Origin of the sequence: Pseudomonas savastanoi, from assembly GCF_020917325.1 — a bacterium.
GTDB lineage: Bacteria > Pseudomonadota > Gammaproteobacteria > Pseudomonadales > Pseudomonadaceae > Aquipseudomonas > Aquipseudomonas amygdali.
In genome coordinates this window covers 173,015-402,464 of sequence record NZ_CP076652.1, presented here as the reverse complement: position 1 = coordinate 402,464, position 229,450 = coordinate 173,015, and the positions used below count along the sequence as shown (strand labels likewise).

Annotated in this window: 202 protein-coding genes, 1 other RNA gene and 7 pseudogenes (2 of these 210 cut by a window edge); 119 read left to right on the top strand and 91 right to left on the bottom strand. The window is 58.7% G+C overall.

What is annotated here, in order from left to right:
* The 7 genes and pseudogenes from tatB to KP808_RS26035 form a co-directional block, all read left to right on the top strand.
* A protein-coding gene (gene tatB / locus KP808_RS01845) for a Sec-independent protein translocase protein TatB (RefSeq protein ID WP_230017345.1) crosses the window boundary here: on the top strand, nt 1–222 show its final stretch. The gene continues 255 nt to the left of window position 1, outside the view; 222 of the gene's 477 nt are visible here — the last part of the coding sequence; its start codon lies off the left edge, out of view; the stop codon is at nt 220–222.
* Nucleotides 219–1,019, top strand: a complete 801-nt coding sequence (tatC, locus tag KP808_RS01840) for a twin-arginine translocase subunit TatC (RefSeq protein WP_058402815.1) — start codon at nt 219–221, stop codon at nt 1,017–1,019. The genes tatB and tatC overlap by 4 nt, the downstream gene beginning before the upstream one ends.
* Nucleotides 1,016–1,723 carry a 16S rRNA (uracil(1498)-N(3))-methyltransferase gene (locus KP808_RS01835; RefSeq protein WP_058408279.1) on the top strand — a complete coding sequence of 236 codons (708 nt, stop codon included), beginning with the start codon at nt 1,016–1,018 and terminating at the stop codon, nt 1,721–1,723. The genes tatC and KP808_RS01835 overlap by 4 nt, the downstream gene beginning before the upstream one ends.
* A gap of 88 nt (nt 1,724–1,811) precedes the next feature.
* A pseudogene (locus KP808_RS26315) lies at nt 1,812–2,825 on the top strand (methyl-accepting chemotaxis protein); the annotation flags it as partial.
* Nucleotides 2,826–2,864: 39 nt separating this feature from the next.
* Entirely contained in the window at nt 2,865–3,728 is an 864-nt protein-coding gene (locus tag KP808_RS26310) for a methyl-accepting chemotaxis protein (protein ID WP_456107281.1), read from the top strand.
* A 118-nt stretch (nt 3,729–3,846) separates the two neighbouring features.
* Nucleotides 3,847–4,968: pseudogene (locus KP808_RS26040) on the top strand (methyl-accepting chemotaxis protein); the annotation flags it as partial.
* Nucleotides 4,954–5,874 carry a methyl-accepting chemotaxis protein gene (locus KP808_RS26035; RefSeq protein WP_407692671.1) on the top strand — a complete coding sequence of 307 codons (921 nt, stop codon included), beginning with the start codon at nt 4,954–4,956 and terminating at the stop codon, nt 5,872–5,874. The pseudogene KP808_RS26040 and the gene KP808_RS26035, both read left to right, overlap by 15 nt.
* Before the next feature lie 1,124 nt (nt 5,875–6,998).
* Here the strand turns inward: KP808_RS26035 and mdoH are convergent.
* The 4 genes from mdoH to pip form a co-directional block, all read right to left on the bottom strand.
* Nucleotides 6,999–9,581, bottom strand: coding sequence for a glucans biosynthesis glucosyltransferase MdoH (mdoH, locus tag KP808_RS01820; protein WP_230017342.1), 2,583 nt, complete (start codon nt 9,579–9,581; stop codon nt 6,999–7,001).
* Nucleotides 9,574–11,502, bottom strand: a complete 1,929-nt coding sequence (locus KP808_RS01815) for a glucan biosynthesis protein G (RefSeq protein WP_058402810.1) — start codon at nt 11,500–11,502, stop codon at nt 9,574–9,576. Before KP808_RS01815 ends, mdoH begins: the two co-directional genes overlap by 8 nt.
* A gap of 265 nt (nt 11,503–11,767) precedes the next feature.
* Entirely contained in the window at nt 11,768–12,205 is a 438-nt protein-coding gene (dtd, locus tag KP808_RS01810) for a D-aminoacyl-tRNA deacylase (RefSeq protein ID WP_230017341.1), read from the bottom strand.
* 39 nt (nt 12,206–12,244) lie between these two features.
* Complete coding sequence (gene pip, locus KP808_RS01805; protein ID WP_058408283.1) at nt 12,245–13,216, bottom strand: prolyl aminopeptidase; 972 nt, start codon at nt 13,214–13,216, stop codon at nt 12,245–12,247.
* 279 nt (nt 13,217–13,495) lie between these two features.
* Here pip and KP808_RS01800 point away from each other — a divergent pair, with 279 nt between their 5' ends.
* The 6 genes from KP808_RS01800 to KP808_RS01775 all read left to right on the top strand — a co-directional run bounded on the left by KP808_RS01800 (nt 13,496) and on the right by KP808_RS01775 (nt 22,603).
* The gene (locus KP808_RS01800) at nt 13,496–15,946 is read left to right on the top strand and encodes a glycogen/starch/alpha-glucan phosphorylase (protein WP_219170797.1); all 2,451 of its coding nucleotides are present in this window, start codon (nt 13,496–13,498) and stop codon (nt 15,944–15,946) included.
* 254 nt (nt 15,947–16,200) lie between these two features.
* A complete protein-coding gene (locus KP808_RS01795) occupies nt 16,201–19,005 on the top strand; it encodes a DUF2339 domain-containing protein (RefSeq protein ID WP_230017340.1) in 2,805 nt (934 codons plus the stop codon).
* A gap of 26 nt (nt 19,006–19,031) precedes the next feature.
* Nucleotides 19,032–20,381, top strand: a complete 1,350-nt coding sequence (locus KP808_RS01790; protein ID WP_230018780.1) for a DUF3999 domain-containing protein — start codon at nt 19,032–19,034, stop codon at nt 20,379–20,381.
* Nucleotides 20,382–20,515: 134 nt separating this feature from the next.
* Complete coding sequence (locus KP808_RS01785; RefSeq protein WP_004666507.1) at nt 20,516–21,526, top strand: class 1 fructose-bisphosphatase; 1,011 nt, start codon at nt 20,516–20,518, stop codon at nt 21,524–21,526.
* Between the two features lie 240 nt (nt 21,527–21,766).
* Nucleotides 21,767–22,021 carry an outer membrane protein assembly factor BamE domain-containing protein gene (gene bamE / locus KP808_RS01780; RefSeq protein WP_002551616.1) on the top strand — a complete coding sequence of 85 codons (255 nt, stop codon included), beginning with the start codon at nt 21,767–21,769 and terminating at the stop codon, nt 22,019–22,021.
* A 3-nt stretch (nt 22,022–22,024) separates the two neighbouring features.
* Complete coding sequence (locus KP808_RS01775; RefSeq protein WP_058408285.1) at nt 22,025–22,603, top strand: lipocalin family protein; 579 nt, start codon at nt 22,025–22,027, stop codon at nt 22,601–22,603.
* A gap of 274 nt (nt 22,604–22,877) precedes the next feature.
* Here KP808_RS01775 and KP808_RS01770 read toward each other — a convergent pair whose 3' ends face one another.
* On the bottom strand, nt 22,878–24,242 hold the full coding sequence (locus KP808_RS01770) for a formimidoylglutamate deiminase (RefSeq protein ID WP_230017339.1): 1,365 nt from the start codon (nt 24,240–24,242) through the stop codon (nt 22,878–22,880).
* Nucleotides 24,243–24,444: 202 nt separating this feature from the next.
* Here KP808_RS01770 and hutC point away from each other — a divergent pair, with 202 nt between their 5' ends.
* The 6 genes from hutC to KP808_RS01740 all read left to right on the top strand — a co-directional run bounded on the left by hutC (nt 24,445) and on the right by KP808_RS01740 (nt 28,988).
* Complete coding sequence (hutC, locus tag KP808_RS01765; RefSeq protein WP_230018778.1) at nt 24,445–25,155, top strand: histidine utilization repressor; 711 nt, start codon at nt 24,445–24,447, stop codon at nt 25,153–25,155.
* Nucleotides 25,152–25,748, top strand: coding sequence for a HutD/Ves family protein (locus tag KP808_RS01760; RefSeq protein ID WP_230017338.1), 597 nt, complete (start codon nt 25,152–25,154; stop codon nt 25,746–25,748). Before hutC ends, KP808_RS01760 begins: the two co-directional genes overlap by 4 nt.
* Nucleotides 25,749–25,799: 51 nt before the next feature.
* Nucleotides 25,800–26,975: a Na+/H+ antiporter NhaA gene (gene nhaA / locus KP808_RS01755; RefSeq protein ID WP_230017337.1), complete on the top strand. Its 1,176-nt coding sequence runs from the start codon at nt 25,800–25,802 to the stop codon at nt 26,973–26,975.
* 105 nt (nt 26,976–27,080) lie between these two features.
* Nucleotides 27,081–27,614, top strand: a complete 534-nt coding sequence (locus KP808_RS01750) for a DUF3455 domain-containing protein (RefSeq protein ID WP_058408288.1) — start codon at nt 27,081–27,083, stop codon at nt 27,612–27,614.
* A 103-nt stretch (nt 27,615–27,717) separates the two neighbouring features.
* Nucleotides 27,718–28,284, top strand: a complete 567-nt coding sequence (locus KP808_RS01745) for a sigma-70 family RNA polymerase sigma factor (protein WP_122258868.1) — start codon at nt 27,718–27,720, stop codon at nt 28,282–28,284.
* Nucleotides 28,281–28,988 carry an anti-sigma factor gene (locus KP808_RS01740; protein WP_230017336.1) on the top strand — a complete coding sequence of 236 codons (708 nt, stop codon included), beginning with the start codon at nt 28,281–28,283 and terminating at the stop codon, nt 28,986–28,988. Before KP808_RS01745 ends, KP808_RS01740 begins: the two co-directional genes overlap by 4 nt.
* A 13-nt stretch (nt 28,989–29,001) precedes the next feature.
* Here the strand turns inward: KP808_RS01740 and epsC are convergent, their stop codons facing one another.
* Complete coding sequence (gene epsC, locus KP808_RS01735) at nt 29,002–29,955, bottom strand: serine O-acetyltransferase EpsC (RefSeq protein ID WP_057434071.1); 954 nt, start codon at nt 29,953–29,955, stop codon at nt 29,002–29,004.
* Between the two features lie 197 nt (nt 29,956–30,152).
* Between epsC and KP808_RS01730 the strand changes: the two genes are divergently transcribed.
* From KP808_RS01730 to KP808_RS01670, 13 genes are all read left to right on the top strand, one after another.
* The gene (locus tag KP808_RS01730) at nt 30,153–31,151 is read left to right on the top strand and encodes a D-cysteine desulfhydrase (protein WP_002551606.1); all 999 of its coding nucleotides are present in this window, start codon (nt 30,153–30,155) and stop codon (nt 31,149–31,151) included.
* 219 nt (nt 31,152–31,370) lie between these two features.
* On the top strand, nt 31,371–32,168 hold the full coding sequence (tcyJ, locus tag KP808_RS01725; RefSeq protein WP_005778615.1) for a cystine ABC transporter substrate-binding protein: 798 nt from the start codon (nt 31,371–31,373) through the stop codon (nt 32,166–32,168).
* Complete coding sequence (gene tcyL, locus KP808_RS01720) at nt 32,165–32,833, top strand: cystine ABC transporter permease (RefSeq protein ID WP_002551604.1); 669 nt, start codon at nt 32,165–32,167, stop codon at nt 32,831–32,833. Before tcyJ ends, tcyL begins: the two co-directional genes overlap by 4 nt.
* Nucleotides 32,834–32,836: 3 nt before the next feature.
* Complete coding sequence (gene tcyN, locus KP808_RS01715) at nt 32,837–33,580, top strand: L-cystine ABC transporter ATP-binding protein TcyN (RefSeq protein WP_005743147.1); 744 nt, start codon at nt 32,837–32,839, stop codon at nt 33,578–33,580.
* 574 nt (nt 33,581–34,154) lie between these two features.
* The gene (locus tag KP808_RS01710; RefSeq protein WP_058402801.1) at nt 34,155–34,883 is read left to right on the top strand and encodes a hypothetical protein; all 729 of its coding nucleotides are present in this window, start codon (nt 34,155–34,157) and stop codon (nt 34,881–34,883) included.
* Between the two features lie 521 nt (nt 34,884–35,404).
* Entirely contained in the window at nt 35,405–36,577 is a 1,173-nt protein-coding gene (locus KP808_RS01705) for an SfnB family sulfur acquisition oxidoreductase (RefSeq protein WP_004654156.1), read from the top strand.
* Nucleotides 36,578–36,602: 25 nt separating this feature from the next.
* Nucleotides 36,603–37,808: an SfnB family sulfur acquisition oxidoreductase gene (locus KP808_RS01700; RefSeq protein ID WP_230017335.1), complete on the top strand. Its 1,206-nt coding sequence runs from the start codon at nt 36,603–36,605 to the stop codon at nt 37,806–37,808.
* Nucleotides 37,808–39,166 carry an LLM class flavin-dependent oxidoreductase gene (locus KP808_RS01695; RefSeq protein ID WP_230017334.1) on the top strand — a complete coding sequence of 453 codons (1,359 nt, stop codon included), beginning with the start codon at nt 37,808–37,810 and terminating at the stop codon, nt 39,164–39,166. Before KP808_RS01700 ends, KP808_RS01695 begins: the two co-directional genes overlap by 1 nt.
* Nucleotides 39,167–40,087: 921 nt before the next feature.
* Entirely contained in the window at nt 40,088–40,876 is a 789-nt protein-coding gene (locus tag KP808_RS01690) for a MetQ/NlpA family ABC transporter substrate-binding protein (protein WP_004654148.1), read from the top strand.
* Nucleotides 40,873–42,003: a methionine ABC transporter ATP-binding protein gene (locus tag KP808_RS01685; RefSeq protein ID WP_230017333.1), complete on the top strand. Its 1,131-nt coding sequence runs from the start codon at nt 40,873–40,875 to the stop codon at nt 42,001–42,003. The genes KP808_RS01690 and KP808_RS01685 overlap by 4 nt, the downstream gene beginning before the upstream one ends.
* A complete protein-coding gene (locus KP808_RS01680; RefSeq protein ID WP_044308745.1) occupies nt 41,993–42,637 on the top strand; it encodes a methionine ABC transporter permease in 645 nt (214 codons plus the stop codon). The genes KP808_RS01685 and KP808_RS01680 overlap by 11 nt, the downstream gene beginning before the upstream one ends.
* Before the next feature lie 56 nt (nt 42,638–42,693).
* Nucleotides 42,694–43,320, top strand: coding sequence for a class I SAM-dependent methyltransferase (locus tag KP808_RS01675; RefSeq protein WP_230017332.1), 627 nt, complete (start codon nt 42,694–42,696; stop codon nt 43,318–43,320).
* Between the two features lie 130 nt (nt 43,321–43,450).
* Nucleotides 43,451–43,918: a hypothetical protein gene (locus tag KP808_RS01670; RefSeq protein ID WP_058402795.1), complete on the top strand. Its 468-nt coding sequence runs from the start codon at nt 43,451–43,453 to the stop codon at nt 43,916–43,918.
* Nucleotides 43,919–43,970: 52 nt separating this feature from the next.
* Here the strand turns inward: KP808_RS01670 and KP808_RS01665 are convergent, their stop codons facing one another.
* From KP808_RS01665 to KP808_RS01620, 10 genes are all read right to left on the bottom strand, one after another.
* A complete protein-coding gene (locus KP808_RS01665) occupies nt 43,971–47,072 on the bottom strand; it encodes an efflux RND transporter permease subunit (protein WP_219170789.1) in 3,102 nt (1,033 codons plus the stop codon).
* A complete protein-coding gene (locus tag KP808_RS01660; protein WP_230017331.1) occupies nt 47,069–48,157 on the bottom strand; it encodes an efflux RND transporter periplasmic adaptor subunit in 1,089 nt (362 codons plus the stop codon). The genes KP808_RS01665 and KP808_RS01660 overlap by 4 nt, the downstream gene beginning before the upstream one ends.
* Complete coding sequence (locus tag KP808_RS01655; RefSeq protein WP_230017330.1) at nt 48,154–49,272, bottom strand: efflux RND transporter periplasmic adaptor subunit; 1,119 nt, start codon at nt 49,270–49,272, stop codon at nt 48,154–48,156. Before KP808_RS01655 ends, KP808_RS01660 begins: the two co-directional genes overlap by 4 nt.
* Nucleotides 49,273–49,511: 239 nt before the next feature.
* The gene (locus KP808_RS01650) at nt 49,512–50,543 is read right to left on the bottom strand and encodes an RHS repeat-associated core domain-containing protein (RefSeq protein ID WP_230017329.1); all 1,032 of its coding nucleotides are present in this window, start codon (nt 50,541–50,543) and stop codon (nt 49,512–49,514) included.
* Nucleotides 50,544–50,613: 70 nt separating this feature from the next.
* On the bottom strand, nt 50,614–51,564 hold the full coding sequence (locus KP808_RS01645; protein ID WP_230017328.1) for an RHS repeat-associated core domain-containing protein: 951 nt from the start codon (nt 51,562–51,564) through the stop codon (nt 50,614–50,616).
* A gap of 111 nt (nt 51,565–51,675) precedes the next feature.
* The gene (locus KP808_RS01640) at nt 51,676–51,891 is read right to left on the bottom strand and encodes a DUF6124 family protein (protein WP_005747748.1); all 216 of its coding nucleotides are present in this window, start codon (nt 51,889–51,891) and stop codon (nt 51,676–51,678) included.
* Nucleotides 51,892–52,376: 485 nt separating this feature from the next.
* Nucleotides 52,377–53,396, bottom strand: a complete 1,020-nt coding sequence (locus KP808_RS01635) for an ABC transporter substrate-binding protein (protein WP_230017327.1) — start codon at nt 53,394–53,396, stop codon at nt 52,377–52,379.
* A 38-nt stretch (nt 53,397–53,434) separates the two neighbouring features.
* Nucleotides 53,435–54,301 (bottom strand): ABC transporter permease, encoded by an 867-nt coding sequence (locus KP808_RS01630; RefSeq protein ID WP_003317308.1) that lies wholly within the window; start codon nt 54,299–54,301, stop codon nt 53,435–53,437.
* Nucleotides 54,302–54,392: 91 nt separating this feature from the next.
* Nucleotides 54,393–55,274, bottom strand: coding sequence for an ABC transporter ATP-binding protein (locus KP808_RS01625; protein ID WP_058402788.1), 882 nt, complete (start codon nt 55,272–55,274; stop codon nt 54,393–54,395).
* Nucleotides 55,275–55,290: 16 nt separating this feature from the next.
* The gene (locus tag KP808_RS01620) at nt 55,291–56,187 is read right to left on the bottom strand and encodes a TauD/TfdA dioxygenase family protein (protein ID WP_058402787.1); all 897 of its coding nucleotides are present in this window, start codon (nt 56,185–56,187) and stop codon (nt 55,291–55,293) included.
* Nucleotides 56,188–56,404: 217 nt separating this feature from the next.
* Between KP808_RS01620 and KP808_RS01615 the strand changes: the two genes are divergently transcribed.
* Nucleotides 56,405–59,503 (top strand): autotransporter domain-containing protein, encoded by a 3,099-nt coding sequence (locus KP808_RS01615; protein WP_230017326.1) that lies wholly within the window; start codon nt 56,405–56,407, stop codon nt 59,501–59,503.
* A 115-nt stretch (nt 59,504–59,618) separates the two neighbouring features.
* On the opposite strand, the gene KP808_RS01610 is transcribed toward KP808_RS01615, so the two are convergent.
* Nucleotides 59,619–60,845: an MFS transporter gene (locus KP808_RS01610; protein ID WP_230017325.1), complete on the bottom strand. Its 1,227-nt coding sequence runs from the start codon at nt 60,843–60,845 to the stop codon at nt 59,619–59,621.
* Between the two features lie 116 nt (nt 60,846–60,961).
* On the opposite strand from KP808_RS01610, the gene KP808_RS01605 reads away from it, so the two are divergent.
* Entirely contained in the window at nt 60,962–62,221 is a 1,260-nt protein-coding gene (locus KP808_RS01605; RefSeq protein ID WP_230017324.1) for a lipase family protein, read from the top strand.
* 165 nt (nt 62,222–62,386) lie between these two features.
* Here KP808_RS01605 and KP808_RS01600 read toward each other — a convergent pair whose 3' ends face one another.
* The 4 genes from KP808_RS01600 to KP808_RS01585 all read right to left on the bottom strand — a co-directional run bounded on the left by KP808_RS01600 (nt 62,387) and on the right by KP808_RS01585 (nt 66,451).
* The gene (locus KP808_RS01600; RefSeq protein ID WP_058402782.1) at nt 62,387–63,169 is read right to left on the bottom strand and encodes a MetQ/NlpA family ABC transporter substrate-binding protein; all 783 of its coding nucleotides are present in this window, start codon (nt 63,167–63,169) and stop codon (nt 62,387–62,389) included.
* Nucleotides 63,170–63,340: 171 nt separating this feature from the next.
* Complete coding sequence (locus KP808_RS01595; protein WP_230017323.1) at nt 63,341–64,291, bottom strand: sigma 54-interacting transcriptional regulator; 951 nt, start codon at nt 64,289–64,291, stop codon at nt 63,341–63,343.
* Between the two features lie 80 nt (nt 64,292–64,371).
* The gene (locus tag KP808_RS01590) at nt 64,372–64,953 is read right to left on the bottom strand and encodes an alpha/beta hydrolase (RefSeq protein WP_230017322.1); all 582 of its coding nucleotides are present in this window, start codon (nt 64,951–64,953) and stop codon (nt 64,372–64,374) included.
* A gap of 214 nt (nt 64,954–65,167) precedes the next feature.
* Nucleotides 65,168–66,451 carry an MFS transporter gene (locus KP808_RS01585; RefSeq protein ID WP_230018776.1) on the bottom strand — a complete coding sequence of 428 codons (1,284 nt, stop codon included), beginning with the start codon at nt 66,449–66,451 and terminating at the stop codon, nt 65,168–65,170.
* Between the two features lie 637 nt (nt 66,452–67,088).
* Between KP808_RS01585 and KP808_RS01580 the strand changes: the two genes are divergently transcribed.
* Nucleotides 67,089–68,081 (top strand): AraC family transcriptional regulator, encoded by a 993-nt coding sequence (locus KP808_RS01580; protein ID WP_230017321.1) that lies wholly within the window; start codon nt 67,089–67,091, stop codon nt 68,079–68,081.
* A gap of 173 nt (nt 68,082–68,254) precedes the next feature.
* Here KP808_RS01580 and KP808_RS01575 read toward each other — a convergent pair whose 3' ends face one another.
* The 4 genes from KP808_RS01575 to KP808_RS01560 form a co-directional block, all read right to left on the bottom strand.
* The gene (locus KP808_RS01575) at nt 68,255–69,493 is read right to left on the bottom strand and encodes a 2-octaprenyl-3-methyl-6-methoxy-1,4-benzoquinol hydroxylase (RefSeq protein WP_044324888.1); all 1,239 of its coding nucleotides are present in this window, start codon (nt 69,491–69,493) and stop codon (nt 68,255–68,257) included.
* Nucleotides 69,494–69,544: 51 nt separating this feature from the next.
* Nucleotides 69,545–70,732 carry a 2-octaprenyl-6-methoxyphenyl hydroxylase gene (gene ubiH, locus KP808_RS01570; RefSeq protein ID WP_230017320.1) on the bottom strand — a complete coding sequence of 396 codons (1,188 nt, stop codon included), beginning with the start codon at nt 70,730–70,732 and terminating at the stop codon, nt 69,545–69,547.
* A complete protein-coding gene (gene pepP, locus KP808_RS01565; RefSeq protein ID WP_058408245.1) occupies nt 70,729–72,063 on the bottom strand; it encodes a Xaa-Pro aminopeptidase in 1,335 nt (444 codons plus the stop codon). The genes ubiH and pepP overlap by 4 nt, the downstream gene beginning before the upstream one ends.
* Before the next feature lie 75 nt (nt 72,064–72,138).
* Nucleotides 72,139–72,693, bottom strand: coding sequence for a YecA/YgfB family protein (locus tag KP808_RS01560; protein WP_005734812.1), 555 nt, complete (start codon nt 72,691–72,693; stop codon nt 72,139–72,141).
* Between the two features lie 150 nt (nt 72,694–72,843).
* On the opposite strand from KP808_RS01560, the gene KP808_RS01555 reads away from it, so the two are divergent.
* The 4 genes from KP808_RS01555 to KP808_RS01540 all read left to right on the top strand — a co-directional run bounded on the left by KP808_RS01555 (nt 72,844) and on the right by KP808_RS01540 (nt 74,294).
* On the top strand, nt 72,844–73,053 hold the full coding sequence (locus tag KP808_RS01555; RefSeq protein ID WP_002551573.1) for a TIGR02449 family protein: 210 nt from the start codon (nt 72,844–72,846) through the stop codon (nt 73,051–73,053).
* Nucleotides 73,050–73,379 (top strand): cell division protein ZapA, encoded by a 330-nt coding sequence (locus tag KP808_RS01550; RefSeq protein ID WP_003317331.1) that lies wholly within the window; start codon nt 73,050–73,052, stop codon nt 73,377–73,379. Before KP808_RS01555 ends, KP808_RS01550 begins: the two co-directional genes overlap by 4 nt.
* Before the next feature lie 30 nt (nt 73,380–73,409).
* A non-coding RNA gene (gene ssrS / locus KP808_RS01545) (6S RNA) lies at nt 73,410–73,588 on the top strand.
* A 94-nt stretch (nt 73,589–73,682) separates the two neighbouring features.
* Entirely contained in the window at nt 73,683–74,294 is a 612-nt protein-coding gene (locus KP808_RS01540; protein WP_058402775.1) for a 5-formyltetrahydrofolate cyclo-ligase, read from the top strand.
* Between the two features lie 45 nt (nt 74,295–74,339).
* On the opposite strand, the gene KP808_RS01535 is transcribed toward KP808_RS01540, so the two are convergent.
* Nucleotides 74,340–74,492 carry a hypothetical protein gene (locus KP808_RS01535; RefSeq protein WP_058402774.1) on the bottom strand — a complete coding sequence of 51 codons (153 nt, stop codon included), beginning with the start codon at nt 74,490–74,492 and terminating at the stop codon, nt 74,340–74,342.
* 193 nt (nt 74,493–74,685) lie between these two features.
* Between KP808_RS01535 and KP808_RS01530 the strand changes: the two genes are divergently transcribed.
* Entirely contained in the window at nt 74,686–75,135 is a 450-nt protein-coding gene (locus KP808_RS01530; RefSeq protein WP_230017319.1) for an EVE domain-containing protein, read from the top strand.
* A 6-nt stretch (nt 75,136–75,141) separates the two neighbouring features.
* Here KP808_RS01530 and KP808_RS01525 read toward each other — a convergent pair whose 3' ends face one another.
* Nucleotides 75,142–75,549: a flagellar basal body-associated protein FliL gene (locus KP808_RS01525; protein WP_002551568.1), complete on the bottom strand. Its 408-nt coding sequence runs from the start codon at nt 75,547–75,549 to the stop codon at nt 75,142–75,144.
* A 130-nt stretch (nt 75,550–75,679) separates the two neighbouring features.
* Between KP808_RS01525 and KP808_RS01520 the strand changes: the two genes are divergently transcribed.
* The 5 genes from KP808_RS01520 (at nt 75,680) to KP808_RS01500 (ending at nt 80,631) form a co-directional block, all read left to right on the top strand.
* On the top strand, nt 75,680–76,657 hold the full coding sequence (locus KP808_RS01520) for an NADPH:quinone oxidoreductase family protein (RefSeq protein ID WP_230017318.1): 978 nt from the start codon (nt 75,680–75,682) through the stop codon (nt 76,655–76,657).
* Between the two features lie 428 nt (nt 76,658–77,085).
* The gene (locus KP808_RS01515) at nt 77,086–78,741 is read left to right on the top strand and encodes an S-type pyocin domain-containing protein (protein ID WP_230019001.1); all 1,656 of its coding nucleotides are present in this window, start codon (nt 77,086–77,088) and stop codon (nt 78,739–78,741) included.
* A complete protein-coding gene (locus KP808_RS01510) occupies nt 78,731–79,003 on the top strand; it encodes a bacteriocin immunity protein (RefSeq protein ID WP_230017317.1) in 273 nt (90 codons plus the stop codon). Before KP808_RS01515 ends, KP808_RS01510 begins: the two co-directional genes overlap by 11 nt.
* A gap of 48 nt (nt 79,004–79,051) precedes the next feature.
* Nucleotides 79,052–79,843, top strand: coding sequence for a hypothetical protein (locus KP808_RS01505; RefSeq protein ID WP_230017316.1), 792 nt, complete (start codon nt 79,052–79,054; stop codon nt 79,841–79,843).
* Between the two features lie 233 nt (nt 79,844–80,076).
* Nucleotides 80,077–80,631, top strand: coding sequence for a hypothetical protein (locus tag KP808_RS01500; protein ID WP_230017315.1), 555 nt, complete (start codon nt 80,077–80,079; stop codon nt 80,629–80,631).
* A 290-nt stretch (nt 80,632–80,921) separates the two neighbouring features.
* Here KP808_RS01500 and KP808_RS01495 read toward each other — a convergent pair.
* Together KP808_RS01495 and KP808_RS01490 are read right to left on the bottom strand one after the other, a co-directional pair.
* Nucleotides 80,922–81,126: pseudogene (locus KP808_RS01495) on the bottom strand (energy transducer TonB); the annotation flags it as partial.
* 350 nt (nt 81,127–81,476) lie between these two features.
* Nucleotides 81,477–81,986 (bottom strand): annotated as a pseudogene (locus tag KP808_RS01490) (energy transducer TonB); the annotation flags it as partial.
* 232 nt (nt 81,987–82,218) lie between these two features.
* Between KP808_RS01490 and glpT the strand changes: the two are divergent.
* Nucleotides 82,219–83,568 carry a glycerol-3-phosphate transporter gene (gene glpT / locus KP808_RS01485; protein WP_005744792.1) on the top strand — a complete coding sequence of 450 codons (1,350 nt, stop codon included), beginning with the start codon at nt 82,219–82,221 and terminating at the stop codon, nt 83,566–83,568.
* Between the two features lie 12 nt (nt 83,569–83,580).
* Here the strand turns inward: glpT and KP808_RS01480 are convergent, their stop codons facing one another.
* The 6 genes from KP808_RS01480 to KP808_RS01455 form a co-directional block, all read right to left on the bottom strand.
* The gene (locus KP808_RS01480; RefSeq protein ID WP_002551563.1) at nt 83,581–84,249 is read right to left on the bottom strand and encodes a gamma-glutamylcyclotransferase; all 669 of its coding nucleotides are present in this window, start codon (nt 84,247–84,249) and stop codon (nt 83,581–83,583) included.
* Nucleotides 84,250–84,457: 208 nt separating this feature from the next.
* Nucleotides 84,458–85,426 carry a CDP-6-deoxy-delta-3,4-glucoseen reductase gene (locus tag KP808_RS01475; protein WP_060403757.1) on the bottom strand — a complete coding sequence of 323 codons (969 nt, stop codon included), beginning with the start codon at nt 85,424–85,426 and terminating at the stop codon, nt 84,458–84,460.
* Nucleotides 85,426–86,892 carry a 4-hydroxy-3-polyprenylbenzoate decarboxylase gene (gene ubiD, locus KP808_RS01470; protein WP_002551561.1) on the bottom strand — a complete coding sequence of 489 codons (1,467 nt, stop codon included), beginning with the start codon at nt 86,890–86,892 and terminating at the stop codon, nt 85,426–85,428. The genes KP808_RS01475 and ubiD overlap by 1 nt, the downstream gene beginning before the upstream one ends.
* A 128-nt stretch (nt 86,893–87,020) precedes the next feature.
* Nucleotides 87,021–88,280 (bottom strand): transcription termination factor Rho, encoded by a 1,260-nt coding sequence (gene rho / locus KP808_RS01465; RefSeq protein ID WP_002551560.1) that lies wholly within the window; start codon nt 88,278–88,280, stop codon nt 87,021–87,023.
* 231 nt (nt 88,281–88,511) lie between these two features.
* Nucleotides 88,512–88,841: a thioredoxin TrxA gene (trxA, locus tag KP808_RS01460; protein ID WP_004655183.1), complete on the bottom strand. Its 330-nt coding sequence runs from the start codon at nt 88,839–88,841 to the stop codon at nt 88,512–88,514.
* Nucleotides 88,842–88,962: 121 nt separating this feature from the next.
* Nucleotides 88,963–89,667: a FadR/GntR family transcriptional regulator gene (locus KP808_RS01455; RefSeq protein WP_004655184.1), complete on the bottom strand. Its 705-nt coding sequence runs from the start codon at nt 89,665–89,667 to the stop codon at nt 88,963–88,965.
* A 249-nt stretch (nt 89,668–89,916) separates the two neighbouring features.
* Between KP808_RS01455 and KP808_RS01450 the strand changes: the two genes are divergently transcribed.
* The 5 genes and pseudogenes from KP808_RS01450 (at nt 89,917) to ppx (ending at nt 94,662) form a co-directional block, all read left to right on the top strand.
* Nucleotides 89,917–90,702 (top strand): transporter substrate-binding domain-containing protein, encoded by a 786-nt coding sequence (locus tag KP808_RS01450; protein WP_002551557.1) that lies wholly within the window; start codon nt 89,917–89,919, stop codon nt 90,700–90,702.
* 29 nt (nt 90,703–90,731) lie between these two features.
* Entirely contained in the window at nt 90,732–91,397 is a 666-nt protein-coding gene (locus tag KP808_RS01445; RefSeq protein ID WP_004666535.1) for an amino acid ABC transporter permease, read from the top strand.
* Nucleotides 91,394–92,045: pseudogene (locus tag KP808_RS01440) on the top strand (amino acid ABC transporter permease). Before KP808_RS01445 ends, KP808_RS01440 begins: the two are co-directional and overlap by 4 nt.
* Nucleotides 92,032–92,763, top strand: coding sequence for an amino acid ABC transporter ATP-binding protein (locus KP808_RS01435; RefSeq protein ID WP_230017314.1), 732 nt, complete (start codon nt 92,032–92,034; stop codon nt 92,761–92,763). Before KP808_RS01440 ends, KP808_RS01435 begins: the two are co-directional and overlap by 14 nt.
* Nucleotides 92,764–93,159: 396 nt before the next feature.
* The gene (gene ppx / locus KP808_RS01430; protein ID WP_005731673.1) at nt 93,160–94,662 is read left to right on the top strand and encodes an exopolyphosphatase; all 1,503 of its coding nucleotides are present in this window, start codon (nt 93,160–93,162) and stop codon (nt 94,660–94,662) included.
* Here the strand turns inward: ppx and ppk1 are convergent.
* The gene (ppk1, locus tag KP808_RS01425) at nt 94,649–96,859 is read right to left on the bottom strand and encodes a polyphosphate kinase 1 (protein WP_230017313.1); all 2,211 of its coding nucleotides are present in this window, start codon (nt 96,857–96,859) and stop codon (nt 94,649–94,651) included. The two genes, ppx and ppk1, sit on opposite strands and share 14 nt — an antisense overlap.
* A gap of 16 nt (nt 96,860–96,875) precedes the next feature.
* Nucleotides 96,876–97,886 carry a porphobilinogen synthase gene (gene hemB / locus KP808_RS01420; protein ID WP_004655202.1) on the bottom strand — a complete coding sequence of 337 codons (1,011 nt, stop codon included), beginning with the start codon at nt 97,884–97,886 and terminating at the stop codon, nt 96,876–96,878.
* Between the two features lie 231 nt (nt 97,887–98,117).
* Here hemB and KP808_RS01415 point away from each other — a divergent pair, with 231 nt between their 5' ends.
* From KP808_RS01415 to KP808_RS01395, 5 genes are all read left to right on the top strand, one after another.
* Nucleotides 98,118–98,780 carry a DedA family protein gene (locus tag KP808_RS01415; RefSeq protein ID WP_004655204.1) on the top strand — a complete coding sequence of 221 codons (663 nt, stop codon included), beginning with the start codon at nt 98,118–98,120 and terminating at the stop codon, nt 98,778–98,780.
* Between the two features lie 206 nt (nt 98,781–98,986).
* Entirely contained in the window at nt 98,987–99,655 is a 669-nt protein-coding gene (elbB, locus tag KP808_RS01410) for an isoprenoid biosynthesis glyoxalase ElbB (protein ID WP_230017312.1), read from the top strand.
* A gap of 123 nt (nt 99,656–99,778) precedes the next feature.
* Nucleotides 99,779–100,837: a PA0069 family radical SAM protein gene (locus KP808_RS01405; RefSeq protein ID WP_230017311.1), complete on the top strand. Its 1,059-nt coding sequence runs from the start codon at nt 99,779–99,781 to the stop codon at nt 100,835–100,837.
* 204 nt (nt 100,838–101,041) lie between these two features.
* Entirely contained in the window at nt 101,042–101,782 is a 741-nt protein-coding gene (locus tag KP808_RS01400; RefSeq protein WP_003432243.1) for a carbonic anhydrase, read from the top strand.
* Between the two features lie 104 nt (nt 101,783–101,886).
* Nucleotides 101,887–103,419 (top strand): SulP family inorganic anion transporter, encoded by a 1,533-nt coding sequence (locus tag KP808_RS01395; RefSeq protein WP_230017310.1) that lies wholly within the window; start codon nt 101,887–101,889, stop codon nt 103,417–103,419.
* Between the two features lie 118 nt (nt 103,420–103,537).
* Here KP808_RS01395 and KP808_RS01390 read toward each other — a convergent pair whose 3' ends face one another.
* Nucleotides 103,538–104,188, bottom strand: a complete 651-nt coding sequence (locus KP808_RS01390) for a hypothetical protein (RefSeq protein ID WP_002551545.1) — start codon at nt 104,186–104,188, stop codon at nt 103,538–103,540.
* Nucleotides 104,189–104,457: 269 nt separating this feature from the next.
* Between KP808_RS01390 and KP808_RS01385 the strand changes: the two genes are divergently transcribed.
* Entirely contained in the window at nt 104,458–104,946 is a 489-nt protein-coding gene (locus tag KP808_RS01385) for a cytochrome c oxidase assembly protein (protein ID WP_230017309.1), read from the top strand.
* 63 nt (nt 104,947–105,009) lie between these two features.
* Nucleotides 105,010–105,642: an SCO family protein gene (locus tag KP808_RS01380; RefSeq protein ID WP_029241043.1), complete on the top strand. Its 633-nt coding sequence runs from the start codon at nt 105,010–105,012 to the stop codon at nt 105,640–105,642.
* A gap of 234 nt (nt 105,643–105,876) precedes the next feature.
* Here the strand turns inward: KP808_RS01380 and KP808_RS01375 are convergent, their stop codons facing one another.
* Genes KP808_RS01375 through KP808_RS01365 form a run of 3 tightly spaced genes read right to left on the bottom strand, consistent with a single transcriptional unit; the run spans nt 105,877 to nt 108,381 of the window.
* A complete protein-coding gene (locus KP808_RS01375; protein WP_044318546.1) occupies nt 105,877–106,650 on the bottom strand; it encodes a MetQ/NlpA family ABC transporter substrate-binding protein in 774 nt (257 codons plus the stop codon).
* Nucleotides 106,651–106,699: 49 nt separating this feature from the next.
* A complete protein-coding gene (locus KP808_RS01370; protein ID WP_004666537.1) occupies nt 106,700–107,374 on the bottom strand; it encodes a methionine ABC transporter permease in 675 nt (224 codons plus the stop codon).
* Complete coding sequence (locus tag KP808_RS01365) at nt 107,374–108,381, bottom strand: methionine ABC transporter ATP-binding protein (protein WP_122281539.1); 1,008 nt, start codon at nt 108,379–108,381, stop codon at nt 107,374–107,376. The genes KP808_RS01370 and KP808_RS01365 overlap by 1 nt, the downstream gene beginning before the upstream one ends.
* 306 nt (nt 108,382–108,687) lie before the next feature.
* Here KP808_RS01365 and katE point away from each other — a divergent pair, with 306 nt between their 5' ends.
* On the top strand, nt 108,688–110,838 hold the full coding sequence (gene katE, locus KP808_RS01360; protein WP_230017308.1) for a catalase HPII: 2,151 nt from the start codon (nt 108,688–108,690) through the stop codon (nt 110,836–110,838).
* A gap of 152 nt (nt 110,839–110,990) precedes the next feature.
* Here katE and KP808_RS01355 read toward each other — a convergent pair whose 3' ends face one another.
* The 4 genes from KP808_RS01355 to KP808_RS01340 are packed head-to-tail and all read right to left on the bottom strand — an operon-like array spanning nt 110,991 to nt 113,806.
* Nucleotides 110,991–111,707, bottom strand: coding sequence for a PA5502 family lipoprotein (locus KP808_RS01355; protein ID WP_230017307.1), 717 nt, complete (start codon nt 111,705–111,707; stop codon nt 110,991–110,993).
* A 38-nt stretch (nt 111,708–111,745) separates the two neighbouring features.
* Nucleotides 111,746–112,534, bottom strand: a complete 789-nt coding sequence (gene znuB, locus KP808_RS01350) for a zinc ABC transporter permease subunit ZnuB (protein WP_058402757.1) — start codon at nt 112,532–112,534, stop codon at nt 111,746–111,748.
* Nucleotides 112,527–113,324 (bottom strand): zinc ABC transporter ATP-binding protein ZnuC, encoded by a 798-nt coding sequence (gene znuC, locus KP808_RS01345; RefSeq protein WP_002551450.1) that lies wholly within the window; start codon nt 113,322–113,324, stop codon nt 112,527–112,529. Before znuC ends, znuB begins: the two co-directional genes overlap by 8 nt.
* Nucleotides 113,324–113,806 (bottom strand): Fur family transcriptional regulator, encoded by a 483-nt coding sequence (locus KP808_RS01340; protein ID WP_002551451.1) that lies wholly within the window; start codon nt 113,804–113,806, stop codon nt 113,324–113,326. The genes znuC and KP808_RS01340 overlap by 1 nt, the downstream gene beginning before the upstream one ends.
* 67 nt (nt 113,807–113,873) lie before the next feature.
* On the opposite strand from KP808_RS01340, the gene znuA reads away from it, so the two are divergent.
* Nucleotides 113,874–114,815 carry a zinc ABC transporter substrate-binding protein ZnuA gene (gene znuA, locus KP808_RS01335; RefSeq protein WP_058402756.1) on the top strand — a complete coding sequence of 314 codons (942 nt, stop codon included), beginning with the start codon at nt 113,874–113,876 and terminating at the stop codon, nt 114,813–114,815.
* 153 nt (nt 114,816–114,968) lie between these two features.
* Here the strand turns inward: znuA and KP808_RS01330 are convergent, their stop codons facing one another.
* Together KP808_RS01330 and KP808_RS01325 are read right to left on the bottom strand one after the other, a co-directional pair.
* The gene (locus KP808_RS01330) at nt 114,969–115,919 is read right to left on the bottom strand and encodes a homoserine kinase (RefSeq protein ID WP_002555690.1); all 951 of its coding nucleotides are present in this window, start codon (nt 115,917–115,919) and stop codon (nt 114,969–114,971) included.
* Nucleotides 115,920–115,955: 36 nt separating this feature from the next.
* On the bottom strand, nt 115,956–116,243 hold the full coding sequence (locus KP808_RS01325; protein WP_058402755.1) for a DUF2782 domain-containing protein: 288 nt from the start codon (nt 116,241–116,243) through the stop codon (nt 115,956–115,958).
* Nucleotides 116,244–116,317: 74 nt separating this feature from the next.
* Here KP808_RS01325 and polA point away from each other — a divergent pair, with 74 nt between their 5' ends.
* Nucleotides 116,318–119,083: a DNA polymerase I gene (polA, locus tag KP808_RS01320; RefSeq protein WP_230017306.1), complete on the top strand. Its 2,766-nt coding sequence runs from the start codon at nt 116,318–116,320 to the stop codon at nt 119,081–119,083.
* A gap of 241 nt (nt 119,084–119,324) precedes the next feature.
* Here polA and yihA read toward each other — a convergent pair whose 3' ends face one another.
* Nucleotides 119,325–119,960 carry a ribosome biogenesis GTP-binding protein YihA/YsxC gene (yihA, locus tag KP808_RS01315; protein ID WP_005731658.1) on the bottom strand — a complete coding sequence of 212 codons (636 nt, stop codon included), beginning with the start codon at nt 119,958–119,960 and terminating at the stop codon, nt 119,325–119,327.
* A 294-nt stretch (nt 119,961–120,254) separates the two neighbouring features.
* Between yihA and KP808_RS01310 the strand changes: the two genes are divergently transcribed.
* The 4 genes from KP808_RS01310 (at nt 120,255) to KP808_RS01295 (ending at nt 124,716) form a co-directional block, all read left to right on the top strand.
* Entirely contained in the window at nt 120,255–120,899 is a 645-nt protein-coding gene (locus KP808_RS01310; protein WP_122258910.1) for a thiol:disulfide interchange protein DsbA/DsbL, read from the top strand.
* A 9-nt stretch (nt 120,900–120,908) separates the two neighbouring features.
* Nucleotides 120,909–121,784 (top strand): endonuclease/exonuclease/phosphatase family protein, encoded by an 876-nt coding sequence (locus tag KP808_RS01305; RefSeq protein WP_002555686.1) that lies wholly within the window; start codon nt 120,909–120,911, stop codon nt 121,782–121,784.
* Nucleotides 121,781–123,841, top strand: a complete 2,061-nt coding sequence (locus tag KP808_RS01300; RefSeq protein WP_230017305.1) for a GGDEF domain-containing protein — start codon at nt 121,781–121,783, stop codon at nt 123,839–123,841. Before KP808_RS01305 ends, KP808_RS01300 begins: the two co-directional genes overlap by 4 nt.
* A 95-nt stretch (nt 123,842–123,936) precedes the next feature.
* Nucleotides 123,937–124,716 (top strand): N-acetylmuramoyl-L-alanine amidase, encoded by a 780-nt coding sequence (locus KP808_RS01295; protein ID WP_230017304.1) that lies wholly within the window; start codon nt 123,937–123,939, stop codon nt 124,714–124,716.
* Between the two features lie 68 nt (nt 124,717–124,784).
* Here the strand turns inward: KP808_RS01295 and KP808_RS01290 are convergent, their stop codons facing one another.
* Entirely contained in the window at nt 124,785–126,572 is a 1,788-nt protein-coding gene (locus KP808_RS01290; RefSeq protein WP_230017303.1) for a KinB sensor domain-containing domain, read from the bottom strand.
* A gap of 10 nt (nt 126,573–126,582) precedes the next feature.
* Nucleotides 126,583–127,929, bottom strand: a complete 1,347-nt coding sequence (algB, locus tag KP808_RS01285) for a sigma-54-dependent response regulator transcription factor AlgB (RefSeq protein ID WP_005744816.1) — start codon at nt 127,927–127,929, stop codon at nt 126,583–126,585.
* A 197-nt stretch (nt 127,930–128,126) separates the two neighbouring features.
* On the opposite strand from algB, the gene KP808_RS01280 reads away from it, so the two are divergent.
* The 4 genes from KP808_RS01280 to KP808_RS01265 all read left to right on the top strand — a co-directional run bounded on the left by KP808_RS01280 (nt 128,127) and on the right by KP808_RS01265 (nt 130,174).
* A complete protein-coding gene (locus tag KP808_RS01280; protein WP_005731654.1) occupies nt 128,127–128,966 on the top strand; it encodes a BON domain-containing protein in 840 nt (279 codons plus the stop codon).
* Nucleotides 128,967–129,194: 228 nt separating this feature from the next.
* A complete protein-coding gene (locus KP808_RS01275) occupies nt 129,195–129,482 on the top strand; it encodes a hypothetical protein (protein WP_002555680.1) in 288 nt (95 codons plus the stop codon).
* 57 nt (nt 129,483–129,539) lie between these two features.
* Entirely contained in the window at nt 129,540–129,704 is a 165-nt protein-coding gene (locus tag KP808_RS01270) for a DUF1328 domain-containing protein (RefSeq protein ID WP_002555679.1), read from the top strand.
* Nucleotides 129,705–129,706: 2 nt separating this feature from the next.
* On the top strand, nt 129,707–130,174 hold the full coding sequence (locus KP808_RS01265; protein ID WP_044319611.1) for an inhibitor of vertebrate lysozyme family protein: 468 nt from the start codon (nt 129,707–129,709) through the stop codon (nt 130,172–130,174).
* 244 nt (nt 130,175–130,418) lie between these two features.
* Here the strand turns inward: KP808_RS01265 and KP808_RS01260 are convergent, their stop codons facing one another.
* Entirely contained in the window at nt 130,419–131,729 is a 1,311-nt protein-coding gene (locus tag KP808_RS01260) for an ATP-binding protein (RefSeq protein ID WP_004655259.1), read from the bottom strand.
* 163 nt (nt 131,730–131,892) lie between these two features.
* The gene (ompR, locus tag KP808_RS01255; protein WP_002555676.1) at nt 131,893–132,633 is read right to left on the bottom strand and encodes an osmolarity response regulator transcription factor OmpR; all 741 of its coding nucleotides are present in this window, start codon (nt 132,631–132,633) and stop codon (nt 131,893–131,895) included.
* 299 nt (nt 132,634–132,932) lie between these two features.
* Between ompR and KP808_RS01250 the strand changes: the two genes are divergently transcribed.
* The 3 genes from KP808_RS01250 to gshA all read left to right on the top strand — a co-directional run bounded on the left by KP808_RS01250 (nt 132,933) and on the right by gshA (nt 137,472).
* Complete coding sequence (locus KP808_RS01250; RefSeq protein ID WP_230017302.1) at nt 132,933–135,254, top strand: Tex family protein; 2,322 nt, start codon at nt 132,933–132,935, stop codon at nt 135,252–135,254.
* Nucleotides 135,254–135,637 carry a PaaI family thioesterase gene (locus tag KP808_RS01245; protein ID WP_230017301.1) on the top strand — a complete coding sequence of 128 codons (384 nt, stop codon included), beginning with the start codon at nt 135,254–135,256 and terminating at the stop codon, nt 135,635–135,637. The genes KP808_RS01250 and KP808_RS01245 overlap by 1 nt, the downstream gene beginning before the upstream one ends.
* Before the next feature lie 242 nt (nt 135,638–135,879).
* Entirely contained in the window at nt 135,880–137,472 is a 1,593-nt protein-coding gene (gene gshA, locus KP808_RS01240) for a glutamate--cysteine ligase (protein WP_058402747.1), read from the top strand.
* Nucleotides 137,473–137,738: 266 nt separating this feature from the next.
* On the opposite strand, the gene argA is transcribed toward gshA, so the two are convergent.
* Together argA and argE (KP808_RS01230) are read right to left on the bottom strand one after the other, a co-directional pair.
* Nucleotides 137,739–139,037: an amino-acid N-acetyltransferase gene (gene argA, locus KP808_RS01235; RefSeq protein WP_002555672.1), complete on the bottom strand. Its 1,299-nt coding sequence runs from the start codon at nt 139,035–139,037 to the stop codon at nt 137,739–137,741.
* Nucleotides 139,038–139,163: 126 nt separating this feature from the next.
* On the bottom strand, nt 139,164–140,312 hold the full coding sequence (argE, locus tag KP808_RS01230; protein ID WP_230017300.1) for an acetylornithine deacetylase: 1,149 nt from the start codon (nt 140,310–140,312) through the stop codon (nt 139,164–139,166).
* Between the two features lie 163 nt (nt 140,313–140,475).
* Between argE (KP808_RS01230) and KP808_RS01225 the strand changes: the two genes are divergently transcribed.
* Nucleotides 140,476–141,843, top strand: coding sequence for a CYTH domain-containing protein (locus KP808_RS01225; RefSeq protein ID WP_058402828.1), 1,368 nt, complete (start codon nt 140,476–140,478; stop codon nt 141,841–141,843).
* Nucleotides 141,844–142,927: 1,084 nt separating this feature from the next.
* Here the strand turns inward: KP808_RS01225 and KP808_RS01220 are convergent.
* Nucleotides 142,928–143,407, bottom strand: coding sequence for an Lrp/AsnC family transcriptional regulator (locus tag KP808_RS01220; protein ID WP_058402745.1), 480 nt, complete (start codon nt 143,405–143,407; stop codon nt 142,928–142,930).
* 124 nt (nt 143,408–143,531) lie between these two features.
* Between KP808_RS01220 and KP808_RS01215 the strand changes: the two genes are divergently transcribed.
* The 3 genes from KP808_RS01215 (at nt 143,532) to KP808_RS01205 (ending at nt 146,237) form a co-directional block, all read left to right on the top strand.
* Nucleotides 143,532–143,879: a hypothetical protein gene (locus KP808_RS01215; RefSeq protein WP_230018999.1), complete on the top strand. Its 348-nt coding sequence runs from the start codon at nt 143,532–143,534 to the stop codon at nt 143,877–143,879.
* A gap of 110 nt (nt 143,880–143,989) precedes the next feature.
* Nucleotides 143,990–145,774, top strand: a complete 1,785-nt coding sequence (locus KP808_RS01210; protein WP_230017299.1) for a GspE/PulE family protein — start codon at nt 143,990–143,992, stop codon at nt 145,772–145,774.
* A gap of 142 nt (nt 145,775–145,916) precedes the next feature.
* The gene (locus tag KP808_RS01205) at nt 145,917–146,237 is read left to right on the top strand and encodes a DUF2388 domain-containing protein (RefSeq protein ID WP_002551535.1); all 321 of its coding nucleotides are present in this window, start codon (nt 145,917–145,919) and stop codon (nt 146,235–146,237) included.
* Nucleotides 146,238–146,306: 69 nt separating this feature from the next.
* Here the strand turns inward: KP808_RS01205 and gcvH are convergent, their stop codons facing one another.
* The 5 genes from gcvH to KP808_RS01180 all read right to left on the bottom strand — a co-directional run bounded on the left by gcvH (nt 146,307) and on the right by KP808_RS01180 (nt 151,669).
* Nucleotides 146,307–146,693 (bottom strand): glycine cleavage system protein GcvH, encoded by a 387-nt coding sequence (gcvH, locus tag KP808_RS01200; protein WP_122281531.1) that lies wholly within the window; start codon nt 146,691–146,693, stop codon nt 146,307–146,309.
* 43 nt (nt 146,694–146,736) lie between these two features.
* Entirely contained in the window at nt 146,737–147,819 is a 1,083-nt protein-coding gene (gene gcvT / locus KP808_RS01195) for a glycine cleavage system aminomethyltransferase GcvT (protein ID WP_122258918.1), read from the bottom strand.
* Nucleotides 147,820–147,971: 152 nt separating this feature from the next.
* Nucleotides 147,972–149,588 (bottom strand): ABC transporter permease, encoded by a 1,617-nt coding sequence (locus KP808_RS01190; protein WP_230017298.1) that lies wholly within the window; start codon nt 149,586–149,588, stop codon nt 147,972–147,974.
* Nucleotides 149,589–149,850: 262 nt separating this feature from the next.
* Nucleotides 149,851–150,852, bottom strand: a complete 1,002-nt coding sequence (locus KP808_RS01185) for an extracellular solute-binding protein (RefSeq protein ID WP_230017297.1) — start codon at nt 150,850–150,852, stop codon at nt 149,851–149,853.
* Between the two features lie 109 nt (nt 150,853–150,961).
* The gene (locus KP808_RS01180) at nt 150,962–151,669 is read right to left on the bottom strand and encodes a Crp/Fnr family transcriptional regulator (RefSeq protein ID WP_230017296.1); all 708 of its coding nucleotides are present in this window, start codon (nt 151,667–151,669) and stop codon (nt 150,962–150,964) included.
* Nucleotides 151,670–151,750: 81 nt separating this feature from the next.
* On the opposite strand from KP808_RS01180, the pseudogene KP808_RS01175 reads away from it, so the two are divergent.
* Nucleotides 151,751–152,276 (top strand): annotated as a pseudogene (locus KP808_RS01175) (Mpo1 family 2-hydroxy fatty acid dioxygenase).
* 27 nt (nt 152,277–152,303) lie between these two features.
* Here the strand turns inward: KP808_RS01175 and KP808_RS01170 are convergent.
* The 6 genes from KP808_RS01170 to dadA form a co-directional block, all read right to left on the bottom strand.
* On the bottom strand, nt 152,304–154,244 hold the full coding sequence (locus KP808_RS01170) for an acetyl-CoA hydrolase/transferase C-terminal domain-containing protein (protein ID WP_230017295.1): 1,941 nt from the start codon (nt 154,242–154,244) through the stop codon (nt 152,304–152,306).
* A gap of 114 nt (nt 154,245–154,358) precedes the next feature.
* Entirely contained in the window at nt 154,359–154,682 is a 324-nt protein-coding gene (locus tag KP808_RS01165) for a c-type cytochrome (RefSeq protein WP_058402736.1), read from the bottom strand.
* Between the two features lie 26 nt (nt 154,683–154,708).
* A complete protein-coding gene (locus tag KP808_RS01160; protein ID WP_004655316.1) occupies nt 154,709–155,257 on the bottom strand; it encodes a cupin domain-containing protein in 549 nt (182 codons plus the stop codon).
* Nucleotides 155,258–155,381: 124 nt separating this feature from the next.
* Nucleotides 155,382–156,455 carry an alanine racemase gene (gene alr, locus KP808_RS01155; RefSeq protein WP_230017294.1) on the bottom strand — a complete coding sequence of 358 codons (1,074 nt, stop codon included), beginning with the start codon at nt 156,453–156,455 and terminating at the stop codon, nt 155,382–155,384.
* 87 nt (nt 156,456–156,542) lie between these two features.
* Nucleotides 156,543–156,896 carry a RidA family protein gene (locus KP808_RS01150; RefSeq protein ID WP_230017293.1) on the bottom strand — a complete coding sequence of 118 codons (354 nt, stop codon included), beginning with the start codon at nt 156,894–156,896 and terminating at the stop codon, nt 156,543–156,545.
* A complete protein-coding gene (gene dadA / locus KP808_RS01145) occupies nt 156,868–158,169 on the bottom strand; it encodes a D-amino acid dehydrogenase (protein ID WP_005744838.1) in 1,302 nt (433 codons plus the stop codon). Before dadA ends, KP808_RS01150 begins: the two co-directional genes overlap by 29 nt.
* A 157-nt stretch (nt 158,170–158,326) precedes the next feature.
* Between dadA and KP808_RS01140 the strand changes: the two genes are divergently transcribed.
* Nucleotides 158,327–158,815 (top strand): Lrp/AsnC ligand binding domain-containing protein, encoded by a 489-nt coding sequence (locus tag KP808_RS01140; protein WP_004655323.1) that lies wholly within the window; start codon nt 158,327–158,329, stop codon nt 158,813–158,815.
* 5 nt (nt 158,816–158,820) lie between these two features.
* On the opposite strand, the gene KP808_RS01135 is transcribed toward KP808_RS01140, so the two are convergent.
* Complete coding sequence (locus KP808_RS01135) at nt 158,821–159,174, bottom strand: YkgJ family cysteine cluster protein (RefSeq protein WP_058402733.1); 354 nt, start codon at nt 159,172–159,174, stop codon at nt 158,821–158,823.
* Nucleotides 159,175–159,279: 105 nt separating this feature from the next.
* On the opposite strand from KP808_RS01135, the gene KP808_RS01130 reads away from it, so the two are divergent.
* Nucleotides 159,280–160,596, top strand: coding sequence for an NAD(P)/FAD-dependent oxidoreductase (locus KP808_RS01130; protein ID WP_230017292.1), 1,317 nt, complete (start codon nt 159,280–159,282; stop codon nt 160,594–160,596).
* Between the two features lie 5 nt (nt 160,597–160,601).
* Here KP808_RS01130 and KP808_RS01125 read toward each other — a convergent pair whose 3' ends face one another.
* Nucleotides 160,602–160,853, bottom strand: coding sequence for a DUF1127 domain-containing protein (locus tag KP808_RS01125; RefSeq protein ID WP_058408219.1), 252 nt, complete (start codon nt 160,851–160,853; stop codon nt 160,602–160,604).
* Nucleotides 160,854–161,028: 175 nt separating this feature from the next.
* Between KP808_RS01125 and KP808_RS01120 the strand changes: the two genes are divergently transcribed.
* Both KP808_RS01120 and KP808_RS01115 read left to right on the top strand, forming a co-directional pair.
* Complete coding sequence (locus KP808_RS01120; protein WP_002551520.1) at nt 161,029–162,450, top strand: aminotransferase-like domain-containing protein; 1,422 nt, start codon at nt 161,029–161,031, stop codon at nt 162,448–162,450.
* Between the two features lie 72 nt (nt 162,451–162,522).
* Nucleotides 162,523–164,103, top strand: a complete 1,581-nt coding sequence (locus KP808_RS01115; RefSeq protein WP_230017291.1) for a phospholipase D family protein — start codon at nt 162,523–162,525, stop codon at nt 164,101–164,103.
* Here KP808_RS01115 and KP808_RS01110 read toward each other — a convergent pair.
* Both KP808_RS01110 and KP808_RS01105 read right to left on the bottom strand, forming a co-directional pair.
* Nucleotides 164,100–165,248 (bottom strand): MFS transporter, encoded by a 1,149-nt coding sequence (locus KP808_RS01110; protein WP_230017290.1) that lies wholly within the window; start codon nt 165,246–165,248, stop codon nt 164,100–164,102. The genes KP808_RS01115 and KP808_RS01110 overlap by 4 nt on opposite strands.
* Nucleotides 165,249–165,911: 663 nt before the next feature.
* Nucleotides 165,912–167,405, bottom strand: coding sequence for an aldehyde dehydrogenase (locus KP808_RS01105; protein ID WP_122281543.1), 1,494 nt, complete (start codon nt 167,403–167,405; stop codon nt 165,912–165,914).
* A gap of 239 nt (nt 167,406–167,644) precedes the next feature.
* On the opposite strand from KP808_RS01105, the gene KP808_RS01100 reads away from it, so the two are divergent.
* A complete protein-coding gene (locus tag KP808_RS01100) occupies nt 167,645–168,013 on the top strand; it encodes a cupin domain-containing protein (RefSeq protein WP_058402729.1) in 369 nt (122 codons plus the stop codon).
* An 81-nt stretch (nt 168,014–168,094) separates the two neighbouring features.
* On the opposite strand, the gene rpmG is transcribed toward KP808_RS01100, so the two are convergent.
* Nucleotides 168,095–168,250, bottom strand: a complete 156-nt coding sequence (gene rpmG / locus KP808_RS01095; protein ID WP_002551515.1) for a 50S ribosomal protein L33 — start codon at nt 168,248–168,250, stop codon at nt 168,095–168,097.
* A gap of 11 nt (nt 168,251–168,261) precedes the next feature.
* Nucleotides 168,262–168,495 (bottom strand): 50S ribosomal protein L28, encoded by a 234-nt coding sequence (rpmB, locus tag KP808_RS01090; RefSeq protein WP_002551514.1) that lies wholly within the window; start codon nt 168,493–168,495, stop codon nt 168,262–168,264.
* 364 nt (nt 168,496–168,859) lie between these two features.
* Here rpmB and KP808_RS01085 point away from each other — a divergent pair, with 364 nt between their 5' ends.
* Nucleotides 168,860–170,446 (top strand): ABC transporter substrate-binding protein, encoded by a 1,587-nt coding sequence (locus tag KP808_RS01085; protein ID WP_058409284.1) that lies wholly within the window; start codon nt 168,860–168,862, stop codon nt 170,444–170,446.
* A gap of 157 nt (nt 170,447–170,603) precedes the next feature.
* Here the strand turns inward: KP808_RS01085 and radC are convergent, their stop codons facing one another.
* The gene (gene radC / locus KP808_RS01080) at nt 170,604–171,278 is read right to left on the bottom strand and encodes a RadC family protein (RefSeq protein WP_002551512.1); all 675 of its coding nucleotides are present in this window, start codon (nt 171,276–171,278) and stop codon (nt 170,604–170,606) included.
* A 135-nt stretch (nt 171,279–171,413) separates the two neighbouring features.
* Here radC and coaBC point away from each other — a divergent pair, with 135 nt between their 5' ends.
* The 4 genes from coaBC to argB are packed head-to-tail and all read left to right on the top strand — an operon-like array spanning nt 171,414 to nt 176,654.
* Nucleotides 171,414–172,622 (top strand): bifunctional phosphopantothenoylcysteine decarboxylase/phosphopantothenate--cysteine ligase CoaBC, encoded by a 1,209-nt coding sequence (gene coaBC, locus KP808_RS01075; protein WP_058402726.1) that lies wholly within the window; start codon nt 171,414–171,416, stop codon nt 172,620–172,622.
* A gap of 6 nt (nt 172,623–172,628) precedes the next feature.
* Nucleotides 172,629–173,084, top strand: a complete 456-nt coding sequence (gene dut, locus KP808_RS01070; RefSeq protein WP_005731629.1) for a dUTP diphosphatase — start codon at nt 172,629–172,631, stop codon at nt 173,082–173,084.
* A gap of 50 nt (nt 173,085–173,134) precedes the next feature.
* Entirely contained in the window at nt 173,135–175,720 is a 2,586-nt protein-coding gene (locus KP808_RS25935) for a phosphomannomutase/phosphoglucomutase (RefSeq protein ID WP_326839554.1), read from the top strand.
* Nucleotides 175,721–175,748: 28 nt separating this feature from the next.
* Complete coding sequence (argB, locus tag KP808_RS01060; RefSeq protein WP_002551508.1) at nt 175,749–176,654, top strand: acetylglutamate kinase; 906 nt, start codon at nt 175,749–175,751, stop codon at nt 176,652–176,654.
* A gap of 313 nt (nt 176,655–176,967) precedes the next feature.
* On the opposite strand, the gene KP808_RS01055 is transcribed toward argB, so the two are convergent.
* Nucleotides 176,968–177,600 carry a DUF4124 domain-containing protein gene (locus KP808_RS01055; RefSeq protein ID WP_230017289.1) on the bottom strand — a complete coding sequence of 211 codons (633 nt, stop codon included), beginning with the start codon at nt 177,598–177,600 and terminating at the stop codon, nt 176,968–176,970.
* A gap of 10 nt (nt 177,601–177,610) precedes the next feature.
* A complete protein-coding gene (pyrE, locus tag KP808_RS01050) occupies nt 177,611–178,252 on the bottom strand; it encodes an orotate phosphoribosyltransferase (RefSeq protein ID WP_002551506.1) in 642 nt (213 codons plus the stop codon).
* A gap of 82 nt (nt 178,253–178,334) precedes the next feature.
* Between pyrE and KP808_RS01045 the strand changes: the two genes are divergently transcribed.
* Complete coding sequence (locus KP808_RS01045; RefSeq protein WP_002551505.1) at nt 178,335–179,114, top strand: exodeoxyribonuclease III; 780 nt, start codon at nt 178,335–178,337, stop codon at nt 179,112–179,114.
* Nucleotides 179,115–179,183: 69 nt separating this feature from the next.
* Here the strand turns inward: KP808_RS01045 and KP808_RS01040 are convergent, their stop codons facing one another.
* Together KP808_RS01040 and rph are read right to left on the bottom strand one after the other, a co-directional pair.
* Complete coding sequence (locus KP808_RS01040; RefSeq protein WP_230018997.1) at nt 179,184–179,552, bottom strand: DUF4870 domain-containing protein; 369 nt, start codon at nt 179,550–179,552, stop codon at nt 179,184–179,186.
* Between the two features lie 20 nt (nt 179,553–179,572).
* Nucleotides 179,573–180,295 carry a ribonuclease PH gene (rph, locus tag KP808_RS01035; RefSeq protein ID WP_002551503.1) on the bottom strand — a complete coding sequence of 241 codons (723 nt, stop codon included), beginning with the start codon at nt 180,293–180,295 and terminating at the stop codon, nt 179,573–179,575.
* Between the two features lie 310 nt (nt 180,296–180,605).
* Between rph and KP808_RS01030 the strand changes: the two genes are divergently transcribed.
* The 6 genes from KP808_RS01030 to KP808_RS01005 all read left to right on the top strand — a co-directional run bounded on the left by KP808_RS01030 (nt 180,606) and on the right by KP808_RS01005 (nt 185,902).
* Nucleotides 180,606–181,469: a YicC/YloC family endoribonuclease gene (locus KP808_RS01030; RefSeq protein ID WP_002551502.1), complete on the top strand. Its 864-nt coding sequence runs from the start codon at nt 180,606–180,608 to the stop codon at nt 181,467–181,469.
* Between the two features lie 13 nt (nt 181,470–181,482).
* Nucleotides 181,483–182,127, top strand: coding sequence for a guanylate kinase (gmk, locus tag KP808_RS01025; RefSeq protein WP_219170750.1), 645 nt, complete (start codon nt 181,483–181,485; stop codon nt 182,125–182,127).
* A 147-nt stretch (nt 182,128–182,274) separates the two neighbouring features.
* Nucleotides 182,275–182,538 carry a DNA-directed RNA polymerase subunit omega gene (gene rpoZ / locus KP808_RS01020; RefSeq protein ID WP_002551500.1) on the top strand — a complete coding sequence of 88 codons (264 nt, stop codon included), beginning with the start codon at nt 182,275–182,277 and terminating at the stop codon, nt 182,536–182,538.
* A 60-nt stretch (nt 182,539–182,598) separates the two neighbouring features.
* On the top strand, nt 182,599–184,704 hold the full coding sequence (gene spoT, locus KP808_RS01015) for a bifunctional GTP diphosphokinase/guanosine-3',5'-bis pyrophosphate 3'-pyrophosphohydrolase (protein WP_002551499.1): 2,106 nt from the start codon (nt 182,599–182,601) through the stop codon (nt 184,702–184,704).
* 24 nt (nt 184,705–184,728) lie between these two features.
* On the top strand, nt 184,729–185,109 hold the full coding sequence (locus tag KP808_RS01010) for a RidA family protein (protein ID WP_044319282.1): 381 nt from the start codon (nt 184,729–184,731) through the stop codon (nt 185,107–185,109).
* A gap of 55 nt (nt 185,110–185,164) precedes the next feature.
* Nucleotides 185,165–185,902: a hypothetical protein gene (locus tag KP808_RS01005; RefSeq protein ID WP_057402761.1), complete on the top strand. Its 738-nt coding sequence runs from the start codon at nt 185,165–185,167 to the stop codon at nt 185,900–185,902.
* A 51-nt stretch (nt 185,903–185,953) separates the two neighbouring features.
* Here the strand turns inward: KP808_RS01005 and KP808_RS01000 are convergent, their stop codons facing one another.
* Nucleotides 185,954–186,799, bottom strand: coding sequence for an SDR family oxidoreductase (locus KP808_RS01000; protein WP_230017288.1), 846 nt, complete (start codon nt 186,797–186,799; stop codon nt 185,954–185,956).
* 272 nt (nt 186,800–187,071) lie between these two features.
* Between KP808_RS01000 and KP808_RS00995 the strand changes: the two genes are divergently transcribed.
* The 14 genes from KP808_RS00995 (at nt 187,072) to KP808_RS00930 (ending at nt 205,524) form a co-directional block, all read left to right on the top strand.
* On the top strand, nt 187,072–187,512 hold the full coding sequence (locus KP808_RS00995) for a hypothetical protein (RefSeq protein WP_058409287.1): 441 nt from the start codon (nt 187,072–187,074) through the stop codon (nt 187,510–187,512).
* A 471-nt stretch (nt 187,513–187,983) separates the two neighbouring features.
* Complete coding sequence (gene exbB / locus KP808_RS00990; protein WP_230017287.1) at nt 187,984–188,937, top strand: tonB-system energizer ExbB; 954 nt, start codon at nt 187,984–187,986, stop codon at nt 188,935–188,937.
* A 3-nt stretch (nt 188,938–188,940) separates the two neighbouring features.
* Nucleotides 188,941–189,366, top strand: a complete 426-nt coding sequence (gene exbD, locus KP808_RS00985) for a TonB system transport protein ExbD (RefSeq protein WP_002551495.1) — start codon at nt 188,941–188,943, stop codon at nt 189,364–189,366.
* On the top strand, nt 189,363–190,109 hold the full coding sequence (locus KP808_RS00980; RefSeq protein ID WP_230017286.1) for an energy transducer TonB: 747 nt from the start codon (nt 189,363–189,365) through the stop codon (nt 190,107–190,109). The genes exbD and KP808_RS00980 overlap by 4 nt, the downstream gene beginning before the upstream one ends.
* Before the next feature lie 92 nt (nt 190,110–190,201).
* Nucleotides 190,202–191,125, top strand: a complete 924-nt coding sequence (locus KP808_RS00975) for a hydrogen peroxide-inducible genes activator (RefSeq protein ID WP_002551493.1) — start codon at nt 190,202–190,204, stop codon at nt 191,123–191,125.
* Nucleotides 191,126–191,136: 11 nt separating this feature from the next.
* Nucleotides 191,137–193,212: an ATP-dependent DNA helicase RecG gene (gene recG / locus KP808_RS00970; protein WP_054072025.1), complete on the top strand. Its 2,076-nt coding sequence runs from the start codon at nt 191,137–191,139 to the stop codon at nt 193,210–193,212.
* Nucleotides 193,213–193,298: 86 nt separating this feature from the next.
* A complete protein-coding gene (locus KP808_RS00965; RefSeq protein WP_044324611.1) occupies nt 193,299–194,696 on the top strand; it encodes an aminoacyl-tRNA deacylase and HDOD domain-containing protein in 1,398 nt (465 codons plus the stop codon).
* A gap of 423 nt (nt 194,697–195,119) precedes the next feature.
* A complete protein-coding gene (locus tag KP808_RS00960; RefSeq protein ID WP_057402756.1) occupies nt 195,120–196,427 on the top strand; it encodes a CitMHS family transporter in 1,308 nt (435 codons plus the stop codon).
* Nucleotides 196,428–197,104: 677 nt separating this feature from the next.
* On the top strand, nt 197,105–198,268 hold the full coding sequence (locus KP808_RS00955) for an ATP-grasp domain-containing protein (protein ID WP_058402718.1): 1,164 nt from the start codon (nt 197,105–197,107) through the stop codon (nt 198,266–198,268).
* A 26-nt stretch (nt 198,269–198,294) separates the two neighbouring features.
* Nucleotides 198,295–199,380, top strand: coding sequence for a cupin domain-containing protein (locus KP808_RS00950; RefSeq protein WP_005744863.1), 1,086 nt, complete (start codon nt 198,295–198,297; stop codon nt 199,378–199,380).
* A gap of 5 nt (nt 199,381–199,385) precedes the next feature.
* A complete protein-coding gene (locus tag KP808_RS00945; RefSeq protein WP_230017285.1) occupies nt 199,386–202,754 on the top strand; it encodes an ATP-binding cassette domain-containing protein in 3,369 nt (1,122 codons plus the stop codon).
* Between the two features lie 37 nt (nt 202,755–202,791).
* Nucleotides 202,792–203,727, top strand: coding sequence for a hypothetical protein (locus KP808_RS00940; protein WP_230017284.1), 936 nt, complete (start codon nt 202,792–202,794; stop codon nt 203,725–203,727).
* Nucleotides 203,728–203,739: 12 nt separating this feature from the next.
* Nucleotides 203,740–204,627 carry a 2OG-Fe(II) oxygenase family protein gene (locus KP808_RS00935; RefSeq protein ID WP_058409290.1) on the top strand — a complete coding sequence of 296 codons (888 nt, stop codon included), beginning with the start codon at nt 203,740–203,742 and terminating at the stop codon, nt 204,625–204,627.
* Between the two features lie 48 nt (nt 204,628–204,675).
* Nucleotides 204,676–205,524: an aminotransferase class IV gene (locus KP808_RS00930; RefSeq protein WP_058402714.1), complete on the top strand. Its 849-nt coding sequence runs from the start codon at nt 204,676–204,678 to the stop codon at nt 205,522–205,524.
* Between the two features lie 60 nt (nt 205,525–205,584).
* Here the strand turns inward: KP808_RS00930 and KP808_RS00925 are convergent, their stop codons facing one another.
* Complete coding sequence (locus tag KP808_RS00925) at nt 205,585–207,078, bottom strand: YifB family Mg chelatase-like AAA ATPase (protein ID WP_230017283.1); 1,494 nt, start codon at nt 207,076–207,078, stop codon at nt 205,585–205,587.
* A gap of 177 nt (nt 207,079–207,255) precedes the next feature.
* Here KP808_RS00925 and KP808_RS00920 point away from each other — a divergent pair, with 177 nt between their 5' ends.
* The 6 genes and pseudogenes from KP808_RS00920 (at nt 207,256) to KP808_RS00895 (ending at nt 214,509) form a co-directional block, all read left to right on the top strand.
* On the top strand, nt 207,256–207,798 hold the full coding sequence (locus tag KP808_RS00920; protein ID WP_230017282.1) for a GNAT family N-acetyltransferase: 543 nt from the start codon (nt 207,256–207,258) through the stop codon (nt 207,796–207,798).
* 143 nt (nt 207,799–207,941) lie between these two features.
* The gene (locus KP808_RS00915) at nt 207,942–208,913 is read left to right on the top strand and encodes a hypothetical protein (protein WP_230017281.1); all 972 of its coding nucleotides are present in this window, start codon (nt 207,942–207,944) and stop codon (nt 208,911–208,913) included.
* A 370-nt stretch (nt 208,914–209,283) separates the two neighbouring features.
* Entirely contained in the window at nt 209,284–212,682 is a 3,399-nt protein-coding gene (locus KP808_RS00910; protein WP_230017280.1) for a toxin VasX, read from the top strand.
* The gene (locus tag KP808_RS00905; RefSeq protein WP_230017279.1) at nt 212,679–213,371 is read left to right on the top strand and encodes a permease; all 693 of its coding nucleotides are present in this window, start codon (nt 212,679–212,681) and stop codon (nt 213,369–213,371) included. Before KP808_RS00910 ends, KP808_RS00905 begins: the two co-directional genes overlap by 4 nt.
* A 1-nt stretch (nt 213,372) precedes the next feature.
* Nucleotides 213,373–213,829, top strand: a pseudogene (locus KP808_RS00900) (hypothetical protein); the annotation flags it as partial.
* Nucleotides 213,826–214,509, top strand: coding sequence for a permease (locus KP808_RS00895; protein ID WP_230017277.1), 684 nt, complete (start codon nt 213,826–213,828; stop codon nt 214,507–214,509). The pseudogene KP808_RS00900 and the gene KP808_RS00895, both read left to right, overlap by 4 nt.
* A 66-nt stretch (nt 214,510–214,575) precedes the next feature.
* Here the strand turns inward: KP808_RS00895 and KP808_RS00890 are convergent, their stop codons facing one another.
* The 9 genes from KP808_RS00890 to KP808_RS00850 form a co-directional block, all read right to left on the bottom strand.
* Entirely contained in the window at nt 214,576–215,193 is a 618-nt protein-coding gene (locus KP808_RS00890) for a hypothetical protein (RefSeq protein ID WP_230017276.1), read from the bottom strand.
* A gap of 113 nt (nt 215,194–215,306) precedes the next feature.
* Nucleotides 215,307–216,461, bottom strand: a complete 1,155-nt coding sequence (gene argE / locus KP808_RS00885) for an acetylornithine deacetylase (protein ID WP_230017275.1) — start codon at nt 216,459–216,461, stop codon at nt 215,307–215,309.
* Nucleotides 216,458–217,135 carry a DUF1028 domain-containing protein gene (locus KP808_RS00880; RefSeq protein ID WP_230017274.1) on the bottom strand — a complete coding sequence of 226 codons (678 nt, stop codon included), beginning with the start codon at nt 217,133–217,135 and terminating at the stop codon, nt 216,458–216,460. Before KP808_RS00880 ends, argE (KP808_RS00885) begins: the two co-directional genes overlap by 4 nt.
* Before the next feature lie 12 nt (nt 217,136–217,147).
* The gene (locus KP808_RS00875) at nt 217,148–217,564 is read right to left on the bottom strand and encodes a RidA family protein (RefSeq protein ID WP_003408344.1); all 417 of its coding nucleotides are present in this window, start codon (nt 217,562–217,564) and stop codon (nt 217,148–217,150) included.
* 31 nt (nt 217,565–217,595) lie between these two features.
* Nucleotides 217,596–218,891 (bottom strand): flavin-containing monooxygenase, encoded by a 1,296-nt coding sequence (locus KP808_RS00870; protein WP_230017273.1) that lies wholly within the window; start codon nt 218,889–218,891, stop codon nt 217,596–217,598.
* A gap of 126 nt (nt 218,892–219,017) precedes the next feature.
* A complete protein-coding gene (locus KP808_RS00865; protein ID WP_230017272.1) occupies nt 219,018–219,749 on the bottom strand; it encodes a class II aldolase and adducin N-terminal domain-containing protein in 732 nt (243 codons plus the stop codon).
* Between the two features lie 58 nt (nt 219,750–219,807).
* Nucleotides 219,808–220,641, bottom strand: coding sequence for a transporter substrate-binding domain-containing protein (locus KP808_RS00860; protein WP_005743189.1), 834 nt, complete (start codon nt 220,639–220,641; stop codon nt 219,808–219,810).
* Between the two features lie 26 nt (nt 220,642–220,667).
* Complete coding sequence (locus tag KP808_RS00855; protein ID WP_003434995.1) at nt 220,668–221,540, bottom strand: phytanoyl-CoA dioxygenase family protein; 873 nt, start codon at nt 221,538–221,540, stop codon at nt 220,668–220,670.
* Nucleotides 221,541–221,564: 24 nt separating this feature from the next.
* A complete protein-coding gene (locus KP808_RS00850; protein WP_230017271.1) occupies nt 221,565–223,085 on the bottom strand; it encodes an amino acid ABC transporter permease/ATP-binding protein in 1,521 nt (506 codons plus the stop codon).
* 475 nt (nt 223,086–223,560) lie between these two features.
* On the opposite strand from KP808_RS00850, the gene KP808_RS00845 reads away from it, so the two are divergent.
* A complete protein-coding gene (locus KP808_RS00845; RefSeq protein ID WP_230017270.1) occupies nt 223,561–224,475 on the top strand; it encodes a LysR family transcriptional regulator in 915 nt (304 codons plus the stop codon).
* A 171-nt stretch (nt 224,476–224,646) separates the two neighbouring features.
* On the opposite strand, the gene KP808_RS00840 is transcribed toward KP808_RS00845, so the two are convergent.
* Nucleotides 224,647–224,922, bottom strand: a complete 276-nt coding sequence (locus KP808_RS00840; protein ID WP_058402149.1) for an accessory factor UbiK family protein — start codon at nt 224,920–224,922, stop codon at nt 224,647–224,649.
* Between the two features lie 418 nt (nt 224,923–225,340).
* Here KP808_RS00840 and glnK point away from each other — a divergent pair, with 418 nt between their 5' ends.
* The 4 genes from glnK (at nt 225,341) to sutA (ending at nt 228,146) form a co-directional block, all read left to right on the top strand.
* The gene (glnK, locus tag KP808_RS00835) at nt 225,341–225,679 is read left to right on the top strand and encodes a P-II family nitrogen regulator (protein WP_002555808.1); all 339 of its coding nucleotides are present in this window, start codon (nt 225,341–225,343) and stop codon (nt 225,677–225,679) included.
* A gap of 33 nt (nt 225,680–225,712) precedes the next feature.
* Nucleotides 225,713–227,050 carry an ammonium transporter gene (locus tag KP808_RS00830; protein WP_003435008.1) on the top strand — a complete coding sequence of 446 codons (1,338 nt, stop codon included), beginning with the start codon at nt 225,713–225,715 and terminating at the stop codon, nt 227,048–227,050.
* Nucleotides 227,051–227,292: 242 nt separating this feature from the next.
* On the top strand, nt 227,293–227,712 hold the full coding sequence (locus KP808_RS00825) for a secondary thiamine-phosphate synthase enzyme YjbQ (RefSeq protein ID WP_230017269.1): 420 nt from the start codon (nt 227,293–227,295) through the stop codon (nt 227,710–227,712).
* A gap of 104 nt (nt 227,713–227,816) precedes the next feature.
* Nucleotides 227,817–228,146, top strand: coding sequence for a transcriptional regulator SutA (gene sutA, locus KP808_RS00820; protein WP_058402148.1), 330 nt, complete (start codon nt 227,817–227,819; stop codon nt 228,144–228,146).
* Nucleotides 228,147–228,220: 74 nt separating this feature from the next.
* Here sutA and KP808_RS00815 read toward each other — a convergent pair whose 3' ends face one another.
* Nucleotides 228,221–228,913: an HAD family hydrolase gene (locus KP808_RS00815; protein WP_230017268.1), complete on the bottom strand. Its 693-nt coding sequence runs from the start codon at nt 228,911–228,913 to the stop codon at nt 228,221–228,223.
* Nucleotides 228,906–229,450, bottom strand: partial view of a tyrosine recombinase XerC gene (xerC, locus tag KP808_RS00810; RefSeq protein ID WP_058402146.1) — the 3' portion only. Its footprint extends 355 nt past the window's final position; 545 of the gene's 900 nt are visible here — the last part of the coding sequence; its start codon lies beyond the right edge, outside the window; the stop codon is at nt 228,906–228,908. Before xerC ends, KP808_RS00815 begins: the two co-directional genes overlap by 8 nt.

The window sequence follows — 229,450 nt, the reverse complement described above, 5'->3', positions numbered from 1 at the left end:
GAGAACGGCTCCGAGCCGGTAAACCCGTCGCCCGCACCGGCAGCAGCCGAAGCGGCAAGCCCCGCGCACGATGAAGCCGCACACCATGAAATCGGCCCGGCACAACCTGCGGCGCCGAAGACCGAGCTGTCGCTGGAGAAAACCGCGAAACCGGCTGACGCCGGCACACCGGTCCCGACGCCTCCCGCCCACGATTCGTCATTGCCACCGCGAGCACCATGAGCGCTGATATCCCGGAAAACGATCAGCAAATGCCGCTGATCTCGCATCTCACCGAGCTGCGTACACGTCTGTTGCGTTGTGTCGCGGCAGTGTTCCTGATTTTTGCCGGTCTGTTTTACTTCACGCAGAAGATCTACACGCTGGTGTCGGCCCCGCTGCGCGTCTACCTGCCTGAAGGCGCGACGATGATCGCCACCGATGTGGCCTCGCCGTTCATCACGCCGTTCAAGCTGACCATGATGGTCGCGCTGTTTCTGTCCATGCCGGTCATCCTGCATCAGATCTGGGGCTTTATCGCGCCAGGCCTGTACAAGCACGAGAAGCGCGTCGCGGTGCCCCTGCTGGTGTCGAGTATCATCCTGTTCTACGCAGGCATGGCGTTTGCCTACTTTCTGGTCTTCCCGCTGATTTTCCACTTCTTCGCCAGCGTGACGCCGGAAGGCGTTTCGATGATGACCGACATCGCCAGTTACCTGGACTTCGTGATGACGTTGTTCTTCGCCTTTGGCGTGGCCTTCGAAATCCCGGTGGCCGTGGTGTTGCTGGTGTGGATCGGCATCGTCGACGTCAAATACCTGAAGAAGATCCGCCCTTACGTGATCATCGGCTGCTTCGTGGTCGGCATGATCCTGACGCCGCCGGACATCTTCTCGCAGACGCTGCTGGCGGTGCCAATGTGGCTGCTCTTCGAGCTGGGCGTACTGTGCAGCAAGATGATCAAGAAGCGTGGCGAACATCCGGACGATCAGGCCGAGGACGCTGAAAAGCAGGATCAGCCGCCCGCGACCACACCGTGAACCTGCTGTTGCTTGAGGAAGCCGATTTCATTGCGGCTGACCGGGTGGTCCTGCGTGACCGCCGCCTGAAGCACATGCAGGAGGTGCATCGCGCAGAGATCGGCGACAGTCTGCGCGTCGGCCGCATCAATGGCCTGCTGGGCAGCGCCGAACTGCTGCGCCTTGAGCCTCATGAAGCAGAGCTGCGTGTTTCGCTGGATAGCGCCCCGCCGGTAAAACTGCCCCTCACCCTGTTGCTGGCACTGCCACGCCCCAAGATGCTGCGTCGGGTGTTCCAGACCATCGCAACCATGGGCGTGCCGAAAGTCATCCTGCTGAACAGCTACCGGGTTGAAAAAAGCTTCTGGCAGACGCCATTTCTGGAGCCCGAGGCCATTCGCGAGCAGTTGATTCTTGGGCTGGAGCAGGCACGCGATTCTGTGCTGCCGGAAATCGTCATCGAAAAGCGCTTCAAGCCTTTCGTTGAAGATCGCTTGCCGCAGATCGCGCTCGACACACTGGGCCTGGTTGGCCATCCCGGTGATTTCCCCGCCTGCCCTCGTGCGGTCACAGAGCAAGTCACGCTGGCCATCGGCCCTGAAGGGGGCTGGATACCCTACGAAATCGATCTGTTGCGTCAGTCAGGTTTGCAGCCCGTGCAATTGGGCGAACGTATCCTGCGCGTCGAAACCGCTGTAACGGCCCTTCTCGCCCGCTTGTTCTAAGCTGTCAGTGTCGACTCAATCGCTTCAGTTAACCGATAACTGGCCGATGCAATTGCATACTTAGAGCAAAAGACGTCAAGGAGTGATCATGTCTCGTGGGTTATCCAAAAGCCTCGCCAATGCGAGTGTCAGCCTGAAATTGGCGATCGGCTTTGGCCTGGTGCTGTTGATGACGCTGATGATTTCGGCCACCGGCTGGTTCAGCAATCAGGCCCTTATTGATCGTGGGGACCGTGTTACTGCGATTGCGCAGGTCAATGAGCTGACCCTTCAGTTGCGCATCAACCGTATGAGCTACGAGGCGCTGTACAACGCAGAGACCGCAGCGAAGGTCAGAAATACGCTCGATCAGCTGGACGCCGCGCTGCAAAGCGCCAGGAACCTGCTGCGATCCCCCGAGAACCTGCAATTGCTGGATGCCCAGATTCAGGCGACCCGCGACTACCGCCAGTCCTTCGAGGACATGAGCAAGGCGATCGAAACCCGCGAAGCGAGCCGCAGCCAGATGGGCGAAAACGCCGACAAGGCGGTGGATCAGGCCGACAGGATCGAAGCCGAACTGCTCAAGGAAGATAACATCCTGGCCTTCAATGGCATCGTCGGCGTCAGCAAGCTGATTCAGCAGGCGCGTTTTCAGGTACGTGGTTACACCTACAGCGGCCGTCCCGATTTCGAAAAAGACGCCAATAAGGCCATCGATGACGCGGTGACCGGGATCAACACGCTGGCTGGCGACATTTCTTCCACTTATTCGCCCATGCTGCAACAGGCCATCGCCGGGCTCAATGGCTACCGCGCGGCTGTGGGCCGCTACCGCGATGCCCAGGCCGCCTCCAAGGCCGCACTGGATAAAATGACCACGTTGGGCGTCAGCATGCTCGACACCAGCAACGACCTGATCATCCGGCAGAACAAGAGCCGTGACGCAGACAGCGCCAAGTCGGTCACGATGATCGCTGCCGCTACGGCGTTGGCGCTGATGCTGAGCATTCTCGCGGCGTGGGTCATCACTCGCCAGATCACCACCCCGTTGCAGGAGACCCTCGAAGTAGTGGAGCGGGTGGCCTCGGGCGACCTGAGTCGCAACCTCAAGGTTGATCGCAAGGACGAACTGGGCAAACTGCAGGCCACGATTCAACGTATGACGGTGAGCCTGCGTGAGCTGGTCGGCGGGATTCGCGATGGCGTCACCCAGATCGCCAGCGCGGCGGAAGAGCTGTCAGCGGTCACCGAACAGACCAGTGCCGGGGTCAACAGCCAGAAGGTCGAGACCGATCAGGTCGCCACCGCCATGCATGAAATGACTGCGACCGTTCAGGAAGTCGCGCGCAACGCTGAAGAAGCCTCTGAAGCAGCCGTAGCCGCCGACCAGCAGGCTCGTGATGGTGAGCGAGTGGTCAACGAGGCCATTGCGCAAATCGAACGTCTTGCCTCCGCGGTGGGCAACTCCAGCGAAGCGATGGGCGCGCTGAAACAGGAAAGCGACAAGATCGGCAGCGTGCTGGACGTCATCAAATCGGTCGCCGAACAGACCAACCTGCTGGCGTTGAACGCCGCTATCGAGGCAGCCCGCGCCGGTGAGGCCGGTCGGGGCTTTGCGGTGGTTGCCGATGAGGTACGCAGTCTGGCGCAGCGCACGCAGAAATCCACCGAAGAGATCGAAGCACTGATTGCCGGCCTGCAAAGCGGCACACAGCAGGCCACAACGGTCATGGACAGCAGTCGCGAGCTGAGCACCAGCAGCGTTGAACTGACCCGTAGGGCCGGAGGATCGCTGGAAAGCATCACCAAAACCGTCTCGGCGATCCAGGCGATGAATCAGCAGATCGCCGCCGCCGCCGAAGAACAGAGCGCCACCGCCGAAGAGATCAACCGCAGCATCATCAATGTCCGCGATGTGTCCGAACAGACGTCTGCGGCCAGTGAAGAGACCGCGGCGTCCAGTGTCGAACTGGCCAGACTGGGCAACCATCTGCAGTTGCTGGTGAGTCGCTTTACTGTCTGACCTTGCAGTATCCAGCCCGCGCCAGCACTGAGCGCGGGCTTCTTTTCCCGCAAAAACGTGACACCTTTCACCCCTCTTTCGTGCTCGGAAATATCCTACGACCTTCTCAGGTCACGCAATGAATCACCACGCCGATGCGCTCACAACGCATGTTCTGACTCACCCGGAACATGCTTTTGTTCGCTCATTGCAGGAGATTCCAATGTTCCGACTGATCAATCACGCGCTCGGCAACATGAACGTCAGATTCAAGCTGTCCCTGGGTTTCGGCCTGGTGCTGCTATTGACGCTGATCATCACACTGACCGGCTGGCATGGCCTGTACACCATGATCGACCGCTCCGAGTCGCTCTCGGACATTGCCCAGCTCAACAGCCTCACCAAAGACCTGCGTGCCGAACGCATCACCGATCGCGTGGAAAAAACGCCAGAAAGCACGGCATTGGTGACAGACAAACTCAACGAAATGAAAGCCCAACTCACAGCGCTGCATCGACAGAGCCTCGAGGCGGAAACCACTACGCTGCTCAACGGACAGTTTGAGACGGTAAGCAGACTCGAGAAAACCTTCGCCGACGTCCGGACCAACCGTCAGACCCGTAACCAGGTACGCACCCGCCTGGAGCAGACGTCAGAGCAGGCCTTGCAGGCCATCGCACTGGTTGAGAGCGAGGTGCTCAAGAGCGTAAGCCAGGAACAGGACAGCACTGAGCGGATGGAGGAATTCACCAACATTTCGCAGCTCAGGCAGCAGGTGCAGATCGCTCGTTATCAGGTACAGGCCTACACCTTCACCATTCGCGATGCCGATGAAGCCGCAGCCATTGTCGCCATCGACGAAGCGCTCAAGGAAATCGGGCAGATCGGGCAGGACGAGGACAGTGAAAGCCTTCAGGGCCTGGCAGCCGCCACTACAGCCCTGCAAGGCTATCGGGAAAGGCTCAACGAGTTCAAACAGATACAGACCAAAGCCGAGGCGGACCAGGAACTTATGAGAAGTCTCGGCGATCAGTTGCTGGACTCGGTCGCCGCGTTGAACCGTCTGCAAACCGCTCAGCGCGACAGCGAAGCAGTCAATTCCAGCACCACCCTGAGCAGTGTTGCGGGCCTGGCGCTGCTGATCGGGTTGCTGGCCGCCTGGGTCATGACCCGGCAGATCACCGTACCGTTACAGCAGACGCTGCTTGTCGCAGCACGCATCGCTCAGGGTGATCTGAGTCGGGACATGTCGGTGACCCGTCGTGACGAAATGGGTCAGTTACAAGGCAGTATGCAGACTATGACGGTCAGCCTGCGCGAGCTGGTCGGCGGTATCAGCGAGGGCGTATCGCAGATCGCCAGCGCGGCCGAGCAGTTGTCAGCGGTGACCAAGCAGACCTGCATCGGGGTCACTAGCCAGAAAGACGAAACCGACCAGGTGGCCACAGCTATGAATGAAATGGCCGCGACGGTGCAGGAAGTCGCGCGTAATGCTCAGGAGGCTTCCCAGGCCGCGGCTCAGGCGGACCAACAGGCCCGCAGCGGTGACGAGGTTGTAGGGCGGGCAATCAGTCAGATCGAGCAACTGGCTCGCGAGGTGGTGAACTCTACCCATTCGATGAGCGAACTCAAGCTGGAAAGCAACAAGATCGTCGGCGTTCTTGACGTAATCAAGTCTGTTTCGCAGCAAACCAACCTGCTGGCCCTGAATGCGGCCATTGAGGCAGCTCGTGCTGGTGAAGCCGGGCGTGGCTTCGCGGTGGTCGCCGATGAGGTACGCGGCCTGGCGCAACGCACGCAAAAGTCCACAGAAGAGATCGAGGAATTGATCGCCGCACTGCAAACCGGTACCCAGCAGGTCGCAACCACGCTGGACAACAGCCGCACCCTGACTGACAACACCGTTGAACTGAGCCGCCGCGCGGGAAGCGCGCTGGAGCAGATCACCCGCACGGTGGCGACCATCCAGCACATGAACGAACAGATCGCCACCGCCAGCGAAGAACAGAGCGTGGTTGCCGAACAAATCAACCGTAACGTCATCAGCGTACGCGACATCTCCGAACAGACCGCAGCCGCCAGCGAGCAAACCGCAGCCTCCAGCGTCGAACTCGCCAGACTGGGCACTCACTTGCAGACATTGGTGGGGAAGTTCAGGGTGAGCTGAACCACCATTGCACCCGCAGGCGGCCCGGCGAACACCATCGTGCCCATGCTCCGCGTGGGCATGCCGGTCTGGACGCTCCGCGTCCTCTGACGACGCAGAGCGTCGTGAACTGCATTCCCACGCTGGAGCGTGTGGAACGAGCGTCGTCAGGGATAACACTATCGTGCCCATGCTCCGCGTGGGCATGCCGGTCTGGACGCTCCGCGTCCTCTGACGACGCAGAGCGTCATGAACTGCATTCCCACGCTGGAGCGTGTGGAACGAGCGTCGTCAGGGATAACACTATCGTGCCCATGCTCCGCGTGGGCATGCCGGTCTGGACGCTCCGCGTCCTCTGACGACGCAGAGCGTCGTAAACTGCATTCCCACGCTGGAGCGTGAGGAACGAGCGCGTCAGGGATAACACTATCGTGCCCATGCTCCGCGTGGGCATGCCGGTCTGGACGCTCCGCGTCCTCTGACGACGCAGAGCGTCGTGAACTGCATTCCCACGCTGGAGCGTGTGGAACAAGCGTCGTCAGGGATAACACTATCGTGCCCATGCTCCGCGTGGGCATGCCGGTCTGGACGCTCCGCGTCCTCTGACGACGCAGAGCGTCGTGAACTGCATTCCCACGCTGGAGCGTGAGGAACGAGCGTCGTCAGGAATAACACTATCGTGCCCATGCTCCGCATGGGCATGCCGGTCTGGACGCTCCGCGTCCTCTTGCGACGCAGAGCGTCGTGAACTGCATTCCCACGCTGGAGCGTGAGGAACGAGCGTCGTCAGGGATAACACCATCGTGCCCATGCTCCGCGTGGGCATGCCGGTCTGGACGCTCCGCGTCCTCTGACGACGCAGAGCGTCGTGAACTGCATTCCCACGCTGGAGCGTGAGGAACGAGCGTCGTCAGGGATAACACTATCGTGCCCATGCTCCAGCGTGGGCATGCCGGTCTGGACGCTCTGCGTCCTCTGGCGACGCAGAGCGTCATGAACTGCATTCCCACGCTGGAGCGTGAGGAACGAGCGGTGTTCTGGAGAACCCGTCTTGACCATGTCCTGTGCATTTATGTGCCACAAAGCCCAATAAAAAAGCCCCCGACGCGCTAAGCGGCAGGGGCTTTTTTCGTAGCCGGGCAGTCTTAGACCGGGACCGGCTCCGACGCTTTACCTACAGGCTGCAAAGGCAGCAAGGGCGCATGTGGATCAGCTTCGATGGAAGCTCTCCACGCGGCCAGCCACTCTTCGTGACCTTCGCTCCAGACGCGCTCGTGCAAGCGGCCAAGGGCGACCGGGTCACTCAGCAGCATCAGACGTTCCTGATTGCCGAGTTTGGCCGGGCCTACCTTCAGAGCCTGATCAACACGTTCCATACGCACGACTTCGATTGGCTGTGCCTGACGGTGACGCGAGGTTGCCAGGGCGCAGGCGAGAGCATTCTGGCGAGGATCTACCACAGCCCGAATGAAGCCTTGTTTCAGGGCGTGCCAGCGGTTCTCGTAGGTGTACTGATCCGTAGAGATCAGCTCTTGCGGCGGCTCGAACTCTTCAGGAATCAGGAAGAACTTCTCGTCACGCGCCTTGACGCCAAGATTGGTACGGCTGGAAATCACCGACACCGGAATCGACAGCATCAACGACACCACGATCGGCGCAAGCCACCACAGGAAGCTCGGGTTCAACCAGAACACCAGCAAGGCCCAGCATGCGCCCAGCAGTGTCTGTGGACCATGACGCTTCACGGCTTCAATCCACGGCGTGGAGTCGTCGTCGCGTTGCGGCGAGTTCCAGGTTGCGGCCCAGCCCAGGAAAGCGGCCAGTACGAAGCGGGTGTGGAACAGCATGCGCACCGGTGCCAGCAGCACCGAAAAGAGCATTTCCAGCAGCATCGAGACAGTGACCTTGAACTTGCCACCGAAGCCTTTCGCGCCCTTGGCCCAGATCAGAATGACGCTGAGCAGTTTAGGCAGGAACAGCAGGACGATGGTGGTCGAGAACAACGCAACGGCTTTTTCCGGGTGCCATTGTGGCCACAGTGGATACAGCTGACGCGGTTCAAGGAAGTAGGTCGGCTCCATCAGTGTGTTCACCGCCAGCAAGGCTGTGGACAGCACGAGGAAGAAGAACCACAACGGTGCCGACAGATACGACATCACGCCAGTCAGGAACACCGCACGGTGAACCGGGTGCATGCCCTTGACCAGGAACAGCCTGAAGTTCATCAGGTTGCCGTGGCACCAGCGGCGGTCACGCTTGAGTTCGTCCAGCAGGTTGGGCGGCAATTCTTCATAACTGCCCGGCAGGTCATAAGCAATCCACACGCCCCAGCCGGCACGGCGCATCAGCGCAGCTTCGACGAAGTCGTGAGACAGGATCGCACCGGCGAAGGCACCTTTACCCGGCAGCGGCGCCAGGGCGCAATGCTCGATAAACGGCTTCATGCGGATGATCGCGTTGTGACCCCAATAGTGGGATTCACCCAGCTGCCAGAAGTGCAGACCGGCTGTGAACAGCGGACCGTAGACTCGGGTAGCGAACTGCTGCATGCGTGCATACAGCGTGTCCATGCCCGACGCACGTGGCGCGGTCTGGATGATACCGGCGTCCGGCGTGGCTTCCATCAGGCGAACCAGACTGGTCAGGCACTCACCGCTCATGACGCTGTCGGCATCAAGCACAACCATATAACGGTATTCACCACCCCAGCGACGGCAGAAGTCGTCGAGGTTGCCGCTTTTGCGTTTTACGCGACGGCGACGACGGCGATAGAAGATCTTGCCGAAACCTTTGGTCTCGCGGCACACGTCCAGCCAGGCCTGTTGCTCGGCAACGGCGATGTCAGTCTCGTTGGTGTCGCTGAGCACGAAGAAATCGAAACGATCCAGATCACCTGTAGCGGCGACCGACTCGAACGTAGCGCGCAGACCGGCGAAAACCCGAGGCACGTCCTCGTTGCAGATCGGCATGACCAGCGCAGTACGCGCGCCCTTTTCGATCGGCTCGTTGCCAGCACTGGCACCCGAGATGCGATATTTGTCGCGACCGGTGAGCAGCTCCAGGAAGCCCATCAGCGCGGTCCAGAAACCGGCCGATACCCAGCAGAACAGAATCCCGAACAGCAACAGGATGCTGGTCTGCAAGGCATAAGGCATAACCTGCATGGCGGTCTGCACAAAGGTCTGACGGGTGATTTCGTCGAGCGAAACCAGCGACCAGCCCTGATACGGCAGAATGCCCTTCATGTACCAGCCAGCCACAATCGTCTGACCCAGCATGAGGATCAGCAGGATATAGCGGCGGATCGAACCGACGGTACGCCAGCGCGCCTTGGGCAGATCACGAGGCAGATCGTCGTGCTCTAGCTTGGGCGGGTTGGTCTTGCCGGTCAGGCGACGCCAGCCGCGTACCAGAATGTTGGTGCGCCATGGCTCTGGCACGACCTTGGTCCGGCGAATCGGCGGTGTGGCCTTGAGGCACAGGCGACCGCTGGCATCGACGCCGAGCATCTCGGCGTCCTCCAGCTGGTCTGCGGTGGTCAGCGTAAGGCGGCGACCCACCGAAGCCTGAGCGGCCTCGGCAGGGTCATTGACCGGCTGCGCAGAAAGACGCTCATGCAACTCGGCGAAGGTCTTGCAGCCGGCAAGTTCTGCCCGCTGCTCGTCGCTCATCGGTAAATGCGCCAGGTACTCGTTCAGAGACACTGGCACCGGTAGAGAATTACTCATCGCTCGGCAACTGATAGCTCCAGGTCTCGGTCATGACTTGCAACGTCTTGGCCGGTTCCGGATGGGTGGGTGCTGCCTCGGTTTCAGGCTGCTGAATCTCTTTACCGTCCTTGTCCTTGGCTACGTCAGCCTTGGCTGCGTCGGCTTTGGCTGCATCGGCTTTGGCAACTTCGCCTTTGCCTTTGGCTGCGTCGGCCTTGCCAGCTTCAGGCTTGGCGGTCTCGGGTTTGGCGGCTTCAGGCTTCGGCGCGTCGGCCTTGGCGATTTCTACCTGGTCGTTGGCAGATTCCTTGGCAACTGCCGGCTTGGCAGCTTCCTTGGCAGCAGCCTTTTTCTCTTCAGCTTTGTCTGCAACGAGCAGCGCAGGTTCCTTGCCCGGTTCGGCAGGGATTTCACGCAACAGGTAGGCGCGCATTTCGGTCGGCTTGCCGGAATCCTTGACCTTCACACGCAGGGTCAGGCGGTAGCCTTTGGTGACCGGGTTGTAGCGCAGGTTGTTTTCCACCAGCTCGACGTTGTCGTCAGTGGTCACCTGGCTGCGAATGGTCTTGTCTTCCGGCAATGCGGCCAGTACCGGGCCCACGAAGTCGACCAGGAAGGCAAGGCTGCCATCCGGCTGACGGATCAGGTTGGACTGACGCACATCACCGATGGAGCGTTGGGTCTGCTTGACCCAGCCCAGATCAGGCGAGTGGATCGAGTTTTCCTGCATGGTCCAGTGCAGACGGTAATCGAACGCCATTTCCTTGCCTGGCTCTGCGAGAGTCTCAGGCTTCCAGTAGGCCACGATGTTGTCGTTGGTCTCGTCGGCAGTCGGAATTTCGACCAGCTCGACGGTGCCCTTGCCCCAGTCACCCTTTGGCTCTATCCAGGCGCTTGGACGCTTGTCATAGCGGTCATCGAGGTCTTCGTACTGACTGAAGTCACGGCCACGTTGCAGCAGACCGAAACCACGCGGGTTTTCGACCGAGAAGCTGCTGATAGACAGATGTTTAGGGTTGTTCAGCGGACGCCACAGCCACTCACCGTTGGCAGCCTGAATCGACAGACCGCTGGAGTCGTGCAGTTCGCGACGATAGTTAGGTACACGCGAAGGCTGGTTGGCACCGAACAGGAACATACTGGTCAATGGCGCAACACCGAGCTTGTTGACCTTGTCACGCAGGAACATGCGCGATTTGACGTCAACCAGGGTGTTGGTGCCAGGACGCAGGGTCAACTGATAAGCACCGGTGGCGCGCGGCGAGTCGAGCAGCGCGAAGATCACCAGATGATTGTCATCCGGGCCCGGCTTCTCGATCCAGAATTCCTTGAAGCGCGGGAACTCTTCACCAGACGGCGATGCAGTGTCGATTGCCATGCCGCGTGCGGACAGGCCATAGACCTGACCCTTGCCGATCACGCGGAAGTAGCTCGCGCCCAGCATGGTCATGATTTCGTCCTGCTTGTCATCCTTGTTGATCGGATACAGGACACGGAAACCGGCATAACCCAGTTTCTCGGTGGATTTGGGGTCGATCTTCAGATCGCCGAAATCAAAACGGCTAGGGTCGTACTTGATTTCGTCGACGCTGGTGGCGGTCACTTCATTGATCTTGACCGGCGTGTCGAAGTGCATACCCTGGTGGTAGAAAGACACTTTGAACGGAGTCTTTTCGCCCGCCCATTCGGCCTTGTCATCACGGAAGCGAATCTTCTGATAGTCGGCAAACTTCATATCGCGAAGCTCGTTCGGCAGATTGCTCCTTGGAGCCTCGAACTTCTGCCCGGCCAGTTCTTTGGCTTTTGCCGTTACATCATCAAGATTGAACGCCCACAGTTGACCTGCACTGAACAGGCATACAAGGGCCGAGCTTGCCAGAAGTGCACTACGCAACCGCTTGACAGGTGTCTTTGGAGCATCACAGGGACTAACAATCACGAGCAACCCTCGCCGAAAAACAGATGAAAAAACCAACGGCCAGCTATCAATGCCGGGTTGGCGAGCATTGTTCCGACTCCGAATGGGCTTAATGATTCCCCAATCAGGTGTCAGAACCGCTTTTGTCATACCAAATGGACCAACAGTGTCGATCCCCGTAACGCGCGATTATCCAGCAGCGCGCGCCACAACGCATCAGGTATGGCAAAGAAATTTATTTCCCACTCGACCGGAAAATTCAGGGGAGAAACGATGAAATCGTAGCTTATGTATCGAACAAAAATGTCACTGGGCCATCATTTATCAGATGCACTTGCATGTCCGCACCAAATTGGCCCGCAGCCACGGGGGTATGCGCGATTCTGGCCTGACTCAATAGATAGTCGAACAGTTCGGCACCCAGCGCTGGAGCAGCGGCTTTCGAGAACCCCGCACGCAGCCCGCTTTTGGTATCCGCGGCCAGCGTGAACTGCGAAACCAGCAACAACCCGCCACCCACCTCGCGCAAGGATAAATTCATCTTGCCGTCGGCATCGCTGAACACTCGGTAATTGAGCAGCTTGTGCAGCAACTTATCGGCACTGGCGCGAGTGTCTTGAGGCTCTATGCCCACCAGCACCAGGATGCCTTGATCGATAGCGCCGACAACTTCGTTGCCCACCTCGACGCGTGCGTTTCGCACGCGCTGCAACAAACCTTTCATAAATGCCTTTCCAGACTCAAAACCAATACCAGACTACTGTCATGCTTCTTCGGGCGGGAGGTGGAGCAGGTTGCGCGCAACTTCTGCAGCGGCACGCACCAGCGCATCGGCGATACCGGATTCCGATGCCGAGTGGCCAGCCTCGCGAATGACCTGCAGTTCGCTGCCGGGCCAGTTCTGATGCAACTCCCAGGCATTATCCAGCGGGCAGATGACGTCATAACGACCGTGGACGATGATCGCCGGCAGGTGCGCGATCTTTGGCATGTCGCGAATCAACTGGTTTTCTTCAAGGAACGCCTTGTTCATGAAGTAATGGCATTCGATGCGCGCAATGGACAGCGCACGGTGCGGTTCGGCGAAGCGATCGACCACTTGCGGGTTGGGGCGCAAGGTTGCGCAACGCCCTTCCCAGGTCGACCAGGCTTTGGCGGCGTGCATCTGGGCGATCTGGTCCGGCCCGGTGAGCCGCTTGTGGAAGGCAGCCAGTATGTTGTCGCGCTCATCCAGCGGGATCGGCGCGACATAATCCTGCCAGTAATCAGGGAACAGACGGCTGGCACCCGCTTGATAGAACCAGTCGATTTCCTGCTGACGGGCCAGGAATATGCCTCGCAAAATCAGCGCGTGCACACGGTCAGGATGGGTCTGCGCGTAAGCCAGGGCCAGGGTCGAACCCCATGAGCCGCCGAACAGCACCCATTTGTCGATTCCGAGGTGCTCGCGAATCCGCTCCAGGTCTTCCACCAGTTTCCAGGTGGTGTTGTTCTCAAGGCTGGCATGCGGTGTGGAGCGACCGCAGCCACGCTGATCAAACGTTACGATGCGGTACAGGTTAGGATCGAAGTAGCAGCGACTGTGCGCATCGCATCCGGAACCAGGGCCGCCATGAATGAATACCACTGGCAACCCTTCTGGCGAGCCGCTTTCATCGACGTAAAGCACATGCGGTTGTTCCACGGCCAGATCGTGCCGGGCGTAGGGTTTGATCTGCGGGTACAAAGTCTGCATAAGTGCTCCATAAGTCCAGTTCAGAGGCTTCTATTATTCTGCCGTTGGCATCATAAACCCGAAACGAAGAATCAGCATGCTGCACGTCATTGATCGGGATGGAACGATCGATGCAAGCGTTTTGCCAATTTGGTCAGCGCGCGAACCAGAGCCGTTGCACTGGGTCGAAGCGAGGGCGCTGCCTTCAATTATTTCTACTATTTTCAGGAAATAACTGACGACACGCCTACAGTCTAAGAATCCCGTTTTCCATTCGTCAGACTACTTGAGGTTGTACCGATGTCTCAGGAACCACTTGTTCGTGACGCTGATGTGGCTGCTTTCCGCGCCGCTGTGCTCGCCAAACTCACCTATTCGGTGGGCAAGGACCCCGACCATGCGTTTGAGCATGACTGGTTTGAAGCTGTTGCCCTTGCCGCCCGCGACCACATGGTCGAACACTGGATGGACCACACGCGGCAGATTTATCGCAAGGTCCAGAAGCGCGTTTACTACCTGTCTCTGGAATTCCTCATTGGCCGACTGCTCTACGACAGCCTGAGCAACCTCGGCCTGCTGGAAGTGGCTCGCGAAGCATTGACCGAGCTGGGTGTGGATATCGAACGTATCCGCTTGCTTGAACCGGATGCTGCGCTGGGCAACGGCGGCCTGGGCCGTCTGGCGGCGTGCTTCATGGAAAGCATGTCGACCCTGGGCATCGCTGGGCACGGTTACGGCATTCGTTACGAGCACGGACTGTTTCGGCAGGGCATCGTCGATGGCTGGCAGCAGGAACAGACCGAAAACTGGCTGGACTTCGGCAACCCGTGGGAATTCGAGCGTCCTGAGGTGGTGTACTCCATCGGCTTCAGTGGCAGCGTCGACACCGTGGTGACCGAAGCGGGCGACTCGCGTCAGGTCTGGCGTCCGGGCGAAACCGTTCGGGCCATTGCTTACGACACCCCTGTGGTCGGCTGGCGTGGCAAAAGCGTAAACACCCTGCGCCTGTGGCGCGCCCGTGCGGTGGAAGACCTGCATCTGGAACGTTTCAACGCGGGCGACCACTTTGGCGCCGTCGCCGAAGTAGTGCGCGCCGAAAGTATTTCCCGCGTGCTGTACCCGAACGATGCAACCGAAGCGGGTCAGGAACTGCGCCTTCGCCAGGAATACTTCTTCGTTTCCGCATCGCTGCAGGATTTGCTGCGCCGCCATCTGAACCAGCACGCCACGCTGACCGATCTGCCAGACCATGCAGCGATTCAGATGAACGACACGCACCCGTCCATTGCGGTGGCCGAGCTGATGCGTCAGTTGATCGACAACCACAACATTCCGTGGGACACCGCCTGGAAAATCACCGTCGGCACCCTTGGTTACACCAACCATACGCTGCTGCCGGAAGCGCTGGAGACCTGGTCGGTCGGCCTGATGGAGCGGATGCTGCCGCGCCACATGCAGATCATCTACCTGATCAACGCACAACACATCGACACACTGCGCGCCAAAGGCGTCGACGACGTCAATGTGCTGCGTGCGGTATCGCTGATCGAAGAAGACAATGGTCGTCGGGTACGCATGGGCAACCTGGCGTTCCTCGGCTCGCACAGCGTCAACGGCGTTTCGGCGCTGCATACCCAACTGATGCGCAAGACCGTGTTCGCCGAGCTGCACAAGATCTATCCGGAGCGGATCAACAACAAAACCAACGGCATCACCTTCCGCCGCTGGCTGTTCCAGGCCAACCCGAAGCTGACCGAAATGCTCGTCGAAGCGCTCGGTGAGGACGTTCTGGACAATGCCGAGACGCGCCTCAAAGAGCTTGAGCCGTTCGCCGAGAAGTCGTCGTTCCGCAAGCAGATGGCCGATCAACGCCTGCACAGCAAGCGCGCACTGGCAGCGATCATTCATGAACGCCTGGGCATTGCCGTCAACCCTGCAGCGATGTTCGACGTTCAGGTCAAACGGATTCACGAATACAAACGCCAGTTGCTGAACCTGTTCCATACCGTTGCGCTGTATCAGGCGATTCGTGCCGAGCCAGGCACAGACTGGGTTCCGCGGGTGAAGATCTTCGCCGGCAAGGCGGCGGCCAGTTATCACTCGGCCAAACTGATCATCAAGCTGACCAACGATATCGCCCGGACCGTGAACAACGACCCGACGGTGCGTGGCCTGCTGAAAGTGGTGTTCATGCCCAACTACAACGTCAGTCTGGCGGAGAGCATCATCCCGGCAGCCGACCTGTCCGAGCAGATATCCACGGCAGGCCTGGAAGCTTCAGGGACCAGTAACATGAAGTTCGGCCTCAACGGCGCGCTGACCATCGGCACGCTGGACGGTGCCAACGTGGAAATGAGCGAGCAGGTCGGGCTGGAGCACATGTTCATCTTCGGCATGTCCTCGCAACAGGTCGAAGCCCGCAAGCGCGCAGGCGAATTCAACGCACATGGAGACGTGGCGGCATCGGGGCGTTTGAACGATGTACTGCAAGCGATTCGTGGCGGCGTGTTCTCGCCGGATGATCCGAACCGTTACGCGGGACTGATCGATCAGCTGCTGGATTATGACCGCTTCCTGGTCTGTGCCGACTTCGATTCGTACTGGGCAGCACAGGCCAAAGTCGAGGAACGCTGGCACGATTCCAAGGAATGGTGGCGCTCGGCGGTGCTCAACACCGCACGCATGGGCTGGTTCTCTTCGGACCGGACCATTCGCGAGTACGCCGGCGACATCTGGAAGGCGCTGGACTGACTCGGAGCCTGAACATACTTACACAACCCCCGTGGGAGCGAGCTTGCTCGCGAAGAGGCCATTAAGGTCTCCGCAAAGAAGGCGCTCGAAACGACGCCTTCGTGAGCAAGCTCACTCCCACAAGCGCCTCAAGGATCTGTCTCAGTCCTGCAGAGACTCTGGTGCCCCCCGGCATAAAACATTACAAACGATGTCCGCCCGCCCCTATATACTGCGCTCGATGAACCTTCACACATCGAAAAGGATGTCGTCGCGTGCTTTGGATTTGTCTGGTGGTGGGCGGTGCAGCGCTGGGCTACGCGCTTAGCTATGACGAGTGGGCAGGTTCGCTGATCGGCGCAGTCATGGCCTGGGCCGTCTGGGCGGGCATTCGCATGCGCCTGCTTGGCAGGCAATCCGCCGACCAACTGCAACAACTGCTCGCAACCCGCCAATCCCTCGATGCCCTTGAGCAGCGCCTGAGCGCGCTCGAGCGTCAGTCCACATCCGGCGTGCCACCTGCGCAGGACGCCGCGCCGCTTCCAGTCGATGCGATCATTATCGAGGCACCCACTGATGGCCCCGAGCTGATCTGGGACCTGCCAGACGAAGAGCCGCAGGCAACAGGGTCTGTCGAACCCGCCACCGAAATCCGTCAGCCTTCAAAGGCAGCACAGCCCAATCTGCCGGACAGCGCCATCAATCGCGCAAAAGACTGGCTGCTGGGCGGCAATACGGTACTGCGAGTGGGCGTAGTGGTGCTGTTTCTCGGGCTGGCCTTTCTGCTGCGCTACGCCACCGAAGGCATGGTCGTACCGATTGAAGCACGCTACGCCGCAGTCGCCGCCAGCGCGCTGGCCCTGCTCGGCCTGGGTTGGTGGCTGCGTTTGCGCAACGGCCCTTACGCGCTGATGTTGCAAGGCGCAGGCGTAGGCGTGTTGTACCTGACCGTCTTTGCGGCGATGAAATTGCACGCCCTGCTCGATCCGGCACCGGGCTTTGTGCTGCTGGTAGCGATCACCGCTTTCTCGGCCATTCTGGCGTTGACACAGAATGCTCTGGCCCTGGCCTGCGCCGGTGCGCTGGGTGGATTCGCAGCACCACTGCTCGCGTCGACCGGGCAAGGCAGCCACATCTCGCTGTTCAGTTACTTTGCCCTGCTCAACGCGGGCATCATTGCCATCGCCTGGTTCAAGGCCTGGCGCATTCTCAACCTGATCGGCTTTTTCGGCACTTTCGGCATCGGTTTCGCCTGGGGCATACGGGCTTACACCCCCGAGCTGTTCTGGAGCACCGAGCCCTTTCTGATTCTGTTCTTTGTGATGTACCTGGCCATCGGCCTGCTGTTTGCGCGTCGCAAGCTGCTGGAACTGACTGACGCGCCAGCGGATGCCAGTCGCGAAACACAGCTGCGCTGGTCGGCACGTCAGGGTGATTACGTCGACGGCACCCTGCTGTTTGGCACGCCAATCGTCGGGTTCGGCCTGCAATACGCGCTGGTCGAACACCTTGAGTTCGGTGCCGCGCTCAGCGCGCTCGCGCTGGGCCTGATCTACATGGGGCTGGCACGCTGGCTGGCGGCACGTGCGACCGGTCGAACCGTTTTGTTGATGGAAACCTGCCTGGCGCTGGGCGTGGTGTTTGCCACGCTGGCCATCCCGCTGGGTCTCGGTTCGCAATGGACGACCTGCGCGTGGGCCGTGGAAGGCGCAGCGGTTTTCTGGCTGGGCCTGCGCCAGCACCGCAAGCTGGCACAGGTTTTCGGCCTGGTGTTGCAGGTGTGCGCCAGCGCAATGCTGATCAGTGATTCAGACAATTCCAGCTGGGCTGGCGACTACTGGACACCGATGATTCTGGCCATCGCGGCCCTGATCAGCGCCTGGAGCGTGTTCCGCTTCAACACCCTGATGATCATCGATCAGAAAATCGCCAGAACGGTACTGACGATATGGGGCGCGATCTGGTGGGCGGCTTCATTGATCAGCGTCGTGCAACTGTACGCACCGAACAGCGTGCAGACGCCACTGCTGTTGATCGCGGCTGCGCTCAGCGTAGCTATCTGGGCAGTGCTGGCCCTGCGTCTGCACTGGCCAGACCTCGCCGTATTGTGCAGCGTACTCACCCCAGTCAGCGCCCTTCTGTTACTGGGCTCGCTGAGTGAGCATTACCACCCGGCCGCGAACTGGGGCTGGCTGGCCTGGGCAGCCGTGTTCGCCGTGCATCTGCTGACCTTGCACTATCTGGCAGACACGCTGCCGATCCTCGCGCAACGTATCGCTCACACCACAGGCTGCCTGTTGATCATCGCCGTACTGGCGCTGGAATTGCGTTTCGGCCTGTTGCAGCTGTCCGAGTCCTACAACGCCTGGCGCTGGCTGGGCTGGGCGATTCTGCCCAGCCTGTTCCTGCTGGCGATGAGCTCAGAGCGTCAGTGGCCATGGCCGGTGAAGGCTTGCCCCGAGGCCTACCATGTCGGGGCCGCGGCACCACTGGCGACATTGATGCTGGCGTGGTTCTGGCTGGCGAACACGTTCAGCGACGGTGCGGCGGAACCGCTGCCCTATATCCCGCTGCTCAACCCGCTGGAAATCGGCCTGCTGCTAGCTCTGGCCGGGGTATGCCTGTGGATACGCAAGTACCTCACACGCCCTCGCAATGCTGCCTTGCTGGTGGCAGGCGCTTCACTGTTTGCACTCGTCACGGCAATGGTCATGCGCACGGCGCATCATTGGGCTGATGTGCCATGGAACACCGGGGCGCTGCTCGACTCGATGCGCGTCCAGGCCGGGTTATCGATAGTCTGGACGCTGATGGCACTGGCCCTGATGATCGGCGGTCATATGCGCAGCAACCGCGAGCTCTGGCTGGGCGGCGCAGCATTGATCGGCGTGGTGGTGATCAAGCTGTTCTTCGTCGAGCTGAGCAACCGTGGCGGCATGGAGCGAATCGTCTCGTTCATCGGTGTTGGCATTCTGCTACTGGTGGTGGGATATTTCGCACCATTGCCGCCGAAACACTCTGCCAGAGAGGTCGGCGAAGAACCCGGCCCAGGCCCGACCGCCGCGCCGGATAAGCTATGAGGAAAACGTTCTTGAGTCATCCCGCCATGAAGATCGCCGTGCTTGGCCTGGCCTTGTGCACGGCGGTAACCGCCGTCGCCCAGGACAAGCCGACGGACTTTGCCAGCCAGACCCCACTGAGCCTTAGCGGCGACGGGCCTTGGTATCGCATCGAGTTACCGCTTGCCGTCCAGTTGAATGCCCGGCAGGGCGACCTGGGTGATGTGCGCGTGTTCAATGCCGAAGGCCAGCCGCAGGCTTATTCGATCACGCCGCGACAGCCTGCACGCGAGCAGGAACCCACGCCGATCCCGGTCAAATGGTTTGCCCTGTACAGCACGCAGGAAGCAGGCGATGCCGCGCCGGTCATCCGTATCGAGCGCTCAAGCAACGGCAGCGTGATCGAGGTCCAGCCGCAAAGCGATATCGAGGCTGGTGAAGAAGTGCTGCGCGGCTGGTTGCTGGACACCAGCGCGATCAAGGCGCCACTGGAGCAGCTGGTGATCGACTGGAGCACCGAGCGTGAAGGTTTCCAGAACTTCAGCATCGAAGCCACTGATGACCTGCAGCACTGGCGCAACTGGGGCGAAGGGCAGGTTGCCCGGCTGTCATTTGCCGACGAAGTGATTGAGCAACGTGAAGTCGGCCTGCCCGGCCAGAGCGCCCGCTACCTGCGTCTGTTGTGGCGCGCCCCGCACAGCGCCCCCCTGTTGATCTCCGCCCACCTGCTCAGCGCCAGCACTGAAAGCCCGACCCCGCCGCTGACCTGGTCGCCACCGGTCAAGGGCGTCGTCGAAAGCCCCAACGAATATGTATGGCAACTGCCGAGCGGCTTGCCGGTAGGGCGCGTCAAGGTCGATATTGCCCAGCCAAACAGCCTCGCACCGGCGACGCTTTACGGTCGGATGGACGCGAAACAACCCTGGCAGCCGATCAGCAGTGGCCTGTTGTACCGGTTATCGCAGAACAACAGCGATGTCTTGCAGGACCAGCTGCAGTTGTCCGGGCGCATCGTTCAACAGCTAAAACTGGTGGTGGATGATCGCGGCGGCGGGCTGGGCAGTGAAGCGCCGCAGTTGAGCGTGGCCGTGCCTGCCACGGAAATCGTATTCCTGGCACGCGGTGAAGGGCCCTTCACGCTGGCCATCGGCAACCCGAACGTCAAGGCGGCGAACCTGTCGCTGGCCACCCTGATCCCCGACTTGAGTCCGGAAAAACTGGCCTCGCTCGGGACAGCGGAACCCGCTACGGCATCTGTTGCCAACATGGCAGCTGCGCCGATAGCGGTGCCGCAGAGCATGGACTTCAAACGCCTCGGGCTTTGGGCTGTTCTGCTGCTCGGGGTACTGTTTCTGGGCTGGATGGCGTTCAGCACGCTGCGCGCATCAAAACGCTGAAACACACAGGCTGTCGGGTGCGCTTTGCCCGACATCTGAACTGAAACAGTCATAAGCCAGTCTGATAGCAGTATTACGTCGCCACTCGCGTTAAACTGCGCGGGTTTTCATACCCCCTATTTTCGGAGCTATCCATGTCCCGCGTTACACTAAGTCGTTACTTGATTGAGCAGACTCGCAGCAACAACACCCCTGCCGATCTGCGCTTCCTGATCGAAGTTGTGGCGCGCGCATGCAAGGAAATCAGCCACGCCGTTTCCAAAGGCGCGCTGGGCGGCGTACTTGGCAGCATGGGCACCGAAAACGTTCAGGGCGAAGTGCAGAAAAAGCTCGATGTGATCTCCAACGAGATCCTGCTCGAGGCCAACGAATGGGGCGGTCACCTGGCCGGCATGGCGTCCGAAGAAATGGACAACGCCTACCAGATCCCGGGCAAATACCCGAAGGGCGCGTACCTGCTGGTTTTCGACCCGCTGGACGGCTCGTCGAACATCGACATCAACGCTCCGGTCGGCACCATCTTTTCGGTACTGCGTTGCCCGAACGAATACCTCAGCCAGAACGAAGCGCTGAATGAAAAGGCCTTCCTGCAGCCGGGCACCGAACAGGTCGCCGCCGGTTACGCCATCTACGGCCCGCAGACCATGCTGGTGCTGACCCTGGGCGACGGCGTGAAAGGCTTCACGCTGGACCGCGAAATGGGCAGCTTCGTGCTCACTCACGAAGACATCAAAATCCCGGAGTCCACCCAGGAATTCGCGATCAACATGTCCAACCAGCGCCACTGGGAAGCCCCGGTACAGCGCTACGTGAACGAGTTGCTGGCCGGCGAAGAAGGCCCGTTGAAAAAGAACTACAACATGCGCTGGGTCGCTGCGATGGTGGCCGACGTGCACCGTATCCTCACCCGTGGCGGTCTGTTCATGTACCCGCGCGACAGCCGCGAGCCTTCCAAGCCGGGCAAACTGCGTCTGATGTATGAAGCCAACCCGATGTCCTTCCTGGTCGAGCAGGCTGGCGGCGCGTCCACCGACGGTCATCAGCGCATTCTCGACATTCAGCCGGAAGGCCTGCACCAGCGCGTAGCGGTGTACCTGGGCTCGAAAGAAGAAGTCGAACGCGCTACCGCGTATCACAAAGAGTAAGAAGGCTTGCTGTGCGCCAGTGGTGATTCGGCCCGTCTGAATCACCACCCGGCGACAGGCAAACGAGCATTCGATGATGCGTTCGGCACAGGCCTGCGGGCCAACCATCTGATCTACGGCATAAATCCTTGCGCCGTCCGGGAACCAGATTCCCTTTTTCTCTTCTAAGCTTGCGGTACTGCGCCAGCCAGCCTCCGCTTGCACTGCGACGCGACCCCCTTCCGTTCAGGAGCTACACCCATGTCCTTGCGCACTGTCGCGTTACTCTCGTTCTGCGTATTTCTGGCTGCCTGCAGCAAGATCACCCAGGAAAACTACTCGAAAATTTCCGCCGGCATGCCCAAGGCACAGGTCGAATCCTTGCTGGGCAGCCCGACGGAATGTTCCGGTGCACTGGGCATGTCCAGTTGCACATGGGGTGACCAGAACACCTTTATCAGCGTGCAGTATGCGGCAGACAAGGTTGTGCTGTTCTCGGGTCAGGGTCTGAAATAATCCATGATCAAGGTACTGGTACGTTTTGGAATTTGTGTCATGGCCAGCTTTCTGGCCATCGGTTTTGCCCACTCGGCTGACAACCTCGAACCAAGGACAGTCGACAGCGTCGACCTCAAGCAATATCAGGGCACCTGGTACGAGATCGCCCGCCTGCCAATGTTTTTCCAGCGCAAGTGCGCCCAGTCCGAGGCGCTTTACGCGCTCAAGGACGACGGCAACATTGCGGTGACCAACCGTTGCCGCACTATCGAGGGCAAGTGGGAAGAAGCAAAGGGCACTGCCTCGCCGCAAGTACCGGGCAAGACCGACAAGCTGTGGGTAGTGTTCGATAACTGGTTCTCGCGCCTGCTGCCGGGCGTTGCCAAGGGTGACTACTGGATTCTGGACGTCAGCGAAGGCTACCGGACCGCCGTGGTCGGCAACCCGGACCGCAAATACCTGTGGCTGCTGTCGCGCACACCGACCGTCTCCGCATCGGTCAGGGAAAACATGCTTAGCAAGGCTCGTCAGCAAGGCTACGACACGTCCCGCCTGATCTGGCGCGAAGATGATTCGAAGATCGGCAAGGGCGAGAAGTAAGCGGGCTGGAACAGGCGTCCGCAAGAACATTATTGATCATCGTGCGACGCTCTGCGTCGCATGCCTTTCTGGACGCTCCGCGTCCGATTTTCGATGGACGGCGCGGCGCAGATTTGTGACGCGGAGCGTCACCCACGGCATTCCCACGCTGGAGCGTGAGGAACGATGAGCGTCGTGGCAGGAAAGTGAGGAACGCCAGACGTCCGCAAGAACACTATCGTGCCCATGCTCCGCGTGGGCATGCCGTTCTGGACGCTCTGCGTCCTCTCTTGCATCAGCCGAGCAATTCCCTCAATACCTGCGCGAACTCGCGGTTGCTTTGTTCTTCTGCGGCGTGTCGCCCTTCACGTATGACCCAGCGTCCATTCACTGCCACGTCGCGAATCTGTCGGTCGCTGCCAGCGAACAACCAGCGGTTGAGGATGGCGTCGCCCGAGGCCGTGGCGATGTACGGGTCGTTGCCATCCAGCACCAGCCAGTCAGCGCGTTGTCCCACTTGCAGTGCACCAACGTGCTGCCCCAGCGCCTGCGCGCCACCCGCGAGCGCGGCGTCGTACAAGGTGCGGCCAACCATCGGTTGATCACTGCGATACAGCCGGTTACGGCGCTGATCGCGCAGACGCTGGCCATACTCCAGCCAGCGCAACTCCTCGACCACGCTGAGCGAAACGTGACTGTCCGAGCCAATTCCCCACCGGCCACCCTGGGCAATGTAGTCCACCGCCGGAAAGATACCGTCGCCCAGATTGGCCTCGGTGGTCAGGCATAACCCGGCCACCGCGCCGCTGTGCGCCATCAGTTGCACTTCATCCGCCTCGGCGTGGGTCGCATGCACCAGGCACCAGCGGTTATCCACAGGGGCATTTTCATACAGCCATTGCAGCGGACGCCGACCGCTCCAGCTCAGGCAGTCATCGACTTCCTTCTGCTGTTCCGCGATATGGATGTGCACAGGGCACTGCTGGTCGCTGGCCGCAAGCACTTCACTGATCTGCTGTGGCGTCACCGCACGCAGCGAGTGGAAGCACAGACCCAACTGCTGCGCGGGCTGAGCCGCCAGAACCGGGCTTAGACGAGCCTGCAAATCCAGATAGCTGTCAGTGCTGTGGATAAACCGGCGCTGCCCTTCGTTGGGTGCCTGCCCGCCAAACCCCGAGTGGCTGTAAAGCACCGGCAGCAGGGTCAGGCCGATGCCGACCGAACTTGCCGCCTGACTGATCTGCACGGCCAGTTCGGCAGGATCGGCATAGGGTTTGCCGTCCAGGTCCTGATGCACGTAATGAAATTCGGCAACCGAGGTGTAACCGCCCTTGAGCATTTCGATGTACAGCTGGCGAGCGATAACGCCCAGTTGCTGCGGACTGATGCGCCCTACCAGGCGATACATGAGGTCGCGCCAGGTCCAGAAACTGTCGTTGGGGTTGCCCGCCACTTCCGCCAGCCCGGCCATCGCCCGCTGAAACGCATGAGAGTGCAGGTTCGGCATGCCAGGCAGCAACGGGCCACTGACGATTTCGGCACCCTGCCGATCCGCATTGGCCTCGATGCGGGTCAAAACGCCTTCCTGGCTGACCTCCAGACGCACATTGTTGGCCCAGCCGTCGGGGAGTAACGCGCGCTCGGCAAAGAAGGCTGACATTGACTTCACACCTCATCACTGTAATTTGTATATACATATACAGACGTTTAAGCGACCGGTAAACCTTCGGCACGCTTGCCGAGCAGCAGGTTAATGGTTAGCGTGGCGCTCTCAGGCGTCTGAATCATCGTCAAAACGTCATTTTGAAAACAAGGACTCACACGTGTCGACTCCGCCCGCCTCTTCTTCCTTGGCAGCCCAGATGGGCGAAAGTCCCGCACCCTTGTACGCCCGCGTCAAACACATGATCGCCCTGCAGATCCAGAATGGCACCTGGCCGCCGCACCATCGCGTACCGTCGGAAAGCGAGCTGGTGACGCAACTGGGTTTCAGCCGCATGACCATCAACCGCGCCCTGCGTGAGCTGACCGTTGAAGGTTTGCTGGTGCGCATGCAGGGTGTTGGCACTTTTGTCGCCGAACCCAAAAGCCAGTCGGCGCTGTTCGAAGTGCATAACATTGCTGACGAGATCGCCGCGCGCGGCCATCGCCATACCTGCAAGGTCATGGTGCTAAAGGAAGAAGCCGCAGGCTCCGAGCGCGCCCTGGCGCTGGACATGCGCGAAGGCCAGCGGGTGTTCCATTCACTGATCGTGCACTACGAGAACGACATTCCGGTACAGATCGAAGACCGCTTCGTCAACGCCCAGGTCGCCCCGGACTACCTCAGGCAGGACTTCACCCTACAGACGCCTTATGCCTATCTGTCGCAGGTTGCACCGCTCACCGAAGGCGAGCATGTGGTCGAGGCGATCCTCGCCGAAGCCGATGAATGCACGTTGTTGCAGATCGATGTCGGAGAGCCCTGTCTGCTGATTCGTCGCCGTACCTGGTCAGGCCGCCAGCCCGTCACCGCTGCGCGCCTGATCCACCCCGGCTCCCGCCATCGCCTGGAAGGACGCTTTACCAAATGAGCCAGACTCGCCTCCTGCGTGCCGTCGACTACCCGCGCATGCCGTGGAAAAACGGCGGCGGCAGCACTGAAGAAATCGCTCGCGATGCAGGCCAGGACCTCGACGGTTTCGGCTGGCGGCTGTCGATCGCCGATATTGAAACCTCGGGCGGCTTCTCGGTGTTCGCCGGTTATCAGCGCATCATTACCGTCTTGCAGGGCGCAGGCATGACGCTGGACGTGGACGGCATTACCAGCCGCCCGCTGCTGCCATCGGATCCGTTCGCGTTCAGCGGCGACAGTGAAGTCAGTTGCACGCTGCTGGACGGGCCGATTCGCGACTTCAATCTGATCTATGCTCCTCACCGTTACACGGCACGCCTGCACTGGATAGACGTGCGCCATCCGCAACGGCTGTTCAGTTCAGCCAGCACATTCGTGCTGTTCAGCATGGCCGAGCAGGTAGCGATAAGCGTGAACGGCCAGCCGTGGGAAATTCTCGGTAAACTTGATTGCGCTCAGGTTGATAATTCTAGCGGCTTGATGGAAGTCGAACTGCAATCACCTCGCGCCAGTCGTTGCTGCCTGATCGAACTTACTGCCACGGGCCTGTAGACGCATTCCTGGCACTTCATTACAAAAACAGCCTTGCACTCAAGGATGACCATGACTCAACTTTTCAACCGGGAAACGCCCAGAGGCGTTGCCGTTCTCGCCCGTTTCCTCGCCTCCGAATCAGCAGGCGGCATCGTCTTGATGGCGGCAGCGCTGGCCGCCCTTATCGTCGCCAACTCTCCTCTTTCGGCGAGCTATTTCTCGATTCTGCATAGTGTCTGGCTGGGCCTGTCGGTGGAGCTGTGGATCAACGACGGGCTGATGGCCATCTTTTTTCTGATGGTCGGCCTGGAGATCAAACGCGAAGTGCTGGCCGGCGGCCTGGCAACCTGGGGACAACGCGCCCTGCCCGGCTTTGCAGCGGCGGGCGGCATGCTGGTGCCTGCGCTGATCTACATCGCAATTAACTGGGGCAACCCGCAAACCCTCAGCGGCTGGGCGATTCCAGCGGCCACCGACATCGCCTTCGCCCTCGGCGTGCTGTCGCTGCTGGGCAATCGGGTGCCGACCTCGCTGAAAGTCTTTCTGGCCGCGCTGGCGATTCTCGACGACTTGGGTGCTGTGACCATCATCGCGTTTTTCTACAGCTCGGGGCTGAACCTGCCGATGCTGGCCGCCGCATTCGCAACCCTCGCCGTATTGATCGCGCTGAACCGCCTGAACGTCCGCCGCCTGCTGCCCTATTTGCTGCTCGGCGCGCTGCTATGGTTCTTCGTCCTGCAATCGGGCGTACACGCCACGCTGGCCGGTGTGGCGCTGGCGCTGTGCATCCCGATGGGCAAGCCCGAGGAGGAAGCACGCTCGCCGCTGCTGTTTCTTGAAGAAAAGATGCATTACTGGGTGGCGTTCGCCGTGGTGCCGATCTTCGGTTTTGCCAATGCGGGTGTATCACTTTCCGGCATCACCCTGGCAAACCTGATCGACCCGGTGCCGCTGGGCGTCGCATTGGGCCTGTTCGTCGGCAAGCAGATCGGTGTGTTCCTTGCCGCAGTGCTGGCGATTCGTGCCGGGCTGGCGACATTGCCGGAAGGCAGCAACTGGGTGCAGTTGTACGGCGTCGCTATTTTGTGCGGCATCGGCTTTACCATGAGCCTGTTCATCGGCAACCTGGCGTTTCCTGGTTCGCAGCACCTGATCGATGAAGTAAAAGTCGGCGTGCTGATCGGCTCGGGCCTCGCGGCAATCGCCGGTATTTTGCTGCTGCGCAGCCGTTTCAGCCGGCACTGAAAAAATATTTTCAAATCACTGCATCCAGATGGGTTTCTCGCGGGTAGTACATTCAGCAGCCACTTCGAGTTGCTGAGCGCGGTTAAACCCTCTGGAGATTTCTGCATGAACGCAAAACGCTTGCTCTGCCTTGCTGGTAGCACCCTGGCTTTCACTTGCCTGTCATCCATTGCCATGGCTCAGACTGACCTGCCCGAAAGCGTCCGGGTACCGGCCGGCAACAAAGTCAGCATGACCACCACCGGGGTTGGCGAGATCACTTACGAGTGCCGCGCCAAAGCCAACATGCCCAATGAGATGGAGTGGGCATTCGTCGGTCCCAAGGCCGTGCTCAATGACAAGAGCGGCAAACAGGTCGGCACCTACTACGGCCCACCGGCCACCTGGGAAGCCAAAGACGGCTCGAAACTGACCGGCACTCAGGTTGCTGTGGCGCCGTCGAGCGCAGGCAGCCTGCCGTACCAACTGGTCAAGGCCAACCCGGCTGAAGGCAAGGGCGCGATGACGGGCGTGACCTACATTCAGCGCGTGGCCTTGAAAGGCGGCGTAGCCCCGGCCAAAGCCTGTGCAGAGAGCAACAAGGGCGCGAAGGAAGTGGTCAAGTATCAGGCGGACTACCTGTTCTGGACCGCCAGCTGATCAATGCGCTTAATCAGGTGACCGTGCAACAGTAGGCTATGCTGCTGCACGGGAGCCTCGTGATGTCAGCGAGGCAGTAGTCTTCCTTTGATGGCGGATCATCTTGTCCTCGCACGAATCTCTCTTTGATTACGAAGCAACGTTGCAGGCCTGCGCTCGCGGTGACAAGCAGGCCTTGCAGCGTCTTTATCAACAGGAAAGCGCGCGGCTGCTCGGCGTCGCTCAGCGGCTGGTGCGTGACCGGGCGCTGGCTGAAGACATCGTGCATGACGCATTCCTGAAAATCTGGAGCCACGCGGCCAGCTTCGATGCTTCGCGTGGGTCGGCACGCGGCTGGGTGTTCAGCGTGACTCGCCACCTGGCGCTGAATACGCTGCGCAACACGGCACGCGAGGTGCGCGTCGAGGATGACGGCAGCGAAGATCATCATGAACAGGCGACTCTGGAAGGCTGGCAGGAAACCGGCGATGCCTTCGATTGGCGGGTCAATCCGGGGCGCATTACCTCATGCCTGGAGCAACTTGAACCGGTGCGCCGCAACTGTGTTTTTCACGCTTATGTAGACGGCTATTCGCATCAGGAAATCGCGCAGAAAATTGGCGCGCCATTAGGTACGGTCAAAGCCTGGATCAAGCGCAGCCTGACGGCTTTGCGGGAGTGCATGGGATGACCCGACCTTCAGACGACAACCTTCATGACCTGGCGGGCGAGTATGTGCTCGGCACCCTGTCGGCACAGGAAAGGCTCGACGTACAGCGTCGCCTGCCCCACGAGCCTGATTTGCAGGCGGCCATCGATGCCTGGGAACAGCGCCTGCTGCCTCTGACAGAATTGGCCGAACCGGTTACGCCATTGCCCGGTCTGTGGGATCGCATCGAGCGTGACTTGCTGGAGCTGGCAGCGCCTGCCAAAGCGCCACACAGACAGCGAGTGCGCTGGTGGGACAATCTGTCGGTCTGGCGCGGTCTGGCGGGGGCTGGATTAGCGGCGTCGCTGGTGCTGGGCATGACGTTGCTGACCCGCGAGCCGGCGCAACCGTCCTACCTCGTGGTATTGGTCGGGCCGCAGGACAAGGCGCCCGGCTGGGTTGTGCAAGCCAGCAACTCGCAGGAAATCCAGCTTATTCCGCTGGGCGTATTCGAGGTTCCGAACGACAAGGCGCTGGAGTTCTGGACCAAGGGTGACGACTGGCAAGGCCCGGTCTCGCTCGGGCTGGTCAAGCCGGGTCAGAGCCTGCATGTTCCGTTGGACAAACTGCCGCCGCTGCAACCCAATCAGCTGTTCGAACTGACCCTGGAGAAGTCCACCGGCTCGCCAATCGGCAAGCCCACCGGGCCGATCCAGTTCATCGGCCGGGCGGTGAAGGTGATCTGATAACGGAGCGTTCTCACTTCTTGCTGCAATCATCCTGTTGCAGCAGGTTGGCCTGAGTCAGGTTGCAGTCTGCCGGTACGCTGCGCGTCAGCCAGACATTGCCGCCGATGGTCGAACCCTTGCCAATGGTGATGCGCCCCAGAATGGTCGCACCCGCGTAGATCACCACGTCGTCTTCAACGATTGGATGCCGTGCATGGCCTTTCTGCAACTGGCCGTCCTCGTCCGACGGGAAGCGCTTGGCGCCCAGGGTAACGGCCTGATAGATCCGCACCCGCTCGCCGATGATCGCGGTTTCGCCAATTACCACGCCTGTTCCATGGTCGATAAAGAAGCTCGGGCCGATCTGCGCGCCCGGATGAATGTCGATACCGGTCGCCGAATGGGCGATCTCCGAGCTGATGCGCGCCAATAATGGCAGACCGGCGCGATACAAATGGTGCGCCAGACGATGGTGGATCACCGCCAGAATGCCGGGGTAGCACAGCAGCACCTCATCGACGCTGCGTGCGGCCGGGTCGCCGTGGTAGGCGGCCAGGACGTCGGTGTCCAGTAACAGACGAATACCCGGCAGGGCCATGGCGAAACCCTGAATCAGCTCGAGCGCTCGCGCATCGATGCTCTTCAGGTCACCGCCCTGCTGATGGGCCACATAGCGCAGCTCCAGGCGGGCCTGGGCCAGCAGCGCATTGAGTGCCACATCCAGCGTATGCCCCACGTAGAAATCTTCGCTTTCTTCACGCAGGTCCACCGGGCCCAGGCGCATCGGGAACAGTGCGCCGCTCAAGGCTTCAAGAATCTCGCCCATGGCCGCACGCGAAGGCAGCTCACGCCCACCGTGTTCACCGCTCACTCGCCTGTTGCGAGCCCGCCAGTCTTCACGCGCGCCGCGCAACTGGCTGACGATCCGCTGCAACTGCCAGTGGCTGGAGCTGCCGTCGGCGGATGCTTCTGGAATATCGCTCACGCTTGACTCTCCTTGATGTGAAGGGTGGCGACCGACAGTGCTGGCCGCTGCTGTTGCCACTCTACGGCAAACATTCAGGCGAAAAAAACAACAATTTCTGTAGGAATACGCCAGCAGTGCCGTAAGCACAGATAAGTTGCCGTGCGGGAAACGTCTGCCTATAGTCCGGTGACTCTTTACACGGCTTACCGACCACCATGATCAAAAATCAGCTTGCCCGTTTCAATCGCCTGGACTTGATCAGCGCGCCGACGGCTCTGGAAAAGCTTGAGCGCCTGTCGATCTGGGCAGATCGCGATATCTACATCAAGCGTGATGACACCACCACACTGGCGCTGGGCGGCAACAAGGTCCGCAAACTCGAGTACCTCGCCGCAGACGCGCTGGCCCAAGGCGCCGACACGCTGATCACTGCGGGCGCTATCCAGTCCAACCATGTTCGCCAGACCGCGGCCCTGGCGGCGCGTCTGGGCCTGGGCTGCGTGGCGCTGCTGGAAAACCCCATCGGCACCGAAGACCCGAGTTACCTGAAAAACGGCAATCGCCTGCTGCTGGAGCTGTTCGATGCGAAGGTCGAGCTGGTCGAAAACCTCGACAACGCCGACGAACAACTGCACGCGCTGGCTGCGCGTCTGCGCTCCAGCGGCAAGAAGCCTTATCTGGTGCCCATCGGTGGCTCAAGCCCGGTCGGTGCGCTGGGTTATGTTCGTGCCGGGCTGGAACTGGCTGAGCAGATCAAGCAGACCGGCATCGACTTTGCGGCGGTTGTTCTGGCCTCCGGCAGCGCGGGCACCCACAGCGGCCTGGCGTTGGCACTGGCTCACGAGTTACCGCAATTGCCGGTTATCGGCGTGACCGTTTCGCGCAGTGAAGAAGCACAACTGCCCAAAGTGCAGGGCTTGGCCGAGCGCACGGCAGAATTACTGGATATCGCCCTGCCGGAGCATTTCAAGGTTGAACTGTGGGACGAGTATTTCGCTCCGCGTTATGGCGAACCGAACGCCGGTACGCTGGCGGCGATCAAGCTGGTGGCCAGCCACGAAGGGCTGTTGCTGGACCCGGTTTATACCGGCAAGGCCATGTCCGGCTTGCTGGATGGCATTGGCCGTCAACGCTTCAACGACGGCCCGCTGATCTTTCTGCACACTGGCGGTGCTCCGGCGCTGTTTGCCTACCCGGATGCGTTCGATCAGTAACTTTTCAGCCGGCGCAGCTTTTATGCCTTTTGATAGGAAAAATAACTTTTTTTGTTATTTTTCCTCATAAGCAGATGGCTATATAGTCGCGCCCGGCAGGCAACAACTCTGATGCAACACCTGACGTAACTGCCTGAAAAAAAGCTGAATAATCAGCACGATGTTGCTTGAGTCGGGTCAGAAAATGGCCAGACACTTCCATACCAACAAGGGGCTCGCATGAACATTTCCGCTATTCGTCGCACGTTTCTTTTCTCGGCACTGGGCTTGATGCTCGGTACCGGTATCGCCGGGCAAGCCATGGCTGGCGAGCAACTGCAGAAAATCAAGGATAGCGGCACGCTTAATGTGGGCCTTGAAGGCACTTACCCGCCGTTCAGCTTCGTCGATGAAAACGGCAAGCTCACCGGCTTCGAAGTCGAGTTTTCCGAAGCGCTGGCCAAGGAACTGGGCGTGAAAGCCAAGATCCAGCCATCGAAATGGGACGGCATTCTGGCCGCTCTGGATTCCAAGCGTCTGGATGTGGTGATCAATCAGGTGACCATCTCCGAGGAGCGCAAGAAGAAGTACGATTTCTCTGAGCCCTACACCGTGTCCGGCATTCAGGCGCTGGTTCTGAAGAAGAACGCAGACACCATCAAGACAGCCAAGGACCTGACCGGCAAGAAGGTTGGCGTGGGGCTGGGCACCAACTACGAACAATGGTTGAAGGAAAACGTCCCGGGCGCAATCGTCAAAACCTATGACGATGACCCGAGCAAAATCCAGGACCTGAGCGTAGGCCGTATCGACGCGATTCTTGTTGACCGTCTGGCAGCTCTGGAAATGGCTACCAAGACCAAAAACAAACTGGTGCCCGCAGGTGACGCGTTTTCACGTCAGGAGTCCGGCATTGCCCTGCGCAAAGGCGAACCCGAGTTGCAGGCAGCTATCGACAAGGCGATCGACAAACTGCGCGCGGACGGCACCCTGGAAAAACTGTCGAAGAAATACTTCAACGCTGACGTCACCAAATGATCGAAGAGAGCCTTCAGCTCGCGCTGGACTCCGCGCCCTTTCTGCTCAAGGGCGCGTATTACACTGTCTTCCTCAGCCTGGGCGGGATGTTTTTCGGGTTGCTGCTGGGCTTCGGCCTGGCATTGATGCGCCTGTCGCGCCTCAAACTGGTGAACTGGATTGCACGCATCTACGTGTCGTTCTTTCGCGGTACGCCCTTGCTGGTTCAGCTGTTCGTGATTTATTACGGCCTGCCGGAACTGGGTATCCAGCTTGAACCCCTGAGCGCGGCACTGATCGGCTTTTCGTTGAACATGGCCGCTTATGCTTGTGAAATTCTGCGTGCGGCCATCAGCTCTGTGGAACGCGGTCAGTGGGAGGCTGCCGCAAGCATCGGCATGACCCGCTGGCAGACCATGCGCCGGGCCATACTGCCGCAAGCAGCACGCACGGCCTTGCCGCCGCTGGGCAACAGCTTCATTTCGCTGGTCAAGGACACCGCGCTGGCCGCCACCATTCAGGTGCCGGAGCTGTTCCGCCAGGCGCAGTTGATCACCGCACGCACCTTTGAAATTTTCACCATGTACCTGGCCGCCGCACTGATCTACTGGATCCTTGCCACGGCGCTCTCGCACCTGCAAAACAAGCTGGAAGCCAGGGTCAACCGGCATGATCTGGAGACCTGACGCATGATAGTCGTTGAAAAACTCACCAAGAAATTCAAGGGCAATCAGGTGCTCAAGGGCATCGATCTGCGTATCGAAGCCGGGGAAGTCGTCGCCATCATCGGTCCCAGTGGCTCGGGCAAGACCACCCTGCTGCGCTGCCTGAACCTGCTGGAGACACCAGATAGCGGCAGGATCAAGGTGGGCGACATAGAGATCGATGGAACACGTTCCATGAACCAGCAACAGGGGTTGATTCGCCAGTTGCGCCAGCAGGTAGGGTTCGTGTTTCAGAACTTCAATCTGTTTCCGCATCGCACAGCGCTGGAAAACGTCATTGAAGGCCCGGTAGTGGTCAAGAAGGTCGCGCGGGAAGCCGCCGAGGCGCTGGGCAGGAAACTGCTCGCCAAGGTCGGTCTGACCGGCAAGGAAGACGCCTACCCGCGTCGTCTCTCGGGCGGGCAGCAGCAGCGCGTGGCCATTGCACGGGCGCTGGCGATGGAGCCGCAAGTGATTCTGTTCGACGAGCCAACCTCGGCACTGGACCCGGAACTGGTTGGCGAGGTGCTGACCACTATTCGCGCCCTGGCCGAAGAAAAGCGCACGATGGTAATCGTCACCCACGAAATGAGCTTTGCACGGGAGGTCGCCAACCGGGTGATCTTCATCGACAAGGGGGTGATCGTGGAGCAAGGCGAAGCCAAAGCACTGTTCGCCGACCCTAAGGAAGAGCGCACACGGCAGTTTCTTGAGCGCACTCGTCACTGATCATGCCGGTAGGTCCCCAAAAAAGCAGCGTCCATCAACGGCGCTGCTTTTTTCTTACATTTCAGAAGGCGTTAATCGTTCAAGATCCTTGCTCAATTCCCGCGTAATTTTCCGAAAAATCATCGAAATAATAAAATCGGCCTACGTCAGCTCTCATACCTGATTCGTAGTCGGCTGGCCTGAGACACACGCCCCTTGCCGAACACCCTCTTCTGAGCCCTCCTCTGTCGGTTACTGCCTGTTGCTATGGGTACTTTGTGGTAGGACGATTGTTTATCGCGAAGTAAACAGTTCCAAATAAACCGTGTAGGAAGTCTCCGGTTTTCAAGTAAAACACTAGCAAACGTCACCCGCATATTGACAAGTGCCCGCAAAGCCCATTAGCTCACACACATCATTCAGTTAGTGAGACACCAAAGTTTCAAGTCGCCTTTTCATACCATTTGTAATGTTTGCCATAAGTTGGATATTTAAGGTACTTATCCCACCGTCTTAACCGCACCTCTTATTCCTTCAACATGACAATTTATGACGAATCTTTACTTGAACTATTGATTATCAGGAGCACCTGTACATGAGCCAAATCATTTGCAAACCGACCCCTCTGGGCCTGTCCGCCCCTTCCATACCGCTGGCCAGCCGACATGGCATAGGCGTGAGAGGCGCCTCTCAACTGCTTGTTCATGTGGAACCCTACGACAGCATGGACGAGGGAGACCTGATCGAACTGTTCTGGGACGGCTGTTACGTCGCGTCAAAAATATTGAAGGCATCCGACATCGGCAAACCCGTTGTCCTACGTGTGCCGGAAAGCTTTCTACAGAACGGCAAGGCAAGAACTTACTACCGGGTCATGAAAATAGGCGGTGTGCCCGTCACCTCGCCCTGCCGCAAGCTGTGGGTGAAGCTGAACGCCCCAGGCGGACAATTGGTCAGCACCAACACGGAAGAAAACCAAGGGCTGGCACCGCTGTATGTTGTGCCATCGGTGATACGCCGAGGACTGTCGCGCAGGCACCTGGAAGGCGGTTTGCCGATGACCATCGAGCCGTACCTGAACATGGCTGTTCACGACGAGATCACTGTGCGCTGGGGCGATTTGCGTATGGACCTGCCACCGCTTGTTGCCGAAGACGTCGGTGAACCTGTCGACCTTGTCGTGCCGCCCGAGCTGATACTGGAAGGCGGAGAGGAACAACAACTGGAAGTGACTTACTGTGTTATCGACCGCGTGGGTAACAACTCGCTCTGGGCTCCGCCGCGGGTAATAAGGGTTCAGCCACTGGGCCATTCAACTGATTGAATACGACGAATCGAATAATCGAGGCTCCTTAAAAAATCACCAGCAAAATGGCCGGCACGGTAATAGCAGTCATCAATAAAATAAACATTGGTAACTTATGTCCGCTACTTTTTAAACCTCTGCCGAGCGTGCAATAAACGGCGAAATCATTCAGGCGTCAACGGTGTTCATCTCGCACCTTGGTCTGACACCTCGGGTGACGTCGGTTGAGGCGCTGAACGGACGCAGACGACTGACAATTACTGTCTATGCTTATTCCAAAAAGCACGTTTTAAAAAATTTTATACACGCTTAGGGTATATATACCGGACCACCGGACATCGTGATGTTTTCCAGCCGCACTTGATGCGGTCTACTGCTACGAGGTTCCGATGGTCCCTTTCACAACTACCCCTGTGGATAAACCCAGGGCTGTACCTACTGACGGTGAGCGACGCGAGTCTGATCCGGCGGCGGTAGCAGCCCACCACGTCGAGGCTTCACAAGAGCCTGACGTAGCTCCCCGACTGCTTGCGGCCAAGGTGTTGCAAAACGACGCCGAGGCCATTGCAGCCGCTCATGAACTGGCAGCGGCAGCCAGGATCAACGCTGCAAACCGCGATCGGCAACGCGCTTTGCCGTGGGCTGAAATCGAACAATTCACCCGTAGCGGACTGGGCAGCATATCCATCCCGCGCGCGTACGGCGGGCCGCAAGTATCGTTCGTCACGGTGGCCGAGGTGTTCAGGATCATTTCTGCTGCCGACCCCGCATTGGGACAAATTCCGCAAAATCAGTTTGGCATCCTGCACCTGCTGCAGGGCAGCGCCACCGAACAGCAGAAAAAAACACTGTTTCAGAGCGTGCTGGACGGCTGGCGCATCGGCAACGCCGGGCCGGAGCGTGGCACCAAAAACACGCTGGAACTCAAGGCACGGATCACCGCCAATGGCGACCGCCTGACCATCACCGGACAAAAATTCTATTCCACCGGCGCGTTGTTTGCGCATTGGGTCGCGGTCAAGGCGCTGGATGATCAGGGCCGGCAGATCATGGCTTTCGTCAAACGCGGCACACCGGGGCTGCGCATCGTCGATGACTGGTCGGGCTTTGGCCAGCGCACCACCGCAAGCGGTACCGTGCTGCTCGACAATGTTGCGGTCGACGCCGGGCAGGTGGTCGACAACTGGCGTCTGGCCCTGACGCCCAATATTCAGGGTGCGGTATCGCAGTTGATCCAGGCCGCGATAGACGCGGGCATTGCTCGCGGTGCAATTGATGATGCGATTGCGTTCGTTCGCGAGAAATCCCGTCCGTGGATCGACGCCAACGTCGAGCGTGCCAGCGACGATCTCTACGTGATTGCCGACATCGGCAAGCTGAAACTTGAGCTACACGCCGCCGAAGCCTTACTGCGCAAGGCGGGTCAGGAACTCGACGAAATCAACGCTGCGCCCATTGATGAACATTCGGCAGCCCGCGCCTCCATCGCCGTGGCGCGTGCCAAGGTACTGACCACCGAAATCTCCTTGTTGGCCAGCGAAAAGCTGTTCGAACTGGCGGGCAGCCGCGCGACCCTGGCCGAGTTCAATCTCGACCGCCACTGGCGTAACGCACGCGTCCATACCCTCCACGACCCGGTGCGCTGGAAATACCACGCAGTCGGCACCTGGCATTTGAACGGCACCCTGCCTGCTCGCCATTCCTGGATCTGAACCAGACCACTGGAGAACACCTTTGATGAGTTCCAACCTTCAGGCGCGCGACAACGCAGCGCTGATTACCAGTGACGCTCAGGCCCTGCAAACAGCCCGCGAACTGGCCCTGCACTTCAAGACCGACAGCGCACAACGCGACCGCGAGCGTCGTTTGCCTCATGCCGAACTCGACCTGTTCAGTCAGTCCGGTCTGTGGGGCATCAGTGTCCCGAAGACCTTTGGCGGCGCGGGTGTTTCAAACGTGACGCTGGCCAAGGTGATACAGCTGATTTCCGAAGCCGATGGCTCGCTGGGCCAGATTCCGCAAAACCATTTCTACGCCCTCGAGGTGTTGCGCGTGAACGGCAACCCGCAGCAACAGGCGCAGCTGTATGCCGAGGCGCTGGCTGGCGTGCGGTTCGGCAACGCGCTGGCCGAACTGGGAACCAAAACGGCACACGACCGCACCACTCGCCTGACCCGCGACGGCGACGGTTATCGCATCAACGGACGCAAGTTCTACGCGACCGGCGCGCTGTATGCGCAACGTATTCCCACCTCGGTGATCGACGACGAGGGTGTGCAGCAACTGGTTTTCGTCGCGCATGACAGCGAAGGCCTGACCGTCATCGACGACTGGAGCGGTTTTGGGCAGCGCACCACGGGCAGCGGCTCGGTGCTGTTCGACAACGTGTACGTCCGCGCCAACGACGTCGTGCCGTTCCAGAGCGCTTTCCAGCGCCCCACTACAGTCGGGCCGCTGGCGCAGATTCTTCATGCCGCTATCGACACCGGCATCGCCCGCGCAGCCTTTGAGGACGCCTTGACCTTCGTGCAGACGCGCACCCGGCCTTGGATCGACTCGGGTATCGAAAAGGCCGTGGACGACCCGCTGACGCTGCACAGCTTCGGCAAGCTGGGTATTCGCCTGCACGCCGCCGAAGCACTGCTGGAGCGGGCCGGGGAGTTTCTCGACGTTGCCCAGGCAGACAGCAATGCCCGCACCGTGGCCGCCGCATCAATAGCCGTGGCCGAAGCCCGCGCCATCAGCACGGAGATTTCCCTGGCGGCTGGCAGCACGTTGTTCGAACTGGCTGGCAGTCAATCGACACTGGCTGAACACGGCCTGGATCGCCACTGGCGCAATGCGCGCGTTCATACGCTGCACGACCCGGTACGCTGGAAGTTTCACGCCATCGGCAATTACTACCTCAACGACACCAATCCTCCGTTGCGGGGGACGATCTGATGGCGCGTAAAAAGATCCTCCTCAACGCGTTCAACATGAACTGCATCGGCCATATCAATCATGGTCTGTGGACGCATCCGCGTGACACCTCAACGCAATTCAACAGCCTGGAATACTGGACCGAGCTGGCGAAACTGTTGGAGCGTGGTCTGTTTGACGGTTTGTTCATCGCCGACATCGTGGGCGTGTACGACGTCTATCAGAACTCGGTGGACGTCACCCTCAAGGAAGCCATCCAGTTGCCGGTCAACGACCCGCTGCTGCTGGTTTCGGCGATGGCTGGCGTGACCAGACACCTGGGCTTCGGCCTGACAGCCAACCTGACCTACGACGCGCCCTATCTGTTCGCCAGACGCATGTCGACACTCGATCATCTGAGCCGTGGCCGGGTGGGCTGGAACATCGTGACCGGCTACCTCGACAGCGCGGCTCGGGCGATGGGTCTCACCGAGCAGAACGAGCACGACCGCCGTTACGATCAGGCCGATGAATACCTGGAGGTGCTCTACAAGCTCTGGGAAGGCAGCTGGGAAGACGATGCCGTCATCAACGACCGCGAGCAGCGCGTCTATGCCCAGCCAGGCAAGGTGCACAAGGTACGGCACCAGGGCGAGTTCTATCAGGTCGAGGGCTACCACCTGTGCGAGCCGTCACCGCAACGCACGCCGGTGCTGTTTCAGGCTGGCAGTTCGGAGCGCGGCCTGCAGTTTGCCGGGCAGAACGCAGAATGCGTGTTCATCAGCGGCCAGAACAAGACCGCGACCCGCGAGCAGGTAGACAAGGTGCGCGCCAGCGCAGTGAAGGCCGGGCGCAACCCGGAGGACATCAAGGTGTTCATGGGCCTTAACGTCATTGTCGCCGCGACCGAGGCGCTGGCTCGGGAGAAACACGCCGAGTACCGCCACCATGCCAGCGCCGAAGCAGGCGTGGCGCACTTTGCGGCATCGACCGGTATCGATTTTGCCGAATACGAACTGGACGAACCCATTCAATACGTGAAGAGCAACGCCATTCAGTCCGCGACCAGAAACCTGAAAAACAACGACTGGACCCGCCAGAAACTGCTCGATCAGCACGCGCTGGGCGGCCGTTATATCACCCTGGTCGGCTCGCCTGAACAGGTCGCTGATGAGCTGGAATCGTGGATTGCAGAAACCGGCCTGGACGGTTTCAACCTGACCCGCATCGTCACGCCAGAGAGCTACGAGGACTTCATCGATCTGGTGATCCCGGAGCTGCAACGCCGCGGGTCCTACAAGACCGCTTACGAAGACGGCAGCCTGCGCAAAAAACTGTTTCCGGAAGGCACCGACCGTTTACCGCAACGGCATGGGGGGGCGGCACACCGGCCTATTTGATGACGACATGCGCCCCCCATGCTGAAGCGCCTGGCGTTGTACACAAGTCTCGTGGGAGCGAGCTTGCTCGCGAAAGCGATTGGCCAGACGCCCTGCTTTCTGCGGCTGCACTGGCCTATTCGCGAGCAAACTCGCTCCCACATGACCGATGCGCTGCGGGGGCGGCACACCGGCGTAATTGATGACGACATGCGCGCCCACGCCGAAGCACTTGGCGTTGTACACAGATTTTGTGGGAGCGAGCTTGCTCGCGAAAGCGATTGCCCAGACGCCCTGTTTTCTGTGGCTGCACTGGCCTATTCGCGAGCAAGCTCGCTCCCACAGGACCGATGCGCTGCGGGGGATGCACACCGGCGTAGTTGATGACGACATGCGCGCCCACGCCGAAGCACTTGGCGTTGTACACAGTTTTTGTGGGAGCGAGCTTGCTCGCGAAAGCGATTGCCCAGACGCCTGCTTTCTGCGGCTGCACTGGCCTATTCGCGAGCAAGCTCGCTCCCACAGGGCCGATGCGCTACGGGGATGCACACCGGCGCAGTTGATGACGACATGCGCCCCATGCTGAAGCGCCTAGCGTTGTACACAGTTTTTGTGGGAGCGAGCTTGCTCGCGAAAGCGATTGGCCAGACGCCTTGTTTTCTGCGGCTGCACTGGCCTATTCGCGAGCAAGCTCGCTCCCACAGGGCCGATGCGCTGCAGGGGATGCACACCGGCGTAGTTGATGACGACATGCGCACCCACGCTGAAGCGCTTGGCGTTGTACACAGTTTTTGTGGGAGCGAGCTTGCTCGCGAAAGCGATTGGCCAGACGCCCTGCTTTCTGTGGCTGCACTGGCCTATTCGCGAGCAAGCTCGCTCCCACAGGATCGATAAGCGCAAGACGTGGGAACGAGACTTAGGGATTTTTAAAAGGACCACATCATGAGCAAAACCCTCGCTGCACTGGCCCTCGGGCTGTTGACCCTGACCGCTTACGCTGACGACAAGCCCTTGAAAGTCGGCACCACGGCAGCCTTCGCCATACCGCTTGAAGCCGCTGTCGAAGAAGCTGGCAAGCAGGGCCTGAAAGTCGAGCTGGTCGAATTCACCGACTGGATCGCACCCAACGTCACCCTCGCCGCAGGCGATATCGACGTGAACTACTTCCAGCACATCCCGTTCCTGACCAACGCCAATGAAGCCGCCGGTTTCGGCCTGGTGCCCTATGCGCCGGGGATCATCAACAACGTGGGTCTGTACTCGAAAAAGTACAAAAGCTTCGATGAGCTGCCAACTGGCGCAACCGTGGCCATTGCCAATGACCCGATCAACAGCGGACGCGGCCTGCAATTGCTGGCCAAGGCCGGGCTGATCACCCTCAAGCAAGGCGTCGGCTACAAGGCGACCGAGGAAGACATCACCGCCAACCCGAAAAAGCTCAAGATCATTCAGGTTGAAGCCGTGCAACTGGTGCGCGCCTACGATGACGCCGATCTGGTACAGGGCTACCCTGCCTATATCCGTCTGGCCAAGACCTTTCCCGCCGACTCGGCCATCCTGTTCGATGGTCTGGACCACCCGGAATACGTCATTCAGTTCGTGATCAAACCTGATCATAAAGATGATCCGCGCCTGGCGAAATTCGTCGATATCTATCAGCACTCGCCCGTCGTCCGCGCTTCGCTCGACAAGGTCAACGGCAAGCTTTACCAGGCGGGATGGAAAGAATGACCGCAACCGCGCAACGCCAACTGCCAATCAACACCCCGAGCGCAAGCACACTGGCGCAACAGGCCGAACTGCATCCGGAACTGAATCGCGCCCATGTGCGGTTCATCAACCTGGGCAAGACCTATCACGGCAAGCAAGGCCCCGTTGAAGCGCTGGGCAATATCGACCTGGCTGTCCAGCGCGGCGAGATATTCGGCATCATTGGCCGCAGCGGCGCAGGCAAGTCCTCGCTGATCCGCACCATTAACCGCCTGGAACAACCCAGCAGCGGCCGGGTGCTGATCGATCAGGTGGACATCGGTGAGCTCGACGAAGACAAACTGGTGGAGCTGCGCCGACGCATCGGCATGATCTTCCAGCACTTCAACCTGATGTCGGCCAAGACCGTCTGGCAGAACGTCGAACTGCCGCTCAAGGTCGCCGGTGTGCCCAAGGAGCAACGCGCGCGCAAGGTCGCGCAGTTGCTGGAACTGGTGGGTTTACAGGACAAGCACAAGGCGTACCCCGCGCAACTGTCCGGCGGGCAGAAACAGCGTGTCGGCATCGCCCGCGCGCTGGTACACGACCCGGCGATTCTGTTGTGCGACGAAGCCACTTCGGCGCTGGACCCGGAAACCACCCAGTCGATCCTCGGCCTGCTGCGCGAGATCAACCAGCGCCTGGGCCTGACCATCGTGCTGATCACCCATGAAATGGCGGTTATCCGTGATATCTGCCACCGCGTGGTGGTGCTGGAACAGGGGCGAGTCGTCGAGCAGGGGCCGGTATGGCAGGTGTTTGGCGACCCGCAGCACGACGTCAGCAAAACCTTGCTGGCTCCGCTGCAAACCGGGCTGCCGAAAGAGTGGGCAGAGCGCCTGAGCGATCAGCCGCAACGATCCGATGCGGCCCTGCTGCTGGACGTGCATTTCACCGGTGTCAGTGACGAAGGGCCGGATCTGGCCGCGCTGTTTGCCGCGCTGGGCGGCAAGGTGCAATTGCTGCAGGGCGGCGTCGAGCGGATTCAGGAGCGGCCCATCGGGCATCTCATTCTGTCGGTTGCCGGCTCGCCACACAGCCGGGAAGAACTGCTGGCGCGCGCCCGCACACTGGCGCCACGCGCGGAGGTATTGGGTTATGTGGGTTGATCGCTTGCTGCAAGGCACCCTCGACACGTTTCTGATGGTCGGTGTGTCGTCATTGATCGCACTGCTGCTGGGCATTCCGTTGGCAGTGATTCTGGTCACCAGTTCCAAAGGCGGCATTTACGAAGCACCGGGGATCAACCGGGTGCTGGGTGGCTTCGTGAACCTGTTTCGTTCGATTCCGTTTCTGATCCTGATGGTCGCGCTGATTCCGTTCACGCGGATGATCGTCGGCACCACGTATGGCGTATGGGCAGCCGTCGTGCCGCTGACCATTGCCGCCACGCCATTCTTTGCGCGGGTCGCTGAAGTGAGCCTGCGGGAGGTCGATCATGGTCTGGTCGAGGCCGCGCAAGCGATGGGCTGTCGGCGCTGGCATATCATCTGGCATGTGCTGCTGCCGGAGGCGCGTCCCGGTATCGTCGGCGGCTTTACGATCACGCTGGTGACCATGATCAACTCATCGGCCATGGCCGGTGCCATCGGCGCAGGCGGGCTGGGCGACATTGCCTATCGCTACGGCTATCAGCGCTTCGATACGCAGGTGATGCTGACCGTAATCGTCTTGCTGGTGGCGGTCGTAGCGCTGGTGCAACTGGGCGGTGACCGGCTGGCGCGCAGCTTCGACAGGCGCTGAGCAGCCGAAACGCAGCGAGGGTATATTGGCGGTCTTCCTTTACCGGACCGCCCCTGATGAAACTCGACCCTCAGACGCTTGCGCAGATTACCTCGACCACCGTCAGCCATTACAACAGCGTGGCCGACGAATTTCGCGAAGGCACACGCGACCACGACGTCAGCCAGAATATCGATGCCCTGTTGCGGCATATCGAAGGCCCGGCACCGTGGCAGATTCTCGACTTCGGCTGCGGGCCGGGGCGTGATTTGAAGACGTTCACAGCGATGGGCCATATGGCGGTCGGGCTCGACGGCTCCGAACGTTTCGCCGAAATGGCCCGCGCCGAGACCGGATGCGAAGTGCTGCAACAAAACTTCCTCGAACTCGACCTGCCGCACGGCCGCTTCGATGGCGTTTTCGCCAACGCGGTGCTGTTTCACATCCCCAAACAGGAGCTGCCGCGCGTCCTGCGTCAGTTGCATGACGCGCTCAAGCCGGGCGGCGTGCTGTTCAGCTCCAACCCGCGTGGTGAGAATCAGGAAGGCTGGAACGGCGAGCGTTACGGCGCGTACCACGACCTCGAAACATGGCGCGAACTGCTGACCGAAGCCGGGTTTAGCGAGCTGGAACACTACTACCGCCCCGCCGGGTTGCCGAGAGATCAGCAGCCTTGGCTGGCAAGCGTCTGGCGGCGTCAGTGATGTGCGGCGCTGCGCAGTTCGTGTGCTGGTACTTCTGACAGTATCGTTCAGCAACCGGTGCGCCTTAGGATAGATTCAGCCACTTAAACAGGCGGCTTGTATCCCTCCGAATCGATCAAAGGAACTGATCATGGCGACCGAATATCTGAAAAATGGCGATTTCAGCGACAATCTTACTCACTGGACAGCCCCAGCGGGCTTTGAGCCAGATTTCAAGCCCATGGAAGGTGAAGGTCAAAGCATCAAGCTGAATACCGGAGTGACCGTAAGCCAGTCGATTATTGAACTGCCCCCCCAGCGTCTGCATCTCGAGTTCGACGTTCATAACGCAGAGAACGTAGGCGAGGTGTTTTTCGTTGTAGTCGTGGGCGGCTACAACATTGAGGGCGCGATTAATCTGACGCAGGTCGTAAACTTCGCAACTCAGGAATGGGTGCATTATTCTGGCGACTTCGATTTCCAGGCGCAGCTCAGGAAATGCTTCTTGAATATATCTGCCCCGGCGGACACCTCCAGCTTTTCGCCTTCAGGCCTGACAAAGGCCTCGCCGTTCGGCCCAGTGCGGTTCGCCAACCTTAGCCTGACTTCGTCCGACTAATTACCGCACCAGCGACTCTGCCACCTGTCAAAGGTGGCAGAACACATATTACTCAATGCGCAAGCCGTACCTGCTCATCGTCATCCTTGTCCGCCGCTTCGCGACGCTGTTCGTCGGTTGGTTCCTTGATGCGGTACCAGGCCACGTACAACGCAGGCAGGAATAGCAGGGTCAGCAACGTGGCGATGATGATGCCACCGATCATGGCGTACGCCATCGGCCCCCAGAACACTTCCCGCGCAATGGGGATCATGCCCAGGCTCGCCGCGGCCGCGGTCAGCAAAATCGGGCGGCGGCGGTGCTCGGTGGCTTCGACTACGGCGTCCCACGGCAGGTAGCCGCTCTTTTCATAGGCATCGATCTGGGTCACCAGAATCACCGAGTTGCGGATGATGATGCCGATCAGCGCCAGTACACCGAGAATCGCCACGAACCCCAGTGGCGTCCCTGTCGGAATCAGCGCCAGTACCACGCCGATCAAGCCCAGAGGCGCGACACTGGCCACCAGAAACATCTTCTGAATGCTGTGCAACTGAATCATCAGGAACGTTGCCATGAGGAACAGCATCAGCGGCGCAACGCTGGCGATCGGCCCCTGCGCCTTGCTGCTTTCTTCGACCGTGCCGCCCGTTGCAACCTTGTAGCCGACCGGCAGGCCAGCGGCGAACTTGTCGATTTCAGGTTGCAGCTGTTTGACCAGATCGGTTGGCTGAATCGCGTCCCGTACCGCGCCTTTCACGGTGATGGTCGGCATGCGATCGCGGCGCCAGACCAACGGCTGCTCCAGCTCGTAACCAACGGTGGCGAACGCCAGCAGCGGAATGGATGCTCCAGTCTGGGTCACGATTTGCAGGTTCTGCAGGGTTTCCGGCGTGCCGCGTTCTGCGTCTTCAGCACGTCCGATCACATTGATCAGATAGATATCATCACGCACCTGGGTCACGGTAGAACCGCTGACCACGCTGTTCATCAGCTTGGCGACGTCTTCCGACGACAGGCCCAACTGCCGGGCCTTGTCCTGATTGATATCGATGCGCAGCACCTTGCCCGGCTCGTTCCAGTCGTAGATCACTTCGCCCACATGCGAGTTGTGATCGAGCAGTTTGGCCAGCTCGATGGCGTGCTGGCGCACCTTGTCGATGTTCTCGCCGCTGACGCGATACTGTAACGGACGACCCACCGGAGGGCCCATCTCCAGCGCCTGCACATACGAACCGATGCCGACGAAGTCATCACGCAAGCGTTTTTGCAGACGGGCAGTCAACGCGCCCCGCTCCTCCAGGCCTTTGCTGACAATCACCAGCTGGGCGTAGAACGGGTTTTCCAGTTGCTGATCAAGGGGCAGGTAAAAACGCAACGCGCCCTGGCCGATGTAGGTGCTCCAGCGCTCGATGTCCGGATCGTCCTTGAGGCTCGCTTCAAAGCGATCCACCACCTTGCGCGTTTCGTTGATCGAGGCGTTCTGCGGCAGGTTCAGGTCGACCAGAATTTCCGGGCGGTCCGAAGACGGGAAGAACTGGTTCTGCACGAACTGCATGGAGAACAGCGACGCGGCGAACAACCCTACCGTGATGGCAATTGCCAGCCAGCGATGACGCATGGCCCAGAGCATGCTGCCGTTGAATGCCCGGCCGATGCGGCCCGGCTCTTCGGACTTCGGCTTGATGTTGGCGCTCAGAATGTGCACGCCGATCACCGGTGCGAACAGAACGGCGACCAGCCACGACACCAGCATCGCCACGGCAATGACAGCAAACAGCGTGAATGTGTATTCCCCCGCAGAGCTGTTGTTCAGGCCGATCGGCACAAAGCCGGCCACGGTCACCAGCGTACCGGTGAGCATCGGGAACGCTGTCGAGGTATAGGCGTACGTTGCGGCCTGCTCCTTGGAGTCCCCCATTTCCAGCCGTGTGACCATCATTTCCACGGTAATCATGGCGTCATCCACCAGCAGGCCGAGGGCGATGATCAGCGCGCCGAGGGAAATCCGTTGCATGGTAATGCCGCTGTATTCCATGAACACGAACACCATCGCCAACACCAGCGGAATCGAACACGCGACCACCAACCCTGCGCGAAACCCGAGGCTGACGAAGCTGACCAATAGCACGATAATCACTGCCTCGAACAACGCGCTGGTGAAGCCGCCCACAGCCTTGTTCACCACCTCGGCCTGATCCGACACCTTGTGCACGCCAATGCCGACTGGCAGCTCCGCTGTGGTAGCGTCCATACGTTCGTGCAGCGCCTTGCCGAACGACTGGATATTGCCGCCCTTCTGCATCGCGATGGCCAGGCCGATCGCCGGTTTGCCATCGAAGCGGAACAGCGGCTTGGGCGGGTCGGTGTAGCCACGGGTTATGTCAGCAATGTCGCTCAGACGATAAAAACGGTCATTGATGCGCAGATTGACTGCAGCCAGATCCTTCTCGGACGCGAACTGGCCGGAGGTACGCACCGAGATCCGCTCCGGCCCGGCTTCTATCACCCCGGCAGGCGTCACCGCGTTCTGCGATTGCAGGCTTTGCACCACCTGGCTCTGGTCGATGCCCAATGCTGCGAGTTTGCGTGTCGAGAAGTTCAGGTACACCACTTCGTCCTGCTGACCGATCATCTCGACCTTGCCCAGCCCGGGCACGTCGCGGATGTCGGCGCGAACCTTCTCGACGTAGTCACGCAACTGGCGCATCGAGAAACCGTCTGCGGTAAACGCATAGATCGAGCCGTATACATCGCCGAACTCGTCGTTGAACGACGGGCCTTGCAGCCCCTGCGGGAACTGGCCACGGATGTCATCGACCTTCTTGCGCACCTGATACCAGATTTCCGGTATCGCCTTGGCGCTGGTGGTGTCACGCAGGTAGACGAAGACTGTGGACTCGCCCGGTCGGGTATAGCTCTTCACGTAGTCCAGCGAGTCCAGCTCTTCGAGCTTCTTCTCGATACGGTCGGTGACTTGCTCGAGAGTCTCATCCACCGTCGCGCCCGGCCAGCGGGTCTGGATAATCATGGTCTTGATGGTGAAGGACGGGTCTTCCTCGCGCCCAAGCTTCATGTAGGAAAACACGCCCATCAGCAGCGCGACAAACATCAGGTACCAGACGAACGACTGATGCTTGATGGCCCACTCAGACAGATTGAAATTCCCTTTCATCGCGGGCTTTCCTCATCGACTTTGACTTTCTGGCCCGGCTTGAGGCTGTTGACGCCCGCGCTCACCACTTTTTCACCTGCCTTGACGCCATCGGCCAGCACGAAACTGTTGCTGTCACGGCTGATAATGCTCACAGCCCTCGGGTTCACCGTCTGGTTTTGCGGGTCGACGATCCATATCTGGCTTTTGCCATCGGCCTGCTGCAAGGCATTGATCGGCAAACGCATGCGCGGCGTGATGGTCGAGCTGAGCGTCACGCTGATGGCCGTGCCAAGCCGGAACGCCGCTGGCGTTTGCGCCAGCGTCAGACGTGCACGGCGGGTACGTGTGGTGCGGTCGGCCTGAGGTTCGATTTCACGAATGGTTGCGGTGGTGTTCACTTCCGGGTTCAGTTGACTGGCGACAGTGAATACCACGTCGGACGGCAGCTGGTCGGCCAGTGTGTCAGGGAGGTCGATCACCGCTTCCTTGATGTCCGGCCGCGCCAGGGTCACGACTTCCTGCCCGGCCGTAACAACCTGACCGGCTTCGACTTTCCATTCGGTGACCACAGCATCGTGATCACTGCGCAGCTCGCTGTAGCTCAATTGATCGCGGGCCTGTTGTGCAGCGGCTTTGGCCTGTTCCTGCGACGAGCTGGCGGTCTTCAGATCGGTCAGGGCGATGTCCAGTTGCGCCTGGGCACCCACACCGCGATCAAACAGTTCCTGCTGGCGGCGAGCATTGGCCTGAGCGTTGATCAACTGCGCCTGCACATTGGCCAAGTCGCCCTGCCGGGCACGCACTGTATTCTGCTGATCGGTCGGATCAAGGGTGGCGAGCAAATCGCCTTTCTTCACTTCAGCGCCTACGTCGACGTTGCGCCGGGCAATACGTCCCGCCACACGAAAACCCAACACGCTCTGATAACGCGCCTGAATATTGCCGGCAAAACGCCCGAAATCCTGATTTGACTCAGGCTTGGCTTCGACGAACACGACAGGACGCACCGGCTCCGGAGGGGCCTCGTCCTTGCCGCAGCCACTCAACAGAAAGCCACTGGACAGAAGGCCACCCAACAACAGGCATGACGACAAACGCTTCATGGCTGCACCTGCGCGTTCTGCTGTTTGGGCTGTTCGGCAATCTCGACCTGCATGTCCGGGTGTAACAACTGTCCGCCTGCCACCACGACTTTCTCTCCACTTTTAAGCCCGTCGCCGATGATGACTTTGGCGGTCAGGTAACGGGTGACGGTGACCTTGCGCAAATTGACTTTGCCCTGCTCGTCCACCACCCACACGGCAGGCTTGCCCAACTGCTCGCCAAGGTCCTTGGTCAGCGCCGCCCAAGGCAGCTCGACACTGGCATTGGCCGGTGCGCTCAGCGCCACGCTGACTACCGAGCCCAGGTCCATGCCTTCAGGCAGCGGGTCGAGCGCGATCTTGACCTGTAAAGTGCCGGTTTGCGCCGAGACTGCCGGGGTCACTTCGCGTACTTTGCCGCTGACCTTGATGTCCGGGTTGTCGAGCAGCGTGACCTGCACGGCCTGATCGGTTGGCGGCTTGACGAACAGGGACTCGTAAACATTGAACACGGCATCGCGATCACCGTCGCGTGCCAGATCGAAAATCGGCATCGTGGCCTGCACCACCTGCCCGACTTCAGCCTGACGCGCGGTGATCACACCCGGCGCATCCGCGACCAGTGCGGTATACCCCAATTGTTCACGGGCATTGGCCAGTTGCGCCTGCGCAGCCTTCAACGAGCTTTCGCTGCCGCGCAAGGCGGCCTGGGCCGAGTCATATTCACTGCGGCTGGTATAGCCTTTGGGCAGCAGCTTTTGTTGCCGGACAAAAGCGGCGCGGGCCTGATTCACGCGGGCCTGCTCGGCGGCCACAGAGGCTGCGGCCGAATCGACATTGATCTGCAAATCCTTCGGATCAAGCCGGGCCAGCACCTGCCGGGCCGTTACCCGGTCGCCGACATCGACATTGCGCTGAATGATCTTGCCATTGACCCGGAATGAGAGCCGGGTCTGCACCCGCGCCTGTACATCACCGGTCAGGGCGACACTGGCGGCGAAGTCGGCACTTTTTACCGTCTGCACATAAACCCTGGGCAGTTCGGGCGCCGCCGGTTTTTCCTCGCCACACCCCGTTAACATCGCCAATGCAGCAGCGAGACCGAATGTAACCAGTCTAGAAGGAAGAACGGGCATGCAGACTCCTTGTGCGGCTGCCGGATGCGGGCGCGATAGGGCGAGAGAATAGCGTGACTATGCGACTGTGCGCGAGAGGGAGGGTTCATTAACTGGGCAGAAAGTGGGTAGACAAGAAAGACCTTCAAATGACTGATTGGCCTAAAGGAACTCAGCGCATATTTTGAGTTTTGCCGGTTCGAATTTCGGCGGGAACGTTGCCTTGAGCGTCACTGCCGAAATTAAACGTAGCTTATCGATTAAGCCAACGATTCAGTACCCTGGCGAATGTTAGTCGGCAACTCTTCAGTAAGAGTTGGCATCTTGTGTACACCAGATAAATACTCTTTAAACTCACGCTTTCCTATATTTTTGTATTTAGGGTAACCTGATCTGCGAACAGACGACCTTGACGATGCAAGGTTTGATGATGATAGTTTTGCTCGTGGCAATGTAAAGGGTGCAGCCTGCAACTTATCAGCGGTTTGCCAAGGTGATTGAGGTGTAAATTTTATCGAGTTTCTGATTGGCAAACCAGGGGCCCGGCTAGCAAGCTCGATCCTCTCCAGGTCAGGGATTGAACGCCCCACTCCAGCAGCCTTCTTTACAATTGAACTCAGAGCAAAACCAACGCCCGCAACAGCTAACGCACTGCCCACCCCCATAAGCACCCCACTGAGCGTTGGATTCGATTCTTTTACGTGAGTAGACACATAAATTGACCCACCTCCAGTGAGCAATAACCCAGCCGCCAAAACCCCACTTAAGAAAGACGAAAAATGCCCGGTCGGGTCTATGTATTTGATCGGATTGTTTAGCCCATACGCATACGCATTCAACCCACCCTCACCAAACGGGCTAAAACTGTCCGGGCTGTTAAAGCGCATCAGCACCGGGTTGTAGGCGCGATAGCCATTGCCGAGCAGGTAATGGCCGGTTACCAGGTCAGGCTGCTCGCCGTTGAAACCGGGTAGTGCTGCGACTGTCTGCTCGGCTTGACGATGCCCGAACGGCGTATACGCGATATCAACCTGCCTCCCGTCTTCGCTCGCGTGCAGAACGCTGTTGTGCAGGTCACTGGCGATCATCGTCGTCACGACCTCTTCGCCCTCGCTACTCTGCTGCGCCAGTAACTGGCCGCCTGCGCGGATACAGGTTCGTTGCCTGTCGCCCAGTAACTCGGTCATCAGTTGTTCGCCGTCATAGAACCGACTGGAGAGGACCTGAGCCAGCGGGTTCAATGTGGAGACACGGTCCAGCGGGTCGTAGGTGTACGTGCAGAGGAGAGCCATGATCGATCCTTGATGATGGAGTAAGCGTTCAGGTGAATCAGGCTGGAGAAATCATGTACAGATAAACGTATCAGTACATCATGCGACTCAATTCGTCTGCCCGATCACCCCAAGGGCGTGTTTCTCGAATGGCGCTAGCGGTATCAGCGAACTCACTTTTTAAACTTGAACGCCTATCATTGAGCAGTTTTATATCTGCCCCTGCATCCTCCCAACGCTTGATGCGCGGGTTGAATGTCCGAACGGCCAGCACTGGAATCACAATGCCTATTGCAGTCGCGAGCAAAACATCCTTGGCAGGGCCGTCAGGGTCGACCGCGTTGATTACACGGCTTACGGTAAACACGGTGCTCGCTGCGATCTGGCCGAGTGCCGAGGAAGCTGTCAGTTTCGTCGATAGCGAAGCATTGCCCTTGGCGACAGCCTTTATCGCAGGAACAGCCGCCTTTACACCCAGGTAAGCACCGAACAAACCGAGCCCTATCCACACAAATGAAAGTATCTGACTCTCATCTATCTTATGCCCGGTCGGATCAGACCGATTAACCGGATCACCCGCGCAGTACGCATAGGCATTCATACCGCCCTTGCCAAACGGGCTCAGGCTGTCCGGGCTGTTGAAGCGCATCAGAACGGGGTTGTAGGCGCGATAACCATTGCCCAACAGATAATGACCGGTCAATGGGTCGGGGCGCTCACCGTTGAAGCCTGGCAGTTGGTTCAACGCTTGCCTATGCCCATAGGGGGTGTAAGCGATAGGGTCAGACAAGCTGGCCGATACGGTGTGGAGCACGCTGTGCTGTTGGTCCGAGCCGATCAACAGCGTAGCGAGCGCTGACTGAGTGGCCAGCAACTGACGGTCTCGATGCAGGAACCGAACGTGTTCTGCCCCCTGAATCTCGCTGACCAGGGTGTCGGACTGATAGAACGAGCGGGCAATGGCACCTGCCATCGGCGTACGAGTCGCGAGCCGGTCAAGCGCGTCATAGCGGTAACGGCACAGGGTAGTTTGCTGGCGCATGGTGAGTAACCGGAGTGGTCTTGATCGGCGAGGCAGGCCTCTTCAGACACACAATGCATTGCAGGGACCGCAGCGGCTACTCGTAGAACTGCTAGGTTGCGTCAGGGGCTGTCAGTGGCTCTGAACACATTCCAGCGAGCGCTCCAGCTCGGCCTTGGCCATGTTGATCAGATGCACCACCGAGAACGCAAGATCACGTTTCAGGCCCTCAAGGTTGTCACCGGTTTCAGAAGCGGTGGCAGAGGCACAGCGCAGTATTTCACTGACCTGTATCAGGGAATCTTCAAGAGAGTTGGGGAGCGGTGGAGACGGGGTCGAGTTGATCATCATGCGTGCCTCTGCAAGTAGGGCCATCAGATGTTCGCTGCTAAACAAACAAGGGTGGCGACTTTGACGCGGGTTAGCAGACCGGTAGAGAACACAGACCCGGCGCACTCGAAAGTGCCCCACGCAAAGCCGCCATAAAGCGGTAATTGCGCTGCGTGTCTCTGGACAGGCTGCTAAACCCGATCGCTGAAAAATCAGCGACCGACGCAGCCTAGTGCGCAGAGTTGGCAGGCACAAGGGCCCGGGATTTTCTAGGAAAGGTCATACGCAGGAAAGAGAAAAGACTGAAGGAAATGTCCCGCAGGACAGGTTTTTCGTGAGCGGAAGTAACCTGATTTGTTCAGAAGAGGACGCAGAGCGTCCAGAACGGCATTCCCACGCGGAGCGTGAGGAACGATAGGCGCCCGGGAGATCTTCTATCGTTCCTCACGCTCCGCGTGGGAATGCCCTTCGTGACGCTCCGCGTCGTCCTCAAACCGCACGGATTAACTGCCCTCTGTGCCGTGCGCTTCTTCGAAGAAGTAGTCCTTCCAGCTCGCCGCCTTGTTTTTCAACACGCCCAGTTCATGCAGTTTTTCGGCGTAGATGAAGGTGCGCTGCGGAGTGACGGTGAAGTCGATTTCCGGGTCAGCGACGATTTTCTCTACCAGCGGCAACGGCAGTTTCGATTGCTCGACACGGATGTAGGTCTGCGCGGCAGCGGGCTTGTCGGCCTTGATGATCTTCTCGGCTTCGGCCAGCGCGTCGTAGAACGCCTTGTAGGTCTTGGGGTTCTCGTCGTGGAATTTCTCGGTGGTGTAGAGCACGTTGAACGTCGCCTGACCGCCCAGCACGTCATAGGAACTGAGCACTTTGTGGACGTTGGGGTTTTCCAGCGCCTGGTACTGGAACGGCGGGCTGGAGAAGTGCGAGTTGATTTCCGAGCCGCCCGCCAGCAGCGCTGCGGTGGCATCCGGGTGCGCCAGGCTCACCGAGATGTTGTCGAATTTCTTGTAGTTGTCGTTACCGAACACCTTGGCGGTCTCGATCTGCAAGGTACGCGACTGAAAGCCCACACCAGCAGCCGGCACAGCGATGCGGTCCTTGTCGGTGAAGTCCTTGATGGTTTTCACGTTGGGGTTGTTGGTCAGCAGGTAGTTGGGCATCGAACCCAGCGAGGCAATCGCCTTGACGTTCTGCTTGCCCTTGGTGCGATCCCAGACGGTCAGCATCGGTGGCACACCTGCCGACACCACGTCCAGCGCACCGGCCAGCAGCGCTTCGTTCATCGCGGTGGCGCCGGAGATGCTGTTCCAGTCGACCTTGATGTCCAGCCCCTGCTCCTTGCCATGTTTCTCGATCAGTTTCTGATCGCGCACCACGTCGAGGATCAGGTAGCCGATGCCGAATTGCTGAGCGATGCTGATCTTGCCTTCAGCCTGAGCGCCGCCACTGAGCAGCGCGCCAAACAAGCCAAGCGTCGCCGCCAGCACAGTCAGTGCCGGGCGTTGAAATGCAGTGTTCATGTGGTTCCCACCCTGATTATTCAAAAAAAGACGGCGTTTCAACGCTGCATGCCCCAGCGCTTGACGGTCAGGCGCTCGATGTTGGCGAACAGCAGGTTCTCGACCAGCAGGCCGATGAGGATCACCGCTGCCAGACCGGCAAAGACCTTGTCGGTATACAACTCGTTACGGTTCTGGAAGATGTACCAGCCCAGACCGCCCTTGCCGGAGGACGCGCCAAACACCAGCTCGGCGGCGATCAGCGTGCGCCAGGCAAAGGCCCAGCCGATTTTCAGACCGGCGAGAATCGATGGCAGCGCAGCAGGAATCAGGATGTGCCAGACAAAGCGCAGGCCTTTGAGACCATAGTTGCGCCCGGCCATACGCTGGGTTTCCGAAACGCCGAGAAAACCGGCGTAGGTATTGAGCGCCAGCGCCCACAGTACCGAATGCACAAGAACAAAAATCAGACTGTTCTGCCCCAGCCCGAACCACAGCAACGCCAGCGGCAGCAGGGCAATGGCCGGTAGCGGGTTGAACATGGCGGTCAGCGTGCTGAGCAGGTCGCGGCCCAGTTGCGTAGACACTGCCAGCGTGGTCAGGGCGAACGCCAGCACGATGCCGATCAAGTAGCCCTGAATCAGTACAGTCAGGGAAATCCAGACCTTGCCCGGCAACTCGCCGGAAATCAGCCCGTCATAAAAGGCGGCTGCCGTTTGCAGAAAGCTCGGCAACAGCAGGTCGTTGTTCTGCAGGCGCGCGGCAAGCTCCCAGATGACGGCCAGCGCGATCATGATCACGCATTTGCGCACCCAGCTCAGTTGCCAGATGCGCTGTGCCAGGGGCAGATCGCGGGCCAGGTCTTCCTGAGTGAAAGGCTCCAGCGTGATTTCATATTCTTCGCGAGCGGGAGGTGCGAGGCTCATGGTTCGGGTTTCCCGGTAATCGTGTAGATAGGACGCGGAGCGTCCTGAAAGGCATTACCACGCGGAGCGTGGGAACGATCAAGGCAGTCGTCTAGTAAGCAATCCGGATGTCCTGAAAATTCAGATCCTGCTCCACTGGCCCGGCCTCGCCCTCATCGAACAACAAACGATGAATACGCTGCGCGGTCTGCTGAAAGCCAACGCCGCCCAGGCTTTTCAGGTCATATTGATGGCTGTTGATTTCCGCCCGTACGCGGCCGGGATGCGGTGACAGCAGCAGGATGCGGTTACCGACCACCAGCGCTTCTTCGATGGAATGGGTAACGAACAGCAGCGTGAAACGCACCTCGTCCCATAGCTCCAGCAGTTCTTCCTGCATCTTGCGCCGGGTCAGTGCATCAAGCGCGGCGAACGGCTCGTCCATCAAGAGGATTTTCGGCTGCATGGCCAGGGCTCGGGCAATTGCCACACGTGCTTTCATGCCACCGGACAAGGTATGCGGATAAGCATCGGCAAACGCGCTGAGGCCAACTTTTTCCAGGTAATAACGAGCGCGCTCCAGCGCCTCGGGACGCTTCAGGGTGCGTGACGCCAGCAGCGGAAACATGACGTTCTCGATCACGGTTTTCCACGGCGGTAACTGGTCGAATTCCTGAAACACCACGATGCGGTCCGGGCCAGGTTCGGTGACCTGATGACCTGCCAGACGAATCTCGCCCTCGCTGGGCCGGATGAACCCGGCTACGGCTTTGAGCAATGTGGACTTGCCGCAACCGGATGGGCCGAGCAGCACAAAACGATCGGCCGGGTCGACCTCGAAACTGACCTGATGCGTCGCCCGGACCACGCGCTCTGGCGTGCGGTATTCAAGGCTTACACCGCGAACGTGCAACAAGGCTTCAGTGGTGTGCTGAACAGTCGGTTGCGGTTGGGCGCTCGTGCTGGCCGTGTGGCCTTGCGCGACAGCATTCATGAACGGCTCTCCTGAATCAAAATGGCGCGGTGCCTTGAATGGTCGTGCGATGCAGTTTGCGTCGCAGATGGGCCGGGCAGCCGGCAGCCAGGTGAATCAGGGAACGGTTGTCCCAGAACACCATGTCGTTGGCTTGCCACTGATGCCTATAGATGTGCTCGGGCTTCACGCTGTGGGCGTAGATCTCGTTGAGAATCTGGCGGCTCTCGTCTTCCGGCAGGTCAAGAATCCGGGTGGTGAAACCTTCGCTGACAAACAACGCCTTGCGACCGGTTTCAGGATGCGTGCGAACAATCGGGTGGCTGACTTCGACCACCTGGGCCAGTTGCTCGGCGGTCAGGGTCGGACGCCAGTTGGCCGCGTTATGGCCCTCGGCGTAGCGCGCGGTGTAACTGTGAACCGCCGAGCGCCCTTCGACGGCATCACGCAGGTGTTGCGGCAAGGTGTCCCACGCCTGATGCATGTCGGCGAACAGCGTGTCGCCACCTTCGCTCGGCAACTCTTGTGCGTAAAGCATCGAACCCAGGCTTGGCAGCTCTTTGTAAGACAGGTCCGAATGCCAGTATTTACCGGCATCGCCCAGCCCAACAGGCTTCTCGTTCTCGACAATGTTGGAAACGATCAGGATTTCCGGATGGTTGGCCAGCAGAAACTGCTTGAGCACGTGGATCTGCAACACCCCAAAACGACGGCTGAAATCGACCTGCTGCTGCGGCGTGATCTGCTGATCGCGGAACACCACAACGTGGTAATCCAGATGCGCCTGATGCACTCGCGCAAAATCTGCGTCGTTCAACGGTCTGGACAGATCCAGCCCGACGATTTCAGCGCCCACCTTTCCGGTGAATGGACGCACTTCGAACGATTGCGAAGCAGGTTGAGCGGGCGATAAAGCGAGGGAGGCTGCTGGCATGAGAACTCCGACTCCAGAACAGTGTGACTGAAAGACGAAACTCTATAGATATAAGAAAGAGAATTTAAATACCGTTAAGGAATATCCATAGTGCTGAATTTTTCGCAGGCTCACTGTGTAGCGTCAGCCAGCATAAATGTGTCACGACAGATACATCCAAGTGTAAGACCGCCTTGCTAGGGTCGGCGCCTCATCCGAATCGAGTGAAGCGCCAGCTATGCGATCCAATAAACCGGTTGCCCATATAATGGTGTCGTCATTGATACTTTCGCTGCTTGCCGTCTCGGTTCAGGCAGCGAGCCGTGCCAATGACAATCGTATAAACGGTGTCGACCTGCTCTCCGGGTTCAACACCCTGTGGACGACCGGTGCGACCTGGGACACCGGCACGCCGACTGCCCTCGGTCAGAGCCTGCTGCGACGCAACCTGCAGATCGTGGTCGACCGCGCCAACTCGCGCACGCTGGCGCAGGAAACCGCCGCCTACTTCGATGACCGCCGCGACCAGAGCTACAGCGCCATCAGCGGCCTGGGCTCGCTGAGCGATGCTTACAAAGCCGGCGCGGGCGCGTTCACGACGATCACGCAATTCGACGACAGCAACAAAACCGTCAGGTACGACGACAAGGGCAATGGCGCAGGCAGTTCATCTTCGGCGCTGGGCAAGGTGGTCGATCTGGTCGGTGCCGTGCGTAACGATGCCTCCACGACCCCGGCCAAGTCCCACTATCTGTATCCACGGCCATGGCGGCAGAGCCTCGACGGACAGAGCCTGGCATTCGTCGTCGCGCCGTCCCTGCGCCCGGCCGAAAGCACCACGCCGGCCAGTGACTCGGGCTTCCCCAGCGGGCACACCAACGCTGCCTACCTGTCAGCCTACGCCTTGGCCTACGCGATCCCCGAGCGGTTCAGCGAGTTGATGCTGCGTGCTTCGGAAATCGGCGACAACCGCATCGAAGCGGGCATGCACTCGCCCTTCGACGTGATGGGCGGGCGAATCACCGCGACCTATTTCGCCATCGACAACCTGTCCAATTCCGCCAACACGCAATTGCGCGCCGATGCTCGCGCGCAGGCGCTGACTTACTTCACGGCGCAATGCGGTGGCAACATCAACAACTGCATAGCGAGCATTGACCCGGCCACTGACCGCACTTCCCAGCATGCCCAGGACAAAGCGCTGTATACCTCACGCATGACCTACGGTTTCGATCCGGTCGGCCCCACCAACCTGGCTCCGGTAGTGCCGACCAACGCAGAAGTGCTGCTGGAAACCCGCTTTCCGTACCTGGACGCCAGCCAAAGACGCGAGGTTCTGGGGACCACTGAAATATCTTCGGGCTACGCGGTAATCGATCAGTCAGGTGGCTACGGTCGCTTGAACCTGTATGCCGCAGGCGATGGCTACGGCGCGTTCAATTCCAACGTCACCGTCAACATGAACGCCAGCCTGGGCGGCTATAACGCCATCGACGCCTGGCGCAACGACATCAGCGGCAGTGGCGCACTGATCAAAAACGGCACCGGCAACCTGATCCTGACCGGCAACAACACCTACTCGGGCGGCACGCTGATCAACGGCGGCACCCTGACCGGTCATGCCCAGGCCTTCGGCAGCGGCACGATCACCGACAACGCAACGCTGGTGGTCGATCAGTCCACCAACGACACCCTCGCCAACACCCTGGCGGGCAGCGGCGCGTTGATCAAGCGCGGTGCCGGTTCGCTTAACCTGACCGGCAACAGCAGCCTGTCCGGCGCGACGACCGTGCAGGCCGGTCGCCTCGCAGTGAATGGCAACCTCGGCAACTCCATCGTCAGCGTGCAGCAAGGCGCAACGCTGGGGGGCAACGGCACCGTCGGCGGCATCAACGTCGCTCAGGGCGGTGTGGTTGCACCGGGTAATTCGGTGGGCCAGTTGAACGTCAACGGTGACGTCAATCTGGCTCAGGGCTCGGTTTACCAAGTGGAGTCGGACGCCAATGGCAATGCCGACCGCATCGTCGCCAGCGGCCGTGCGACCATCAATAACAGCACGCTGTCATTGGTTGAAGGCGGTAACTGGGTAGCAGCAAGCCGTTACTCGATTATCTCCGCAGCCGGTGGCGTCAGCGGTGCATTTGCGGCCGTGCAAACCAACTTCGCGTTCCTTACGCCGACGCTGAACTACACCGCGACAGACGTCGGGCTGACGCTGAATCGCAACGCACAAACCTTCGCCAGTCTGGCGACCACGCGCAATGCCAGTGCCGTTGCTCAGGGGCTCGACAGCGTGGGGGCAGGCAATGCCCTGTGGCGACAGGTGGTGCAGGACGACGCAGCAACCGCACAGGCGACCTTCAAGGCTCTGTCCAACGAGCTGCACGCATCGACTCAATCTGCGCTGATCGAAGACAGCCGTCTGGTGCGCAACGCCATGAACGATCGCATGCAGCAGGCGCAGTCCGCGCAGTCATTCGGCAGCACTACGCAAACCCTGGCTGGTGATGCCTCGCGTGGCGTGGTGTGGACTCAAGCCATCGGCGCGACCGGCCAGACCGACAGCAGCCGCGACGCTTCAGGCCTGGAAACCCGCACCAGCGGCCTGCTGTTCGGCGCCGACGTACCGCTCGACGACACTTGGCGCATAGGCGCACTGGCAGGCTTCAGCAACAGCAGCTTCGACCTGCGCCATGCGTCCGGCTCCACCGACAGCGACAACTATCATCTGGGTGTCTACGGCGGCGCGAAATGGGGTCAACTGGGCCTGCGTCTCGGCGCAGTGCGCACCTGGCATGAACTGACCGCCAAGCGCACGCTGGACCTGCCGGGCTCGTCCGAGCACTTCAAGGAAGACTACAAAGCAGCGACCAATCAGGTCTTCGGCGAACTGGGCTACTCCATCGAAATGGGCAATGCGCTGCTCGAACCCTTCGCCAACCTCGCCCATGTGCGCCTCGACACCGACGCATTTGACGAGAACAGCAACGCCATCAGCCTGGAGAACAAGTCGCAGAACAACCACATCACCTTCAGCACCCTGGGCCTGCGCGCTGCCACTCGCTTGAACGCTGGCAGCGTGACGATCAAACCCAACGCCACACTGGGCTGGCGTCGCGCCTACGGTGACGTCACCCCGGAAAGCCGCGCAGCCTTCAGCGGCGGCAGCACCTTCGAACTCTCCGGCGCACCGATTGCCCGCAGCGCCGCAGTGCTCGGCGCAGGTGTCGACCTGGGGTTGAGCGATACGCTGAGCGTGGGCCTGAGTTACGACGGTCAGGTGAGTAACGATGCTTCGGATCAGTCGCTGAATGCTCGGGTGACATTGGCGTTTTAAGGCTGAAGCGGCGGCTGCTCTCTGTAGGGGCGGAGAGTAGCCTGCCAAAGTTATCAGGGGGTCTGAGCGCTCTTGCGTTGACCCTCAATTCCATCCAGCTCTAACCCTCTCGTTTTCATTTCCCGGCCTCCCGATCAGCCTCAACAATCGAGGTCGGGAATGGGCTGCGTGCCTTTGCAAACCACCACAGGGCACCCGCCCCGATAACGCTCGTCAGCACGGCCAAACTCAGGATGACCTGGCGAATGCCCAAGGGCGCTGCGAGCAGGGCCACCAGCAAACCTGCCAGAGGCTGCGACAGGTTGTTGAGCAACGTGATCACGCCCACCGTCTTGCCGAAGTCCTGAGGCGGTATCACCCGCTGCCGGAGGGTGCGCATGTAGACGTTGAACATCTTGTCGAAGCCGACGATCAACAAAAAACCCAGCGCATAGCCAATCAGGTTCGGAATCAGGGCGCTGATAAATGCCCCGATCGCGATCATTGAATACCCGACACCGCCCAGCACCCGCAAAGGCAGCACCACACGGGCCAGGAAGAACAGGATCACGATAGTGGTCACTGCCCCCGCCGCCTGCAGCCCTGCATAGTTATCCTTGCCTGCGCTGTACTCGCCGATGACCATGGCTGCCGAGGTCGCCAGAGTGACGCCGACGATCAGGTTGACCCCTACTGCCAGCGTGATGATCTTTTTCAATTCGGCCAGGCCACGGATATGCCCGAACGCAATCCGCAGTGGCTGCAGCCAGATGTCTTGATGCTGCTCGAACACTTCCAGCTTAAAACGGCCAAGACGTTGCCAAGCCAACATGCAGAGGTCTGCCAGCAGGAATAGTCCGGCGATCCAGAGCACTACCCAGTGCCAGGCCCACACCTCCAGCATCAGTGCCGCCACCAGCGGCCCGAGAACCAGCCCTGACTGGTCGGCGATCTGGGAATAGGACAACGTTTTGGTGTAGCTGTAGTGCTGAAAGATATGCGGCATGAGCACTTCGCGCGCCATGATGCCTTGCGTGGTCAGCACCCCGCACAATGCCGAGAGCACCACGAGCCATCCAATGCCACCAAAGAGTGCGTAGAACACCATCGCCAGCACGCAGAGCAATGCCCGGTAGACCTGGCTGATGTGCAGAATTCTGATAGGCGAATACTTGTCGCACAGCGCGCCGCACAACGGAAACGCGAGAAACCTCGGTAACGATTCGACGAAAAACGCCAGCCCCGCCCATGAAGCGCTGTTGGTGGTCTGGAACACCACCAGCGGCACAATAAACAACAGGATCTGATCCGCCAGCCTGGACAGGAAAAGCGAGATGAAGAAAGCGAGGTAATCCTTGCGCATGAAGAACTCCGTTCAGTACTGGCAGCGCGTGCGTCAGTTATCATCGCTCAGGTCATAATCGGCTTGATACATCGATGCTGATGCGCTCTCTCCTGTCAGCTTGTGGAGAAATACCGATGAACTCATCGCCAAGGTATTCGGCCGTTCTGGCCACCCTGTTGATGGTCCTGCTCGCAGCTTGCAGCGCAGTGCCAGGCACTTCCATGAAAACTGTCGCCGTTGCCCAGTCAGACCCGGGCGAAGGCGGTGTTCCCGCATTTTACACATGGCCGGATAAAGTGCCGTCGACACCGGGCCAACTGCTGCGCTCGGAGCCGCTGACGGCCACGCAGAGCCTTGAGAGTGCCGGACAGAATGTCCGCATCCTGTACACCTCGACAGACGGGCTCAACAACCAGCCAGTCGCAGTGTCAGGAGCCTTGTTCATGCCCAAGGGTGAGCCGCCAAAGGGCGGATGGCCGCTGATGGCGTGGGCGCATGGCACGGTTGGCAGCGCGGACATCTGTGCGCCTTCCTTTGCCGGGCGCAGTGATCGCGACACGCGCTATCTGAATGAATGGCTCGGGCGGGGCTACGCGATTGTGGCTACTGATTACCAGGGTTTGGGCACGCCGGGGCTGCACCCGTTCGGGCTGAGCAGTCCGCTGGCGTATGGTGTGCTCGACAGCATTCGTGCGGTTCAGAAGGCGGACTTCAATCTGTCTTCGCAGGTGGTTGTGTTCGGGCAGTCGCAGGGTGGCCGGGCCGCTTTCGCAACGGCCGTCTACCAGAAGACTTATGCGCCCGAATTGAACATTGTCGGAGTGGTTGCGACCGGGACGCCGTATCCGATGGCTCAATCGCATGAGAAACATGCCGGACCGGACACCTTCCGCGATCAGGTCACGCCATCGCTGGCCTATAACCTGTTGCGACTGAGTACTGCCGCGCTGATTGACCCGTCGCTGCATCCTGCCGATTACCTGAGCGACCGCGCAAAGCCCGCGTTCGAAACCAGTCAGCGTGAATGCCTGCAAGCCATCGAGCGCAAGGTGGTCGCGGATGGACTGACATTCAACAACAGCTTCAAACGCTCACCCGATAAGGCACTTGATCAGGTCAATCGCCAATCGGACTACCCGACGTTAAAGTCGGACATTCCGGTTTTTATCGGTACGGGAGGCAAGGATGTCATTTCACCTGTTCGCAGCCAGATCGCGCTGGTGAAAGACGCGTGTAAGGCTGGCGACCGCATCGAGTGGCATTACTACCCGCAGCTGGATCACTCCGGCGCAGTGAATGGCTCGCTGCCGGACTCCACACGTTTTGTCGAGAAAGCGTTTTCAGGGGCGTTTATGGCGGGGAATTGTGGGGCGATGCGGAGCGACGCACGATAGACGAGATTATCGTTCGGTACGCTCCAGCGTCGAAGTGCCTTGCGTGACGCTCTGCGTCACAGATCTGTGCCGCGCCACATGCTCGAAAGAGGACGCAGAGCGTCCAGAACGGCATGCGACGCGGAGCGTCGCACGATAGTTGGATTACGCACGACACTCAGTGGGTCAGAACGCAGGCAGTACCGCGCCGTCGTACTTCTTGTTGATGAAGTCTTTGACTTCCTGGCTGGTCAACGCTTTCGACAGTTTTTCGATGGCGTCGGTGTGAGCGTTGTCTTCGCGGGTGACGAGGAAGTTAACGTACGGCGAATCGGCACCTTCGATGATCAGCGCGTCTTTCTTCGGATTGAGCTTGGCTTCCAGCGCGTAGTTGGTGTTGATCAGGGCAAGGTCAACCTGCTTCAACGCACGTGGCAGTACAGCCGATTCCAGTTCGCGAAATTTGAATTTCTTCGGGTTGGTTGCGATGTCTTTCGGCGTGGACAGGGCGTTGGTCGGATCCTTCAGGGTGATCAGGCCACCTTTTTGCAACAGCAACAGTGCGCGGCCTGCGTTGCTGCCTTCGTTTGGAATGGCGATGGTTGCGCCTTCAGGCAAATCAGCCAGTTTCTTGTACTTGCTGGAGTAGCCGCCGAACGGTTCGACGTGTACGCCCACGCCAGTCACCAGATTGGTGCCTTTGCCCTTATTGAAGCCATCCAGATAAGGCTTGGTTTGAAAATAGTTGGCATCCAGGCGCTTTTCGCTCAATTGAACGTTTGGCTGCACGTAGTCAGTGAAGACCTTGATTTCCAGGTCCACGCCTTCTTTGGCCAGGGTCGGCTTGATCAGCTCAAGGATTTCCGCGTGCGGTACGGGCGTCGCGCCGACTACCAGCTTTTCGCCCGCGTGAGCCAGGCCAATCGAAAACACAGCCGCCAGAGCGGTCATCAGAAACGTCTTTTTCATGCAATGTCCTTAGCGAAATCCGAGAGCGTCATCAGAAAATGACGCTTTATTACTCAATGGTTTGCCGTCGCGCGATCCAAACCCTGCGACATCATGCTGACATTACCGAGATTTTATATTCCGATAAAAGACTTTTTAATCGAGTACTTATATCTTTTTTGTCTCAAGCCTTCATGCAGAGTTCTGCTCAAGCTGCGATGTCACCGTTTCGAGCAATCGCCGCAGCGCGCAAAGCTGTTCTCGATCGCCGCCGCTAACCAATAGTTTTGCCTGACGCTCGATCAGCGTCAGCGGCGCGGCAATATCCGGCAGATTGATATCTTCAGCCCGAATTTCATCACCGCTGCTGACCAGCAAGGCAAAGTGAATGACGTTCTCCAGCTCACGTGTGTTGCCGGGCCAGCTGTGAGCTTCAAGCGTGCGCTGTGCGTCTTCGCTGATCAGTTGCACAGGCAGGCTAAGGCGCTGGCTGTAGATACCGACAAAGTATTCGGCCAGCGGCAAGATGTTGCCCGGTTGCTCGCGCAACGCCGGCAGGTCAAGACGCCCCTCGCTCAGGTAGTGATAAAGCCGCTCGTGAAATTTTCCGGCAGCCACCGCCTGCGCCAGATCGATGCTGGTGGCGGCTACCAGACGCACATCGACCGGGCTCGGCTGGTGCGCGCCAACTCGCGTGACTTCGTGGTTTTCCAGGGCGGCGAGCAGCTTGACCTGAATCGGCAGCGGCAGGTCGCCGATTTCATCCAGATACAAAGTGCCGCCGTTGGCCGAGCCAAACCAGCCGGCCCGACTGCTGACCGAACCGCTGTGCGCTCCGGCGGCATAACCGAACAACTCCGCATCGGCGTAAGTCGGGCTGATGGCACCGCAGTTGACTGAAACGAACAAGCCCGAGCGATCACTGCCGCGATGAATATGCCGCGCCAGTAATTCCTTGCCGGTCCCGGACTCGCCACGGATCAAGACCGGCAGTGAACGAGGTGCCAGCTGTTCCATTTCTTCGCGTAAACGGCGCGAGCGCGGGTCGATGAACACCAGCGCCTTGGCGCGAATGCTCAGCGGGCTTTTTTCTGCATCGGGGAAAGTCAGCAGCGGCTGACCGAAATTTTCGTGAAGGCTCATGACACACTCCCGCCTGAGCCCTTGCGACGGCTCAAGCGTTTAAAAGACAGGACCCGTTGGGTCGATAAACAAGCTGCCGCTCATGCGCGCCGACGCGCATGCTGCTCCAGACGGTTTTGCAGCCGGTACAGGTAGGCGAACCCCTGCTCCCAGCGCTGATGACCGGACTTGACGTTGATATGCCCGGCCTGACTCAGAAACCCGACTTCCGCGCCCCAGTGACGGGCCATTTCCATAGCGCGCTGAGAGCTGACCGCAGGGTCGTTGTCAGAACTGACAATCTGTGTCGGAAACGGCAGCAGATCATCAGGGATCGGCGCAAAATTACGCAATGCAGGCGGGCAATTCGGACGCTCGACGTCGGCAGGTGCTACCAGCAACGCACCTTGCACCTGACGCAGAGTCTCCAGCGGTGCGAGTTGTGCCCAATGCGCGACCGTCACGCAACCCAGGCTGTGAGCGATCAGGATCACCGGCGTGCTGTGTGCTGCAATCGTGCGTTGCAACTCGCCCACCCAGTCCTCACGGCGTGGTTTGAGCCAGTCGGCCTGCTCCACGCGCGTACTGTTGGGCAGGCTGTTTTGCCAGTGGGTCTGCCAATGATCATCAGGAGACCCTTGCCAGCCTGGCACGATCAGATACCGGATCGACTCGTTATGCATGGATTCGCCTCCTGCATGTATGCGTTCATGAGACGAGTATAGGGATGGAAGTTATATTCGCTAAGGAATAAGAAGCTATTTATTAATTCCTAAAACGAATATCAGCTATCAGGCAAAAAAAGAAGCCGTCCCCTGCCTTCGAGGAACGGCCTCTAATAAAAAATCACTTTCAGAGCAGAGAATATCCGCGCTTCGTTACAGGATTACGACGGCCTCAGGTTGCGGGAACAGCTCGAGAACCCGATTCGTCAACGCTCAGCGCCACGGCCTCGTCGTTTTGCGGTACTTCACGGGCGACGGTCCACACCACAATGGCGGCGACGATATCGAAAATCGCCAGTACCACGAACAGTGGGCTGTAACCGATTTTGGTGACCAGCACACCGAACACCATGGTGAACGCTGCAGCGCCCAGAAAACCGAACATCCCGCCCATGCCAGTCGCCGTGGCAACCTCGTTTTTGCCGAACGAATCCGAGGTGATCGAGTACAGTGCGCCCGACAGTGTCTGGTGCGCGAAACCACCGATGCACAGCAATGCGATAGCGGTGTAAGGGCTTTCGACCAGCCCGATACAGGCCGGGCCGATCATGCATGAGCAGCCGAACAGCATGACCATCTTGCGGGATGTGAACAGCGAAACCTTGCAGTATTTGTAAAACAGCGGGCTCAGATAGCCGCCCAGTACACAGCCGATGTCAGCCGCCAGAAACGGCAGCCAGGCGAACATCGCAACTTCCTTGATGTTCATGTGGCGCTCGGTCATCAGGTACAGCGGGATCCATGCGTTGAAGGTTTGCCAGGCCGGCTCGGACAGGATGCGCGCCGAAGCAATAGCGTAGAAATTGCGGTTCTTGAACAGGCGTTTCCAGCTGCCTTTCTGGGCAGGTGCATCCTTGAGGCGCGATTCCTGGCCGCTGAGGATGTAGTCACGTTCGGCATCGCCCAGACGCTTCTGGTCACGCGGGTGCTTGTACAACAGCAGCCATAGCCCGCTCCACACGATGCCCAGACCACCGACAATCAGAAACGCCAGCTCCCAGCCGCTTTGCAGAATGGCCCAGACCACCAGCGGGGGCGCAAGCAATGCGCCGAACGACGAGCCAATGTTGAACCAGCCGATGGCAACCGAACGCTCCTTGGCCGGAAACCATTCGGTCGTGGCCTTGACGCCTGCGGGCAGACCCGCCGCTTCGGTCAGCCCGAGCATGCCACGGAAGATGGCCAGGCTCTGCCAGCCCGTTGCGAACGCTGCGGCAGCGCAGGCAGCCGACCAGGCAATGGCGAAAATCGCAAAGCCCATCTTGGTGCCGATGGCGTCGATGATGTAGCCCGCCACCGGTTGCATGATGGCGTAGCACAGCTGCCAGGCGACGACGATGTGCGCGTACTGCTCGGTGGAAATGCTCAGTTCGCTCATGAGCGTCGGCGCTGCGACGGACAGCGTGTTGCGTGCAAGGTAGTTGACGACCAGGCCAGCTGTTACCAGCCCCACCATCCACCATCGAATGCCTTTTATTTTCATCTCTTCACCCTGTTTATTTTTAGATTGGCGATGAGCGTCCCGCGGCCATGACCGTGAGGCGGCTGGTTTTATGTAACTTCAGGTTACGGGCTTTTTAAGCAGGGTTATCGAGGTAATTCGCCGACAAACGGGCGAAAATTTTGACAAAATGGGGGAGATAAACTTTTTTACTGCCTGAGAAATCAGACTGGTCATGGACTTGTTACTCTTTGAATTATTTTTGTGGTTGTAATTTTCTGCAAGTCTTAAGTTGTCGTACAACATGGCGCATTTATAGTCATTTGCCATGCCAGTGTCAAATGACATAAACGCCAGGCCTCCGCTGAATAGCGGTTATCGGAGTTTTACTGGGAAGGCTCGGATTTTTTGTTATACGACAACTGCTTGATCGAAGCGTGTTCATAGTCCGCTTTGACCTATTCAGCGCTGCCCGACGCTCTCCCGACCGTGACGATTGCCGCCCGATGGCAAGAAACGCGTCTATAAGGCTTGCACAACTGTCACAAAAGCTTTCATTCTTGGTCACGGCGTCAGGCAAGGGAAATGCCCCGTGAAACCTTGTCCGCACTGCTAGACGCTGAATCACCTCATGTCAGGGAGAGGCGTCCACATGCCTGAGCCAAGCAGTCTCGCCAGCTGGACCCCTGCACTGCGCAAGCAGCTCGATGCCTTGGGCGTGGACAGCAACGCGTTGTGTCAGAGCGCGGGCATAGATCCGAATATGCTGGATGATCCCGGAGCACAGTTTCCCTCAGACATCACCGCCGCCCTCTGGCAGCGAGCGGTACAGGCCTGCCTCGATCCAACCCTGGGTTTACGTGTCTCGCGTTTTGTCAGCCCCACGTCGTTCCACGCGCTGGGCTATACGCTGGTGGCCAGCGGTTCACTGCGTGAGGTTTTCGAGCGCATCGTACGTTACCGCTCAATGGCCGAGGACTCTCTGGAGCTGGACTTCAGAACGGTGGGCGAGCGCTATGAATTCCGCTTCGGCACGCCGAAATCGTGTCAGTTGCCCGCTCATGAGTTGCTGGATGCATTCGCCGCTATTTATGTGCGTACCTGCCGCAACCGGTTAGGCAGGAGCTACGCGCCGCTGGCGGTGCATCTGCAACGTCCCGCGCCTGATAACCCGCAGCCCTGGCAGGATCTGTTCCGCTCACCGGTGATGTTCGCGGCGCAGGAGAATTTGCTGGAATTTGGCGGTGATCAGTTCGACAGCCACCTGGACGACGGCCCGGTACAGGTAAACGGGCAGGAATCCAGGGGCGATCCGTTACCTTCGCTGATCTGGGAACAGCGCGTGCGCTCGGCCATCGAAACCCTTCTGCCGGATGGCGAACCCACCGCAAAAACCATCGCCGAAGCCCTGCACCTGAGCACGCGCAGTTTGCAACGTCATCTGGCCGACGAGGGCTGCTGTTACGACCTGCTGCTCAATCAATGCCGCCAGAACCTGGCATTGCTGCACATGAACGACCCGCACAGCTCGCTGAGCGAAATCGCCTACCTGCTGGGCTTTACCGATACAACCAGCCTGAGCCGCGCCTTCAAACGCTGGACCGGACTGACACCGGGGCAGTATCGCAACGGATTGGTGCGCTGAGCGTGAGGAACGATCATCAACTACTGACTATCGTGCGACGCTCCGCGTCGCATGCAGTTCTGGACGCTCTGCGTCCGCTCTTGATTAAGCGGCGCGGCGCACACGCAAGGCATTCCTACGCTGGAGCATGAGGAACGATCATCAACTATCGTGCCGACGCTCCGCATCCGACCCTATAGGGTAGTGGCGGGCTCAATCCGCGCCAGCTCAGGCAAATCTCCCGACAACCCTAACGCTTCGCGCACGAACAGTGCCTTGGCTTCGGGCATCCGGTTGACCATTTTCAAACCGGTGTTACGCAACCAGCGCAGTGGCAATTGGTTGGCCTGAAACAGCCGTTCGAAGCCTTCCATTGCGGCCATCAATGCCAGGTTGTGCGGCATGCGACGACGCTCGTAGCGGCCCAGCACGCGCAGGTCAGACCAGCGTTCGCCACGCCCGGCAGCGTGGGTCAGGACTTGCGCCAGCACGGCTGCGTCGAGAAAGCCCAGGTTCACGCCCTGCCCGGCCAGCGGGTGAATGGTATGCGCCGCATCGCCAATCAGCGCCAACCCCCTGGCAACGTAACGCTTGGCATGACGCTGACGCAGTGGCACACAAACGCGCTCATCGGCAGACACTACCTGGCCCAGACGCCCTTCGAATGCCTGCTCCAGTTCACGACAGAACAGGTCATCTTCCAGCACCATCAGGCGCTCGGCTTCAGCCGGTGTGACTGACCAGACAATAGAGCACCAGTGCTCGCCCTCGCGCTCCAGTGGCAGAAAAGCCAAGGGGCCGTCATCGGTAAAACGCTGCCAGGCAGTTTTCCTGTGGGAATCAGCGGTGCGCACACTGGTGACGATAGCGTGATGCAGGTAATCCCACTCACGGGTCGGCGTTTCGGTCAGCCGGCGCACGGCGGAATTGGCACCATCGGCCGCCACCACCAGCGGTGCACGCAACTGGCGGCCGTCGGCCAGGGTCAGCAGCCAGTCATCTCCGGAGTGGCGCATCTGCTCAAGCCGCGCATTGGCCAGCAAGCCGATGTCGCTTTCATGCAGGCGATCGAGCAACGCATCCTGCACCACACGGTTCTCGACGATATGGCCCAGCACATCAGCGTGCACGCTGGAGGCAGAGAAGTGAATCTGCCCGGTGCCGCTGCCATCCCAGACCTGCATGTGCGCGTACGGGCTGATGCGACGGGCCGCGATGCCTTCCCACACGCCCAGCCGCTGAAGAATTCGCTGACTGGCTGTCGACAAGGCACTGACTCGTGGCTCAAAAGCCGAGTGTTGGTCAAAGGGTTTGACGCTCAGCGGCCCACCGTCGACCACCAGCACATCAAGACCGCTGCCCTGCAACGCCAGAGCAAGGGCACTGCCGACCATTCCGGCTCCGACAATCAGCACATCTGCGCGCGTTTCCATGGTCAAACCGTTCTCGCTTGCGGCCGAAGCCGTGTGTTTAAAGTGTGTGATTCACACATCGGATCGAGTCCCCAGGCCCATCGCCTGACGGGCAAACCAGCGCTTGGCGGCTGGCAACAGGTCCAGGCCCAGCAACCCGACGTTACGCCCGGCGGCAACCGCCGACCGGGAGCTGCCGAACAGGCGTGTCACCTTGTCGGAGAAGCCCACGGTCAATTGCTGATCCTGACGCTGACGCTCACGGTAGAGCTGCAGAGTAGACAACTCACCGGGCGGCGCGGCGCTGTCCAGCAGCGTCTCGGCCAGTGCATCGGCGTCACGCAAGGACAGATTGAACCCCTGCCCGGCAACCGGATGCAGGCTGTGCGCCGCATTACCCAGAATCACCAGATGCGAACGCACCTGCTCTTCGGCCTCGACCAGCGCCAGGGGGTAGACATGCCGTGCACCGACCTGACGCAGCGTGCCCAGGCGATAGCCAAACACGCCCTGCAGCTCTTCCAGAAAACTGCGGTCGTCCAGCTCGGCCAGGCGCTGGGTATCGTTGCCCGGACGCGTCCAGACCAGCGCACAGCGGTTTTCCGGCAATGGCAGCAGCGCCATCGGCCCGTCCTCGGTAAAACGTTCGAACGCCTGCCCGCAATGCGCTTCGCTCGGCGTGATATTGGCAATCAGCGCATGCTGGTCGTAGGGCCGTTGCCGCACTCCAATACCCAGCTGCTCGCGCAGGCTGGAGCGGCCGCCATCGGCCAGCACGGCCAGATCACAATCCAGTTCGGTTTCGTCACTGAGGCTCAGGCGATAACCATCGGCCAGCGGCTGCATGTGCCTGACCTCGGCCGGCACACGCCAACTGACGACATCACGGTCCAGCGCCGCCCACAGTGCCTGACCGAGCCAGGCGTTCTCGACTACGTAGCCGAGCGCCGGAACACCCTCTTCGATCGCAGACAAACGGGTAGCTCCGAAGCGGCCACGGTCCGAGACCTGAATTTGCAGAATCGGCTCGGCGCGGCGGGATATCTGCTGCCAGAGGCCAAGCCGCTCATAGATGCGTCGCGAGCCGAACGACAGTGCCGAAGAACGCGCATCGTAGCTGGGCTGCCAGGCCTCACCCGGCGCGAAGGGTTCGATGAGCACGATTTTCCAGCCGCGCGCCTTGGCACCGGCCTGCAGTGAAAGCGCGAGACTTGCACCCACCAATCCGCCGCCGACGATGGCGATATTAAAGCGGCTCATGCGACCTGTGCCTTTGCAGCCGCCATCAGCGCCTCGATCTCGGCGACGGTCTTGGGCACGCCACCGGACAGAATTTCACAGCCCTGCCTGGTTACAACCACGTCGTCTTCGATTCGCACACCAATACCTCGCCATTTCTTCGCGACGTCCAGATTGTCGGGGGATATGTAGATCCCGGGTTCAACAGTCAGCGTCATGCCGACCTCCAGTACACGCCACTCGCCGCCGACCTTGTATTCACCGACGTCGTGTACATCCATGCCCAGCCAGTGACCGGCACGGTGCATGTAAAACATCTTGTAGGCCTCGCTCTCGATCAACTGATCGACGTCGCCTCGCAGCAAACCCAGCTCGACCAGCCCTGCGGTAATCACCTTGACCGTCGCTTCGTGCGCCTGGTTCCAGTGCTTGTCGGGGCCGATGGCCTCGAAAGCCGCATACTGAGACTTGAGCACCAGCTCGTAGATGGCTTTTTGTTCGGGAGAAAACTTGCCGCTCACCGGAAACGTCCGGGTGATGTCACTGGCATAGCAGTCGATTTCGCAGCCCGCATCGATCAGCACCAGATCGCCATCCTTGAGAACGGCATCGTTCTGCTGGTAATGCAGGATGCAACCGTTGCGCCCCGAGGCCACGATCGAGCCGTAGGCAGGCATCTTCGAACCGCCCTTGCGAAATTCGTAATCCAGCTCGGCTTCCAGGCTGAACTCGTGCAGGCCTGCGCGACAGGCCTGCATTGCTCGCACATGGGCACGCGCAGAGATGTCCGCCGCGCTGCGCATGACTTTGATTTCCGCCGCCGATTTGTACAGGCGCATGTCGTGCAACAGATGATCCAGCGCGACAAATTCCTTGGGCGGCTGAGCACCGAGGTGCGCCTTGGAGCGGATCACGTTGATCCAGTCCATCAGGTGCCGGTCGAATTCAGGGTTGCTGCCCATCGCCGAATAGACCCGGTCACGGCCCTCGATGAGGCCCGGCAGAATTTCGTCGATGTCGTTGATCGGGAATGCATCGTCTGCACCGAAATCGCGGATCGCGCCTTCCTGTCCGGCGCGCAGACCTTCCCACAATTCGCGCTCGGGGTTGCGTTCACGGCAGAACAAAACGTACTCGCCATATTCGCGTCCGGGAATCAGCACCACCACCGCTTCCGGCTCGGGAAAGCCGCTGAGGTACTGAAAGTCACTGTCCTGCCGGTAGATATGCTCGACATCACGATTGCGAATGGCAACCGCAGCAGCAGGCAGGATGGCAATGCTGTCCGGCTCCATCTGAGCCATCAGAGCCTTGCGGCGGCGGGCGTATTCGGACTTCGGGATCTGAATCATGGGCAGCAGGAGTCCTGATGGAGTCTACCTGGCCGCACTGTCGTCAGCGCGGGCCGGTGTCGCAGTGATGGGCAATCAGTGCAGAGAAGGCTTGGGTTGCGGCGCAGCAGGCTCATTGAATTCGGTGAACAGCAACAATGGCGCTACGCGCATGTATTCCATGACTTCCATATAGTCGGTCTCGCCGTCTTCGGACTCGTCCAGTGCGTCCTGAACCTGGGCAATGGCCGCCAGATCCTCAAGAACATCCTTGGCTTCAGTGCCGAGCGTCTTGTCGCCAATGGCCAGACCGAAGCCTGCCAGAAACCCCTGACACCATTGGCCTAGCGCGGCAGCACGCTCGGTCAGCGGCTCTTCGTCGCCCGGCAGCAACAGCACGACGGTCATGTCGTCACCGGTGAGTTCGCCCTTGACCATCTCTTGCAAGCCGATGAGCGCCTGGCGGATATTGTCTTGCGGCTCGGTTTCCAGCAGCACCGAAGCATCGGCAAACCAGCCTTCGTTGTCGAAACCGGCACCTGCGCAACTACGCCCCAGCAGCAGGCCATGCAGCTCGGCAGGGGATACCTGGTGACCGCCACTGTTAAGCAGAGTGGCGAACGCTTTGTACGGAGAATTCTGAATGGGCATGGGTAGCTAGTCGCCAAACGGCGCAATGTCTAGAATGAAGGCCTTGTATCCTAGACTATCCGCGCGACAAGATCACCCGGACGGCGGTTCGAGCTTGAGCACAAGCATCGCCTCCCCTGCCATTCATCAGAAAGTATTCAGTGGAAAACAATGGAAGACACCGACCTGCAAGCGCTGATGAAACGTGTGGAGCTGCTCCTGAAGTATGCCGAGCAACTTAAAGGCCAAAATGCACTCCTATTAGCTCAGGAAAAGACCTGGCGCGAGGAACGCGCCCAACTCATTGAAAAAAACGAAATCGCCCGGCAGAAGGTCGAGTCAATGATTTCGCGCCTCAAAGCCCTGGAGCAAGACTCATGAGCAATGGCAACAGCGTTACCGTTCAGATCCTCGACAAGGAATACTCGATCATCTGCCCTCAGGAAGAGCGCACCAACCTGGTCAGCGCCGCCCGTTATCTGGACGGCAAGATGCGTGAAATCCGCAGCAGCGGCAAAGTCATCGGTGCCGATCGCATCGCCGTGATGGCCGCGCTCAACATCACTCACGACCTGCTGCATAAAGAACATTTACCTGACGTACAGACCAGCGGTTCGACTCGCGAACAGGTCCGCGATCTGCTCGACAAGGTCGATCTGGTGCTGGCCACAGACACGCCCGGCACACCGGATTCAACTCGGGGCTGATTATTGCGGGGCATTTCTGTATACTCGCGCTGCTCCCTGGAGTGCTTGCCAGTCGGTCATGTCCCTGAGCCGATACGCACAACCACGGGGGTTGCACGTTGGGGTTGGTGTGCATGTCCGCTCGACGGAAAGCCTTAAAACCTCCTGCAATCTCCACCTTGAACTTTCGGGTTCAAGGGCTAAACCGACAGCGGTTCGTCGGGGAGTCCATATTCAGTTCGTTGCCAGCCCTGCTGTCTGGCAACGACGATCCTGCCCTGGTTTCAACACCCTTCCCGGATCAGCCTGCATGACCTTCTGCTCATGATCAGCGCCCAATCGCTCACCCGTCCACAACTGCGCCGCCAGCTACGCAAGGCACGCAGGGCGTTGAGTCGCAGCCAGCAACGCGCAGCCGCCCGCGATGTTTACCGCCAATTGGCGCAGCATCCGCTGTTCCGACGTGCCCGGCATGTTTCGCTGTACCTGCCGATGGATGGCGAGATCGACCCGCGGCTGTTACTGCGTGAAGCACAACGACGCGGCAAGGCCACTTACCTGCCGGTGCTCAATGCATGGCCGCGCACGCGCATGGTTTTTCAGCGCGTGCGTCCCGGCGAGAAATTCATCCCCAATCGCTTCCGCATCCCCGAGCCGCTTATCAACCGTACGAAACAACGCCATGTGTGGGCACTCGATCTGGTGCTGATGCCATTGGTAGGGTTCGATAACGAAGGCGGTCGCCTGGGCATGGGCGGTGGGTTTTATGACCGCAGCCTGGCGTATCTGGCACGCAGAAAGGCCTGGCGCAAACCGGTTCTACTCGGGCTGGCTCACGAATGTCAGAAAGTGGATCGACTGGCGCAGGCCAGTTGGGATGTACCGCTGCAAGGCACGGTATCTGATAAAGGCTGGTATCTGACACAGATACTCTGATCGTTCAGCCAACAGGGCAGTCAACGATCAGAGCAGAAGCAGGGCTTAATGCCTGCCGGGGATTTTTTGCTGTTGTTGAGTGATTTCGACTGGAGCGTCATCCTTGCTGGTCCATAAGCTTTGCGCATAACCGGTTGTCACGACACCCAAGCCAAACAGAATAACCAGAATCCAGAGTAAATCAGGCTTGCGTTTCATTGACTGCCCTCCTTAGGCAAATCAATACGATGTCAGCATCGGTTTTTGTATAGGCCGTGCAACAGCGTGGAGCTTTAAAGGGCGGCATTTTGCGGTAACGTGAACCAGTACGCAAATAGTGGCGCAAGCCGACTGTCGGTTTGTCATCAAACTGTCGGTAATACCGTGAACTTTTGTCTCTGGAGAGAGAGCAATGGCCTATTGGCTGATGAAGTCCGAGCCTGACGAATTCTCGATCAGCGACCTGCAAAAACGGGGTAACGCCCGCTGGGACGGGGTGCGCAACTATCAGGCGCGTAATTTTCTAAGGAGCATGGCAGAGGGCGACGAATTCTTTTTCTACCACTCCAGTTGCCCGGAGCCGGGAATCGCCGGCATCGGCAAAATCGCCAAAGCCGCTTATCCGGACCCCACTGCACTGGACCCCGACAGCCACTATCACGACGCCAAGGCCAGCGCGGATAAAAACCCGTGGAGCGCCATAGACGTCGAGTTTGTGGATATCTTCAAGAACGTGCTGGGGCTCGGTTATCTGAAGCAACAAAGCCGGCTGGAGCAACTGCCTCTGGTGCAAAAAGGCAGTCGGCTTTCAGTGATGCCGGTTACCGCCGAACAATGGGCGGCGATCCTGGCACTGCGCTGACAAGCGTTATTGAACGATGAAGTTATTGAACAGCAAGTCTTCGACAATCGGCTTGCCTTCTTCATCGTTCATGACGCGCTGCACCTGCTTGAGCGCTTCCTGACGAATGTTTTCCTTCGCCTCGGCACTGCTCATGGAATCAACCGTCTGCTGAGTGAACAGCGACACCAGTTGATTACGGATCAAGGCGTCATTGCGCTTCACCGCCGCCTCGGCATCGGCACCCGTTACACGCAACGCGATGTCAGCCTTGTAGACGCGCAGCTTGGGGCCGCCATCCAGCGCGTAGTTGCCCACGAACGGCGGCGTCAGCGAGACATAGGCCGCTTTGGGCGGGCCGCCTTCTTCCTTGGCTTCCTCTTGCGCCATGACAGGCAATGACAAGGCCAGCAATACCAGAATCCACGCTTTCACAGTCCACTCCTTAATACGGTTTGCCACGTAGTTTACAGCTTATGTGTGCTTATCAGGCCGGGCCATGCTTGTTGACCCGAGAACCCACTTAACTCACTTTATCGGCCATTACCGAAAAAGGAATAGCCTAATGAAAGCCCTGTTATGCAAAGCCTTCGGTTCGGCCAGCACGCTGGTGTTTGAAGACGTGCCAGGCCCCGAGATCAAAAAGAACGAAATCCTCCTCGACGTACACGCCGCCGGGGTCAACTTTCCCGACACGTTGATCATCGAGGGCAAATACCAGTTCAAGCCACCCTTCCCTTTCTCGCCGGGTGGCGAGGCAGCAGGCGTGATATCAGCCGTCGGGGAAAAGGTAACCCATCTCAAGCCCGGCGACCGCGTGATGGCGCTCACCGGCTGGGGCAGTTTTGCCGAGCAGGTCGCTGTACCCGGTTACAACGTACTGCCGATACCGACGAGCATGGACTTCACCACCGCTGCAGCGTTCAGCATGACCTACGGCACCTCCATGCATGCGCTCAATCAACGCGCCAACCTGCAAGCCGGCGAAACCCTGCTGGTGCTCGGCGCATCCGGCGGCGTGGGCCTGGCCGCCGTGGAAATTGGTAAAGCCCTCGGCGCACGCGTCATCGCCGCCGCCAGCAGCGCTGAAAAACTTGAAGTCGCCAAAAACGCAGGCGCAGACGAACTGATCAACTACAGCGAAACCAGCCTCAAGGACGAAGTAAAACGCCTCACCAACGGCAACGGCGCCGACATCATCTACGACCCGGTCGGCGGCGACCTTTTCGACCAGGCCATCCGCGCCATCGCCTGGAACGGCCGCCTGCTGGTCGTCGGTTTCGCCAGCGGCCGCATCCCGGACCTGCCCGTCAACCTGACCCTGCTTAAGGGCGCATCGGTGGTCGGCGTGTTCTGGGGCTCGTTTGCTCAGCGGCAACCGCAGGACAATGCGGCGAACTTCAAGCAGCTGTTTGCGTGGTTTGAAGAAGGGAAATTGAAGCCGCTGGTGTCGACGGTTTATCCGCTGGAAAAGGCTGGGGAGGCGATTGATTTGTTGGGTGAGCGCAGGGCTGTGGGGAAGGTGGTGGTTTTGGTGAATTAACACGCTTAATACAGTATTAGTCAAAAAATATTTATATATCACAATGACGGAGAAAAAGCAGATTAATTAGTCGCCATACAGCTAATAAGGAGAACTGTATGGCAGACGATCAAGAAAAACATATATATGTAAAATACTGGCCCACTCCAGATTTAGGGTCCGCAGACCGGGCAGCCGCTGAGGCATCTGCTAATAAAGCGAGTGGCGGAGGTAACTCAGGCTGGAGCATTGGAATCGGTGGCGATGGCGGCGGACCAAGCAATACCGGCCTAGGCCCTGGGCGCGGCCGCCGAAGAGGTATCACTAATAAACAGCTGAGACGTCTATTAAGACAACAAGAAACAGATGCGCATGCGTTAGCCCAGCGGCAAGCGGCAGAACACGCGGCTCACCTCGCAAGAGTAGACGCTGAGGCACATGCCCAGGCAATGGCAGAAGCCGCCGAGCGAGAACGTATTGAAACGCAAGTACGTGCACAGGCCGAAAAGGATCAGGCCCATCGACTGGCTCTTGAAGCGCTGACGAATGCCTACCCGTCGTTACAATCTGGATTTGCACAAAACTATTTACTGGCTTCTGCATCGCTGCCGAATAATCTTCAAAAAGAAGTAGCGCCGGGTCATGACCTGAATGTTGATTACCCAGGCGACAAGCAGGCTCTTGAGCTGATACTTCAGAAAAAAACCAACGTTAACTACTTACTCGCAACCAAACAGCCTTTACTGGAAGAGCGTCGCACTCAGGCTATTAGTCTGACCGGTCAAGAACTTGACCATGCCACACAAAAGGACCACCTCAACTATTTGGTGTACTTCAGCCAGGGTGATCCTCAACGTGTGCAGCAGGCCCATGAAACGTGGGTAAACGCTTTATCTCAAACCTATGAAGCAAAACTTCTTGCCGAGTCGGTCACGCTGCTCAATGAACAATCGGCAGCACTTTCCATGCGCCATGCTGAATTGTCGCTAGCCGATAAAACGGCGAGTCAGGATGCAGATCGGACATCATCCCGACAGGCCGCTGGCATCAACAAGCTGTGGTCAGTTATTGCCCCCGCGTCAACCACCACCGCAGCACCGGGCATCAGGACCGTTGCGACCAACATCGCGAAAGACCAGCTCATCAGGATCGCGACCAGAACGCTTGGCAGCAATCTGGTTACCTTGCTGGCGATGTATCCACAACCGTTGGGCGACTCAGAGCTGCCGCCTGCTGTGATCGCCACACCTCTGTCGCAGCTCAACCTGCCACCGCATATCGATCTGCAATACCTTGCCAGCGTCAAAGGCACGCTGGATGTGCCTCATCGACTTACATCCGATGGAGCTAGCGCAAGCGGCGGTGCACGCTGGGTAGCTACGGACGGTGTGAAAGTGGGTACCAAGGTTCGCGTAAGAACTTTCACCTATAACGCACTGAACAAGTCCTACGAGTTTATCCGTGACGGGGAATCGACACCGGCCCTTATATGGACGCCAATAGCACAACCGGCGGACAGTTCGACAAGCTCACCCGCAGGGCCACCCGCGTTGCCGAAAGATCCAGGCAACGTGGTGACACCTTTTGTACCCGAGCTTGAAGCTTACCCGGCGATTGATCGAGATGATCCTGATGATTACATTCTCATCTCGCCGATTGATTCCGGGCTGCCGAATAGCTACCTGCTGTTCAAGGACCCGAGGTCGATTCCGGGGGTTGCGAGTGGGTATGGTGAAGCGGTGACTGGAGTTTGGCTAGGAGACAGAACGCGTGCAGAAGGCGCATCGATTCCGACGCATATTGCAGATCAACTGCGCGGACGACGATTTGGTGATTTTGCTTCACTGAGGAAAGCAACTTGGATAGCCGTAGCCGATGATCCCGAGCTAGGGAAACAGTTTACTCAGAATAACCTTGAAATAATGCGAGGTGGTGGTGCGCCCCACCCTAGACTCAGCGACCAAGCCGGAGGCCGTACGAGATTTGAAATCCATCATAAAAATTATATTTCAAAAGGCGGCGCGGTTTATGACATCGACAACTTGGTTATTATGACACCAAGGCAACATATTGATCATCACAGGAGCCAAAAAAATGATCTTTAAAGAAAAGCTAGAAGATTACACCGAAGAAGAATTCCTGGAATTTTTGAGGGGACTCTCTTCTCAACACATTCAACTTCATGGTGATGAGTTTGTTAAGCACATGGATCGTTTAGTTAAGCACTTTGTAAAGGTGACAGAGCATCCAGCGCAAACAGACGTAATCTTTTATCCCGAGGAAGGTCAGGAGGACACCCCGGAGGGTATTTTAAAAACAATCAAAGAATGGCGAGCTAAAAATGGCAAGCCGGGATTCAAAGAGTAAGAACCCCATACACAAACAGCTCTAACACTATAAAAAAGAAAATCATCCATGGAAGAATTACATCATCACCTCCAGCAATTACCTGGCTTTCTGCAAGCCGAGCTTGCGGCTCACGTCGGCGACTGGAACGGAACACGTTACATCGATATAACCGATAAACACATACACGCTATCAATCATCTGGTTGCCAGCAAACGCGCTCCCTTGCAACAGGACCACATCGACAATTCGTATTTTTTGTGGGGCACTGATCCCTGGGATAAATCGTCTCTTGAGTTAAACGCACAGATGCGGGGTATGCCAGGCGGGGTGCCCACTGATTTTTACTATATGACGGGAGACGCCCGTTTTCATATGGAGAGCATCCGCTTTCTAAACGAACTCAAAGGCAATCTCGAATCGCTGCATGCTCGGCTAATAGAACAGGAACGCGAGTATAACGAGCGCATGGCCCAAGAAGCCGCACACCGCCAAGCCGAAGAAGCAGCGCGCGCAAGAGCCGAGGCTGAAGCGGCAGCTCGACGACTCGCGGAGGAACAAGCAGCGCAGCAGCGGGCCATAGAGGCCGCGTTACAACTTGCACAGCGTCAGGTCGAAGAAGCCAAGCACGCTTTGGCCTTGCGCAACGCCGAGGAAGCTCGCGCTAAAGAGGCCGAATCCCGCCATGCGGTCGAGGTGACATTTGGACCTGAAGCGTCGCGAGAAATCGATAATGCAATCAAGGTACTGAGAGGCACTATCGAAATCGCGATCACAGACTTCTCGAACGCGATCAACGCTCACGGCGCGCTCGGACTGAGCCAGCTTGAAACAATTCAACATATGAACGCCACTCACTAATCTTTCGCGACAAGGCCGGGACCAAGGCGATGACGCTTTGGTCCCGGCACTGTGCATCAAGTGGAACTGACGCAAGGCATCAAAACAGACCTGATCGCTACTCAGATCATGCTCGACCCTGACCTCCGCCTCCTTGAAATAACTGATAGCAACTTCGCCGTTAACACGATTAAAGCTGTGAGAAAATAGCCGCTTTCCCGACTCGGGCCTTGCTTGTTACGGACGACTTGATTTTGTCAGCATTAACGCCGCCGACCGAGCCTGACTTGGCTTACCAGGTAACACAGACTGTTTTGGCCACGGCGGATATGCCGACAGCTTATGACTTTTCCACTCTAGACAAAGATTATTGCATCCCTCACCCGACCTCAGGAGAGTTGAGCTTCGGTTACATTTCTATGTACGAAAGCCGCAATCTGACCTTGCCAGGCGGAGAAATTTATTTGCGTGCAGGTAAGCATTTCGGCTTCAGTAGCGGTTTTGGAGTCAACCACATTTGGCAGGGGCACGGTCATGAACTGGCCAAGTCTGGCTGCAAAACCATTCAGGATGTATCTGCATTTGTTGCCGGAATTTTAAGTGCAGGTGCACAGATTTATTGCGAGGGTTATCAGACGCGTGATGGGCATCGACTTACGGTCATACGAAATGCCAGAGGGTGCGCAATTTTGTCGCCACAAGAAGAAGCTGAACGAGGATTTTTCTACTCGGTGGTCACCGCCTACAAAATACTTAGGAGGCGACCGGCGATCAAAGTAGGGACTCTGAAACCAAAAAAAGCGCCATAGGCGCCTTTTTCAGAGTACGAGAGGGCTGGTAGTCGCAGCGCTTGCTTAGCACGTCCAGACACGAGGCCTGAAAGGGGTCGAAAGCCAACCGTTGTCGCCAGTTGCCGCTACCGCACGAGTGACGCCTCGCACAATCCACACCTGCTCGCCGGTATCGTCATTGAATCGAGCAGGCCCTGCTCTTATTGAGCCCTCGCGAGCATTCTGATGAAACACAGGGTCGTCGTCAACCACAGGGCTGCATTCTGAAACTGCTTTGATACTGGCACTTCGCTGATGCCCCGCCCTTCCTACAACACCTTCCTCACATTCTCCGGCAAATAATCCACATACTTACGCATCGGATTTTTTGACATTGGGCGATAATCCCCGGCGCCGCCTCCAGCAGCTCAACAACCAATGCCTGACGTTCGTCAAGGGTGAGAAATTGCGCTATGACCGGACCGCTCGACAGGTACAGTTCTTTTCGCATCACGCATCCGGCTTGCCCTCCTTATGCCACCTGTCACCCACATAGGTTTTGCTTGCCAAGACTGAGTCTCGCTCAAAAGCAAGGGGATTGCCCCAAATGTGGGAGCGAGCTTGCTCGCGAAGACGTATTCACAGGGCAACACGTTGCCATGCCCGCTCATGCTTTGCTGGAGACTTTACGTCCAATCCTGAATGTGAGTCATGGCGTGAGTTGTGAAGCAGAGCCTTACGAAGGGCGTTCCCGCTGGCGCTTGCGAAACGAGAGATATCCGTCGGCTGTACCGGCTTCTTCGTGAGCAAGCTCACTCCCACAAGTACGCGGCACTCACGAAGACCATGATCAATACCGCCCAGCACGCGGCTCATTCGCTGCCCTACGCTTGCTCGGCCAACCCGACCATCAACGCCTTGATCGGCGCTGGCAGATAGTCGCCATGCAGACGATCGGGATTGCTTCGGCAATTGCTGACCATCATCGGTATCGCGGCGCCCAGTTGCTCAAGCAGGACCTGGCGTTGGGACTCGCTACGCTGGTGCGCAACATGGCTGCCGAACAAGGCTTGCCCGGTGTAGGAAAACACGTCGACCTTACTCAGCGGTTCCTTGGGATAGTCCTGGCGGGCGGATTTCACTTCGTGGTTCAGGTAGCCACAGCGGATATTGCCCAGGCCCACGGTCATTTCGGTGTTGAAGCGCCGATAGCCGTGGGAACCAAAAATGACGGGCACGGTAATCGTGGGCGGCGCGCCGACTGTTCCGACCCAGGGTTTATAGCGCCATTGGCGGAGTGCCTGCTCCACTGCTGCGGCGAGCTGCGGATGCCCACTCTCGATAGCCCTGGCTTCACGAACCTGCCCGTCGGATTTGATCCACAGCTGGGCGCGGTGATGACGATGGTAAGAACCTGCCGACATATCAGTCAGCACACGACTTCCGATACGCCTGTAGGACCCATCCCAAATACTTGAAACACCTTTAAACATTTGCGCAATGTTCGTAAAAGAACAGCCGATCGCCTGCATTTCCTACAAGGAATCAGCCCGAAGGCACTGCTTTTTTCTGTAATGAAAATGTAATATTCGCATTCGCAAAAAAACAATAATCAGGAGCTTCTCCATGTTTGGGTTTTTCCGCCCTGCCAGGCATCAGGCACCCCTTCCCGAAGAAAAGGTCGATAGCACTTATCGGCGTCTGCGCTGGCAGATCTTCGCAGGCATCTTTATCGGCTATGCCGGTTACTACCTGCTGCGCAAGAATTTCTCGCTGGCGATGCCTTATCTGATCGACGAAGGCTATACGCGTGGCCAGTTGGGCGTAGCGATGTCTGCCATCGCGATTGCCTATGGCTTGTCGAAATTCCTCATGGGGATTGTTTCGGACCGCTCCAACCCGCGCTACTTCCTGCCCTTCGGGCTATTGGTTTCTGCCGGAATCATGTTCATCTTCGGCTTCGCGCCGTGGGCGACGTCCAGTGTCACGATCATGTTCGTGCTGTTGTTCATCAATGGCTGGGCCCAGGGCATGGGCTGGCCGCCGAGCGGGCGGACGATGGTCCACTGGTGGTCGCAGAAAGAGCGCGGCGGCGTGGTGTCTGTGTGGAACGTGGCGCACAACGTTGGCGGCGGCCTGATCGGCCCGCTGTTCCTGCTCGGCATGGGCTGGACCAACGACTGGCATGCGGCGTTCTACGTGCCGGCGGCGGTTGCGTTGCTGGTCGCGGTGTTCGCATTCGCGACCATGCGTGACACCCCGCAATCGGTCGGCCTGCCGCCTATCGAGCACTACAAGAACGATTACCCGGAAGGCTACGATGCCAGCCACGAAGAGGAATTCAGCGCCCGGGAAATCTTCGTCAAGTACGTGCTGCGCAACAAGTTCCTGTGGTACATCGCCATGGCCAACGTGTTCGTTTATCTGTTGCGCTACGGCGTGCTGGACTGGGCGCCAACCTATCTGAAAGAAGCCAAGCACTTCACGGTCGACAAGACCTCATGGGCCTATTTTCTGTACGAGTGGGCGGGTATTCCGGGCACGCTGCTGTGCGGCTGGATGTCGGACAAGATCTTCAAGGGCAATCGCGGCCTGACCGGCATGGTGTTCATGTTTCTGGTGACCATTGCCACGCTGGTGTATTGGCTGAACCCTGAAGGCAACCCGACCGTCGACATGATCGCGCTGGTATCCATCGGCTTCCTGATCTATGGCCCGGTCATGCTGATCGGCCTGCAGGCGCTGGAACTGGCGCCGAAGAAGGCAGCGGGTACGGCAGCCGGCTTTACCGGGCTGTTCGGCTACCTGGGCGGGTCGGTCGCGGCGAGTGCTGCGATGGGCTACACGGTCGACCACTTCGGCTGGGACGGCGGCTTTGTGCTGCTGATCGGCGCGTGCATTCTGGCGATGGCATTCCTTGCGCCGACGCTGCGGCACAAACAGGTCGCCAGCACCTCGCGCGATACCAAGGACTGACCCAAAGGCCGGTCAGGCGGTCTCTGACTTGCAGCGCTTGAGCCGCGCCTCCAGATTCAGGTCTGGCATGGCGTGGCTACGCAGGGCCTTGGCAGTCTGTTCCACGTACTCGCGGGTGGTTCCATAGCGCCCGCTGGCGCTGGCCAGCACCTGACTCAACACACTGTCGGGCAGGTTGCCCGCGTAGCTGGGCAAATGCCGTTCCAGCACGAAGCCCAGCGCCTGTACCTTCCTGCCGTCTTCAAGGCGGCAATTGAGCCAGTGCGGGCGATACGAGGGATATGGCATCTCACGCTCCCACAAGGCCAGCAGCGATTTCTCCAGGCACTCATCCGGCAGGCGATAGGCAAAACCGGTGCATGAACCGCCGCGATCCAGCCCGAATACCAGGCCCGGCACCTCCGGCGTACCGCGATGCTCGTGCGACCACAGGTAAAGCCCGCGGTGATAACCGTGCACTCGACCGCGCTGGCTCTCTACGGCGGTGCACTCGGGACGCCAGATCAGCGAGCCGTAGGCGAACAGCCAGACCGGGCCGCCTTTATGAAGACGCATGGTGGCGTCCATGGATGCGAGCAGTTGCTCGCGGGTAAGCTGCGGACCCAGATCGATAACGGGCGGATACGTCAGCCCAAGGCCGTCATGCACTGCAGCGGCCAACTCGTTGATTGGATTCTCCATTTGCCTCCCTGACAGTCTGACTGTCAGTTTTTACCGAGCCCCGCTGACTCGCTCGTGGGTGAGCGGCATCAGGGTGTCGTGGTTCGGTTGTCGCCACAGGCCAAAGGCCTGTTTCTACAAAAAGTTGTCTGGCGACGAATTGACATCGCCGTAAGCTATAAGCAGCTAAAGCAATTTACACTCCAGCTATGCAGCCGTCAGTCCGGCATCACGGACGCGGTGCGTAGGCGAATACGTCTGCGCGCATCTGGTGGGCGTCCATTCCGGCACTGACAAGAGCGTCCAGCGTTCCGTAAACCATGGCAGGTGAGCCGCTGGCGTAGACGTAAACCGCCGACAGGTCCTTGATGTCTTCGCAAACCGCCTCGTGCAGCAGACCACAACGCCCTTCCCAGCCACACAGGTCACTGACGACCTTGTGCAGGAACAGGTTCGGCAGTTTCGCCCACTCATCCCAGTGGCTGACCTGGTAAAAATCCTCGGGCCGACGCACGCCCCAGTACAAATGCACCGGGTGACTGAAGCCTGCTGAGCGACAGTACTCAAGCAAACTGTTCATTTGCGCCATACCTGTACCGGCAGCAATCAATACCAAAGGCCCGTCCGGCAGCTCGGCAAGGTGGGTATCGCCAAACGGCAGCTCGACCCGCGCCATTTTGTTGCGTTGCAGTTGCTCGATCAGGCTGCGCGCACTGTCTTCACGAGCCAGTACATGCAATTCCAGATCACGACCGCTGTGCGGTGCCGATGCGATGGAGAATGCCGACTTCTCGCCATTCTCCCGCTCGATCATCAGGTACTGCCCGGCGTGATAACGCGGAGGCTTGCCTGCCGGGGCGCGCAAACCTACCCGCCAGACATCGCCACCGATTTCGACACACTCGCTCAACTGGCAGGCAAAGCTGCGCACCGGCAGCTCACCCTTGGCCAGCACGCCATCCCAGAGCACAACACAATCTTCAAGCGGCTCTGCTACACACGTATGAATCTCGCCGTGATCAAGCGCCTGACCCGACTGCATCACCCGCCCCTCGACCAGCAAGGCCGAGCAGATATGACAGTTACCGTTACGACAGCTCTGCGGGCATTCATAGCCCAGACGCTGCGCAGCATCGAGAATCCGCTCGCCCGGCAGGGTGTCCAGCACCGCACCTGACGGCTGCAAGGTTACGCGCATCAGTCTATTCCCAACTGAGTCCAGATCTCGTCCACGCGGCGTGTGGTGGCTTCGTCCTTGACGATAGCCCTGCCCCATTCACGCGTGGTCTCGCCTGGCCATTTGTTAGTGGCGTCCAGGCCCATTTTCGATCCCAACCCGGACACCGGAGAGGCAAAATCGAGGTAATCGATAGGCGTGTTATCGATCATGACCGTGTCGCGCTTGGGGTCCATGCGGGTGGTGATGGCCCAGATCACGTCATTCCAGTCACGAGCATTGATGTCGTCGTCAGTGACGATCACGAACTTGGTGTACATGAACTGACGCAGGAACGACCAGACCCCCAGCATCACGCGCTTGGCATGACCGGGGTACTGTTTCTTGATGGTCACCACCGCCATGCGATACGAGCAACCTTCGGGCGGCAGGTAAAAATCGACGATCTCCGGAAACTGCTTTTGCAGAATCGGCACGAACACTTCGTTCAGCGCGACGCCCAGAATGGCGGGCTCATCCGGTGGACGGCCGGTGTAGGTGCTGTGGTAGATCGGCTTGATACGGTGCGTGATGCGCTCGACGGTCAACACCGGAAAGCTGTCGACTTCGTTGTAATAGCCGGTGTGGTCGCCATAAGGCCCTTCGTCGGCCATCTCGCCCGGATGAATCACACCCTCCAGCACGATCTCGGCGCTGGCTGGCACCTGCAGGTTGCTGCCACGGCACTTGATCAGCTCGGTGCGTGACCCACGCAACAGCCCGGCAAAGGCATATTCGGACAGGCTGTCCGGTACTGGCGTCACGGCACCAAGAATGGTCGCCGGGTCAGCACCCAGTGCGACGGCAACCGGATAAGGCTCACCGGGATGCTTGGCGCACCAGTCGCGAAAATCCAGCGCGCCGCCACGATGGCTGAGCCAACGCATGATGATCTTGTTGCGGCCAATGACCTGCTGGCGGTAGATGCCGAGGTTCTGCCGCTCCTTGTTCGGGCCCTTGGTGACCGTCAGGCCCCAGGTAATCAGCGGTGCGACGTCGCCCGGCCAGCAGGTTTGCACGGGCAGCATGCCGAGATCGACGTCATCGCCTTCGATGACAATCTCCTGGCAGGGTGCATCCTTGACCACCTTGGGGGCCATGGCGATGACTTTGCGGAAGATGGGCAGCTTGGACCAGGCATCTTTCAGGCCCTTGGGCGGCTCGGGTTCTTTCAAAAACGCCAGCAGCTTGCCGATTTCACGCAACTCACTGACAGCCTCTGCGCCCATGCCCATGGCCACGCGCTCGGGCGTGCCGAACAGGTTGCCCAGCACCGGAATATCAAAGCCGACCGGTTTTTCGAACAGCAGGGCCGGGCCCTTGGCACGCAGGGTACGGTCGCAGATTTCAGTCATTTCCAGCACAGGCGAGATCGGCATCTGGATGCGTTTCAACTCTCCGCGCTGCTCAAGCTGCTGCACGAAATCCCTTAGATCTTTGAATTTCATTAACCCGGCCATTTATCCAAATAGACGCACATCGTACCTGCTCCAGCCCTTCAAGGCAGCTAATCGGCGGCGCGCGGGCAAAAAAAATGGTGCCCCGAAGGACACCATTTTTTGTTTCAGCCTGCCAGTTACTTGCGTTTCATGGACAGGAAGAACTCGTCGTTGGTCTTGGTCTGCTTGAGCTTGTCGATCAGGAACTCGATAGCCGCGACTTCGTCCATCGGGTGCAGCAGCTTGCGCAGGATCCACATGCGCTGCAACTCGTCATCAGCGGTCAACAGCTCTTCACGGCGTGTGCCGGAGCGGTTGATGTTGATGGCCGGGAACACACGCTTCTCTGCGATCTTGCGATCCAGAGGCAGCTCCATGTTGCCAGTACCCTTGAACTCTTCGTAGATGACTTCATCCATCTTCGAACCGGTTTCAACCAGTGCGGTGGCGATGATGGTCAGCGAGCCGCCTTCTTCGATGTTTCGCGCAGCGCCGAAGAAGCGCTTTGGCTTCTCGAGTGCGTGAGCATCGACACCACCGGTCAGTACCTTGCCGGAGCTCGGGATGACGGTGTTGTAAGCGCGAGCCAGACGAGTGATGGAGTCCAGCAGGATAACGACGTCTTTCTTGTGCTCGACCAGGCGCTTGGCCTTCTCGATCACCATTTCGGCAACCTGTACGTGACGGGTTGGCGGTTCGTCGAATGTCGAGGCAACCACTTCGCCGCGCACGGTGCGCTGCATTTCGGTTACTTCTTCCGGGCGCTCATCGATCAGCAGAACGATCAGGTGCACTTCCGGGTTGTTACGCGTGATGTTCGACGCGATGTTCTGCAGCATGATGGTCTTGCCCGCTTTCGGCGGAGCAACGATCAGACCACGCTGACCTTTACCGATCGGTGCGCACAGATCGATCACACGACCGGTCAGGTCTTCGGTGGAACCGTTACCGGCTTCCATCTTCATGCGAATCGTCGGGAACAGCGGCGTCAGGTTTTCGAACAGAATCTTGTTCTTGGCGTTTTCCGGACGGTCGTAGTTGATCGTGTCGACCTTGAGCAGAGCGAAATAACGCTCACCTTCCTTTGGTGGACGGATCTTGCCAACGATGGTGTCGCCGGTACGCAGGTTGAAACGGCGGATCTGGCTAGGGGAGACATAGATGTCATCCGGGCCGGCCAGGTAGGAAGCGTCTGCAGAGCGCAGGAAACCGAAGCCGTCCTGGAGAATCTCCAGCACGCCATCACCGGATATTTCCTCGCCACTTTTGGCGTGCCGTTTGAGCAGGGAAAAAATGACGTCCTGCTTGCGCGAACGGGCCATATTTTCTATGCCAGCCTGTTCGGCCATTTCGAGCAATTCGGTAATCGGCTTTTGCTTGAGTTCAGTCAGGTTCATATGGGGAATGACGTAATCATGTATGGAGGGGGAAATTAAGCTTTTGGCTTAATGAGGCCGCGCCGCAGAGAAGGCGACAGGATCGCGTACTAAATCGAAAGGAGAGCGTCGGCGACGGCTAGCAGGGGGCAACGGAGAAGCCGTTGCGGGGCCGAATGTACCACCGGATTTTCCGGGCGTCTAGTGCAGCACCCGAAAAAAACCCCGCAATTTGCGGGGCTTTGAAACGTCTCAGATGTTGGCGTCGAGAAACGCGGCCAGCTGCGACTTCGACAGCGCACCGACTTTGGTCGCTTCAACGTTGCCATTCTTGAACAGCATCAACGTCGGGATACCGCGCACGCCATGCTTGGCAGGGGTTTCCTGATTTTCATCGATATTCAGCTTGGCAATTGTCAGCTTGCCTGCATAGGTGTCGGCGATTTCGTCCAGCACCGGGGCAATCATCTTGCACGGACCGCACCACTCAGCCCAGTAGTCTACAAGCACAGCACCCTCAGCCTTGAGTACTTCGGCTTCGAAGTTAGCGTCGGTGACGTGTTTGATCTTTTCGTTGCTCATGGAAGTCTCCGAGGTCATAGGCGAAAAACGACGCTCATCATAGCGGGCTGCAAGTCATTCAGGAAGCGAAGGTTCATTGAGTCTGGCTATGGTGGTGCATGACTGGAGTTATGGCAGGGGCTCAGCTGGAAGGCGAAACGAACACGATGCCGGTGCGAAGTGCCGCGCCACGGATATGATCCTGCATGGCCTTTTGCGCGGGCCCCGACGCATGCCGAGCCAGCGCGCGAAGGATCTTGCGGTGCTCCTGCCAGGTTTCCATGACCCTTGCCGCACGTATGAACGGCATTTTCTGGCTCTCAAGGAAGATGTCAGCACCTGCGGTCACGATTCCCAGCATGGCCTGATTGCCACTGGCGACCAGGATGTGCCGGTGAAACTCGAAATCCAGCCGGGCTGCGGCCTCGAAGTCACCGGCACGCAATTCCATACGCATGGCTTCGACATTGTCTTCAAGCACATCCCGCTCATCGGCGGTCAGAGTGACGGCCGCCAGACCCGCAGCGAAGCCTTCCAGCGCGTAGCGCAGTTGAAACGTGTCGGCCGGAGAAACCTGGGCCTCAAAAGGCCAGGAAAAACCACTCGTGCGCTGTTCTGGTTCAGAAATGGACTGCACGAACACGCCTTTACCCGGCTGAACGCTGACCACTCCCAATGCGCTGAGCGATGACAAAGCCTCACGCAATGAAGCACGACTGACCCCCAGCAAAACAGCCAGATCGCGCTGCGATGGCAGGCTTTCGCCGGGCTTGTAGCCTTGCTCGGCAATCAACTTGCGAATGGCCCGGAGGGCTGATTCGGGTACTGCGAGTGAGGTGTGGGGCATCACTGTTCAGGCCAGTCAGTCCAGTAAAAATCCCTTTTATCGCCATCCCGAAGATTCGGCAAGCGACGCCCAGTGCTGGGGCGACAGGGCTTTTCAACGCGCCAAAGCAGGGCGAACCACGCCTTGACTGGTCAGACCAGTAAGACCATAAACACGCTGCAAAGCTTGAGTTATGGCACGTCATCGTCGGATGGCATGCGCTGTGCACTGGAGACAGGCCAACATCCTACGTTTCGCCCGGAGATTTCTATGACCAAGCGTTACAGCGCCCTGCTTGCTGCACTGTTTGCCAGCCTGATGCTGAGCCAGACACCCGCCCACGCCAACGGCCTGGACGACGTTGTGGCGCGTGGCACCCTGAAGGTGGCCGTTCCGCAGGACTTCCCGCCATTCGGCTCGGTCGGCCCGGACATGAAGCCTCGCGGCCTGGACATCGACACCGCGCAACTGCTGGCCGACCAATTGAAGGTCAAGCTGGAACTGACGCCGGTCAACAGCACCAACCGCATCCCGTTCCTGACCACCGGCAAGGTCGATCTGGTGATCTCCAGCCTGGGCAAGAACCCGGATCGCGAGAAAGTCATCGATTTCTCCCGCGCGTACGCGCCGTTCTACCTGGCGGTATTCGGCCCACCTGATTCTCCGGTCAAGGACATCGCTGACCTGAAAGGCAAGACCATCAGTGTTACCCGTGGCGCGATCGAAGACATCGAACTGTCGAAAGTTGCACCGGAAGGCGCAACCATCAAGCGCTTTGAAGATAACAACTCGACCATCGCCGCCTACCTGGCTGGCCAGACCGACCTGATCGCCAGCGGCAACGTGGTGATGGTCGCTATCAGCGAGCGCAACCCCAAGCGCATTCCAGCGCTGAAAGTGAAACTCAAGGATTCGCCTGTTTATGTCGGCGTAAACAAAGGCCAGCCGGAACTGCTGGGCAAGGTCGACGAGATCCTCAACGCCGCCAAGGCTGACGGCGCGCTGGAAAAAGCGTCGCAGAAATGGCTGAAGCAACCGCTGCCTGCCGATCTCTGATCACTGCTTTCCGGTAACAGGATTCACCAATGGCTTATCATTTCGACTTTACACCGGTCCTGCAGAACATTGATGTGCTGTTGCGCGGGGCTTTGTTCACGCTGGAACTGACGGCCATTGGCACCCTGCTGGGCGTCAGCCTCGGCATTGTCGGTGCCGTCGTGAGGGCCTGGAAGATCCAGCCCTTTGCGACGATCTTTGCGATCTATGTCGAGCTGATCCGCAACACACCGTTTCTGGTCCAGCTGTTCTTCATTTTCTTCGGCCTGCCGTCGCTGGGCGTGCAGATCTCGGAATGGCAGGCAGCGGTGCTGGCGATGGTGATCAACCTGGGTGCCTACTCGACAGAAATCATTCGGGCAGGCATCCAGGCGATTCCCAAGGGACAGCTTGAAGCGTCGGCAGCGCTGGCGATGAATCGTTATGAAGCGTTTCGCTATGTGGTGCTGGTTCCGGCGCTGGGCAAGGTCTGGCCGGCACTGAGCAGCCAGATCATCATTGTGATGCTGGGCTCGGCGGTCTGCTCGCAGATTGCCACTGAAGAACTGAGCTTCTTTGCCAACTTCATTCAGTCGCGCAACTTCCGCTCGTTCGAAACCTACATTGTGACCACGCTGATTTACTTGGCGATGGCGCTGCTGATCCGGCAACTGCTGGCCTGGATCGGGCGTCGCTACATATCGAGGAACAGCTGATGGATTTCACCCTCTGGGACATCCTGCGCAATCTGCTGATCGGCCTGCAATGGACCGTTGCCCTGTCGCTGGTGGCCTTCATTGGCGGTGGCTTGATCGGCTTGCTGGTGATGGGCATGCGCACCTCGGAAAAAACCGGCCCGCGTGTGACCGCCAAGCTCTATATAGAATTGTTTCAAGGCACACCATTGCTGATGCAACTGTTTCTGGTGTTCTTCGGTGTTGCCCTGATGGGCATGAACATTTCGCCCTGGGCAGCGGCAGCGCTGGCCTTGACGCTGTTTACCAGCGCCTACCTCGCCGAGATCCTGGCGCGGCTGCGTGGAGTCGATCTCCAAGGGCCAGTGGGAAGCGTCTGCCAGCCTGGCGATGACCCCGTTCGAGCAGATGCGCTACGTGATATTGCCTCAGGCGCTGCGTATCGCAGTTGCGCCAACGGTCGGCTTTTCCGTGCAGGTGGTCAAAGGCACTGCGGTGACGTCGATCATCGGCTTCACCGAATTGACCAAGACCGGCAGTATGCTGGCCAACGCTACGTTCGAACCTTTCATGGTCTATGGCTTCGTTGCTCTGGGCTACTTCATCCTGTGCTACCCCTTGTCGCTGTGCGCGCGCCATCTGGAAAGGAGACTGCATGCCTCTGCTTAGAATTTCCGCCCTGCATAAATACTATGGCGATCATCACGTACTCAAAGGCATCGATTTGTCGGTCGAAGAGGGCCAGGTCGTGGCAATCATTGGTCGCAGCGGCTCGGGCAAAAGCACCCTGTTGCGCACGCTCAACGGCCTGGAGTCGATCAACGATGGTGTGATCGAGGTCGATGGCGAATATCTGGACGCCGCACGCGCCGATCTGCGCACCCTGCGTCAGAAGGTCGGCATGGTGTTTCAGCAGTTCAACCTGTTCCCGCATCTGAGCGTGGGCGAGAACGTGATGCTCGCGCCGCAGGTCGTGCAGAAGGTGCCCAAGGCCGAAGCCGCGAAGCTGGCGAGAAAGATGCTGGAGCGCGTCGGGCTGGGCGAGAAGTTCGACGCCTTCCCGGATCGCCTGTCCGGTGGCCAGCAGCAACGCGTGGCGATTGCCCGCGCACTGGCGATGTCGCCCAAGGTGTTGCTGTGCGACGAAATCACCTCGGCGCTGGACCCGGAGCTGGTCAACGAAGTGCTCAGCGTGGTGCGCCAGCTGGCTGCCGACGGCATGACCCTGATCATGGTGACCCACGAAATGCGCTTCGCCCGTGAAGTGGGCGACAAGCTGGTGTTCATGCACCAGGGCAAGGTGCATGAAGTGGGCGACCCGAAAGTACTCTTCGCCAACCCGAAAACCCCGGAACTGGCGAACTTCATCGGCACCGTAGACGCGTGACAAGAGCGGACGCAGAGCGTCCAGAACTGCATGCGACGCGGAGCGCCGCACGATAGTTGAGGTTGCGGAGCGCCGCACGATAGGTGAGGTTATCGTTCCGCACGCTCCAGCGTGGGAATGCCGTTCGTGACGCTCCGCGTCACAGATCTGTGCAGCGCCACGCCCTCAAGACCGGACGCAGAGGGTCCAGAACTGCATGCGACGCGGAGCGCCGCACGATAGTTGGGGTCATCGTTCCGCACGCTACAGCGTGGAATGCCTAGCAATGTTGATCGGATAGCTATGCGCCACGTTCAAGAGTAATACCGGGTATTTCCGCTGCCTGGACAGCTTCGCGTTGGCGGCAGGCATGGATCGTGGCACGATGGTCCGGTTATCGAACTGGATTTCCTGACCATGCCGCACTCAACACCCAAGAATTTTTCACTGATCGCCGCCATCGACCTGGGCTCCAACAGTTTTCATATGGTTGTGGCGAAAGCCAATCAGGGCGAAATTCGCATTCTTGAGCGCCTGGGCGAGAAGGTGCAGTTGGCCGCTGGCATCGACGAAGAACGCCAGTTGACTGAAGAATCCATGCAGCGCGGTCTCGACTGCCTGAAACGTTTTGCCCAACTGATCAATGGCCTGCCGCCCGGTGCCGTACGCATCGTGGGGACCAACGCGCTACGCGAAGCCCGCAACCGCAACGACTTCATTCATCGCGCCGAAGAGATTCTCGGCCATCCGGTGGAAGTGATCTCCGGCCGCGAAGAAGCGCGCCTCATTTATCTGGGCGTTTCGCACACGCTGGCCGACACCCCCGGCAAGCGACTGGTCGCCGACATCGGCGGCGGCAGTACCGAATTCATCATCGGCCAGCGCTTTGAGCCGCTGCTGCGTGAAAGCCTGCAGATGGGCTGCGTGAGTTTTACTCAGCGCTACTTCCGCGACGGCAAGGTGACACCCGCGCGTTACGCACAGGCCTACACCGCTGCCCGCCTGGAAATCATGAGCATCGAACATGCGCTGCATCGCCTGAAGTGGGATGAAGCCATCGGTTCGTCAGGCACCATTCGCGCTATCGGCCTTGCACTCAAAGCCAACGGTTACGGCGCTGGCGAGGTTAATGCCGAAGGGCTGGCCTGGCTCAAGCGCAAGCTGTTCAAGCTGGGTGACGTCGAAAAGATCGACTTCGACGGCATCAAGCCCGACCGTCGCGCGATTTTCCCCGCAGGCCTGGCGATTCTGGAAGCGATCTTCGATGCGCTTGAGCTCAAGCGCATGGATCACTGCGAAGGTGCCCTGCGTGAAGGCGTGCTGTACGACCTGATGGGCCGCCACCATCACGAAGACGTGCGTGAGCGCACGCTCAGCTCGCTGATGGAGCGCTACCATGTTGATCTGGAACAGGCCGCACGCGTCGAGGCCAAGGCGCTGCATGCGCTGGAGCAGGTTGCCGAAAGCTGGGAATTGCAACACGAGAGCTACGCCGAACTGCTGAGCTGGGCGGCCAAGGTGCATGAGATAGGCCTGGACATTGCTCACTATCACTACCACAAGCACGGCGCGTACCTGATCGAGCATTCTGACCTTGCCGGTTTCTCACGCGAAGATCAGCAAATGCTCGCTCTGCTGGTGCGCGGTCATCGCCGCAATATTCCCAAGGACAAGTTCGCCGATTTCGGCGCAGAAGGCATCAAGCTGATTCGCCTGTGCGTGTTGTTGCGCTTTGCGATTCTGTTTCACCACATTCGTGGCACCCAGGAGATGCCACGTGTGATCCTGCGTGCCGACGGCCCGAATCTGGACGCCGAGTTCCCCACAGGCTGGCTGGAAAACAACCAGCTGACTCAGGCCGACTTCGCGCTGGAAGCGGAGTGGCTGACCCGAGTCGGCATCGTCTTCAGCGTACGCTGAGAACCGGGTTGCTCAGGCGCTCCAGCAGGGTCGCCTGGGCGCTTCGGGCGTTCTGATTGCCGGTCGGCGTGCTGCGCACGTAACGCCCGTCTGGCTGCAACAGCCAGCTGTGGGTGTTGTCGGTCAGGTAGCTTTCCAGCTCCTTCTTCACACGCAGAATCAACTTCTTGCCTTCCACCGGGAAGCAGGTCTCAACACGCTTGTCGAGGTTGCGCTCCATCCAGTCGGCACTCGACAGGAACATCTGCTCGTCGCCGCCGTTGAGGAAGTAGAACACGCGCGTGTGCTCCAGGAATCGGCCGATGATCGAGCGCACATGGATGTTGTGCGAAACCCCGGCGATGCCCGGACGCAGGCAGCACATGCCGCGCACCACCAGATCGATGCGCACACCGGACTGACTGGCCTTGTACAACGCGCGAATGATCTTCGGATCGGTCAGCGAGTTGAACTTGGCGATGATGTGCGCTGGCTTGCCATCGAGCGCAAACTGCGTCTCGCGGGCAATCATGTCGAGCATGCCTTTCTTGAGCGTGAACGGCGCATGCAGCAGTTTCTTCATGCGCAGCGTCTTGCCCATGCCGATCAACTGGCTGAACAGTTTGCCGACGTCTTCGCACAACGCATCGTCAGAGGTCAGCAGGCTGTAGTCGGTGTAAAGACGCGCGTTACCGGCGTGATAGTTACCGGTCCCTAGGTGTGCATAACGCACGATCTCGCCAGCTTCGCGACGCAGGATCAGCATCATCTTGGCGTGGGTCTTGAAGCCGACCACACCGTAGATCACCACCGCACCGGCAGCCTGAAGACGGCTGGCCAGTTGCAGGTTGGACTCTTCGTCAAAACGGGCGCGCAGTTCGATCACCGCGGTGACCTCTTTGCCGTTACGCGCCGCATCGACCAGCGCATCGACGATTTCCGAGTTCGCACCGCTGCGGTACAGCGTCTGGCGCACAGCCAGAACGTGTGGATCCTTTGCCGCCTGACGCAGCAGGTCGACAACCGGCGTGAACGACTCGAAAGGATGCAGCAGCAGAATGTCCTGCTTGCTGATCACGCTGAAAATGTTTTCGCTGTTCTGCAGCAGTTTGGGGATCGCTGGCGTGAACGGCGGGTATTGCAATTCAGGGTGGCTGTCCAGGCCAGTAATGCTGAACAGGCGCGTCAGGTTGACCGGCCCGTTGACCTGATACAGCTCGGACTCGTTCAGGTTGAACTGCTTGAGCAGGTAGTCCGACAAATGTTTAGGGCAGGTATCCGCCACTTCCAGACGTACCGCATCGCCGTAGCGACGCGAGAACAGCTCACCGCGCAGGGCACGTGCCAGGTCTTCCACGTCTTCCGAGTCCAGCGCCAGATCGGCGTTTCGGGTCAGACGGAACTGGTAGCAGCCCTTGACCTTCATGCCCTGAAACAGGTCGTCGGCGTGAGCGTGGATCATCGACGACAGGAACACGAAGTTGTCGCCTGGGCCACAAACCTCTTCCGGCACCTTGATGACACGCGGCAGCAAACGCGGTGCCGGGATGATCGCAAGACCCGAGTCGCGACCGAAGGCGTCGATACCTTCAAGCTCGACAATGAAGTTCAGGCTCTTGTTGACCAGCAACGGGAACGGGTGCGTCGGGTCCAAACCGATCGGGGTGATGATCGGCGCGATCTCGTCACGGAAGTAGCGACGTACCCAGGCCTTGAGCTTGGCCGTCCAGTGACGACGACGAATGAAGCGGACCTGATGCTTTTCCAGCTCAGGGAGCAGAATGTCGTTGAGGATCGCGTACTGGCGATCAACATGACCATGCACCAGCTCGCTGATTCTGGCCAACGCCTGATGCGGCTGCAAACCGTCGGCCCCGGCCTGTTCACGGGCAAAGGTGATCTGTTTCTTCAGACCTGCGACACGAATCTCGAAGAACTCATCGAGGTTGCTCGAGAAGATCAGCAGAAACTTCAGCCGCTCCAGCAACGGGTAGGACTCATCGAGCGCCTGTTCCAGTACCCGGATGTTGAACTGCAATTGCGACAGTTCACGGTGGATATACAGGCTGCTGTCGTCCAGGTTCGGAGCGACGATAGCAGGCACTGTAGCGGCAGGTGCCTCAATGGCCGGGATTACTTCGATGTCAGGTTCGACCGCGGGCGTCGCCTGCGGCACATCGACTTGAACAGCGGCTTCGATGAGTGCTTCGGTATTCATGAATGATCCTGTGAGGCTATTGCCCCTTCAACAGTTGAGCGGCGCGAACAGCGAAGTAGGTAAGGATGCCGTCGGCACCGGCGCGTTTGAAGGCTGTGAGGGACTCGAGAATAACCCCTTCACTCAGCCAACCATTCTGGATTGCTGCCATGTGCATCGCGTATTCACCACTGACCTGATAGACAAAGGTCGGCACTTTGAACTCATCCTTGACCCTGTGCAGGATGTCCAGATAAGGCATGCCCGGCTTGACCATCACCATGTCGGCACCTTCAGCCAGGTCAGCTGCGACTTCGTGCAGTGCCTCGTTGCTGTTGGCCGGGTCCATCTGATAGGACGCCTTGTTGGCCTTGCCCAGATTCAGCGAAGAACCCACTGCATCACGGAACGGGCCGTAATAGGCACTGGCGTATTTGGCCGAGTAGGCCATGATCCGCACATTGACGTGCCCGGCCAGCTCCAGCGACTCACGGATGGCCTGGATGCGACCGTCCATCATGTCCGAAGGCGCGATCACCTGAGCGCCTGCATCGGCGTGCGACAAGGCCTGCTTCACCAGTGCATCGACAGTGATGTCGTTCTGCACATAGCCCTCTTCGTCGAGGATGCCGTCCTGACCATGGGTGGTAAACGGGTCCAGCGCCACATCAGTGATGACGCCCAGCTCCGGGAAACGGTCACGCAACGCGCGGGTGGCGCGTTGCGCAATGCCATCCGGGTTCCAGGCTTCAGCGCCGTCCAGAGATTTTTTCTCGGCCGGCGTTACCGGGAACAAGGCCAGCGCTGGAATGCCCAGTGCGACCCAGTGCTCGGCTTCCTCAAGCAACAGATCGACACTGAGACGCTCGACGCCAGGCATCGAGGCAATGGATTCACGACGGTTTTCACCATCGAGGACGAATACGGGGAGAATCAGATCATCAACGGTGACAACGTTTTCACGCACCAGCCTACGGGAAAAGTCGTCGCGGCGATTACGGCGCAGACGAGTGAGAGGAAACAGGCGGTTTGCGGGGGTAAAGCTCACGGCGAGACTCCTGAGCCCGCTTACGCGGGCAAGCGCGACAGTTATAAGCCGCCATTATGACCAATGTGTGACAGTCATGGTTCGACCTGCGACTGCACGTCGCGGTCATGGCCCTTATGAGGATCCAACCATTGTGGTTGTAAGAATCTTTAACGTCGAGACACATATCGACACTTTCATCATTGTCTTGGGCGCGTTAGGCTGCGCGTTCATTTCGCCAGCATCCAGACAATGCTCCAGAATTTCTTGAACGAATTCGGCTACTTTGCCCTGTTCCTCGGCACCTTTTTTGAAGGCGAGACCATTCTGGTTCTCGCCGGCTTTCTGGCGTTTCGCGGATACATGGACCTCAATATCGTCATCCTCGTTGCCTTCTGCGGCAGCTATGCGGGTGACCAGTTGTGGTATTTCATGGGGCGCAAACACGGCCGCAAGCTCCTGGCGCGCAAGCCCCGCTGGCAACTCATGGGCGACAAGGCCCTGCGGCTAGTGCGCAAGCACCCGGATATATGGGTACTGAGCTTCCGCTTCGTGTATGGCCTGCGAACGGTCATGCCGGTGGCCATCGGCCTGTCAGGCTACCCACCGGGGCGTTACCTGCTGCTTAACGGTATCGGCGCGGCTGTCTGGGCGGCTGCACTGGGTTCGGCGGCCTACCATTTCGGCGCGGTTCTCGAGGGCTTGCTGGGCAACGTCAAGAAATACGAACTCTGGGTGCTGGGTGCGCTGATATTGCTCGGCCTTGGTCTGTGGCTGCGCCGACGCATCAAGAACGCGCGTATTGCCCGTGAAGAGCGTGAAGAAAAAAGCCGCTTCTGTGCATCTGCAGCGGCGTCCGATCTGGATACACCTGTCCCCGTGCCCGTCGACCTGACGAAAAAATCAGACGAGTAATTTCTCCGTTTCCTTCCCCGAGTGCAGGCTGACAGGCCTCACTCGGCGGCAGTGCGCCGCCGCTGCCTGACCTTGCGAGCATCACCCTTCCCCACGCATTTTGCGTAGTCTGTAACGCGTCAACTGAACACTCGGCCCATAAAGCGATCAATTAATGGACGAATTAAAAGAAGCCTTAGATTGCTCAAGTACAAGGAGCCGAATCGATGCAGAAAAAAGTGGCTGTAATCCTGTCCGGTTGTGGCGTCTATGACGGTGCCGAAATCCATGAAAGCGTCCTCACCCTGCTTCGTCTGGATCAACGTGGTGCGCAGGTCCAGTGCTTTGCGCCGAACATCGCCCAGCATCACGTCATCAACCACCTGACTGGCGAGGAAATGCCCGAGTCGCGCAATGTGCTGATCGAATCTGCGCGCATTGCACGGGGTGACGTGAAGGACATCCGCGATGCAAACGCAGAAGACTTTGACGCCCTGATTATCCCGGGCGGTTTCGGCTCGGCGAAGAACCTTTCCGACCTTGCCCTGCAAGGCCCTGCCTGCCAGGTGGAAGCCGGGCTGCTGGAACTCGCAGAGGCGTTCGCAGAAGCAGGCAAACCGGTCGGGCTGATCTGCATCACCCCGGCACTTGCAGCGAAGATCTACGGTCCCGGCGTTACCTGCACCATCGGCAACGACCCTGATACCGCTGCGGCCATTACCAAGATGGGCGGCAGCCACGCGCCATGCGCTGTCGATGACATCGTCGAAGACGAAGCACGAAAACTGGTCTGCACGCCCGCCTACATGGTTGCCAAAAGCATCAGTGAGGCTGCATCGGGCATTAACAAGCTGGTTGACCGCGTGCTGGAGCTGACGCACGAGGGCAATGCCTGACCTGCCGCGGGACAAATCCAATGCACCGCCCGTCAGACGAGCGGTGTTTTACAAGCCAGCCATAGTGATCCATCACGGCCTTATGCTTTACTGTATGCATAAACAGTATTTGAGTAATGCCAGATGTCCAGCCCCTATACGGTTCGTGGTCGCGGTACTGCCAGCAATCCGCATAATCGCTTTGCACCCAGCCAGTCCGTGGCCGAGGACGACGGCTGGTACCAGGAAGTGCCACTGACCCAAGGCACTCAGGTCACCAGCGAAACCGCCAAAAGCATCATTACCCGCAACAGCTCGCCGGATATCCCCTTTGATCGCTCGATCAACCCTTACCGCGGCTGCGAGCACGGCTGCATTTATTGTTTCGCCAGGCCCAGCCATGCCTACTGGGACATGTCGCCGGGCCTTGATTTCGAAACAAAGCTGATCGCCAAGACAAACGCCGCAGCGCTGCTGGAGCAACAGCTCTCCAAGCCAGGCTACCGCTGTGCGCCCATCACGCTGGGAGCCAATACCGACCCGTATCAGCCTATCGAACGTGAATACCGCATCACTCGCGCCACGCTTGAGGTGCTGCTGCGCTATCGGCACCCGGTCAGCATCATTACCAAGGGCTCGCTGATCCTCCGCGACCTGGACCTGCTCGCAGAGATGGCCAGACTTCGGCTGGTGTCAGTCTTCATCAGCCTGACTACACTGGATGACGAGCTCAAATGCATCCTTGAACCCAGGGCAGCAGCGCCCAAGGCTCGCTTGCGGGCCATTCGGGTGTTGCGTCAGGCGGGCGTACCCGTCGGGGTGCTGTGCGCACCCATGATTCCGATGATCAATGACAGCGAACTGGAGGCGCTGCTGAGCGAGGCGAAAGCTGCAGGCGCGCTAAGCGCAAGTTACGTGATGCTGCGCCTGCCGCTGGAGGTCGCGCCGCTGTTCGACGAATGGCTGAAGACGCACTACCCGCAACGCGCCGAACATGTGATGAGCCTGATTCGTCAAAGCCGCGGCGGAGCGCTGTACGACAGTCAGTTTGGCTCAAGGATGCGCGGTGAAGGACCGTTTGCTGATCTACTGGCTCAACGCTATGCCCTGGCAATCAAACGGCTTGGATTGAACAAACGTGGCGGGTTTGCACTCGATTGCGATGCTTTTTGTCCGCCAGGAGGACAAATGTCACTGCTGTGACGAACTTGGTACTATCGTGCAAACCCGCGTCCCAGAGCCATTGCATTCAGTTTCGCTTAAGCTTGGGCGATTAGTCTGTAACTCGGAGTGTCACCAGCGATAGCGCTCAAGGGATTTGTTCGTGATGCCATTTACAGGGATCACATCCGGCTCTGGTCAAACAGGCAGAAGAATCCACATCAATCCGTCAGAGAGGATGAAGACATGACAGACATCGGTAAACAGCATTCGGCTACGTCGTCCAGCACATCAAGCCATTCAGACAGCGCCGACGTAGCGTTGAAACACATCGTCGATGGCTTTGTACATTTTCGTAACGAGGTCTTCCCCCAGCAGGAAGAACTGTTCAAGAAGCTGGCGACTGCCCAATCGCCACGGGCCATGTTCATCACCTGCGCCGACTCGCGCATCGTGCCCGAATTGATCACCCAAAGTTCGCCTGGCGACCTGTTCGTCACGCGTAACGTCGGCAACGTCGTCCCGCCGTATGGCCAGATGAACGGCGGCGTGTCCACCGCTCTGGAATACGCAGTGGTTGCACTGGGCGTGCAGCACATCATCGTTTGCGGACACTCTGACTGCGGCGCCATGCGCGCAGTGCTCAACCCTGACAGCCTGGACAAGATGCCTACGGTAAAAGCCTGGTTGCGTCATGCCGAGGTTGCCCGCACGGTAGTCGAGCAGAACTGCAGCTGCAGCGGCGAACTGGAAACCATGCAGGTCCTGACTCAGGAAAACGTGATTTCCCAGTTGCAACACCTGCGCACCCACCCTTCGGTCGCAGCAAAAATGGCCAGCGGCCAATTGTTCATTCACGGCTGGGTCTACAGCATCGAAACCAGCGAAATCCTGGCTTATGACGCCGAGCTCGATCGTTTCATACCGCTCGACGGTTCGGGACCGACGCCGATGGCTTCACCGAAAGCACGCTTTTCAGCCGACTGATCACCAGTCCGACTGACGGCAAGCCCTTCTTTATCAGCTGATGGCGGCTGCGCAGGATGCGCGTCGCCCGTCTTGCCTCGTCTGAAGAATTCCGGAGAAGCGTCATGGGTATTACAGCATTGAAAACCGCTTTACCACGGGAGCTGCTCGCTTCCGTGGTCGTGTTTCTGGTCGCCCTGCCGCTGTGCATGGGGATCGCCATTGCATCCGGCATGCCTCCGGCCAAAGGTCTGATCACCGGCATCGTGGGCGGGCTGATAGTCGGCTGGATAGCCGGTTCGCCGTTGCAGGTCAGCGGTCCCGCAGCCGGTCTGGCAGTACTGGTTTTTGAAGTGGTACGCGAGCACGGCATGGCCATGCTGGGTCCTATTCTGGTACTCGCCGGGTTGCTTCAACTGCTGGCAGGTCGATTCAAGCTTGGCTGCTGGTTCCGGGTCACGGCACCTGCGGTGGTCTATGGCATGCTCGCCGGTATCGGCGTGTTGATCGTACTGTCACAGGCACACGTGATGTTCGACAGCGGTCCCAAACCTTCCGGGCTGGACAATCTGATCGCCTTCCCTTCCACACTGATCCAGGCCTTCGGACCAGGCACCGGCATGCAGGCCGGTATGCTCGGTCTGGGCACCATGCTGATCATGTGGGGCTGGGAAAAACTTCGTCCGCAGTCTTTGCGCTTCGTACCCGGCGCGCTGCTGGGCGTGGGTATCGCAACCGGCATCAGCCTGTTCATGGCCTTGCAGGTGAAGCGTGTCGAAGTGCCTGACAACCTGGCCGACGCCATTGACTGGCTGCGTCCGACCGACCTGATGAATCTGGCCGACCCGGCCATTCTGGTTGCCGCTATCGTCGTAGCATTCATTGCCAGTGCCGAAACCCTGCTGTCCGCCTCGGCGGTTGACCGCATGCACAGTGGCCAGCGTTCGGACTTCGACAAGGAACTCAGCGCGCAAGGCGTGGGCAATATGCTCTGCGGCGTGCTCGGTGCATTGCCGATGACCGGCGTTATTGTGCGCAGCTCGGCCAATGTCCAGGCCGGTGCCACCACGCGCTTCTCGACGATCTTCCACGGTCTGTGGCTGCTGGCGTTCGTGTTGCTGCTGTCGAGCGTACTGCAGAGCATTCCGGTCGCGAGTCTGGCTGGTGTGCTGGTCTACACCGGCCTGAAGCTGGTCGATCTGAAGGCATTTCGTGGTCTGGGCCGCTATGGCCGGATGCCGATGTTCACGTACGCGGCGACTGCCGTGGCGATCATCTTCACCGACCTGCTGACCGGTGTACTGGTCGGTTTCGGTCTGACCCTGGTGAAGCTGGCGTTCAAGGCTTCGCGCCTGAAGATCAATGTGGTCGAACTGGCGGGCGAGAAGGAATTCGAGCTGCGCCTGGTCGGTGCCGCAACGTTCCTCAAGGTGCCGGCGCTGACTCAGGCTCTGGGCACTATCCCGCAGGGCAGCACCGTGCATGTGCCTCTGGGCAATCTGTCCTACATAGACCACTCGTGCCTGGAGCTGCTGGAAGAGTGGGGACGTTCCAATGCCGCGCATGGCACCCGACTGCTCATTGAGCCGCGCGGGTTGAAGCGTCGTCTTGAAGGGCGGATCTACACAACAACGGGGATAGGCTCGGGCGCGGCCTGATAGTCAAAGCCTTGGGCTACAGCCTGGAATGATGGGAGCCGGATGGGTCTTCGCGTAGCAGCGGAGCGATATCCGGCTCCTTCCATTGCGGGCGAAGACATTGATTCGGGCCTTTGAATCAGATGACGGAGCGTTCCAGCTCCAGGCCGATACCCAATTGACGTGACAGACTTGGCCAGCGCTTCCACGCTGCCCCTGTATCAGGGCTGGTCAGTTTTTCGCGGTAAGCCTCGACCGAGTCCAGCGCGAAACTTTCATCATCAAGCAGCTTGTCGACGGCATGGTGAACCGCCTCGTCCAGCTGGTTGGCAAATTGCTCGCCGATCAACTGGTGGGCAATCACGCTGGCAACCGTGGTATTTGACGGTATCAGCGGCTGACCAAAATGCTTGATGTACAGATCGTTCACCTCCTCGACCAGTCTGTGTGCCAGATAGGCCTCGTCCAGCAGGCTTTCCAGCCCTTCATGTCCGTCCATGATGGAAGGGGGTGCTGCGAAAAAATGCTCTGCGATTTTCAGTACCGGTTTTATCTGCCCTTCGATACCGGCTTCTACGGCGACCTCGTGAGCAGCGTCCAGCAGGTCGGGGACCAAGTCTATGTAAGCAGTGACGAAACGCGTCAACACGTCCTTCGCGTCGACATCCGGGAGGTGAATGGCAGGATGAAGATGTGGGAGCTTCTGTTCCAACTGTTGCAGCAAGTGGCCGGTCTCGGCTTCATGTTGATGGGCTAGTTGTATCTGCTCGCGCAATGCGGCGGTGTTCATGGCAGTGGGGACTCCTGAGGGCATTAAACCCCGTGGTTTGGTTATGGAGAGTCATACGTTAGCTCGGTTAACTAAATGCCTAAGACATTTTTGCTATAACCGAAACGCATTTATATGCATTGGCTATATCAAAGCGTTTTTTGCTCAGTTTCTGACCATTTGCCTACAGTGGCGCATAAATACGGCACCTTGCGCTGATGTAAGCAGGCTACTCTGAAGCCGCCCGCAGCCCTTTCGACACGCTGTCTGACATAAAAAGTGAGCCCGGCATGACTCAGCCTCTTTTATCCAAGCGGCTTGCTCTGCGTTTGATCTGTTTGCTGGTGATCATGTTCATCTGCGGATTTGCATTACCGTCGCTCTATGGTTTGCTGACCGGGCATGACAGAAACCGGGACCAGGACGCTTCGCGACAGATCGAGGTGCAGTTCACCGCGACAAACTCTGCGGGGATGGTCTGGGCGTTCTACCCGCGTGCCAGCCAGATGCAAATCAACCCTGGTGCCCTCAACGAAATGATTTTCGTGGCGCAGAACCCTACTGACAAACCGATGAAAGCCCAGGCTGTACCAGGTATTTCGCCGGGGGAGGCGGCAGAGTGGTTTCACAAGACCGAATGTTTCTGCTTCACCCAGCAGACCTTACAGCCGGGTGAGCGTGTCGAGATGCCCGTGCGCTTCATCGTCGACCGCGATTTGCCCAAAGAGGTGAAACGCCTGACCCTCGCCTATACGCTGTTCGATGTCACTGCGCCCTAGGCGCTCGAAGCCATATAAGCCATCATCCCCAGCCGCATGCCGATCACTACCCGCGTTGATGCCATGACCCGTATCCAGAAAACCGTTTTTATCGCTGCCGCCATTGTTGCCCTCGTTCTGGGCCTGATCCTCAGCCAGTTGCTGCCGGGCAGCGGGTCAGAGGATCAGGCGGCGCTTAACGATGCAGGTATTGTGCTGCTACCGAAAAGCCGCCAGTTGCCAGCCTTGAGCATGTCGGACCAGAACGGCGCAGCGGTGGCCCTTGATGACTTGAAAGGCAAATGGACGCTGATGTTCTTCGGCTACACCTTCTGCCCGGACATCTGCCCCACTACCCTGGCGCAGATAAAGCAGATCAGGACCGAGCTGCCTGAAAAGGTGGTCGAGCGCATGCGTGTGGTGCTGGTCAGCGTCGACCCTGACCGCGACACGCCGCAGCAGCTCAAGCAATACCTGGGTTATTTCGACAAGCAGTACATCGGCCTCACGGCACCTGTCGCAGATATCCAGAAGCTGGCCAATGCAGTGAGCATCCCTTTCATTCCGGCCGATACCAGCAAACCGAACTACTTTGTCGACCACAGCGGCAACCTGGCTTTAATCGGGCCGGACGGCACCCAGCGAGGCTTTATCCGCGCGCCGCTGAACAACCAGAAGCTGGTGAAGCAATTGCCGGGGCTGCTGGAAAGGGATTAGGGCCTGTGAGATTACTGCGGGAGTGACCGGGGCGGCGATCCGCATTGCTCACGAAGACTTGGTCCAAACGCTCTATTTTCTGGAGGCTTTACCGGCCTCTTCGCGAGCAAGCTCGCTCCCACGACGCGCCTGTATAACTATGAGCACAGAGCGTGGGAGCGATAAGGTGTTCCCGACGCTCTGCGTCACAAGGGACGCAGAGCATCGGCACGAGAACCACAAGGTGCGATCAGATCAGAACGCCGGAACCACAGCGCCTTTGTACTTTTCGGCCAGGAAGGTTTTCACTTCAGGGCTCTGCAGGGCCGCCACCAGCTTTTTCATCGCGTCTGAATCCTTGTTGTCCGGGCGGGCAACCAGAATGTTCGCGTAGGGCGAATCGGCACCTTCGATGATCAGTGCGTCCTTGGTCGGCTCAAGCTTGGCGCTCAAGGCATAATTAGTGTTGATCAGCGCCAGATCGACCTGAGTCAGTACGCGGGGCAGCGTAGCCGCTTCCAGCTCACGGAACTTGAGGTCTTTCGGGTTATTCACGACATCCGAAGGCTTGGACAGGATATTGGTCGGATCCTTCAAGGTAATCAGACCTGCCTTGGCCAGCAGCAGCAAGGCACGGCCTTCATTGGTGGCGTCGTTTGGCAGGGCAACGTTGGCACCATTGGGCAGTTCTTCCAGCGTCTTGAACTTGTCCGAGTACGCACCGAACGGTTCTACGTGAACCTTGGCCACGGCCACCAGATCTGTGCCCTTGCCCTTGTTGAACTCATCCAGATACGGCTGGTGCTGGAAGAAGTTAGCGTCCATACGGTTCTGCGACACCTGTACGTTCGGCTGGATGTAGTCGTTGAACACCTTAATGTTCAAGTCCACGCCCTCTTTGGCCAGCGTCGGTTTGACGAACTCGAGAATCTCGGCGTGCGGCACGGCAGAGGCCGCGACGGTCAGGGTTTCGTTGGCCTGCGCGGACAAGGCAGTAACAGCGGCAAATATGGCCAATAGTTTTTTCATGCAACAACTCCTTTGGGCCCGCACAGGCGGGCCGATACCAACGGTTCGATCAACGATGTGTGAAATGCGCGACCAGTCTGTCGCCGATGGTTTGCAGAATCTGCACCAGCACCAGCAACAATACGACCGTCACGAACATCACATCGTTCTGGAAGCGTTGATAACCATATCGGATGGCCAGATCTCCCAGCCCGCCAGCGCCCACAGCACCGGCCATGGCGGTGAACGACACCAGCGCAATGGCGGTAACAGTGATTGCAGCCAGAATGCCAGGGCGCGCTTCAGGCAGCAGCGCCTTGACGATGATCTGCCGAGTCGTCGCGCCCATGGCCTGCGTGGCTTCGATGATGCCGCGATCCACTTCGCGCAATGCTGTCTCTACCAGACGCGCAAAGAACGGCGTGGCACCGGCGATCAGCGGCGGCAACGTGCCTAGGATGCCCAGGGACGTGCCGGTAATGATTTCGGTGAGCGGCATCATCACGATCAGCAGGATGATGAACGGCAACGCACGCAGCATGTTCACAATCAACCCGACCGTGGCGTACAGCTGCTTGTGTTCCAGCAACTGCCGCGGCGAAGTGAGGAACATCAGCACACCCAGCGGCAGGCCAAGCAGGATGGTGAAGCCCAGCGAAACACCGAGCATGATCAACGTGTCGCCGGTGGCGACCCAGATCTCGTACCAGTCGACATTGGAAAACAGGTTCAGAAAAGCGTCCATCAGCGCAGCACCTCCATATGAACGTCGGCGGCGGTGAAGCGCGCAAAGGCAGCGTCCATATCGCCGCCGGTGATGGCCAGCGTCAACTGCCCGTAAGGGGTGTCCTTGATGCGGTCGATGCGTCCGGCAAGAATGCTGTAGTCGACGCCGGTTTCGCGTGCCACGGTGCCCAGCAGAGGCGCATACGTCGCCTCGCCCTGAAAGGTCAGGCGCACGATACGGCCTTGAACATGAGCGAAGTCGTCACGCTGTTCGTTTTCATCGATCTGATCATCTTCCTGCACAAAACGCTTGGTCGTCGGGTGCTGCGGATGCAGAAACACATCGGCGACCTTGCCTTGCTCGACAATCACGCCAGCGTCCATGACCGCCACCTGGTCACAGACGCGACGAATCACGTCCATTTCATGGGTGATGAGCACGATGGTCAGCTTCAACTCTCGGTTGATCTCGGCCAACAGTTGCAAAACCGACGCAGTGGTCTGCGGGTCCAGCGCGCTGGTGGCTTCGTCGCACAGCAGGATTTTCGGTTTGGTCGCCAGGGCGCGGGCGATGCCGACGCGCTGCTTCTGGCCGCCGGACAATTGCGCCGGGTATTTTTTCGCATGATCGGACAATCCAACCCGCTCCAGCAGCTCAGCCACGCGCTGGTCGATCTGCTTGCGGGGCATATCACCGGCCAGCGTCAGCGGCATCGCAACATTATCGGCCACGGTTTTGGAGGCCAGCAGATTGAAGTGCTGGAAAATCATCCCGACCTGTTGGCGGAAGCGGCGCAGGCCATTGGCATCCAGCGCCGTGACGTCTTCACCATCAACCACGATCTGTCCACCGCTCGGGGTCTCCAGACGGTTGATCAGGCGCAGTAAGGTACTTTTACCAGCGCCGGAATGGCCGATGATGCCGAACACCTGGCCGCCGTCGACGCGCAAGCTGGTAGGGTGCAGGGCCGGTATTTCCTTGCCTGCCACCCGATAGGTTTTGTGGACGTTATGAAACTCGATCACGGAGCGAACCTTGTGGGGCGCGTTAAAAAATCAGCGCAGTGGCAGGACGCCACCTGCTTCGTTACCTCGGCCGGATAAAGCCGGGCGCGCATTTTAGCCTGTCCGGCCCGCTGTGCTTAGCATTTATTTGCAGGCTGCCCTGCGCAACGGGCATAACGCGACCGTTGGTAAAGATGTGCAACAAATAAAGGGAACGGCTGTTTTAGGCCTCGGTCACTTCTTGGATACCGTGATTTCCCGCTTACGCCAGGGAAGTCGTATTCAGCGAACCCAACTCAACGATTGGGGCGAGATAAGGAGTCTCTGATGGCTAGCAAGAACGCACCACCTGTAACCGCAACGCCCAAGAGCGAATTGGCAGGTACCGACACCCTGGACCGTGGCAATACCAACGAGAAGCTGGAAAGCCTTGAGCAGTTCCGCTCGGACGCGACCCAGCAGGCCCTGCGCACCAATCACGGTGTCAAGATTTCCGATAACCAGAACACTCTGAAAGTCGGCAGCCGTGGCCCCTCGCTGCTTGAAGACTTCATCATGCGTGAAAAGATCACGCACTTTGACCATGAGCGTATTCCGGAGCGTATCGTTCACGCCCGCGGCACCGCGGCACATGGTTATTTCCAGACGTATGAAGACCATGGCGCGCTGAGTAAAGCGGGCTTCCTGCGTGATCCGGGCAAGAAGACCCCGGTGTTCGTGCGCTTCTCTACCGTTCAAGGCCCGCGCGGCTCGGGCGATACCGTGCGCGACGTGCGTGGTTTTGCGGTCAAGCTCTACACCGAAGAAGGCAACTTCGATCTGGTCGGCAACAACATGCCGATCTTCTTCATTCAGGACGCCATCAAGTTTCCTGACTTCGTACACGCGGTAAAACCCGAGCCGCATAACGAAATCCCGACCGGGGGCTCGGCTCACGACACCTTCTGGGACTTCGTTTCGCTGGTGCCGGAATCTGCACATATGGTGCTGTGGACCATGTCCGACCGTGCCATTCCGAAAAGCCTGCGCACCATGCAGGGCTTCGGTATCCACACCTTCCGTTTTATCAACACCGAAGGTAAGTCCAGCTTCGTGAAGTTTCACTGGAAGCCCAAGTTCGGCGTGTGCTCGCTGGTCTGGGACGAAGCGCAAAAGCTCGCCGGTAAGGACACCGATTTCCACCGCCGCGACCTGTGGGAGTCCATCGAGATGGGCGACTACCCGGAATGGGAACTGGGCGTGCAGATCGTCGCTGAGGAAGACGAGCACAAGTTCGACTTCGACCTGCTCGATCCGACCAAGATCATCCCCGAAGAACTGGTACCGGTAACTCCGCTGGGCAAGATGGTATTGAACCGCAACCCGGACAACTACTTTGCCGAGACCGAGCAGGTTGCCTTCTGCCCGGGCCACATCGTGCCTGGTATCGACTTCTCCAATGACCCGCTGCTGCAAGGTCGCCTGTTCTCCTACACCGACACGCAGATCAGCCGTCTGGGTGGGCCGAACTTCCACGAAATCCCGATCAACCGTCCGATTGCGCCGAACCACAACGGTCAGCGTGACGCACAGCATCGCACCACTATCGACAAGGGCCGCGCGTCCTACGAGCCGAACTCGATCGATGGCGGCTGGCCGAAAGAAACACCTGCCGGCCCGGTAGATGGCGGCTTCGAGACCTACCCTGAGCGCGTTGAAGCGCACAAGGTTCGTGAGCGCAGCGAATCGTTTGGCGACCACTTCTCGCAGGCCACATTGTTCTTCCAGAGCATGAGCCATCACGAGAAAGAGCACATCATCGCGGCCTACAGCTTCGAGTTGGGCAAGGTCGAGCGCGAGTACATTCGTGCCCGTCAGGTCAACGAGATTCTGGCCAATATCGACCTGGAGCTGGCCAGTCGCGTAGCTGCCAATCTGGGCTTGCCAGCACCGACTGCCGGGACCGTACCGGTGCGTCAGACCTCGGTAAAAGAGTCTCCGGCGCTAAGTCAGGTCAATCTGTTGTCTGGCGATATCGTTTCGCGCAAGGTTGCCATTCTTGTGGCAGACGGCGTGGACGGCAAAGCGGTCGAAGCCATGAAAGCCGCACTGACTGCCGAAGGCGCACACGCCAAGGTATTGGGCCCGACCTCCGCACCGGTCAAGACCGCTGACGGCAAGAGCCTGCCAGTGGACGCATCGGCTGAAGGCCTGCCTTCGGTAGCGTTCGACGCAGTCTTCGTGCCGGGCGGCAAGGCTTCGATCGAGGCGCTGAAAGGCGACGGCGTGGCATTGCACTTCATCCTGGAAGCCTACAAGCACCTCAAGGCCATCTCCGTAGCCGGGGAAGCCAAAGATCTGCTGAGCTTGTTGCGTCTGGAGGAAGATGCGGGCCTGCTGGTGGTATCCGATAGCAAATCGTTCAAACCGTTCTTCAACGCGATTGCTCAGCACCGTGTATGGGATCGTGAAGTGAAAGCCAAGGCTGTACCGGCTTGATCTGACGCGGCTACATCGCTCCCACGCTCCGGCGTGGGAGCGCCTTTCTGAATACTCTCACCCTTCGCATAGACTCCCGAACACTTCTCGTTCCTCACGCTGCGCGTAGGAATGCAGTTCTGGACGCTCTGCGTCCGCTTTGAAGGGTCGGCTCAGGACTTCGCAGGCGTCAGTACGATGTGCGCTTTTTCATTGCGCTCGATCTGGCGGCGCAATTCCAGCTCAAAATCCGGATTGGCTTTGACCACCCGCTTGGTCAGCAATGTAGCCAGCCACGGGTAATCTTCGGTGCGTGGCACCACCAGCAGCACGTCACAGTTGAACGCTACGGTATCTGCTGCGATATCGTCCAGTTGACGGCGCAGTGCGCGCATATCGCCGATTTTAAGATCAATCGTGGTTTTCTCTGCTGACGGATCAACCAGCTTCGCCACTCTTCTGTCTTCCGCCGCCTTCAAATCTGCTTCGGCTTTTTCCAGCTCGGCCTTGCGTGCATGCGCGATAGCGCCGTTGACGCCACTGGTCAGCGCCGGTGCCTTGGGCATCAGCGCGCGCGCACGAGTCAGTGCGTTGGCCGCCGCATTCATATCACCCTTCTGCAGGCTGATCTGGCTGCGGCTCAGATAGGCTTCAGCCAGACGACGCTGAAAAGGCTCAAGGCGGATATCCGCAGGATTGGCGGCCTGCAATGCGGCCAGTTGATCCTCGGCCGTCGCCAGCTCATTGCTGACGATGTTCTGCTCAAGCTGAGCGAACGCGTCAGGCTGAACATCGGAGGCAGGCGTCTCGGCAGTGGGCGCACTCTGGCAGGCACCCAGCAGGATGGAAAATGCGACAAGCAGCAGATAGCGTGGGGCGAACGGCTTCATTCCTGCGATTCTCTAGTTTGCGCAAAAAACGAGCAAGTCTACACCGCTCGCCTGGGTAGAACAAAGCTGAGCAAGAACAACGCTGCAGCGGATACCACTATAGACGGTCCGGCCGGGGTGTCCTTGAACCATGACAATGATAGCCCGACACACACGGCGATCACGCCCAGCAGGCTTGCACCCAAGGCCATCTGCTCCGGCGAGCGGGCGTGACGCTGTGCCGCAGCGGCAGGAATGATCAACAGCGACGTAATCAGCAGAACGCCGACGATCTTCATCGCCACGGCGATTACCACGGCGATCAGCAGCATCAGCGCCATGCGCAATGCCGCGACGGGCAGGCCTTCGACCCGTGCCAGTTCTTCATGGACGGTCATTGCCAGTAACGGGCGCCACAGCGCAACAATCAATACCAGCACCAGCGCGCTACCGCCCAGAATCCAGGCCAGATCAGCCGGGCTGATGGCCAGCAGGTCGCCGAACAGATAAGCCATCAGGTCGATACGCACTTCATGCATGAAGCTGAGCACCACCAGGCCGAGCGACAGCGTGCTCGGTGCGAGGATCCCCAGCAGCGTGTCCGAGGCCAGCGGCTGGCGCTGTTGCAGCGTGACCAGCAGCACCGCCAGCAGCAGGCAGCCGACCGTCACTGCGATGGTCGGGCTGATATCCAGCAGGAAGCCAAGCGCCACGCCGAGCAATGCCGCATGGGACAACGTATCGCCGAAGTACGCCATGCGCCGCCAGACCACGAACGACCCCAGCGGGCCTGCGACAACAGCCAGAGCAACGCCTGCGAGCAAGGCATACAGTAAAAAATCAGCCATGCTTGCAGTGGTCTCCGTGAACATGAGTGTGAGTAGGTGACGAAGTCGCCGGGGCATCATTCACCACAGCGCCATGCAGATCATGAGCGTGGTCGTGATGGTGGTGGTAGATCGCCAGGCTTTGCGCGTTTTTGCCGAACAGCTCGACAAACGCCGGATCATGGCTGACCTGCTCGGGATGCCCGGAGCAGCAGACATGGCGGTTCAGACAGACCACCTGGTCGGTCGTGCTCATGACCAGATGCAGATCATGAGACACCATCAGCACACCGCACTGGTGGCGGTCGCGCAAGCGGGTGATGAGGCCGTACAGCTCGGCCTGGCCTGCCACGTCGACACCCTGCACCGGCTCATCGAGCACCAGCAATTCAGGCTTGCGCAACAAGGCTCGGGCCAGCAGAACGCGCTGCATCTCGCCACCGGAAATGCCTTGAATCGGGCTGTCGATGACCTTCTCGGCCCCGACTTCTTCCAAGGCCGACTCTGCAGCCATGCGGTCCACGCCCGGAACCAGACGCAGAAAGCGCAGCACCGACAGCGGCAGCGTCTGATCCACATGCAGTTTTTGCGGCATGTAACCGACACGCAGCTTCGGCTTGCGCCAGACGGTTCCGGAGTCAGGCTTGAGCAGCCCCAGCACTGCACGCACCAGCGTGGTTTTGCCAGCACCGTTAGGGCCGATCAACGTAACGATTTCGCCGGGCTTTACGCTCAACTGGATGTTGTCCAGAACGCTTTGCCCGGACAGCGTTACAGCGACCTGTTCCAGACGTATCAATGCATCCGTCATCACGCCGCCTTGCAACCGGCGCATACACCCACGATCTCGACCGTCTGGCCTTCGACCGCGAAGCCAACGCCTGCAGCGGCATCGATGACGGCATTGCTGATGGCCGGGTGCTGCAGCTCGATCGCCGCGTGACACAGGCGGCAAATCAGAAACTGGCCCTGGTGCGCATGAGTGGGGTGATTGCAGCCGGTGAATGCGTTGAGCGAGGCGATGCGGTGCACCAGACCGTTTTCCAGCAGGAAATCCAGTGCGCGGTAAACGGTTGGCGGCGCGGCGCGGCGACCGTCTTCATCACTCAGCACCGCGAGGATGTCGTAGGCACCCAGCGGTTTGTGGCTTTGCCAGACCAGTTCCAACACGCGACGGCGCAAGGTGGTCAGGCGCAGCCCCTGTTTGGCGCACAGGGCATCCGCTTCGGCGAGTGCCGAATGCACGCAGTGAGAGTGGTCATGGGGGCGACTGGCCAGGGGAGTATTGGGCATGAGCAGCGACGATATTGGCTAGAGACGTTATTATGTTACCTGTTCCTGGCTTATATGAGTGATTCGAGTGCGCCGTCTTTTAAATCTTGTTGCTGTTTTGTGGGTCAGTCTGCTGGTCATTTCCCCTGTTCAGGCCGAGGTCCGGGTGCTGACCAGTATCAAGCCATTGCAGCTGATTGCGGCGGCTGTGCAGGATGGCGTCGGTACACCGCAAGTGCTGTTGCCACCGGGTGCCTCACCGCATAACTATGCGCTGCGCCCATCCGACGTACGGCGCGTGCAGGAAGTCGAGTTGCTCTACTGGATCGGCCCGGACATGGAAGCTTTCCTGCCGCGTGTCATTCAGGGCCGCAAACTGCCTGCGGTTGCCGTGCAGTCGCTGCCCGGCATGCACTTGCGCCACTTCGGCCAGGACAATGCCTCGCATGATGACCACGAACATGATCACGACAACGATTCAGACGAGCATGATCATGATCACCGGCCCGGCAGCCTGGATTCACACCTGTGGCTGTCGACCGTCAACGCGCGGGTGATCGCCGCAAAAATGGCCACTGACCTGAGCGCTGCCGACCCTGCCAATGCAGCCCGTTATGCGAGTAACGCTGCCGCATTCAGCAAACGCCTTGATGCGCTGGATGCTCGGATCAAGGGTCGGGTGAGTGCAGTGGCAGGCAAGCCTTACTTCGTCTTCCACGAGGCGTTCGATTATTTCGAAGAGGCTTACGGGCTCAAACACGCCGGGGTATTCGCCATCGCCGCCGAGATCCAGCCCGGCGCCCAGCACGTTGCCGCCATGCGCGAACGCCTGAAGGCTGCGGGCAAGACCTGCGTATTCAGTGAACCGCCACTGCGCCCGCGTCTGGCTGAAACCTTGAGCGCAGGCCTGCCGGTCAAGCTGGCGGAGCTGGATGGACTGGGCGGCTACACCCCGGCCACCGCGCAGGGTTACGAGCAGGTATTGCAGAAGCTGGCTGATGACCTGGCAGGTTGCCTGAGTAGTCTTTGACTGCCACCGCCCACATCGCAGCACTGCTGTGTGACGCGGAGCGTCACGAACTGCATTCCCACGCGGAGCATGGGAACGATAGTCAACCGTCCAACTTTTTGGGTCAGTTCAGAGCGTGGGGACGATCATCGAGCGCGGTGTTACGTCCGGCCTTCATAGCGCAAACGGCAAGGCTATGTGCGCTTCCTGGCGCTCAGCCAGACGGCGTTCGAACTCCGCAGGATCATGAATCAGCACGTCCTGACCGGCGAAGGTTTCGGCAGCGATCAGGCGTGACAGCCAGAAACGTACGCAGGCGATGCGCAACATGGTCGTCCAGAGCTTCGACTCCGCCGCAGTGAATGGTCGCAAACCCGCATAAGCCCCCAGCAGCGCACGGGCGCGAACAGCATCGAGCTGGCCGTTTTCACGCGAGCACCAGTCATTGAGGGCAATCGCCAGATCGTAGAGCATCGGCCCGGAACAGGCGTTATAGAAGTCGATCAGCCCGGTCAGGTGCGTGCCTTCGAACAGGACGTTGTCGCGAAACAGGTCCGCGTGCAGGTTGGCACGCGGCAACGCCATGATTTGCGGCTTGAAGTCTTCGATCTCTTGAAGGCTCTTTTCCAGCAAGGCTCGCTGGGTTTCGCCCAGATGCGACAGGAAATTGCGCCCCTCACTCAGCATCCAGTCCAGACCTCGATCGGTCTTGCGCTCCAACACCTGCTCACGGGTCGCCAGATGCAGGTTGGCCAACAGCTCGCCAATCTGTACGCAGTGCTGGGTATTGGGCTCGCTGATGTGCTTGCCCGGCAAACGTGGCTGCAGAAGCGCCGGTTTGTCCGCCAGTTGCCGCAGGGCCTCACCGTCGGTGGTGCGCAATGCGTAAGGCACCGGCAAATCGGCATCGTGCAGCACGTCGAGCAGTTCGATGAAGAATGGCATCTCCTGCACCGGGCCGCGTTCGACCAGTGTCAGAACGAATTCGCCCTGCTCCAGACTGATGAAGTAATTGGTGTTTTCGCTACCGGCGGCAATGCCCTGATAGTCAAGCAGACGGCCGAGCCCGTAAGGGGCGAGAAATGCTTCCAGCTCGGGCCGGGCCAACGGGGTAAAAACGGACATGTCAGAACTGCCAGCAATTAAAGTGAATGTAGGTGGCTACCATTCGAATATTTTCCACTCCGGGATCAGCATGTCCGGTTGGTCCGAACGGATAAAATTGGGACTTGTACCATCGGATCGCACCAGAAAATAGGGCTTGCCGTGCTTGGGGGTAATCTTTACAGCGTACAGAAAGCCGTTCTGGCGGTATTCCTGAATGGTTTTGTCCCCGTCGGTGCGGATAGTAACGTCCGGGGCCGCCGAAGGTGGATCCTCTGCTGAAACTGCGAGCAAAGGACAAAGTGCCAACAGGCCGGTCAATATCAGTCGATTTACCTTGCTCATGATAACCTTGTCCCTTTGTCGTCAATGGTCCGCGCATTCTAGCGCCGACCCCGCCGAAAAGGTTGATTCTGCTCATGACCCAAGCGCCGCTCGTCCTGATAGACGGTTCCTCTTACCTCTATCGCGCCTTCCACGCACTGCCACCACTGACCACGTCCAAAGGATTGCCGACGGGTGCCGTCAAGGGCGTGCTCAACATGCTCAAAAGCCTGCGTCGCCAGTACCCGGACAGTCCGTTTGCGGTGGTCTTCGATGCCAAGGGCGGGACTTTCCGCGACGCGCTGTATACCGATTACAAAGCCAATCGGCCCAGCATGCCGGATGACCTGCGCGTGCAGGTCGATCTGCTGCATGCCTGCGTCAAGGGCATGGGCTATCCGCTGCTGTGCGTGGAAGGCGTTGAAGCAGACGACGTGATCGGCACACTGGCGCGCAGCAGCGCGGCGGCAGACCGTCCGGTGATCATCTCCACCGGTGACAAGGACATGGCGCAGCTGGTCGACGGGCACATCACCCTGGTCAACACCATGACCGGCAGCGTGCTGGACGTGGCTGGCGTGAAAGAGAAGTTCGGCGTCGGCCCGGAGCACATCATCGACTACCTCGCGCTGATGGGCGACAAGGTCGACAACATACCCGGCGTCCCCGGCGTCGGCGAAAAGACTGCCGTCGGCTTGCTGGTCGGCGTGGGTGGCGGGATCAAGGAGCTTTACGAGCGCCTCGAAACGGTCGCGACCCTGCCGATTCGCGGGGCCAAGACCCTCGCGGCCAAGCTTGAAGAGCATCGTGCGATGGCCTTCCTGTCCTATGAGCTGGCAACCATCAAAATCGACGTGCCACTGGACATCGAACTGGACCAGCTGCATTGCGGCGAGCCGGACCGCGACAAATTGATGGAGCTGTACGCCGAGCTGGAATTCAAAAGCTGGATCGAAGACCTGCAACGCGATGCCAAACGCGCCGGGCAGGAGCTGGCCGTCGAAGAGCCAACCGTCGAGGCAAAGCAAGCCGCCTATGACGTCATTCTTGAACAGAGCCAGTTCGACGCGTGGCTAAAGAAGCTCAACGCCGCGCCGCTGTTCGCCTTCGTGACCCAGAGCAACGGCACCGACGCCCAGCGCGCGCAACTGGTAGGTTTGTCTTTTGCCATTCAGACCCACGAAGCCGCCTACATTCCGCTGACCCACTCCTACATGGGGGTGCCGCAGCAACTGGACCGCGACACGGTGCTCAAGGCGCTCAAGCCGCTGCTTGAAGACCCGGATAAAACCAAGGTCGGTCAACACGCCAAGTTCGCTATCAACCTGCTTGCCAACTGCGCGCTCGACGGCGATCAGACCCAAGGCATCGACCTGCAGGGCGTCAGGTTCGACACTATTCTGGAGTCCTACGTTCTGGACTCCACCGCTACTCGCCACGACCGCGACAGCCTGGTGGCCAAGTACCTGACGCACACGCCGATCAACTTCCAGGAGATCGCCGGCAAAGGCGCCAAGCAGTTGACCTTCGACCAGATCGCCATCGAACAGGCTGGCAATTACGCTGCAGAAGAAGCCGACCTGACCCTGCGCCTGCATGAAGTCTTCGAAGCGCGTCTGGCCGCAATTCCAACCCTGCAGCCGGTCTTGAACGACATCGAGATGCCGCTGGTGCCCGTCCTGGCAGGTATCGAACGCCAGGGCGCACTGGTTGATGCCAACCTGCTGGGCATCCAGAGCGTGGAACTGGGCGACAAGATGACCGCGCTGGAGCGCGAAGCCTTCGCCATTGCCGGTGAAGAGTTCAACCTGGGCTCGCCCAAGCAGCTTGGCGTGATTCTCTACGAAAAACTTGGTATGCCGATCCTCAGCAAGACCGCCACCGGCCAGGCATCGACTGCCGAGGCCGTGCTGGCCGAACTCGCCGAGCAGGACTTCCCGCTGCCCAAGGTACTGATGCAATACCGCTCGATGAGCAAGCTAAAGAGCACTTACACCGACCGCCTGCCGGAGCAGATCAACCCGCGCACCGGGCGTATTCACACCTCCTATCATCAGGCAGTGGCGGTGACCGGGCGCCTGTCATCCAGCGATCCGAACCTGCAGAATATCCCGATCCGTACCGCTGAAGGCCGGCGCATCCGTCAGGCATTCGTGGCCCCCAAGGGCTACAAGCTGCTGGCGGCCGACTATTCGCAGATCGAACTGCGCATCATGGCGCATCTGGCACAGGACGAAGGCTTGCTGCATGCCTTCCGCAACGACCTGGACGTTCACCGCGCCACGGCAGCGGAAGTCTTCGGCGTCGAGCTGGAAAACGTCACCACTGACATGCGCCGCAGCGCCAAAGCGATCAACTTCGGCCTGATCTACGGCATGAGCGCGTTTGGCCTGGCCAAGCAGATTGGCGTGGACCGCAAACAGTCACAGGCTTACGTCGACCGCTATTTCGCCCGCTACCCCGGCGTGCTGGATTACATGGAGCGCACACGTGCGCAGGCCGCCGAGCAGGGTTTTGTCGAGACCATTTTCGGCCGTCGCCTGTACCTGCCGGACATCAACGCCAAGAACCAGTCGCTGCGCAAAGGTGCCGAACGCATGGCGATCAACGCGCCGATGCAGGGCACCGCAGCGGACATCATCAAGAAAGCCATGGTGGCCGTGAATGGCTGGCTGGAAGAGTCCGGTCTGGATGCGCGGGTCATTCTGCAGGTGCATGACGAACTGGTGCTGGAGGTGCGCGAAGACCTGGTCGATCAGATCAGTGAACAGATCCGTCCACACATGAGTGGCGCAGCAGACTTGGCAGTGCCGCTGCTGGTGGAAGTCGGGGTCGGCAACAACTGGGACGAGGCGCACTGAGTCTGAAAAGGCGAACCTGTCAGCAGGTTCGTCAAACCCTGTAGGAAATGTGAACTTTTCTTCATTGCTGGAACTTAACCGTTTGGACAGGAGTCAGACGTCCCGATTGATTGAAAAATCGATCGTGCTCCTAGTTGTGTTAAGTGTTGGCAGTTATCCAGATCCCACCCTAAGATCTGGACCTTAAGCCCCGGAACTTCCCCCTCCCCATGCGAAGTCCGGGGTCTTTTTTGCCTGCGATTTACTCCGCAGGTGCCTTGTCTTCCAGCTCCATCCAGTCGGCCAGCACGGTGTAAGCCTCTTCCAGCCCCATGCGCTTGGGAGCCGAGAACAGCTGGATGCTCACTGCATCGCCCCAGCCTTTGCGAATTTCGGCCTGAACCTTGAGCAGCGTGTTCTTCGCAGCGCCATAGGTCAGCTTGTCGGCCTTGGTCAGCAGAATGTGCATCGGCATGTTGCTGGCGATGGCCCAGTCCAGCATCAACAGGTCGAAGTCGGTCATTGGATGACGGATATCCATCATCAGGATCAGACCTTTCAGGCTTTCGCGACTGCCCAGATAGGCTTCCAGGTGGCGCTGCCAGTGCAGTTTGAGCGGGATAGGCACTTTGGCGTAGCCGTAGCCGGGCAAGTCGACCAGACGTCGATCTTCATCCAGCCCGAAGAAGTTCAGCAACTGAGTGCGCCCCGGTGTCTTGGAGGTGCGCGCCAGGCTGGCATGGGTCAGGGTGTTCAGCGCGCTCGATTTGCCCGCATTGGAGCGACCGGCAAAAGCGACTTCAAACCCTTCGTCGTCGGGACATTGGTCGACCTTGGCGGCGCTGAGCATGAACGTGGCCTGTTGGCACAGACCGAGGATGGGGTTTTTGAGTTGCATGTGATTTCCGGTGAAGGCCCTGCCTGCAAAGGGAGCGGCAAGAGGTGTCGGTTTCGTTTGGATGCGTACGCATATAATGACACACCTGCCCCCCGGCCCACACTGGCACTGTATCGGGCCGCTCTGGCTGGCGGCTGGAACATTCAGACATGACCTGCTTCACTCCTTATGCAAAAAGGCCGTCCGTGGTCGCCCATTTTTACAACCTCAGCGTTACACTAACGAACTCAGGCTTTCGCGTTCGGTCGAAACCACCGTCGCTTGAAGGCGATTCAATCTGTTCAGGAGTAAAGCATGCGTAATCTGATCATCAGCGCCGCTCTGGTTGCCGCCAGTCTGTTCGGTATGTCCGCCCAGGCTGCCGAGCCCATCGAGGCCGGCAAACAATATGTCGAGCTGAAAAGCGCTGTGCCTGTAGCAGAGCCGGGCAAAATCGAAGTCGTCGAGCTGTTCTGGTATGGCTGCCCGCATTGCTACGCGTTCGAGCCAACCATCAATCCGTGGGTTGAAAAACTGCCGTCCGACGTCAAGTTCGTACGCATTCCGGCCATGTTCGGCGGCCCTTGGGACGCCCACGGCCAGTTGTTCATCACCCTCGACACCATGGGTGTCGAGCACAAGGTTCACGCCGCCGTATTCAAAGCTATTCAGAAGGATGGCAAGCGCCTGACCGACAAGAATGACATGGCTGATTTCGTAGCCACTCAAGGCATCAACAAGGACGATTTCCTCAAAACATTCGACTCCTTCGCCGTGAAAGGCAAGATCGCGCAGTACAAGGAACTGGCCAAGAAGTATGAGGTGACTGGCGTTCCGACCATGATCGTCAACGGCAAGTATCGCTTCGACCTGGGTTCTGCCGGCGGTCCGGAAAAGACCCTGGAAGTTGCCGACCAATTGATTGCCAAAGAGCGAGCGGCTGCTACAGCCGCCAAGTAAGCGCCCGCCATGCGCCGCTGGGGCAAGGGCAGCACCCGTATCGTTGGCCTGCATGACCCGCAGGTCAACGAACATCATCTGACGCAAAACGGTCTGCCGGAAGACGGCAGGCTGCGTTTGCTCAGTTTCAATATCCAGGTGGGTATCAGTACCCAACGCTACCACCACTACCTGACGCGCAGCTGGCAGCATCTGCTGCCACATGGCGGCAGGGCGGGCAACCTGCAGAAAATTGGCGATCTGATCAACGATTTCGATCTGGTCGCATTGCAGGAGGTCGATGGCGGCAGCATGCGCTCCGGCTTCGTCAATCAGGTCGAGCACCTTGCTCAACTGGGTGGCTTTCCGTACTGGTATCAACAGCTCAATCGCAATCTCGGTCGCCTCGCCCAACACAGCAATGGTGTGCTGAGTCGCTTGCGCCCGACCAAGATCGAGGATCATCCGCTGCCGGGTCCGGCCGGGCGCGGGGCAATTCTTGTCCGCTTCGGCGAAGGCGAGGATGCGCTGGTGGTGGTCATGATGCACCTGGCTCTGGGCACTCGTACCAGAACCCGGCAACTGGCTTACATTCGCGACCTGATCGGCGGTTATCGCCATCAAGTGCTGATGGGCGACATGAATACCCACGCCAATGACCTGCTGGAACACTCGCCGCTACGCGATCTGGGCCTGTTGGCACCCCAAATCGAAGCGACCTTTCCGAGCTGGCGGCCACAACGCTGCCTTGACCACATTCTGCTCAGCCCGACCCTCACGCTTGAACGCGTACAGGTACTGGCGCAGCCCATTTCCGATCACCTGCCGGTTGCTGTCGAGATTCGCCTGCCAGATTCACTGCGTGGGGACTCACTGCCTGTGCCCTCTGGTGGAAGCCTTGCATGAGCGACGACGCGGAGCGTTGGAAAGAGAAGTACCTCAAGGGAATCGAGCAACAGGATAAGCTCGAAAAGCGCTGGGATGCGCGGCTCGATTTGTTGCGACGCGGTCTGGTACGCAGCAGTCTGGCGGCGGAGGGCTCTGACCGCGCCGTCGATGAATGCATGAAGGAAATGCGCGAAATTGTCCGCAAGGACGATATGGACGCCGGTCTGGCAGCCTTGATTCCGCGCCTCGAAAAGGCCGTGCTGGACTCCGAACATCGCCGTGAAGTGCGGGTCGGGCAAATTGGCTCGGCACTGACCGCACTGGTCGCACAACTGCAAGCGCTGCCGCTGCCACGAGAGGTACGCAAGCCACTCAAGCGCTTTGCCAAGGACCTTGAAGAACGTGCATCGCAGGCGCGCGAGCTGCCCTTGCTGCTCAGCGAATTGAGTGGTTTGCAGGGCCAGGCCCTGACCCTGCTCGAAAAGCACGAAGAGGGCCCACGCCAAGGGCTTCTGCAGCGTTTGTTCGGTTCGCGGGACGAACATGGCAATGAGCACCCTCCCGAGGCTGCCCACCCCGAAAACGCCTCTTCTGCTCAGGAAACGCATGAGACGCACGTGGAGCCTGAGGCCGCGAACGCTCAAGCGCCGATAGAGGTTGCCGCATCTGAAGTCGAAGCTGCCATTGTCCCCGACATCGCCAACCAGAAGACAAAGGACGCATACACACTGCCGCCGTCGGTTTCCGAAGCCGAAACCGTTGTCGTTACGGCAACTGAAACACCTGCGCCATCGCCAGCCGCAGCAGCCCTTGCTCCAGCCCTGGCCGAAACAGTCACCGAACCTGCGGTTGTCCCTGTCGAGCCGATCGATTACACCGACCTGCTGGGCCCCGTTCCTTCAGTGCCCTACCAGCAACGGCCTGCGCCAATCATCCAGGCACTGGAAGAACCGCAAGAAGATGCCGAATCAGAAACCGAGACGGTAGACGGCGAAGAGGGTTATTCGTTGCCCTCGTCGCCAGAACCCAGCTACAGCTCGGTGGCCGCACACATCGAGGAAACGCTGCTGGGCCTGCTCGATGACCTGACCTTGTCGGAGCACTTCCGCCCGCAGGTCGAGGACATGCAGTTACGCTTGAAACATGGGCTCAATTGGTACGAATTGCTGCCGATCCTCGACGATCTGGCAGTTCTGATGCTGGCAATCAACAACGGCGGCCAACAGGAATTCAGCACCTACCTCAAACAACTCAATGAGCGGCTTGAATCGTTTCAGAGCCACTTGCAGGCTGCCAGTGAAGATCATGCCGAGGATCAGTCCACAGCCCGCGACCTGAACGAACAGTTACGCGAACAGGTGGGCGGCCTGCAAATCAGTGTTCAGGACGCCTCCGACCTGACCAGTCTCAAGCAGGTACTCGACAACCGCTTTGAAGGCTTGCTCAGCACCATGGACCACTATCAGCTCAAGCGTGACGCGCGCGAGCGGGAAGTTGCCTCGCGGCTGCAGGGTCTCTCGGCCCGCGTTGCGAGCATGGAGCAGGAAGCTCTGGGTTTCAGGACTCACCTGGAAGAACAGCGCCAAAAGGCCTTGATCGACCCGCTCACCGGCCTGCCCAATCGCGCAGCCTGGGGCGAACGCCTCGAACAGGAGATGACCAGGTGGCAACACGAGAAAAACAGCCTGCTGGTGTGCATTCTGGACCTGGACCACTTCAAGCGCATCAATGACGGCTATGGCCACCTGGCGGGCGATAAAGTGCTGAAGATCGTCGCCAACGTTTTCAGGAAACGCCTGCGCAGCGACGATTTTCTTGCCCGGTTTGGCGGTGAGGAATTTGTCATGCTGCTGCCTGCGACACCTCTCGGCACCGGGCTTACGCTGCTCGACGAACTGCGCGCTGCGGTGGAGTCATGCCCGTTTCACTTCAAGGGCGAGCGCGTGACGATCACCGTATCTATTGGAGTGACGGCTTTTCGAACGGCTGAACGCAGTGACACTGCGATCAAGCGCGCCGATCAGGCGCTGTACAAGGCCAAGGAAAATGGCCGAAACAGGGTCGAACAAGGCTGACTGAAACATTTTGACCTGAACGAGCACGTCAATGCCGAAGCTATTTGCACGCATGTTGTTATGATATTGCATTTCCCGCTGACGCTGCCGATCCCATGAAACTGTATTTCTCTGCCTTTCTGCTGCTCATCCTCACTGCCTGCGCCAGTGGCCCCAGGCTGGACACCAGCCATCCATCGGTGAATTTCGATGGCCGGGTTCAGTACGTGATCATGCATTACACCTCCACTTCGATGGAGAAATCCCTCCAGCTTCTGACCCATGGCGAGGTCAGCAGCCACTATCTGATTGGCGATGACAGCAAGGCCACGATCTACAAGCTGGTCGATGAAAGTGCCCGCGCCTGGCATGCTGGCGAAAGCGAATGGGAAGGCCGTACCTGGCTTAATTCCAGCTCGATCGGCATCGAAATCGTCAACCCCGGCTTCAAGGACACACCGACAGGCCGGTTGTGGTACCCCTACACTGAAGCCCAGATCCAGTCGATCACGGTGCTGCTCAAAGACATTGTCAAACGCAACAAAATCGATCCAAAACACATCATCGGCCACAGCGACATAGCGCCGACGCGCAAACAGGACCCTGGCCCGCTGTTCCCCTGGAAGCGCCTTGCTGCCGAAGGGCTCGGCATCTGGCCTGACGAACGCCTGGTTGCCCAGCGTCAGGCAGTACTCGCAACCAACCTGCCGAGCATTAGCTGGTTCCAGCAACAACTGGCACGTCTGGGTTACAGCACCCCGCAGACCGGGGAGCTCGACACCGCCACGCGTCAGGTGCTGGCGGCATTCCAGATGCACTACCGCCCGGCACGCTTCGACGGCGAACCTGATGCACAGAGCGCAGCCATCCTGCAGGTGCTTAACCGCGTCAATTGATCAGGGCACAACCTGATATTTGATGCGCTTATGAAGGGCAGACATGCAGCGCCTGCAAGACCATGCCGTTACAGCGGCAGAGCCATATAGAACTGCGTGCCCTGCCCCGGCCTTGAATAAACCCCCATGCGACCGCCGTGCAGCTGGACGATCTCCTTGCACAGCGCCAGCCCGAGTCCCGCCCCGCCTTTTTTGCGACCGACCTGCACAAAGGGTTCGAAGATTCGTCCCTGCTGCCCGTAGGCAATGCCCTCACCGTTGTCTTCAACGCTGATGATCGCCCGCTCGCCATGACGCCTGGCCTGCAGACGAATCAGACCGTTCTGCGGCGTGTGCCGCAGCGCATTGTCCAGCAGGTTGTCCAGCACCCGCTCCAGCTGGGACTGATCGGCATGCAGGCGCGGCATGGGCTCCTGCATATCCAGCATCAGTACGATGTCCTGCTCAAGGGCCTTGTCCTCGAATCGCGCCCTGGCTTCTTCGAGCAAGGTTTCGATGGAGCACGGTGCCAGTTTGAGTTTCTGCAGACCGTTCTGGTAACGCGAGAAATTCAGCAGATCATTGATAAGTTGCATCAAGCGCTGCATTTCTTCGGTGACCGTATTGAGCAGATCGGCTTCACGGGTTTCGGGGGCGAAATGCAGGCGCTCCTGGAGAAGACCGAATGCCATGTGCATACCCGTGACAGGCGTGCGCAGCTCATGCGAAGCGCGCAGGACGAACTCACTGCGCACCCTCTCGAAAGCACGCTGTTCGGTGACGTCATGCAGCACCATCACCGCGCCCAGGATATGCCCTTTGGTATGACTGACCGGCGTCATGCTGTAGGTCAGCAGGCGCGATTCACCGTCGATTTCGATGGCCAGGTCTTCCGGCGCCCGCTCCAGCGTCCCGCCACGCAGTACCAGATGCAATTGCTCATCCAGCTCAGGTCGGCCCAACGCATCTCCAAGGCTCTGCCCGAGGCGACTCTCGTCCCAGCCGAGCTGACGCTGAGCCACAGGGTTCAAGTGCTCCAGATGCCCTTGGCGATCAATCATCAGCAGACCATCGTCGATACTGTCGAGAACCGCTTGCAGACGCTGCTGGCCAGCCAGTAATTCATCAATGTTGGTCGCCTGATGCTGACGCAGGGCTTCGGCCATGATGCCGAATCGCCGGGTCAACAGGTTCATCTCGGCGGCCGACGAAATGGGCAGCGTGACTTCGTAGTCCCCTTCTCCGATGCGATCGGCAGCCTTGGCCAGCGCCTCGATCGGCGCACCGAAACGCCGGGCGATACCGTGCGCAGTCACAAAGCCGATACACAGCACCGCCAGCCCGACCAGCCCCAGCAATCCCGCGATCCACAGTGCACGATCACGGGAGTTGATTTCGGCGCTGCTGATGTTCTCCAGCGCCTTGCGATGTACAGCCAGCAAGCCGTTACGCAGGTTGTCGAAGCTGTCACTCAGCTGCGGTACGCCGCGTATACCTCGCGCATCGTTGCCGTATTGTTTCCAGGTATCGATGAATTGCCGGTAATCGCCCTTGGTCTTTTCGAAACCATTGCGTACGTTTTGCTGGGTGTCCTGTACCGAGCCCTCTTCCAGCAGCTCTTCAAACTGATTCTGGATTCTTTCCAGCTCAGTCTGATCGCGGTTGGCACCCGTCATCAACACCAACTGATCACCCAGGTTCTGGCGCAGCTTCAAACCCAGATCCAGAATGGCGAAGTTATGCTGGATCAGTGATTCCTGAGTCCGGGCCATTTGCATGACGCTGACGAGCCCCAGCAGCAGTCCGAGCAAAGCAACGGTGATCAGTGCCGAGATACTCAGAAAGAGGCGGGTGCGCAGTTTCATGGCCAGCTTCATTTGAGGCCTTTCACAGGTTGTACTGTTTACGTTTGCGGTAAAGCGTCGACGCATCGATACCCAGCGTCTTGGCGGCCTGATCAAGGGTTTCACTGGTCGCCAGCACGGCTCCGATGTGTGCTTTTTCAAGCTCGTCCAGGCTCAAGGCGGCGCCGACACGCGGCGCATTGTTCGCCGGTTGCTCGGCCATACCCAAGTGACTGATCTCCACACGCTCCTGCGGACAAATGATGCTGGCACGCTCAATGACGTTGCGCAGCTCACGAATGTTGCCCGGCCAGCGGTAGTTGAGCAGCGCTGCACGGGCCTCTTCACTGAACCCTCGAGCCGGGCGAGCGTACTCCTTGACGAAGCGCGCCAAAAACCGGTCCGCCAGGGTCAGGATGTCTTCGCTGCGCTCACGCAGGGCTGGCAGGTGCAGAGTGATCACGTTCAGGCGGTACAGCAAATCCTCACGGAAGCGCCCGCTGCGCACCATGTCTTCCAGATTCAGGTTGGTGGCGGCCAGGATACGTACATCGGCACGTCGGGTAACCGGGTCACCCACACGCTCGTATTCCTTGTCCTGAATAAAGCGCAGCAGCTTGGGTTGCAGCGTCAGCGGGAAATCGCCGATCTCGTCGAGGAACAGTGTGCCGCCGTCCGCCTGATTCACACGGCCCAGAGTGCTCTCACTGGCACCCGTGAAGGCCCCGCGACTGTGGCCGAACAGTTCGCTTTCCATCAGTTCTGCGGTGAGCGATGGACAGTTGATCGTGACGCAGGACTTCTTTGCCCGCTTGCTCCAGCCGTGAATCGCCCGTGCCAGCTCGCCTTTACCGGTCCCCGATTCACCCAGAATCAGGATGTTGGCATCGGTCACGGCAACCTGGCGGGCAGTTTCCAGAATGGCCATCATCGAAGGACTGTGGGAATCCAGTCCGTCTTTGGGCTTGCGAACCTCGCCTTCCAGTGCCTCAAGGCGAGCAGACAGTTGGCGCACTTCAAGCTGTTTGGCGGTAGCAAGACGCAGCTGATCGGGGCTGCACGGCTTTACCAGATAGTCGGCTGCGCCCGCCTGAATGGCATCAACAGCCGTATCGACCGCAGAGTGTGCAGTCACGATGACCACACGCATCCACGGCGCCTGAATACGCATCTGCGCCAGTACATCCAGGCCGTTATCTTCACCCAGACGCAAATCGAGAAAGCACAGGTCGAAAACCTGGCGCTGCATGAGCGTGTCAGCCTGGGCTGCGCTGTTGGCAGTGGCGACACTGTAGCCTTCGTCTTCCAGACAGTACCGGAAAGTGCGGAGGATGGCGGACTCATCGTCCACAAGCAGAATACGGCCCTGATTCTCAGTGGCTGCTTCCATTTTTCCTACGCTCCTTAATGAATTGTCTCAGTTAGTCTCGGAATCATCGGGCAAGTTGCATGGTCAATTCTGATTGATTCTTCGGCATGCATGGTAGCTTTCTGAACGCCCAATGGCGAACAGCCTGATTAATCCGCGTTTATGTCGTTAAAGCCGTCCACTCGGAGACGAAATCCCATCTCAAAAGGAACGCTCATATGTTTTCACTGAAAAAGATTGCTCTGATCACCGCCGCCGCTGCGCTGCTTGGCAGCGGCCCGGTACTCGCCCAACCTGATTTGCCCACCCAACTCGCCGAGGCGCGTCAGGAAGGTTCGATCTGGACAGCTTTCGCGCTGAACAAACATCTGAGCCCGTTCAAGATCGATGTAAACGTCGACCAGGGCACTGCGACGCTGAAGGGCAAGGTTGAAAACGAGGTTGATCGTGAGCTGGCCGAACGCATTGCGCTGGATACCAAAGGCATCGAAAAGGTCGACAACCAGCTGGAGGTAGACCCTGCCGTTGCCAGCGAGCCTGGTACGCGAACCAACATGGCCCAGCGTTTCGAAGATGCCACGCTGGTCGCGACGGTGAAATCCAAATTGTTGTGGAGCAGCGTGACTGAAGCGCTGACCATCGATGTTGATAGCAAAGATGGCGTGGTCACCCTCAAAGGTCGCGCGCAAAGCCCCGAGGCCAAAGAGCTGGCGGGCAGCCTGGCAAGCAATACTGACGGGGTGATCAGCGTCAACAACCTGATCAGCCTGAGCGCAGCCGACTCGATCGCTGCCAAGACCCAGCCCCAGACATTGACCCCAACCGAGGAAATGAGCGACGCCTGGATCACCAGCAAGGTGAAGGCGAGCCTGATTTACAGCCGGACGCTGGACGGACTCAACATCAAAGTGGATACCAAAGCCGGTGTGGTAAGCCTGAACGGCGTGGTTGCCAACTTTGCAGAGAAGGAACTGGCTGTGGAAATCGCGCGCAACATTCGTGGCGTCAAGGGGGTGAATGGCGACGCTCTGAAGGTCATGGCGCGTAGCGCAGGCTGATCACCCAGGCGCACAACGCTGAACGCTTCGTGCAGAACGCACGATTACAAAGGTGTAATCGTGCAGCTTGCTGGTAGGACGTCTCTGCAAAACTCCGCAGGCCATTGATTTTAAAGGATTTAAATTACACCAACAAACTGGCATGCAGTCTGCAATAACCCATTCAACAAGGTCGATATACAACGACCCATCAGATTGAATGCCCACTCAGGCCAGGGGAGTTTGCAGATGAACAGCCAGCGTATTGCACAATTGCGTATCTCCCCCCTGCACATTCAGCAAGGTCTTTTTCTACTCCTTGCACTGCTTGTCACTCTGATCGCCATTCAGCAGTTCCAGCGTTGGAATCAAGCCAACGAAGCAACTCAAGCCAGACAGCAATTCATCCAGACCAGCAGCATTTCTTACCGCGGCGTAAGCGCCCCAGCGGTCAAGGATGCGTCTTCGAGCCTTCGCCCTGTCGATGGCTTGGTGTCTGTAGATGAAGTCGCACCGCAGCAAAAATGGGTTTTCTGACCCGACCTGAAAAATCGCAGCATTCACATTAAAACGGCACCAAAAAGGAGTATCACCATGTTGAGTTGGGCAATCACGTTTCTGATCATCGCCATTGTCGCTGCAGTACTGGGCTTCGGTGGTATCGCGGGCACGGCTACCGGTATCGCCAAGATCCTGTTCGTCGTCTTCCTGGTGATGTTCGTTGTGTCGTTCTTCTTCGGTCGTCGCGGTCGAGGCTGATAATGCACACGTCATTTCGCACACTGGCCGCCGCCCTGTTGATGGGCGGCAGCGCCATGGTCATGGCAGCCAATGATGGACAGTCTCGGGTCAACGAGCTTTTAAGCTCCGCTCCCGAGTACCGCACAACCTGGGCGAAGGTCGTCAAGAAGGAAGAGCGGTTGCCGGATTGGGTGATTAACCTGTCCGGAGCTTCCGAGCAGCAGATGACAGCGGCCACCGAAGACGGTGACAAGTATCTTGTCGGGCCGCTTTGCGAAACTGCCGATACGTGCAAAAGCAAACGCCTGATCGTGGCTTTCAGCCTCGACAAGGAAGATGCTTACGCCATGTTGGTTGAAGTACCTGCGGGCTTGCCTGCGGATAAATCACCAACTCGTCACGCAACTTACCGCTACCTGGGTAAGCCTGACGAGGGCATGCAAAAGCTCTTGAATGAAGAGCTGCGCAAAGACCCGAACTGGTATTGATTCAGAAGAAGGTATCGGCTCCAGAAGCCGATACCTCTCTTGTTTGTGCGGCCTGAGGAAGGTGCGCGCATGACCAAGGGGCCGGGATGCGTTGATCGAATGGATCGGCGTGACCTAGGGGTACAGGGAGTACCTCCGCCAAGGGCCGGGTCAGGCAAGCTGCCGTGCAAGTCCTCAAGAATGCGTCGACCTGTCGAACATTTTCCATGACCCGCACGGCGCTTTATGCCCTTTACGATTCTTTCTAGATAGCATCCCTCGGCAGCATCAGCCCTAAAGGCAGACGCACCCGCGCCTCCAGGCCACCCCCCGAACGATTTCTCAACTCGACGTTGCCGCCGTGCATGGCAGCGATACGCTTGACGATCGCCAGCCCCAGGCCGGTCCCTTTGCCGCTGCGTGCGCGGTCACCGCGAATGAACGGATTGAAGATGGTATCAAGCTCGGACGGATCGATGCCTGCGCCCCTGTCCAGTACGCTCAACACCACGTACGGCGCGTTTCTGTCACCGGATACATAAGCGGCCACTTCGATACCGTTACCGGCATGATGCCTTGCGTTGCCAATCAGATTGGTCAACAGACGCTTCATCGATACGCGCCTTAGCGGGAACGGCGGAATAGGTTCCAGACACAGACGGATGCTGTCTTCATCGTTATTGAAGGGTGCAACCACGTCGCGCACCAGATGCCCCAGATCGACCTCTTCAATCTCTTCATCACGCCCATCGCGAATGAACGCCAGGAATTGATCAAGAATGGCATCCATGTCCTCGATGTCCCGCACCATGCCTTCGGAGAACTCATTGTCGTTCATCAGTTCCAGAGACAGGCGCAGACGCGTCAGTGGTGTACGCAAGTCATGGGAGACGCCAGCCAGCATCAGTTCGCGTTCCTGCCCGGCCTGTTCGACGTCTTCGGCCATCTGATTGAAGGCCCGATAGACTTCGGTCATCTCGCTGGGTGTGTCACTGACCGGCAAGCGCACGCTGCGCCCCTGCCCCAGCTGTCGAGCCGCAAAGACCAGACGCTTGAGCGGCTGATTCAGTTGACGCACAAAAATCCACGCCGACGCCGTGGAGAGCAACCCGATGGCCAGGAACCAGCCCAGCACACTCCAGATCTTCTGGCCGCGCAACGGGTGCGGATAAAGCGGCACTTTCAGCCAGCCATCCCCAAGGCTCGGCGCCCTTACCCAGAGCGCGGGCGGTGCGTGCACACGCAAACGCACTTCCGTATCGGCACCCAGCTCGGCCTGCATCTGCCGCTGGTAGATCTCACTGTACGGCCAGTGCTGCTCACCTTCCGGCACGCCACCGCCCACGACTCGAATCAGACCGGCCGCTTCGGCAATCGCCTCACGATCATTTTCATCGGCTGCCCAATACGCTCGCAGCGTCAGCGCAACGCCGTGGCTGTATTGCCTGTCGACCAGCACGTCTTCGTTCATCAACAGATAAACCAGCGTCAGGGCCTTGGAAAACAGCACGACGATGAGCACCAGCCAGAGCGTGCGAGAGAAAAAGCTTTGCGGAAACCAGAGCGGAGTCTTCATAACTGCAGCCATACACTTTGCAAGGCGAGCGAGGCTCGCAGGTTTGCCGAACGCGGGCCGGACCCGATGGACGAACGCAAAAAACCAGTACGCCGATAACCTTGAAAGAGATTATCGACGTAACTGGCGGGAATGACGGACTTCTGTGCTGACAACCGGCTTATCAGCGATTACCGGCACCATCCGGAACGAATACATAGCCTACGCCCCAGACGGTCTGGATATAGCGGGGCTTGGAAGGATCCGGCTCGATCAGGCGACGCAGACGGGAAATCTGTACGTCGATGGATCGCTCCAGCGCATCCCACTCCCGGCCGCGGGCCAGGTTCATCAGCTTGTCACGGGTCAGCGGCTCGCGAGCGTGCATGACCAGAGCCTTGAGTACCGCGAACTCACCCGTGGTCAGCATATGCACCACGTCGCCACGCTTGAGTTCGCGGGTTGCCAGGGAGAGCTCGTAGTCGCCGAAACTGACCGACTCGTCTTCACTGCCGGGCGCGCCGGGTACAGGCGCAGCCTGACGACGCAGAACAGCCTTGACCCGCGCCATCAACTCGTCCGGGTTGAACGGCTTGGCCAGGTAATCGTCAGCACCCAGTTCGAGCCCCTTGATGCGGCTCAGCTCATCGCCCTTGGCGGTCAGCATGATGATCGGTACCTGATTGTTCGCGGCTCGCAGACGACGGCAGGCTGAAAGGCCGTCTTCTCCGGGCAGCATCAAGTCCAGCACCACAAGGTTGAACACCTCGCGGGCCAATAGTCGGTCCATTTGCTCCACGTTTGCCACGGCGCGGGCCCGGTAGCCCTTGCTGGTGAAAAAACGTTCCAGGAGACTGCTCAGCCCCGGATCGTCATCGACAATAAGGATTTTTTCGCCTTCAGCATTTTGTGCGGTGCTGCTCATCGGATGCTCCTCTGATCTCGGGGCGCATTATGGCGTAGCTGCGGTGATGCGCACCTTGTGCATTGTTAGCAGATTTTACTGGAGGCGGCACTTGTGCAGGCTTTTTCGCCGAAAAAAGACCACATTTGTCGGCCGATCCCCTAATCCGCCTTCGCCGGGTATAATGCGCCGCCCTCAAAGTCAGGCAATGCTGGCCTTGTGGCGGTTCGCCAGCGCTGAAAATAAATGCTGGCGGACGATATTCAGGCAAGGCAATTCGTACATAGCCCAGTTTTTTGCTCACAACTCCAGGTGGTTTTATGGACAGCATCAACAGCCGCATCGCCGAAGAACTCGGCGTACGCCCACAACAGGTCGCAGCGGCCGTAGCACTACTGGATGAAGGCTCGACCGTGCCCTTCATTTCCCGCTACCGCAAGGAAGTGACCGGCAGTCTTGATGACACGCAATTGCGCCATCTGGAAGAACGCCTGCGCTATCTGCGTGAGCTGGATGACCGGCGTGTCAGCATTCTTGCCAGCATTGAAGAGCAAGGCAAGCTGACCCCGGAGCTGGCTCGCGACATCAAGCTGGCCGACACCAAGACCCGCCTTGAAGATTTGTACCTGCCTTATAAGCAGAAACGTCGCACCAAGGGCCAGATCGCCCTTGAAGCCGGCCTGGGCGAGCTGGCCGACGGCCTGTTCAACGACCCGAGCCTGACCCCGGACGCCGAAGCAGCCCGTTTTGTCGACGCCGAGAAAGGCGTGGCCGATGTCAAGGCTGCGCTGGAAGGCGCCAAGTACATCCTGATGGAGCGCTTCGCCGAAGACGCATCGTTGCTCGACAAGCTGCGCAGCTTCCTCAAACAGGAAGCGGTAATCAGCGCACGCGTGGTGCCGGGCAAGGAAGAGGAAGGCGCCAAGTTCCGCGATTATTTCGAACACGACGAGCCGCTCAAGAGCATGCCTTCGCACCGTGCACTGGCGATTTTCCGCGGCCGCAACGAAGGTTTTCTCAGCTCCGCACTGAAAGTCGGTGAAGAACTGCCGGGTGCCATGCACCCTTGCGAACTGATGATCGGTGAACGCTTCGGCATCCAGAACCAGAACCGCCCTGCAGACAAATGGCTGGCCGAGGTGGTGCGCTGGACCTGGAAGGTCAAGTTGTACAGCCACCTGGAAACCGACCTGCTGGGCGAGCTGCGCGACGGCGCGGAAACCGAAGCCATCAACGTTTTCGCCCACAACCTGCACGACCTGCTACTCGCCGCCCCGGCTGGCCAACGCGCCACACTGGGCCTGGACCCGGGCCTGCGCACCGGCTGCAAGGTCGCTGTGGTGGACGCCACCGGCAAGCTGCTCGACTACGCGACCGTTTACCCGCATGTGCCGAAAAACCAGTGGGATCAGACCATTGCCGTGCTGGCTGCCCTGTGCGCCAAGCACTCGGTCGACCTGATCGCTATCGGCAACGGCACCGCCAGCCGCGAAACCGACAAGCTGGCCGCCGACCTGATCAAAAAATACCCAGGTCTGAAAATGACCAAGGTCATGGTTTCCGAAGCAGGCGCATCGGTTTATTCCGCGTCGGAACTGGCCGCCAAGGAATTCCCGGACCTCGACGTATCGATCCGTGGCGCAGTCTCCATCGCCCGTCGCTTGCAGGACCCGCTCGCCGAGCTGGTGAAAATCGATCCGAAGTCCATTGGTGTCGGTCAGTATCAGCATGACGTCTCGCAGCTCAAACTGGCGCGCGGTCTGGACGCGGTGGTTGAAGACTGCGTGAACGCTGTGGGCGTGGACGTGAACACCGCTTCGGTGGCGTTGCTGGCGCGGATTTCCGGCCTTAACACCACTCTGGCGCAGAACATCGTTGCGCATCGCGATGAAAACGGCGCGTTCAAGACGCGTGCAGCGCTGAAGAAAGTCAGTCGTCTGGGCGAAAAGACCTTTGAACAGGCCGCAGGCTTCCTGCGCGTGATGACAGGTGACAACCCGCTGGACTCTTCTGCCGTTCACCCGGAAGCCTACCCGCTGGTACAGCGTATTGCGGCAGAAACCGACCGCGATATTCGCTCGTTGATTGGCGATGCGAGCTTTCTCAAACGCCTGGACCCGAAGAAATTCACCGACGAGACCTTTGGTCTGCCGACCGTGACCGACATTCTGCAGGAACTCGAAAAACCGGGTCGCGACCCGCGTCCAGAGTTCAAGACGGCAGAGTTTCAGGACGGTGTCGAAGAACTCAAGGACCTGCAACCGGGCATGATTCTCGAAGGCGTGGTCACCAACGTCACCAATTTCGGTGCGTTCGTCGATATCGGCGTGCATCAGGACGGTCTGGTACACATCTCGGCGTTGTCCGAGAAGTTCATCAAGGACCCGCGTGAAGCGGTCAAGGCCGGCGATGTGGTGAAAGTGAAGGTCATGGAAGTCGACATTCCGCGCAAACGCGTCGGCCTGTCGATGCGCATGAGTGACACGCCTGGCGAGAAGGTCGACGGCGCACGCGGTGCCCGTCCAGGTTCTTCGCCTCGCCAGCAGAACAGCGCCCTGCGCAAGGAAACCACTGCACCCGCGCCCATCAACAACGCAATGGCTTCGCTGTTTGCCAATGCCAAGCAGTTGAAGAAGCGCTGATGGATATTCCTGAAGATCTGACCCACAGCGCCTACTTCAAGATGCTCGGCTGCGAACTGCGGCGTCTGGACGAAGGCGTGGCGGAGGTTGCGTTGCCGCTGGAGGCGCATCTGCGCAATCGCGGCAACGTGATGCATGGCGGGGCAATCTTCAGTCTGGTCGATATCGCCATGGGGCTGGCCTGTTCCAGCTCCCATGGTTTCGACCAGCGCAGTGTCACCATCGAGTGCAAGATCAACTACGTGCGCGGCGTCTCCGAGGGCGAAGTCCTGTGCATCGCCAAGGTGCTGCACGCGGGTCGCCGCACGCTGGTGGTCGAGGCTGAGGTCGTTCAGGGCGACAAGCTCGTCGCCAAAGCTCAGGGCACATTCGCAGTCATCTAGACTGAGTTAAAGGCTGATGAAAGCAATCACTGTGAACAGAACCTAGCCGTATCGACATCATTTAGGTTAATTTCGGCACCATTAGCGTGGTGCCGAGTCCATTTGGGTGGTACGACATAGAGCAGTGATTGTGAACAGGCGCTACAGACCAACCAGGCGACTACGCCAGTTCCTTTCTTCACCCTTGTAGACCGTCAAGTCCACCCCCATATCGGGGCGACCGATGCGTGAAGGATTACACCTTGAGCGAACTTTTAAACCGTCGTCTTGCATTGCTCGGCGAGCGCAACAACCTCTCTCTGCTGGAGCAGTGCCTGCACGGTATCGAGCGCGAGTGCCTGCGCGTTACTGCAACGGCAGAACTGGCACAGACGCCTCACCCGCAAGCTCTGGGTGCTGCACTGACCAACGGTCAGGTCACGACCGACTATTCCGAATCGCTGCTGGAGTTCATCACGCCTGCGCTGAAGAACCCGGCCGAGACCATCGACAGCCTGGACAAGATCCATCGCTTCGCCTACAGCAAGCTGGGCGACGAGTTGCTCTGGAGCCCGTCGATGCCATGCCCGCTGCCCGATGAAGAGCACATACCGATTGCCTATTACGGCACGTCGAACATTGGCAAGCTCAAATACGTGTACCGCAAGGGCCTGGCGCTGCGCTATGGCAAGACCATGCAGTGCATCGCTGGCATTCATTACAATTTCTCGTTGCCGGAAGACGCCTGGGCGCTGCTCAAGCAGACCGAAGACTTCGCTGGCGACGCGCGCGACTACCAATCGCATTCCTATATCGCGCTGATCCGTAACTTCCGCCGCTACAGCTGGCTGCTGATGTACCTGTTCGGTGCTTCGCCAGCGCTGGATGCGGGCTTTCTGCGCGGCCGCCAACATCAACTGGAACAGCATTTCGACGCCGACACCCTGTATCTGCCGTACGCCACCAGCCTGCGTATGAGCGATCTGGGCTATCAAAGCGACGCCCAGGCCGACCTGACCCCTTGCTACAACGACTTGGTCAGCTACACGGACAGCCTGCGCAAGGCCGTGGCCACGCCTTATAAGCCTTACGTCGATGTCGGTACTCATGACCAGAACGGCGAGTGGATTCAGCTAAACACCAACGTGCTGCAGATCGAGAACGAGTACTACTCCAACATTCGCCCCAAGCGTGTGACCTATAGCGGCGAGCGCCCTATTCAGGCGCTGGTGGCCCGTGGTGTGCAGTACGTCGAGGTACGCTGCCTGGACATCAACCCGTTCCTGCCTACCGGCATCAGCCTGGAGCAATCACGCTTCATCGATGCGTTCGTGCTGTACTGCGCGCTTGAGGAAAGCCAGCAACTGGCCAGCCATGAGTGTTCCAATGCAAGCTCGAACTTCCTGGCAGTGGTCAAGGAAGGTCGCCGTCCGGGCCTGAACCTGCTGCGCAACAACAGCCCTGTTGATCTCAAGACCTGGGCAACCGAGCTGCTGGAAAAAATCACACCGATTGCCCGACTGCTGGATCAGGCCCAGGGCATCGACGAGCACATCAAGTCGATTGCCGTGCAACAGGCAAAGATCGACGATGCGTCGCTCACACCTTCGGCCCAGGTGCTGGCCAGCATGAAAGCGCATAACGAGGGCTTTACTGCTTTCTCTTTGCGCCAGAGCCAGGCCCACGCCGAATACTTCCGCACTCACCCGCTGAGCGCTCAGGAACAGGCAGATTTCGAAGCCCAGGCCAAAACCTCGATCGAAGAACAGGCCGAACTGGAAGCGACCGAGGAAGTGGTGGAGTTCGACACGTTCGTGGGGTCGTATCAGGCGAGCATTCTGTCGATCAGCAACTGATCGTGCAATTACTGTGGGGAGCTTGCTCTCGAAGGTGCCGGTGCAGGCGCGACTATCGTGCGGCGCTCTGCGTCGCATGCCTTTCTGGACGCTCCGCGTCCTCTTGACGACGCAGAGCGTCGAGAACTGCATTCCCACGCTGGAGCGTGAGGAACGATCATCTCAACTATCGTGCCCAATGCTCTGCGCTTCTGCCCGAAGGGCGTGGGTGAGCTTGCTCACTCCCACAAAATATAGCCAAGAGTGCTCTGCGTCCGCCCCCAGGCTTAAATCGCCTTTTCGAAGATCTTCGAATTACGCTGGTAGTTGTACAGCGACGCGCGGGCGCTTGGCAGGCGGTCGACGCTGCTGGGCTCGAAGCCACGCTCACGGAACCAGTGCGCGGTACGGGTGGTGAGGACGAACAGGGTCTTGATACCCAGCGCTCTGGCGCGGTTTTCAATGCGCTCCAGCAACTCGTCCCCGCGCCCACCGTGGCGATATTCCGGATTGACGGCCAGGCATGCCAGTTCGCCTGACTCCGAGTCTGCAATCGGGTACAGCGCCGCGCAGGCAATGATCAGTCCTTCCCGCTCGACCACGCTGAACTGAGTGATCTCGCGCTCCAGCACTTCGCGGGAACGACGTACCAGAATGCCCTGCTCTTCCAGCGGCGTGATCAAGTCCATCAAGCCGCCGACGTCCTCAATGGCCGCTTCGCGCACCAGCTCGAACTGCTCCTGCGCAACCAGCGTACCGCCACCGTCGCGGGTAAACAGCTCGGTCAGCAGTGCGCCATTCTCGGCATAGCTGACGATATGGCTGCGCGCCACGCCACCGCGGCAGGCCTCGGCCGCTGCATCGAGCAATTCAGCCTGATAGTTGGCGCCCAGACGCTGCAAGTGCGCAGGCACCTGTTGCGGACGCAGCTCGCGCACCAGTCGGCCCTGCTCGTCCAGCAACCCGGTTTCGGCACCGAACAGCAGCAGTTTGTCGGCAGCCAGATCAATGGCCGCGCGCGTGGCGACGTCTTCACAGGCCAGATTGAAAATCTCGCCGGTCGGTGAATAACCCAGCGGCGACAGCAGCACGATATGACGCTCATCCAGCAGGCGATTGATGCCCTTGCGGTCAACCCGACGCACTTCGCCGGTGTGCTGATAATCGACACCTTCCAGCACGCCGATAGGCCGCGCAGTTACCACGTTGCCACTGGTCACCCGCAGCCGCGAGCCCTGCATCGGTGAAGCAGCCATGTCCATCGACAGGCGCGCCTCGATCGAAATGCGTAGTTGACCCACAGCATCGATCACGCACTCCAGGGTTTCGGTATCGGTGATGCGCATGTCGCGATGGTAACGCGGCGTAATGCCGCGCTGGGCCAGACGGCTTTCGATCTGTGGGCGCGAGCCGTGCACCAGCACCAGTCGCACACCCAAGCTGTGCAGCAGCACCAGGTCGTGGACGATATTGCCGAAGTTAGGGTGCGCAACGCCGTCGCCGGGCAGCATGACGACGAAGGTGCAATCACGGTGAGCATTGATGTACGGAGACGCGTGGCGAAGCCAGTTGACGTATTCGGGCATGACAACAAGAGCCTGTAGAGAAAATGGACGAAGAGAAAAAGCACGCACAACGGTGTGGTGGTTATCGTCGGGACAGGCTTGGCAACACGCGCAATCTCCTTGTATTCAACGTTGGTAATACCGGGCTCACTGGGGAGTCAGGCAATAATGTTCGATCAATTGACGTAACAGACGCACTGTAGGGTCCAGACGTGACATTTCGAGGTATTCCCCCGGCTGATGCGCACAGGCGATATCGCCCGGGCCGAGCACCAGCGTTTCACAGCCAAGGCGCTGAAGATAAGGCGCTTCGGTGCCGAATGCTACTGCTGCAGCCGTATGACCGGTCAGTCGTTCAGCAACGCGCACAAGTTCAGCGTCAGCAGCCTGTTCGAAGGGCGCACACTCGGGGAACAGCGGCGCATAGTCGATCTGTACCTGATGCAGCTCGGCCAGCGGCTCAAGCTTATGGCGAATGGCTGCCCGAAGCACCTCAGGGTCCATGCCCGGCAATGGGCGCAGGTCGAATTCCAGCGAGCACTGGCCACATATCCGGTTCGGGTTGTCGCCACCATGAATGCAGCCCAGGTTCAGGGTCGGTTGCGGCACCGTGAACTGCGGGTTGCGGTATTGCGCCTGCCATTGCGTGCGCAGGCCCTTGAGTTCGCTGATCGCGTCGTGCATCGCCTCCAGCGCGCTGTGGCCAAGGCTGGGGTCTGAAGAATGGCCGCTGCGCCCGAGGATGTGGATGCGTTCCATCATTACGCCTTTGTGCAGGCGAATCGGCTTGAGCCCGGTCGGCTCTCCGATAACTGCTGCGCGGCCCAGCGGACGTCCGGCCTCTGCCAGTGCACGGGCGCCAGCCATCGAGCTTTCCTCATCGCAGGTGGCGAGAATCAGCAGCGGCTGTTTGAACGGCTGATCGATAAGCCCACGCACCGCCTCGATGATCAGCGCAAAGAAGCCTTTCATGTCGCAGCTGCCCAGCCCGACCCAGCGGCCATCGACTTCGGTGAGCTTCAACGGGTCGGTTCTCCACAGCGCTTCGTCGAATGGCACGGTATCGCTGTGCCCCGCCAGTACCAGACCGCCAGGGCCTGTGCCATAAGTCGCCAGCAGATTGAACTTGCCGGGGGAAACCTGCTGGATGTCGCAGGCAAAACCCAGATCCCCGAGCCATCCGGCGAGCAGATCAATGACAGGCCGGTTGGTCTGGTCCAGAGAAGGCTGCGTGCAGCTCACCGAGGGTGCGGCGATCAAGGCGGCGAACTGGTCTTTCATGGACGGCAACGGCATGGACGCTTCCTGTAATCAAGACGAAACACGGCCCATCATAGGGCCATAGCAACCCAGGAATAAACCGTTTCGGGCCATGTCCTGTACACTGACGGCCTTAGCAGCCGTTCAGTCATGGGCTGCGCTCCCGTTTATCAGTATCAGCGTTTGGATTCCCCCGGCCATGCAAAAAGAAACAGAAATCAAACTCCGCGTCAGCCGCGAGACCCTCGCTGCACTGCGCGAACACCCGTTGCTCAAGAAACGCAACAAGAGTGGCTGGGAGCGCCTTGAACTGTCGAACCAGTATTTCGATACCCCCGAGGGCGAGCTGGCACAGGCCAAAGTCGCCCTGCGCATCCGTCGCGATGGCGATCAGATCATCCAGACCATGAAGACGCGCGGGCAAAGTGTTGCCGGCCTGTCCGAGCGCAATGAATACAACTGGGATCTGAGCAAAGCCAAGCTCGACCTGAAAAAGCTCGAAGGCGATTGCTGGCCCGAGCAATTGGCCGGGCTGGACAAGAAAACCATCAAGCCGTTGTTCACCACCGATTTCATCCGTGAAAAGGCCGAAATTGCCTGGGGCCGTGGCAAGGCCAAAGTGGTGATCGAAGCCGCACTAGATCTGGGCCAGGTGGTGGCGGGCAAGCAGAAGGAAGAAATCTGCGAGCTGGAACTCGAGCTGCGTGAAGGCGAACCTGCCGCGCTGCTGGAACTGGCCGCCGAATTGGCTGCAACGCTGCCGCTGATGCCGTGTGATATCAGCAAGGCAGAGCGCGGTTATCGTCTGCTTGATGCCAGCAGCTACTCGCTGAGCCTGCCCGCACCCGCCCTGAACGCAGAAACTCCGCTCGACGAAGCCTACTCGGCGCTGGCCTGGCACCTGCTGGGCAGCAGCCAGCGTCTGGCCGAGCAATACCGTTTCAACGGTCACTGGCGTCTGTTGCAGGACTGGGTCGAGATGCTCGCCGAGTTGCGTGCCCTGACCAGCAGCCTTGGCCAAGCCGCCCCACGTACCTCGACCGCGCAACTGCGTACCTCGCTGGACGCGTTGCTGGAGGACTGGCGCCCGCTGGTTCAGGCCGGGCAGGAAGATGCCGATGTACGCGGTGCCGCCCACGAGCAGTTTCTGGAAGAGTTGCAGGACACCCGTTGGGGCGAGTTCTCGCTGAACACTTCGCGCTGGTTGCTGGCGCGCAGCTGGACCACAGAGCGCAACACCCGCGGCAATCGTCAGGGCGCTGCGCTGTTGAGCAGCTGGCTGCCGCGCCTGCTGGGTGAAGAAGCTACGTCGCTGCAGCTAAGCCGCTATCAGCAGCAACCGGAAGACCTGGCCGAACAACTACCGCGCATCGAGCGCATCCAGGCCTGGCTGCACTGGGCACGCGGCGCGCTGGACCTGCCGGAGCTGGACCGCCTGTACGGCGAACTACGCAAGCTGGAAGAGCTGGCCAATCTGGACATCAGCGATGAAGTCCTTGATGCACGCGTGCAACAGGCAATCACCGTATTCCAGAGCCGCGCGTGGAAAACCCTGCTGCGCTTGTAAGGGCTGGATTTCGTGGCGTTGATTATCGTCCCCACGCTCTGCGTCCAGTCTTGAACATGTGGTGCGACGCAAACTTGTGACGCAGAGCGTCACGAACTGCATGCCAACGCGGAGCATTGGCACGATAGTCATCTTGATGCGTAGGTTTACTATCGTCCCCACGCTCCAGCGTGGGGACGCCGTTCTGGACGCTCCGCGTCCGATCTTGAGTGTGCGGCGCGGCGCAAACTTGTGACGCAGAGCGTCACGAACTGCATGCCAACGCGGAGCATTGGCACGATAGTCATCTTGATGCGTAGGTTTACTATCGTCCCCACGCTCCGCGTGGGGACGCCGTTCTGGACGCTCCGCGTCCGATCTTGAGTGTGCGGCGCGGCGCAAACTTGTGACGCAGAGCGTCACGAACTGCATGCCAACGCGGAGTATTGGCACGATAGTCATCTTGATGCGTAGGTTAACTATCGTTCCCACGCTCCGCGTGGAGACGCCGTTCTGGACGCTCTGCGTCCGATCTTGATTATTCGGTGCGGCGCAAACTTGTGACGCAGAGCGTCACGAACTGCATGCCAACGCGGAGCATTGGCACGATAGTCATCTTGATACGTCAGTTAACTATCGTTCCCACGCTCCGCGTGGGGACGCCGTTCTGGACGCTCTGCGTCCGATCTTGAGTATTCGGTGCGGCGCAAACTTGTGACGCAGAGCGTCACGAACTGCATGCCAACGCGGAGCATTGGCACGATAGTCATCTTGATGCGTAGGTTAACTATCGTTCCCACGCTCCGCGTGGAGACGCCGTTCTGGACGCTCCGCGTCCGATCTTGAGTGTGCGGCGCGGCGCAAACTTGTGACGCAGAGCGTCACGAACTGCATGCCAACGCGGAGCATTGGCACGATAGTCATCTTGATCCTTAGGTTAACTATCGTCCCCACGCTCCGCGTGGGGACGCCGTTCTGGACGCTCCGCGTCCGATCTTGAGTGTGCGGCGCGGCGCAAACTTGTGACGCAGAGCGTCACGAACTGCATGCCAACGCGGAGCATTGGCACGATAGTCAAAAGCGCACCTCGGCATCCGGTATGAGTTCAGCCTCCCTGGCGCAGCAGCGGCAGGCTGGTGGTGGATTTGATCTCTGACAGCGCCACTGTCGAGTTCACTTCCTGGATACCGGGCACCAGCGAGAGCTTTTCGAAGAAGAACCGCTCGTATGCCTCAATGTCCGGCGTCACGATGCGCAGCAGAAAATCCACCGACCCCATCAGTACATAGCACTCCAGCACCTCCGGAAAACCACGAATCGCGTCGGTGAACTCGGTGAAGTTGGAGCGCCCGTGGGCGTTGAGTTTTACCTCGGCGAAGATCTGTGTGTTCAGGCCGATTTTCTTGCGATCCAGCAACGCAACCTGACGACGGATGACCCCCTCATCCTTGAGCCGCTGAATACGACGCCAACAAGGCGACTGCGACAGCCCGACCTGCTCGGCAATCTGCGCGCTGGAGAGCGACGAGTCCTCTTGCAGCAGCGCGAGAATCTTGCGGTCGTAAACGTCCAGCTCGATTTGCATAATTAATTTCCCGGCTTGGCTTTTTACGCATTAACAAGTCCAGACAAGCCTAATCCAGATGATGATGGACCAGAAATTTCTTTTTCCGTATGTAAAGATTCTCCCACTATTCTGGAGTATCCACATGCCTGACCTGGAAGCCGTTACCGCCCCTTTGCAGCGTCCCGACAACTGGTCATCCAGTAATGCGGCATGCTGTGCGCGCTACCAAATTGTTGCCGCAGCCGAGCCGGCGCTGCTCTGTCAGGTGCTGAACCTGTTTGCAATGCAGTACCTGATTCCCGACCAGCTCAGTGTTGCGCGGCAAGAAAAGACGCTGCTCATCGACCTGCAAGTTGCCAGCCTGAGCTGGCACAGAGCGCAGGTGATCGGCGAAAAAATGCGCAACCTGATCGATGTCTGCTCGGTGGAGGTCGAACAGGTCGACGTTCAGAACAGCCCACAAACACATGTGGCGCTGGCGACCGGCTGAATCAATTTAGCCGCTCCGGTAATTCCCGGTCGCATAGAACGAGTAACGCTGTCACGCTTGGCGTCTACTCTTGTTCATCGCCCAATGACGAATTGCCTCAAGGAGCGCACATGGCAGCCCTGGCCCCCTCTTCACAGGATCGCTGGCTTGATCTGAATGATGTGCTGCGAGATCTGGTTGCCGAAGGCTATCTCGGCCAGGACGACGCAGAAACGGCACTCACCCAGCGTCGCAGTGCGGTGGACATCCAGCTGCATCCTCTCGAATTTCTCGCTTCGCTGCAGTTTGACGACTTGAAGCGGCCTGGCAAGAAGCTGGACCTGGAAACCCTGACCGCTTGGCTGGCCAAAGCCTGTGGCCAGCCCTACATGCGCATCGACCCGCTGAAAATCAACGTGGCAGCCGTCACGCCATTGATGTCCTACGCCTTTGCCCAGCGCCACAAGATTCTGGCCGTGGCGGTTGACCGCGAGTCGGTGACCATCGCCAGCGCCCAACCCTACGTGCGCTCCTGGGAAGGGGATCTTGCGCATGTGCTCAAGCTGCAGATCAAGCGTGTGGTCGCCAACCCGACAGACATTCAACGCATGGCGATGGAGTTTTTCAGGCTGGCCAAGTCGGTCAGCGGCGCCAGCGCGTCCGATCAGAAAATGAGCAACATGGGCAACTTCGAACAGTTGCTCAAGCTTGGTGCCAGTGATCAGGAGCCGGACGCCAACGACGCGCACATCGTCAATATCGTCGACTGGCTGTTCCAGTACGCATTTCAGCAGCGCGCCAGCGATATTCATATCGAGCCGCGCCGCGAACAGGGCACCGTGCGGTTTCGCATCGACGGCGTGCTGCATAACGTTTACCAGTTTCCGGCGCAGGTGATCATGGCGATTGTCAGCCGCCTGAAAAGCCTGGGGCGGATGAACGTCGCTGAAAAACGCAAACCGCAGGACGGGCGGGTCAAAACCACCACACCCGAGAATCGCGAAGTGGAGCTGCGCCTGTCGACCCTGCCGACGGCGTTCGGCGAAAAGATGGTGATGCGGATCTTCGACCCCGAGGTGCTGCTCAAGGACTTCGACCAGTTGGGCTTTTCCAGCGATGATCTGCGTCGCTGGCAGGAAATGACCCGTCAGCCCAACGGCATCATCCTGGTCACTGGCCCGACCGGTTCGGGCAAGACCACCACGCTGTACACCACCCTCAAGAAGCTGGCGACTTCTGAAGTCAATCTCTGCACCATCGAAGACCCTATCGAGATGGTCGAGCCGGCCTTCAACCAGATGCAGGTGCAACACAACATTGATCTGAACTTTGCCGCTGGCGTGCGCGCCTTGATGCGACAAGACCCGGATATCATCATGATCGGCGAAATTCGCGACCTGGAGACGGCTGAAATGGCCATTCAGGCGGCACTCACCGGGCATTTGGTGCTGTCGACGCTGCACACCAACGATGCACCCAGCGCCATCAGTCGCATGCTCGAGCTGGGTGTGCCGCATTACCTGCTCAAGGCGACCATCCTTGGCGTCATGGCCCAGCGTCTGGTGCGGACCCTGTGTCCGCACTGCAAGGCTCCGATCAACCTGAATGAAACCGACTGGCAAACCCTGACCCGCCCGTGGCAGGCCCCCGTACCGCCCGGCGCGCATCAGGCGGTCGGTTGTGTGGAATGTCGCGATACCGGCTATCGGGGCCGCGCCGGGGTTTACGAGATCATGGTCATGTCCGACAACATCAAGGCGTTGATTTCCGCGGACCTGGACCTGACTGCCATGCGTCGTCAGGCCTTCAAGGAAGGGACGCGCAGTTTGCGTCTGTCCGGTGCCCAGAAAGTCTCGGCAGGGCTCACTACACTTGAGGAAGTGCTGCGAGTGACACCGCAGAGCGAGCAACGCTGATCAGGGTTGAAAGCGTTGTTCCAGACGGCCATGCATCGTGGTGATGCCAGCTAAAGTGAACTACTTGGTACACCTTGATTGAACTAGTTCGTGGCTTTGGCTATCCAACCCCTCAGAACAACCACAGTTGGAGTAACTCATCATGCGTCTCAAGTTTGCTGTCGCCACCGTAGCCTTGCTTTCCATCCCAATGGGTTCAGCGATGGCTGACACCTTCTGGCGTAATGTGTTGTCCTCGGGTGCCACTACCGGTTCGACTTACCTGACCTTCAAGGATCACAAGCTGATCGTTGCCGCACAGGATGACGCAGGCAGCTTCGTTGCCAGCGACGGCGGCATCCGCGGTCCGTTCCTGGAAGCGGCCATCGAACAGGTGCGCAAAGACAATCCAGGCCTGAAAGCCACCGACATGGAACTGGCCAACGCGATCCTGGATAAAAACCTGGTCGCTGAAAACCAGTAAGCCCTGCAGGCAAATACTGCGCATAAAAAATGCCGCTCGATGAGCGGCATTTTTTTGTCCGGCAATCGGTTATTCGCCGATCGCGCTTTTGTAACCTGCAGCATCCAGCAATTTGGCCAGATCGGCTTCAGCGGCAGTTGGCTTGAGCTTGAAGATCCAGGCGCTGTACGGCTCGCTGTTGAGCGACTCGGGCGAATCGCCCAGCGCTTCATTGACTTCGATTACTTCACCGGCAACCGGCGAGTAGATATCCGAGGCGGCCTTGACCGACTCGACGACACCAGCAGTAGCAGCGGCAGCAAACACTTTACCGATTTCCGGCAGTTCGACGAAGACCACATCGCCCAGCGCTTCCTGTGCGTGGTCCGAGATGCCGACGGTCACGGTGCCATCTGCTTCAAGACGTGCCCATTCATGACTTTCGGCGAAACGCAGCTCGGCGGGAATATTGCTCATTTAGTCATCCTCAACATCGGGTCAGCGGAAAACCCGCCATAGGTTAGATCAGGGTCTTGCCGTGGCGCACAAACGCTGGCTGCACCACCCGCACCGGATACCACTTGCCGCGGATTTCCACCTCGGCCCGGTCAGCAGTTGCCATCGGAACGCGCGCCAGAGCAATGGATTTGCTCAGCGTAGGAGAGAAACTACCACTGGTGATCTCTCCTTCGCCAATTTCTGCGACACGTACCACCTGATGCGCCCGTAAAACACCGCGCTCTTCAAGCACCAGGCCGACGAGTTTGGAGGTGATGCCTTCGGCTCGTTCGCTCTCCAGCGCCTGACGCCCGATGAAATCACGGTCGGCAGGTTCCCAGGCAATGCTCCAGGCCATATTCGATGCCAGCGGCGAAACATGCTCGCCGATGTCCTGACCGTACAGGTTCATGCCTGCCTCCAGGCGCAACGTATCGCGAGCGCCCAGACCGATCGGGGAAATACCCGCGCCGACCAGTTCATTGAAAAAGCGCTGGGCCTCTTCGGCAGGCAGCATGATTTCCAGACCGTCTTCACCGGTATAACCGGTGCGCGCGATGAACCAGTCGCCATCATCAAGACCTTCAAACGGCTTGAGCTGGTGGATCAGTTCGGCGCGGGAGCTTGAAACCAGCTCGGCGATACGGGTTCTGGCCTTTGGCCCTTGAATCGCGAGCATCGCCATTTCGCTGCGCGCGATCAGTTGTACATCGAAGTCGCCCAGCTGCGACTGCATCCAGGCAAGATCCTTGACTCCGGTCGCGGCGTTGACAACCAGCCGATAACCTTCGGGGGTGAGGTAGACGATCATGTCATCGATAACCCCGCCTTTTTCGTCCAGCATGGCGCTGTACAAGGCTCGGCCCGGGGTCTTCAACTTGTCCACATCGTTGGCCAGCAGGTAACGCAGCCAGGTTCTGGCTTGACGGCCAACCACATCAATCACGTTCATGTGAGAGACATCGAAGACCCCACAGTCGCGACGCACCTGATGGTGTTCCTCGACCTGCGATCCGTAATGCAACGGCATGTCCCAGCCACCAAAATCGACCATCTTCGCGCCAAGGGCGAGGTGCAGGTCGAACAGGGGGGTACGCTGTCCCATGGGTTTCTCCTTCCGGGCGTGGCGAAGGTGCGGGCAGAAAAGATCGGCAAGCCCCCAATAAACCGGAGTTTGCAGCACTTACAGCTGGCCGAATTTTCTGTCAGACCGCACCAATTGCGGCGCATTGTAGCCGCAAGGTGAAGGACCCGCACCTAGCCAATCTGACGGGCAGAGCGACGAATCAACCCGATGACGGGTAATAATCCTACAAGCACCAGCGACAAAGCTGGCAATGCCGCTCGTGCCCACTCCCCCTCGCTGGTCATTTCAAACACGCGTACCGCCAGCGTATCCCAGCCAAACGGGCGCATCAGCAGGGTCGCAGGCATCTCTTTGAGTACATCGACGAACACCAGCAACGCAGCGCTCAAGGCTCCCGGAACCAAAAGCGGCAGATACACGTTGAGAAACAACTTTGGTCCGCTGACCCCCAGACTGCGTGCGGCTTCAGGCAATGAGGGACGGATACGCGACAGGCTGTGCTCCAGCGGGCCGAAGGCGACCGCGATGAAACGTACAAGGTAAGCCAGCAGCAGCGCCGAAAGGCTGCCCAGCAACAACGGCTTGCCTGCACCGCCCAGCCAGCCGGAAAGCGGAACGACCAGCTCACGGTCCAGATAACTGAACGCCAGCATGATTGAAACGGCCAGTACCGAACCCGGCAGCGCGTAACCCAGGTTGGCGAGGCTGACGCCGGAGCGGATCGCAGGCGTGGGTGCCATGCGCCGCGCGAAGGCCAGAATCAGCGCCACGCTGACAGTGATCAACGCCGCCATACCGCCCAGATAAAGCGTGTGCAGAATCAGGCCGGTATAGCGCTCGTCGAGGTCGAACCGGCCGCGCTGCCAGACCCAGACGATCAATTGCAGCACCGGCACGACGAAGGCACAGAGAAACACCAGCCCGCACCAAAAGCTGGCTCCCCAGGCCTTGATACCGCTAAGCGGATAAAGCGCAGCGCCGCGCGGCCGTTCATTGGTCGGTCGGCTTGCACCGCGGGCGCGACGTTCGCCATACAGCAGCACCAGCACTGCCAACAGCAGCAGGCTGGCCAGTTGCGCAGCGCTGGACAGGCTGAAGAAGCCGTACCAGGTCTTGTAGATGGCGGTGGTGAACGTGTCGAAGTTGAACACCGATACCGCGCCGAAATCGGCCAGGGTTTCCATCAGCGCCAATGCCACGCCTGCCCCGATGGCTGGACGCGCCATTGGCAGCGCCACACGCCAGAACGCCTGCAAGGGCGTGTTGCCCAACACTCGCGCAGCTTCCATCAGCCCCTTGCCCTGCGCCAGAAACGCCGTGCGCGCCAGCAGGTAGACGTAGGGATAGAAGACCAGCACCAGCACGATGATCACCCCACCGGTGGAGCGCACCCGAGGCAGGCGCAGACCGGAACCGAACCATTCACGCACAAGCGTTTGCACCGGGCCGGAAAAATCCAGCAGCCCGACAAATACAAACGCCAGCACATAGGCGGGGATAGCGAAAGGCAGCATCAGCGCCCAGTCCAGCCAGCGCCGACCAGGGAATTCACACAGGCTGGTCAGCCAGGCCAGACTCACCCCCAGCAGCGTTACACCCACACCGACACCCAGCACCAGAATCAACGTGTTGCCCAGCAGACGGGACATCTGGGTTTCCAGCAGGTGTGACCATATCTGTTGGTCAATGGTCTCCCACGACAGCAGCAGCACGCTCAGCGGCAATAACACCAGCGCAGCGATGGCGAAGACCAGTGGGTACCAGCGACGTTGGACAGGATGGGCCACGGTGTTCTCGAAATCGGGATGGATGAGTGAGTGACAAGTCTCTGCGTCATTCGTCTACGGCGCTGGAGCGCCCACCGTTACACACCCGGAAAATGGGGGGGATGAACCGTAGTACCAGGCCGGACATACACCTTTGTGGGGAGTGAGCTTGCTCACGAAAGCAACAGCCCAAACACCTCATTTACGGCGCTGTGCCGGCCTCTTCGCGAGCAAGCTCGCTCCCACGAGTCTTATGTATAACGATAAGGCACTGGGTATTAAATCAATTCCAGCCCGCGCGATCCATCATGCGGATCGCTTCTGCCTGACGCTTGCCTGCCACTTCGACCGGAATGGTGTCGGCCTTGAACTGGCCCCAGCTCGCCACTTCTTCCGAGGGTGCCACTTTCGGATTGGCCGGGAACTCCTGATTGACGCTGGAGAAGATCTTCTGCGCATCCGGACCGGTCATCCACTCGACCAGCGCCTTGGCAGCCTCAGGGTGCGGGGCGTACTTGGTCAGGCCGATACCCGACAGGTTTACGTGTACACCCCGGTCCGCCTGATTCGGCCAGAACAGCTTCACCGCCAGGCCAGGTTTTTCCTTGTGCAGGCGCCCGTAATAGTAGGAATTGACGATGCCCACATCGCACTGCCCGGCATTGATCGCCTCAAGCACTGCGATGTCATCGGAAAAGACATCAGTGGACAGGTTATTCACCCAGCCCTTGAGGATTTTCTCGGATGCTTCGGCACCGTGGGTTTCGATCAGCGTGGCGGTCAACGACTGGTTGTAGACCTTCTTCGCGGTGCGCAGGCACAGGCGCCCTTCCCAGTTCTTGTCGGCCAGCGCTTCATACGTGGTCAGTTCGACAGGCTTCACCCGGTCAGTGGAGTAGGCGATGGTTCGTGCGCGAAGGCTCAGGCCGGTCCAGCCGTGAGTGGATGAGCGATATTGCGGCGGAATGTTGGCTTCTATCACCGGTGAGGTGAATGGCTGCAGGATGCCCATCTGTTCGGCTTGCCAGAGGTTGCCGGCATCGACCGTCAGCAACAGGTCGGCAGTGGCATTCTCGCCCTCGGCCTTGATGCGCTGCATCAATGGCGCTTCCTTGTCGGTGATGAACTTGATCTTCACCCCGGTCTTGGCTGTGTAGGCATCGAACACCGGCTTGATCAGCTCGTCGATCCGGGACGAATACACCACCACTTCATCAGCAGCCTGAGCGGTACTGCCCAGTAAAGTCAGTGTCAGAGCAGCCAGAAGACGCTTGCTTGCCTGCATCGGGGTATCTCGCGTTCGCAAATGAGGCGAAATGGTAGTGAATCCCATTTGCTATCTCAATCGAAGCGGCAGCGGAGCCGTTACCGGATGTTTCTGGCTGACAGCCTGATCAGCAAACGGCCCTGGCTTTGGAAAAGTTCGCAACCCTGCGCAGCTTGTCCACATCGAACACTTCCAGCTGCCCTTCTCCCAGGCGCACGATCTTGCGCTCATGCAGATCCCGAAGCACTTCCAGCAAGGCCGGCGGGGAAAGCGCGAGGCACTCCACGGCCTGAATATCCTCGAGCACAATCAGGCGGCGTGCATGGCTCAACGGACCATAGCCCTCACTGAGCATCAACAGGCGCCATGCGACCCTCGCTCTGGGAGGCAGTCGGCGCATTTTCTCGGGGTTCTGCAGCGGCAAACCGATTTTCTGGCTGAGTAACGCGGCAAACCAGCGCCAGTATTCCGGGTGCCTGTCGAGCAACTCGACGAGAAACTGCTGAGGGATATGCAGAAAGATGCTCTGCTCCAGCGAGCAGACCTCGAAACGGCGCGGCAACCCGTCGAACAGCGAGACTTCGCCAAACCACATAGGCGCACGCATCGGCTCCACACTCGAAAGCCGCTGCTCATGGGCAGCGCCGATACGCACACAGCCCTCCAGCAACACATAAAGACCGCAGGGCAGATCGCCTTTCTCGAACAGCGTCCTGCCAGGCGTCCTGCGCTGCTGGCGAGAAGCGTCCAGCAGGCTATCCTGCAAACCGGCAGGTAAATGAGAAAACCAGTAATCGGATAGCAATCGTGACCGCCACGACACTCCATTTGTCATTTTTGCTCCCTTTTATTTCAGCCATGCGTGTTGTACAACAATCCTGGCTCAAGCCGATTATCGTCTCAGGCAGGAATAATAATGAAAACCCTTGTCGATCATCTCAGCCAATACGCTGCGTATCACCGTGATTCACGCAATATCGTGACGCACTTCGTGGGGCATTCCGCTGATTGTACTCGCCGTGGCGGTACTTCTGTCGCGTCCGGGCTGGGCTGTAAGCGACTTGTGGGTTTCGCCCGCGGCCCTGCTGGCTCTGGGTTCGACGATTTTCTATCTGCGGCTGGACCGTGCACTGGGCGTGGTCATGGCAGTGCTGCTGGCACTGTGCATCTGGGCCGGGGCCAACCTTGCGCAACAGGCAACCATGGTCTGGCTGAGCGCGGGCGTCGGGCTCTTTGTGATCGGCTGGATCATCCAGTTCATCGGCCATTACTACGAAGGGCGCAAACCGGCGTTTATCGATGACGTGACCGGCCTGATCATCGGCCCGCTGTTCGTGATCGCGGAGCTGGCGTTCCTGATGGGCCTGCGCAAACCGCTGCAACACGCCATCGAAGAACGCTCCGGCCCGGTGGGGCGCAATACCCGCAAGGCTGCGATTTAGCGACCGTTAACAATCAGTCTCCGCGCCTTAGCTCGTCAGTCCGCTGGTCCCGCTGGTGTTGTGCAGCCCGGCCAGCAGCAGCCGCTGATACAACTCTTCGCGCAAGCCCTGAGGCTGGTCGAGTTGCATTCGTTGCAAGTGCTCCGGGAAGGCTTCGGGGTCGGGAGCGTCCAGAGTGGCCTTGCCCAACTCGAGGATTTCGGTGAGTTTGAGCTTGCTCTTCAGCCAGTTCAACGCACGCATCAGGTCGCGCTCTTCGCCCGTAAAATCGCACCCCAGCGGGTATTCAGTAAACAGCGACGGATAGCGCGATGCCGTGTCCTTGAGGCGTTCCGGGGTGTTCTCTGTGAAGCGTGGATCAAGGCGGAAGTCCCTGGGCAGCTTCCCGGCCTTTTGCGCCTGCTCGATCAAGCCGGGTTGAAACCGCGAGTCAGTGATGTTGAGGATGCGCTCGATCACCGTGGCGTCGGTCTGACCGCGCAGATCGGCAATGCCGTATTCGGTCACGACAATGTCGCGCAAGTGTCGGGGAATGGTGGTGTGGCCGTACTGCCAGACGATGTTGGAGCTGACCTCGCCGCCCGACTCACGCCAGCTGCGCAGCATCAGAATCGAACGGGCGCCTTCCAGTGCATGGGCCTGCGCCACGAAGTTGTACTGACCGCCCACGCCACTGAGCACCCGGCCGTCTTCCAGCTGATCAGCCACTGCCGCCCCCATCAGGGTGACGGTAAACGCGCTGTTGATGAAGCGCGCATCGCGGCGTTGCAGGCGTTTGAGTTCTTCCTGACCGTAAAGCTCGTTGATATAGCTGATGGCAGTCATGTTGAACTGCGCCAGTCGCTCGGCGGGCAGCTCGCGCAAGCGCTCGTAGAAACTGCTCGGGCCAAGGAAAAAGCCGCCGTGCACCACCACGCCATCGGGATGGGCGTCTTCATCCAGTGTGCCCAGATTGGCCAGCCGCTGCAGCTCTGCGTCGGCATACACCTTGCGGCGCACGATGCCGGCATCGGCCAGTACCAGCAGACCGTTGACGAACATTTCGCTGCAACCGTAAAGACCGCTGGCGAACGGCTGAAGGCCGCCTTCGCGGTCGATCAGGGTCTGCCAGTTACTCATGTTCAACTCGGCCAGCAGGTTGCGCCAGGTATCGTTGTCGGCTTGCCTGGCCAGCAGTGCGCCGGTCAGCGCATCGCCCATCGAGCCGATACCGATCTGTAGCGTGCCGCCGTCACGCACCAGTGTGCTGGCATGCAGGCCGATCAAATGGTCTTGATAACCCACCGGCATGTTCGGGGTGGAAAACAGCGTGCTGCGCTCATCTTCGTTGATCAGCAGGTCAAACGCTTCGACATCCAGCTCCGAGTCGCCCGGCATGTAAGGCAGGTCGGCGTGGACCTGGCCCAGCATGAGGATGGTTTCTCCGGCGGCGCGGCGTTTGGCGATCATGGGCAGCAGGTCGAGGGTCACGTCCGGGTTGCAACTCAGGCTAAGCTTGCCCGGGTGCTGATCGTCACGGGCCACCAGTTGCGCGACCAGATTCAGGCCGTTGGCATTGATATCGCGGGCGGCATGACTGTAATTGCTGCTGACGTAGTCTTGCTGGGCTGACTCACTGTTCAGCAGGCTGCCCGGCTGCATGAAGAATTGCTGCACGCGAATGTTGTGTGGAAGTTTGTCGCGGCGCAACGCGGCCAGAAAATCCAGTTCCGGATAGTCACCGAAGACCCGCTCCAGAAACGGTTCCAGAAACCGCGCCTGCAAACCCTCTCCCGGCGTTGGCCGCCCGAGTGTCAGCGCGGTGTAGATCGTCAGTCGTCGCTCGGGCAACTGGCTGATGCGCTGGTACAGCGCGTTGACGAACCGATTGGGCTTGCCCAGCCCGAGCGGCATGCCGAGGTGAATATGCTCGGGCAACTGCGCCAGAACGTGATCGACAGCGTGCTCGATGGAACAGGAATACGGCATCCCAGCTCTCCTGAATTGTTATTGGTGCAGCTTGGACCGGTGGCAATGTGAAATTGCTGCATGCTCGCCACGCAACTCTCGTTCCCACGCTCCAGCGTGGTAACGAGACAGCGCTTACTTCAGACCCGACATGCTCTGAATGGCGCTCTTGAGTTCGTCGTTTGTGCAATCGCCGCAGGTGCCTTTCGGCGGCATGATTCCCAGGCCTTTGATGGTGCTGGCCAGCAGGCCGTCAAGGCCGCCTTTTTGTCTGGCACGTTCTTCCCAGGCGGCCGTATCACCGGTTTTCGGCGCGTTGAGCAGGCCGACGCTGTGACAGGCGACGCAATGGGCGGCGATGATGTCGTCAGGGGCTCGGGCGGTATCGGCAGCTTGCACATTGAACGCCCACAACGTCAGAACGCCTGCGGTGCTCAGAATCTTCCGGGTCAGCTTCACGCGTTACTCACTGCAAAGAGGGCGGGTCAGAAATTGGCTGGCGTTGCCGCACTGATCAATCGTGCCGGTACGTCGAACGGGTTGCGGAAGCGATGCGGCCGGGTGCTTTCAAAATAATAGCTGTCACCGGCCTCCAGCACGTAGGTGTCGAGACCCACCACCAGCTCCAGTCGCCCCTCGACGAGAATTCCGGTTTCTTCACCGTCGTGGACGAGCATTTCTTCACCGGTATCGGCACCCGGCGGGTAGGTTTCGGTAAGAAAGGCGATGGCACGGCCCTGGTGCGACTTGCCGACCAGCTTCATGGTCACGGCACCGTCCGAGATATCAATCAACTCGCTGGCCTTGTACACCACCTGCGCTGCGTTTTCCGGAACGGTTTCTTCCGAGAAAAACTCGACCATGGACATGGGAATGCCGCCGAGCACTTTGCGCAGCGAGCTGATCGAAGGGCTTACGCTGTTTTTTTCGATCATGGAGATGGTGCTGTTGGTCACGCCTGCGCGCTTGGCGAGTTCACGCTGGGACAGGCCCTTGAGCTTGCGGATCGATTGCAGTCGTTCACCCACGTCCAATGCGATATTCCCCCAGGTTTTGTCAGGTCTAGTCGAGATGAACGCCATCATGGCAACAGCGTTCAATATTTACAACACTTCGACAGACACCAGGCATACAGCGGCCTGACGGACAGGGGCTTGATCAGTCTTCGGAATAGATACGCGGAACGCGACGCAGATTGCAGAAGATTTCGTAGGGAATCGTTTCTGCCCGCGTGGCCACTTCACTGGCGAGCACGTGCTTGCCCCATAACTCGACCCGGCTGCCAAGCCCGGCCTGCGGTACGCCGGTCAAGTCTACGCAAAGCATGTCCATGGACACTCGCCCGAGCAGCCGGGAGGACTGACCGTCGATCTGCACCGGCGTGCCGGTCGGCGCATGACGCGGGTAGCCGTCGGCGTACCCCATTGCCACCACACCAATACGCAATGGCTGGTCACAGACAAACGTCGCGCCATAGCCCACAGCTTCACCGGCAGGCAGTTCACGCACGCTGATGATCTTCGATTCCAGGGTCATGACCGGTTGCAGGCGGTCCGCCAGCGGGTGCGCCTGACCAAACGGCGTGGCACCGTAGAGCATGATGCCGGGGCGCGACCAGTCGCTTGGAATATGCGGCCAGCCCAGAACGGCCGGGGAGTTTTTCAGGCTGGTTTCTGCAACCAGGCCTTTGCGAAAGCTCTCGAATACAGCGAACTGTTCATCACTGCATCCACTGTTCAGTTCATCGGCGCGGGCGAAGTGGCTCATCAGGACGATTCTGGCTACTTTGCCGGTTACCAGCAAGCGCTGATAGGCGGCCTGATATTCATGCGGGTACAGACCGACGCGGTGCATGCCGGTGTCAATCTTGAGCCAGACCGTTAAAGGTTTGGCGAGCTGCGCCTGCTCGATGGCCTCCAGTTGCCAGGTCGAATGCACGACCGTCCAGAAGTTGTGCTCGACAATCAGCGCCAGTTCATCGGCTTCGAAAAAACCTTCAAGCAGCAGAACAGGTGCACGGATGCCTGCCGCGCGTAGCTCGAGCGCTTCTTCGATGCAGGCCACTGCGAAACCGTCGGCCTGGGCTTCCAGTGCCTGGGCAACACGTACCGCACCGTGACCATAGGCATCGGCCTTGATCACCGCGAGCGCTTTGCCGCCGCTGTTTTCACGAGCCAGTTGGTAGTTGTGACGCAGTGCCTGAAGATCAATAAAGGCGCGGGCTGGACGCATGATGACGTTTCTTGCCTGAAGGGTGAAAAGGGTCAGAAAAGCCCGACGCAGAGATGCGTCGGGCACAACAGTATGAAGGCAGCAGACTCAAGGCAGCGCGGCGACAACCGACAGCTCGACAAGGATTTCCGGCTCGCACAGCTTGGCCTCGACGGTTGCACGCGCAGGCGCGAAACCCTTGGGCAGCCATTTGTCCCAGACGCTGTTCATGCCGGCGAAGTCGGCGTCGATGTCTTTCAGGTAAATAGTGACCGACAGAATGCGAGTCTTGTCAGTGCCGGCCAGGTCGAGCAGGCGCTCGATACTGTTCAGAACCTCGCGGGTCTGTTGCTCGACACCTGCAGTCATGTCATCGCCGACCTGGCCCGACAGATAGACGGTGCCGTTGTGGACAACGACCTGACTCATGCGCTCATTGGTGAGCTGGCGCTGGATTGACATGCTGTGCATTCTCCTGAGTGTTGCCGTAACGAGAGATATCGAGACCTTCGGCACTGATACGGGGTGTCTTGCGGGCAATGAGGTCTGCCAGCAAGCGACCGGAACCACACGCCATCGTCCAGCCCAATGTGCCATGGCCGGTATTGAGGAACAGGTTACGGAACGGTGTTGCACCCACAATCGGTGTGCCATCGGGAGTGGTCGGACGCAACCCGGTCCAGAAACTGGCCTGGGTCAGGTCGCCACCCTGAGGATAGAGGTCACCGACGATCATCTCCAGTGTTTCGCGTCGACGTGGGTTGAGCGACAGGTCAAAACCGGCTATTTCCGCCATGCCACCGACCCGGATCCGGTTGTCGAAGCGGGTGATGGCGACCTTGTAGGTTTCATCGAGAATGGTCGAGGTCGGAGCCATGGCCGGGTCAGTGATCGGCACCGTCAGCGAATAGCCCTTCAGCGGGTAAACCGGAGCCTTGATGCCCAGCGGTTTGAGCAGTTGCGGAGAATAGCTGCCCAGCGCCAGCACGTAGCGGTCGGCTGTTTCCAGCTTGCCGTCGATCCACACACCATTGATGCGGTCGCCAGCGTGGTCGAGGCGCTCGATATTCTGTCCGTAGCGGAACTCGACACCCAGCTCGACGGCCATTTCTGCAAGGCGCGTGGTGAACAACTGGCAATCGCCGGTCTGGTCATTCGGCAAGCGCAGTGCACCGCTGAGAATACCGGTCACACCTGCCAGCGCGGGCTCGACACGGGCGATGCCGTCGCGATCCAGCAGCTCGTACGGAACACCGGACTGCTCGAGCACGGCAATATCCTTGGCGGCGTTGTCCAGTTGCGCCTGAGTGCGGAACAACTGGGTAGTGCCCAGGCTGCGCCCTTCGTAGGCAATGCCGGTTTCCAGGCGCAGTTCATCGAGGCAATCACGGCTGTATTCGGACAGGCGCACCATGCGCTCTTTGTTCACGGCATAGCGGCTGGCGGTGCAGTTGCGCAGCATCTGCGCCATCCACAGGTATTGATCGATATCTGCCGTGGCCTTGATCGCCAATGGCGCGTGGCGCTGCAGCAACCACTTGATTGCCTTCAGCGGAACACCCGGCGCGGCCCATGGCGAGGCATAGCCTGGCGAGACCTGCCCGGCATTGGCAAAGCTGGTCTCCATGGCGGCGGCTGGCTGGCGATCTACCACGGTCACTTGAAAACCGGCACGCGCCAGATAATAAGCACTGGTTGTACCGATTACACCACTTCCAAGGACCAGAACGCGCATGTAGATGACCTCATCGCGGATATCCGCTGACGTTTTGAAGTTTTAAGCAAGAATGTGCGCAGTATATTGAGCAATGGGCAGTGCTTCTCACTGTATAAACATCTATATTTGGCGTTTATTCCCGGCGATAAACGCTTTGGTAGAGGGGAAATAACCCATGCGCACTCAACACCAGTCAAATCGTGAACTGGACAAGATCGACCGCAATATCCTGCGCATCCTCCAGGCAGATGGGCGTATCTCGTTTACCGAACTGGGCGAGCGCGTCGGCCTCTCGACCACACCCTGTACCGAGCGGGTTCGCAGGCTGGAACGCGAAGGGATCATCATGGGCTACAACGCCCGCCTGAACCCGCAAAGCCTGAAGGCCAGCCTGCTGGTGTTTGTGGAAATCAGTCTGGACTACAAGTCTGGCGACACCTTCGAGGAGTTCCGCCGTGCCGTGTTGAAGCTTCCGCATGTGCTGGAGTGCCACTTGGTATCAGGCGACTTCGATTACCTGGTCAAGGCGCGCATTTCCGAGATGGCGTCCTACCGCAAACTGCTGGGCGATATCCTGCTCAAACTGCCGCACGTGCGCGAGTCCAAGAGCTATATCGTGATGGAAGAAGTGAAAGAGAGCCTGAACCTGCCGATTGCCGACTGATTGCGCTAGACCAGCACTTGTCGGGTGGAAGCCATATATTCGTGTATCTGCTTCTCTACCCGCGGGTGAATCAGTTCGACCGGGCGACGGCCATTCGGGCATGGCAGGCTTTCGGTGGTGCCGAACAGACGGCAGATCAACGGGCGTTCGTCATACACGGTGCAGCCCTGTGGGCCAAGGTGCACGCAATTGAGCTCATTGAGCGCGGCGTCCTGTTCGGCGGCAGTCTTGCGCGGCAGACGCGACATTTCTTCGGGCGACGTGGTAACCGGGCCGCAGCAGTCGTGGCAGCCTGGCACACACTCGAACGAGGGAATCTGGCGGCGCAGATCACTTATTTTCTGACGGTTGCAGCTCATTGAATCAACCATTCCTACACAATGCGCTGAGTTTGCCCCAGTTGGCAGGCTCATGACAGCGGCTTATCCTCCCCACACGCAAACCGCCACCAACAGGACCCGCTCATGAACGCCCGCGTTCAGCACCCGACTCTTCACGACGACCAGCATGTTGCCTCCTACTACGCCGCCAGCAGCCATCCGCAACCGGATCACCCTGCGCTGCAAGGCGAGGTGAAGGTTGATGTGTGCGTGGTGGGCGGCGGATTTTCCGGCCTTAACACTGCCATCGAACTGGCCGAGCGCGGGTTCAGCGTTGCGCTGCTCGAAGCGCGCAAGATCGGTTGGGGTGCCAGCGGACGCAATGGCGGCCAGCTGATTCGCGGGGTCGGCCACGGTGTCGAGCAGTTCGCCAATGTCATCGGCAGCGAGGGTGTGCGCCAGCTGAAGCTGCTGGGCATCGAGGCGGTCGATATCGTGCGTCAGCGCATCGAGCGGCACTCTATCGATTGCGACCTGAAATGGGGTTATTGCGACCTGGCCAACAAGCCGCGCGACCTGCACAGCCTTGCCGAAGATGCCGATGAACTGCGCAGCCTGGGTTACCGTCATGAGCTTAAGTTGCTGCAAGCCGATCAGATGCGCAGCGTTGTAGGCTCCGACCGTTACGTCGGCGGTTTGATCGACATGGGTTCCGGACATCTGCACCCGTTGAATCTGGCTTTGGGAGAAGCTGCCGTAGCGCAGTCATTGGGCGTTCGGTTGTTCGAACATTCTGCAGTGACGAGAATCGACTACGGCCCGCAGGTCAAAGTGCATACGGCTCAGGGGGCGGTGCTGGCGAAAACTCTGGTGCTGGGCTGCAATGCCTACCTCAACGATCTGAATCCGGAAATAAGCGGCAAGGTATTGCCCGCGGGCAGTTACATCATCGCGACCGAACCCTTGAGCGAGGCTCAGGCCCGGGAAGTGTTGCCGCAGGACATGGCGGTCTGTGATCAGCGCGTGACTGTAGATTACTACCGGCTGTCAGCGGATAGCCGTTTGCTGTTCGGGGGCGCCTGTCACTATTCGGGCCGCGACCCACGGGACATCGCCGCTTACATGCGACCTAAGATGCTCGATGTGTTTCCACAACTGGCTTCAGTGAAGATCGATTACCAGTGGGGTGGGATGATCGGCATCGGTGCCAATCGCCTGCCGCAAATTGGCCAGCTCAAGCAGCACCCCAACGTGTTTTATGCTCAGGCTTACTCGGGCCATGGTCTGAACGCGACACACCTTGCAGGTCGCTTGCTGGCAGAAGCCATCGCCGGGCAACACAGCGATGGCTTCGAGCTATTCGCCAAAGTGCCACACATGACCTTTCCGGGCGGTAAACACTTGCGCTCGCCGTTACTGGCATTGGGCATGCTCTGGCACCGGCTCAAAGAGCTGCGCTGAACGGCTCAGGGCCTCCAGAACGGTTTCATCGCTTCGACCCGCGCCTGCTGGAAATCCAGCCCGATGTCGCGCAACTGATCGTCCGTCAGCTCCAGCAAGGTGCGGCGAGAGGCCCAGCGGTGACGATACAGCGCCCAACGACCCATGCCCGCCAACAGATCGACCTTGTTTGAGCGGACCGTTCTGACCGCAGTTGGCCGATAGTCATTCAATTCCTGGCTGTGAAGCGCAAGGCGTACATCGCTGAACCCGTTCATTTCCGATTCCCTCATCCTGGGTGGGTGTGGGTCTATGATGAAACGAACGGCCAGACCATTACAGATTCAAAAACAGGTTATATTTTCCATACAGATGAGGCGAAAACAGCACTGAATGCTATATTTTTGCCCAATCTGTATTGCTATACCACGCTCACCAGCCTGAGAGTACGTCATGACGCTTTACGTCAACCTCGCCGAACTGCTCGGCTCGCGGATCGAAAACGGCTTCTACCGCCCTGGCGACCGCCTGCCATCAGTGCGCGCGTTAAGTGTCGAACATGGCGTCAGCCTGAGCACCGTGCAGCAAGCGTATCGGGTGCTGGAGGACAACGGCCTGGCAGCGCCGAAACCCAAATCCGGCTATTTCGTATCGGTCAGTCGAGCGGCACCTGCACTGCCTGCTGTCGGGCGACCCGTCCAGCGGCCTGTGGATATCTCTCAATGGGATCAGGTACTGGACCTGATTCGGGTGGCACCTCTCGAAGCGGTCACGCAACTGGGGCGCGGCATGCCCGATGTCACCAGCCCTACCCTGAAACCGTTGATGCGCGCGCTGAGTCAGCTGAGTCGTCACCAAGACATGCCGGGGCTGTATTACGACAACATCTACGGCGTTCGCAGGCTGCGTGAGCAAATCGCCCGACTGATGCTCGACTCGGGCTGCAACCTGACCGCCAATGACCTGATCGTCACCAATGGCTGCCATGAAGCGCTGTCAGCGAGTGTCCGGGCCATCTGCTCGCCGGGTGACATCGTTGCAGTGGACTCGCCCAGCTTCTTCGGTGCCATGCAGACGCTAAAGGGCGTGGGCATGAAAGCCCTGGAAATCCCCACAGACCCATTGACCGGCATCAGCCTCGAGGCGTTGGAACTGGCCCTTGAGCAATGGCCGATCAAGGTCATTCAGCTGACGCCCAATTGCAACAACCCGCTGGGTTACGTCATGCCCGAAGCCCGCAAACGTGCGTTGCTGACGCTGGCGCAACGTTTCGATGTGGCGATCATCGAGGACGATGTGTATGGCGATCTTGCTTACAACTACCCTCGCCCGCGCACCATCAAATCCTTCGATGAAGACGGTCGTGTCCTGCTGTGCAGCTCGTTTTCCAAGACCCTGGCACCCGGCCTGCGGATTGGCTGGGTAGCGCCGGGGCGGTATCTGGAGCAGGTGCTGCACATGAAATACATCGGCACCGGCTCGACTGCACCGCAGCCACAGTTGGCCATCGCCGACTTCATCGAAGGCGGCCATTACGAGCCGCATGTGCGGCGCATGAGAACCCAATACCAGCGCAGTCGCGACCAGATGATCGACTGGGTAATGCGCTACTTTCCCGAAGGCACCCGCGCCAGCCGCCCGCAAGGCGGTTTCATGCTGTGGGTGGAACTTGCCGAAGGCTTCGACACGTTGCGTCTGAACCGCGCCCTGCTGAGCAAGGGTGTACAGATCGCGGTGGGCAGTATTTTTTCCGCCTCGGGCAAGTACCGTAACTGCATGCGCATGAACTTCGCGTCCAAACCGAGCCGCGAAATCGAGAACGCTGTGCGTACCGTGGGCGAGACAATTGCACTACTGAATGCGCAAACTGACTGACACAGGCAAATCTTTCCCGGTTTTTCGGGTCATAACGCCAAGTCGAGCCATGTACAGACGCGGAAGATCAATTTGAATAACTCATGGGCCTTGCCCTTTTGCCTGCTGGTTGCACTGTGCGTCAGCGGTTGCGCGCACCAGCAAATTGCCAGCGAGCCAAGCCAGGCCATGCCGCCCTCGAGTTCTGCTTTCGGCCGCTCTATTCAAGCCATGGCGATGCCCCACGACGGGCGTTCCGGCTTTCGCCTGCTGCCCGACAGCAGCGATGCATTCAAGGCGCGCGCCGAACTGATCCGTAACGCCAAAAGCAGTCTCGACCTGCAGTATTACATCGTCCATGACGGCCTGAGCACGCGCGCTCTGATCGACGAACTGCTCAAAGCGGCAGACCGTGGCGTGCGGGTGCGCATCCTGCTGGACGACACCACCAGCGACGGGCTGGATCAGGCCATCGCCACCCTCGCCGCGCACCCGAACATTCAGATTCGCCTGTTCAACCCGCAAAATCTGGGACGCGAGACCGGCATAACGCGCAGCCTGGGGCGCTTGATGAACCTGTCGCGTCAGCACCGGCGCATGCACAACAAGCTGTGGCTGGCCGACAGCAGTGTGGCCATCGTTGGCGGGCGCAATCTGGGCGATGAATACTTCGACGCCGAACCGAACCTGAACTTCACCGATATCGACATGCTCAGCGTGGGGCCGGTTGCCGAACAGCTCGGCCACAGCTTCGATCAATACTGGAACAGCACGCTCAGCAAGCCCATCGATGCGTTCATGTACTTCCTGCCCGACGGTGAGGATCTGGCCCAGGCCCGGCAGCGGCTGGACGATTCGCTGGAGCAGGCGCATCAGCAACACAAGGCCCTGTATGAGCGATTGATGGCCTACAAGACTCAGCCACGCATGAAGACCTGGCTCAACGAGCTGGTCTGGGCGCACAGCCAGGCATTGTGGGACGCGCCGACCAAGGTACTGGCGCAGGGTGATCCGGATCCGCACCTGCTGCTGACCACGCAACTGGCCCCCGAGCTGCTGAACACTCACAAGGAACTGATGCTGATTTCGGCGTACTTTGTACCGGGGCAGGAAGGTTTGCTGTACCTGACCGGCCGTGCCGATGCCGGCGTCAACGTCAGCCTGCTGACCAATTCACTGGAAGCCACTGACGTGCCTGCCGTGCATGGCGGTTATGCGCCTTACCGCAAGGCGCTGCTGGAGCATGGCGTGAAGCTGTTCGAACTGCGCCGCCAGCCTGGCGATACCGAAATCATGCGCGGCAGCGGCCCGCATTTGTTCAAGAAAAGCAGCTCGTTGGCCAGTTCGGAATCAAGCCTGCACAGCAAGGCGATGATCTTCGATCGGCAGAAAATATTTGTCGGCTCATTCAATTTCGATCCGCGTTCTGTGCTGTGGAACACCGAAGTCGGCGTGCTGGTCGACAGTCCGCAACTGGCCGAAGAGCTGCGCGAACTGACGCTTCAGGGTATGGCTCCCTCGCTCACTTACCAGGCGAAGCTGGAGGATGGCAAAGTGGTGTGGGTGACCGAAGACAATGGCCAGATCCACACGCTGCATACCGAACCCGGTGACTGGTGGCGGCGTTTCAACGCGTGGATGAGCCGTGCCATCGGCCTGGAAAGAATGCTTTAGGCGGGCGCAGCCTGGGCAACCCCGAACGCTCCGCGTCGCCGGATCAGAATCAGCAGGCCAAAGGCACCTGCCGCCATCAGCAGCGGCAAGGCCTCACCGCTGACCCATTGGCTGCCCGCGCCTGCTATCAGGGGCCCGATCAGGCACCCGATGCCCCACAGTTGAGCGACATGCGCATTGGCACGGACCAGTGAATCATCGCGGTAACGCTCGCCGATCAGGATCAGCGACAGGGTAAACAGCCCCCCAGCACTGGCGCCGAACACTGTCCAGAGCGGCCAGATCAGAACGGTATCGATCAGTAACGGCACCAGCAGACTGGACGCCAGCAACAAGGCGGCGCATCCGGTAAACATTGCGCGGCGCGAGATGCGATCAGCGAGCATACCGATCGGCAGCTGCAGTAACGCGTCACCTATCACCACCACACTGACCATGATCAGGGCGATTTCCGGGGTGAACCCGTGGCGTATGCAGTAGAGCGGCAGCAGCGTGAGGATCAAGGCTTCGAATGCAGCGAACAGCGCCACCGCCCAGGCGATAGCGGGCATGCCGCGACAGAAGCCCGCCAGATCAGTGAAGGTCACGTTGCAGGATTCGGTCGACGGCGCCCCCGTGCGACCCAGCAGCAGGAACGGGGAGCCAACCAGTAGCAGCACACCAATCCAGAAGCCGTAATCGGCCTGAGTGCCGATAACACCCAGTAACAGCGGGCCAGCCAGTTGGCTTAAGGCGTAAGTGCTGCCATACAGCGCGACCAGCCGCCCGCGCAGACGCTCGATCACCAGTTGGTTGATCCAGCTTTCACCCAACACGAAGACGATGGTCAGAATAATCCCGAGCGCCAGGCGCAAGACCAGCCAGACCCCGTAATACGGCAGCAGCGCCAGTGCGCCGACCGAAACGGCGCCGCCCCAAAGGCACAAGCGCATAAGGTTGGCCGTACCGAAGCGCGCGGCCAGACGACTGGCCAGCGCCGCCCCCACCAGCACGCCCACCGCAGGCATCGCCGCCATGATGCCAATGGCAAACGAGCCGTAGCCCCAGCCTGCCAGACGCAATGAAACCAGCGGCATGCTGACGCCCATTGCCAACCCGACGCCCAGTACGGACGCCAGCACGGCAAAATAAGTACCCCAACGCATTTTCAAGCTCCTGCCTGCCCTCACTGCACAATCAAGACCGGACGCAGAGCGTCCAGAACGGCATGCGACGCGGAGCGTCGCACGATAGTTGAGGTTATCGTTCCTCACGCTCCAGCGTGGGAATGCCGTGCGTGACGCTCCGCGTCACAAATCTGCGCCGCACTGCAAAAGCAAGCCAGGACGCGGAGCGTCCAGAACGGCATGCGACACGGAGCGTCGCACGATAGTTGAGGTTATCGTTCCTCACGCTCCAGCGTGGGAATGCCGTGCGTGACGCTCCGCGTCACAAATCTGCGCCGTACTGCAAAAGCAAGCCAGGACGCGGAGCGTCCAGAACGGCATGCGACGCGGAGCGTCGCACGATAGTTAAGGTTATCGTTCCTCACGCTCCAGCGTGGGAATGCCGTGCGTGACGCTCCGCGTCACAAATCTGCGCCGCACTGCAAAAGCAAGCCAGGACGCGGAGCGTCCAGATCGGCATGCGACGCGGAGCGTCGCACGATAGTTGAGGTTATCGTTCCTCACGCTCCAGCGTGGGAATGCCGTGCGTGACGCTCCGCGTCACAAATCTGCGCCGCGCCGCAGACGCAAGACCGGACGCGGAACGTCCAGAACGGCGTACCGACGCTGGAGCGTCGGCACGATAGGTGTCACGCTCCTGACTTACAGCTTGATCCAGGTGGATTTCAGCTCGGTATATTTGTCGAAGGCATGCAGCGATTTATCACGACCGTTGCCTGACTGCTTGAAGCCACCGAACGGGGCAGTCATATCGCCGCCGTCGTATTGGTTGACCCATACGCTGCCTGCGCGCAGTGCTTTGGAGGTCAGGTGTGCTCTTGAGATATTGGCGGTCCACACGGCAGCAGCCAGGCCATAAGGCGTGTCGTTGGCTATCTGTATCGCTTCTTCGTCGCTGTCGAACGTCAGCACTGAAAGTACCGGGCCGAAGATCTCCTCTTGGGCGATCTTCATGGCGTTGTTCACGCCGTCGAAAATGGTCGGTTCGACGTACGTGCCGCCGGTCTCCTGCAGAATGCGCTTGCCGCCCGCAACCAGTCTGGCACCCTCGGCGTGGCCGGCTTCGATGTAAGACAGCACTGTGTTCATCTGCTGGGTGTCGACCAGCGCGCCAACATTGGTCGCAGGGTCCAGCGGATTGCCGGGCTTCCAGGTGGCCAATGCCTCAATCACCATCGGCAGGAAGCGCTCCTTGATGGAGCGCTCGACCAGCAGCCGCGAGCCGGCAGTGCAGACCTCGCCCTGGTTGAAGGCAATTGCGCTGGCGGCTGCTTCGGCGGCGGCCTGCAAATCCGGCGCGTCGGCAAAGACGATATTCGGGCTCTTGCCACCGGCTTCCAGCCAGACGCGTTTCATGTTCGACTCGCCTGCGTAAATCATCAGTTGCTTGGCGATTTTGCTCGAACCGGTAAACACCACGGTATCCACGTCCATATGCAGCGCCAGCGCCTTGCCGACGGTATGACCGTAACCCGGCAATACGTTGAGCACGCCCGCAGGAATGCCTGCCTCGATGGCCAGTTGCGCAATACGAATGGCGGTCAGCGGAGATTTCTCCGACGGTTTCAGGATCACTGAGTTGCCGGTGGACAATGCAGGACCAAGCTTCCAGCAAGCCATCATCAACGGGAAGTTCCACGGCACGATGGCGGCGACGACACCCACCGGCTCGCGCGTTACCAGACCCAGTTGGTCATGAGGCGTTGCCGCGACCTCGTCATACAGCTTGTCGATGGCCTCGCCGCTCCAGCTCAGGGCTCTGGCAGCACCGGGGATGTCGACGCCGAACGAGTCGCCAATCGGCTTGCCCATGTCCAGAGTCTCAAGCAGGGCCAGCTCTTCGGCATTTTGCTTGAGCAGCCCGGCGAAACGGATCATGGTTTCCTTGCGTTTGGCCGGAGCCAGTCGCGACCAGGCACCCGAGTTGAAGGCGCTGCGCGCACTGTCGACAGCGCGTTGCGCGTCAGCGGTGTCGCAACTGGCGACCTTGGCAAGCATCCGGCCATCGACCGGGCTGATGCAATCAAACGTCTCGCCGGAGGAGGCTGCGGTGTATTCACCTTGAATGAAGGCACGGCCTTCGATCTTCAAATTCTGGGCGCGTTGCTCCCAGTCAGCACGAGTCAGGGTGGTCATTTGCATGTCCTCCTCTTGTTGAATGTGGGTGTGTCATGGTTGATTAAAGACACAATCTGAAATTTTTCAGGAAGGCCGTTACCCTAAACCAGCGGCCCGACAAAACCAATATATTTGACATAAATAGCCGCTAAGGTGCTTTTATGTTGATTTTATTAAACAGCTCCGCACGCGCGCCGAGGCACTAACGCACAGCACGCACATCAAACCCTCAACGCATTCAGGACAAGGGGCCCATTATGAGCATCGAAAGCATCGTCGACTTCAGTGAAGCCAGCACCGCCGCCGAGCACTATCGCCCTGCACCGGAAAAGGTCTTCAAGGGTGATCCGGCACAAACCCTCTACAACCACTACAACAGCCCCTGCGGACAGATGAGCGCGGGCGTCTGGAATGGCGAGCCCGGGCAGTGGCAGGTGAGTTACTCGGAGCATGAGTATTGCGAGATTGTGCAGGGTGTTTCAGTCCTGCGCGACGAGCAGGGCAACGCGAAAACCCTGCGCGCAGGCGACCGCTTCGTGATTCCGGCCGGCTTCAAGGGCACCTGGGAGGTGCTGGAAACATGCCGCAAGATTTATGTGGTGTTTGAACCCACTGCAGATAAATAAGTACCGCCCTTGCAGCTGCGCCAGGAGCGCAGACACAAAAAAACCCGCCGAAGCGGGTTTTTTTGTAGCCGACAGAATCAATTACTTGATTTTGCCTTCTTTGTAGATCACGTGCTTACGTACAACCGGATCGAATTTTTTGATTTCGATTTTATCCGGGGTAGTACGTTTGTTCTTGTCGGTGGTGTAGAAATGGCCTGTACCAGCGCTCGACACCAAACGGATCAATTCACGCATGATTCTCTCCCTTAAATTTTGCCGTCGCGACGCAGTTCAGCGAGCACAACTTCAATGCCACGCTTGTCGATGATACGCATGCCTTTAGCAGATACGCGCAGACGAACAAAACGCTTCTCGCCTTCAACCCAGAAGCGGTGATGCTGCAGGTTTGGCAGGAAACGACGACGGGTTTTGTTGTTTGCGTGGGAAATGTTATTCCCAGTCACCGGACCCTTACCGGTAACTTGACATACTCTCGACATGCCTCAGCCCTCTAAAACCACATGCCCAACCCGGCATGGGTTGGCCGCTTAATCTCTCAGTCATTTGGCGCCAGGCGCCGCGTTTCTTTAAGGGTCTTACCGGCTACACCTACAGTGAAGGAACCGGGCCCCTAGAAAAGAGCGCTGCTTTATACCAGAAACCCTTGGACGCAACAACAGGCAAAGCACTTTGACCCGAATGAATCCGCTCTGCGCGGCGGTATGCTCAAGCAATGCGGGGGCACAGGCAAATCGACCGCTCGTCGCACCGTGACGATTGTTCTACGCCAGTACATGGTCTAGGGTTAGTCCCTCACCAGACTGCGCCGGCAGATGGGGCCCTTTCTGAATAGGAAATAACGCCATGCGCCTAGCTGCACTCCCTTTTTTGCTTGTTCCGTTGCTGCTTCCGATTGCTGCCCAGGCATCGAGCCTTGTGGTCTGTACCGAAGCCAGCCCCGAAGGCTTCGACGTTGTGCAGTACAACTCGCTGACCACCACCAACGCATCGGCCGACGTGCTGATGAACCGTCTGGTGGACTTCGATGCCCAGAGCGGCAAGCTGGTACCGAGCCTGGCAGAAAGCTGGACGGTCTCCGCTGATGGCCTGACTTACGACTTCAAGCTGCGCTCCGGAGTGAAATTTCATACCACCGACTATTTCAAGCCGACCCGCGAGCTGAGCGCCGATGATGTGCTGTTCAGCTTCCAGCGCATGCTCGACCCGCAGAACCCGTGGCACAAGATCGCCCAGAGCGGCTTCCCGCATGCGCAATCGATGCAGTTGCCCGCGCTGATCAAGAGTATCGAAGCGCCCGATGCACACACCGTACGCTTTACGCTCAACCATGCGGACTCGACCTTCCTTGCCACGCTGAGCATGGGGTTTGCGTCGATCTACTCGGCCGAATATACCGCGCAACTCCTGAAAGCCGGCACACCGGAAAAACTCAACAGCCAGCCGATCGGCACCGGGCCGTTCGTGTTCAAGCGCTTCCAGAAAGATGCAGTGGTGCGTTATGAGGCGTTCAAGGATTACTTCGCCGGCAAGTCTGATGTCGACACCTTGGTGTATGCCATCACAGCGGACGCCAATGTGCGCCTGCAGAAAGTCCGTCAGAACGAATGCCAGATAGCGCTTTCGCCCAAGCCTCTGGACATTAAAGCGGCTAGCGAGGATGACTCGCTCAAGGTCGAGAAGACTGAAGCATTCATGACCGCGTTTGTCGCGATCAACAGCCAGCATCCGCCGTTCGACAAGCCGGAAGTTCGCCAGGCCATCAACCTGGCGTTCGACAAGGACAACTACCTGAAAGCCGTGTTCGAAGGCACCGCTGAGGCGGCCAATGGCCCTTACCCGCCCAACACCTGGAGTTACGCCAAGGACCTGCCCGGCTATCAGCACGATGTCGCCAAGGCCAAGGCTTTGCTGGCTAAAGCCGGTGTGAAAGACGGCTTCAAGACCACTATCTGGACCCGGCCTTCCGGCAGCCTGCTGAACCCGAATCCGAGTCTGGGCGCTCAACTGCTGCAGTCTGACTTGAAACAGATAGGTATTGATGCCGAGATCAAGATCATTGAATGGGGCGAATTGATTCGCCGCGCCAAGGCCGGTGAACATGATCTGCTGTTCATGGGCTGGGCGGGCGACAATGGCGACCCGGATAACTTCCTGACCCCGCAGTTCTCGTGTGCAGCCGTGCAGTCGGGCACCAACTTCGCCCGTTATTGCGACAAGACACTGGACAAGCTGATCGCAGACGGTAAATCAGTCAGTGATCAGGCCGAGCGCAGCAAACTGTATCACCAGGCGCAGCAGCAGATTCAGCAGCAGGCACTGTGGATCCCCCTCGCCCACCCGACGGCCGCAGCCCTGGTACGCAAGGATGTCACGGGCTATCAAGTCAGCCCGTTTGGCAGGCAGGATTTCTACAAGGTGCAGGTCAAGTAAGTCGCCAGAGTGACCCAGGCCTGTCTGTGTGATGTCGTGCCAATGTTTGCATTGGCACGACCTCTCTGAAGACAGGACGCAGAGCGTCCCGAACGGCATTACCACGCAGAGCGTGGGAAAGATAAACCGAATCCCGCCCTATCGCTCCGCGTGAGCGCTACATCAACCCGCGCTCGACCATCGACAATGGCTCGCCGTCGCCCACGATCACGTGGTCAAGCACATGAACATCCACCAGCATCAGTGCTTCCTTGAGGCGCTTGGTCAGGTCAATGTCGGAACGGCTGGGCGTGGTGATACCCGAAGGATGGTTGTGGCAGAGGATCAGGCTGGCGGCGTTGTGAGCCATCGCTCGCTTCACCACCTGGCGCGGATGCACATAGGAGGCGTTGATCGTCCCGCGAAACAGTATCTCGAAGGTCATGACCCGGTGCTTGTTATCCAGAAACAGGCAGGCGAAAACTTCATGTTGTTCATGTCTGAGCTGAGCCTTCAGGTAGTTGCGCACCTGAGTGGGGTTTTCCAGCGCCGAGTCACGGCGCAAGGACTCGGCCATGTGCCGGCGCGCCATCTCCATGACTGCCTGCAACTGAGCAAATTTGGCAGGCCCCAGCCCGAGCTGGGAGGTAAACGTGGACAGGTCAGCATCCAGTAACGATCTGAGCCCGTCGAATTGATTCAGAAGATGACGAGCAAGGTCTACGGCGCTTTTTCCGGCCACCCCGGTGCGTAAAAAGATAGCCAGCAACTCTGCGTCGGAAAGGCTCCCCGCCCCCAACTCCAACAAGCGTTCCCGCGGGCGTTCGGCCGCGGGCCAACTGCGAATACTCATAGCACCTCCATGTGTTTGGGCACCGCTGTTGCGGTGCAGTCGCTGTGCTATCTTAGCCCATCTTTTTTGCGCGACGACCTGGCCTGGGGAGGCGTCATGGGCATCGCGTATTCACTCGACCAAAAAGGCAGGTCTATGCAGCGGCTGTATCGAAAACGCATCGTTCTTGGCGTCGGCGGCGGCATCGCGGCCTACAAGAGCGCCGAGCTGGTCCGCCGCCTGCGCGATCAGGGCGCTGAAGTGCGTGTTGTCATGACCAAAGGCGGAGCGGAGTTCATCACGCCGCTGACCATGCAGGCCCTGTCCGGGCACCCTGTGCATCTGGATCTTCTCGACCCGGCCGCCGAGGCCGCGATGGGCCATATCGAACTGGCCAAATGGGCCGACCTGATCCTGATCGCCCCGGCCACCGCCGACCTCATCGCGCGCCTGGCGCAAGGCATCGCCAACGACTTGCTGACCACCATCGTGCTGGCAACCGATGCCACCGTCGCCATCGCACCGGCGATGAATCAGGCAATGTGGCGTGACGCCTCAGTGCAGGCCAATACCCGGCTGCTTGAAGAGCGTGACTTTCGCGTGTTCGGGCCAGCGTCCGGCAGTCAGGCCTGCGGTGATGTCGGCTTCGGGCGCATGCTGGAGGCCGACGATCTGGCCCAGTGCGCAGCGGACTGTTTCCAGCGCCTGAGCCTGACCGGCAAGCATGTGTTGATCACCGCTGGCCCGACCCAGGAAAACATCGATCCGGTGCGCTACATCACCAACCACAGCTCCGGAAAAATGGGCTTTGCCCTGGCCGAAGCGGCTGTGGAAGCCGGTGCACGCGTCACGCTGATCACCGGGCCAGTCAACCTGCCAACGCCGGATCGCGTCTCGCGCATCGACGTGGTCAGTGCCCGCGACATGCTGGCGGCGTGCGAGGCTGCCATCCCTTGTGACCTGTTCATCGCCTCGGCAGCGGTGGCTGACTACCGTCCGGAAGTTGTCGCCCCGCACAAATTGAAGAAAGATCCTTCAAACGGTGACGGCTTGCTGCTGCAGATGGTCCGCAATCCGGATATTCTGGCGACCATCGCAACCCGCCCGGACCGTCCTTTCAGTGTCGGCTTCGCCGCCGAGACCGAACACCTGCTCGACTATGCTGCCCGCAAGCTCAAGGACAAGAACCTGGACCTGATTGTCGCCAACGATGTCGCCAACCCCAGCATCGGCTTCAACAGTGAAGAGAACGCTTGCAGCGTGATTGACCGGGCGTTGCACGCAACGCTTTTTGCCCAGACCAGCAAGGCCAAGATTGCCCGCCAGCTGATCACTTTTATCGCCGACCGCATGAATCAGGTTTAACTACGAATGCACGCTCTACAAGCCAAGATCCTCGACCCTCGCATTGGCAACGAATTTCCACTCCCGGCCTACGCCACTGTTGGTTCGGCAGGCCTGGACCTGCGTGCCATGCTCAAGGAAGATACCGTTCTCGAGCCCGGCCAGACCCTGCTGATCCCTACCGGCCTGTCGATTTACATCGGCGATCCGGGCCTGGCCGCGTTGATCCTGCCGCGCTCCGGCCTGGGTCACAAACATGGCATCGTGCTGGGTAACCTGGTGGGTCTGATCGACTCCGATTATCAGGGCGAGCTGATGGTGTCGTGCTGGAACCGTGGCCAGACTGCATTCAACATCGCGGTGGGCGAGCGTATTGCGCAACTGGTGTTGGTGCCTGTGGTGCAGGCGCACTTTGAACTGGTTGAAGCATTCGACGAAAGTCAGCGTGGCGCAGGCGGCTTCGGCCACTCCGGCAGCCATTAATCGTCATTCGGCAAATAATCCGGGTTTGGAAAAGGCTCAGGGAGAGGTCGGTGAAAGGCAGTCAGCACAGCGCTTCACAGCACGCCATACCCGCCGATAACTCGCCTCCGGCTGCGAGCCTCAAAGGACTCGCGCCTGGCCTGGTGCCTGCCGCCATCGGCCTGCTGATTGCTGCGGTACTGGTCTGGACGGCTCTGGCCACAGGTCCGCAGCAACAGGACCAGCTTGTTCAGGCCTGGGGCGGCAGTCAGGCAGCAGCGGTGGGTCTGGCGCTGCATCAGATCAACGCCGACACTCAATCGGCTGCCACCAGCGCAGCACTTGCACAGACGCTTCAGAGCAATGATGCCTCCGCGTTGCTGGCAGCACAGGATCGCTTCACTCGCTGGGACGGCCTGGCAGGCGCGCGGCTTTACCCCAAAGGCCTGGCTGACGTCGATACACAGGGCGCGTTGCCGGTAAGCTTTGCCACGCTGGATATGCTCAACAAGGCTGCACAAGGCGAAGTCGTTGCCCCGGAGGCTCGCAAGGTGGGCGAGCGCTGGTTGATCTACAGTGCTGCACCGGTACGTGCCGCGGCAACTCAGCCGGTGGTGGGCACACTGCTGCTGGCCTTTGACCTGCAGCGCTTGCTCAATGCCTTGCCCGCACTGCCTGCCGAGGCCGGACAAGTGGTGCTCAGCCAGCAGTTCGGTAGCGGACCTGCACAGGTTTTCCTGCAGCGCGGTCAGGCAGACGGCGGCAAACCGCAGGTGTTCGATACCGGCTATTCCGGCTGGAAACTCGAATTCACGCCCGGTCCCGGCCTGAAAACTTCGCCTTCCGTCGTGCTTTTGCTGCTGGCGCTGGTTATTGCTGCAGCAGGCGTACTGCTTGGCTTGCATCGCAGCGAGAGAACTCTGCAACGGCGTATTTGCGCCGACGCACGACAACTGGATCAGTTGCTCCAAGAACTCTCACGCGGAAAAGCCGTCAAACCCTTCGGTTTGAGCCTCCCGGCCCTTAGTGGTCTGGCTCAGACCCTTGCTCGTGTCTCGCTTCGCAGTCAACCCCAGGCAGTGCCTGTGCCGGTTGTCGGTGAGCAGCGCGATGCAGATATTGCCAAAGGCAGTGCTTCGTCCACAGTGGCTGCATCACGCACCGACTGGACCGATCCACTGTTTCAAGATACCGATATCCTTGATATCGACCTTCTCGACGAAAACCAGGACTTCCTGAGATCGGAGCATTCCCTCGCTATGAACAGCCCAGCATCCGTGGCACCCAACCTTCCCGAGACTATTTTCCGCGCCTACGACATCCGTGGCGTGGTAGGGGACACCCTCAACGCTGAAACGGCTTACTGGATCGGCCGCGCCATCGGCTCCGAAAGCCTGGCGCAGAACGAACCCAACGTCAGCGTCGGTCGCGATGGTCGCCTTTCCGGCCCGGAACTGGTGCAGCAACTGATTCAAGGCTTGCACGACAGCGGCTGCCATGTCAGCGATGTGGGCCTGGTGCCGACACCTGCGCTGTATTACGCCGCCAACGTGCTGGCAGGCAAGACCGGTGTGATGCTGACCGGCAGCCACAACCCCAAGGACTACAACGGCTTCAAGATCGTCATCGCGGGCGATACCCTGGCCAACGAGCAGATCCAGGCGCTGCATGAGCGTATCAAGACCAACAACCTGACTTCGCAGAAAGGCAGCATCACTAAAGTCGACATCCTCGATCGCTACTTCAAGCAGATCAAGGATGACATCGTCATGGCCCGCAAGCTGAAGGTCGTGGTCGACTGCGGCAACGGCGCGGCAGGCGTTATCGCCCCACAACTGATCGAAGCACTGGGCTGTGAAGTGATCTCGCTGTTCGCGGAAGTGGACGGCAATTTCCCCAACCACCACCCGGACCCGGGCAAGCTGGAAAACCTGCAGGACCTGATCGCCAAGGTCAAGGAAACCGGTGCCGATCTGGGCCTGGCGTTCGACGGTGACGGTGACCGTGTCGGTGTCGTGACCAACGAGGGTAATGTGGTTTACCCGGATCGCCTGTTGATGCTGTTCGCGCTGGACGTGCTCAAGCGCAACCCGGGCGCCGACATCATTTTCGACGTCAAATGCACACGTCGCCTGACTCCGCTGATTCGCGAGCATGGCGGTCGTCCGGTCATGTGGAAAACCGGCCACTCGCTGATCAAGAAAGAAATGAAAAAGAGCGGCGCGCTGCTCGCGGGTGAAATGAGCGGCCACATCTTCTTCAAGGAACGCTGGTTCGGTTTCGACGACGGTATCTACAGCGCGGCACGTCTGCTGGAGATCCTCAGCCAGGAGTCGGCCAATGCCGAAGACCTGTTCGAAACCTTCCCGAACGATATTTCGACGCCTGAAATCAACATCAAGGTGACGGATGTCACCAAGTTCAGCATCATCAAGGCCCTTGAAACCGATGCGCAGTGGGGCGACGCCAAACTGACCACCATCGACGGTGTCCGTGTGGACTATCCGAAGGGTTGGGGTCTGGTCCGTGCGTCCAATACCACGCCGGTACTGGTGCTACGCTTCGAGGCCGAAACCGAGGCTGAGTTGCAGCGCATCAAGGACGTGTTCCACGCTGAGCTGAAAAAAGTTGCGCCGGATCTCGACCTGCCATTTTGATTGTTTTTCCTTTTGACTGGAGCCCTGAATGACCCTCGAACGCGATGCCGCCTCTAATGTAGCCAAGGTCCTTTCCGAAGCGCTGCCTTACATTCGCCGCTTTGTCGGCAAGACGCTGGTTATCAAGTACGGCGGCAACGCCATGGAGAGCGAAGAGCTGAAAACCGGCTTTGCGCGCGACATCGTGTTGATGAAAGCGGTGGGTATCAACCCGGTGGTGGTTCACGGCGGCGGGCCGCAGATCGGTGATCTGCTCAAGCGCCTGTCCATCGAGAGCCACTTCATCGATGGCATGCGCGTGACCGATGCGCAGACCATGGATGTGGTGGAGATGGTGCTGGGGGGCCAGGTCAACAAGGACATCGTCAACCTGATCAACCGTCACGGCGGCAGCGCCATTGGCCTGACCGGCAAGGACGCCGAGCTGATTCGTGCGAAGAAGCTCACCGTCACGCGCCAGACGCCGGAAATGACCAAGCCTGAAATCATCGACATCGGTCAGGTCGGTGAAGTGGTCGGGGTCAATACCGGGCTGCTCAACATGCTGGTCAAAGGGGATTTCATTCCGGTCATCGCGCCTATCGGCGTGGGCCCGGATGGCGAGTCGTACAACATCAACGCCGACCTGGTCGCAGGCAAGGTTGCCGAGGCTCTCAAGGCCGAGAAGCTGATCCTGCTGACCAACATTGCGGGTTTGATGAACAAGCAGGGCGAAGTCCTGACCGGCCTGACCACCGAACAGGTCGACGGCCTGATCGCCGACGGCACGATCTACGGCGGCATGCTGCCGAAGATCCGTTGCGCGCTGGAAGCGGTTCAGGGCGGGGTCAATAGCTCGCACATCATCGATGGACGAGTGCCTAATGCGGTCTTGCTGGAAATCTTCACCGACAGCGGTGTCGGCACCCAGATCACCAACCGCAAGCGGCACTGATTCAGACGCAACACCCAAAGGCCCCGTGAGCTAACGCTGACGGGGCCTTTTTGTTGGTTGATGATGATCGCTGATTATCGTTCCCACGCTCCAGCGTGGTAACGCGATTCTGGACGCTCTGCGTCCGCTCCTGAATTAAGCGGCGCGGCGCAGATTTGTGACGCAGAGCGTCACGACAGGCATTCCCACGCTGGAGCGTGAGGAACGATAGGTGTCTGGCTTCGACCCCTTTCGCGAACAAGTTCGCTCCTACGGCCTTCGGCCAGAATCAAAAACAGGCGTGGGCATGAGCTTCTGGACGCTCTGCGTCCGGTCATTGAGTCAGGCGCTGGACGCGGGCGCGGTCGACGGCGAAATCTGCTTCAGCCTTTACGCGTGCGGCCTGATACCCGGAGATGTCGGTTTGCAGCTTCTGCTGCTGATCGCGCAAGTCATTCAACTGATCGACCAGCCCCTGCTGAACCGGACGCCCCGCGCGCTCCAGGTCGGCTGCCTGGCCTTGCAGGTTGCGCTGCTGAGCCGCCAACCCCTGAATATTGCCTTGGGCGACGCCAATCAGCGCATCCAGCTCGGCCAGTTTGCGGGCCTTGACGCGGTCCACCTCAGCGACGCTGCTGTAGAGGCTTAACAGCTGTGCATCGGCAGCGGCCTGGCGTTTTTCTGCTTCGGACTGGCGAATCTGCTCGGCCGTTGGCGCAGGCGGTACGACCTGAACCACCCGACCACGACTGTTGAGCACTTCATAGCCTTTGGCAACGTAGTCGGGCGGCACGCCTTGCGTATCGATCACGGTCACGCCGCGGCTGTCGACGTAGCGATAAAGCCGTGGCTCAGGTGTGTCGGCCGCTTGGGCGAGCATGGGCGCAAGCATGACCGCAGCCAGCAAGGCCCGAAAACCGCTCAGCGCGCCTGAAACCGATCGCCAAGACCTGCCGCCGACTGCCATAGGCACGTCCTCAGATTCCGAATTGCGCGCGATAGGCTTCGACAGCAGGCAGATGCTGCTTGAGTTGCGGATCGTCGGCCAGGAACTCGAGCACCTGATTCAGCGACACGATACTCACCACCGGAATCCCGAAGTCACGCTCGACTTCCTGAATCGCCGACAGCTCGCCATTGCCACGCTCCTGACGATTGAGCGCGATCAGCACGCCCGCAGCTGTCGCGTCCTGGTCCTTGATGATCTGCATGACCTCACGGATCGCAGTGCCCGCAGTGATCACGTCATCGATGATCAGCACGTTACCGGTCAGCGGGGACCCCACCAGACTGCCGCCCTCGCCGTGCGCTTTGGCTTCCTTGCGGTTGAAACACCACGGTAGATCACGGTCATGATGCTCGGCCAGCGCCACGGCAGTGGCCGAGGCGAGCGGAATACCCTTGTAGGCCGGGCCGAACAGAACGTCGAAGGCAATACCGCTTTCAACCACCGCTGCTGCGTAGAAACGCCCCAGCTGTGCCAGTGCGGAACCGGTGTTGAACAGCCCGGCATTGAAGAAGTACGGGCTGGTGCGCCCGGACTTGAGAGTGAACTCACCGAAGCGCAGAACACCGCGATCGATGGCAAAACGAATGAAATCGCGCTGATACGCTTGCATGGAAAAAGCTCCGGATACCACGGATTTAGCTAATTAGGTAGAGCTCGGGTATCATACACGCACGTGATTTTTGGGGCCATTTATGCGGATCATCAGTGTGAACGTAAATGGCATTCAGGCTGCAGTCGAGCGTGGTTTGCTCAGCTGGCTGCAAGCTCAGAATGCCGACGTCATCTGCTTACAGGACACCCGCGCCTCCACCTTTGAACTGGATGATCCAGCCTTTCAGCTGGATGGTTACTTCCTCTATGCCTGCGAAGCCGAGGTTCCCGCTCAGGGTGGTGTGGCGCTTTATTCGCGGTTGCAGCCGAAGGCGGTAATCAGCGGCCTCGGTTTCGAGACAGCCGACCGCTACGGGCGCTACCTGCAAGCAGATTTCGACAAGGTCAGTATCGCTACCCTGCTCTTTCCGTCAGGGATGAATGGTGATGAAGACCTGAATCAGAAATTCAAGCTCATGGACGATTTCGGCAAGTACATGGACAAGCAACGCCGCAAGCGTCGCGAATACATCTATTGCGGATCGCTCTATGTCGCGCAGCAGAAGCTCGACATCAAGAACTGGCGTGACAGCCAGCAGTCTCCTGGCTTCCTGGCGCCCGAACGCGCCTGGATGGACGAGATTGTCGGCACCATGGGCTATGTAGATGCCCTGCGTGAAGTCAGCCGCGAAGGTGATCAGTACAGCTGGTGGCCGGATAACGAACAGGCCGAGATGCTGAATCTGGGCTGGCGCTTCGATTATCAGATCCTGACTCCAGGTCTGCGCCGCTTCGTGCGCAGCGCTCGTCTGCCGCGTCAGCCGCGCTTCTCGCAGCACGCGCCCTTGATCGTGGACTACGACTGGACCCTGACTATCTGATAGTCAGGCGAACAGCGCACACGAAAAAGCCGAGTTCAAGTCGGCTTTTTGCGTTGCTCGCGCTATGCGTTATTTCAACAGGCGCCAGGTGAAGGGGTAACGATATTCCAGTCCGTTGTTTGCCTTCACCCCGGCGATAACCGTGAGTATGAAAGCACCAAAGCACACCAGCATGAACAGTGCGATGCCGATTACCACGAACATCAGCATTATGCATATCAGGCCTGCAATCGCGGCAGTGATCTGAAAGTTCAGCGCTTCTTTGCCCTGCGAATCAATGAACGGGTCTGTCTCCCTCTTCATTTGCCAGAGAATCAATGGCGCAAGGAGATTGCCAAAGGGGAAGACCAGTCCAATGAGAGCGGATAAATGACAGAACATCGCCCACTGACGGGCTTCCCGGCTGGGTTTGTACAAGGGCTGCGGACTATCATTCATCATCAAACGCTCCTTATTTATCAATCGGCCAGTGCGGCACGCTGCAGTTCAAACAACTCGGTAATGCCCTTCTGTGCCAGCGCCAGCATCGCGTTCAGCTCTTCAGGCTGGAATGGCGCGCCTTCGGCAGTGCCCTGAACTTCAATGAAACCGCCTGCACTGGTCATGACCACGTTCAGGTCGGTTTCGGCAGCCGAGTCTTCGAGGTAGTCCAGGTCGAGCACTGGCTCACCCTGATACATGCCGACCGAAACGGCCGCGATCATCTGCTTGAGCGGGTCGCCGCCTTTCAGGCCGCCGCGCTTCTTGATCACCTTCAGCGCATCCGCCAGAGCAACCATCGCACCGGTAATAGAAGCCGTACGAGTGCCACCGTCAGCCTGAATGACATCGCAATCGACGTACAGGGTAACGTCGCCCAACTTGGACATGTCCAGCGCAGCGCGCAGCGAACGACCGATCAGGCGCTGGATTTCGAGTGTACGACCACCCTGCTTGCCACGGCTGGCTTCACGCTGGTTACGCTCGCCGGTCGCGCGCGGCAGCATGCCGTACTCGGCAGTCAGCCAACCCTGGCCCTGCCCTTTGAGAAAGCGTGGTACGCCGTTTTCGACGCTGACGGTGCAAATCACCTTGGTATCACCAAACTCGACCAGTACAGAACCCTCGGCGTGTTTGGTGTAGTTGCGGGTGATGCGGATCGAGCGGAGCTGATCGGCGGCGCGACCACTTGGACGTTTCATCTGGGATACCTGTACTGAGACGGAAAACTGCTGGGCATTATAGAGGTCACAGCTGCTGCTGGGCATCTCTAAAAGCCGCCAATGCCGATTTGCTCCGAACAGCAGGCTCTGGATCAATGCTTTCGACGCTCTGGCGTGATCGCCGCGAATGCCTTGCGTCACTTGTCACGCTGCCGGATTGGGAGCCTGCGTCGCACTGCGCTACAATCCTGCGCCTCTGCAGCCAGTCGGCTTTCACGACACCCATGAACGCCGAGCCTGTGCATTCATGGGTTGAATCACGTTCCTGAATCGATAAGAGGTACTTCCCATGGTGCACAGCATGACTGCCTTTGCCCGCGTAGAGCGAGCCGGTGCCCAAGGCACACTGAGCTGGGAACTGCGCTCGGTCAATCACCGCTATCTGGAGCCGCACCTGCGCCTGCCGGAGTCGTTCCGTGATCTGGAAGGTGCGATTCGCGAAGCGCTGCGTCAGGGGCTGTCGCGTGGCAAGGTCGAATGCACATTGCGTTTTGTCGAGGAAACCGCTGGCAAACCGCTGCAAGTGGATCTTGAGCGTGCAGGCCAGTTGATCGCCGCAGCCGAATCGGTTGCCGGCCTGATCAAACAGCCTGCCGCGCTGAACCCCCTTGAAGTTCTGGCATGGCCCGGCGTACTTGTGGCTGATGCCAGCGATCCGCAGGTGTTGAACACCGAAGCACTGAAACTGTTCAATGATGCGCTGACTGAATTGAAGAGCGGGCGCGGGCGCGAAGGTGCAGACCTGGCCAGACTGCTTGATGACCGACTGTCTTCCATCGTCGAGGAGGTTGCTACCCTGCGCACCCTGGTGCCGCAGATGCTGGCAACTCAGCGCCAGAAAGTACTGGATCGCTTTGCTGACATGAAAGCCGAACTCGACCCTCAGCGTCTGGAGCAGGAAATGGTTCTGTTGGCACAGAAAAGCGATGTTGCCGAAGAACTGGACCGCCTCAGCACACACGTCACCGAAGTGCGTCGCGTACTCAAGGCTGGCGGTCAGGCAGGCCGGCGCCTTGATTTCCTGATGCAAGAGCTTAACCGCGAAGCGAATACACTGGGCTCCAAGGCCTTTGACCCACGCAGCACGCAGGCTGCCGTCAACCTTAAAGTGTTGATCGAGCAGATGCGCGAGCAAGTGCAGAATATTGAGTAAGGCTGAACCTGACATGACCCATATCACTGGCACCCTGTATATCATTTCCGCCCCGTCCGGCGCGGGCAAGACCAGCCTGGTCAAGGCCCTGATGGACGCCCAGCAAGAGCCTCAGCACGGCGCGCAGGCGAAGATCCGCGTCTCGGTCTCGCACACCACCCGGGCCATGCGCCCCGGCGAAGTGAACGGCGTGAACTACAACTTCGTCGATCGTGCCGAGTTCGTGCGCATGATCGAGCACGGCGACTTTCTTGAGCAGGCCGAAGTCTTCGGCAATCTGTACGGCACCTCGCAGAGCCACCTGCAGCAGACCCTTGACGAAGGCCACGACCTGATTCTGGAAATCGACTGGCAGGGTGCCCGGCAGGTTCGTGCGCAAATGCCGCATGCCCGGTCGATCTTCATTCTGCCGCCCACCCAGCAAGCATTGCGTCAGCGCCTGACCAATCGCGGCCAGGACAGTGACGAGATCATTGAAGCGCGGATGCGTGAAGCGGTCAGCGAAATGAGCCACTACAACGAGTATGAATACGTTGTGGTCAATGACGATTTTGCCGGTGCGCTGGAAGACCTCAAGGCGATATTCCGCGCCAATCGCCTGACCCAGCAGCATCAGCAAGAGCAATACAGCGAGCTTTTTCAGGAATTGCTGGCTTGATCGAGTCGTTTCCAGACATCAGGCAACAGGTTAAAAGCATGCCATTGGTGGCTTGCCGCTTGATGCCTGGTGCTGTCCGCTTGTAAACTATCGAGTCCGCTCGCCCATCCGGGCATCGCGCATCCGCATTTGCTACGAGGAATACCCATGGCCCGCGTAACCGTTGAAGACTGCCTAGAACACGTGGATAACCGCTTTGAGCTGGTCATGCTCTCTACCAAGCGTGCCCGTCAACTGGCAACCGGCGGCAAAGAACCAAAGCTGGCCTGGGAAAACGACAAGCCTACCGTTATGGCACTGCGTGAAATCGCGGCTGGCCTGATGGATTACGCTGTAATCGCAGAAGCCGAAATCGTTGAAGATGAACCATTGTTCGCAGCGTTCGAGGACGAGTCCAACGAGGCCGTCTAAGCCTATGCCAGGTCGACGTAGTACGGCGCAGGGTAAAAGCCATTGGCAAGGGGTAGCGCCTTGCCGAGCATAGACGCCCTCGCCGAAAGACTGTCGGCCTACCTCGGCAAGGACCAGGTCAACCTGGTTCGCCGAGCGTATTACTATGCCGAACAAGCCCACGATGGCCAGCGCCGTCGCAGTGGTGAAGCCTACGTTACGCACCCTCTTGCGGTAGCGAATATTCTTGCCGACATGCACATGGACCATCAGAGCCTGATGGCTGCGATGCTGCATGACGTCATCGAAGACACCGGGATTGCCAAGGAAGCGCTCAGCGCCCAATTTGGCGAAACCGTCGCCGAACTGGTCGACGGGGTCAGCAAACTGACCCAGATGAATTTCGAGACCAAGGCCGAAGCCCAGGCAGAAAACTTCCAGAAAATGGCCATGGCCATGGCGCGCGACATTCGCGTGATCCTGGTCAAGCTCGCCGATCGCCTGCACAACATGCGCACGCTGGAAGTGCTGTCGGGCGAAAAGCGTCGGCGCATCGCCAAGGAAACCCTCGAAATCTATGCCCCCATCGCCAATCGGCTGGGTATGCACAGTGTGCGCATCGAATTCGAGGACCTGGGTTTCAAGGCGATGTACCCGATGCGCTCCTCGCGAATCAACCAGGCGGTCAAGCGCGCCAGGGGCAATCGCAAGGAACTGGTCAACAAGATCGAAGAGTCCCTTAGTCATTGCCTGGCCGTTGACGGCATCGAAGGCGACGTGAGCGGGCGGCAGAAGCATCTTTATGGCATCTACAAGAAGATGCGCGGCAAGCGTCGCGCCTTCAACGAGATCATGGATGTCTACGCATTCCGCATCATCGTCGACAAGGTCGATACCTGTTATCGCGTGCTGGGCGCTGTACATAATTTGTACAAGCCGCTGCCCGGCCGCTTCAAGGACTACATCGCGATCCCCAAGGCCAACGGCTACCAGTCCCTGCATACGACGTTGTTCGGTATGCATGGCGTACCGATCGAAATCCAGATCCGCACCCGCGAAATGGAGGAGATGGCCAACAACGGGATCGCTGCGCACTGGCTGTACAAATCCAGCGACGACGAGCAGCCCAAGGGCACTCACGCCCGTGCAAGGCAGTGGGTCAAGGGCGTGCTGGAAATGCAGCAGCGTGCGGGTAACTCTCTGGAGTTCATTGAAAGCGTCAAGATCGACCTGTTTCCGGACGAGGTTTACGTTTTCACGCCCAAAGGCCGGATCATGGAGCTGCCCAAAGGCTCCACGGCGGTGGATTTCGCCTACGCGGTACACACCGACGTCGGCAACAGCTGCATCGCCTGCCGGATCAACCGCCGACTGGCGCCATTGTCCGAACCGCTGCAAAGCGGCTCGACCGTCGAGATTGTCAGCGCCCCAGGTGCACGTCCGAATCCGGCATGGCTGAACTTCGTCGTGACCGGCAAGGCGCGTACGCATATTCGCCACGCGCTCAAGCTGCAACGCCGCTCCGAGTCGATCAACCTCGGCGAGCGCCTGCTGAACAAGGTGCTCAACGGCTTCGAATGCAGTCTCGACAAGATCACTCAGGAACGCATTCAGCTGGTGCTCAACGAGTACCGGGTCGAAGTGCTGGAAGACCTGCTCGAAGACATCGGGCTGGGCAATCGCATGGCCTATGTCGTCGCTCGCCGCCTGCTGGGCGAGGGCGAGCAGTTGCCAAGCCCTGAAGGTCCGCTGGCGATTCGTGGTACCGAAGGCCTGGTGCTCAGCTACGCCAAATGCTGCACGCCAATCCCTGGCGACCCTATTGTCGGCCACCTGTCTGCAGGCAAGGGCATGGTTGTGCATCTGGATAACTGCCGCAACATCAGCGAAATCCGTCACAACCCGGAAAAATGCATCCAGTTGTCCTGGGCCAAGGATGTCACCGGCGAATTCAACGTCGAATTGCGTGTCGAACTCGAGCATCAGCGCGGCCTGATCGCTCTGCTGGCCAGCAGCGTCAACGCGGCCGACGGCAATATCGAAAAAATCAGTATGGACGAACGCGATGGTCGCATCAGCGTGGTCCAACTGGTGGTCAGCGTGCACGACCGTGTGCATCTGGCTCGTGTGATCAAGAAACTGCGCGCCCTGACAGGTGTCACACGCATCACCCGGATGCGCGCGTAGGCCATCCCATCATCAGGAGTTCTCATGACCAAGACTGTCATCACCAGCGATAAAGCCCCTGCGGCCATCGGCCCATACTCTCAGGCTATCAAAGCTGGCAATACCGTCTACATGTCCGGACAGATCCCGCTGGACCCGAACAGCATGGAGCTGGTCGAAGGCATCGAAGCGCAGATCACCCAGGTCTTCGAAAACCTGAAGTCTGTTGCCGAAGCGGCGGGCGGATCCTTCAAGGACATCGTCAAACTGAACATCTTTCTGACCGATCTGGGCCACTTCGCCAAGGTCAACGAGATCATGGGCACCTATTTCACCCAGCCTTATCCGGCTCGCGCCGCCATCGGCGTTGCAGCATTGCCGCGTGGCGCCCAGGTTGAAATGGACGCGATTCTCGTCATCGAATAATCCCCCCGACGGAGCGTGCCTTGCGCTCCGTTCTCCCTGAAGGAAGGAATCCGTTATGCGCTCCGCGCTCGCCATCTCGCTGCTCGCCGTCATTCTGGGCGGCTGCGCCAGCCACGCCGACCGCAATCCGGACGGCACCTGGATCAACCAGACCGCCATCGACGCCGCCGTCAAACAAGGCAACTTGCGTCAGGCACTGCTCGCCAACGGCCCCAATCTGGAGTGGAAAATAAACTCCAAAGCCAATCAGGCCATTTACTCCAACGGTTTCGAGCTAGGTGAAGGCAAGATCGTCAGCGCTGCCGAAGGCAAGCTGCACATCGACTTCTACGGCAACTTCTTCGAAGACCTGAGCGTGAAGGGTGATGAGCTGGTTCAAGCGGCCAGCGAGTCAGGCCCTGAACAGCACTTCCAGAAGCCGGAAAACCCGGCACCGGAAGGCGCTCAGCCTGGCACCAGCTTCGAGAAAGCGTTGTACAGCGCCTACATGGGCGGCAAATGGACTGTCGTGGAAGGCGATGGCCAAGGCAGCACCGTGCAATTCATGCCTGACGGCAGTGTGCAGGGGCTTCCCGAAAACGATCGCTACGCACTATGCCTGGCGGGCGATTGCGCAGCCATGAGCGGCGAATACGACAGCATGTGGCTGGAGAAAGCCGAAAAAGGCAACCCGTGGATCTTTGCTCGCAAAGGCAAGCAACTGGAGATATTCCAGGCTATGAACAATGCCGGTGCTGACCAGATGCCCGAGCTGCGTCCAGGCCCACGTCGCTGGTTGCTCGAACAGCAATAAGCGACTCACGCTTCAGGAGCGCCCTTCAAGGCGCTCCTGACGGCGACTTGTTTACCCCAGCAATGCCGCATAGCCAGCCCGATAATCCGGGTACATCGGCACCCATCCCAGTGCGCGCGCCCTGGCATTGCTGCAACGCTTGCTGCCCACGCGCTGCACGCTGACCTCTTCCGACCATTCGGTCACTCCCAGATACTCACGTATCCACGCCACCACATCGGCCAGCGCAGCCGGATCGTCGTCAACGCCTAGATAGCAATTCTCCAGTGCCACACCTCGTTGATCCGCCTGAAGCAGATGCTCCAGCAAGCTGGCGGCATCGTCGGCATGAATGCGATTGGCATAGACCGGAGGATCAACTCTGACACTATGCCCCTGACGCACGCGGTTCGACAGATCACTGCGTCCGGGCCCGTAGATACCGGTCAGCCTCACCGCCGTGGCTGGCAGTCCGCTGTTCAGCGCTAGCTGCTCGGCTTCCAGCATCACAGTGCCGGTGTAGTTGGCCGGTTCGGTGACGGAGTTTTCATCAACCCACTCCCCGTTCTGCTGACCGTAGACTCCGCTGCTTGAGACGAAGATCAACCGCTTTGGACGCTGCCCGGTCTGCTCAAGCCAGCTCAATACATTGCGCAGCCCCTCGACATAAGCCATCCGGTAACCCGCTTCGTCACGCTGCGAAGGCGTCGCGCAATACACCACATAGTCCACCGCAGTGGGCCACAGGGCAGGCTTGCGGGTATCGAACAAGTCACCCGCCACACCGTGAACACCGGCAGGCAGCTCGGAAACAGTGCGCCGCAGCCCATGCACGGTCCAGCCGTGAGGCAGCAGGCGGGTCGCAAGTCGCGAACCAATGTCACCGCAGCCGGCGATTAGAAGCGAAGGGGCAGTCATTCGGTATCTCCAGAGAAGGCGGTTTCAGTGCCGTAAAAAAGCTCATCGAGACGCGACACTCGAAACAAAGCTGTAAACAGATGTAAGCGTCCAGCGCTACTCCCCTATGCGATCACGCTGGTGACTCGTCGTTCCCAAACCTGGGGTTTGAGCATTTTCGGACGACCCCGTGTTAAGCGCAAATCACGCGACTACAATGCGCGCCTTCAACGGGATTGGCGAAGATTCACATGCGATGGAAAGACATAAAAATAGGAGATCGGACATTCTCCATGGCGCACCTTCAGCCTTTTGACCTGACGTTCGACGTTGCGCTGCAGCAGGTCACCGTCAAGTTCGAATTCGGGTTGCACTGCTTTACAGATGACAAGGGCAATGGCCATCTCATTCATTACAGAGGGGAGCGCCGTTACTTTTGCAGCGAGCGCTACGATTGCAGCACCCAGTTGGTGGAGTACATCCAGAAACGCTTTTTTCAGGGGCTGGCTGTCCCGTTTTATACGGAAAACAGCCAAAGGTATTTTTGCCTCGACCTGCATGACTATGCGATTTTTTTCTCGATCAGCAAGCCACAAGGCACCACGAACCTTTTGAAGCTTCGCGTTATATCAGCGTATGAAGTCGCTACGTGGGGCCGGCCTACCCTGCCGAAAGGGAAGCCTCATAACGTTCGCTACATCCTTGAGATGCGCAACGCCGGAAAACCCGTATAGCGAAAAGCAAAAAGCCCCGTTGCCGAGGCAACGGGGCTTTTTGTGAATCTCAATATCGGCCTGTCCTTTTGCAGTTACCTGCTTATCCCGCTCACTGGCTGGGAGTGGCCTGAGCCACCGAAATCCACACCCCTTGTCACCAAGGTTCCGGTCTGTGTCGACCGCGCAATGTTAACGCTCGCATCGAATTTGATCAATCGATGCTTTCGCGGCCTTCAATCCCTTGCTTCTTTTCGTAACCGAGCCATTCGTGAGCGCAGCGTGCTTTACCTGCTGAGATGACAGTTCCAGCGCCGTAAAAATGCTCATCGATAGGCAACCGTTCGGGCGAATATGTAAAAAAGATACTGTATTACTTTTGTTAACAAGAACGATTTGCAATAATGGCGACCCATTTGTTCCCTGTGAGCGTCGAGAGCACTGAGCGACGCACTGGAACCATCCCCTATTTTTCTCTCAGGTCCGGCCAGCATGACACGCATTCAATCAATCGCTTCGCCTACCCGGATGCCTCGCCTGCCTCGTGCATGGCGCGGTGTCGCAGCCCTCGTCTTGAGCCTGATGTTCGTACCCATGGCCCTTGCAGATCAATCGGCGCCGACTGCGGCCCCTGCAATCTCTGCCGCACCTGCGGCGACAGCTCCTGTCGCGCCTGATGCCGCAGCCCCCGTGCAGGCTCTGGAGCCTGCAGCCGAAGACAACAGCCTGGGCATGGCCCATGACCTGTCGCCATGGGGCATGTACCAGAACGCCGACGTCGTGGTCAAAGCGGTCATGATCGGTCTGGCCATCGCATCGATCATTACGTGGACCATCTGGATCTCCAAGGGTTTCGAACTGCTGGGCGCCAAGCGCCGGTTGCGTGGTGAAATCGTCAATCTGAAAAAAGCCCGCTCCCTGAACGAAGCGAGCTCGACCGCCAGCAAGGAAGGCACACTCGCCCATCTGCTGGTGCATGACGCCCTTGAAGAGATGCGCCTGTCGGCCAACAGCCGTGAACGCGAAGGGATCAAGGAGCGTGTCAGCTTCCGCCTCGAGCGCCTGGTTGCAGCCTGCGGCCGCAACATGAGCATGGGCACCGGCGTACTGGCGACCATCGGCTCTACCGCACCGTTCGTGGGTTTGTTTGGTACGGTATGGGGCATCATGAACAGCTTCATCGGCATCGCCAAGACCCAGACCACCAACCTCGCTGTCGTGGCACCGGGTATCGCCGAGGCCCTTCTGGCCACGGCACTGGGTCTGGTTGCCGCAATTCCTGCGGTAGTGATCTACAACGTCTTCGCCCGCTCCATCGCCGGTTACAAGGCTCAGGTTTCCGATGCTTCGGCGCACGTTCTGCTGCTGGTCAGCCGCGACCTGGATCATCTGCCAGAACCGACCGAGCGCAATCAACAGCAACCGCACATGGTCAAGGTGGGCTAACACGTGGGCCTGCATCTTAACGAAGGCGGCGATGATCTCGCCGAGAACCATGAAATCAACGTGACGCCGTTCATCGACGTCATGCTGGTGCTGCTGATCATCTTCATGGTGGCTGCACCGTTGGCGACCGTGGACATCAAGGTCGACCTGCCGGCATCCACTGCCACGCCACAGCCCAGGCCCGAGAAGCCGATCTTTCTCAGCGTGAAAACCGACAAGAGCCTGTACCTGGGCGAAGAGAAGGTTGCCCGCGAGCAGATCGGTCAGGTGCTGGACGCCCGCACCAAGGGCAAGAAGGACACCACGATCTTCTTCCAGGCCGACAAGGGCGTGGACTACGGCGATCTGATGGAAGTCATGAACACGCTTCGGGGTGCGGGTTACCTGAAGGTCGGTCTGGTGGGTCTTGAGACGGCTGGTAAGAAATGATCAGTACGCGCCAAAAACTGACGCGCTATAGCGGTAGTCTGTTGTTGGTGCTGGCCGTGCACGCTATCGCGATCATTATCGCCGTTCGCTGGCCCGCCTCTCAGGCGATCGAGCTACCGCCAGCGGCCATGATGGTCGAGCTTGCGCCTCTGCCCGAGCCCGCACCGCCGCCACCACCAAAAGTCGTTCAGCCACCTCCGCCGCCAGCCCCTGAAGAGCCAGAGCCCATGCCGGAAGTCGCGCAAGCGCCGAAGCCGGAAATCGTGGTGCCCAAAAAGGTTGAAAAGCCCAAGCCAAAACCGCAGCCGCCAAAGCCGCAGAAGAAGCCTGAGCCACCTCAGGAAAAGCCTGCTGACGAAAAACCGGTCGACACGCCGCCTACGACTGCCAAACCGGAAAAAGCAGCTGCTCCGAAGCCCGCTCCTGTGCCTTCGCCGCCCAGCAATGCACTGCCAAGCTGGCAGGGTGACTTGTTAAGTCATCTGGGCAAGTACAAGAAGTATCCAGAGGATGCGCGTCGTCGTGGCATGCAGGGTGTTGCCCGCCTGCGCTTCGTTGTCGATGCTGACGGCAACGTCCTGTCTTACTCGATTGCCAACAGTTCAGGCAGCCCGGCGCTGGATCGAGCGACCATGGAAATGATCCGTCGCGCTCAGCCGCTGCCCAAGCCGCCCAAGGAAATCCTCAACAACGGCACCATTGAAATCCTCGCACCGTTCGTTTATTCGCTGGATAAACGCTGAATTGTACTTTTGTTACTTGTGAGTGCTTCTGATAACGTGCGTCTATCGATCGCACCCGCTATGCTGGGGTCGCAACTTCATGGACGCACGTTATGACTCTTACAGAATTACGCTACATCGTCACGCTTGCCCAGGAGCAGCACTTTGGTCATGCTGCTGAACGCTGCCACGTCAGCCAGCCAACGCTGTCGGTGGGTGTCAAGAAACTCGAAGACGAACTCGGTGTGCTCATTTTCGAGCGCAGCAAGAGCGCCGTGCGCCTGACACCGGTCGGTGAAGGCATCGTTGCGCAAGCGCAGAAAGTGCTGGAGCAGGCTCAAGGTATTCGTGAGCTGGCCCAGGCAGGCAAGAATCAGCTGACCGCGCCGCTGAAAGTCGGTGCTATTTATACCGTCGGCCCTTACCTGTTCCCTCACCTGATTCCACAACTGCACCGGGTTGCGCCGCAGATGCCGTTGTATATCGAAGAAAACTTCACGCATGTGCTGCGCGACAAGTTGCGCAACGGTGAGCTGGATGCCGTCATCATCGCCTTGCCGTTCAACGAAGCCGACGTGCTGACCCTGCCGCTTTACGACGAGCCGTTCTCCGTTCTGATGCCGGCCGATCACCCCTGGACTCAGAAAGAGACCATCGACGCCTCGGCACTCAACGACAAGAGCCTGTTATTGCTGGGCGAAGGTCACTGCTTCCGTGATCAGGTTCTGGAAGCCTGCCCTACTCTGGGCAAAGGCAATGAAGGCGCCAAGCACACGACGGTGGAATCCAGCTCGCTGGAAACCATTCGGCACATGGTCGCTTCCGGGCTGGGTATTTCGATCCTGCCGCTTTCCGCCGTCGACAGTCACCACTACGCGCCCGGCGTGATCGAAGTCCGCCCGCTGACGCCGCCTGTGCCTTTCCGCACGGTCGCCATCGCCTGGCGCGCAAGCTTCCCGAGACCCAAAGCCATCGAAATTCTCGCTGACTCTGCACGCCTGTGCTCGGTGGCACGTCCGAAAACAGTCGCAAGTTAGGCAGAAAAGAAATGAGCGAGCTTTCCAGGGTCTCGGTCACGGCGCTCAAGGGCGTCGGTGAAGCGATGGCAGAAAAGCTGGCCAGGGTCGGGCTGGAAACCCTGCAGGACGTGCTGTTCCATCTGCCGCTGCGTTACCAGGACCGGACCCGCGTAGTACCGATTGGTGCATTGCGCCCCGGCCAGGATGCCGTGATCGAAGGCGTGGTCAGCGGTGCCGATGTGGTAATGGGCAAGCGCCGCAGCTTGCTGGTAAGGCTTGGCGACGGCACCGGTGTCGTCAGCCTGCGCTTCTACCACTTCAGTAACGCGCAGAAAGAAAGCATGAAGCGTGGCACGCACCTGCGCTGCTTTGGCGAAGCGCGTCCCGGTGCTTCCGGACTGGAAATCTATCATCCGGAATATCGGGCGATTACCGGTGATGAGCCTGCGCCCGTCGAACAGACCCTCACGCCGATCTATCCCACGACCGAAGGCCTCACCCAGCAGCGCCTGCGTCAGTTGTGTCAGCAAAGCCTGGCGATGCTTGGCCCCAAAAGCTTGCCGGACTGGCTGCCGGATGAGCTGGCCCGCGACTATCAACTGGCCCCGCTGGATGATGCGATCCGCTATCTGCATCACCCGCCCGCCGATGCCGATGTGGAGGAACTGGCCCTCGGGCATCACTGGGCGCAACACCGGCTGGCTTTCGAGGAACTGCTTACCCACCAGCTTTCCCAGCAGCGTCTGCGCGAAAGTCTGCGCTCACAGCGCGCACCGGCGTTGCCTGTTGCGAAAAAACTGCCGAAACAATTTCTCGCCAACCTTGGCTTCGCGCCCACGGGTGCCCAGCAGCGGGTCGGCAAGGAAGTCGCCTATGACCTGAGCCAGCCTGAGCCGATGCTGCGGTTGATCCAGGGTGACGTCGGTTCGGGCAAGACCGTGGTCGCCGCGCTGGCTGCCTTGCAGGCGCTGGAAGCGGGTTATCAAGTGGCGCTGATGGCCCCCACCGAAATTCTCGCCGAGCAGCACTACATCAATTTCCAGCGCTGGCTTGAGCCGCTGGGCGTGGGCGTGGCCTGGCTGGCGGGCAAGCTCAAGGGCAAGGCGCGTGTCGCGTCTTTGGAGCAGATCGCCAGTGGCACGCCCATGGTGGTGGGCACCCATGCGCTGTTTCAGGACGAAGTGCAGTTCAAGAACCTCGCGCTGGTGATCATCGACGAGCAGCACCGGTTCGGTGTTCAGCAACGTCTGGCGCTGCGCAAAAAGGGCGTCGGCGGCCTGATGTGTCCGCATCAATTGATCATGACCGCCACACCGATTCCACGCACGCTGGCGATGAGCGCCTACGCCGATCTGGACACGTCGATTCTGGACGAACTGCCGCCCGGAAGGACGCCGGTCAATACCGTGCTGGTTGCCGACAGCCGCCGCCTGGAAGTCGTGGAGCGTGTACGCGCTGCTTGCGCCGAGGGTCGCCAGGCCTATTGGGTATGCACGCTGATCGAAGAATCCGAAGAACTGACGTGCAAAGCCGCTGAAACCACCTACGAAGAACTTAGCAGTGCCTTGGGTGAGGTTCGCGTCGGGTTGATACACGGGCGTATGAAGCCCGCAGAAAAGGCCGCGATCATGGCCGAATTCAAGCAGGGTGCGCTGCAATTGCTGGTGGCAACCACCGTAATCGAAGTTGGGGTCGACGTGCCGAACTCCAGCCTGATGATCATCGAAAACCCCGAGCGCCTCGGTCTGGCTCAATTGCACCAGTTGCGCGGGCGCGTCGGGCGCGGCAGTGCGGTCAGCCATTGTGTGTTGCTCTACCACCCGCCACTTTCACAGATCGGACGGCAGCGGCTGGGCATCATGCGCGAAACCAACGATGGCTTTGTCATCGCCGAAAAGGACCTTGAACTGCGTGGTCCCGGTGAAATGCTGGGAACCCGACAAACGGGCCTTCTGCAATTCAAGGTCGCCGACCTTATGCGTGACGCAGACCTGCTACCGGCCGTACGCGACGCGGCTCAGGCCCTGTTGGAGCGTTGGCCCCAACATGTCAGCCCACTGCTCGACAGATGGCTGCGTCATGGCCAGCAGTATGGCCAGGTGTGATGCAGGCTACGCTTTGAACACCACGTGCGACCGAAAACGAATAACGTGGTTATACTTCAAAAAATGTAGGAATTTGGACATAGCTCATGACAGAAGTCGCCCACGTCAATGATCCGCAGCATGCGCCGTCGGTAATCCGGCAGTTGCTTGAAAAATTGGCTATCAGCTACAACGAAGTCATGGACGACAAAAGCTTGCCCCCGGCGCGCAAGGTTCAGGCTGTGCTGGTCGAGGACGCTGTCGGTGCGCTGCTTATCCTGTTCCCGCAGAGCCAGTTGCTCGACCTCAGCCGAATCACCGAGCTGACCGGGCGCCAGCTGACCGCTGTGCCGCATGATCGTTTGCAGCGCATGCTTACCAAGCACAACCTGCAAGTGCTGCCGGGGCTCCCGGCACTGACCAGCTCACCGTGCCTTTATGATGATCGCCTGCTGCAAGAGCCGACACTGCTGGTTGGCTCGGGTGAAAAGGGCTTGTTGCTGGAAATCAGCAGTGACGACTTCAAAGGCATGCTGAGCAAGGCCAGTGCCGCGCACTTCGGCCAGTCGGTCGCGGCCATCCGTCCGAACCTGGATCGTCCTGACGACGATCCGGCAGAAATCACCCAGGCCATGCATGTTTTCACGGCGCGTCGTATCCAGCAGCGTCTGGAAGCGACCCTGGAAATACCACCACTGGCCGGAACTGCACAGAAAATCATCAAGCTGCGGGTCGACCCCGATGCGACCATCGATGACATCACCGGCGTAGTCGAAACCGACCCTGCGCTGGCGGCACAGGTCGTGAGCTGGGCGGCATCGCCCTATTACGCGTCCACCGGCAAGATCCGCTCGGTAGAAGATGCAATCGTTCGCGTGCTGGGCTTTGATCTGGTGATCAACCTGGCACTGGGCCTCGCGCTGGGCAAAACCCTGAGTCTGCCCAAGGACCAGCCGCAACAGACCACGCCGTATTGGCAGCAATCGATCTACACTGCTGCGGTGATCGAAGGCCTGACCCGCGCCATTCCCCGCGCCAGTCGCCCGGAAGCTGGCCTGAGCTACCTCGCCGGTTTGCTGCACAACTTCGGCTACCTGCTGCTGGCCCATGTGTTTCCGCCACACTTCACGCTGATTTGCCGCCAGCTGGAAGTTAACCCGCACCTGCACCACAGCTTTATTGAGCAGCATTTGCTGGGTATCAGCCGCGAGCAGATCGGTGCCTGGCTGATGCGCTATTGGGACATGCCCGATGAACTCGCCATCGCGCTGCGCTTCCAGCACGACCCCCACTACAAGGGCGAACATCACGTCTACGCCAACCTGGTTTATCTGGCCGTACGCCTGTTGCGGGTGAACGGCATCGGTGCCGGGCCAGAGCAGGAGATTCCTGACGAGTTGTTCGAACGCCTGGGCCTGTCCCGCGAAAAAGCCAACGAGTCAGTGAAAAAAGTGCTGGAGGCCGAGGTGCTTCTGCGCGAACTGGCTTCGCAGTTCAGCAAGTAATCAGTCGGCACAATTAATCTGTCGGTAATAGTGCCGACAGATTTGATGCCGGCGCTCAATTCTCAGCCTCATCCCCCAACAGGTGGTTGCCCAGGCGCAGCCAGCTAAGCCACCTGTATCTCGCCCATCCGTGCTTCTCCGTTTATGCGCCACAACCCTTTTGACAATAAATCTCCACAAAGGCTGATTGAAAGGTCGGTGAAAGCTTGGCCAATTAGCATCGCCTCACTTCCGGCAAAAAGACCGGCTAGCCAGGAACGGATTCCAACGTGTTTCAGGCCCAATTAACAACAATAATGGTGATTCCGATGCTTGCTGACTTCTCGTTCCATACCCTCCTTGCGCCTCCACTCCACGTACCGATCTGCTGAGCTGACTCGTTCATTTCACGTTCTGTAGCCGTATGACGTCTGGAGTATTCCCATGCTGACTTTCCTTGGCTTTGCCATGGTTATTGCGTTCATGTACCTGATCATGAGCAAGCGCCTGACTGCGCTGATCGCCCTGATCCTGGTTCCGATCATCTTCGCCCTGTTCGGTGGCTTCGCAGCCCAGATCGGCCCGATGATGCTGGCGGGTATCACCAAGCTGGCGCCAACCGGCGTGATGCTGATGTTCGCCATCCTTTATTTTGCGCTGATGATCGACTCCGGCCTGTTCGACCCGGCCGTGCGCAAGATCCTGAAAATGGTCAAGGGCGACCCGATGCGCATTTCGGTCGGCACCGCCGTGCTGGCGCTGGTGGTGTCCCTCGACGGTGACGGCGCGACCACCTACATGATCTGCGTTGCCGCCATGCTGCCGCTGTACAGCCGCGTCGGCATGAGCCCGCGCATCATGGCCGGCCTGATCATTCTGGCCGGTGGCGTGATGAACATGACCCCGTGGGGTGGCCCGACCGCTCGTGCGGCCAGCGCCCTGCATGTCGACGCATCCGACATCTTCGTACCGATGATCCCGGCAATGCTGGCCGGTGTGGTTGCGATTCTGGCAATTGCCTACTTCTACGGCAAACGCGAACGCGCTCGTCTGGGTGAACTGCAACTTAAGGGTGATGAAGTCGATCACAGCGAAATCAGCGTCTCGCAGTTCCCGGATGCACGTCGTCCAAAGCTGATCTGGTTCAACGGCGCGCTGACCTTCGCACTGATGGTCGCCCTGATCATGGGCCTGCTGCCGCTGCCGGTACTGTTCATGATCGCGTTCAGTATCGCGATGATCATCAACTACCCGAACCTGCAGGACCAGAAGGACCGCGTATCAGCCCACGCAGGTAGCGTTCTGGCAGTGGTCGGCCTGATCTTCGCCGCAGGTATCTTCACCGGTATTCTGTCTGGTACCGGCATGGTCGACGCCATGTCGAAAAGCCTGCTGGCAGTGATCCCGGATGCGCTCGGCCCGTACCTCGCCGTCATCACCGCGCTGGTGAGCATGCCGTTCACCTTCTTCATGTCCAACGACGCGTTCTACTACGGCGTACTGCCGGTGCTCTCCGAAGCCGCTGCCCACTACGGCATCAGCCCGGTTGAAATGGCCCGCGCCTCCATCGTCGGTCAGCCGGTCCACTTGCTCAGCCCGCTGGTGCCATCGACCTACCTGCTGGTTGCCCTGGCCGGTATCGAGTTCGGCGACCACCAGCGCTTCACCCTGAAATGGGCGATTCTGGTCTGCATGTGCATCCTGGTTGCCGCGCTGCTGATGGGGATCTTCCCGTTCTATAGCAGCATGTAAAACGCAGTACCTGTCACAAAGGCTCGCCGTCGACTTGATCGTTGACGGCGAGTTTTTGCGTTTGGGCGGTCAATTGGTCGAAGGGCGATACTGCAACGCCTCGGCCAGATGGCTGATCTCGCGGTTGATTCTGATTACACTTCTGACGGGTGTAAAAGGCCCGCCGAGGATCGCAGGCCCGGCGCATCGATTGTCATTAGCCCATGTCTATACTTGCCGAGGGATAGCCCATTCAGTTGGCAGACAGCGTTGACATTCAAACTAAACAATGAAACCATAGATTGCGCGTATGGAAAGCGCAAATAATTATAAATATCTAAAGGAATAGCATGCTTTATACCCTGCGTTCTCATTTGCACTCCCCTCAATTCAAGTGGCCCTCGAAAGTATCTCGTATACTGTCGGGCTCTGTGCGTCTCTCTTTCAACGATTATTATCATTCCGCCACCGGGGCGGGTTGATTTTCGACTGACTGAAATCTACTCACTATACAAACTCTCTACCGCATAGCGTTCTGCTATTTGTACGGTCGTGCACGCTACGTTTCTGTCGCAGAAACGTACGGCAACCGGTATTGGAAAAATATCAATACCGCCGCGTATAAACCACGGCAGAGGCCCAATGCGTTATTCCCTATGCGTTAATTTATTGGTCGGTTCGACCGTGAAAGGTAGTGTATGAAGACTGTCGTAATGATCGGTGGCCATGATGAAACTTTTATGCATTATGATGGCTTGGGTTTTGACTTTACCGTGCTGCAATTGCCGGACTCGGTAGGTCCTAACCTCACCGCACTCACAGACAAAATTCATCTTGTCAGCGATTTCTCCGAAGCCACCGTACTCGGCAAAATCGATGAAATCCTTAAAAAGCAGACAGTCGATTTCATTTTTTCGTTCACCGAAGACGGACTGCTGGCAGCGGCACGAGCGAGCCAGCATTATGCTATTCCCGGCATGGACTTTGACGCATGCGAAGTCTGCATAAACAAGGCGCTGATGCGCACCAGGCTGGAAAATACAGAGTTTGCGGTCCATAGCGCAATCTGCAGAACACGCGCTGACGTTGAGCATTTTTTCAATTCCCGCAATGGCCCGATTGTCCTGAAAGACCCCAAAGGCTCCGGGAGCGAAAACGTATTCATCATCAAAGATGCTACGTCTTTGCAGAGCACGCTGGAGGGGTTTTCTCAGGAAAATTTCGTTATGTTGGCGGAGGAGTTTCTGAACGGTCGAGAGGTCAGTGTCGAAACGTTGACCATCGACTCACAACATCGTGTTCTTGCCGTCACCAACAAGCGACTGTACAAGACCTCCCTGGCGGAAGAGCAGCACATCATCTCGCCAGATAATCTGGAGGCCGCGGTGTTCGAGCAGTTAGCTGGCTATTGCGAGCGGTTGTTGACTGCCCTCAATCATACACACGGCCCCTGCCATATTGAGGTGACCATCGCGGATGGACAGTTTCATCTCATAGAAGTCAATAACCGGGTCGGCGGCGATTATATTGGCTTGCTGGTTGAACTGACTACAGGCGTTGACCTGTTCAGGGAGACTTTGCAGTTCCATAGCTGTGCGGTGGATAAAAACAGTTTCGAACAGCCGGCCCGTTACACGTTCGCGGGCTCTCATCTTTTTTATGAGCCGCTGGACACTGCACTTCTTAATGATGTTTTACAGGAAGTGGATATCATCAGGTTGATCATGGGCGAAGCCAATCCGCCATTGAACAGATCGCACACCAATGATGACAAGGTCGGCATGGTGGTCATCGCTAGTCATGACCGGGAAAAGTTCTACGCCGCCATCGAACGTCTCAACACACTGAGTTCCGCCAACTAAGTTTATTACGCAAAGGAATAGCAGATATGGAAGTCATCTCTCGTAACGATATCGAGACCCTCAACAGCGTAGTGGTTGATGGCGCCTTGCACGATTTAGGCGTTGTGAAGATATTCTCCCAGCACCCTGCGCTGGCTGAATTCATCCCGTCCAACAGTGAGCTTGCTATCAGTTGGGTCCGGCTCGAAAAGGATCAGGAACTGTCGGTTCATCAGCATCCCGAAGCAAGCCTGATACTGATTTGTGATGGTTCGGGGGAAACGTTGGGGGCGACCGAGCGTGCGATAGAAGCGGGTGACATGGTTTTAGTGCCACCTCATGCCCTGCATGGCTTCAAAGGCACCCAAAATGGTTTTTGGGCACTTTCCATTCAGTTCAATGGCAAGGCCCTGTACGAAGACACGTCGCGACCGAGCGTCGTCTTCAAATCACAGGAATCCGATACCGCGAAGCCTGCCGATGTGCTGTTACGAGACAATCAGGCTTACCTGGATAGCTTCAAGAATAGTCGGCTGTTGTCGCTCATCAATTCGCCATCCATTGATCAACCGCAAGTGCGCGAAAAACTCCTCGACTGCCTGCAGACCTGGTCAGATATGTTTCAGGATTTGCTGCATATCCGAGTGGCGATGACGCTTGATCAGGCTCACAAAAAAATTGCTCTTGAGCACTTGATAGAAGAGCTGGGTCATAACAATAACCTGCGTCTTCAGCGCAACACCAACCCTTCCCCGGTTTCGGATGCAGCCTTTCATTCCACTATGGAATGGTTCAGGCACCAGATGCTTTATAAAAGCGATATGGTCAAGACGCTCTTGATGCACGTCGTACTGGAAGGCAGCGGTGAAATTTTCCACAGCGAAGCCGCTCGGGTATTCGCTGGCATGCCGCACTTTCAGGAACATGGCGAAGACGATGGTCATCACGTCAGTATGGGCATAGCGCTGCTGAACGACGCGTCGCCAAGAGAAGTCGAGGATTTACGCGTAGCGTTAAGTGAAGGCTGGGAGATGATCACACTGCTTTGCGATCGATTTGCCGATATTGCCTGTCAAGACTCACTGGGACGTGAGACCGTCACGGATCTTCAATCTGTGCCGGTATATAACTGATTCCTATGAAGATTGCAGAAGTCTTGAAAACCGTCCTTTGCTTCCGTACGCCTGAAGGAGCTCGAGGAGCGCATTCGGTACACGCCTACCGCTGGCAACGCTGGTGCAAGGCCGCGATCGATGATGCAAGTAGAGCCGGAAACAGACGGCTTCATATCGAGATTTTTGCAGCCCTCAAACGGGATGTCATGTTAGCGCTGGTTGCAATCGGGGTGCATACCGCGGCGGCTTTTGGTGCCGCAGTCACCTTGAAATCATTGCTGATCCAACTGATGCGGGCTGACTCGTCCGTGCTCTCGAATATCACCCAAGGCACCACCTGTCTTCTGCTGATTTACTGTGCCTGGCTGGCGCTCAACCACACTTTCTTTCTGGCTGAGCTAGTCGGCGTAGGCAGTCGCTCCTATGTGGAACAAAGGGTATTAATCAAAAGGACTGTTGCGCAAAACGGCGTCTTTGCGCTCAGCCTGACAACGTTGCTCGACCGAGAGGCCGCGCGTGTCGAATCCTCATGGTCAGGATTGATTACGATAGCGCTTGCGCTGGCAACGGTGCTTTTCACCTCCGCTTTTTTCTTTCTTGCTCTGGGCGCTAGTGCGGTGGCTGCCCTTGCGGTCATCGCTGGCAGTTCAATGATCGTGTTCTGGGTTGCTCAACGACTGGGCGCAACCTATGAACAGTTATCGTTGAGTGCGACTCAGCGCATAGAGGTGGGGGTATTCGCAACGAAAAATCGGCGTCAAGCCTGGCTGAAGAACTGGAATGCCGAACTGATCCGTGACTACGCCGCCAAACGAAACCTCGAAGAGGGCTCCTTGAAAAAAGCTGCTCGCCTGGTCGCGGCCATTAGTCTGATCTCGACCATGACGCCGATTACCGCACTGTTAAGCTCGGCGCTGCTACAACTAATCTACCTGGGCCAAGTCGATACACCAGGGGTGCTGGCCGCCATCGCGTTGATTGGGGGACTGAAGTCAGTCGCCAATAATATTCCAGACATTGTGCAAAGTATTTCCCAAGGCTTTGTAGGCCACCGTCATATCGAGCAATACCTTGACGCCCCTGAGCCCGTTAACCCCCCTTGCGCAACATCAATACCGCCCTCCACGAAGGCAAAGCATATTGCCATTGTCGGCGCCGCAGGCAGTGGCAAGACATCTATGCTGAGAAACTGTGCGCAACGCTTTCCCGGGGCTGACGATCAGGCGATTTTCATTCCGGACGAACCGTGGATATTCGCTGGCGGTCTTGGCGAAAATCTGAGTATCTATCGGCGTGAATTTTCAGACGAAGAGGTACAGGAGGCGATTGCGCTCGCACGCCTGCCCGGGGACTTTTATCTCGACTACATCAGAGAGCGGGATTGCGGCGCAATCAAGCAATGGGACGTTTCCAGAGGCCAGGGAAAACGAATAGAACTGGTCCGCGCCCTAGTGGCACGCACAGACTGGATCTACATCGACCAACCGACCTCAGGGCTGGATGACGCGCTGGCTGCGGGATTGTTGAGAACACTGCTGGACGGCCCATGGCGTGATACAAACGTAATGTTCGTCACGGATAAGCCGGAGGAAAGAGACACTGCCGAAGAAATCTGGACTGTTTCTGGCGGTAGGATTATCGACATAAAAACTCACCACGCTTGCGCTTCTTCGCGACCTCTCGCTTCACCGGTGGCAAGCTCTTTCTCTGCGTCCTCGCCGCCAAAGGCAGTACACAGTAAAAATGATTCGACAGAACAGCCTGAGCGGGTTTCCAGATCAATCACCAGCAGCCTGATAGCGTTCGGCACGGGCGCCATCACGTTGGTCGCATTCACCCTGATGGCACTCAAAGAAGTGCTCACTATTGCAGGCGACTACCTGATCGCTAGCGGTTATCTGGGTACGCATCTGAATGCATCTTTGCTCGGGCTGGCCGGCGTTTTGCTAGTGAGTGCTTTGCTGTCGATTTCCGGGGCGTTGGTCACGGCGAAGAAATGTATTGAGGCGGCGTCTGCACACTGCAATCGATACCTTTCTTATTTAATGAACCCGGGCCTTGATGAGCGCCTGACCCAGAAAATCAATCACGACAGCCAAAACAAGCTGACATGGGATCAGCGGCGCGTCGATGAAGTATTGCCCGTTCTGTTGCTGGAAACCATCGGCGCGGCAACCTTGCTGTCGGTCACGACAGGGTATGTTGTGCTGAATAACATTTACGTACTGTTTCCGTTTGTTTTCATCAGCCTGTGTTATTGGCGGGGAGCACGACGCTCCGGCGAGTTGCTAAAAAAATCCAACACTCGGGAAATCGACACCACCGCCCTATTGTTCACACGCATTCAAGCACTGAGTTGGGACGGCGGTCGATTTGAAAGCATGGCCAGAAACTCCAGCATCCTGAACTGGTTGAGCGGCAACCTGGCCGCTCGAGCGTTTGCTTCTCTGGATAATGCTGCGATGCGTCGTTGGTATAGCTACAAACTGGATTTGATGGGTGTTTTCTTTCTTTCCGGCATCGTGGCATCAACCATTTACTTTCACGCCATCGGCGTAGCCACGATGGCGAACGTTCTGGCTGTGAGTCTTTCATACAGCCTGATTGCGATTTTCGCGCGCTTGGGAAGGTGCGTGGTGGAGTTGCGACAAGTCCTCGACAGTGCCGATCGCCTGGTCGTGGCTGGCCTCTTGCCAACGGCAGCGCCTAGATGCCAATACGTTCAAAATGGTGCGCCATTGGTATCGTTTTCAAACGTCACATTCGTTAACCCTCAAAGCGGAATAACGGTGCTAGAAGATTTCGACCATGCGTTTCACGAGAATGATGTCGTGGTGATCATGGGGGCAAGCGGTGTCGGTAAATCAACCTTCGCCAGTCTGGTAGTGGGCAGCCTGCTGCCAAGTCAAGGTCAGGTATCGACGCTGGGTGGCACTATCGGGTATCTGACACGGCCACATGCCGAAGACGTTCAGTTATTGACCTCCAGCCCGATATTCAAGCCGGGACCGCTGTTTGAACATTTCAATAGCACGTCTCAGGAAGAACTTTATCAGCAGGCCTCTTATCTGGGCCTCTCGAGCATTATCGAGCGCCTGCCGGAGGGCTTCAATCAAGAGGTTGCCTGGAGTGGTGACGTTAACCTGAGCAAGTCAGAGCTTCAACGACTTGCGCTGCTTGATTTGACCATCAATGCACCGTCCATCGCCATCCTCGACGAGGCCACCTCCGAGCTGGACAGCGTCGAAGAACTTCAGCTCATCAGGAAGTTGATGGCAGCCCTGCCAAAAACCTTGTTTTTCATCATTACTCATAACGCTGAGCTTTCTGCGCTGGGAAACAGAAACTTTACCTTCAACTCTGAAAAGCGATTGGTTGAAAAAACGATATAAGCCTATTCTCACACATTGTTATACAAGGATCGTAAGTATGGAGTTGCCTGCGCAGCGGGAGGCGTTTTGCATCAGTTATGGCGTCTCTAACCCACAGCTGCCCTTGAGCGGTATTGCCCACTGGGAGTCAATGCTCAAAGGGCTCGCGGAGCAAGACGGTATCCTGCATGAAGAGCAGGCCTATGTCGCACCCGGCTTCTTTTATATGCCTGTTACTGCGCAGCCGGACCCACCGTTCCTGGAGCAATTGATACGTCAGGCACATACAGCCGACTGGCTGTTGGTTCCCTCCCTGAAGAAAACCGATCACTCGCTGCGCCAGCAATATGAAACAGACATAATAGTGGTTCCCTTCATGCAGGTTGCCTATCTGCATGTTGAAGGAGAACTTGACGCTTGTTTGCTGACTGCCATGGGCAGAAAAGCATACAAGGAGATGGTACGCCTTACCCGCAGGACTGAAGAACTGTGCCATACGCGACTCTATCGCTTGGACGAACTGGTTGAAAACAATCAAGTATTGGAAGCGTTTTCAACACTGCAGTCGTTAAACGTGGACAAATACCAGCACGTGAGGAACCTGTACGCTCTTGAAACACTGCAGGCACTGGCACGCTCAACTGAAGGTCCAAAATACTATATAAAAATGAATTATGAAAAATTGAATAATGTCGCTGTCTACGGTTCCCTAAGCTACGCTGATCAGCAACAGGGCGTTTTCTCTCAGCTGGTGCAAGGTCAAGACCGCAGCCAGGTACCCCCCGGGCTCAACTTGTACGTCAGCGATTACTATCAACTTTATAAAGTGGCTGATGAGCTTGGATTCAAGACAAGCTGTCTTGGCCGCGGCGCCATCGATATGAAAAAACGAATGGGTGCCAACCGGGTAGTCGACCTGGACAACTGGCTGATTCCTGTCAGAACGAATCGGCAAAAACAAATGCATGCATTTTCAGTCAGAGCATACGGTTAATAAGGAATTTTCGTGTCTTTCTTTGATCTCAATCGGCAACTTGATAGCCAGCACATAATAGAGAATGGTATCTCGATTATGGACTACTCGACATCGACCTTCGATTTGGCTGGCACACTTCAAAAAACGCTCGTCGGCCGCTATAAGCTCAGGGCTAACTTCCCGCTGGACAAGATTCACGAATGCCTCGAACACGAAGAAATCCAACGCCACCGAAAAGAGTCTGGCCACTGGTATGACCCGTTACAAACGCTGGGTGAGCCAATGATCAATGAATACTACACCTTTGTGAATGGGCTCAGTCAGCGTCTGGGTTTCGACTTTGTGTTCGAACATAACCCGCTGGTGCGCTACCACATTCCCACGACACTGGATGACCGTTACAGACTACCGGACGGCGAGTTGTTTACTCACCACTCGGATACCTTACTGGGCGACTATTTCCAGCAAATCAATATATGGTTACCGTTCTGCGACGTTAAAAATACCGCAGCACTCAGCGTTTGCTCGAAGCGTGCCAGTCTGCGCGCTCTAAAAACGTTCGCCCATGAGCAGAGTTATAGCTACGACGAATATAAGGACAGTCGAATCGATTTCTTCGATTATGCAAAGCAACGTCCGCAGTTCATATCGGACCTCAGGATGGATGCCATGCCGACCAACCTTCGCTACGGCCAGTGCCTGATGTTTGATCCACGTGTACTGCACGGGACGGCAGAGAACACGGAGAATGTAACGCGTGTGAGCATGGATTTCAGGATTATCCCGGTGGATGATTACGAGTCCATCATCAAGGAACTCCAGCTTCAAGGGGGTCGCCCTAATAGCTACGAAGGCGAAGGTTTGATCAAGGGCGAGTTCTACAACGCATTGACTGCACGTGAAGTCGTCAGCCGCTGATTCCTCTGCACTGTCATAACACCTCAATAATTAACCCGAGAACGGATCATGACGACGACAATCGCGTGGCTGGACGGCCAGTACCTCGAGATAGACAAAGTATCTTTTTCACCCGTCACTCACTCACTTTCTTATGCGTCATCAGTTTACGAGGGTATGCGCAGTTACGGCTCAAGCATTTTCAAATGCGAGGAGCACTTGCAACGTCTGCAACGGTCAGCGCAGGTATTCAAACACGAAGTGAATTACAGCAACGCCATGCTGGCGGAAGCCTGTCATGAACTACTGAGACGAAATGAACTTGTAGACGCTTACATTAAAATCGTCGTGTTCTATGACGATGTCGACGTCAGTTTTATGGGCCGAAACTGTCGCAGCAAAGTGGTAATATTTGTCCTTCCATTCGCCCCCAAATCCGCGACCACACCTTACCGGCTGACGATAGCCAATTGGCGTCGAGCCCCTGCTGCTTGTCATCCCTACCAAGCAAAAACCTCATCTACCTATGCGCTCAGTTTTTTGAGTTTTCGTGACAAGGGCGAGTGTTTCGACGACGTGCTGTTTCTTTCTACGATGGACACGGTCTGTGAGTCCAGCGGCTCGAACGTCTTTTTTGTGAAAGAAAACCTACTCATCACGCCGACCACTGACATGGCATTGGCGGGAATAACGCGCCAGGTTGTCATCGACGAGCTGTCTCAGTTACTGAACTTGCAAGTTGTGCAGCGGGATATTTCAAGCTTGGAGCTGAACCAGTTTGACGGTGCCTTTCTGTGCGGTACCGCTATGGAGATCACAGAGGTCAGTTGTATTGATGACGTCATCTACAAGAAAAATTCATGGGTCGAGTTATTGGCTACCGCGTATAAAAAAATGGTGATGAGCGCGTCGAGTTGACCCACGCAGAAGCGAGTGCGCCCCTGTTGTTTATCCATGGTGGACTTACATTCTGCCGAGTCAATTATTCGAAGGCCGATATTGCAACGCCTCGGCCAGATGACTGCGGCTGATCGCGTCCACCTGCTCCAGATCCGCCAAAGTCCGCGCCACCTTCAGCAATCGATGCGCCGAGCGCAACGACAGGGTCAGACGCTCGCACGCCGTCTCCAGCCAGCTTTCATCGACACTGGACAGCGCGCAGTACTCACGCAGCCCCGGCAGATCGAGAAACGCATTGGCACAGCCCTGACGACGTTGCTGACGGTGTCTCGCCTCAGCGACCACGGCTGCGGCACTGGCGGTGTTTTCACTGGTGGTCGGGTCAGGGTTGAGGGCGGTGGCTTCTCGGGCGACGGTCAGGTGCAGGTCGATGCGGTCCAGCAGCGGGCCGGACAACTTGTTGCGATAGCGCTGCACCTGCTCAGTGGAACAGCGGCAGCGCCCGGTCGGCTCACCGAGATAGCCACAGGGACACGGGTTCATCGCCGCCACCAACTGGAACCTCGCCGGAAAGCGCACGCGATCCCGCGCCCGGGAAATCACGATATGCCCGGACTCTAACGGCTCACGCAAAACCTCCAGCACGCGGCGGTCGAACTCCGGCAACTCATCAAGGAATAGAACGCCGTGATGCGCCAACGTGATCTCGCCAGGTTGCGGACGACTGCCACCGCCCACCAACGCAGGCCCGGACGCCGAGTGATGCGGCTGGCGAAACGGCCGCTGCGGCCAACTGGTCAGCGGCACCTGACTGGCAACCGACTGAATCGCCGCCACCTCCAGCGCTTCATGCTCGTCCAGCGGCGGCAACAAACCCGGCAGGCGACTGGCGAGCAGCGTCTTGCCAGTGCCGGGCGGCCCGCTGAACAGCAGGTTATGCGCCCCCGCAGCGGCAATCACCAAGGCACGCTTCGCGGCGGTCTGGCCCTGCACTTCGCTAAGGTCCGGATACGGCTTGGGCTGATGCAGCAAACCGCTGGACTGATAAGGGGCAATCACCGTGCGCCCGTTGAAATGCGCGACCAACTCCAGCAAGTGGCTCACCGCAATCACCCGCAGCCCCGACGCCAGGCACGCTTCCTCGGCGTTCACCGCCGGAATGATCAGCGTCCGCTCCGCCGCACGCGCCGCCAGCGCAGCAGGCAGCACACCCTGAATCGGCCGAATCGCCCCCGATAACGCCAGCTCGCCCAGGCATTCAACATCCTGCAACGCAACCAGCGGCACCTGCCCGCTGGCAGCCAGCAAACCCAGCGCAATCGCCAGATCGAACCGCCCGCCATCCTTGGGCAAATCAGCAGGCGCGAGGTTGAGCGTGATCCGCCGCGCCGGAAAATCCAGCCCGGAATTGAGAATGGCACTGCGCACCCGGTCCTTGCTCTCCTTGACCGCCCCCTCCGGCAACCCCACCAGCGTCAGGGCCGGCAGGCCGTTGGCCAGATGCGCTTCAACAGTAACCGCCGGGGCTTCCACCCCGACCTGGGCACGACTATGGACGATAGCCAGCGACATGGATCATTCCTTGATATGAGCGATGGGCGGGTATCGTGCTTTATTTGCGGGATGGGGGGGAGTGGGGAATGGATACAGGGTGTGAGTAGGGCAAGAAAGACGGATATATGTTTGGTTGCGTAGAAATGCCATAAACATTGCTTTAAATGCTGAAACACAACTAGCAGGAGCATTGATATGAGCATCCGCCTTGCCCTTCCCAAGGACTCGTTGCAGATAGCGACGATTCATCTGGAGTCATGGAGAAGTGCCTATGAGGGCATCATTCCCGCCGCCTATATCAATCGGATAACGCTTGAGGCAAGGCTGTCCCACTGGACCAAGGAGATCGCTTCGGGCGAATCTGGCCTATACGTTAAAGTCGACAGGTTAGATCGGGTCTTGGGCTGGGTGGCCACGGGGGCTGACAGGGAACATCCCGAAGACCGCAGCGTCGCAGAAATACAGGCCATCTATATCAGCCCGATGCACACACGCCAGGGTATTGGGCGAGAGCTGTTCGACCATGTGATGCCTGTCTTTCAATCCGCTGGCCGCACCAGACTTGTAGTCTGGGTGCTGGAGAGCAATGCCCCTGCCATCGATTTCTACCATCAGCGAGGGTTCGCAAAAGAGCCGATCAAAACCAAGACGATCGAACGAGACAATGTCAGGTTGGTCGAGATCAAACTTGAACAGCTCATCACGACACCGCCCTCAACGGTGCCCTGCTCACCTTAGTCAGGCCTGCCCCTCAAGAAGTACTCAGGGTGTGAGTGGGGAATTGCCTCTGACAAGCGATCCCCTCTGATTGGCACAGAAAAAATGACTTTAATGAAGCTCCTTACATCTCCATCACACACAATTGCAGGCGGCCATACTTCATGGTCAATCCTTGGCTAAAACCTTTTATGGCTAACCATACTCAAAACCACGGAGCTCTAATGACCATGGCTGATCAAGCCCCCCCTGACGCATCTCCGCATGCTGCTAGCTCACCGCGCAGTAAGCTTTACGATGGCACTCTAGCCGCCACTATCGCCATTGCTATTATATTTGCCGCTTCCAGCATCGTCCCCCACGCCTTTGAGAAACCTATACCTGCCTGGTGGTTTGGCATTGGCGGGATAGCGTTGTTCTTTATCATCTACGCCCGGTTGCGCTCAACCAAAATGGTGACCGCATTTGAATCCTGGGAAATCCTCGCTCTGGTCGCCAATAGCAAACCGGCTCAATTTTTGATCACTGCGTTCAGCATTGTTCCTATGATTGTCTCCATCGCCAAAACCGCTGGTGTACAACAGCAAATCCCGTTCACGGTTTATTTATACTGGGCCAGCGGTCTGGCACTGTTTATATTCCTGCTACTGTTCAAAGTGACCGCTCCGCTTGTGTACCGATATAAGTCATATCAGGAGGTGCTTGACCAGAGTGGCGGGCTTGAAGTCTTTCGTGAGGAACTGCTTGAGTTGCAAGTCATGGCGTCTAGTAGGACAGCACCCTTCGATAAGGCTAATGATCATATCTTCCTGGCTGACGATATCGCCACGATTCAATGGTTACGCATCAGCGACAAAGCAGAAGCTCCAGAACTGTACTTCCTGATTCGCAAGTATTCCACGGGGCTTAAAGTAGGCTGGCGCCGAGCGTTGACACCCTTGCTTTTCATACCGGCGTTTGTCTTGGTAACTACGACGTTGGGTAATACATTAAAAGTCGGGGTTGAGGCTGCCGCTCAAGCTCACTGTTCCGGTGGGCTGATCAAAAGCATCTACGGTGGCATACTGTCGATTGATCCTGATTACAAAAAAAACGCCAAGCCGCCTGAAGGATGCGAGAGGTTCGATGCCCGGTAAAAGTAGGCTCTGTAAGCGAATGGGGAATACTTCTTGTGCACATCAAGCGATGTCCAATGGTAAGGCAGTCGACACAATGCTCAGCTCTTTGAATACCTGTGATGCGCAGACTTTTGCGCATCCAAAGCCCCGATGAAACAGGCAGCGCTTTATATTCAAAGCGCTGCAGCACACATGAACGAATTCGCACGTATGCGCAGAAGCTTGCGCGCTTTTTAGCGGTTTCTTGGTTGAAAATTGATCAACTACTTCGCGAAAAATTTTTATCTATCTGTTTTTATTAGATAAAAATCTTCTCGGCACGCATCTTGGAATGTGCTTCTGCATACAGCGGGCGAAATTGCCCGTTTCTGCGCAGAGAGTTTCCCACATGACCGATAAGCACGGCACGCACCAGCAACGACGTGCCGCACTGTTCCCCAAGACTCCGGCGACAGCCACCAGCCTTTGTCCTTTCAGAGGACCGAACGTCGCCATCGTGCCGGTGCGCTACGCACTGGATCGCTCCCGCTACGACGCCGCGCCGGAGCAACTGAAGCCGTTGCCGAAACAGGGCAAATGGGCGCTGATGCCGACACTGAAAACACGCAGCTACACCCTTCGCCAGCTGTATGACGGCTACGTCTATGTGTTCGACGAAACGGCCGGGACGCTGCATGAATATGTCGCCTCGGCAAACAACGGCCATCTGAGCCGCATTGTCTGGACGGACGCGCAGATCGGCAGTGACCAGCGAAGCGGCGCCAGTGATGGCAAGCCCTTCCTGCTCTACCCGCGACGTAACACACTGCACATCGCCTTTGCCCCGCAGCAATGGACGTGGCGAATTTGCGAGCACATGCGCTCCAGCGCCCCAAGCCGTGCGCTGTGGATGAAAGTAGTCGACCTGGCCAGTTACTGCATCACCATGGCCGAGCCGGACACCCTGCCATTGAACCGTATCGCCGAGGCGGTGGCGGACATCGACAAGGGCTATGTCACTGACGACGGCCGTTTCGCTGACTCGGCGATCCCCACTGCTCGCCCGCTGTCGGAAGACGCCGAAACAAATCCGTTATGGGCACCGCTGGGTGCTGACGTTTTCTGGCAAGGCAGCGTCGACGATCAGGACAGTTCCCTGCTCATCGCCCTTGATGACCCGCTGGCCGTTTTCAACGATCTGGGCATGCAACTCGCCGCTGATCAGGCGGCTTTTCGCGACTGGCAAGCCAGGCACGAACACAAAATCCAGATCGCCCAGACTGTCTCCGGACTGTGTGGTGCCGAAAGCGACCCGCAAAAACTGCCAGCGTCGGTGCGCGGCAATGCGGCACTCACGCACCAGTACCTGAGCGAGGTCGAAGCGTACTTCGAGCAATGCATTCTTGAAGAAGCACAGATCAGCAGCAGCAACGTTCCCGGAGATTTTCTGCTGCTGCCGGACATGTTCAAGAGCCTGGACATGCGCAAATCGATCGAAGCGCGTTACGGCAGCGTCCCTTCCGAACGGGCTGCGCAGGCCTGGAAAGATCGCCACAAATGGCGACGCGAGGTCGATCTGAGCGGCGCGCGTCAGTATCTTCAACAGCATCTGCCGAGCGGAGACGCACTGCTGCAACAGGTGCGTGACACACAAAGTGATTTTCAGCTCTGGGCGACACATATCGGCACAGACCCGCTCAAGCTGTTTATCGATACCACCCGCCCAACACAACTGCTGTACCTGCAAACGATCATGCTCAACCTGCAGATCATTTACGCCCAGGACAGCGCAGCCACCACCTGGCTGGCCGAGCAGGAAGCAAACGCCAGCACGCTGTTTGGTACCTTGCGCTACGGCTTCTCACCCGCCCTCAAACAAGCACTGCATCAGGAGGCCGACGCGCTGCTGAACGGCCTTGGCGACGTCACCAACCTGGCGACACGTATTGGCGAACTCAATGGCGCCCTCAATCACCAGGGCTTTGCCGACAAGCCGTGGATGAAGGCGCTGAAGCAACCCGTTCAGGGCACCTTCAAAGCCCTCGGCGAACTGGCCGGCGGCGCAGGTAAAACGACGCTTGAGAGCATCCTGCTGGCCTGGGTGCCCATCGACAGCCGCATGGCCCTTGGCAAACAGCAGAACATCGTCGCGTTGCTTCGCACGCTGTTGATCGGTCAGATGTTGCTTGGTTCGAAGGCGCGTATTGCAGTCGATCAACAGGTATTCACCAAGCTCAAACAGTGGATACGCGAGTGGCAGGTCCTCAACAAACAGATCAGCGATACCCGTCGCAGCTGGCTTTATCCAACCGCTTACAACACCCGCAAAAGCAACGCCAGCCACCTCCGCGTCCTTGAGGAAAAACTTCGTCTGCATGAATTGAGCATCCCCGCCCTGCTCGACTATCAGAACAACCAATACGCAAAGCAGTTGCAGGACGAGATTCGCCTGCACTTCCAGTCCGGCAAAACCATGGCGAAAGACTGGCTGACCACCGCCAAGCGCTGGATCGATGGGCTGGGAGGAATTGCCGGGGCAATCACTTGGGGCGTGATAATGCTCAACTTCATCAATACCGCGCTCACTTACCGGGACCTTACTCGGGATGGAGACTTCAGTGCCAAAGATATTGGCAAGGTTACCTATGGGCTGGGGTATAGCTTCAACCTGTTGATGGCGGTGTTTGTTGAAGCGCCGTGGGCGGTTATCAGTACGGCGAAGCCTGTGGTTATTGGTACGTACACAGTGGGCATTCTTGATCAATCGGCGGCTTATTGGAAAGCACGGGGTAATGCAGTTTGGGGGGATGCGATATTTGGGTTCAGGGTTTCGATGGTGGCGATGGGTGGATTTGGGATAGCGGCAGTTACGCTTGAAATATTTGATGTTGCAGATGACTTTTACACAGCAAAAACACCAGAAGAAAAGAACGTGATCATTGTAAAAGGCATTTCTGTGTTCGCAATGGGAGTGGGCTCAACTATTCAATTGATGGCAGGGTTATCCCCTGCCAGCACCTTCGCGATTGTTGCGATGAGTTCATGGTTCAGTGTGGCGCTGCTCATAATAGGCTCTATTTATCTTTTAACTACGATGGCCCTGAATTATTTCAAGCAAGACAGTGTTGGCTGGTGGCTACGCAAGTGCTGTTGGTCGAGAACCCTAGCCTATCGTTACGCTGAGACTGCCGAAGGTGAGCAGGAAGAAGTACGCGCGCTGATGGAAATTCAATTATCTCCGCAGGTTCATGCAAAAAGCACCGTGCATTACGAAGACCGTTACCTTGGCAAAGGCGATTACTACAGCGTAGCCGTACAAAATGGTGCTGGAGTACAAGTACGTTTGCCAAATCTGGTACGCGGGCAGTCCGTGCACTTCAACATAGTCAGCAGCAAGCGACCATGGGGAGTGCTACCTGTAGAAAAAATGAACGACCCACTGCATCAAGCTTTTCTGGACCGCGGGCAATTCAGGAAGGCCGAACAGTTCGGGACGCTTACCAACAAGCAAGCTGGCAAAGCGAGTGAAGACTTCACCTATCCTCTTATGCCACCAGAAAATGAAGACCTCATCTGGGAAACCTGGGTGCCACTGAACAAGGACGCGACATATCTTGAGCTGCAAATCTGGTATCCGGCCAGTCGTTTAAGCCCTGGCGAAGAAGATAGAAGCTATCTGTTTCAGATAAAGCTTGGCCTAAGAGGTGATACCGCTATTGATGGATTGGCTGCTGTGGAACTTGAAGTGAAGGCATCAAACAGGGTCGGTACGCTGGCTCTAGAAGTCGCAGAGGGTACGCCATTATGACTCAACAAGAAAACAACCCAACCTTGCCACAGGGTAGAGATGCTCTAAACTGGAAGATCAAAACACTTGCGAGATCGCCTAGGGAAATGATGATAACGCAGTCCATATTTATCGCAATCTACATAACAGGATGCACACTTTATATGTGGGGAGGCTGGATAATGTTTTCAGATAGCCTCTACTCATTAGTGGGAACTTTATTAGCATTCGCCGGCATTCTTGCCTATTTCGTAGGCCTGCTCATCCGCCAAAAAACCATCTACAACTACAGCCTGAAAACCGATGGCGCCACAGTCGAGTATTACCTCCACTACCCCGACTTCGCCTCATCGTTTTTCAAAGGCATCGCTATTTTCGTCATACTGGCATTCGTCCTCGTCGCCCTAATCACTGGGTCATTGCTGTTCCTGGTCGGTCCGGTGGCAATGGCTTTTGTCGCAGCCATCAAACTGCTGAACTGGGAAAACCCCATCCACCATCGACAAACCGCCCCGTGGCATTTGCACGAATTTGTCACGGTTGATCACAAACGTCTGATGGTCATTATCCATTGCGACGATATAACCACCGGGTTCGCCGCGCGTTTTCCCAGCAAGGTGCTTATGGACAAGTATCTCGCGTTCCTGCGCAAGGCACTTCCAGCGAACGCTCAATACATCGAAAAAGCCACTAACTGGCATCAGGGTTGATGCCACTCTGCGCGGGCAATCTGTGCATTTCAACGTCATCAGCAACAAACGATCGTGGTGGGCTGCCGGTAGATAAAATCGATCGTCCAGTACATGAAGACTTTCTGGAAAGGGGACAATTCAGGAAGGCCGAACAGTTCGGAACGCTTAACAACAAGCCAGCTGGCAAGGCGAGTGAAGATTTCACCTATCCTCTCATGCCACCTGAAAACGAAGACCTCATCTGGGAAACCTGGGTGCCGCTCGACAAGGACGCAACGTATCTTGAGCTGCAAATCTGGTATCCGAACAATCTGATCAATCCTGGTGAAGACGATAGAGGCTATCTGTTTCAGATGGAGCTTGGCACAAGGGGCGATACCGCTATTGATGGTTTGGCTGCTGTGGAGCTTGAAGTAAAGGCATCAAGCAGAATTGGCACCCTGACTCTGGAAGTCGCAGAGAGTACTCCTTTATGATTCAACAGACGCCCTCCCCATGTCTGCTAAAAGGCCGAGATGTTCTAAACTGGAAAATAAAAACGCTGGCTAAATCACCTAAAGAAATCATGATAGCGCAGTCCATATTTGCCGCAATTCATCTGATCGGGAGCTCACTTTTTATTTGGGGGGGCTGGAAAGTATTTTTAAAAAACCCGCCTTTACTGGTGGGCTTGATACTTGCCCTTGGTGGGGTTCTGGCTTACTTCATAGGCCTGCTCATCCGCCAAAAAACCATCTACAACTACACCATAAAAAACAACTGTGCCCACCTGGAGTACTACCTCCACTACCCTGACTTCGCCTCGTCCTTCTTCAAGGGCATTGCAATAGCCGTCATCCTGATATTCATTTTCATAGCCGCGCTCACCGGCTCACTGCTCTTCCTGATCGGTCCGGCAGCCATCGCCTGTGTCGCAGCCGTCAAGCTACTAAACTGGGAAAACCCCATTCACAATGAACAAAGCCTGCCCTGGGTCGAGTACAACTTTGTCACGATTGACCGCAAACGCCTCATGATCATCACGCACCGCTCCGACATCACGCTCGGCTTCGAGGCCCGTTTTCAGAACGAGGTATTGTTCAACAAGTACCTGAACTTCCTACACACCGTACTACCCCCAACTGCGGAATTCACCGAAAAAGCCTGGAGGTGGTAGCCGCCTTTGCAACCCTCTTAACCGGGAGTGGGCCAAGTTCGCCAACGTGTCTGGTGATGTCTGTAATCAACGTCCGGGCGCGGCCAAACGCGCATATTGGCCCTGACTGATCCATCCTGTGAACGAACGATCATCCGCATTGATGAACTCGACCTGGGCCGCGCCATCCTTGAATGCCATAACCCCGACTACGTCATCCTTGACGATATAAGCGCCTCGGGAGGCCTTGGCATTCGGCGTTTTCTGCAGCCAGGCCTTGTCCACGGTGACGGTCACCAGACCTACCCACTGCTTGCCGGCGGTCCGGGTCAGATCCATGCCGGTGGCGATGTCCGGTACCAACACGTTCATGCAGCCAGGGTGCTGCCGGCCTTGCTCTATCGTCAGAACCACGCCATCAGCCGAGGCCTTCAGAGTTCCTGGGTAGACGTCATCAAGCCAGGACGACACCGCTGCGCCCTTCCCGGCCTCGACCTTGCCTTGAAGATAGAACGCACAGCTGAATGCCTCGCCGCGCGTCTCCGAGTAATAACCCTCGACTTGATGATCAGGCGTCACGGCCAGCATCAACTGCTCGTATTTGCCGGAATGCAGTGCCGAGTCCTGAGCAAAAACCGACGTGCCAACACACAGCAATAGAGTTGCGGCCAGGGGCCAGCGAGTAAGGGGACGTTTGTCAGTCATGCTTCCATCCATAGAACGTTCGAATAGCCGGGAGGAGTGGCCAGTCCATGACTGGCGCGCCGAGACGTTAGCGTATTTCGGCGCGCAACTGTATCACTGAAATCCGCGGCGATTCATGGCCGCGACGCGAACGCCAGTACACGCTTGAGCATCTCGTCACAGGCGTCAAGTTGCGCGACGCTGATGAACTCGTCCGGCTTGTGCCCCTGCTCCATGCTGCCCGGCCCGCAGACCACTGCCGGGATGCCTGAGTGGTCGAACAACCCGCCTTCGGTTCCGAAGGCAACCGTGCCGAACGCCCGGGAGCCGCAAAAACCGGCAATCAATTCCGCCGCATGGCTGTGCTGGGGAATATCCAGTCCCGGATAGCTCGACAATTCAGTGAAGCGAATCTCGCTCCGGGCACTGACGGCCTGCATGGCAGGCAATAGTTTTTGCTCGGCGTATACGTGCATGGCAGTGACGATCTGCTGCGGGTCCAAGGTGGGGAGCGCACGCACTTCGAAATCGAAACGGCACTGTTCGGGCACAATGTTCAACGCCGTGCCGCCGCTGATCACGCCGGTCTGAATGGTCGAAAATGGCGGATCGAAGCGCTGGTCAAGGGCGTCAGCTGCCCGTAACGCCTCGCCCAGACGACCCAGCTCGCTGATCAGATGCGCCGCATATTCAATGGCGTTGACGCCACTGGGCGCGTGGGCCGAGTGGCAGGCAGCACCCTGTACATCGCAGCGCACCGCGACCTTGCCCTTGTGGCCGAGCACCGGCTGCAACTCCGTCGGCTCGCCAATCACACACAGCATCGGCTTCACCGGCCGCGCCCGCAGCGATGCCAGTAACGAGCGTACGCCCAGGCAACCCACTTCCTCGTCGTAGGACAGCGCGATATGCACCGGCATGTGCAGCGATGCCTGGGTCAGCGCCGGAACCAGCGCCAGCACGCAGGCAATGTAGCCTTTCATGTCCGCAGTGCCACGGCCGTAGAGTTTGCCATCCGCTTCGCTCAGTTCGAACGGCGGGAACGTCCATGGCTGGCCGTCGACCGGCACCACGTCAGTGTGGCCGGACAATACGATGCCTGGCACGTCAGCCGGGCCGATGGTGGCGAACAGATTGGCCTTGGTTTTCTGCGCGTTGTAGATCAACTCGCAGGAGACGCCGAAGCGCTCGAGGTAATCGCCAACGAAGTCGATCAAGGCCAGATTCGATTCGCGACTGGTGGTGTCGAAGGCCACCAGCCGCGCCAACAGCTCGCGGCTGGAGCTCATCGCTCATCTCCCGGCACGCCGTAGCCTGGTGCGCCAGCCGGGTTCAGGGCGCGGTCGAGGTAATCCTGCATTTGCGGCTGATAGGCCTGCCAAAGACTTTTCAGCTCGCCTAGCGGGTCGTGCTCGGCCCAGTCGACGCGCAGATCGACGATGGGCCAGGACTGCTCGCCCACGACTTTCAGCGCCGCCGAATGGACCGGCCCTGCTTCGCCGCCTGCTGCCAGACCGGCCTGCATCGCCTGTAACAAACGCTCTGCCAGGTGCCCGGTTGCCTGCTCGAAGGACTGAATCATCGCGTCGATGACTGCCTGGCTCGCCAGCATGTTGCCAGCCACCACGCACTGATCGCCGCTGCCCGCGTTGTTGATGCCCAGTGTTTCACTGCCACTGAAATGCGCGACTCGCCCCTGATGATCAATCGCCGTGATCTGCCGATACTCGCTGAGCGGGCTGGCGCTCATGACCTGGTCCAGCGCTTGAGAGGCAGACATGCCCTGCTCCATCAGGTCCAGCGTTTGCGGTCCCAGGGCCGGCAGTGTGATGTTCTGCGACGACACCGCGCCGACACCCGCACGCAGCCAGGGGCAACGCGCGCCTACGGCAATACTCGACGAGCTGATGGCAATGCCCAGCTGGCCGGTTTTGGCACAGCGGGCGGCAATGGAAAAAGTCATGGGCAACAGTCCTTATTCAGGGATCACGGCGATCACGTCTATTTCCATCAGCCATTGCGGCTGCCCCAGCGCCGACACCACCAGCCCGGTGGAGATCGGGAACACGCCTTTCAGCCACTTGCCCACTTCGTGATAGACCGGCTCGCGGTAGCGCGGGTCGGTGATGTAAGTGGTGGTCTTGACGATGTGCGACAGGTCACTGCCCGCCTCTTCGAGCAATTGTTTGACGTTTTTCATCGCCTGCTGCGCCTGTGCCGCCGGGTCACCGAGGCCGACCAGATTGCCATCGAAATCGGTGCCGACCTGGCCCCTGACGTACACGGTATTGCCCGCGCGCACCGCCTGACACAGGTCGTTGTTCAGGCTTTGATTGGGGTAGGTGTCCTTGGTGTTGAACATGCGGATACGAGTATGAGTCGGCGTAGTCATGGGTAACTCCTGTGGGCATTGAGCGCGATGATCAACCGTTGACGTTGCGCAACGGCACGACGGGGGCCGCACGTTTGCCGGCGTCATAGGAACGGTATTTGTGCTGCGTGGCGATCTGATCGGCGACGTGTTTGGCGTCGTGCCATACGCCCCAGATAAACGCGGAGCCGCGGCGTGACAGCCATGGCAGGCCGACGAAGTACAGGCCTTGCTCGCAGGACACGCCACGCTGGTGACGAGGTTTGCCTTTGCTGTCGAAAGCATCGACCTGCAGCCAGCTGTAATCCAGGGCATAGCCGGTGGCCCAGATGATCGACGTGACGCCTGACTCGATCAGGTCCAGCTCGCTGAGCGGATGGGTGATGCACGGCGCATCCGCCACGCGTTCACGGGCCGACGGCTCCAGCGGCAGGTCCAGGCCGTTGCGTGCGGCGTAGGCATCAGCGGCATCGAGCAGCGACAGGTAGTTCGCGTCGCCACTGTCGAGGTTGCTCACCAGATCATTCTGGAAGTGCACCTTGTTGCCGACGAAGCTTTCGGTCAGGCCCACGAGGTTCATTCCGGCCTGAGCCAGCCGGCGGAAGTCGACCGTATAGCCGCCCCTTGCACCACTGACCGCGATGGTCACGTGCTCCTTGCCGGGCTGCATGGTTTCGCTGTCCCACAACCCCAGCACACCCATCCACCAGCAGAAGTCCCGGCCGCGATAGGCGCGCGGCGGACGGTCGTGAGGGCCGACCGACAAGTACACTTTGCGACCCGAGAGCAGCAGCTCCTCGGCGATTTGCACACCCGAGGAACCAGCGCCGACCACCAGTACGCCGCCCTCGGGCAGTTGTTGCGGATTGAAATAGTGCGCCGAGTGGATCTGATGAAGCGCCTGGTTAACCGGCGCAATCGGCGGGATGACCGGTTTCTGGAACGGCCCTGTCGCCGAGACCAGATGATTGACCACATAGGTGCCGGCACTGGTTTCGACGGTAAAGCCTGCACGCCCGGTATTGCGGGTAACGCGCTTGACCTCGACGCCGGTCTTGATCGGCGCATTGAATTTGCGGGCATAGCGCTCGAAGTACTCGGCCACTTGCTCCTTGCCCGCGAACCCGTCCTGATCCATGGCGAATTCAAGGCCGGGAAACCGGTCATGCCAGGCCGGACCATTGGCTACCAGCGAGTCCCAGCGGCCACTGCGCCACGCCTCGGCAACGCGGTGTTTTTCAAGCACCAGGTGCTCGATGCCAAGACGGCTCAGGTGTTCGCTGGTGGCCACTCCGGCCTGCCCTGCACCTACGACGAGCGTATCGATCTCTATGATTTTTTCTGTCATCTCGGCATCCCTCGACAGGTGGCTTACGACCTGTTGGACGTAATGAAAAGTGTTGAAACGTCGATGCGCGGGCGCAAAAAGCCCTACGCCATCCGCAGACGCGCATCCAGTCAGTAGCAGGGGCGATCAGTCGACCAAAGAGGGGTCAGCCTGAATCATCAGCAGTTTCATTTCCTCAAAGTGCTGACGAGAGAAATCCGTAATCTTCTGCCAGTCACGGGCGGTCTTCTCGGCGACATCGTCCGCCAGCACCTTGAGCGGCTGGCCGGTGGACCAGGCCGTCACCAGAATCTGGCAAGCGCGCTCCAGGGTCCAGATGTCATCGAAGGCTTCGCCAACGGTCGGCGCGGTGACGATCACACCGTGGTTGCCCATCAACAAGCGGCTCTTGTCCTCCAGCAAACCGGCCAGTCGAGCGCCCTCGGCGGTCGTGTCGGCCATGCCGCCGTAAAGCTCGTCCACCGCGATGCGGTTGAAGTAGCGCGCAGTATTCTGATCGATGGGCGGAATATGCGGCTTGACCAGGCACGCAACGGCCGTGGTGTAGACCGGGTGCAAGTGCAGCACCACACGCGCATCGGGAAGACGCTGGTGGACCTGGCCGTGAATCGACCAGGCCGTCGCATCGACATCGGGGCGATGCGCCGCGTCGGCATCATCGGCGTCGAGCAGCAACAGATCGCTGGCACGTATGCGTGAAAAATGTTTCCACTTCGGGTTGAGCAAAAACTGTTTGCCATCCGCCGAAATGGCCGCGCTGAAGTGGTTGGCGACCGCTTCATGCATACCCAGATGGGCGATGATGCGGAACGTCGCGGCCAGGTCTATGCGCGTCTGCTCTTCGAAATTAAGGGCCATGCTAATTGCTCTCCGGTCGAGCGTGCCTGCCGAACCTGCCAGGCACGTCCTTTGGTTGTCAGGGCTTGGGCATCAGGGCGGCGATGTCATCGGCTGTCGGTGCCTGAAACTTGTATTTCTCCAGCAGCGCGGCGTATTCCGGGGTCTTGCTGTACTTCTCAAGACCGTCTTCCAGGGCCTTGCGGACCACATCGTTGCCCTTCTTCACGCCAAAGCCGTTGAGCACCGGGTAGATCAGCGTTTCAGAAGAAATCACCACCCGGTTACCCAGCTTTTCGACCACGCCGCGTGCGACGGCTGCGTCAGTGATCTGCGCTTCTACGGCATGGGCCAGCATGGCCTGGGTGGTCTGTGGGTCGGTGCCGTACTCGCTGATGGCGATCGGTTGCAGACCGTTCTTCACGCAGTAGTCGGTCGAGAGTTTCTGCAGTTGTTGCAGCCAGGAAGTGGCCGCCATGGAGCCGATCTTGTGGCCACAGAAGTCCTCTGGCGTCTTGGGCTGATAGGCGCTGCCCTTGACCGACAGAATCGCCTCACCGCTTTTCAGGTAAGGAATCATGTCGATGACTTTCAGGCGGTCGGCGGTGATGTACATCGACGAGTTGGTGATGTCGAAACGTCCGCCCTGCAGCCCGCCGATCAGATTGGGAAAGCGCGTGTCGATGTTCTCGGCCTTGAGCCCCATGACCTTTGCCAGGCCGTCGAGAAACTCGATGTCGAAACCGGCGGGACGGTTCTTGTCCATGTATTCATAGGGGAAGAACGTCATGTCCGAGCCGGCGATGATCTTGCCGGGCTGCTGGAAAGCCGAAGCGGCAGACGAGGACATGGCAACCACCGCACCCAGCAAAGCCAGGGCTACGGGACGAACAATCAGAGCTGACAGCTTCATTAGGTATTCCTCGTGGGGTCATGAGATCAGGCAACGGCGGCGTCTTTTCCGGCTTGCTGCACGAAAAATGAAGCACCCTTGGGTTTCTGCGGCAGGCGGATATGGTTCTCGGTGCTACGTACCAGACCGCTCTCCTGGCCTGCGACCATCAACCCGGCATGCTCGCTGGGCAAAGGATTCTCACCGAACGGCAATGCGTCTTCAGCCGCATAGACGCTGATGAACAGCGTGCGCGGGAACTCGGTTTCATTGGGGCTTGAAGCATGCAGCAGGCGTGTGTGCATGAAGCACACCGAGCCCGACGGGCCATAGCAGGCGACCGGTTGCTGGCAATGCTGTTCAACCACCGCATCTTCCACGGCACCGGTGAAACGCTCGTTCTGCCAATGCGACCAAAGCGCCTGCTTATGGCTGCCCGGCGCCACGTTCAGCGGGCCGTTTTCGGGGGTCACATCGCTGATCATCAGCAACGCGGTAACCAGATCATCGTTGCTGTGCGGTGTGAAGAGGAAGTCCTGATGCCACTTCACCTGAGTCGCGGTGTGCGGCAGCTTGGAGTTGATCTTGCTGTGATGAAAACGGGTGCCATTGCCGCCGATCAGCTGCGCCGCGATGGCTGCCATCCGTGACTGGAATGCCGCGTGCTGGTAAGCCGGCGAGATCTCCGTGGGCGAAGCCACGCGGCGCAGCGACGGGTGATCCGGCCGATGATCGCTTTCGATGTCGAAGCGCGGACGCCCGTCCTGAGTCTGCCCCCAGGCCTGACTCTGACTGCGGCTGTCGTCGACCCACTGGTCGAAGTCCTGCTGAAGCGCTGCCACTTCATCGGCTGCCAGCACGCCCTCCACTACCAGAAAACCCTGCTCGTGAAACTGGTCAATCTGCCATTGCTCGATCATGTTCTTCTCCTCTTCAACAAGGCCTCAGGCCAGTGAGACATCTTTAAGAAAGGCTTCAACGCGGGGGTGCTGGCCGTCGCGTAGCGCCTGGGGTTTGTCATCGCAGATCACGCGTCCCTTCTCCATAAAGACGATGCGGTCAGAGACCTTGAAGGCGAAGTTCATTTCATGGGTCACGATGACCATCGTGATGCCTTCCTGGGCCAGGGTTTCAATGACCTGCAACACCTCGTTGACCTTCTCCGGGTCCAGCGCCGAGGTGGGCTCGTCGAACAGCATGATTTGCGGGCGCATCATCAGGGCGCGAGCGATGGCGACACGTTGCTGCTGGCCACCTGATAACTGATGCGGGTATTTCCAGGCGTGCTCCAGCATCCCGACCTTGTTCAGCAATTCGTAGGCCTGCTGCTTGAGCTCGGGTACCGGCGCCAGGCGGTGATAACGCGGGGCCAGCAGCAGGTTGTTCAACACCGTCAGGTGCGGAAACAGGTTGAAGCTCTGAAACACCATGCCGATGTTCAGGCGGTAGGCGGCGTTCTCCACGTAACGCGGCTTTTGCGCGCCCTGGCGAACCAGGTGAATGAATGGCTGGCCGTTGATCTTGATGTCGCCGTTGTCGATCTGCTCAAGGCCATTGAGCAGCCGGATCAGCGTGGTTTTGCCCGAGCCTGATGGGCCGATCACCGACACCACCTCGCCGGAGTTGATCTGCAGGCTGACCGCACCAAGCACTTCGATGTCGTTGTACGCCTTGTGCAGTCGTGTCGCTTGCAGTGCCGGTCCGTCGAAGTCGATGACAGGACGAGCGACAACTGGCGATTTGCGCTTGGCCAGCTCAAGCATTTCGGTGTCCGGTGTGCGGGTGGCCTTGTGCTGCGTGACGTCCAGGTAGCGTTCCAGGCGTTTGAGCAGGAAGTCGAATACGGTCACGATCAGCACGTAATAGAACGCCACGGCCGCCATGGTTTCCATCACCAGAAAGTTCTGCGAATACAGGCGCTGACCGACCATCAGGATCTCGGTCAGCGAGATCACTGAAACCAGTGAACTGAGTTTGACGATGGAGATGTATTCGTTGGTCAGCGACGGCAGCGCCACACGCAGCGCCTGCGGGATCACGATCCGCCATTGCGTACCGACGAAACGCAGGCCCAGTGCCCGGGCAGCTTCGGTCTGGCCCTTGGCGATGGACAGCAGGCCGCCGCGATGAATCTCCGCGACGTAGGCCGTTTCGCACATCACCATGGCAATCAGGCCGGCCCAGAACGGGTTGGCCAGTACCGCAGAAGTGGCGGGCACTGCCTGCGGCAAGTTGTAGACAAAGATCAGCAGTACCAGTAACGGCAAACTGCGAAATAACCAGATATAGGCTTTGGCCGGCAAGTTGATCAGCGGCAACGATGATTGTTTGGCCAGCGCCAGAACAAAACCCAGAACAATACTGATAACCCAGGTCAGTACACTGAGTTGAATGACCGTCCAGGTGGCCATCCAGAATTCCGTATCGCTGAACAGGCCAAACATGTATTTCCAATCAAACGTCATTGTCGGCTCGCTCGGCAAATTGAATAGTGATGGGCGACGTCCTGTTGAAGTTGAAACGGGACGCTGTCCGTTTGCCCTTCTGAAACCATCATGATTGATGCCAGGTCCGGCAGACAAATAGTAAGTTTTGGCCCGCAGCATAGGAAAATCCTAAGCAGATACGCCGGTATTCATCTTCAGGGTTGCGTCGCGTTGAAACGGGTTAGTTGTGCTTTAGTGTCACAGCGCATTGATTGCACACTTTTAGGGCGATTGAATAAAGCGGCAGCGATAAGCGCTCGCAATAGGTGCGCAGCCCGGGTTTTCGGGCTTTTCTGGTAAGCGTCTATTATTTGCGGGTATTACTGAGTGACCATGGCCAGCGGCGCGCCCGGTGAATCTGCCAAGGCGCGGGCGGCTGGCACGCTCCTCGCTAAGCATAGGTAAAAGCTATTCAAATGCAGCCTTCCAGCGTCTGCTCATCACGAGGTATTACGTGGCTCACTTCACCTTGAAACAGCTTAAGTATTTCGTGACAGCCGTCGAAATGGACAGCATCGCCGAAGCCTCACGGCAGTTGCATATTTCACAGCCTTCCATCTCCGTCGCCATCAAGAACCTCGAAGAAGCCTTCAATCAGCCGCTGTTTGTGCGTCACCACGCTCAAGGTGTTTCGCTAACTTCCGGTGGCGGGAAAGTGTATGAGAAAGCCAAAGAGTTGCTGCGACTTTCCGAAGAGCTTGAACAAAACTCCCGGGCCGAAAACAAACACGTCTCCGGCACTATCGCCATTGGCTGTTTTGAATCGGCCGCGCCGCTTTACATGCCCAGGCTGGTGGCCGGTTTCAAGCGTTTATACCCGGACGTCACCATTCAGCTGTATGACGGCGAGCAACATGAACTGATGCACGGGCTGCACCGTGGGCGCTTCGATCTGGCGTTTCTGTACGACCTGGAACTGGGAACCACGATCAACAAGGAGGAATTGAATGCACCGCACAAGCCCTATGCGCTGCTGCCAGCAGCCCACCCTCTGGCGAAGAAAAAAACCGTGACCTTGCTGGAGCTGAGCCACGAACCGATGATCCTGCTCGACGCCGTGCCCAGCAGGACCTACTTCATCGATATCTTCACGGAAAAGGGCTACACACCCGTAGTCGCTTACAGCTCCCCATCGATTGAAATGGTGCGCTGCATGGTCGGCCAGGGTCTGGGGTTTTCGGTCCTGGTCACACGCCCCAGAACCAACATGACCTACGACGGTGAGCTGCTGGTGCAGCTCGATATCGAAGACGACATGCCCGCCTCCACGCTGGTCATGGCCTACCTGCGCAACAACCAGCCAACCCGTGCGACACGCCTGTTCATGGATTACTGCCGGACCATCGAGCTGGCACCGCCTGCAGCCTGAAGGCGCTTGCGAAGCGTGCAACGAATGCTGGCTGAACCTGCAACTGACTCACCACCTGGGCAAGACAGAAATGGAAAAGGCCGTTCAGATTCGCGAGCAGGTGAGGTGCCTGGCTCGCTGTGCATGACAATGTTCAGCGCTGCAGCGCACTGACTGCAAAACAAGGAAAGCTTATTCGGCTTTTTCAGTCCCTGTCGCCCCGGCGGCCTTTTCTTCCAACTCGGCCATCTTGGCCTCCAGCGCTTCAAGGCGGGCGCGGGTGCGGGCGAGGACGGCCATCTGGCTGTCGAATTCTTCACGGCTGACCAGGTCCAGTTTGCTGAAGCCGCTTTGCAGCAGGGCCTTGAACTGGGTTTCGAATTCGCTGCGGGGGACTGGCGTTTCGCCGTTGAAAAGACGGGAAGCGTGGCCACTGAGGGCGTCAAGAAAGGCTTTGGGCGCGAGCATGATGATTTTCCTGAATCAGAGGTCAGCAGTGTAACACGCAGTGTCTATAGTCAATTTGACGGGGCGACTCGCACGCTTATGGAGCGCTGTGGCGTGCACATGAGCACCATTAGTGTGCATTACCTTCGTCGCGAAACCCGTTTGGCCCTGTAAAACCTGCCCAAGGGCCTGTATTCAATGAATATTCACGAGATGGCAAGCTTTCTGCTTAGTGGCTTATGACCCATGCACTGATGCAGTCGCTGTGACGAATGCAGTGCGGCAGGCGGAGCGGGGAAGTGTTTCGTCAGAAGCGGTTTTCTGGAGTTGGTCTGGCCTGATCAGGCGGCCGACACGTTACAAAGCCAGGCACTGCGCTTAGACTTGAGTCGGGTTTGTTTTCCTGGGGCAAGTCCACCAAATTCGGGAGAAAGTTTTCATGAAGCTAGTCACTGCCATCATCAAGCCGTTCAAACTGGATGACGTTCGCGAGTCGTTGTCTGAAATCGGCGTGCAGGGCATCACCGTCACTGAAGTCAAAGGCTTCGGGCGTCAGAAGGGTCACACTGAGCTTTATCGCGGTGCTGAATACGTCGTCGACTTCCTTCCAAAAGTGAAGATCGATGTCGCCATCGATGACAAGGATCTGGATCGTGTCATCGAAGCCATAACCAAGGCCGCCAACACCGGCAAGATCGGTGACGGCAAGATTTTCGTGGTCAATCTGGAACAGGCCATTCGCATCCGTACCGGCGAGACCGATACAGACGCTATTTAAGCCGCCAAACCCAACGCCCCAGGAGAAAACAATATGACTCTGCGTCAATTCGCAGGGCTCGGTGCCCTGTTGTCCCTCGCATTACCTGGTCTTGCCCTGGCGGCTGACCCAGTGGCCGAGCCGGTGCTGAACTCTGGCGACACTGCATGGATGCTGACCTCGACCGCTCTGGTCCTGTTCATGACCATCCCCGGTCTCGCGCTGTTCTACGGCGGTATGGTTCGCTCGAAGAATATTCTGTCCGTGATGATGCAGTGTTTCGCCATCACCGGTCTGATCAGCATCCTGTGGGTCGTTTACGGCTACAGCATTGCGTTCGATACAACCGGTATGGAAGCGGGCGTCGTCAACTTCAATTCCTTCTTTGGCGGTATGGGTAAAGCGTTCCTGGCAGGCATCACGCCGGCAAGCATTACCGGTCCTGCTGCGTTGTTCCCCGAGGCGGTGTTCGTCACCTTCCAGATGACCTTCGCGATCATCACCCCTGCCCTGATTGTCGGCGCTTTCGCAGAACGCATGAAGTTCTCCGCAATGCTGGTGTTCATGGGTATCTGGTTCACTCTGGTCTACGCGCCAATCGCCCACATGGTCTGGGGCGGCGTCGGTGGTTTGCTGTGGGACTGGGGCGTTCTGGACTTCGCTGGCGGCACCGTCGTACACATCAACGCCGGTATAGCCGGTCTGGTGGCCTGCCTGGTACTGGGCAAGCGCAAAGGCTTCCCGACCACGCCGATGGCACCACACAACCTGGGTTATACCCTGATCGGCGCAGCAATGCTCTGGGTCGGCTGGTTCGGCTTCAACGCCGGCTCCGCGGCTGCAGCCAACGGCACTGCCGGTATGGCCATGCTGGTTACTCAAATCGCTACCGCGGCCGCCGCACTGGGCTGGATGTTCGCCGAGTGGCTGACTCACGGTAAGCCAAGTGCTCTGGGTATCGCTTCGGGCGTGGTTGCCGGTCTGGTTGCCATTACCCCTGCCGCCGGTACAGTTGGCCCGATGGGCGCTTTGATCATCGGTCTGGCAGCAGGCGTGATCTGCTTCTTCTGCGCCACCAGCCTCAAGCGCAAGCTTGGCTACGATGACTCCCTGGATGCGTTCGGCGTTCACGGTATCGGCGGTATCGTCGGCGCAATCCTGACCGGTGTGTTCGCAGCACCTGCACTGGGCGGTTTCGGCACTGTGACTGACATCGGTGCTCAGGTATGGATTCAGTTCAAGGGCGTCGCGTTCACCGTTGTCTACACCGCGATCGTGACCTTCATCATCCTTAAAGTACTGGATGCAGTGATGGGTCTGCGCGTCACCGACGAGGAAGAGTCTGTCGGTCTGGACCTTGCGCAACACAACGAGCGTGGCTACAACTTGTAAGCAGCCGCAGATGCAAAAAAGAATGCCCGGTCTCCGGGCATTTTTTTTGTCTGACGGTTGCGGATATACCGCCGCTTTTTGCTGTCATTGATCTTGCCCGCGTCAATGATTTCGGCACCGTGACGCAGCGCAGGTAACGATGTATCGACAGTCTTCGTCAACTTGCAGGGAAGCCGGTTTATTGCGCGCTTTGCTTTTTTCTCAGTCGAGTTAGAATGCGCGCCGAAGGTGCGGAGAACGGTATGTGGCATCAATCCAGAATTGCCTTGCGGGCCAGGCCCCGCGGGTTCCATCTGGTGACTGACGAGATAGTCGTGGGTTTGCCCGCATTACGCGATTGTCGTGTCGGGCTACTGCATGTATGGCTGCAACATACCTCGGCTTCGTTGACCGTCAACGAAAATGCCGATCCGGCGGTACGTCGCGACTTTGAGCGTTTTTTCAACCGTCTGGTGCCCCAGGGCGTGGACGGTTACGAACATGACGACGAAGGCCCTGATGACTTGCCAGCGCATTTCAAGGCCAGTCTGCTGGGCTGCCAGTTGGTTCTGCCGGTGACGGCAGGACGACTGGCGCTGGGCACTTGGCAAGGTATTTACCTGGGCGAACATCGAGACGCTGGTGGATCTCGTAACGTCCTGGCCACCCTTCAGGGTGAGTAGACATAACCGCTGAGATCAGCGGTTGTTGAATTTTTCCGATCGCCTTAGCATTTCCGGGCGGTTGGGCTATAACTAATCAGCTTTCGCAAGTCATGAGGTACAACATGAGCGACGACGACGATATTAAGGATGATCTGGAAGACGATCTGGACGGCGAAGAAGACGATGGTCTCGCAGCAGCCTCCCCGGAAGACGACGCAGCCGAGCCAGACGATTCCGACGTTCCGGCAGCACCGGCAAAAGGCAAGGCCAAGGCCGCTGTCTCGGTCGATGAACTGCCTAGCGTAGAAGCCAAGAACAAAGAGCGCGATGCTCTGGCGCGTGCCATGGAAGAATTCCTGGCGCGTGGTGGCAAGGTGCAGGAAGTGGAGGCCAACGTGGTCGCCGATCCGCCCAAGAAGCCTGACAACAAATACGGTAGCCGCCCGATTTAAGGCTGCAGATGCTGTATGAGAAAAAGCCCGCCGTCGCTGCGGGCTTTTTCTATTGAGCGAACATCAGACCGTTTTCAGGCCCAGCGTGCCAGGACTTCCGGCAACTGCGACAGGTTGTGGATCTCGGCATCCGGCAGCCGGTCTGCGTCCCAGGCCTTGCCTTGCGGGTTGTACCAGATGGCGCGCATGCCAGCCTGCTGGGCACCTGCGATATCGTCCTTGGGGTGGTCGCCTACGTGCACGGCCGCGCCGGCATCGACCTTTGCGCGCTGCAACGCTTCCACAAACGGTGCCGGGTCGGGCTTGCCGATGCCCAGGTCCTCGGCGCACAGCGCGAAGGCAAAGTAGTCTGCCAGCCCCAAACGACGCACATCGGCATTGCCATTGGTAATCACGCCCAACGTGAAGGTCTTGGCGAGAATTTCCAGCATGGGTTGCACCTCAGGGAAAATCTGCACCTGATGGCGGCCATGCAGGAAGACTTCAAAGCCCCGGTCGGCAAGGTCCTGCGCCTCGTCCGGGTCGTAGCCGGCATCTTCGAGCGCATGGAACAGCACGCGGCGTCGCAAGGCGCTTATGCGGTGCTTGAAGGACGGGTCTTCAGCCACCAGGCGCGAGCGAATTTCCCACAGGTGCTCGACAGGAATCGCCCCCAGCCTGGGTGCGTTTTCGCCTAGCCAGTCACGCAGTGTGACTTCGGCACCGGCAATGGCAGGGGCGGTGTCCCAGAGCGTGTCGTCAAGATCAAACGTCACCAGCTTAATCATCTGCAGCTCCTTTACGTTTGGCTCGGGGATGGGCGCTGTCATAAACAGTAGCCAAATGCTGGAAGTCCAGGTGCGTGTATATCTGCGTGGTCTTGATATCCGCATGACCCAGCAGCTCCTGCACGGCGCGCAAGTCCTGTGAAGACTCCAGCAGGTGGCTGGCGAACGAGTGACGCAGCATGTGCGGATGCAGGTTCTGCCCCAACTCCCTCTCACCGGCCGCCTTGAGCCGCACTTGAATCGCGCGCGGGCCGAGGCGCTTGCCTTGCTGGCTGACGAATACGGCGTCGCCCTGCGGATTGGTCAGGGCACGCAACGGCAACCATATTTCCAATGCCTGGCGCGCCTTGCTGCCGACCGGCAGTACGCGGGTCTTGCTGCCTTTGCCCAAGACCTGCACCAGCCCGTCGCGCAGGTCCAGCTGGTCCAGGTTCAGACCAGTCAGTTCGGACAGTCGCAACCCTGATGAGTAAAGCAGCTCCAGAATGGCCTGATCGCGATGAGCCAGAAAATCATCTTCGACGCCGCCATCCAGCA

What these genes read in the sequence shown, in the direction of transcription:
- alr (WP_230017294.1), bottom strand. Translation starts at nt 156,455, where the DNA reads ATGCGTCCAGCCCGCGCCTTTATTGATCTTCAGGCACTGCGTCACAAC.
- KP808_RS01330 (WP_002555690.1), bottom strand. Translation starts at nt 115,919, where the DNA reads ATGTCCGTTTTTACCCCGTTGGCCCGGCCCGAGCTGGAAGCATTTCTC.
- gcvT (WP_122258918.1), bottom strand. Translation starts at nt 147,819, where the DNA reads ATGGGACAGCGTACCCCCCTGTTCGACCTGCACCTCGCCCTTGGCGCG.
- KP808_RS01600 (WP_058402782.1), bottom strand. Translation starts at nt 63,169, where the DNA reads ATGAAAAAGACGTTTCTGATGACCGCTCTGGCGGCTGTGTTTTCGATT.
- KP808_RS26035 (WP_407692671.1), top strand. Translation starts at nt 4,954, where the DNA reads ATGTCGGTGACCCGTCGTGACGAAATGGGTCAGTTACAAGGCAGTATG.
- KP808_RS01140 (WP_004655323.1), top strand. Translation starts at nt 158,327, where the DNA reads ATGCGCACTCAACACCAGTCAAATCGTGAACTGGACAAGATCGACCGC.
- KP808_RS01445 (WP_004666535.1), top strand. Translation starts at nt 90,732, where the DNA reads ATGGCTTATCATTTCGACTTTACACCGGTCCTGCAGAACATTGATGTG.
- KP808_RS01385 (WP_230017309.1), top strand. Translation starts at nt 104,458, where the DNA reads ATGACTCAGCCTCTTTTATCCAAGCGGCTTGCTCTGCGTTTGATCTGT.
- argE (WP_230017275.1), bottom strand. Translation starts at nt 216,461, where the DNA reads ATGAGCTCCAGCCGCGAGCTGTTGGCGCGGCTGGTGGCCTTCGACACC.
- KP808_RS01380 (WP_029241043.1), top strand. Translation starts at nt 105,010, where the DNA reads ATGACCCGTATCCAGAAAACCGTTTTTATCGCTGCCGCCATTGTTGCC.
- KP808_RS01105 (WP_122281543.1), bottom strand. Translation starts at nt 167,405, where the DNA reads ATGACCACCCTGACTCGTGCTGACTGGGAGCAACGCGCCCAGAATTTG.
- hutC (WP_230018778.1), top strand. Translation starts at nt 24,445, where the DNA reads ATGGGCGAAAGTCCCGCACCCTTGTACGCCCGCGTCAAACACATGATC.
- argA (WP_002555672.1), bottom strand. Translation starts at nt 139,037, where the DNA reads ATGCCCGAATACGTCAACTGGCTTCGCCACGCGTCTCCGTACATCAAT.
- KP808_RS01665 (WP_219170789.1), bottom strand. Translation starts at nt 47,072, where the DNA reads ATGAAAGGGAATTTCAATCTGTCTGAGTGGGCCATCAAGCATCAGTCG.
- KP808_RS01695 (WP_230017334.1), top strand. Translation starts at nt 37,808, where the DNA reads ATGGCGCGTAAAAAGATCCTCCTCAACGCGTTCAACATGAACTGCATC.
- KP808_RS01535 (WP_058402774.1), bottom strand. Translation starts at nt 74,492, where the DNA reads ATGAAACGCAAGCCTGATTTACTCTGGATTCTGGTTATTCTGTTTGGC.
- KP808_RS00980 (WP_230017286.1), top strand. Translation starts at nt 189,363, where the DNA reads ATGATCAGTACGCGCCAAAAACTGACGCGCTATAGCGGTAGTCTGTTG.
- KP808_RS01210 (WP_230017299.1), top strand. Translation starts at nt 143,990, where the DNA reads ATGGCAGCCCTGGCCCCCTCTTCACAGGATCGCTGGCTTGATCTGAAT.
- KP808_RS01785 (WP_004666507.1), top strand. Translation starts at nt 20,516, where the DNA reads ATGTCCCGCGTTACACTAAGTCGTTACTTGATTGAGCAGACTCGCAGC.
- gcvH (WP_122281531.1), bottom strand. Translation starts at nt 146,693, where the DNA reads ATGAGCAATATTCCCGCCGAGCTGCGTTTCGCCGAAAGTCATGAATGG.
- KP808_RS01045 (WP_002551505.1), top strand. Translation starts at nt 178,335, where the DNA reads ATGCGGATCATCAGTGTGAACGTAAATGGCATTCAGGCTGCAGTCGAG.
- KP808_RS01295 (WP_230017304.1), top strand. Translation starts at nt 123,937, where the DNA reads ATGAAACTGTATTTCTCTGCCTTTCTGCTGCTCATCCTCACTGCCTGC.
- dtd (WP_230017341.1), bottom strand. Translation starts at nt 12,205, where the DNA reads ATGAAAGGTTTGTTGCAGCGCGTGCGAAACGCACGCGTCGAGGTGGGC.
- katE (WP_230017308.1), top strand. Translation starts at nt 108,688, where the DNA reads ATGGCTAGCAAGAACGCACCACCTGTAACCGCAACGCCCAAGAGCGAA.
- KP808_RS01625 (WP_058402788.1), bottom strand. Translation starts at nt 55,274, where the DNA reads ATGAATGCTGTCGCGCAAGGCCACACGGCCAGCACGAGCGCCCAACCG.
- ompR (WP_002555676.1), bottom strand. Translation starts at nt 132,633, where the DNA reads ATGAGCAGCACCGCACAAAATGCTGAAGGCGAAAAAATCCTTATTGTC.
- KP808_RS01655 (WP_230017330.1), bottom strand. Translation starts at nt 49,272, where the DNA reads ATGCCCGTTCTTCCTTCTAGACTGGTTACATTCGGTCTCGCTGCTGCA.
- algB (WP_005744816.1), bottom strand. Translation starts at nt 127,929, where the DNA reads ATGGAAGCAGCCACTGAGAATCAGGGCCGTATTCTGCTTGTGGACGAT.
- KP808_RS00870 (WP_230017273.1), bottom strand. Translation starts at nt 218,891, where the DNA reads ATGACAGAAAAAATCATAGAGATCGATACGCTCGTCGTAGGTGCAGGG.
- KP808_RS01225 (WP_058402828.1), top strand. Translation starts at nt 140,476, where the DNA reads ATGCAAAAAGAAACAGAAATCAAACTCCGCGTCAGCCGCGAGACCCTC.
- KP808_RS01340 (WP_002551451.1), bottom strand. Translation starts at nt 113,806, where the DNA reads ATGCCCAATACTCCCCTGGCCAGTCGCCCCCATGACCACTCTCACTGC.
- KP808_RS00865 (WP_230017272.1), bottom strand. Translation starts at nt 219,749, where the DNA reads ATGGCCCTTAATTTCGAAGAGCAGACGCGCATAGACCTGGCCGCGACG.
- KP808_RS01640 (WP_005747748.1), bottom strand. Translation starts at nt 51,891, where the DNA reads ATGATCAACTCGACCCCGTCTCCACCGCTCCCCAACTCTCTTGAAGAT.
- KP808_RS00995 (WP_058409287.1), top strand. Translation starts at nt 187,072, where the DNA reads ATGGCGCACCTTCAGCCTTTTGACCTGACGTTCGACGTTGCGCTGCAG.
- KP808_RS01270 (WP_002555679.1), top strand. Translation starts at nt 129,540, where the DNA reads ATGTTGAGTTGGGCAATCACGTTTCTGATCATCGCCATTGTCGCTGCA.
- KP808_RS01775 (WP_058408285.1), top strand. Translation starts at nt 22,025, where the DNA reads ATGATCAAGGTACTGGTACGTTTTGGAATTTGTGTCATGGCCAGCTTT.
- KP808_RS01125 (WP_058408219.1), bottom strand. Translation starts at nt 160,853, where the DNA reads ATGAACGGGTTCAGCGATGTACGCCTTGCGCTTCACAGCCAGGAATTG.
- KP808_RS01455 (WP_004655184.1), bottom strand. Translation starts at nt 89,667, where the DNA reads ATGCCCCACACCTCACTCGCAGTACCCGAATCAGCCCTCCGGGCCATT.
- KP808_RS01400 (WP_003432243.1), top strand. Translation starts at nt 101,042, where the DNA reads ATGACAGACATCGGTAAACAGCATTCGGCTACGTCGTCCAGCACATCA.
- KP808_RS01185 (WP_230017297.1), bottom strand. Translation starts at nt 150,852, where the DNA reads ATGCAGGCAAGCAAGCGTCTTCTGGCTGCTCTGACACTGACTTTACTG.
- KP808_RS01510 (WP_230017317.1), top strand. Translation starts at nt 78,731, where the DNA reads ATGATCTTTAAAGAAAAGCTAGAAGATTACACCGAAGAAGAATTCCTG.
- KP808_RS01135 (WP_058402733.1), bottom strand. Translation starts at nt 159,174, where the DNA reads ATGAGCTGCAACCGTCAGAAAATAAGTGATCTGCGCCGCCAGATTCCC.
- KP808_RS01660 (WP_230017331.1), bottom strand. Translation starts at nt 48,157, where the DNA reads ATGAAGCGTTTGTCGTCATGCCTGTTGTTGGGTGGCCTTCTGTCCAGT.
- KP808_RS01310 (WP_122258910.1), top strand. Translation starts at nt 120,255, where the DNA reads ATGCGTAATCTGATCATCAGCGCCGCTCTGGTTGCCGCCAGTCTGTTC.
- KP808_RS01740 (WP_230017336.1), top strand. Translation starts at nt 28,281, where the DNA reads ATGACCCGACCTTCAGACGACAACCTTCATGACCTGGCGGGCGAGTAT.
- KP808_RS01300 (WP_230017305.1), top strand. Translation starts at nt 121,781, where the DNA reads ATGAGCGACGACGCGGAGCGTTGGAAAGAGAAGTACCTCAAGGGAATC.
- KP808_RS01055 (WP_230017289.1), bottom strand. Translation starts at nt 177,600, where the DNA reads ATGGCAGTCGGCGGCAGGTCTTGGCGATCGGTTTCAGGCGCGCTGAGC.
- KP808_RS00830 (WP_003435008.1), top strand. Translation starts at nt 225,713, where the DNA reads ATGACTCTGCGTCAATTCGCAGGGCTCGGTGCCCTGTTGTCCCTCGCA.
- KP808_RS01475 (WP_060403757.1), bottom strand. Translation starts at nt 85,426, where the DNA reads ATGCGCGTAACCTTGCAGCCGTCAGGTGCGGTGCTGGACACCCTGCCG.
- KP808_RS01150 (WP_230017293.1), bottom strand. Translation starts at nt 156,896, where the DNA reads ATGTCAATCCAGCGCCAGCTCACCAATGAGCGCATGAGTCAGGTCGTT.
- KP808_RS01615 (WP_230017326.1), top strand. Translation starts at nt 56,405, where the DNA reads ATGCGATCCAATAAACCGGTTGCCCATATAATGGTGTCGTCATTGATA.
- KP808_RS01260 (WP_004655259.1), bottom strand. Translation starts at nt 131,729, where the DNA reads ATGAAGACTCCGCTCTGGTTTCCGCAAAGCTTTTTCTCTCGCACGCTC.
- trxA (WP_004655183.1), bottom strand. Translation starts at nt 88,841, where the DNA reads ATGAGCAACGAAAAGATCAAACACGTCACCGACGCTAACTTCGAAGCC.
- nhaA (WP_230017337.1), top strand. Translation starts at nt 25,800, where the DNA reads ATGACTCAACTTTTCAACCGGGAAACGCCCAGAGGCGTTGCCGTTCTC.
- KP808_RS00860 (WP_005743189.1), bottom strand. Translation starts at nt 220,641, where the DNA reads ATGAAGCTGTCAGCTCTGATTGTTCGTCCCGTAGCCCTGGCTTTGCTG.
- KP808_RS00960 (WP_057402756.1), top strand. Translation starts at nt 195,120, where the DNA reads ATGCTGACTTTCCTTGGCTTTGCCATGGTTATTGCGTTCATGTACCTG.
- ubiD (WP_002551561.1), bottom strand. Translation starts at nt 86,892, where the DNA reads ATGAAATTCAAAGATCTAAGGGATTTCGTGCAGCAGCTTGAGCAGCGC.
- KP808_RS01730 (WP_002551606.1), top strand. Translation starts at nt 30,153, where the DNA reads ATGATCAAAAATCAGCTTGCCCGTTTCAATCGCCTGGACTTGATCAGC.
- KP808_RS01110 (WP_230017290.1), bottom strand. Translation starts at nt 165,248, where the DNA reads ATGCGTTGGGGTACTTATTTTGCCGTGCTGGCGTCCGTACTGGGCGTC.
- pip (WP_058408283.1), bottom strand. Translation starts at nt 13,216, where the DNA reads ATGCAGACTTTGTACCCGCAGATCAAACCCTACGCCCGGCACGATCTG.
- KP808_RS01265 (WP_044319611.1), top strand. Translation starts at nt 129,707, where the DNA reads ATGCACACGTCATTTCGCACACTGGCCGCCGCCCTGTTGATGGGCGGC.
- KP808_RS01635 (WP_230017327.1), bottom strand. Translation starts at nt 53,396, where the DNA reads ATGAACACTGCATTTCAACGCCCGGCACTGACTGTGCTGGCGGCGACG.
- KP808_RS01450 (WP_002551557.1), top strand. Translation starts at nt 89,917, where the DNA reads ATGACCAAGCGTTACAGCGCCCTGCTTGCTGCACTGTTTGCCAGCCTG.
- KP808_RS01555 (WP_002551573.1), top strand. Translation starts at nt 72,844, where the DNA reads ATGGAAGACACCGACCTGCAAGCGCTGATGAAACGTGTGGAGCTGCTC.
- KP808_RS01085 (WP_058409284.1), top strand. Translation starts at nt 168,860, where the DNA reads ATGCGCCTAGCTGCACTCCCTTTTTTGCTTGTTCCGTTGCTGCTTCCG.
- pepP (WP_058408245.1), bottom strand. Translation starts at nt 72,063, where the DNA reads ATGATTCAGATCCCGAAGTCCGAATACGCCCGCCGCCGCAAGGCTCTG.
- KP808_RS01040 (WP_230018997.1), bottom strand. Translation starts at nt 179,552, where the DNA reads ATGAATGATAGTCCGCAGCCCTTGTACAAACCCAGCCGGGAAGCCCGT.
- rpmG (WP_002551515.1), bottom strand. Translation starts at nt 168,250, where the DNA reads ATGCGTGAATTGATCCGTTTGGTGTCGAGCGCTGGTACAGGCCATTTC.
- KP808_RS01355 (WP_230017307.1), bottom strand. Translation starts at nt 111,707, where the DNA reads ATGAAGCCGTTCGCCCCACGCTATCTGCTGCTTGTCGCATTTTCCATC.
- KP808_RS01370 (WP_004666537.1), bottom strand. Translation starts at nt 107,374, where the DNA reads ATGGACGCTTTTCTGAACCTGTTTTCCAATGTCGACTGGTACGAGATC.
- KP808_RS00875 (WP_003408344.1), bottom strand. Translation starts at nt 217,564, where the DNA reads ATGACTACGCCGACTCATACTCGTATCCGCATGTTCAACACCAAGGAC.
- argE (WP_230017300.1), bottom strand. Translation starts at nt 140,312, where the DNA reads ATGCCGTTGCCGTCCATGAAAGACCAGTTCGCCGCCTTGATCGCCGCA.
- znuB (WP_058402757.1), bottom strand. Translation starts at nt 112,534, where the DNA reads ATGGCTGATTTTTTACTGTATGCCTTGCTCGCAGGCGTTGCTCTGGCT.
- KP808_RS01305 (WP_002555686.1), top strand. Translation starts at nt 120,909, where the DNA reads ATGCGCCGCTGGGGCAAGGGCAGCACCCGTATCGTTGGCCTGCATGAC.
- KP808_RS01275 (WP_002555680.1), top strand. Translation starts at nt 129,195, where the DNA reads ATGAACAGCCAGCGTATTGCACAATTGCGTATCTCCCCCCTGCACATT.
- KP808_RS01435 (WP_230017314.1), top strand. Translation starts at nt 92,032, where the DNA reads ATGCCTCTGCTTAGAATTTCCGCCCTGCATAAATACTATGGCGATCAT.
- KP808_RS00815 (WP_230017268.1), bottom strand. Translation starts at nt 228,913, where the DNA reads ATGATTAAGCTGGTGACGTTTGATCTTGACGACACGCTCTGGGACACC.
- KP808_RS01550 (WP_003317331.1), top strand. Translation starts at nt 73,050, where the DNA reads ATGAGCAATGGCAACAGCGTTACCGTTCAGATCCTCGACAAGGAATAC.
- KP808_RS01505 (WP_230017316.1), top strand. Translation starts at nt 79,052, where the DNA reads ATGGAAGAATTACATCATCACCTCCAGCAATTACCTGGCTTTCTGCAA.
- yihA (WP_005731658.1), bottom strand. Translation starts at nt 119,960, where the DNA reads ATGCAACTCAAAAACCCCATCCTCGGTCTGTGCCAACAGGCCACGTTC.
- KP808_RS00920 (WP_230017282.1), top strand. Translation starts at nt 207,256, where the DNA reads ATGAGCATCCGCCTTGCCCTTCCCAAGGACTCGTTGCAGATAGCGACG.
- KP808_RS01610 (WP_230017325.1), bottom strand. Translation starts at nt 60,845, where the DNA reads ATGCGCAAGGATTACCTCGCTTTCTTCATCTCGCTTTTCCTGTCCAGG.
- KP808_RS01685 (WP_230017333.1), top strand. Translation starts at nt 40,873, where the DNA reads ATGACCGCAACCGCGCAACGCCAACTGCCAATCAACACCCCGAGCGCA.
- KP808_RS01100 (WP_058402729.1), top strand. Translation starts at nt 167,645, where the DNA reads ATGAGCATCGAAAGCATCGTCGACTTCAGTGAAGCCAGCACCGCCGCC.
- pyrE (WP_002551506.1), bottom strand. Translation starts at nt 178,252, where the DNA reads ATGCAAGCGTATCAGCGCGATTTCATTCGTTTTGCCATCGATCGCGGT.
- KP808_RS01520 (WP_230017318.1), top strand. Translation starts at nt 75,680, where the DNA reads ATGAAAGCCCTGTTATGCAAAGCCTTCGGTTCGGCCAGCACGCTGGTG.
- KP808_RS01000 (WP_230017288.1), bottom strand. Translation starts at nt 186,799, where the DNA reads ATGACTGCCCCTTCGCTTCTAATCGCCGGCTGCGGTGACATTGGTTCG.
- KP808_RS00910 (WP_230017280.1), top strand. Translation starts at nt 209,284, where the DNA reads ATGACCGATAAGCACGGCACGCACCAGCAACGACGTGCCGCACTGTTC.
- KP808_RS01710 (WP_058402801.1), top strand. Translation starts at nt 34,155, where the DNA reads ATGAGCCAAATCATTTGCAAACCGACCCCTCTGGGCCTGTCCGCCCCT.
- KP808_RS00895 (WP_230017277.1), top strand. Translation starts at nt 213,826, where the DNA reads ATGATTCAACAGACGCCCTCCCCATGTCTGCTAAAAGGCCGAGATGTT.
- rho (WP_002551560.1), bottom strand. Translation starts at nt 88,280, where the DNA reads ATGAACCTGACTGAACTCAAGCAAAAGCCGATTACCGAATTGCTCGAA.
- KP808_RS01675 (WP_230017332.1), top strand. Translation starts at nt 42,694, where the DNA reads ATGAAACTCGACCCTCAGACGCTTGCGCAGATTACCTCGACCACCGTC.
- KP808_RS01800 (WP_219170797.1), top strand. Translation starts at nt 13,496, where the DNA reads ATGTCTCAGGAACCACTTGTTCGTGACGCTGATGTGGCTGCTTTCCGC.
- KP808_RS01580 (WP_230017321.1), top strand. Translation starts at nt 67,089, where the DNA reads ATGCCTGAGCCAAGCAGTCTCGCCAGCTGGACCCCTGCACTGCGCAAG.
- KP808_RS01680 (WP_044308745.1), top strand. Translation starts at nt 41,993, where the DNA reads ATGTGGGTTGATCGCTTGCTGCAAGGCACCCTCGACACGTTTCTGATG.
- KP808_RS01395 (WP_230017310.1), top strand. Translation starts at nt 101,887, where the DNA reads ATGGGTATTACAGCATTGAAAACCGCTTTACCACGGGAGCTGCTCGCT.
- KP808_RS01120 (WP_002551520.1), top strand. Translation starts at nt 161,029, where the DNA reads ATGACGCTTTACGTCAACCTCGCCGAACTGCTCGGCTCGCGGATCGAA.
- KP808_RS00825 (WP_230017269.1), top strand. Translation starts at nt 227,293, where the DNA reads ATGTGGCATCAATCCAGAATTGCCTTGCGGGCCAGGCCCCGCGGGTTC.
- sutA (WP_058402148.1), top strand. Translation starts at nt 227,817, where the DNA reads ATGAGCGACGACGACGATATTAAGGATGATCTGGAAGACGATCTGGAC.
- KP808_RS01205 (WP_002551535.1), top strand. Translation starts at nt 145,917, where the DNA reads ATGCGTCTCAAGTTTGCTGTCGCCACCGTAGCCTTGCTTTCCATCCCA.
- KP808_RS01405 (WP_230017311.1), top strand. Translation starts at nt 99,779, where the DNA reads ATGTCCAGCCCCTATACGGTTCGTGGTCGCGGTACTGCCAGCAATCCG.
- KP808_RS01375 (WP_044318546.1), bottom strand. Translation starts at nt 106,650, where the DNA reads ATGAAAAAACTATTGGCCATATTTGCCGCTGTTACTGCCTTGTCCGCG.
- KP808_RS01585 (WP_230018776.1), bottom strand. Translation starts at nt 66,451, where the DNA reads ATGGTGGGGCTGGTAACAGCTGGCCTGGTCGTCAACTACCTTGCACGC.
- KP808_RS00930 (WP_058402714.1), top strand. Translation starts at nt 204,676, where the DNA reads ATGACGACGACAATCGCGTGGCTGGACGGCCAGTACCTCGAGATAGAC.
- tcyJ (WP_005778615.1), top strand. Translation starts at nt 31,371, where the DNA reads ATGAACATTTCCGCTATTCGTCGCACGTTTCTTTTCTCGGCACTGGGC.
- KP808_RS01280 (WP_005731654.1), top strand. Translation starts at nt 128,127, where the DNA reads ATGTTTTCACTGAAAAAGATTGCTCTGATCACCGCCGCCGCTGCGCTG.
- KP808_RS01325 (WP_058402755.1), bottom strand. Translation starts at nt 116,243, where the DNA reads ATGAGCAAGGTAAATCGACTGATATTGACCGGCCTGTTGGCACTTTGT.
- KP808_RS01760 (WP_230017338.1), top strand. Translation starts at nt 25,152, where the DNA reads ATGAGCCAGACTCGCCTCCTGCGTGCCGTCGACTACCCGCGCATGCCG.
- KP808_RS01415 (WP_004655204.1), top strand. Translation starts at nt 98,118, where the DNA reads ATGCTCCAGAATTTCTTGAACGAATTCGGCTACTTTGCCCTGTTCCTC.
- KP808_RS01670 (WP_058402795.1), top strand. Translation starts at nt 43,451, where the DNA reads ATGGCGACCGAATATCTGAAAAATGGCGATTTCAGCGACAATCTTACT.
- KP808_RS01630 (WP_003317308.1), bottom strand. Translation starts at nt 54,301, where the DNA reads ATGAGCCTCGCACCTCCCGCTCGCGAAGAATATGAAATCACGCTGGAG.
- ppx (WP_005731673.1), top strand. Translation starts at nt 93,160, where the DNA reads ATGCCGCACTCAACACCCAAGAATTTTTCACTGATCGCCGCCATCGAC.
- rpoZ (WP_002551500.1), top strand. Translation starts at nt 182,275, where the DNA reads ATGGCCCGCGTAACCGTTGAAGACTGCCTAGAACACGTGGATAACCGC.
- ubiH (WP_230017320.1), bottom strand. Translation starts at nt 70,732, where the DNA reads ATGAGCCGCTTTAATATCGCCATCGTCGGCGGCGGATTGGTGGGTGCA.
- KP808_RS01750 (WP_058408288.1), top strand. Translation starts at nt 27,081, where the DNA reads ATGAACGCAAAACGCTTGCTCTGCCTTGCTGGTAGCACCCTGGCTTTC.
- radC (WP_002551512.1), bottom strand. Translation starts at nt 171,278, where the DNA reads ATGAGTATTCGCAGTTGGCCCGCGGCCGAACGCCCGCGGGAACGCTTG.
- rpmB (WP_002551514.1), bottom strand. Translation starts at nt 168,495, where the DNA reads ATGTCGAGAGTATGTCAAGTTACCGGTAAGGGTCCGGTGACTGGGAAT.
- KP808_RS26310 (WP_456107281.1), top strand. Translation starts at nt 2,865, where the DNA reads ATGACGGTGAGCCTGCGTGAGCTGGTCGGCGGGATTCGCGATGGCGTC.
- KP808_RS00945 (WP_230017285.1), top strand. Translation starts at nt 199,386, where the DNA reads ATGAAGATTGCAGAAGTCTTGAAAACCGTCCTTTGCTTCCGTACGCCT.
- KP808_RS00890 (WP_230017276.1), bottom strand. Translation starts at nt 215,193, where the DNA reads ATGACTGACAAACGTCCCCTTACTCGCTGGCCCCTGGCCGCAACTCTA.
- KP808_RS01605 (WP_230017324.1), top strand. Translation starts at nt 60,962, where the DNA reads ATGAACTCATCGCCAAGGTATTCGGCCGTTCTGGCCACCCTGTTGATG.
- KP808_RS01595 (WP_230017323.1), bottom strand. Translation starts at nt 64,291, where the DNA reads ATGAGCCTTCACGAAAATTTCGGTCAGCCGCTGCTGACTTTCCCCGAT.
- mdoH (WP_230017342.1), bottom strand. Translation starts at nt 9,581, where the DNA reads ATGAGTAATTCTCTACCGGTGCCAGTGTCTCTGAACGAGTACCTGGCG.
- KP808_RS01790 (WP_230018780.1), top strand. Translation starts at nt 19,032, where the DNA reads ATGAAGATCGCCGTGCTTGGCCTGGCCTTGTGCACGGCGGTAACCGCC.
- KP808_RS01250 (WP_230017302.1), top strand. Translation starts at nt 132,933, where the DNA reads ATGGACAGCATCAACAGCCGCATCGCCGAAGAACTCGGCGTACGCCCA.
- gmk (WP_219170750.1), top strand. Translation starts at nt 181,483, where the DNA reads ATGACCCATATCACTGGCACCCTGTATATCATTTCCGCCCCGTCCGGC.
- coaBC (WP_058402726.1), top strand. Translation starts at nt 171,414, where the DNA reads ATGCAGCGGCTGTATCGAAAACGCATCGTTCTTGGCGTCGGCGGCGGC.
- bamE (WP_002551616.1), top strand. Translation starts at nt 21,767, where the DNA reads ATGTCCTTGCGCACTGTCGCGTTACTCTCGTTCTGCGTATTTCTGGCT.
- KP808_RS01575 (WP_044324888.1), bottom strand. Translation starts at nt 69,493, where the DNA reads ATGGAAACGCGCGCAGATGTGCTGATTGTCGGAGCCGGAATGGTCGGC.
- KP808_RS00975 (WP_002551493.1), top strand. Translation starts at nt 190,202, where the DNA reads ATGACTCTTACAGAATTACGCTACATCGTCACGCTTGCCCAGGAGCAG.
- KP808_RS00905 (WP_230017279.1), top strand. Translation starts at nt 212,679, where the DNA reads ATGACTCAACAAGAAAACAACCCAACCTTGCCACAGGGTAGAGATGCT.
- KP808_RS01170 (WP_230017295.1), bottom strand. Translation starts at nt 154,244, where the DNA reads ATGCCGTATTCCTGTTCCATCGAGCACGCTGTCGATCACGTTCTGGCG.
- KP808_RS01590 (WP_230017322.1), bottom strand. Translation starts at nt 64,953, where the DNA reads ATGCATAACGAGTCGATCCGGTATCTGATCGTGCCAGGCTGGCAAGGG.
- KP808_RS00950 (WP_005744863.1), top strand. Translation starts at nt 198,295, where the DNA reads ATGGAAGTCATCTCTCGTAACGATATCGAGACCCTCAACAGCGTAGTG.
- KP808_RS01560 (WP_005734812.1), bottom strand. Translation starts at nt 72,693, where the DNA reads ATGCCCATTCAGAATTCTCCGTACAAAGCGTTCGCCACTCTGCTTAAC.
- KP808_RS01220 (WP_058402745.1), bottom strand. Translation starts at nt 143,407, where the DNA reads ATGCAAATCGAGCTGGACGTTTACGACCGCAAGATTCTCGCGCTGCTG.
- znuC (WP_002551450.1), bottom strand. Translation starts at nt 113,324, where the DNA reads ATGACGGATGCATTGATACGTCTGGAACAGGTCGCTGTAACGCTGTCC.
- KP808_RS01005 (WP_057402761.1), top strand. Translation starts at nt 185,165, where the DNA reads ATGCGCTCCGCGCTCGCCATCTCGCTGCTCGCCGTCATTCTGGGCGGC.
- KP808_RS00925 (WP_230017283.1), bottom strand. Translation starts at nt 207,078, where the DNA reads ATGTCGCTGGCTATCGTCCATAGTCGTGCCCAGGTCGGGGTGGAAGCC.
- ppk1 (WP_230017313.1), bottom strand. Translation starts at nt 96,859, where the DNA reads ATGAATACCGAAGCACTCATCGAAGCCGCTGTTCAAGTCGATGTGCCG.
- KP808_RS00880 (WP_230017274.1), bottom strand. Translation starts at nt 217,135, where the DNA reads ATGACTTTTTCCATTGCCGCCCGCTGTGCCAAAACCGGCCAGCTGGGC.
- KP808_RS01180 (WP_230017296.1), bottom strand. Translation starts at nt 151,669, where the DNA reads ATGACAAATGGAGTGTCGTGGCGGTCACGATTGCTATCCGATTACTGG.
- recG (WP_054072025.1), top strand. Translation starts at nt 191,137, where the DNA reads ATGAGCGAGCTTTCCAGGGTCTCGGTCACGGCGCTCAAGGGCGTCGGT.
- KP808_RS00855 (WP_003434995.1), bottom strand. Translation starts at nt 221,540, where the DNA reads ATGATCGAGCAATGGCAGATTGACCAGTTTCACGAGCAGGGTTTTCTG.
- KP808_RS01645 (WP_230017328.1), bottom strand. Translation starts at nt 51,564, where the DNA reads ATGCGCCAGCAAACTACCCTGTGCCGTTACCGCTATGACGCGCTTGAC.
- KP808_RS01515 (WP_230019001.1), top strand. Translation starts at nt 77,086, where the DNA reads ATGGCAGAAGCCGCCGAGCGAGAACGTATTGAAACGCAAGTACGTGCA.
- KP808_RS01700 (WP_230017335.1), top strand. Translation starts at nt 36,603, where the DNA reads ATGAGTTCCAACCTTCAGGCGCGCGACAACGCAGCGCTGATTACCAGT.
- KP808_RS00955 (WP_058402718.1), top strand. Translation starts at nt 197,105, where the DNA reads ATGAAGACTGTCGTAATGATCGGTGGCCATGATGAAACTTTTATGCAT.
- KP808_RS00915 (WP_230017281.1), top strand. Translation starts at nt 207,942, where the DNA reads ATGGTCAATCCTTGGCTAAAACCTTTTATGGCTAACCATACTCAAAAC.
- polA (WP_230017306.1), top strand. Translation starts at nt 116,318, where the DNA reads ATGACCCAAGCGCCGCTCGTCCTGATAGACGGTTCCTCTTACCTCTAT.
- KP808_RS01620 (WP_058402787.1), bottom strand. Translation starts at nt 56,187, where the DNA reads ATGCCAGCAGCCTCCCTCGCTTTATCGCCCGCTCAACCTGCTTCGCAA.
- dut (WP_005731629.1), top strand. Translation starts at nt 172,629, where the DNA reads ATGCACGCTCTACAAGCCAAGATCCTCGACCCTCGCATTGGCAACGAA.
- KP808_RS01770 (WP_230017339.1), bottom strand. Translation starts at nt 24,242, where the DNA reads ATGTCAGCCTTCTTTGCCGAGCGCGCGTTACTCCCCGACGGCTGGGCC.
- KP808_RS01650 (WP_230017329.1), bottom strand. Translation starts at nt 50,543, where the DNA reads ATGGCTCTCCTCTGCACGTACACCTACGACCCGCTGGACCGTGTCTCC.
- KP808_RS01530 (WP_230017319.1), top strand. Translation starts at nt 74,686, where the DNA reads ATGGCCTATTGGCTGATGAAGTCCGAGCCTGACGAATTCTCGATCAGC.
- KP808_RS01030 (WP_002551502.1), top strand. Translation starts at nt 180,606, where the DNA reads ATGGTGCACAGCATGACTGCCTTTGCCCGCGTAGAGCGAGCCGGTGCC.
- KP808_RS00940 (WP_230017284.1), top strand. Translation starts at nt 202,792, where the DNA reads ATGGAGTTGCCTGCGCAGCGGGAGGCGTTTTGCATCAGTTATGGCGTC.
- KP808_RS00965 (WP_044324611.1), top strand. Translation starts at nt 193,299, where the DNA reads ATGACAGAAGTCGCCCACGTCAATGATCCGCAGCATGCGCCGTCGGTA.
- exbB (WP_230017287.1), top strand. Translation starts at nt 187,984, where the DNA reads ATGACACGCATTCAATCAATCGCTTCGCCTACCCGGATGCCTCGCCTG.
- KP808_RS01215 (WP_230018999.1), top strand. Translation starts at nt 143,532, where the DNA reads ATGCCTGACCTGGAAGCCGTTACCGCCCCTTTGCAGCGTCCCGACAAC.
- tcyN (WP_005743147.1), top strand. Translation starts at nt 32,837, where the DNA reads ATGATAGTCGTTGAAAAACTCACCAAGAAATTCAAGGGCAATCAGGTG.
- KP808_RS01540 (WP_058402775.1), top strand. Translation starts at nt 73,683, where the DNA reads ATGATCAGCGCCCAATCGCTCACCCGTCCACAACTGCGCCGCCAGCTA.
- KP808_RS01690 (WP_004654148.1), top strand. Translation starts at nt 40,088, where the DNA reads ATGAGCAAAACCCTCGCTGCACTGGCCCTCGGGCTGTTGACCCTGACC.
- KP808_RS00850 (WP_230017271.1), bottom strand. Translation starts at nt 223,085, where the DNA reads ATGACGTTTGATTGGAAATACATGTTTGGCCTGTTCAGCGATACGGAA.
- KP808_RS00840 (WP_058402149.1), bottom strand. Translation starts at nt 224,922, where the DNA reads ATGCTCGCGCCCAAAGCCTTTCTTGACGCCCTCAGTGGCCACGCTTCC.
- tcyL (WP_002551604.1), top strand. Translation starts at nt 32,165, where the DNA reads ATGATCGAAGAGAGCCTTCAGCTCGCGCTGGACTCCGCGCCCTTTCTG.
- rph (WP_002551503.1), bottom strand. Translation starts at nt 180,295, where the DNA reads ATGAAACGTCCAAGTGGTCGCGCCGCCGATCAGCTCCGCTCGATCCGC.
- argB (WP_002551508.1), top strand. Translation starts at nt 175,749, where the DNA reads ATGACCCTCGAACGCGATGCCGCCTCTAATGTAGCCAAGGTCCTTTCC.
- dadA (WP_005744838.1), bottom strand. Translation starts at nt 158,169, where the DNA reads ATGCGCGTTCTGGTCCTTGGAAGTGGTGTAATCGGTACAACCAGTGCT.
- KP808_RS01480 (WP_002551563.1), bottom strand. Translation starts at nt 84,249, where the DNA reads ATGGAGAATCCAATCAACGAGTTGGCCGCTGCAGTGCATGACGGCCTT.
- KP808_RS01130 (WP_230017292.1), top strand. Translation starts at nt 159,280, where the DNA reads ATGAACGCCCGCGTTCAGCACCCGACTCTTCACGACGACCAGCATGTT.
- KP808_RS01290 (WP_230017303.1), bottom strand. Translation starts at nt 126,572, where the DNA reads ATGAAGCTGGCCATGAAACTGCGCACCCGCCTCTTTCTGAGTATCTCG.
- KP808_RS01390 (WP_002551545.1), bottom strand. Translation starts at nt 104,188, where the DNA reads ATGAACACCGCCGCATTGCGCGAGCAGATACAACTAGCCCATCAACAT.
- tatC (WP_058402815.1), top strand. Translation starts at nt 219, where the DNA reads ATGAGCGCTGATATCCCGGAAAACGATCAGCAAATGCCGCTGATCTCG.
- glnK (WP_002555808.1), top strand. Translation starts at nt 225,341, where the DNA reads ATGAAGCTAGTCACTGCCATCATCAAGCCGTTCAAACTGGATGACGTT.
- glpT (WP_005744792.1), top strand. Translation starts at nt 82,219, where the DNA reads ATGTTTGGGTTTTTCCGCCCTGCCAGGCATCAGGCACCCCTTCCCGAA.
- elbB (WP_230017312.1), top strand. Translation starts at nt 98,987, where the DNA reads ATGCAGAAAAAAGTGGCTGTAATCCTGTCCGGTTGTGGCGTCTATGAC.
- KP808_RS01010 (WP_044319282.1), top strand. Translation starts at nt 184,729, where the DNA reads ATGACCAAGACTGTCATCACCAGCGATAAAGCCCCTGCGGCCATCGGC.
- KP808_RS01245 (WP_230017301.1), top strand. Translation starts at nt 135,254, where the DNA reads ATGGATATTCCTGAAGATCTGACCCACAGCGCCTACTTCAAGATGCTC.